The sequence below is a fragment of the Leptolyngbya sp. FACHB-261 genome, assembly GCF_014696065.1.
In the GTDB taxonomy this organism is placed as follows: Bacteria; Cyanobacteriota; Cyanobacteriia; order FACHB-261; family FACHB-261; genus FACHB-261.
Map to the genome: position 1 here is coordinate 287,760 of NZ_JACJPL010000018.1, position 230,686 is coordinate 518,445.

The window sequence follows — 230,686 nt, forward strand, 5'->3', positions numbered from 1 at the left end:
AATTCAAGAAAAAATATGATGAAGACCCTCAGGCGCGCCATTGGATTGATATGGCCATGCGCATTGAGGGCACCAACAAAACCTTTGGGGTTCATGCTGCGGGCGTGGTGATTGCCTCGGAGCCTTTGGACCAAATTGTGCCATTGCAGCGCAATAACGAAGGTGCGGTGATTACGCAGTATTTCATGGAAGATATCGAGGCCATTGGTCTACTCAAAATGGACTTTTTGGGCCTGCGCAACCTCACCATGATTCAGCGCACTGTCGACCTCATTCGCAAGGAGAAAGATCCAAAATTCGACCCAGATCATATTCCTCTTGATGATCTGGCATCCTTCAAATTATTAGGTACGGGCAAGCTAGAAGGGATCTTCCAGTTGGAATCCTCGGGGATGAAACAGGTGGTTCGAGACCTGAAACCCTCCAACTTGGAAGACATTTCTTCAATCTTGGCCCTCTATCGACCGGGTCCATTGGATGCGGGGCTGATCCCAGAATTTATTGACCGTAAACACGGTCGCAAGCCAATTGAGTATGTCCATGAGAGTCTCAAGCCAATTCTGAATGAGACTTACGGCATCCTGGTCTATCAGGAGCAAATCATGAAAGTTGCTCAGGATTTGGCAGGCTATTCACTGGGGCAAGCGGATTTACTGCGACGGGCAATGGGTAAAAAGAAAGTTTCAGAGATGCAAAAACATCGCGAAACTTTTATCGATGGGGCTGCTAAAAACGGCGTGAAATCGAAAGTAGCCGAGGCGCTATTTGACCAAATGGTTTTATTCGCCGAATACTGTTTTAATAAATCCCATTCGACTGCTTACGGCTACGTCACGTATCAAACGGCCTATCTCAAAGCTAATTACCCAGTTGAGTATATGGCTGCCCTTTTGTCTTCGATCAGTGGTGATCAAGACAAGGTGCAGAAATATATTGGGACTTGCCTGAGCATGGGCATTGAGGTGCTTCTGCCGGATGTCAACCGTTCAGGCGTTGATTTCACACCTCAAGAAACCAGCATTTTGTTTGGGCTCTCCGCAGTGCGCAATGTGGGAGGCGGTGCCATTCAAGCCGTTTTGGAGGCGCGGGAGACCGGTGGTTCCTTCACTTCTCTATCAGATCTTTGCGAACGGGTTGACACGCGCACCGTCAACAAGCGGACCTTAGAAGCACTGATTCAATCGGGCGCACTAGATACCCTGCACCCCAATCGCCGACAACTGATGAGCGATCTGGAGCCTCTGCTGAAATGGGCAGCCAAACGCTCAGAAGAAAAAGCCAGTGGTCAAGGAAACTTGTTCGACTTTGGCAATCTTCTCAGCGCCACGACTACCTCGTTTGCCCCCCTACCAGATCTGCCAACCGTCGAGGATTTTGACCCCACTGAAAAGCTTCGACTCGAAAAAGAACTATTAGGTTTCTACATTTCTGATCACCCACTCAAGCCTGTTTGTAAAGCAGCTCAGATCCTGGCACCGGTGAACTTGAGTGATTTAGAAGAACAGAGTGAAGGCAGCACTGTCAGCGCGATTGCTCTAATCACTGAGATCAAGCCCATCGTCACCAAAAAGGGCAGCCGCATGGCGATTGTGCAACTCGAAGACCTCAGCGGTCACTGCGAGGCTGTAGTATTTCCAGAAGCCTTCGAGCGTGTGGGGGCAGTTTTGCAGAAAGACCAGCGCTTGATGATCTGGGCCAAGCTCGACCGTCGCGACGACCGTATGCAGATGATCATCAACGACGCTGAGCCAGTCGAGGAAGTTTGTCTGGTAACGGTCGAGCTAGAGCCGCAGCAGGCCAACAGCATTCAGGAGCTACACCGCCTGCGCACAATTCTCAACCAGCACACCGGACAAACAGGCGACGGTGAGGAGCAAGACAGCCGCAAGTTACCAGCAGGGCGGATCCCGGTGATCGCTCAAGTGGGCCAAAAAAATCGCTGCTTCGTTCGCTTAGGCCCTCAGTTCCGAGTGATGGACGAAGCTGCAGCCATTGCCGCCCTCAAGCAGGCAAACTTCCGGGCTCAGAAACAGTACCTTCTGCCTCGGTCTCAACCAGCTCAAGCGCTACGGTAAGCTTCTCTGCGATTGCCGCTACCCAGGCTTCGTCTTGGCGAGTATAGCTGCGCGGGGCGTTGGCACCGAGGATCAGGGCACCGCGCGGTCCCAGCGGTTGCACGATCACCCCTTGGGTATTGGGCGGCAGATAATTGAATTCAATTCGGCCTGGATAGACCTTGAGTGCAACTAGATAAATCGGCTTTTGAGTCTCTAGGGCTCGTTTGAGGATGGGGCCGGGCTTCACGCTGGCAGTTGGTCCGAGTACACCTCGCCGCAACAGCGTTTGTTCGTCGTACCACACGACTACGGAGCGGGTCACTGTGTTGGTGAGTAAAGTGCGGGAGGTCCAGGCTAGCTCCAGCCGAACAGACTCCGGCAGCGTTTCGGTTAGTTCGAACCCCTCTGTTCCCTCTAGTACCACCGACTCCGGCAAACGCGGCTGCACCTGCTGCCACAACAGACCTGTAAGAATTAGCAGGGCACTGAGTAAGATGCCCAGAGCATCAGAGCGAGCCTGAGAGTCTGTCAACAGGGGTGCATTCAAGCGGTTGAGTAGCAGTAAACTGCCTCCCAAAGCCCCGACGACTAACGGCAAACGGCGCAGGACAGCATTGGGGTCAGATCTAGCCATGCCAACCCAATTGCTCCAGGTCGAGGCCAGAAGCAGCCTGCACCAGTTTGGTGCGATCGGTGGGATCGGCAAGGGCAGGCAGGATTCCTAGAATCGGCACGCCTGTAATGCCACTCACGAGATCCGGCGGCGCCCACTCTGCCAAAGCTGGTTCTGGGCTATCGGGGGGCAAGTTGAGCACGATACCGCGCAGATCCACGCCGTAGTGGCGGGCAAGCGCGACGTTAGCCACAGCCTGCCCAATCGCCCCCAGCTTGACAGGAACCACCAACAGGGTCGGCAGCCGCCAGTCGCGGGCCAAGTCCGCAACCACTAGCTCACGCGTAATCGGCGACCCCAGACCACCCACTCCTTCTACCAAAACCTTTTGCTTGCGAGTTTGTAGAGCTGTAAAGGCTCGCCAAACAGCAGCTAGATCAACTGAACGGCCTTCTTGTTCCGCAGCCAGCGGGGGGGCTAGGGGTGCTGCAAAATATTGAGGGGTAATCGTGTCGCGGTCCTCACTCAGACCTAACACTTGCTGATAGTGCTCGCAATCGCCTGGCCCTGACTGAAAGGGCTTGAATACACCTAGTTTCTCTGGCGCAGCGTAGGTTTGCCAGTAAGCAGCTAGAGCAGTGGTCAGGACCGTTTTACCTGCACCAGTATCTGTGGCCGTAATTAGCAGAGATTTCAAGCGGGTGTCAGCGAAAACAGAGTAAAGATCAGCTTAGCATTTAGCAATGGCTGAGCTGAGATTAGAACTTGGGACTGAGCAATAAGGGTAGGAATTTCCCTCTCAATACTGGAGGCACTAAGCTACCAAGTCACTGCGGCGAACGCACCAAAGACAACTAAGCTAGAGCCTACAAGTTTGACCTGTCGGACTCTTTAGCAACCAAAAGTTTGAATACCGAAAGTGAAACTTACAAATGGTTACTATCTGCAGGCGGTTGATGAATAGAGAACTATTTAGCGCGGCTCTACTCATGCTGAGTCTTGTGGCATTTTTGCCGGGCTGCCAGTCTAGACAGACTGTACCTAGGGCAGTAGCAGAAATACCTGCAGAAGAAAAACCGGTCACGCTCAAGCTCAGTGGCTGGGGGGCCAGCCCTAGTGAACAGGAGCTATTGAGACAAGTTTTACAAGATTTTGAAGCTAAACATCCAGGAATCAAAGTCAAGTTTGAGGTTATCTCTGACCAGTACATGGATGTGATCAAAACTCGTTTGATTGGCGATGCAGCTCCTGATGTCTTCTACTTAGATGTGCTGGAAGCTCCTTTCCTAATGAGCAAGAACGTTTTGGAACCTCTGGATCGCTACATTACACCCGATTTTAATCTAGCTGATTTTGAGCAACCCCTACTGAACGCTTTCAAGTACCAAGGCAAGATCTATGGCTTGCCCAAAGATTTTTCGACCCTTGTTCTGTTCTATAACAAAAAGGCATTTGCCGCCGCCGGAATCACCCGTCCACCTCGCACTTGGCGTGAGTTTTCAGAAGCATCAAAAAAGTTAACCCTTGACCAAAACAAGGATGGCAGGACTGATCAATATGGCTTTGGCGTTGCTCCAGAATTAGCGCGTCAGGCTTTTATGATTAAGGCATTTGGTGGTGAATTGGTAGACTCCCAAAACTACGCTGCTTTCGCTAGTCCCGAGGCCCTCAAAGGACTGCAACTGGTAGTCGACCAGTATCAAAAAGATCGTACCTCTGCCCAAAAATCTGATGTAGGTGCCAACTCAGGCAGTGAAATGTTCGGGCAGGGCAAGGTAGCGATGGTCCTTGAGGGCAATTGGGCTATTCCTTACTTGCAGGAGAATTTTCCAGAATTAGAGTTCGGGACAGCCGAGGTGCCAACGGTCAATAACAAACCAGGCACGATGCTATTCACAGTTGCTTATGTAATGAACCAGCAGAGCCAACACAAGGCTGCGGCCTGGACCCTAATCTCCTATCTCACTGGCAAGAAAGGTATGAAAACCTGGACCAGTAAAGGCTTTGCCTTGCCAGCACGTCAGTCAGTTGCGACTGAGCTAGGGTACAACCGAGACCCTCTACGAGCTGCTTTTGTCTCAGGCGTGAGCTACGCGACCCCTTGGCAGGCAGGCGAAACTCTACCCACCATCATGAATAGCTTTGACAATCAGTTTGTAAGCGCGATGCTCGGCCAACAACCTCTACAGCAGGCCATGGTCGAAGCCCAAACCACTGCTAACCAGGAGATTCAAGCATCACAATAGCTGAGGGATTGATCATGCCCAGACCACAAAAGCAGCAACAAAATTTCAGAGAAATAGGCACTGGTTATCTCTTCATGGCGCCTGCCATTTTGGTTCTGAGCACTTTTGTTGTGTTGCCAATTCTATACGCTGTATTTCTCTCTGTTCAAAAGGTTCAACTTCTAGGCGAGATCGACTATCAATTTGTCGGCCTGCGCAATTTCGCACGCATGTTTGGCGACCCGCGCATTTGGATTGCCTTAAAGAATACAGTTCAATACGTGGCGATTGTGGTTCCAGCGCAGACTGTTCTCGCTCTATTACTCGCAGTTACTCTCAACTCAGGTATTAGAGGACAAACCTGGTTTCGTATTATCTATTTTCTGCCCACCATTACCTCGTCGGCAGTTCTAACTTTGATTTTCATGTGGATCTATAACACCAATGGCCTGTTGAATGATGTTCTCGCCTTGGTTGGTCTACCTACATACAATTGGATTGGCGATCCGGACATTGCCCTCAAGGCGATTATGTTGATGAATATCTGGTCAACCGCGCCTTTCTACATGGTGATCTATCTGGCGGCACTTCAAGATATCCCAGAGTCAGTTTATGAGGCTGCTACTCTAGATGGCGCTAACGACTGGCAAAAGTTAGTTCACATCACACTTCCCTTACTTAAACCTGTCACTTTTTTTGTTGCCACCGTTGGCATTATCGGCACCTTCCAACTCTTCGATCAGTCTTATATCTTTTCAGGTGGCTCCGGTGGTCCTAACAACTCAACTCTGACGATTGTGCTTCTGATTTATCAATATGTTTTTAGAAGCCTGAACTTAGGTTACGCTGCTGCCATTGCTTTTATGTTGGCTGCTCTAATCATTGCCTTGACTATTGTTCAACGGGGCCTATTTAAGGGAGAAAAACTTGTCTAAACGGCAAAGCGAACAATCCCATTCTTTCTCTGGGCAACAGGGAATTTTATACGGTTTCTTGGTCTTGTACGCAGTCATTACGGCGGTCCCATTCCTATGGTCTTTATCTGCTTCTTTCAAGCCATTGACTGAGATTCTAGCGGGGGGAATCAATTTCATTCCCAAGCAATTCACGCTGGATAACTACAAACGCGTTTTTATTCAAGAGCCTCTATTTTTGCGTTGGCTGTTCAACAGTCTGTTTATTGCTGTTGGTGTCACAGTTTTTAATCTGCTCTTTAATTCTATGGCAGGCTATGCTTTGGCCCGCCTTCGCTTTCCGGGTAATCGCTTCTGGTTCTTTCTAATTCTATCTGTCTTAACAGTTCCACCCCAAATTACTCTGATCCCAACTTTCTTGATTCTCAAAGCCTTGGGATGGTTGAATTCCTATCAAGGCATGATTGTGCCAGGGATGGTCAATGCCACCTTCATTTTTATGATGCGGCAGTTCTTTGTAAATTTCCCAAAGGAACTAGAGGAAGCAGCAAAGCTAGATGGCCTTACCGGGTTTGGCATTTTCTTTCGCATTGTTTTGCCATTAGCCAAGCCAGCTCTGGCAGCTCAAGCCATTTTTGTTTTCATGGGAAGCTGGAATAATTTCTTGCTGCCTTTGGTGATTCTATTTGAGCCAGAGATGTTCACTCTGCCTCTGGGGCTCAATACCTTCAAAGGTCAATACATCAGTTACTGGAACTATATTATGGCCGCGTCGATGGTTTTTACCTTACCGGCATTGGCACTCTATGCGTTTTTTAATCGATATTTCATCCAAGGAGTTACCTTCACAGGGGGCAAGCGTTAGAAACCTGTCTGCCCTTGCAAACTAGAAAGCTGCCCTTACTCTGGTTGTTGATACCAGTTTGCAAAGGCAACCTTCAAACTATTAGCCGTTTAGGCCTAAAAATTAGAGCCTCTAGGCAGCAACGGGAGTTGCTTGACGTTGCTGAGCCAGTTCCCGCAGACGACGAATCCGATCCTCAGTCGCTGGGTGGGTACGGAATAGGGTCTGCAAGCCTTTGGTCGAGAGTGGATTCACAATCAATAAGGGTGACATGGCTGGGTTGCCATTCATGGGAATCTGATGGCCCATCTCTTCTAGTTTTTGCAAAGCGCTAACCAGGGCCAAGGGATTACCCGTGAGTTGAGCTGAACCGAGATCAGCCGCGTACTCACGGGTGCGGGAAACTGCAAATTGGAGCAAACCAGCGGCCAGGGGAGCCAAAATGACCAGAAACAGCAGACCTAGAGGGTTACCGCCTCGACGATCATCACGAGTGACTGGGCCGTACAGGGCACCAAAGGTGAGGATTCGGCCCAGAAAAGTGACAGCCCCAGCCAGGGTGCCTGCAACTGCTTGCGTCAACGTATCTCGGTTGCGAATATGCGTGAGTTCATGGGCCAGTACCCCTTCGAGTTCCTCTGGGGAGAGCGCCTCGAGAATGCCCTGAGTCACTGCTACAGCAGCATGTTCAGGGTCACGACCGGTCGCGAAAGCATTAGGCGACTGAGTCGGCACAATGAACACCTTAGGCATGGGAATCTCCGCCCGTTCGCTGAGCGAAGCGATCATGTCAAACAGTTCCGGTGCCTCATGCCGCTGTAAAGGTTGGGCGCGGTAGGCGGCAAGAGCAGCTTGGTCGGAGTAGAACCAAGAGCCGAAGCTGGTGATTGCAGCAAGCGCTAAGCCGATGTACAGACCCTGCTCATCGCCAACTAACAAGTATCCACCCAGAACCAACAAGCCGCTGAGAAGCCCCAGCAGCGCCGCTGTCTTAATTTGATTCATGCCCAACATAGTTTATATCAGTAGTAATATCAGAGATTTTCTTCAGGTTGCTCTTAAATTCTCAGATCTATAGAGGGCCTGTGCTCTACCTCATGAGAGAACTTAATGCGAGAACTGGAGCGCGTGGGAGAACTGGAGTGAAACCGCTAGAGTGGAGCAGGAAAACTCTAAGACTGGCTCGTTTCGCTCTCTCACAAAAGCTTTATGTCTCTTTTAGGTAACCTACGTCGCTATGGCCTTCCAGGTCTATTTTTCGGCCTCTGTTTGAGTGCTGTATTTTACTTTGGTGGCCCTAATCATTCTGCTCAGTTAGCTGCGTCTGCAGCGCCCTCACCAATCGCTGTAGCAGCGACTCCAGGTGCACCCCCGAATGCACAATCACTGTCAACTACAGAGAACGTACGTAAGACAGTTTTGGCTAATGGCCTAACTGTTCTGACCAAGGAAATTCATACCTCACCTGTAGTTAGCGTGCAGGTTTGGTATCGCGTTGGTTCTCGTAACGAAACCGCTGGACTGAGCGGCATTTCTCACCAACTTGAGCATTTGCTATTCAAAGGAACAACCCAACGTCCTATCCAATTTGGACGTCTATTTAGTGCTCTAGGCAGCGCCTCTAATGCTTTCACCAGCTATGACGAGACAGCTTATTTTGGCACCGTCGAACGAGACAAACTCGATGCGTTGCTCACGCTAGAAGCTGACCGGATGGAAAACTCGCTGATCAATCCTGAGTCATTGACCAGCGAGAAGCGAGTGGTAATTTCAGAGCTACAGGGTTACGAGAATAGCCCTAACTACCGACTTAACCGTGCGGTGATGCGAGCTGCTTTTCCCCAACGAGCTTATGGCCTCCCGGTCGGTGGCACTAAAGCGGATGTTGAGAAATTTACAGTAGAGCAAGTTCGCCAGTATTACCGCACCTACTACAGTCCCAGTAATGCCACCTTGGTGATTACGGGTGATTTTCAAACCGAGCCAGTTCTAGCCGCAGTGCAGAAGGCTTTTGGTAAAGTCCCTAAGCTTGGCACTACAGCACAAGCGCCAGCAGCCCAGGCTGCTTCTCCATCCAGCCAAGCAGCTAAGGCCCCATTGGTCCTGCGGGAACCGGGCAGTGCTGCCCTGTTGAAGGCAGTCTACCCGCTGCCCAACGTCAACCACCCCGACGTGGCAGCTCTAAACGTACTGGATTACGTCCTCACCGGTGGGCGCAGTTCCCGTCTCTATCAAGCTTTGGTTGAATCAGGCTTAGCCAGTGATGTCAGTGGTTATGCCGCAACCTTAATTGAATCCGGTTGGTACGAGCTGAATGCCACTGCTGCCCCTGGTCAAAATCTCAGCAAAATCGACCAGGTGCTCCAGCAAACCCTGACGGCGCTACGCGATCGGACAGTGACTGAGGAGGAGTTGAAGCGCGCTAAGACTCAACTGCAAGCAGCCATCACCCTGCAAAGCCGTGACATCACCAGTCAGGCGTTTCAGCTGGGCGATGACCAGACCAGTGCAGGCGACTACCGCTATCGAGACCACTTTCTAGCCGCAGTCGAGCAAGTCCGTGCTGCCGATGTCCAGCGAGTCGCCCGCACCTACTTCAGCCCTCAGAGCCGCACTATTGGCTTCTTCGAACCCACGCAAGTGGACGGGCGTGTTGGGACGGCAGCAACAGGCTCAACCCAAACAGCCGAACAATTCAACTTGGGGCCCCCTGTTGATCCCAGCGAAGTCGCCAAATATCTGCCACCCAGCGACTCAACGGATACGCGCACGCCCCAAGCTCTGCCTGAAACTGTTAGCCTGCCCAATGGTCTGCGCGTACTGCTGCTACCCGACCGCAGTACACCGACGGTCACTTTGAGTGGCTATGTTCAGGCTGGGAGTGAGTTCGACACGACTGCCAAAGCTGGGCTCGCCAGCCTAACTGCTGAGAACCTGATGAATGGTGCCCAAGGCAAAGATGCGCTGACTCTCGCGAAGACCCTAGAGGACCGGGGGGCCAGCTTAGGTTTCAGTGCAAATCGGGAGGGAGTCATAATCAGCAGTAATGCTTTAGCTGCCGATCTGACCACTGTGACCCAAACCTTAGCGTCTGTATTACAACAAGCTACTTTTCCGGCTCAAGAATTGGAACTGAGCCGCCAACGGGCATTAACGGCGCTGAAAGTTGAATTAGATAACCCTGCTCGTTTGGGCCGTCGTGCTTTCCAACAGGCCGTCTATCCAAACAACCACCCGTTCTATGCCTTCCCTAGTGAGGCGAGCCTTAAAGGGATTGACCGGTCAGACTTAGTAAATTTCTACCGGGCACACTACCGCCCTGATACCACGGTGCTTACTCTGCTGGGGGACTTTGAGCCTAGCCAAGCCCGTGCCCTGCTTGAGCGCGAGTTCGGCTCCTGGCAGGCGAGTGGTAAGCCTCCGGCACTGGAGTTTCCCCCTGTACCATTGCCCAAAGCGGTGGTTCGGCTCAATCCAGTCCTGCCGGGTAAGGCGCAGTCGATCACCTATCTCGGCTACAGCGCCATCGACCGCAAAGACCCTCGCTTCTATGCAGCCCTAGTGCTCAACGAGATTCTGGGGGGCAATACCTTGGCGAGCCGCTTAGGAACCGAAATTCGCGACCGTCAGGGCCTGACCTACGGCATCTACAGCTATTTTCAGGCTGGAATTAATGCTGGTCCCTTCCTGATTCAGATGCAGACTGCCCCTGAAGACGCACAACGGGCTGTTGACAGCACCCTCAGGCTACTGAAGCAACTGCGTGACCAGGGTGTCACCTCCAATGAACTGGCAGCGGCTAAACGGTCAATCACCAACAGCTATCCGGTTGGCTTAGCAGACCCTGATAGCGTGGCAAATACGATTTTGATGAACGCAGTCTACGGCTTAGGGCGGGAAGAAATTCGCCAATTCCCTAGCCAAATCGAAGCCGTAACTCTACAGCAGGTGAACCAGACTGCCAAAGAGTTGCTGAGCCCCGACAACCTAGTGGTTGTCACTGCAGGTCCAGCTGTTAGCGGCACGGGTGCCTCAGCGCCTCGTTCCTAGGCCCAAAATTTCGTAAAAGCGCGTAAACCAATAAGTAAGGGCAGGGATTGATCCCTGCCCTTACTTATTGGCTCTTATTCAATGGTTCTTATCCAATTGGTTCTTCAACCTACTCAACTAGCAGACCCCGTTTAGTTTGGCGAGAGCGAATGTCTTCCAAGTTGCCCAAAGGAATTGAATTGATCAGCGCTCGGGTGTAGTCCTGTTGCGGCGATTGATAAATCTCTTCAGCAGGACCGATCTCTTCGATTTTGCCCTTGTTCATCACGATGATGCGGTCGCTCATGAACTTGACCACACTGAGGTCATGGGAAATGAAGATGTAAGTCAAACCGAACTCTTCTTGTAGTTCCTTGAGCAGGTTGAGAACTTGAGCCTGTACAGAGACATCTAAGGCTGATACAGACTCATCACAGATGATGAACTTAGGGTTGAGAGCCAAAGCCCGAGCAATGCAAATCCGCTGCCGCTGACCACCCGAGAACTCGTGGGGAAAGCGATTCATGGATTCTGGGCTGAGGCCAACTCGTTCTAGCAGATAACCAGCCCGCTCCCGACAGGCTCGGCCACCCATCTTCACGCCCTCGTCGTTTTTGTGCAGGCGCAAAGGCTCCATGATTGCATCGCCAACGCTCATGCGCGGATCGAGTGAACCAAAGGGATCCTGGAAGATAATCTGCATATCTCGACGCAGCTGACGCAACGCCGATTTACCCAAACTGAGCACATCCGTGCCTTCAAACAAGACTCGCCCGCCCGTTGGTTTCACTAGACGTAGCAAAGCTCGTCCCAGCGTCGTCTTGCCACAGCCCGACTCACCTACCAGGCCCAAGGTTTCGCCTCGATAAACCTCAAACGAGACGTCGTTCACTGCCATAACGTAGCGCTGGGTTTGGCCAAAAACGCCGCGCACGGGAAAGAATACCTTGAGATCTTCGACCTTGAGTAGAGGCTCTTGAGATTGAAGTTGGTTGTTGCGCTCACGCAGCTCAGCGGTGCTGACTTCAGTGTTGAGACGTTCAGATCTAGCATCATCCAGAGCCCGTTCGCTGAGCAGAACTGCGCCCGTGGCATCGACACTTTCCTGCATGAAATCCGATACCGTTGGCAAATACCTCAAGCGTTTATCCAGCCGCGGACGGCAGGTGAGCAAGCCCCGCGTGTAGGGATGTTGGGGCTTAGAGAAGATGTCCAACACGCTGCCATACTCAACCACCTTGCCCTGATACATCACCGCTACAGAGTCAGCGATTTCGGCAATCACACCCAAGTCGTGAGTAATGAACAGAATCGACATCCCCCGACGATCGCGCAGTTCCCGCAGCAGGTCCAAGATCGTCGCTTGAACAGTCACATCTAGTGCTGTGGTTGGCTCATCGGCAATTAGGATATCTGGGTTGCAGGAGATTGCCATCGCGATCATGACCCGCTGCAGTTGCCCACCGGACAGTTCATGCGGGTAGCGGTCGAGAATAGCTTCTGGCGTCGGCAATTTCACTTCGTCGAACAGCTCCACCGCTAGCCGTCGTGCCTCTGTCGCTGAGACGTTCTGGTGCAGCCGGATTGCCTCCGTAACCTGAAATCCGCAGGTAAATACCGGATTGAGGGAGGACATGGGCTCCTGAAAAATCATGCCCAAGCGATTGCCTCGGTAATCGCGCATCTGGCTTTCTGGCAGCTTCAGTAGATTCACTGAACGACTGGTCCGCTCGTCGGGGGGATGGAACAATACCTCACCGCTAGCGATCCGGCCTGGCGGACAGGGGACCAGGCGCATCAAAGTTAGTGAGGTTACCGACTTGCCAGAACCAGACTCCCCCACAATCCCCAGGGTCTCCCCTCGGTTGAGTGAGAAGGAGACATCACTAACCGCCTCCACCAACTTGCTATCGGTCTGGAACTGCACGCGCAGGTTACGGACTTGGAGAATTGGTTCACTCATAGGACAGTTGGCGTAGGCAGCGTGAAGGGAGAGAAGAGAAGCCACAATATGGTCCCTTCATTGTGCACAACTGGAATGGCAAGATTGTCCACCAGAAACCTGCAACACCCCACAATACTTGAAACATTAACCACCCTCAGCCAAGCGTTAACAAAATCTAGTGAGCTAGCCACCAGGCTAAGCATTCCGATAGGCTGTGTTTAGGCTGTGGTGAATTTAGTTTCTTTGCGGAGTGTCCAAAAGCCTCATGCTGCAACGTTCCCTGACTGCTCTGCTGGCTTCAAGTTGTTTGTTAACCGGTTTACCTGCTGCAAGTTTGGCGCAGGCGAACCCTGGGTTTGTTCTCTTTGGCCCTCAAGGCGTCCGTGAACACGCCCTGAACTATCGCCTAGATTTTGACGGACAGCCTGGAGGCATTGATCGCTATCGTCTCCGCATCCGTCGCTCAGATCTAGCCAATGCTCAACTGCAAGACCTGGCAGTTGCTCAAATTCAAATCAGCTATCCCAATACTTACTCTGGCGACTTCGATCCGCGACGGATTGAGCTGCGGGTCGGTGGTAAGAGCGTTCCTCTAGAATCTGCCTCCTGGCAACCCGATAACAACTTGATCGAGGTCATCCCTCAAGATCCGATTCCCTCTGGCAGGGACATGGAAGTGGTGCTATCGAATGTTCGGAACCCACGCTCCGGCGGCATCTTCTACTTCAACTGCCGAGTGATTACCCCTGGAGGCTCTCCACTGTTCCGTCATGTGGGCACTTGGGTGATCAGCACACAGTGACTTGTCTAATTCACTTGTTAGTCACTTGAATAGAGGCAGCCTAAGACCTCTACTGTCAAGTCTTCTGGCTGACGCTCCGACTAGCTCTTTGACTAAGTTTTTTGACTAAGGGAAGCAGAGCGGTACATTTGGTGAGACGGTGTATCGTGGTAGCACGATTAATGCTTGCTGAAGGAGAAACCCGCAATGATACTGGCTACAGCCTTATCTGATACTCAGGTCTACACTGCTCTGGTGGTAGCTCTGTTCCCAGGTATTCTGGCATACATGCTGTCTACCAATTTGTATAAGTAGGTAGTTTCTTCAGGCAGGTCGTCACTCTCCAAATACACCCTCAGTGTTCGGCCAGAGGGCACCTGCCTCTTTAGTATTTGTTTTTCAGATTTGCCTTAATTTTCCCAGCCCTGCTTGAGCCTGTGAGCTTGTATGGTTGCCCGACGACGCCCCTTTCAGCTCTCCTGGCGTGAGCCCCATGCAGCTCAACCAGCCCCCAGACCTTTGCGGAACTCAGCCTTGGGTCGCCGTCTCCCTGCTACTGGCCTTAAGCGACCTCAAGCAGTGAGGCCTTCTGGCCAAGCACAAGCTTCTCAGGCTTCAGCGAAATTTCAACCGGGTCTTCTGCTGGTGCCACCCCAACCTTCAACTGATGCATCAAGGGCGGCTCGCCTACTCCAAGCGCAGCGCAATCGTCGTTATCGTGCTCGGGGCTTGGAGGCAGTAGCAGCGATTGCAGTCAACCTGGTTCTAGCGGCCTCTGCTTGCTATGCGCTGGTGCAGCTATTTCCTTACCAGTTGGCTCAGCAAAAGCAGCTCCACGAAATCAGTAATGAAGTCAAAACGGCCCAGCAACGGGTCAAAGTCCTGCGCGAACGTCTCACTCGCAACTTTGACCCTACCCAGACAGAAGCTATCCTGCGCGAGCAAGGCTTAGTCAACCCCAATCAAGTTCAAGTTGAGTTGATTAGTCCCAAATGGGATGACGGCTCACCCTAGATGGCTCCCCATAGATAATTAGCCAGACGTCCAGAAAGATGTCCGTCAGCAATTTTGATGGTTCCAAATCAAGCTCAATAGCCCACTCCATCATCCATACCAAGGGCTAAACCGGGGAGCTTTCGGAAAGGTTATCGCCAACCGCAGGCTGATAACCATGCTCAAAAGCAAATCGGACTAGCTGGGAGCGATTCTCCAGGTTGAGCTTGCTCAAGATGCTGCTGAGATGGGTCTGAACCGTGCGAGGGCTGATGTATAAACGCTCACCAATCTGCTTGTTGGTGAAGCCTTGGATCACTTCCCAAAACACTTTGACCTCGGCATTGGTCAGCGGTAGCTGTTCAGGAACTGGAGCTGAGGCGTTGCCTGTTTCTTGAGGCATGCCCTGCTGCATCAGGCGCAAAATCTCGGCGTGGGTACGACGGGCCCGCTCGAGCTGAGCCTCAATCTTAGCAACGAGTTCTCGAGGCTCAAAGGGCTTGATTAGATAGTCATCAGCGCCTGTGGCATGACCTTGCACTCGGTCTTCAACTTCTCCCCGAGCCGATAAGAAAATAAAAGGCACGAGTTGGCCAGAGCGTAGGGTGCGCAGTCGATGGCAGAACTCGAAGCCATCCATCTCAGGCATCATCACGTCAGAAACTACCAGGTCAGGAGGTTCCTGCTCAAAAGCAGCTAAGGCCTGCGATCCAGAGCCGACCGACGTGACCAAGTAGCCGCGCTTCTCTAGATAACGGGTTAAAGCCGTTAGCAGAGTAGTGTCATCATCAACGACAAGGATCCTTTTCATAAAGCCAGGGACAGAGGATGTGGAATCGGCAGCAGGGACAACGTGAGTAGTCACGACTGGATGTATTTACCCTGTAGCATTCCCTAGTTTGAGCGACTTAAACCGATCTTAGGGTTGAGCCGGAGGTTTCAGCGCATTCCACAAAAAGTTTGCTGAGGGGCATCAATAGTTTCAGGTGCTCAGCTCTAGAGCAGGCTAATTTATTCTGGTAGTTTACTGTGAGACCGCTGTCACCAAATTGGGGTGCGCCAAGCACAGTCTGATAGCGGTTTGAGTGCATACCCAGCTTGGAAAGTGAATTAACCAGGATGTACGAACGGATTACTCCCCCAGCCACTGGCTCGCAAATCGTCTTCAAAAACGGTGAGCCCATCGTTCCAGATAACCCGATTATTCCCTTTATCCGAGGTGACGGTACTGGCATTGACCTCTGGCCTGCCTCGCAGCAAGTATTTGACGCAGCGGTCAAAGCGGCTTATGGCGGCAAGCGACAGATTACTTGGTTCAAGGTTTATGCAGGTGATGAAGCCTGCGAGCTATACGGCACCTATCAATACCTGCCGCAAGACACGCTGAGTGCGATCAAAGAGTTTGGTGTTGCGATCAAAGGTCCACTCACAACCCCTATTGGTGGGGGCATTCGCTCTCTCAATGTGGCCCTGCGCCAGATCCACGACCTCTATGCCTGCGTGCGCCCCTGCAAGTACTACCCCGGCACCCCTTCTCCCCACAAAAGCCCTGAGAAGCTGGATGTCATCATCTATCGGGAGAACACTGAGGACATCTATTTAGGGATCGAGTGGCGTCAAGGTAGCGAAATCGGGGACAAGCTGATTCAGCTCCTGAACACGGAACTTATTCCAGCCACACCGGAGCACGGTAACAAGCAAATCCCTCTAGACTCTGGGATTGGCATTAAGCCAATCAGCAAGACCGGCTCCCAGCGCTTGGTGCGTCAGGCGATTAAGCATGCACTTCTGTTGCCTAAGGCGAAGCAGATGGTCACCCTGGTCCACAAGGGCAACATCATGAAGTACACCGAGGGAGCTTTCCGAGATTGGGGCTATGAATTAGCAACCAGTGAGTTCCGGGACGTCTGTGTCACCGAGCGGGAGTCTTGGATCTTAAGCAATCAGGAGCGCAACCCCAACCTCACCTCAGCAGAAAATGCTCGTCTTTTAGAACCAGGCTACGATGCCCTCACGGCTGAAAAGCAAGAGAAGTTCTGCCAAGAGGTCGACAGTGTGCTTCAAGCTATCTGGGACAGCCATGGTCAGGGCCAGTGGAAAGACAAAATCATGGTCAACGACCGGATCGCAGACAGCATTTTCCAACAACTGCAGACTCGGCCGGATGAGTACTCAATCCTGGCGACCATGAACCTCAATGGCGACTATCTGTCTGATGCCGCCGCTGCTATCGTCGGGGGCTTAGGCATGGGACCTGGCGCTAATATCGGCGATACCTGTGCCATTTTCGAAGCAACTCATGGCACTGCACCCAAGCATGCTGGGCTCGATCGAGTAAACCCAGGCTCTTTAATTCTCTCCGGCGTGATGATGTTCGAGTATTTAGGCTGGCAGGAAGCAGCAGACTTGATTAAGAAGGGCTTGGGAGCAGCGATCTCAAATCGAGAAGTGACCTACGATTTGGCACGCTTGATGGAACCGGCAGTTGAGCCACCTCTGAAATGCTCGGAGTTCGCGCAGGCCATCATCCAGCACTTCGACGACTAAAGCGGCAATTAGGAGCACTTAGAGGCAAGTCTCCTAACAGCAGGTTAAGAAAATTAAAAGTATGGTGCCCTGATACAAATTGTGTCAGGACATAGGGAATACTAAACGGATAAGTTCCTACCCTGCGATAGAGGACAAATCACCGTGATTGAGCAAATGCTCCATCAAGCCCTGACTGATGGCTATCGAGTCAATATTCAGGACGTTACTGACGGCTGTAGCTGGCAGAACTGCGAGATTCTCGACGTAGCCGAGGGCTGCGTTCGGTTTCGGCGCTGTTCTGTACGCAACGGTGCAGTTGAGATCTGGCAGTATGTCCTACCTCTGAACCGGATCGCATGTGTCTGGTGGCGCACCACTTCTATCGACAGTTCCCTACTGGCTCGCTCTGCAGCTGACTGAGCTTATAGCCTTGTGCTCGTCGCGTCCCTTAGAAGCTATGTCTAGAAGCAACCAAGGGGCGCGAGCCAGCTAAACCTGAGCCTCGAGGTCCTAAAACCTGGCTGGTTAGTAGGGGTGACATCTCTAGGCGGCAACGCCGACAGTAAAGGTAGCGTTCGCTAGCGCGAACGTGTCGCAACATAGTGTCTGAACAACAGGGGCATTCAAAAGTTTCAAAAATCACGGTTTTTAACCAAACTCTAGTTATGAAATCCTCACTTAAATCTCGATCCCGAGCCTAAACTCTACTTTCGGTCTTGATCCCCGCCCCTGTGCACTATCCAAAGACAGAGGCTATTTTTTCGAAATATTTCTAAGCCTGCCAGCGCCGTTTCCAGTGAGAGGTCGGTTCCAGGTTGCTATCCTGTTGCTCCTGCTGTCGGCGCTGGTGGATGGCTTCAGCGGGATCATTTAGGGCTGGATCTCTGTAGGGAACCGCAGCTCGGGTTTGAAGATGCTCTTGTTCCTGCGGCGAGAGTGGCAACCCCAATGCAGACCAAGCTGCAATTGTTCCTGGTGTGCGACGCCCAACTGGCACCGTACTACCGAATTGCAGGCCCACTAAGCTCAAGGCCGTACGAACGGCAGCAGCGCAAGAGTAGGTCACCAAACAAGCTGTTGGCTTTAAGGTTGAGGCGACTAAGCTTAAAAACTCTACCGTCCAGAGCTGAGGGCAGTGAGGCGGCGAGAAGGGATCCAGAAAAACGACATCTGCCGTGAAGTTTTTCTGTGCCTGCAAGCCCTGCAAGGTTCGTCTAGCATCTCCTAGCAGCAATTCAGCGCGCAGGCAAGGGGTCGCCAGGTATCCCTGTTGAGCTAGCTGCTCCAAAGGGGCTGCAACTCCTGGTGACCACAGGCGCAGTAAGCGTTGTGCCGCAGCCTGAATTGGCACCTGGGAATTGAACTCTAATCCCCATAGCTCGACCTGGCAGGTTGGATTAGCCTGCCAAATGGTTTCTAAAGCAGCTGCACTGTTGTAGCCCAGACCGTAACAAATATCTAAAAGGCGCAGGCAGGAGGCTTCTCTTGCCCGTTCAGCCAGTTTCGCAGGACCAACAAACTTAGCCTCTGCCTCCTGTTTGGCTCCTTTCAGGCTATGAAATGCCTCTTGGAATTGTTGGGAATAGAACGTGAAGGAGCCGTCGCCGGTTGGCTGTAGCGTTAGCTGATCCGCAGGATTAGCCACCACTTGCTACACGACTAACGGAAATCATCAGCATCTGCTGAACCAGTTTGAGCAGCGGCAGGTTGGCGGCGTGCGAAAAATTCAATTCGGTAGTCCGTGATGACTGTACCGGTCCGCCGTTCCACCTCGCGTAGCAGGTCCTCAGGCAGTTGTACAACCACATCTAAAATCTGGTTGGTGTCAACGCAATTGACATGGCTGTGAGGATCGCTGACGTTTCCGTAAAGTCGCCCCTCAGCTCGCTCAATGCACTCGATGATGCCCTGGCTGGAAAGGGCCTCTAGATTTTGGTAGACCGAGGTGTGACCGATACCTTTCCCGGTCTGATTCAAGCGGTCGTAGATCTCCCGTGCAGAGAGATGTTCCTGGGCCTGCCAAAGCAACTCTAAGATGTAACGACGTTGACGGCTCAGGCGCATCCCTAAGTGCTGACACCGGGCTAGGGCATCATCAAGGGATTCAATTGGTTTCACCATAGCGTTCTGGTCCTGCAAGCCTCGTGTTTTTAAGGCTATTACTTCTATGCTACGACACTCGAAGTCGTTATGAGTTCCTGCAATAGTCCAACTGACCAACAGACTACTATTCTGAGAACAGTTGTAGATTTTTTCTTTCCTGATTCACCTCCATGAATCTTGAACGCATCAAAACTTTAGTTGAAACCTTTACTGCTGCTGAGCTGGAAGCCAAAATTCAGTTAATGGAAAGCTGTTTTGTCCCAGACGAGCCGGGACCTCCCGAAGTCTGTGCTGACCTAGATGCTGTTGAAGCAGATATCTACGACTATGCCAAGGCACTAGCCATTCGTCAGCAGATTGAGCAGCAAGGGGTACCAATGCGAGAGGCATTGCGAGACTTAGCTAGCCGTATGCGCCGTTTCTCGGAGCGCACATCCTAGCCACACTAGCTCTAAAGTCCTGCACCTAGACCTGCATACCACTACACGATATTGATTTTTATATGTATCGGCTCACGTCCTCAGTGGGCTCTTGGACGGTTTGGAAGAGCGAAGTGGCCTACACTAGACTGCAAACTGGTCATATAAAGTTTTGTTCAGCCTGGTTTCTGGCCCCATGACTACCACCATTTATCTCAATCCAACCTGCCTAGAAAATCTAGATCTCTCACCGGCTCAAATTGTGATTGAGAAACTAGTGCAGGAGCCCCTAGCGAACGAACAGCAATTGCACTTCGATATCAGCTATCCACGGGAGAGCAATGACCCACGCGAGCTCTCGGAAATTCCCGAGGTTCGTCTGTGGTTTATTCGCCTGGATGCATACTACCCCTGGCTACCCTATTTCTTGGATTGGAAATCTGGGGAGCTGGCTCGTTACGTTGCGATGTTAGTCCCGCACCAATTCAGTAGCAGAGAGGGTATTCAATTCAACCCTGAAGCTCTAGAGATCTTCGTGATGAGCAAGATTTTTGTTCTCATGACTTGGCTAAGCGATCGCAGCATTGAGCCAGAAAATAAATTACGGTCTATGGCTCAAGTTTTGGGCTACGACATCGATCTTGCCTTTTTCCAGCTTCTTAGCGCAGAGGGAAATTGAGCTCTGTGGGAGATTCGAGCTGGCAAACTTCGATTGCCCGTCGGATCTGGGTGTCCGGGCAGGTACAGGGGGTTGGCTTCCGAGCTTACACTCAGCAGCGGGCTAGAGAGCTAGGCCTAGTCGGTTGGGTGCGCAATCGAGCTGACGGACGAGTAGAGATTCAGTGTTGCGGCCCTGCTGATCAAGTGGAAGCATTGATCGAGTGGTGCCAGCAAGGAGTACCAACTGCTGTTGTGGCCGGGGTGGAAACCAGTGAGGACATTGCTGGCAATGACTTTCCAGACCCCTTTGAGATTCGGCCTACTGCATCCTGATTAAGGCTTCACGGCTGGTGTTGCCTCAGCCTTAATGTGATGATGAGGTGACTCTAAATGCAGAACGAGGCAACAGGACATCTTGGTTCGAGCGGTTCTATGCGGCTACTACGGGCTGGGTAACGCAGGCGACGAAGCTCTGCTCGCTACGCTGTTGCAGATGTTGCCCTCGTCTGTAGAACCCCTGGTTCTCTCAGCAAACCCCACCCAAACCCAAAACCTGCACCGTGTAGCAGCCTGCGATCGATGGAATCCGGCTACTGTATTGCAAGCTCTGCAGGCTTCTCAAGTGTTCATCTGGGGCGGTGGCAGCCTCATGCAGGATGTTTCCAGTGCCGCTAGCCCTGTTTACTATGGCGGTTTGATGGGACTCGCCCGTGCTTTAGGGCTCAAGACCATTGCCTGGGCTCAGGGTGTTGGCCCGCTTCAACGCTCTTGGACCCGATGGCTCACTCATCAAGCGCTCAAAACCTGTTCTGAAATTAGTGTCCGTGATGGTCGCTCAGCCCATTTGCTTCAGTCCTGGAACCTGAAATGCACCCTAGCTCCTGATCCAGTTTGGGCTCTAGATTCGCTGCCTGTCGGTGACCTTTGGCAGTTGCCTGCTCCACGCGTAGCGGTTGCCCTGCGTCCGCATCCACAACTTACAGCCAAGCGGTTGGAGAGTCTTAGTAAGGCCTTAGTCGATTTTCAAAAGGCGACCGAAACCTGTCTGCTGTTATTACCCTTTCAGCCCGAAGCTGATGAGCCTATTGCTCAAACGATTCAAAGCCAGCTACCGGGTCCTAGCGTCATTCTCAAACCCAATAGTCCAGCTCAACTAAAGGGTGTGTTTCGAGGCGTTGAAATGACGCTAGCGATGCGTTTTCACGGTCTGATTATGGCAGCAGCCGAGGGATGCCGTTGCTTTGCCCTCAGCTATGACCCCAAAGTAAGTGCTTTGATGACCGAACTCGGCCTGCCAGGCTGGGAGTTAGCCGATTTGCCCTCTGATTCGAGCGAAATCACTCGGGTTTGGCTTGAGCACTATGCGAATGGTGACCCACTCAGCAGCGACCAAATTCAGTCGCAGCGGGACCGAGCTCTAATGCATCAGGATGTTCTGATTCGGGCCCTGGCAACCTAGCCAGTCGTGGCAGTTAATGCCCCAGGCTAAAACGTATCCAGCTAAAACGTACCGAGCTAAAACGTAATAGTTCAGGCAGCAACAATAGCTGCAATCTTCTAGAATCTGGTGAGCTTGACTAGAGCTTTACAGGGCCCACTATGAGCTTGAACTTCCGGTTTGCAGTGGTCAGTGACCTGCACCTTGCCTTGCCACAGACGATTCGCGATACAGTGAGTCGCTTTCATCTGGTGGAGGTTAGTGTTGCTGCGCTAGAGCAAGTTCTAGCTCATTTAGTCACTCTGGAATTGGATTTTCTGTTATTACCAGGTGACCTTACTCAAGATGGCGAGCCGGAAAATCACCATTGGTTAGCCCAACGCCTCCAACAGTTGCCCTTTCCCACCTATGTGATTCCAGGCAACCATGATCTTGTCGCTCCGGTCGAGCTTTCTCGCTTCGCTGGCTACTACCGCCGCCAGGGTTACCAAGATTCAAATCAACCCTACTATGCTTGCTTACCCCTGCCTGGTCTTAGACTCATTGGCCTGAATTCCAATGCGTTCTGTGCTGAGACTGGGAGACAACTTGGTAGGTTAGATGACGAGCAACTGCGTTGGCTAGAAGCAGTCTTAAACAGTTCCCAGAGCCTGACCACTCTGGTCATGGTACATCACAATGTTTTGGAGCATTTGCCTGGTCAAGCTAGCAATCCCCTCGGACGTCGCTACCTACTAGAGAACGCTGACACCCTGACCAGCATCCTTAGACGGTCGGGGGTGAAGCTAGTGTTCACCGGCCACCTGCACGCCCAAGACATTGCGCACAGCTATGACCTCTACGACATCACTACAGGCTCCCTAGTCAGCTACCCTCACCCTTACCGAGTCCTGACCTATCGCGCAACTACAAGTGGAGCTGAGCTAGACGTGGACTCCCATCGGGTTGAAGCATTGCCTGACTGGCCTACTCTGCAGCAGACTTCACGGGAGTGGATGGGACAACATAGCGCCTCTTTTATGCTCAAGCTGCTGACACAACCGCCTCTGAATCTCTCGATACAAGAGTCAGAACCTTTGTTGGCCCAGCTGCGTTACTTTTGGGCAACCGTTGCTGCTGGAGATGCTCGATTTAGCTTTCCTGACTTCCCCGCGCCAGTTCGGCAGTACTTCGAGCGTTTCAATGATTTACCGCCTGCAGACAACCAGGCTACGTTGCAGCTCTAGCAAAGACTTTTTGAGGTTCAAGTTGTGCAACCAATTGCGCCAGCCTAAGGCTTAGTCACCATCAGTGGTTCAAACCAAGGCTGAAATTCATCGCGACGAAATACGCGCAGTCGGTTGGATTGACCGAAACGAATGAGGCTAGGCAAGCCATGCTCCTGCAAAAACTGTCGAATCCAGCTTCCCACCCCCAGGCTGCCTTGAATCGGCATCTCCGCCTGGAAGCGGTCATACATCATGATCAGCTGGCTACGAGATTGAAGGGGCGCGTCCTGTTCGATCAACTGAGGCAGGCCATTGTGTTGCGGGGAGCCTTTCTCAAAGTTTTTCTCAGGACTGGCTTGGTCAACAAAACTAGGGCGTGCAGAGGGCTTAGTAATTAGGTGGTCAAAACTAGCAGTAGTGTGAAGTGGCTGAGAAGAGTCGCTACTGACAGGATCTATAGTGCGCTGAGCTGTGGCAAAATTAGGTCTGAAGCGGCGCCGCTTGCTTTGAGTCATAAATTCTCCTAAAGGACAGTACCGCCAACCCTGCCCACTCTCCGGCTTTTCTCGGCCCGGAGATCCTTGGCGATGGCTGACGAACGAGATGTAAGCTCAATCGAAGTGGAAAAACTTACACTTATTTAGATACTACGCAACCTTATGAAAGAGTGCAAATACCCAAGACGCTTTATTTGTGAAGATATGTATCAAGAACGAAGCTGCTGACGCCCATTGCGCACGATGCGCATTAAGTCATTGAGTTGCTGCTCTAAACCGGATAAGGTTTGATCCGCATATTCATCAGCGCCGCGTTGGATCTGGTCGCGCTCAGCTACAGCTCTCTGGTATTCTGCTTCCCATTCAGACTGAGCTTGGCGTCGCATTTGAGCAATTTCAGCCATCGCCGCACTGCGGGCCTCTTCAATTTCTTGTTGCAAGCGACGTCGAATCTGGTTCGCTTCAACCTCAACTTGGCGCAGGAGCCCAGACTCTTCGACTAGCTGACTGGCCTGCTGCTTGGCCGCTTCAATTACTTCTTGAGCGTAGCGGTTAGCTTGGCCAATAATCTCATCTTTCTGATTTAGAACTTCCTCAGCTTCCTCAAAGGCTGACGGTAAGTTCAGGCGAATTTGATCGAGCTGCTCTAGGAGTTGCTCTTCATCGACCAGCGTGCGTTTGCTCAGCGGGAAACGGGGACTGTCGAGCACCATTTCCTCAAGCCGGTCGAGTTCCCGTTGGATATTCAGGCCTCCTGATCGGACGTTGGGTGGGTCTTGGCGTAGCATGTGGCGATATCCAGAGCAACTCGTTCTGGGACTAGATGATGGACCGGACCACCGAAACGGGCAATTTCTTTAACCAGGCTACTGCTTAAGAAACTGTACTCAGTGGAGGCTACCAGAAAAACCGTCTCAATTGACGCGTCAGACAGGGTCTTATTGGTATGTGCCATCTGCAACTCTAATTCAAAGTCGGATAGCACCCTCAATCCGCGCAGTAACACTCGTGCCCCCCTTGCTTTGGCATAGGTTACAGTCAGACCTGCAAACGAATCTACCTCCAGATTGTGCAGATGCTGCGTGGCCTCGCGAATCTGCTCGATGCGTTGCTGCACTGAGAATAGCGATTCTTTGTTGGGATTGCGCAGTACCGCTACGATGACCTGAGCAAAAAGTTGGCAGCCTCGCTCAATAATGTCGAGATGCCCCAGAGTAACTGGGTCAAAGCTGCCGGGATAGATGGCAATTCCCGGACGGGTAGCGGGGGCAGGGCCTTGCTGTGTCAAGAGCGTAGGATAAGCGAGGAACGTATGAAACTTAGAGATTATACCGGCAAGTCCACGCCAAGTTTGCCCTGCTGCCACACCTGACCTTGAACTAAGGTATGAACTTGCCAGGACACTTGCGAATCAGGGTAGTCCTGGCGGAAGTGAGCGCCTCGGCTCTCCGTGCGGTAAAGCGCGCTCTTAAGCAGTAGATAACTGACATCAAGTAAGTTGTGTGTCTCTAACGCAGTACGCAGTTCCGGAGCTTTGGGCAGGCCTTGGGAGGAAGAAAAGAAGGGACTAGCAGCAGCCTGCCAAGCTTCTACTTGGTCTAGGCCTTGGCTCAAATCTGCTCCATTGCGAGACAGCCCAGCAGTTCGCCACAGCAAGTAAGGTAGCTCTTGACGAATTTCAGCCACAGGGCTGGGTCCATCAGTAGGGGTCAGCTCAAGGGACTGAGGCGGCGTCAAGTGAGTAGGTGTAGGTTCGGTAATAACTGCCTCAGCTACCTCGGCACCAAACACCAAACACTCCAGCAAGGAATTGCTGGCCAGACGATTTGCCCCATGTACACCGGTGCTGGCAGTCTCACCAATAGCGTAGAGGCCTGGAACCGTTGTGGCCCCTTGTAAGTTGGTGACAATGCCGCCCATCCAATAGTGAGCAGCAGGTGTTACCGGAATGGCCTGGGTGAGTGGGTCTACCCCCCACTGCTGACAAACTCGCAAAATATTGGGAAAGCGGTGCTCAACGGTTGTTCGAGGGATAGACCGCAAGTCCAGAAACACTGTGGCGTTTGAATTGTTTGGCTGAGTCTGCTGCAAATGAGTAAAAATGGCTCGACTGACAACATCCCGTGGAGCTAGTTCGCCCAGCGGATGATAAGCAAAGGCAAATCGCTCACCGGCGGCATCCAGTAAATGGGCACCTTCGCCCCGCACTGCTTCACTAATCAAAAAGCGGGGGGCGCCTGGCACGCTCAGGGCTGTGGGATGAAACTGCATAAACTCCAGATCCTGAAGCAAAGCCCCCACACGCCAAGCCATTGCAACACCATCGCCAGTACTGGGAGGCGGATTGGTGGTCCGGGCATACAGTTGGCCACCACCGCCTGTTGCCAGAATCACTGCCCGAGCACTCAACCAACGGGGTTTCAGCGGCAGGTGTTGGCTTTCGACCAAGCAAACACCCTGACATCGGCCCTCATGCTGCCAGAGATCTAGGACTAAAGTTTGGTTGAGGATTTGAATGTTGGATCTGGCTAAAACTTGAGCTGTAAGCGTGCTCACCAGTTCTCGCCCAGTAGCATCAGCCGCATGGAGCACCCGACGACGCGAATGAGCGGCCTCTAAAGTCAGGGCCAGTTGCTCACCATAGCGGTCGAAGGCCACTCCCATTTCCACGAGCTTAGCGATATGCCGAGGGGCCTGCTCCACTAGGAACTTGACAGCAACCGGGTCGCATAGTCCCACACCGGCGGCCATGGTATCGGCAATATGCAGAGCGGTAGAATCACCCGGGTCGATCACTGCAGCAATGCCACCCTGTGCCCAGCCACTGGCTGAGAGCGATAACGTGTCTTTAGTGACTAAGCCCACTCGACAAGCTTGAGGCAAGAGCAGAGAGGTATACAGCCCTGCAGCTCCGCCACCGATAACCAGCACATCAAAATCCGGTTTCAAGAGCGCATCCTCACTGGCGTACCTCAGCACTCTCGGAGTTAGGGGATACAAGAACACCCCCTATCCAGTTTGGCACTGAGAAACAACGCCAAATTGAACAGGAGGTGATGGAACGTAGGATTCAGAATGTGAAGCAAAAACTGAAGGAACGCACCTGAGACTTAGCGATAGATGCCGTTGTTGATTCGGTCCCGCTCCAGAGACTCGTTAATTGGTCCTAAAGTGAATTTGTCCAAATTCTCACGAACCCGCTCTTTCTGAGCCTCGGTGAGACCGGGCAGATTCAAGATATCCTCAACTTTCTCGTAAGGCGCGTTTTGAACAATTACCCGAGCAGCCGTCGGGTAAAGACCAGGGATTTTACGAAAGGCAGAGATGTTGGTGTTATTGAGATCAATTCTTTGACCCAGTTTGCCCAGCAAATCTTCTACTACATTGCGCACCGGCCCTCTTTCAGCTTCTGCCATCAGGCGCACTGACGGGGCTCCCACACCTGTCATCGCGCTAGCCCAGGTGGGTAAACCCCAACCCAGGCTCAGGGTCAAAATCATCGTTGCCAGTGCAAAAAGCCGAACCAATGGTTTCACGAAACCCATACCTCCCTACTTGTCAACAGGCACAGAGCAAGCACAGCAGATTGAATAATCACAGCATTACAGAAATTGGTCCAAAAACCTATGGCCCGAGTGTTTAGAGCCGTTAAAGCCTCATATCAAGCAGCTTACCAATGCTGGCTTGGGTGGATAGGCCAGACCAATGGCTCAGCCATGCGATAGGATGATCTAATGCCGATTTTCCGCTATTCAAGGCCGTACTATGCCGAATGCAGAAGCAATAATCCGCGCGATTGAAGCGGAACAAATGAAGGGTAACCTTCCGGAAATCCACGTTGGCGACACTATCAAGGTCGGCGTGCTGATTCAAGAAGGTGGAAAAGAGCGCGTCCAGCCCTACGAAGGAGTTGTGATTGCCAAGCGTAACAGTGGCATCAACGCCACTATCACGGTTCGTCGCGTCTTTCAGGGTGTTGGGGTTGAGCGGGTCTTTCTATTGCACTCCCCGCGGGTCGAAAGCATCAAGATTATTCAACGCGGTCGCGTCCGTCGAGCCAAGCTCTACTACCTCCGCGATCGCGTCGGTAAGGCAACCCGCATTAAGCAGCGCTTCGACCGTCCCGTAGACACCAACAAGGTTGAAGGCGTCAAGGCTCTGAGCAAAGCTAAGACCAAGGCCAAGGCTAAGCGACAAGCTCAGCTAGCTGCCAAGGCCGAAAGTTAAACTCTAGTTGACGTGGGCAGCCTTTAGGCATACTGTATAAAGGTTAAGCCGCTGACTTGATTCAGGGGCAATTGCTCTTGAGCGCTCTTAGTTCAGTTGGTAGAACGCAGGTCTCCAAAACCTGATGTCGGGGGTTCGAGTCCTCCAGGGCGCGCTGAGCTAGAGAGCTTATCTGGGAGGGGGAGCCCGGAGGCAGGTCTGAGCTGGCTCGAGTAGAGTTGATTCAGAGGGCTTTCGGGTTTTCTTCCGTCTTGATAAACCGGACTCAGTGTTCGACAAGGTCAGCGGGGATCAGCCTCGAAGCTGGTAGACAACGCGAGGTTGCGCACAATGGCGGAGAAAGACAGCGACCAGACAAAGAAGGGAGCGTCACCGGCGCAGAAAGAAGGCTCTGTCAAGGAGTCTGGAACTGGGGCAAATCGGTTTAACCTGCCCCAGTTCCTTCAGGAAACCCGAGAGGAATTGGCTAAGGTGGTCTGGCCGAGCCGTCAGCAGCTCATTAGTGAGTCTGCGGCAGTCCTGTTAATGGTCGTATTCTCGGCTCTGCTGATTTACACGGTGGACGGCGCTTTCGGCTGGATTGCGACACGGATATTTGCATCATGACCTTTGCAGCAGACTTGAACGGTGGCGAGCTCAATGACGGCCCTGACTTCGAGCAGGTAGAGCTTGAACAACTCCAGCGCAACGCGCGTTGGTACGCAGTGCAAGTAGCTTCGGGCTGCGAGAAGCGAGTGAAAGCCAACCTAGAGCAGCGCGCTCAGACGCTAGATGTGGCTGATCGCATCGTGCAGATCGAGATTCCTCAAACGCCAGCCATTAAGATCCGCAAGGACGGCTCACGCCAGGGAACCGAAGAAAAGATCTTCCCCGGCTATGTGCTAGTGCGCATGCTGATGGATGACGAAGTCTGGCAGGTCGTGAAAAACACTCCCAACGTAATCAACTTCGTTGGTGCTGAGCAGCGGCGGCGCTATGGGCGAGGCCGAGGCCACGTCAAACCTCTGCCCTTAAGCAATGCAGAGGTAGAGCGCATCTTCAAGCAGGCTGAGGAGCAGGAGCCGGTGATCAAGGTCAGCATGGCTGCTGGCGATCGGATCAAAGTTCTTTCAGGTCCATTTAAGGACTTTGAAGGGGAAGTCGTGGAAGTTAGCCCTGAGCGCAACAAGCTCAAGGCATTGCTGTCCATTTTCGGCCGCGACACCCCAGTGGAGCTGGAATTTAACCAGGTCCAGAAAGAGGGGTAGGGACCAAAAAAGAGGATCAGGGGCAGGGTTAGCCTTGTCCCCGATCGCCCGTCAATCGGAGTTAGTTCGAGTCAATGGCAAAAAAAGTAGTTGCGGTGATTAAGCTGGCGCTCAACGCTGGCAAAGCGAACCCGGCGCCTCCGGTTGGTCCTGCTCTGGGTCAGCACGGCGTCAACATTATGATGTTCTGTAAGGAGTACAACGCCCGTACTGCCGAACAGGCGGGGTTGGTCGTGCCTGTGGAAATCTCGGTCTATGAAGACCGGAGCTTCACGTTCGTACTCAAAACGCCTCCAGCCTCGGTGCTGATCAAAAAGGCGTTGGGCATTAACAGCGGCTCTGCCAACCCCAAGTCTACGAAGGTTGGTGCTCTGACCCGTGCTCAGTTACAGGAAATCGCTCAAACGAAGATGCCTGACCTCAATGCCAATGACATTGAGGCAGCCATGAAAATCGTGGAAGGGACAGCCCGCAACATGGGCGTTACCATCCGCGACTAATCAAACCATACATGGGGAAGAAGCTGAGCTTCGCTATAGACCCCAAGGAGTAAACTCGACATGCCAACGCTATCGCGCAGAATGCAGGGCCTCCAGGCCAAGGTCGAAGACCGACCCTACTCGCCGTTAGAAGCTTTGTCTCTGGTCAAAGAAACGGCCACAGCGAAATTCCCTGAGTCTATTGAGGCTCACATTCGTTTAGGCATTGACCCCAAGTACAACGATCAGGTACTCCGGACGACAGTCGCGCTGCCCAAAGGCACGGGTCAGGTCATTCGGGTGGCTGTGATCGCTCGTGGCGAAAAGGTGGCCGAGGCCAATAATGCTGGTGCTAACATTGCCGGCTCAGAAGAGCTGATCGATGACATCCAGAAAGGCATGATGGATTTCGATATCCTGGTGGCAACTCCAGATATGATGCCTCAAGTCGCTAAGCTAGGTCGCTTGCTTGGTCCTCGCGGCTTGATGCCCTCACCGAAGGGCGGCACCGTCACCTTTGACGTCGCTCAGGCAATTAGCGAGTTCAAAGCCGGTAAACTAGAATTCCGGGCTGACAAGAGCGGCATCGTGCACGTGATGTTTGGCAAGGCCAGCTTTAGTCCTCAAGACCTGTTGGTGAACCTCAAGGCGTTGCAGGAAACGATTGATCGCAACCGTCCTTCTGGAGCCAAGGGCCGTTATTGGCGGACCATGTACGTTTCAGCTACGATGGGTCCCTCAGTGCAGGTGGATATCAGCGCACTGCGAGATATGAAGTTAGGAGACGTTGCCTAAGAGTTTCAGCTAACAACTGCATATCTGACCGGAGACAGCAGGGGTCGCATGCGACTTAATCAGCCTGCCGAGGTTGTGCCTAGGAATTGCTCAGATATGGGCTTTCCTTTAGGGACTTGCTCGCCCCCGGTCTGTTCTTGGACTGGGGGTTTCGCGTTGGCAGCGCTTCTTGAAAGCTTCTTATAAGGAGGTGATGTAGATGGGTAGAACGTACGCAGACAAACAAGGACTGGTCACTGAACTCAAGGAGAGCTTGGTCAGTACCCAGATGGCCTTGATTGTCGACTATCAAGGTCTGACCGTCAGTGAAATCAGCAGCTTAAGACGTCAATTGCGCCCTAGCCAGACACGCTGTGTCGTAGCGAAGAATACGCTCATGAACATCGCTGTCGATGGCAACCAGACCTGGGAGCCAATGACCAAATTCTTGGCTGGGACCAACGCTTTCCTGTTGGTGCAAGGCGATGTTGGCGCGGCAGTTAAGGCTTATCAAGAGTTCCAAAGAACTAGCAAAAAGACTGAGCTGCGTGGCGGCGTCATGGATGGTCAGGCTCTGACTCCTGACCAGATCAAGGCAATTGGCGATCTGCCTTCGAAGGAAGTGCTGATTGCCCAAGTAGCTGGTGCGATCAACGGCGTTGCCACCAAGCTGGCCGTGGGCATCAAGGAAGTCCCCAACTCGCTAGCCCGTGCCATTAAGGCTGTTTCTGAAAAAGAAGCTGCCTAAGCAAGTAGCGTATCAGCGCAACAGAGTCCAGATTTGTAACTAGAGGAATCCTAAACATGGCAACTGAAAAAATCGACCAGATTGTTGATCAGCTCAAGAGCATGACTCTGCTGGAAGCTTCTGAGTTAGTCAAGGCAATCGAAGACACCTTTGGTGTCAGTGCAGCAGCTCCAGTAGGTGGCTTTGCTATGGCAGCTCCTGCTGGCGCCGCAGCTCCTGCTGAAGAAGTCGAAGAGAAGACCGAATTCGACGTCATTCTCGAAGACGTGCCCGCTGACAAGAAAATTGCAGTACTCAAGGTGGTTCGAGCCCTCACCGGTCTGGGTCTAAAGGATGCCAAGGATCTGGTGGAATCAACACCCAAGCCAGTCAAGGAAGGCATTGCTAAGGACGCAGCCGAAGACGCCAAGAAGCAGATTGAAGAAGCTGGCGGCAAGGTAAGCGTTAAGTAACTTCAGTTTCGCTAGGTTACCTAGAGCTGGTAGATTACGGTTGAAAGAGCCCTACGGGGCTCTTTTTAATTGGTTTTAATTGGGTTTTCAATTGGGGTTTCCCCTTGGTCGGACGCCGCCAGTTGTAGACGCCGTCAGTTGTAGTAATCTCTCGGCAGTTCTCTTGGCAGTTTCTCGATCTTCAGGCAGTGAATCGTAAAGTTAGTACGCCTGGGCCGCCCCTCGCTGGTCCCACCTCTGCCAATCTTTTTCTCAGCTTTGCTTATCTAGCTGGGCTGCTAGCGACGGCGATTCCAGCTGGAGGCTGGCTTCTACTGGCAGCAGGACTACTGGCGGCTTTTACGTTGCCTCAGCGCTGGCGGCGTGGTCCTCGCCGTGCTGTGTGGCTAGCAGCAGCAGTCCTAGCTTGTCTGGCATCGCTGTATTTTGCTTGGCGCTTGCCTCGGCCTACTGCCTCAGACCTCAGCCGATTAGCACCTCAATCTGATGTCGTCGTACATGGTGAGGTCACCAGCCTTCCCCACTTAACTCGCAGCGGCCGTGCCCAAATCTGGCTACAAGCATCTCGTCTAGAGCCTCTAGACAGTGACCCAAAGCTAGTCACTGGTCAACTTTATGTCACCCTACCCCTCACTCAGGCGACCGGGTTAACTCCCGGCCAGGAAATTGATATTGCTGGGACCCTGTATCAACCCAGCTCAGCTCGCAATCCTAATGGCTTTGATTTTCAGGCTTATCTAGCCCGCTCTGGGGCTTTCGCTGGCTTCAGTGGTCGGCAAGTTTCAATCCAGACGCTAGAAGACAAGAGTGAGGCCCCGGTTTCTGACGTTAATCCAGAGCCTGCGCCGAAGAAAGCCCACGGTCTTGGCTGGTGGCAGCTGCAACAGCACATTGTTCGCACCCAGGTTCTTGGTTTAGGAAGCCCCAAAGGACCATTGTTAAGCTCTCTAGTCTTAGGCAGTCGCGCTGTTGATGTTCCTTATGATGTTCGTGATCAGTTTGTTGAAGCCGGACTAGCCCACGCCTTTGCGGCTTCTGGCTTTCAAGTTTCGCTGCTGCTCGGCCTCACCCTGACGCTGCTACGGGGACGTCCTCCCCGTCTGCGGCTCCTAGCGGGTTTGGCTATTTTGGCCATTTATCCCCTGCTCACAGGACTAAGCCCGTCAATTTTGCGGGCAGCAATTATGGGGTTGGGAGCCTTGATTGCCCTGATGCGGGAACGTAAGACGCAGCCATTGGGTTCGCTGCTGGTCGCGGCTGTAGTCCTGCTGCTGATTAATCCTCAGTGGATCTGGGATCTGGGCTTTCAACTGAGCTTTCTAGCAACTCTAGGCCTGCTAGTCAGTGCATCGCCCTTGAGCCGCGCTTTAGACTGGCTACCCCCTACCCTGGCCTCAGGGATTGCAGTTCCTTTAGCCGCTTATCTCTGGACCCTGCCTCTACAGTTATTCGCCTTTGGCAAGGTTGCCCCCTATAGTTTGCTCACCAATGTCGTGGCAACCCCTCTGCTGGCGGTAGCCACGATCGGAGGTATGCTCAGCGCCTTGGTGAGCTTGGTATCGGTGTGGGCGGGCTCAGCAGTGGCCTGGTTATTAGGTCCAGTCTTGGGCCTGCTGATCGCGATAGTGACCTGGTTCAACCGCCTGCCAGGTAATGTCTACGCTGTAGGCAGTATTTCTATTGTCCAAGTCATTGCTCTTTACGGTCTGCTACTGCTGGTCTGGCAACAGGCCTGGTGGCGACGACGTTGGGCTTTAGCCCTCACCTTAGCCGTGCTCTTAGTTGCAGTTCCGACTTGGTACTGGCAAAGAACCAAGTTTCAAGTCACGCTGCTAGCCGCTGAGCGTACGCCAGTCATGGTGATTCAGGATCATGGCAAGACCATGCTGATCAACAGCGGCGATATTACAACAGCAGCATTGACAGTACTACCTTTTCTACAAAAGCAGGGAATCAATCAGATTGACTGGGCGATTGCCACTAGCCCTCAGGCCAACTTTAGCGGGGGCTGGGAGTTTCTGCTGCAGGACTTGTCTGTCTCCCAGTTTCGAGATGGAGGGTTCCGAGCTGCCCCTCGCACCTATCAAGACCTACTCACGGCCATAGGGGATGTTGGCACCGGTTATCAAGCCTTACAACTAGGCAGCACAGTCAGTATGGGACCAGTGCAGGTGCAGCTTCTCAGTGCCGAGCCGCTGCTGCTGAGCTTGACGCTGGGAGATCAAGTTTGGTTGTTGCTAGGCAGTGGTAGCGCTCGACCTGCCTCAGGACCAGCTCCAGCCTCAACGGCAACTCCTGTTGCGCCTCAGTCCGCCATTCCTCAAGCCAAGGTTCTCTGGTGGGATGGCGAGGCCCTTACTGACCAGATCTTGAACGCTGTCCATCCAGAGGTAGCGATTGCCTCTGCTTCAACAATTACAGCTGAAACCAGCCGAAGCCTGCAGGAAAAGGGCATTCGGGTATTTTGGACAGGCCGAGATGGTGCGCTGCAATGGACGCCGCAACGAGGGTTTCAGACGACATTGGACCAAATTGAGCAGGTCGATGCGGGTGCTGGGTGAGCTAGGGTACAATCAGCAGCAAACTTTAAGGCGTTGTGAGGCCTAGCATTATGGGCGTTAGGAGTGTTGGCAGTCGCAAGAGTGGTTACTGGAGCCTGAAGTTCAGTGCTCTGACATCGATGGCTTGGTTACTGTCAGTCAGTGCACAACCTGTCCAAGCTCAGACTGTGCCGGAGCCATCAACCGAATTTCGGTCTTCCCTTCCCGATGCCCTTGAGCAAGTCAGTGAAGGCGCAGTTCGCCGCTTTGAACTTCGCTTCCCAGATCAGGTGGCTGAACAGCAGATTGGAGCCATCTCCACGATCATCCGTGATGCCTACACTCAGCAAACCCAGGAGACCCCCTACCTTCGCAGCCTAGATTTGCCGAATCCCTACACAACTTCGCTCCAGGAATCCTCCAGCTATTACCGAGCCACAACAGAGCCCCCTGAAACTGAAACCAGCACCTCTCCGGCTGTCGCTCCTACACCCGTATTCCAACCTGCTCCCGCACCGTCTCGCCCAGTGCGTAGCCTCTGGTAGGACTAGTTTGGCGCTGTAGCCAGCCTTGGGCAAGCCAATTAGGGCAGGAGAGACCCATCATCTCAACGCGAGATACTCTTCTGTCTCTAGTGGCTTGAGCTGAACCCAGCCCAAGTCTCAGGTTCTATCAATATCGCTATTTAAAAGCCACGGCCTAAAGTGCGCCCTACTGGAATCGAACCAGTCTGAAGACGAATTATGAGTTCGTTGCCTCCCCAATCGGCCAAGGGCGCATGGCTCGTCTCGGTCATCAATGCAGGATTGGAACCAGCTCCAGAACCAGGCGGCCTGTGCGTAGTCAGCTCTGCATTCGAGTTTTTATCCTACCGTGAGTCCTTAGTCCCCGGCCACTTTACCCTCGCCACTTCCGCACCCAATCCTTTCTTCTCCAACTCCTATGACTGCTCGGCCCACTACATTCCGGCTCAGTACAACAGCAATCTTGACGCTGCTGTTGCTCACCCTGATGGTTGCAGCAGGGGTGATCAGCGCCTCCTGGGGCTTTGCCTTTGGTCGTCGAGCGCTCATGGGCGTCACCCAACCAGACTTGAATGGCAACTGGAACAACACGGGCAAACAGCAATCCGGGGCAACCACTATTCAGCCTCGCGGTAAAATGGCGCTTCTCAACGAAAAGCAATTGATCACGGGAGTCGAAGCCAAGCTGAAGGTCGTCGGGACCGGACGCGGTAGTGATCAGAGCAAAGGGGCTGCTCAGGCAACCTCCTCTCCCAAGGCAGCTGCAGAAGGTAGCCTACCGCAAGCTAGCAGCAACCAGGGCATCACACTAGAAGTGCGCTCTGTGCGCCGAGAAGGCAGAAATTTAGTCTTGGGTGTACAACTGCAAAACAGCAGCGACCAAGCTGTCCGCTTTCTCTACAGCCTGCTACAAGTGACTGATGACCAGGGCCAAAGCCTTAAAGCCAGGGCTGAAGATTTGCCTGGCGAGCTGCCGCCGAATAGCCAAAGCTACGAGGGCATCGTCAAGGTTCCTGCTTCATCTGTTGAGAATGCTAAGACGCTCTCGATACGGCTGACCGACTACCCTGAGCAGCGCTTGCGCCTTGCTGTCGACAATATCCCAATTGCAGCAGAAACTAGAACTCCCTGAGGTCAACTAGTATCTAGACTCATTCAGGCTTGAAATTTGTCCAGATGAGGCAGTACGACAGGTGGGAATTGGTAGCTCAGGGTTCAGCACAGACCTGAGACACTGGTTGAAGGATTGGGTCCGTTCTGTACACCCGCTATGACTGCCTTCTTCGCACACCTTTCGGTGTTCGGGCAAGGAGTTGCATCAGTGTTGCACTCCTTGCCTGAGTTTCAGCTGCCTTTCTTCCAATTAACCGTCTTCCAGCCAACCTCGCCAGCATCAGCCTTGATGGCACAGCTGCCCCTAGCGGATGCCGTACCTGCTCTCCCTTGGTCAGATATTACCGGTCGCCTTTGGGCTGTACTGCTGCTGATTGGCGTCAATGCTTTCTTCGTAGCCGCAGAGTTTTCGGTGGTCTCGGTGCGTCGCTCTCGGATTCACCAGTTGGTTGAGGCGGGGGATGCTCAAGCGCGGGTGGTCCAGCAATTGCAGCAAGAAATCGACCGTTTTCTATCTGCAACTCAGATCGGGATTACCTTTGCTAGCTTGGGCCTGGGTTGGATTGGCGAAGACACGATGGCGGTGCTGATCGAGTCACTGTTGGGGCAACTACCGCAGACTATCCGTCCTGCCGTGGCCCACTCGTTGGCAATTCCCCTAGCCTTTCTGCTAATCGCCTATTTGCAAATCGTCCTGGGTGAACTTTGCCCAAAATCGTTTGCGCTTTCCTATTCTGAGCAGATGGCGCGCATCCTTGGCCCCTTGAGCGAGCTAGTTGCCAGGATTCTCAGCCCCTTTCTTTGGGTAATTAATCACTCTACCCGGCTGCTATTACGCTTAGGCGGTGTTAATGGTATTCCTCGGACTTGGTCGGGAACCGTGACACCTGAGGAATTGCAGTTGATTATCGCTACCTCCAGCGAATCCAGTGGCTTGGAAGCAGAGGAGCGGGAACTGCTCAACAATGTATTTGCCTTTGGCGAGGTCACAGCTGGCGAAGTGATGGTGCCGCGAACCAGTATTCAGGCAATCCCTCTAACAGCGACAGTACGCGATCTATTACAGGAGGTCGATGAGACAGGGCACTCGCGCTACCCAGTGATTGGCGAGTCACTAGATGACATCCGAGGTATGGTCTACCTCAAAGAAATTGTGGGTGGGCTGGCCAGTGGTCGCGTCCTTCTCGATGAGCTGCTCACGAGCTATATCCGTCCCCTAAACTCAGTCTCAGAAGGGCAATTTCTCAGCGAACTGCTGCCGAGGATGCAGCGCTCTCATCAGGCCATGCTGATGGTTGTAGATGAGTTCGGCGGTACCGCCGGTCTGATTACTCTAGAGAACTTGCTAGAAGAAATCGTGGGCAATATCCCCAGCGAAGACGAAGCTGAGAATGAGCCCACGATTCAAGTGATTAATGACCGGGTTGTGTTGGTTCAGGCTCAAGTAGACCTAGAGGAGGTAAACGAAGCGCTGAACTTAGACTTGCCGCTCACCGATGAGTATCAAACTCTCGGTGGCTTTCTGATCTACCAACTCCAAAAAGTGCCGGTTCAGGGTGAAAGCCTGAATTACCAGGATCTAGAGCTCCAGGTTATGACCGTCGAGGGCCCGCGCATCGACCGCATCCAAATTACCCGCAAGGAAACTCCTCTAGAAGTCTCGGAAAAGCTCAATGAGGAAGATTCCCAGAGCCAGAATAAGACCAGCTCAGAACCCCCTTCTCACCACAATCGCCAAAATGGTCACACCGAAAGTTAGCCCTGCCAGAGTTAGCCTTGGTAGTTTGCCAAAGATTTATTTGCCAGAGATTCAGTTGGCGGGTAATCCTTGGCAAATAATTGTAACTAGTTACAACTGGCTGCTACTCACGAACTACCTGTGAACGTGATCCCTGGGAAGCGGCTTTGCGCTTCGGCCATAGGACGCTTGCGTCCCTCTTCCTGCCAGTAGTTAATGACCTCGGTGGCCTTGTTGAGCAAATCAACTCGGTCTTCTTCGACGATCCAATGTTTAGCTTCTAGCTCGTTCTTGAGCTCTTCCCACGCATCGTTGCGGGGCCAGAAGAAATAGGAAGTTAGTGGGCTGAATCCCTTGCCAACGACCTGATCAACTGCTAGAGCTACATTTTCCTCAAGCCAGAGAACCTTGAGAATAAACTTCGACAAAACCCCTCCAAACCGGCACATTGCGCGTACATTACAATCCACGATCATACAACAACTCGCCCCTTGAAGGAGGCATCTTTTGAAGCCTGTTGCTGGTTCTCAGGTTAATTCGCAGATTAGTTCGCAGATTAGTTCGCAGCCAATTCTGGTATTTGACATCGACGGCGTCGTGCGAGATGTCGGTGGATCCTATCGACGCGCCCTGGCCGATACCGTCGAACAGTTTACGCAAGGTGGCTTTCGTCCCACCGCCCAGCAGATCGATGAGCTCAAAGAAGAGGGGCTGTGGAACAACGACTGGGAGGGTTCGCGGGAACTGGTCTATCGCTACTTTGAGCAGCAGGGCGTTGCACGGGAGAGCCTGGCCCTGGACTACAAGCAGCTGGTTAGCTTTTTTCAGTCTCGCTACCGGGGCAGCGATCCGCAGAATCCAGACAGCTGGACTGGCTACATCACGACTGAGCCACTGCTTCTGGACACTGCTTATTTTGAGGCTCTCAGCGCAGCAGGCTTGAGCTGGGGTTTTTTTAGTGGCGCGACCCGAGGCTCAGCACTCTACGTGCTGGCTCGACGGTTAGGTTTGGTTGATCCGGTGCTGGTAGCCATGGAAGATGCCCCAGGCAAACCAGATCCGACCGGGCTCTTGGCTACAGTTCGGCTGCTCGATGCTGGCTACCCTCAACGCCCCGTTTTCTACATCGGCGATACTGTGGCCGATATGCAAACGGTGGTGAAGGCTCGTTCGGTTGAGCCGAATCGCCCCTGGCTGGGAGTTGGCGTGCCACCGCCTCACGTTCTCCGGGGGGCAGCGACCGACCCGGCGGGCTTTCAGCACTACATCCAAAGCCTGCAGGCTTCTGGAGCCAATGTCATCCTTCAGTGTGCTGCCGAACTAACGCCTGCACGGGTTGCTGAGCTTTGCGCCACTTTGGGTTCAAACCATCCTGACTCGTTAACTCCGACCCAGGGGATTCTGGGTTAGCATCTCCATCACAAGCATTCTGTCCGAGCTGATGACTATCCCCGAACGTAAGCTCTGGATTCACAACCAATTTGTAGCGGGTGCCCAGGTTCAGCCAGTTCTGAGCCCTTATACTGGCGAACCGGTCACCCAGATTCATCTTGCCGATGCCGCCCTGCTGAGTGAGGCTATTGACTCAGCCGAACGTGCCTTCGAGACTGCGCTGAAGTCTCTACCGGCCTACCAGCGAGCTGAGATTTTGAACCGAGCTGCTGAGCTGATTGGCCAACGGGAGACGAACTTAGCCACAGCCATGATGCTGGAGGCGGGCAAGCCCATTCAGACTGCCCGCGCCGAGGTGGGGCGAGCAGTCAGCACATTTCGAGTTTCGGCGCAGGAAGCCTTGAATCTGCACGGCGAGCAAATCCCTATGGATTTGACTGCGGCTGGAGTGGGACGGATCGCTTTAACAGTGCGCCAGCCGATTGGCGTGATCGGTGCGATTACTCCATTCAATTTTCCTTTGAATCTAGTGGCACACAAAGTTGCCCCGGCAATTGCCGCAGGCAACACGATTGTGCTCAAACCGCCCAGCAATGCGCCTTCTGCGGCTCTAATTCTGGCGGAGCTCTTAGCGGAGGCAGGCTTACCGGCAGGTGGGCTGAATGTTGTGCCTTGCCCAGGCGCAGTGGCCGAGCAACTGGCAACCGACCCCAGAATAGCGATGATCGCCTTTACCGGCAGTGCGCCAGTGGGACATCATTTGCACGGCCTAGCCAAGGGCAAAAAGGTCTCGCTGGAGTTGGGCTCAATGAGCCCGGTGCTGATCCACAGCGATGCTGACCTGGCAACTGCGGCGCGGAAGTGTTCTGTGGGCGGCTACGCCTATAGCGGTCAGGTTTGCATCTCGGTCCAGCGCATTCTGGTGCAGGCCGAGGTGTATGAAGCTTTTAAGCAAGCGTACTTACCCCTGGTTGAGGCCTTGCCAGTCGGTGATCCGAGTTTGCCCGACACAGTGGTTGGTCCTCTGATTCGGTCCAAAGAAGTAGAGCGGCTAGAGCAGTGGGTGGGTGAAGCGCAGGCCGCTGGGGCGAAAGTGCTAGTGGGGGGCAAGCGCCTAGAACACAACTGCTACGCGCCCACGGTACTGGAAGAAGTGCCAGCTGGAACTACGCTCAGTTGCAGCGAAGTTTTCGGCCCCATTACCGTTTTGGAGCGCTATGACCGCTTTGAAGAAGCCATTCAACTGGCCAATGCCGTTCCCTATCCTGGTCTGAATGCTGGCGTGTTCACGGAGAGCCATCGTCTGGCACTGAAGGCGGGGTTAGAGCTGAGCGCTGGCGGTGTCTTGATCAACGAGGTTCCAACCTGGCGAGTTGATCACATGCCTTACGGCGGACATGGGCAGTCAGGACTAGGTCGGGAAGGCCCTCGCTATGCAGTTGAGGAAATGACCGAAATCAAACTCATCGTGTTTAATTCCTGATTCAATTGGTGAGATTTAATTGCTGAGCCAGTTCAAAGCCAGTTAATAATTCTTCAGCCAGTTGATGTAGCCAACCTCCACTGTGAACGGCGAGTGTGGCTGAAGTCATTCGTACTCTTCTAACCACTCGGCAAGGCTCTCTTCCAAAGCGTTCAGGGCCTCATCAATCGTGTTGTAGGGGTCAAGCCCCTCCCAAACTAAGCCGCTTTCACTTAGGGCTCGAATGAACGAGGTGCCATATTCGCCCTGACCAACTTCGATCCAACCGTACGCTTCTGTCCAGCGGGTAATGTTAGGGTAGTTTTTTTCGAATGAGGCTGCCATTGTTCTAGAATTGAGTCGCTTAAACTCAGAGCAATTGAGGGACTAATTGAGCTTTTAATAGTAGCTGAAAAGCCCTTATCAGGACGCTCATTTACGGTTAGTGGCCAACCAATTTCTAGTTTTCTAATTAACTCTCTCTTGCAAGAGTTTGACTTGAGTGGTGATGAATTCACCTCCAGGCTGTGCAACCGTTTGAATTTCGATCTCAAAGCAATCTCTGATACGTAGTTCTCGACACCAGGGCAGGTAACACTTAACTGAAAGCTGGCCAGTATGGTCAGCAAAGGTCACAAGCGAGAAGTCGCTCGAGCCCATTAGTTCAACTACTTTGCCTTGAAGAACGACCGTACCGGAAGCTACTGGCTCAGCTTGGGCTTGAAATTCGGCAATCGTGATTGAAGCTCCAACAGGCTGGTAGCTAGCCTCGCTTCTGCCGATAGCTTGCTGCCATTCAGAGGGCCAACGATGAGTGGCAAACTTGGAATGGAAATTCCTGCCCTCAACCATTTGAGATCTCAGTTCGTCTTTGAAAGAATAGGCATCCGGGCTGTAACGCCGCCGGATTGCTTCTTCTAGCTCGGTTTGCTGCCAATAGTTGTCAGCTTTGAGATACGCGCCCTCGCGGTAACAGCCCAGAACTGTGTGAATCATTGCCTCTAAACTGTTGTGCCAGAGGTAAATTTCTGGATCTTCGCTGGGGCTAAACAGCACAGGCAATGAGGCTTGCTGAGCACTACACACAACTACAAGTTGATCAGCTTCGAAACTCAATAAGGGAAACCAGAGTGGATTCCAACCCTCCCTCTCGAATTCGAGCATTTGTTGATATTCTTCCACAGCCTGTTCTAAAGGCAGAAAATTGTACGACGGTAGAAATTCCTCTGACCAGTCTTGGCCATTGTGCCAGCGATAGAGTGTGTACGCCGCTTCTGGCAGACGATAAGGCAATAAGGGCTGAGCAATTTCGTCAATCTGCTCATCCGAAATTCCTGGCAATAAAGCAGCCACCCAGGCAGGATTGTGAGCCTGCATCCAAACTGTCAATTTGTCTAGTGCTTGCGCTAAGGTTTCCATCTGCTGTTGTCTGAAAGTTGTTAAGACTTTGTACTAAAACTGCACTAGAAATAGTGCCCTCGAAACTAGAAAATCGCACGAATACGTTTCTTGTTATTACTGGCTAATGCTTGTTGGTCTGAGCGAAGCATTACCCGCGTAAGCGATCATGGTCCGCCAGGTTGGTACACACCATCAGACTGCTTCAATAGCTGGAGAGGGTGTTCTGCAATATCAGTTCAATGCCAACCAAACCGCCTGCTTGGACCGTTGGGCTAGTCCTGACTGTCGCTATCTTTGCGATTTCTACAGCGGCAATTTTCACGCGCTTGGCATTTGCAGCAGCTGACACTGAGGGGGTTGGCATCAGCCTGGTACTGGCCGGTTCGCGCCTGATTTTGGCAGCACTGCTGGTGCTACCGGCTTGGCGTCATCTGCACCCAGGGCAGTTAGCCCCCGGAGCTCTACGCTATGCAGTCCTGGCTGGAATCTGTTTGGCAGTGCACTTTGCCACTTGGATCACCTCGTTGGCCTACACCTCAATTGCCGCCTCCACAACTCTAGTCACAACCAACCCGGTCTGGGTTACGCTGCTGTCCTGGTTGTGGTTGCGAGAGAAACCAACAGCACTCACGCTGCTGGGCATTAGCGTTGCGCTGAGCGGCGGGGTATTACTGGGCTGGGGCGATGCTGGCACGGCGGGAGCCGGCAGCAATCCCTTACTAGGCGATTTTTTAGCTTTAGTCGGGTCCTGGGCGATTAGTCTGCACTTGCTGCTGGGGCGGGAGGCTCAACAACGCGGCCTGGGCTTAGCTGGCTATACCGCCGTTACCTACAGCACCGCAGCGGTTGTGCTGGCACCGCTGCCGCTAGCGGTCGGAGCTAGCTACGTGGGCTATCCCAGCTTGGTTTACGTCTATATTCTGCTGATCGCCCTGCTGCCCCAAGTGGTAGGTCACACCAGCATTAACTGGGCCGTGCGTTGGGTCTCGCCTATCTTGGTCACTCTGGCCATTCTGTTTGAACCTGTTGGCTCTACTTTGCTTGCCTATTGGTTTTTCGCAGAAGTGCCGGGACTACTGGTCCTGATCGGTGCCGTTATCTTGTTGATTGGGGTTGCCATTGCCATTGTCGGCACTCGGCAAGGCTCTCAATCATCCTTTCAGAATGAGAGCCCAGATTAGAAGCTTCTAAAGCCGCAGCTTCGCTGCCTAAAAGGGCTAGAGAAAAGGGTTACAGATTATAGAGTTAGCGCCAGTTTACGGCTTCCACAAATCAATTCCAACTCAATATAAATCAAGCGCCTGCAACACTTCAGACAGCGATTTAACATCAGCAGGTTTAAGCAAGTAGAAGTTAATGCCTAACTCATAAGCCCGAGGTAAGTCGCGGTTGCCAAATGCAGTTAACGCAATCACAGGTAATTCTTGCAGAGGTGATTGTTGGCGGATCCATTTCAGCAGATCGAGACCCGACATGCCTGGCAATCTCAAATCGAGAACAACCAGAACAGGCAAAGGATATTGAGTACGGTTACTGTAAGGGCCATTGCCCTCCAAATAGCGAACGGCTTCCTGACCAGTCTCGACAATTTGAAGATCAAATTCTGGCCCCAGCTGCTGAAAGGCCCGTTTCAAAGGGAACAAGTCGGGCGGATCATCTTCAACCACCAAAACTGTTTTTTGCTGTAATCCCATCATTTTTAGGGTTCTCTTTTATCGCTCTTTTGATGCTCTTTTTAAATATCGCTCTTTTCAAACAAAAACAAGCTTGTTTTACTGCACTTGAGGTCGTCGATTGAACGTTAGCCAGTAAAGCCCAATTGCCTGTACCATCTCAACCAAAGCATTTGGTTCAGGTGGCTTAGCCAGATAGGAATTAGCACCCAACTCGTAGGCTCGTTCGATATCAATCTGTTGATCAGAAGAAGTCAACACCACAACCAGCAGATTTTTGACATCAGACTCCTGCCTCAGCCAACTCAGAACCTCAAAACCAGAATATCGCGGTAATTTGAGATCGAGCAGCACCAGGGTTGGCAGTGGATAACGCTCGCGGTCTTGATAAGGCCCTTGCCCGCTCAGGTATTGGATTGCCTTCTCCCCATCCATCACCACTTCTAAAGGACTCGCTAAATTTGCTCTGCGGAATGCTCGTTGAATTCTAAACACATCGGCTGGATCATCTTCTACTAGCAAAATTGTGGAATGGGCCAAGTTATTCACGCTCTGATTTCCTGCAAATCCACCCAAAATCGACTGCCTTGAATCGGGGCTGATTCTATACCAACCCGTCCACCCAAATGTTCCACCCCTGTGCGTACAATCGCCAAACCGATACCTGTACCTGGATAAGCATCCCTACCGTGTAATCGCTCAAAGACACCAAATATCTGCTCCCGATACTGCGGCTCGATGCCAATGCCGTTATCCTCAACCCACAGGCGCACTCTATGATCCTGGGTTTCAGCCCAAATTTTGATTTGCGGTTGCACGCCCGGAGCCACGAACTTCACGGCATTGGATAGCAGATTGACCATAATTTGCACCAAGATAGACTGGTGTCCCTTGACATTGGGCAAGGGTTCAGCCACGCTAATTTTGGCTTGCCGTTCGCGTAACTCTGGTCCCAGTTGCACTTGGGCCTCTGCCACCACCTGCATCAAACGAACAGGGGCAAGCTTAACTTGCTCCCGGCTCAATTGGCTGTAGGACAGCAGATCCTGCACAAGATCATTCATGCGCTTGGTGCCAGCAAAAATGTGCTGAATGTACTCCTGCGCATTCTCGTCTAACTGATCGCTGTAATCTTCAGCCAGGGCCTGAGCGAAGCCTTGAATTCCTCGTAGCGGTGCCCGTAAATCGTGAGCTACGGTGTAGGAGAAAGCTTCTAAGTCCTCGTTGGCTTTTTGCAATTGGGCAGTTCGTTTCTCGACGCGCTGTTCTAAGGTGGCATTCAGTTGTCGAATTTCGGCCTCTGCTTGTTTACGTTCGGTGATATCAGTTGCAATGCCACACAGCGCATAGGGACCATCGCCCTCGAGCAGGGGAAATTTGAGCGAGAGATAAGTGTGTAAGCCATCGGATTGTGGGATGACTTCTTCGTGTTCGATTGGCTTTTTCAGGGTCAGCACCTGCAAATCATTTTCCCGCACAGATTGAGCCACTTTTGTCGGGAAGAGATCGAAATCTGTTTTACCCCAGACCTGCTCTCGCTGCACCTTAAATAGCCGTTCAAAGGTGCGATTGATAATTAGGAATCTGCCGTCCAAGTCTTTGACGAAGATCACAGCCGCAGCTTCATCTAAGATCGCTTGTAACCGTGCCTCGCTTTCTTTCAGCGCAGCCTCGGTTCGTCGTCGTTTGGTAATGTCGCGATTGACTTCGAGAAATCCGGTTGGGATGCCCTGCTGATCACGAATCAATACCTGACGGCTTTCAACCACAAGTTGTCTGCCATTCTTGCAAGTTTGCCAGAGTTCACCTTGCCAGCGTTCCTGTTGCAAAATTGCAGCATCAAGGTCAGCCACAGACTCTGGCAGTTGAGTTCGCAAGAGCTGATGAGTAACCTTGCCCAGTGCTTCGGCTCGTGTCCAGCCGTATTCCAACTCTGCACCCCGGTTCCAGTAGGTAATCGCGCCGTGGGCATCCCGAACGATAATTGGCTCGTAAGCCAATTCCAAAAGATTCGCCTGTCTTTGCAATAAGGTTGCTTGCTGTTGAAGCTGCTGTTCTGCCTGCTTGCGCGCTGTCACATCCCGCGCTACAGCATAAACTAAGCCCTCCTCGGGAAACAGCACCGATGTCCAGGCTAGATACTTATACGACCCATTTTTACAGCGGTAACGATTTTCAAAATCGATGGCGGGATTGCCAATCGTAAGGTTCTCAGCCTCTGCAAGGGTCCTAGCTTGGTCCTCGGGGTGAACAAAATTGAGGAATGGCTGCGCCAAAAGCTCAGCCTGCGAGTAGCCCAGGGCTTTTTCCCAAGCTGGATTAATCTGTTTGAAGTAGCCATCCACCCCGGCGATGCACAGCATATCCAGCGAGAGCGTAAAGAAGCGGTCACGCTCCTCCTGAGTCCGTTTTTTCTCCGTGTTGTCGAAGAGAACCCCCACAAAGCGCACGGCTTGACCCGCCCTGTTATAGAGGAAGCGCCCAAATACCCTCAGCCAAGCCACTTGTCCATCATTGGCGCGAATAATGCGATGCTCCGAGTTGTAAAGCGTTTGCTCCCGCTGGGCCCGCTCCATTGCCTGGGTCACTCGCTCCTGGTCTTCGGGGTGAACCTGGCTACGCCACATCTCCAGCGTTGCCTCACCCATCGCCTGGTTATCGAGGGCAGGTTCGTAGCCCAGAATCTTGAAGATCTGGGATGACCACTGTGCCTGACCGGTTTGCGGATCCACATCCCAGGTCGCCATCCCTGCTTCTTCGATTGCTAAGCGCACGCGCTCTTCACTTTGACTGAAGCGCTCGTTGGCTTGCTTGAGTTCTGCTGTACGCTTCTCAATTTCGGCTTCTAGCTCATCGTTAGTTTGGTACAGCGCATTAGCAACCCTCTGCTGTTGTTGAGCGAGCTGATGCAACAGTTGTACACTCCAGCCGACTAAAGCCGTGAAGAGCACTATATCTAAGACAACAAAAAGCGAGATGCCTAGCTCCGGATTCAGCAGTTGAACTCGCTCATTGTTAATCTCCAACCATCCCAACAGCAACGGAATGACAATTGCAGCAGGCAGCAGACGGCGGGCAATCGTTCCTCCGGCACTGTCTGCCAGCAGAATATGCATAAAGCCCTGCTGCGGGCGGGCCAGCAGAATGCCCACACTCAGCACCATAAGACCAACGGCAGTATGCAGCGCCATCTGGGTATAGAAATTGGAGCCAATAATTGGTTGAACCCAGTAAAAATAGGCAATTAAGACTTGAGCCGCAATGAGAATTGCCAACAGGGCCAAGCCTTCAACCCAGCGGATTTGAGTTTTGATTGCTCGCCGTATTTTTGCTCCATCCAACCACAAGGCACTACCCGTCAACATAAAGCAGAGCGCCGTGAGCAGAGACATGCGACCAGGGTTTAAAGAGCTGGCAGCGTTGGGCTCATCCGCAAAAAACAGTTGATCAATGCCAAGGTTCCAGCCCAGCAGGTACTCAATGAGCGTGGCGGCCCCAAGCCCAATAACCCCGAGACTGCATAGCTGTCCCAGCCAACCACGTGGAGGAATTGTATTTTGGTTAGCTGGTTCTACCGACAGAAATAAGGAGGTTCCGGCCAGCGCAAAGCCCAGTGCCGTGTTTACCTTCATGGTTGGCAGATCTGGCAGCACACTCTTGAGAATGCTGATGTCCAAACCCCAGCCGATAAGGACAAGGCAGCCCAGGCTAACGACGCAGACCGCAGCCGCTTTAACCATGTCTGGCAAAGAAGGCACAAACGATTGCTTGGCTAGTTGGCTCATGATGTCTCCCCCTGCATCCCTGTTGAAGACCCTTGATTTATAAAGTAAGAATTTAAGGCAAACATCATCTGTCAGAGGCTTGAGCATCACCCTTGAAAGCAGCACAGAGCTCTATTCATCTCTATCGATTTGAAGGACTCATCTCGAGGCATTCATCTCAGGGCCTCTCCAGCCTCCCCTCAAACAAGCCAAATGAAACAAGCCAATGAAACAAACCAGTTCAATGGGTCAATCCAATAACCAATCAAACATCTATCACAATCACCAAATCGGCAATCGCATTGACGAGACGCACTGGATCTAGGGGCTTGGTGACATGCTTCTGAAAACCTGCCTCCAATACTCGTTGCTGATCTATTTCACTTGCGTAGGCAGTGAGCGCAATCGCGGGCACTTGTCCCCCTTGCTCAGGCCGCAATTGCCGAACTTGATCAATCAGCATGTAGCCATCCACTTCCGGCATGCCAATATCGCTGACTAAAATATCCGGCTGGCACTGAGCAAGAGCAATGAGTGCGGCCTGGGCCGATGGCACCGCAGTCACCACAGCTCCACTGCGCTCTAGCACAATAGCAACCAGCTCCCGGGTGTCGTCGTCATCGTCCACCACCAAGATTCGAATACCGGCTAAAGAGCGGTCAAGGTCAGGCCGTGGCGACGATTCAGACACTTTACCCTCCCGATTGCTCAGGGGCAGCCTGATCGTGAAGGTTGCGCCTTGGTCTTCGCCGGGGCTTTCTGCCTGAATCGTGCCCCCATGCAATTCGATGATGTGACGAGCAATTGCCAGACCCAAGCCTAGGCCGCCAAAGGTGCGAGTCGTCGCCGAATCGGCTTGGCGAAAAGAGTCAAAGATGTGAGGCAGAAAATCGGAACGGATGCCTTTGCCCGTGTCACTGATTTGAACGCGGGCCGTAGCATTTGTGTAGGTCAGAGCCACCTCGATTCTGCCTGTCGAGGGTGTGAATTTAATCGCATTGGCTAGCAAATTCCAGAAGACTTGTTGGAGACGATTGGCATCTCCAATAATTCGTTCTGGTCGAGGTTCAAGGGCGGTTTGTAATTGAATTGACTTTGATTCAGCGGCCAGACGCACCGTTTCCAGCGCCGCTAAGATCGTAACTGTCAGATCAACCGGAACCGCTTGCAGGATGAGTTTGCCCTGCAAAATTCGGGAGACGTCTAAAAGGTCTTCGATCAACTGCGAGAGAGATTGAGCATTGCGCTCGATTGTAGATAGCGCCTGGGCTGTTTTAGTATCATCAAATCGACCGGTTCGCAATAACCTAGCCCAACCAACAATTGGGTTGAGTGGGGTTCGCAATTCATGAGAGAGCACTGCTAAAAACTCATCCTTGATCCGGTTAGCAGATTCTGCTTGTTCGCGAGCTGTCTGCTCCCGTTTGAGTAACTGTTCTCGCTCTGTTTCTACCTGTTTCTGCTGGGTAATGTCTTCGTAGTAAACCGACAGCCCGGCTCTAGAAGGATAAGCCCGCACGCGAAACCAACTGTTCAACGTGGGATAAAATGCCTCAACTTCAATCGGCACCTGCTCGGCAACGGCGCGTTGATATTGATCGTAGAGAGCAGTCTCTACCGCTTCAGGAAGCACGTCCCAAATGACACGGCCTAGCAATTCTTGCCGCGTCTTTTGAACCATTTCGGCTGCTCGCTGATTGACGTAGGTGTAACGCCACTGGCGATCAAAAGCAGAGAAGCCATCGGTGATGCTCTCTAGGACATTGATCATCTGTCGATTGGAACTTTGCAGGGCAATCTCAGCCTGCTTGCGCTCGCTAATATCTTGAATCAAGGCCACAAAACCTACAACCTGCCCCTGCTCGCTCAAGCGGGGAATATAGGTGACGCTGACATAACGCATCTCGCCCGTTCTGCAGCGAATTTCAGACTCAAAACTAGCCTCCTGACCTGCGAGAGCCGCTTCAGCATAAGGACGAATCCGTTGCCAAGCAGCTTCTCCTAACACCTCTCGCAGATGCATGCCGTAGACTTCCGCACGGGGACGGCCAAACCATTCTTCGTAACCCCGATTGTTAAAGCGATAGCAGCAATTGGCATCAACAAAGGAAATCAGGACAGGCACTGCATCGGTGACTAGCTTCAGCTCCTCTTCTTTCTGCCGCAAGTTCTCTAGCAGGGTTTCCGCCTGGCGCCGGGCTTGTACTTGAGCCGTGACCTCAATGGCGTAGGATAGAACTGCTTCAATTTGCCCCTCAGCATCCCGCAGGGGTAGGTACACAATATTGAAGAAGCCCTCAACTAGATCGCCATTTCCTGTCGCATCCCAACGCGAAAGGCACTCGTCATAGCGCACAGTTTCACCAGTGCGGTAGACATGATCATGAACATCAAAGTACATCTGGCCCTCCGTTTCGGGGAACACCTCACGGTCGGTCTTGCCAATGATCTCCTCCGACCGTCCTGTAACTCTGAGAAAGGTGGGGTTGGCAAATTCAATGACCTGATCAGGCCCGGTCAAGACAGCGAACAGCGCCGGTAGCTGTGTAAAAATTTCCTTTAACCGCCTACGTTCGGTCTCTGCCTGTGCCCAGGCTGACTGTTCGCATTGCAGTAGGCGGTCGCGCTCGGCCTCGGCCTGCTTACGTTGGCTAATATCTTTGAAATAGGTAGACAACCCTGTAGGCGATGGGCAAAGACGAATCGCAAACCACTTCTCAAAGGTGGGATAAAATTCTTCGTACTCAATCGACACTTGCTCTGCCATAGCCTGACGGCAGAGGGCATAAGCTTGAGTCTCAAGCAATGAGGGGAACACCTCCCAGGCGCTTCTGCCTAGTAACTCAGCCCGAGCTTTCCCTAACAGTTTTTCTGCCTGCTTATTAACCAGCGTGTAGCGCCAAGCAGTGTCAACTTGCACCAAGGCGTCGGGCAATAGATCGAATACTTCCGCCAATTGTTGCTGTGCAACCGTCAACTCCTGCTGCGCAGCTTGCCGTACCTGCTCGGCCTCTACTCGCGCGGCCTGTTCAGCAATGAGCAGTTGTTGCAGTAACTGGTTCTGCTGCTGAGCTTGATCGGCAGATATCACTAATGACTGGAGTTGTTGACGCAGAGCTGCCACTTCCTCTAGAAGTCGCTGCCTGGTCATGTCCTGGTCCTTCATGGCTCGAACGCCGCTATGGCAATACCTGGAATTCTAGCCATCCACAAAGTTGGGCCTCGATGGAAAGCCTAGCAGTTGGCACAATTGGCTCTTAAGTCAACTGTAGGGTAAGCGTATTTACGATACTTTAAGGACGGCTGAAATAGGACAGACGCCTACACAGATCTTTAAGCTGAACTTGGTCTGAACTTGGTTGAGCTTGGCTGAATCGTTTATCAACGGCTCATTCACAAGACAGCTCTAGCTAGGGCACTTTCGGGCCCGTCAAAGGTTTTTCATCTTATCGAGGGCTTCTACCGCGTCGGGTCCGGTAGCTGCTTTAGCATTGCCATCTGGTCTTCTAGCAATTGCCTCTGCCACTTAGCGTTACGCTCTACGATCTCCAAAGCTTGGGCAGCCGTTGCTTCATCCAGTTGTCGGGTACGCAACACTTGGGTCCAACCCAGAATTGAGGTGAGTGCAGTGCGCAATTGATGGTCCAAGGCAGCACGTGCCTGGAAAGCATGGGCAGCAGAGCGAGGGCCAGGTCGTTGGCTCAACGAATGCATGGCATCTTGGGCTTGAACCTCAGCTTGAGAGGACCGCGTCCGCTGGTTTTGCGATTCTAATTGCACATAATCCATGACTATTTCAATTCTTACTAACGACAAGGATGGATTTAAAGGAGTTTAACCCTAAAGCATTTATCTATATTCTAGGAAACCACAAGCCCCAAGCCTTCGCCTTCAACCCAGGGCATGGACTCATCCCTAACCTAAAGCGTAGTTTCTGTCGTCCTGAACTGCCCTAGCTTGAGATACCCAGACCTGAGAGGGAGAACAGCAGCTAAATCTACTATCCAGGGGTGATTTCTAGATCTAGACTGGCTCTATCTCAATTAGCCCATCTTGATCAGTAAGGAGCAGAAACAAAGGGAAAGCTTCAGCGAGTGAAGCTTTCCTAATACCCTACATGTTCAGAGTTAAGCAATGGCGTCCGTTACAGGACTCCATCCACAGCTCTTTTCGCTCTGTCTTTGATATTTTCTTTGGTGTTGATCGCTTCGGCTTCGGCTTGCTTAGCCTGACCTTCGATCCGGTCTTCAGGGTTACCTGAAATTGCACCCCAAGCTTCTTGAGCCTTGCCTTCGAGGTTCTTGGCAATAGCCTTGGCTCTGTCTTCTGCGCTCATGGTTATCTCCGTTTTACTTATTTACCGTTTGCAAAGTTATGGTTTGTAAAAAGCTCGCAGTAGTGCTTTTTGGAACAAGCCTAAAAACAAGCTACAGGGCACTACGACGGGTGAGCAAACCAAACAGGAAAAGGAGCAAGCAGGCACCGGCAATTGCTACCAGGAAGCCTTGCAATGTAAAACCAGTGAAACTAATACCGAGCAGAGCGCTACCAACAAAACCGCCGACCAAGGCACCTACGATCCCTAAAATCATCGTGCCTAGAATGCCACCGCCCTGATAACCGGGGTAAATGGCCTTAGCAATTGCACCCGCGATCAGACCTAGTACAACCCAAGCAATAATGTTCATTACCGTAATTCCAATTGGGCATCTACAGTTAATAAATTAAACTGTGACAACCGCCACTGCGTTCCCTCACACGGCTTATCTCTCCCTCTATCTAAAGAATGGTCCCTAGAGCAATTTCTAAAGCAATTGTTAAGGGCATTATTAAGAGAAACAACAACTATACCCACAAGTAGGGGCTTGGCATTGCCAAGCCCCTATGCCTAATCCCATGCCAAGCCCTATGCCTAACTAGGACAAGGCGCTTATGGTTGCGCTTGAGTGATCGTGTGAGTGCTTGGGTGCGTTATACATGACCAGCAAAACTTCAGTTCGGCGAGTCTCTAGCCAATGAGCGGCTACTTAGAGTCCTGCTCCCTGCCAATCAGGGCTGTAATACTAGCAACCAGCAGATCGGGCTCCACGGGTTTGGAAATATGCTTCTGGAATCCGGCTTGCAAGGCTTGTTGCTGATTCATCTCACCTGCATAGGCCGTCAGGGCAATCGCCGGAATTTGCCCGCCCTGCTCTAGTGGTAACGCTCTCACTTGCCGGAGCAGCGTATAGCCGTCCATCTCTGGCATGCCAATGTCACTGACCAGCACGTCGGGTTTGGACTGAGTGAGGGCGACAAGTGCCTCCTGTGCTGAAGCCGCATTTGTGACCTGGGCACCATATTGCTCCAACAGGAAGGTAACAAACTCGCGTGTATCAGTATCGTCATCAACAACCAAAACCTGGACACCTTGCAAACTGGGTAATGACTGCGAGGATTGCTCTGTCTGATCGTCCGCTGAACCTAGGGGCAGAAGCGGTAATCTGACGGTAAATGTGGCGCCTAGCCCTTCACCGGGGCTGTCTGCCTCAACCGTGCCCCCATGTAATTCAACCAGATGCCGCACAATCGCCAAGCCTAAACCCAAACCGCCAAACTTGCGCGTGGTCGCGCTATCCGCTTGCCGGAAGTAGTCGAACACGTAGGGCAAAAACTCTGCAGGAATGCCCTTGCCGTTGTCGCGAACGGTGATTTGAGCCTGACGCTCTGCTTGCACGAGCCGCACCTCAACCCGACCCCCGCTAGGCGTGAACTTAACGGCATTGGACACTAGATTCCAGACCACCTGCTGCAAGCGGGTGGCATCGCCAGAGACAGAGCTGACGTTCGCATCCAGGCTGACCTCCACCTCAATCGCTTTAGCTTCTGCAGCTAGCCGCACCGTCTCCAGTGCCGCTCTAATTGTCGCTGCCAGGTTGATGGGAGTGACATTGAGGCTGAGCTTGCCTTGCAGAATGCGGGAGACATCGAGCAAGTCCTCAATCAGTTCTGATTGCAACTTGGCATTGCGCTCGATGGTGGCTAGAGCTATTGCCGTCTTCGCTGCGTCTAGCTTGCGGGTTTGGAGCAGTCTTGACCAGCCCAAGATGGGGTTGAGCGGCGAGCGCAACTCATGCGATAGCACCGCCAAAAACTCGTCCTTAATTCGACTGGCTTGCCGCAATTGTTCAGCTTGTTGTTGGATAGAGGCAATCAGGTTCGTCCGATCAATCGCAATCGCAATCTGGTCACAGGTGGATTGCAACAAGTCAATCTCTTCGCGGGTAAAGTGAGTGCGGGTAAAACTGCCAAAGGAGAGCGACCCCAATGAGCGCCCTTGAGCAATTAACGGCTGACAGGCATAAGCCGTAATTCCCAATGAGTAGATAAATTGCGCGTGGGGATGGCTAGCAATTTGCGCTTGGTCAAGGACGATTTGCCGGTGTTCTTGTACGGCCGACCCGCAAAGGTATTCACCAAATTCAATCCACTCGATTGACTGCGCCACTTCCTCAGAGACGCCCTCATAATTTTTCAGATGCAATATCTGACGGCCGTCTTTTTCTTCCACCAGAAAGTTGTAGTAGCAATGCAGTTCTAGTTGCGCTGAGAGTTTGCTGAACAAGTTGTGCATCAGCGCCAGGGGTTGTTCAGTTGCGAGTAAATCACTGGTCGTGTCATACAGCAACTGGAAGCGTTCATTGGCCTGCCGCTGTGCGGTTCTGTCTTGCAAAATCTTGACAAACCCCTGTACATTACCCGCTTCATCCTGCAATGGCATCAGTAAACCACTCGCCCAAAAGCAGCTACCATCTTTGCGAATATGCCAGCGTTCATTTTCCGCCCGACCCTGAGTGAGAGTAGTTTGCCTTTCCCATTCAGCTTGTCCCTGTGCCTTGTCTTCTGGTGTGAAGATTAAGCGGCTATTGCAGCCGATTGCCTCTGCTTCTGGGTAGCCCAAAAGCCTTTCTGCTCCGGAGTTCCAACTAACAATGGTGCCATTGAGATCGAGAGTGAAGATCGCGTAATCCTTGGCACTGTCAATCATCAGACGCAGGCGAGATTCGCTTTGGCGCAGGGCTACTTCCGCCTGTTTGCGATCGGTGATATCTACAGCAGCTCCAGTCAGATACACTGGCTCACCGTTTTGATTGCAAACGACCCTGCCTCGATCCCGCAGCCAGCGCACTGTGCCATCAGGACGAACAATTCTGATTTCGGTATCGTATAGACCTTGCTCTCGAAGGTTCTGCTCAAGCGCTCGCGCAACTTGGGCACGGTCTTCGGGGTGAACCCGCGACATAAAATCGTCTAGCGGTTGCGTAGACATCTGGGCTTCTAAGCCTAAAATTCGATTCAGGTTGGCATCGCGTCTGTCCTGATTGGTTTGCAAATCCACGCGCCAAGTCCCCATATCAGCAGCAGAGAGGGCAGAGCGTAGATGGTCCTCACTCTCGGATAAGGCCGCCTCAATTCGTTTGCGTTCAGTAATATCGAGAAAGGCAGCCAGTGAGCCTCGACAATGACCTTGCTCATCTAATAAGGGGACAGCATAGCCAAACAAATTGAAGGCCGCTCCATCCCCTCGGACGATATCAACTTCGATGTCTTTCAATTCAACTTGGTGAATCGCAGCGTAGCGCAGAGGCAATTCGTCGGCATCGAGTTGTTTGCCGTTTTGAAAGACTTTGTATGCAGGGCGAGGGCTGTCCGATGGCGTGTAGGAAACGTTGTTTTCGGTTGAGAAGCCCAAAATCTTAGCGAAAGCAGGATTGGCTTTGACTTGCTCAAATTTAGGATCTTGAGTCATGAGGATGCCAATCGGAATCATCTCAAACAGGGTTTGCAATTCATCGACTCGATTTTGCAAGTCCCGGTTCAGAGTGGCAATCGCTCGTCCCCGATGTTCTAGCGTTTCTGCCATCTCGTCAAAAGCACGAGCCAGTTGACCCAGTTCTCCTGGTTCGTTCTCAAATCCAGTCCGCGCACTCAGATCCCCTCTGCGGAGCTGCTGAGTTGTTTTGACCAACGACTTCACTTTTTGGATGAGGAATACATCGCCGCCAACCCAGGCAGCGGCTAGTGCCAAAATTGTCACCGCTCCCAGACTGATCAGGTTCTCCACTAAAAGCTGATTTGCTCCCGCAAAGGCGATCGCCTGAGGAATGCCAATTCTGACATGGACATCCCGATTTACCGGGTCATTGCCCAAGGCTGTAAACGCATAGAGCCGCTTGACTCCGTCTAAACTAATGGCCTCAGTCGTGCCCTCGGTTTGGCTCAAAACCGCTTGAGTCATTGGAGCATTTGGCACCGCTTTTCCAACCCAGTTCTGAGAATCTGGGTGCCGCACCAGAATCGTTCCCTTGCGATCCACCACCGTCACAATTGATCCTTCTGGTAGCTGCACCTCTGCTGCCAGTTGCTCTAGCCAAGCCAGGTCCAGTGCTGCAATCACGAGAGATTGTACCTGTCCCGCTTCATTCAAAATGGGATAGCCAAAATTGAGGGTTGCCTTGCCCGTCACTCGACCAATCTGATATTCACCAATCGCAAAATCACGCGTGTCACGAGCAAGTTGAAAATAGGAGCGGTCGGCTACATTAACCTGCTGCTGAGTTAAGGGAGCACTGCAAATCCAATTACCCTTTGCATCTACCACCCCAAAGCCAGTATAAGCAGGGTAATTTTCAAGCAGTTTAGCCAGCAGACGATTGCAATCGGCATTCCCCTCCCGGAGTTGCGGCAGCTCAGACAGGGCAATCAGCAGTTGGCGCGTTCCTTCGGTTGCTTGCTTTTGATTGGCAGCTGCAAACTTTGTATAGCGCAGCAGATTTTCCCGCACTCGGCTTTCTGCATACCGCCGCTGCATGGAAGCCGAGTGCAGAACCAACCCCAACGCCGGAATGACCGCCAGCAGCACCAGCAGCACCAAGCGCGCCCGCAGGCTAGATAAGAAGGTGTGACGCGGCCAAGAGCGCATTGTTTAACCGAGTCCCCCTTCTAGTGCTTGATTAAGGCGGCAATTGCGTTGACTAGGGCCTCTGGCTCTACGGGTTTAGAAATATGCTGCTGAAAGCCTGCTTGCAAGGCTTGTTGCTGGTTGAACTCTCCAGCATAGGCGGTTAAGGCAATCGCTGGAATCTTTTGGCCTGCTTCTAATGCCCTTACCCGTTGCAGCAGCATATAGCCATCCATCTCTGGCATGCCGATATCGCTCAGTAAGATGTCTGGTTTGGCCTGGGCTAACGCTTGTAAGGCTTCGACTGCAGATGCTGCAGTGCTGACATTGGCTCCAGCTTGCTCTAGCACCAAAGCAGTGAGATCCCTGGTATCGGTGTCGTCATCCACCACCAACACTTGCACGCCCTGTAAATCGAGCGCGGGCTCGGATAATTCATCCTGCTCGTTCACGCTCGGCTGCTTGGACATGAGCGGCAACTTCACGGTAAATGTGGCGCCTAGCCCTTCACCGGGGCTGTCTGCCTCAACCGTGCCCCCATGTAATTCAACCAGATGCCGCACAATCGCCAAGCCTAAACCCAAACCGCCAAACTTGCGCGTGGTCGCGCTATCCGCTTGCCGGAAGTAGTCGAACACGTAGGGCAAAAACTCTGCAGGAATGCCCTTGCCGTTGTCGCGAACGGTGATTTGAGCCTGACGCTCTGCTTGCACGAGCCGCACCTCAACCCGACCCCCGCTAGGCGTGAACTTAACGGCATTGGACACTAGATTCCAGACCACCTGCTGCAAGCGGGTGGCATCGCCAGAGACAGAGCTGACGTTCGCATCCAGGCTGACCTCCACCTCAATCGCTTTAGCTTCTGCAGCTAGCCGCACCGTTTCCAGTGCCGCTCTAATTGTCGCTGCCAGGTTGATGGGAGTGACATTGAGGCTGAGCTTGCCTTGCAGAATGCGGGAGACATCGAGCAAGTCCTCAATCAGTTCCGATTGCAACTTGGCATTGCGCTCGATGGTGGCCAGAGCTATTGCCGTCTTCGCTGCGTCTAGCTTGCGGGTTTGGAGCAGTCTTGACCAGCCCAAGATGGGGTTGAGCGGCGAGCGCAACTCATGCGATAGCACTGCCAAAAACTCATCTTTGAGCCGGTTTGCTGTCTCTGCTTCTTCCCGTGACGCTTCTGCTGCTGAGCGCGCTTGCTGTTCGGCTGCGTATAGCCGTGTATTCTCAACGGCGACGGATGCCATCTGCGCAAGCTGCACCAAGATCGATTCGTCGCTGGCAGTAAACTCCCCTCCGTATTTGTCCGAAAGCTGGATCAAGCCGATGTTACGTCCGTCTCGTTCGACCAAGGGGGCTGCCAACCAGCCTCGCATGGGAGGATGCTTGTCTGCTGCGTTGCCAAAGCCTTGCCAGCTAGGATGGGCTTCCAGTTCGGCTTGCGTCATGCGCATGGGGCGATTTAGATGGCACACGCAAGCGTAGATGCCAGAGCCATCTGTCTTTTCATCGTAGTCTCGCCAAGCCGCGTACTTATCTGACAGGTGAACGGCGTTGATTGCTTGAGCCCAGTTCTGGTCAATAGTTAGGCTAATAACCGATTGATGAGCCCCAATGATCGAAGCGGCCTGCTCGATAATTACTTGCAGAACTTCTTCCACCGAAAGGGCAGAATTGACGGCTAGGGCTGCGGTGGTGAGTCCCTGCAACTGGTTGGCATAGTGTCTTTCCTTGGCAAGAAGTTGTTCCCGTTCCGCTTCGACGCGCTTGCGCTCGCTGATGTCGATAATAAATTCCACGCCTTCCGTTCCGTTGAGGCGCGATGCGGCAAATAATCCCCACCAGCGTGACCCATCTTTGCGGATGTATTCTTTTTCGTAAGGCGTTGTGCGTCCCAGAGTTAAAAACTCCTGGACTGCTCTGTGAGAGGCGGGCATCCACTCTGGTGGTGTCAGTTTGTCCCACCGCACTCGTCCTTGCTCAAAATCCTCTCGGTTGTAGCCACTCATGCGCAGAAACGCATCGTTGGCGTCGCCAATGACGCCCTCGGTTCTAAAGAAAATCACGCCGACGGTTTCGATGGCGATCGCCCGTTGTAGCCGCTCTTCTGAGACCCGCAGGGCTTCTTCCGCCTGCTTGCGAGCGGTGATGTCAACGGCAGCTCCGTAAACCACCTGTTCTTCTGGGTACGGCTGTGCATTCCAGAGTAACCAGCGGTAGGAGCCGTCTTTGTGGCGGTAACGGTTTTCAAACGCGAAGGTTTGGTTGCCGGAAAAAAGACTGTCGATTTCAGAAATAGAGGTGTTGATGTCGTCTGGGTGGACAAACTCAGCCCAGGGATGAGCGACCAGTTCACCCATGGTCCAGCCGAGTATGCGTTCAAAGGTTGGGCTGATCCATTGGAAATAACCGTCCAGGCCAGTGATCACTCGCAAGTCTGCACCGACTGCGAGAAACCGTTCGCGTTCCTGCTCAAACTGTTTACGCTCGGTGATCGTTTCGGCAATCCCGGCCAGATACAGTAGCTCGCCTTGGTCGTCATAGACCGGAAAGCCGCGATCGTGAATCCAGACGATCGAGCCATCCGGGCGAATCACGCGATACTCTTGGCTAAAACCGCCCTGAATACACTGCTGCCACCCGGCTTGGATGCGTTCGCGATCATCAGGATGAATAGATTCAACGAAGCGGCTTAGGTCTGTGTAGATTTCACTGGCCGAGCGCCCCCATACCTGCTCAAAAGAAGGGCTGACGTAAATCAGACGATACTCATCAGCAGCAGTAATCCAAATGACATCATTGCTGTTCTCGGCAAAGCTCCTGAAGCGGGCTTCACTTTCGCGCAGGGCAGCTTCGGCTCGGGCACGTTCCAACTTCATCCAGAATCGGTTTGCCAATTCGCGCATCAATTCGATTTCGTCGGTACGCCAGTTGTAAGGCGATTGATGATAGACACCAAAGCTAAATTGCCACTCGTTGTCTCTACTTAAAGGGACATTAATAAACGCACCAATTTTCAGGGTGGCAAATTTCTGTTCGTCGACGATTGACGAGGGAGCAGCAACGTCACGAACAACGACAGTTTGCCCGACTTTGATCGCTTGCAAAAACTGGTCACAGACAAACTCAGGCAGGGAATAAACGCCAACTAAGCTAGGTACATCCTCCTGATGCCAATCGCAATCCACTACTGCTTCCTTTGCCCTCTCGTTAATTGCAACAAAGGCGCAGATGGAAGCATTGAGATAACGATTGAGGTGTTCGCCAACCGTTTGGATAACCTCGCTCACACTGCTCGCTCCAATCAGACCTTGACTGACATCGGCGAGAAATTCGGCATTCAATTCTGCCCGTTTGCGTTCGTCTTCAACACGCTTTTGTTCGGTAATGTCCCGCGAGATGCACAACAACTGTTCAACCTGCCCCTCTGCCCCCCGAATCGCAGTGAGCTTGACATCCCAGCACTTCGGTTCACCTGCCAGGGTGGGAGAATAACCTTGAAATCTGCCCACGCCACCTGCTTTTGCCGTATCAAGAGCATTCAGCGCAGCTTGCCGGTCAGCGCCTTGCCAAAACTCAACCCAAGAACAGTTGAGTAGTGAGGTCGGGTCCTGGATACCTATCAAGGCCTGTCCCCTTGGATTCATATACAGGAGCCGCCCTGAAAAATCTAAAACCTTGATGCAGTCATCGCTGCTATCCAGGACTTGCCGATTGAATTCTTCACTTTGGCGCAACGACGTTTCGGCTCGTTTCTGCTTCGTCTGGAGTTCTTGCTCTCGCTGCAAGGCGTCCTGATCTTTCTGACGCTGATGCATACGCTGCAAAGCGGCAGCAGTAAAGCCTGAAAGACTAGTCATCAACCGTTGATCTTCCCGGTCAAACTGTCGCTGCTTATGGTGAGAAACCAGCCAAAGGGTGCCGAGCTGTTGATTGTTCACATAGAGCGGCAAAAGCAGTCCCTCAACGATGGGAAACTGCGGATGGTGTAAGTAGGTGTAATAGCGTTCAGGATGGGCATAGAGTTGCGGCTGTCCGCAACGAATCGTCGTGCCACAAGGACTAAAGTTGCCTGGCGTAGTTGTTTGTTCTAGGAATTCTAAGGCACCAGCAATGGCTATCCAGCGAAAGGCAGTGGTGCCATCGGCTAAAGTCTCTAACAAGCTGATGCCAGCCGTGTCAGCTCGACAGAGATCCCTGGCAATCTCAACCAGGGTTTTGAGCATGGACTGCGGGTCGTCCATCAGGTGTTGAGCGAGGGTTCGGAGCGCTTGGTTTTCTGCGGCCAAGTCCGGCTGTCTGGCCGGACGAGCCGCCAGTGCTGCTGTAATCAGGACATCGGCTTCAGTAATTTCCTGAGGACTGTGGAGTAAGCCCTCGCCTGAAGGGACATCGCCCTGGAAAGGCTTAGAGGACAACGGATCGGTCATGTAGTCTTGCCCTTACCCTGAGAAGTCTCTAGTGAGCAGGTCTCCACCGCAATCGCCCATTTGGTAGAGCAATGCTTCAGCCCGATTCAATGCTAACGGTAAGGACCTGTATGGCGGTTCTTCAAGACGTGATAGAGGCACCCAGTAAGTTGAATTGCTACCCCTCCCGGCCTCCCGCTAAAAGGAGGAGCCCAACCTCTCCCGGCCTCCCCTTGCTAAAGGGAGGAGACATCAATTCTCAACCTCCCCTTGGCAAGGGGAGGGGCCGTAGGCGGTGGGGTTTAGTCGTTAATTGGCTTAATGATTAAGCTGAACCACGGCTTTGTTTAAGATGCTGGCATCCTCGCGCCATTCGCGGATGGTTTCGCGGCTCTGTTGTTGGGCAGTGGCTTGTTCGGCTTGGTGATAACAGAGACGACCTAAGGCAGCGATAACCGTAGACAGACCGTAGCGTTGCATTAGCACGATCAAAATGTTCAAATCGCTGTCGTCAAATTTGGGTTTGGCTGGCTGGTTCATAGGAGATGGGTCTCCTGTTTTTGAGCCAAAAGCTTGCACATTGGCGTTGTGCTCCTAGGAAAGTGTGAGTGGGAAAAATGTGAATGGGGTTTGGAGGGGCAACCTTTGCAGATTGCCCCGGCGCTTCAATTTCTAGGTCCCTGCCTGACCCACATAAGGTATGGGGTGCCCCGACCGAGTGCTAAACTCCGTCGTAGCCTGTGGGCTGGAGATCAACCAGCTTAGAGGTCAGTCGCCTAGGGTTGTACTAGCGATCCTAGGCGGCGTTTTGATATTGAACTAGCTGACACAATAGGGCAAAGCTTCAGGTTTTGCCAGCCGTTTTTTGCCAGCCGTTTTGCTAGGGATGTTCTGCTAGGGATTTGTCAGTTCTGGTCAATTGTCAGCAGTGGCGCGGTCACTCATCAAGCGACCATCCTCCATATGCACAATGCGATCAGCGACATCCAAAATGCGATTGTCGTGCGTGACCAGCAGAATTGTGCAGCCCTGCCCTTTGGCTAACTTCTGCATAATCTCGACCACATCCCGACCGGACTTGCTATCTAAAGCGGCAGTCGGTTCATCAGCCAAAACCAACTGGGGATGGCTCACCAAGGCGCGGGCAATCGCCACCCGCTGCTTCTGACCCCCAGAAAGATTCTCCGGGTAATATTCCACACGATTGCCCAGTCCCACCGCTTCTAGCATTGCGGCGGCGCGGGGTTTGCGCTCACTCACTGGAATCTGTTTGTGCAACTTGAGCGAGATTGCCACGTTTTCCCAAGCCTTCAGGCACTTAAGCAAATTGTGAGCTTGAAAGATAAAACCAATCTGACTTCTGACCTGGATTAACTGACGCTGACTGGTGTTATTTAACTCCTGTCCCAGAATCTTGAGGCTACCTGCTTGCAGTGAACGCAAGGCACCAATCAGCGTCAGCAATGTGGTTTTGCCACTGCCAGAGGGACCGGTGAGAATCACAATTTCGCCAGAGTGAATATCGAGATTGACATCGATTAGTACCGGCTTTTGCAAGGCCCCAGTGCCAAAAGCATGGTTGAGGTCGCGAATTGAAATTACAGGAGACATTCAGCACCTCACCCTAAAATACATCGGCTGGATCAGCGGAACGGAGCTTACCTGAAGCAATCGCCGCCGACATCATGCACATCACAATCGTGAGCAGAAAAACCGTCAGGGCAATCTCAGGACTCATCACCAATTCCAAGCGGGTTAAGCCACCCAAAAAGCCATACATCCACAGCGAAACCGTGAGCCCAGGCACGAAACCCAAGACCGCCAGAATACCGGCTTCTTGAAAAATTACTGCCAGCAGCGACCAATCGCTGTAGCCCATTGCTTTGAGCGTGGCGTATTCGGCTAAGTGATCATTGACATCGGCGTAGAGCACTTGATAGACGATTACCACGCCAACAATCAAGCCCATAATCGTGCCGAAACCGAAGATCGGACCCACCGCAGTCGATTCTTGAAACTGCAATTCCTTGGCAATTAATTCTTCGTGGGTATAGGCTTTGACACCGGGAACATACTTTTCAATGCCTGCTTTCACCGCCCCTGGATCGGCACCCGGCTCCAAGGTCACCACGCCCACACTGACTTGCTTGAGCCGACTGGCACCAAACAGCTCAGCATAAGTCGCCTCACTCATTACCAAGTTACCGCCGCCCAAAAAGAAGGAGTTGCCCAAGCTAAATAAACCAATCACCGAGACGCGCTGGTTATTCACAATCGCGGTCACACTGCCCTTCTCAGCAAACAGTTGAGGAATCGGGCCAAAATCGGGTTTTGCTAACCGATCAAACAAAACACTCTTAGGAACCGTGAGCTGCTGCTGTTGCTGATTTAGCTCTGGAATATCGAAAACCATCTGAGCAGGATTAAACGCATAAACCCGAGCTTCAAACGATTTATGCTCCTGGCTATAGGCCCAAGGCGTCCCCGTGCTCATATAGACCGGCGTAGTCAGCGCCACCCCTTCAATTGAGGCTGCTTGATACAAACGAATGCGATCAAAGCCATTGGAGCCCAAAAATTCGGCACTGGGATTGAGCAGAAACAAATCCCCTTTCATACTTTTGGGCAGCGTGGTTGCGCCACCGCTAAACAGCGACAAGAAGCCCAATTGCATAAAGATCAAGACATTGGCAAAGGCAATGCCGCCCATTGCCACCGCCAGACGCACTTTCTGGTGGGACAACTGTGCCCAAGCCAGTGGTCGCTCACCACTTGAATTCGATTGAGAATTTGATTCGGGATTTGATTTGAGCTTAAATTTGAAACTCAATTTAGCAGGCAAATCGAACGGCAAAAGTTTCATAAGTCAGGTTTAGGTCCAGCTCAGTTTTGAATTGCTAGATATCACCCCTCTCAGCCTCCCCTTGCTAAGGGGAGGAGAAGTAGGTAGTGGAGTCGTGCTTTGTAGCTCTCAACAATTGACCTCTCCCAACCCCCCCTTAGCAAGGGGAGGTGCCGCAGGCGGTGGAGTTCCGATCGGTATTAGAAACACAATCAGAACCCGCTTCAACGATTCAGTTGAGCGATGGCAGCAGTAGATCTAGGCTGAGAATTTCGCTGAGCCCTAGGTTGATTTTTAGCTGGGTTCTGCGACGCCAGATCCAACTTGACCCGCACCTGAATATTGGTGAGAGCGGCCACTTTAGAGTTGTCGTCCGGGTCAATGCGAATTTTGACGGCAACAATGCGCTCGTTCTGGTCAGTGGTTGGGCTGCCTGCGCCGTCACCGCCCGCAGAATCCTGGCCCTGGAGCATCTTTCTGCCGACTTGCAAACTCACCTGCTCCACCGTGCCCTGCACCTCACCGCTAAAGCCGCCATACTCGCTGGTAATCGTGGCTCGCTGCCCTTGACGCACTTTGTTCACATCTGTCTCAGATACTTCGGCAACGGCAAACATTTGGCCGGTTTGCGCCAGTTCCACAATGCCCTGACTGGTATTGACCTGCTCGCCAATGCGCGTGTTGATGCGCAAAATTTGTCCGGCCACCGGCACTCGCACCCGCACATCTTCCAGATCGGCTCTGACCTGTTCGACTGCCAGCTTGGCTTTTGAGAGCTGGGCTTGGGCAATTTCGACATCCACTGGGCGCACCTCGCGCAACTCCGCTAGCTCTGCCCTTTCCTGCTGGATTTCGGCTCGCAGGGTCATGATCGTCTGCTCCAGATCGGCTTGTCGCTCTGCCAGCACCGCCTGAGCCGTTGCCAAGTCCCGCTGCGCCTCATCCTGGTTGGCCCGCGAAATCGCCCCTTCCTGCACCAAGGCTTGCCGACGCTCGTAGGTCAATTGGGCTTCGCGTAATGTGGCCTCAGCACTGGCAATCGCCGCTTTTTTCTGCTTAGTCTCAGCTCGTAGTTGCGCTTCCAGACGCGCAATCGTTGCCTGCTGAGCCAGGAGTTGGCCCTGCTTGGCCTCGCCCTGCTGCACCCTCACCAGTTCCGCCTGCCGCAAGCGCACCTCCGCCTGGGCATCCAGCAAATCCACCTGCCGCCGGTCAATGCCCTGCAAAATGGCAATCACCTGATTGGCTTTGACCCGGTCGCCTTCCTTTACCAAAATGGCGTTGACGCGGCTGTCCTGGGCATTGGGAACCGATAGTTTGATCACCTCGCCCTCAGGTTCAATGCGGCCTAACGCCACGACCGCCGCGACTGGAGCCACAGTGACCGCAGTAGGAGAATTTTGCGCTTTCACACCACAAGCAGCACACAGACCGATCAAGCCTAAAAGGACAGTGAGTTGCCGAAGTTGGGCCATGACTGGTTAATTCCTGGTTATCGTCTTGCGACTTGATTGAGTAGCTGATTGAGCCCTTAGTTAGGTTCCTACTTGAGCCCTTGATTAGGCCCTTGATTGAGTTCTTAATTAAGTCATTACTTAAGAACTCAATCATTGCTAATCTAGCTAGGAAATCTAGCGATAGAGTTGAGTCTTGTCATCTAGATCCATGCAAAAAACGCTCACATCCATGACATTTGTCACATCCAGTGTCAGACCAGATGCCATAGGATTGCTATTGAATTGCTGTTGAGTTTTGCAACTCAGGCTTATGGCACTCAGCGCAAGCACCGGCCCCGATACTGGCTCAAACTCTGGCTCAAGCACTGGCAGGAGAACTGGGCTAAACTCTGGCTCAAACACTAGCTCAAACCCTGGCCCGAACCCTGGCCCAAGCCCGGATGAAGTCATTACCTCACCTTCCATCTGGCGCATTGTGCGTCATGTGGAGTGGACAATTCTAGGCATCTCTCTGCTGATCGAGTTAATTGACCATAATGCTCAATATTGGCAGGCAATCGCCAAAGTTCCCCATACCGTAGCTTTTGTTTTTCTCGGGGTCTTTGCGCTACTCAGCTTGGTTTTTCCTGCCGACCGTCCCCTTTGGCAACGCCGAGCTTATATCGTTTTAGAGATTGGCTTAGCCCTGCTTGCGCTTGTTTTGGGCATGGCCTTCGACATTCTTCTCTATGTTTTTATTGCCAAAACCTGCTTCTTGCTCAAGCGCAAAGAAGTCATTATTACGATCATCACAACTGGGGTTGCCTGGAATGTAGCGCTGGTTTGGCTAGTTCCCCGAGCCATCCGGTTTATGCATGCCAATCCTGGCTATTGGTCTGATACCAATCAGATTCTGGTTAGCAGCCTCATTAACAACGTCGGCTCTTATCTGGCGGCCAGCACGTTTGTGACTTTGTTGAGCTTTACGGTGGTCGCCGAGCGCAAAAGCCGACGCCGAGCCGAGTTGCTAGCCAAAGAAGTCGAAACCCTGGCCGCAACCCTGGAGCGCACGCGCATTGCCCGCGATATCCACGACTCGCTAGGGCACACGCTGACCACCCTAGATGTCCAGCTCGAAGTCGCGCAGGAACTACGCCAGCGCAACCCCGAAAAAGCTCTCCAGGCCCTCGATACGGCCAAGCTGCTGGCCAGCCAATGTCTTCAGGACGTGCGACGCGCCTTGCAAACCATGCGTCGGTCAGACTTCAACCTGGACAAGGCGCTCAGCACCCTAATGGAACAGGTCCAACAGAACCAATCCTTCCGGGTGCAAGTGAAACTGAACCTGCCACCCCTGCCCCTGCAAACCAGCCACCAGCTCTACTGCGTGGTGCAGGAAGGGCTAACCAATATTCAAAAACATGCCCAGGCTTCTCGGGTCGGCCTGCGCAGTTGGTGCACCACGGACAGTGTGACTCTGGAGCTAATCGATGACGGTCAGGGCTTTGATCCGACTGCACCCTGCTCGGGCTTTGGCCTGCGGGGGATGCAAGAGCGGGTTCAAATCCTGGACGGTGAGCTTAAGATCGTCACGGCCCCCGGTCGGGGAACGCAGATTCAGGTGACTGTGCCGCGATGATTCGGCTGCTGCTGGTAGACGATCAGGCTCTGTTTCGCCAGGGTTTAGCCGCCTTGCTGGCGCTACAAGAGGATTTGGAGGTGGTGGGGCAAGCCAACCACGGCCAAGAAGCCATCAACCTCACCGACCAGCTCCAGCCCGATGTGATTCTGATGGATGTGCGCATGCCGGTCTGCGATGGTGTCACTGCGACTCGGGCCATCCATCAGCGCTACCCCTGGATTCGCATTTTGGTTTTGACCACGTTCGATGAGGACGAGTACATCTGGCAATCGTTGCAAGCCGGTGCTTTGGGGTATCTGCTCAAAAGCACCCCAGCCAGACAGGTCGCCGCTGCCATCCGCACCTTGCATCAGGGCCATAGCCAACTGGGACCGACAATTGCGCCCAAGGTGTTCGCCCAGATCCAACTGCCCACAGCCAAGAAAGAGAAAGCCGCCTACCGTTTGAGTGAGCGAGAACTGGAAGTGTTGCAGTTGCTGGGCCAGGGCAAAAGCAATCGGGAAATTGCGCGCACGCTGCATTTAAGCGATGGCACCGTGCGCAATTACATCACCCACATTCTCTGTGAGCTGGAGTTACGCGACCGCACCCAGGCAGCGCTATGGGCGCAGAAGCATCTAGACAAACCGCAACCCTAAAGTTTAGAAACGCCTGAAGTTTAGACGCCGGTGTTCTTAAAGCTGATTCATAGAGACAAGTAGAAGAGGTGGTAGCAAGAGACGTTACTGGTGGGAGTATCGCAGCCAGTCGTAGTTAACCCCAGTATGAGCCGTAAAGCTTATCCTACCGACCTCTCTGATGCTGAGTGGCAACTCATCGAACTGCTGATTCCTCCTGCTAGACCAGGGGTAATCTCATCGTTTTGCTAACGTTAGCATGGCCTAGCATTTTGTAGATGCATTCCTGATTTAGTCTTCGACCGGCTTTATCTTCTTAGCAAGCCATATCCACAATCGATTTTCGTGGAGGACTTGCACATAGTTAGCATTCACCTGATTGATTCGAGCAAAGATGCTTGGCTGTCTAAAAATGACGAGCCATAACAGCGTAGCCACTTTGTAAAGAAGACCTAACCAACGATGGTAAAAAATGAGGGCAATCAGGCTCAGGTCAGAAGCCGCATGGCCTTCTTTAACTTGCTGCATCGAATACTGAGGTAGAACGATCGACCATTGCTCAGGATACTGATGAAGCAACGTGCTAAGGGTAACGGCATCGGCGATTGCGGCAGTACACCCCTGTCCTAAAAGGCTAAACATTCCGTGCGCTGCATCTCCAATCAAGACGGCTTGACCCTCTAAGTAATGGTAGCAGTGACATTGACTCCAATATTCATGCCCTGGCTGAGCGGCTAAAAATGCCACTGCCTGATCGCGATCAAGCTTGATTTTGGGCGAGTGTTTGGGAGACATTTCTTGCAACAATTGCTGTAATTCCTCTGGGGTTGTCACCCCACAGGGGTTCATCTGATCGCTGCTGCTAGGTTGCCAAAAGATCAGCGCGCTGTATCGACCTTTCTTTTGCGGTAGACAGGCACCAAAAACAAGACTAAAAGGTGGCCTTCGCGTTTGTAGTCGAATGATGCTCAGTTGCTGTAGTTCTGACTCTAGTGAGAGTTGCAGAACCTTCCAGACGTGGGGACGTTGCCGCTCTTGAAAGCGGATCTCATCTGGTTTTGCAACCATCATGGTACTGCGGATCGTGGAATGAACTCCATCTGCTCCGACAAGCAGATCGTAAGCGACCGTTTGCGATCCAGATTCTCCATCAATCGTGATCTGGTGGCGAGCGAGATCAACCTCTATAACTGACGTGTTGTAGTTTATCGATAGTCGTGAATCTACCTGATCACCATGGTGGGTAAGCAGTGATTGCAGGAGTAAAGCACAGAGTTGACGACGTGGAATTAAGATCAATCCTCCCCGTGCAAACTCAATTCCTTCATCAGTTAATTGCTCTACTAGCCCTTCAATGCTGCTTAACCAATTCTGCACTCTTGCCCCTAATCCCAACCCGAATCCTCGACTGTCAACTGACACTAAATCGGTTGGATTTTGGTTGCAATCATACAATTGCACCCGATAGTTTGAGCCGAGAGCGAGCAGGCGCTCGGCTAAGAATAAGCCAGCGGGTCCTGCACCAACAATGACAACATTCATAATCCAGAGATCTGGTGAAGTTTTACAGCATAACGAGTTTGCGAAAATTGAGAATTGATTTGAGTCTCCAGTTGGCTACGAACCACCTAACTCACTTTAGTCCAGCGCGGAACGTAATCGAATAGCCACTTAAACTGCTGATCAGCAAGCCAAGTCGGAGTCAATTTATAGATCCAGTTGCGGATAAAACAGGCGATTGCATTCTCTGCCTGTCCGAGTTGACCCACTTGACGGGAGGTGGTGAAGACACGATTAATGCGATCGCAGCGGCTTGCTTCAAACTGTCGTAGCAACGATGGAACTGTCTCCGCTTCATGACTTACGATAAGCTGTTTGACCAGTTCAAAGGCATCTTCGATAGCCATACAGCCGCCTTGACCCAAGTTGGGCTGCACAGGATGAGCGGCATCGCCAATCAGCGTGACTCGTCCTCTACCCCAGGTTTGTCCCAACGGTTCGCGATCATAGATGTCATCGCGGTAGATAGGCTGAGCGCTCAGGGCATCGAGAATGGCTGGTACTGGGTTGGCATAGCTCGAAAAGCGCGATCGCAAGGCATTCAATGCACCGCCTGCCAATTCATCAGTGCCGCCAGCAGGGGTATTGACGAAGGCATAGAACGAAAAACGACCAGAGCCAACATCAAAATAGCCAAAGCGATCGCCCTGCCCCCAATATTCTGACCAACTGTACCGCTCATCCAGCGGTAGTCCAGCTGCCTCAAAATATCCCCGCCAGCAGCATGTACCGCTGTAGATGGGCCGTTCCAATTGCTCTTTTTCCTGCAACTGCGCCCGCACACTGGAATACAGCCCATCAGCACCGACTAAGACACTTCCTTCTGCAATGCTGCCGTTCTGGAAGAACACCCGCACAGTGTCTTGACTCTCCTCAAAGTTCTCAAAGACACATCCCGTTTTTACCGTTCCTTCTGGTAGCGCATCGTAGAGGATTTGCTGCAATTCCGGTCGCAGTAAACAAATTCCCAGGTTGTCTGCTTGCACGAATTTTGGCGAATTGAGGTAGAGCAGTTCTCCATTTTTGTTAAAGAAGCCACCCTCTCGAATCGTGCCGCCATGCTGGTAGAAGCGATCGTAAAGTTGCCCGTCCCAAAGCAGTTGATAAACCCGCATGGCATTCCGCTGAATGAAAATACCACCCGGTCCTGACAGCATTTCAGGTAATGTCCGCTTTTCATAGACTTCCACTGGGATGCTTGCATCAAGGCACACACGCGCTAGGGTCAATCCGCCAATTCCGCCGCCAATGACAATTATCTTTCGGCTCAATTCTCAGTCTCCTTAAAAATAGTCTTTGGAGTGATGTACGTAGCTTCGACGCTTTATAAACAGAGTGGGCTTCCTATTTCATTTGCTAGCTATGTTAGGGTTCTCATAGCCTTCGAGCAGTCATTATCGCTGATTAACGATGGTAGCCTTCCTCTAGGAACATGGAGCAGGGTCAAGGCACAGCCCAGTAAAAGGTTATCAGGGGCTCCCTGAGGCATCAGTGCCTGAGATCTGCGGCTGGCAGTTGGAGATTATCAAACGAGACGAGCCCGGTTTCGTGTTACTGCCTAAGCGCTGGGTGGTGGAGAGGACCTTTGGTTGGTTAGGACGCTATCGCCGCTTAAGCAAGGATTACGAGTACCTACCGCAGATGAGTGAAGCGATGGTTTATGCAGCCAGCGTTCGACTCATGCTGCGTCGTCTCACTCCCTCTACAAATATTCTTTATAAATAAGATGAGTGTTCAGGATGATATGGGATTGCAAGAGGGTGTTTCCCCGGTGGCTGGAGATTTCCCGCGACTAGTCACAGTAGGGGAAGCCTCCGTCCGCGCCACTTATCTGTTCTTAGTGGAATGCTCTTGGTTGCAGTAAATGCCTGAAGACAAAGCCTTCTACGACAACTCAGAATTACTATCGGGTTATCTCGCACACCGGGCTCGACCCGATAACCCCAATGACACACTAGAGCGTCCGCTCTTTTTAGAACTTGCTGGTGATCTCACCAATCTGGACATTCTTGATTTAGGGTGCGGGAATGCTGCGTTTGGGAAAGAGGCTCTGTTGCAAGGGGCGCGCTCCTACACAGGCATTGAAGTCTCTCAGTCAATGGTTGACCTTGCCCGTCAAATGCTTGCAGACACCTCTGGTCAGGTTCGCCACGAAAGCATAGAAACATGGCGAGCCCAGACAGAACAAGTTGATTTGGTGTCGTCGCGGCTGGCACTGCATTATGTTGAAAATCTCGAATCTGTGTTTCAAGAAATCTATGAGGTGCTGTGTCCTGGTGGGCGGGTGATTATATCGGTCGAGCATCCTGTCATTACATCGAACTTTGAGAGCTTAGCAGAAGGTCGCCGCACGACCTGGTTGGTTAACAACTACTTCAAACCGGGTGCAAGAGTGCACCAATGGCTTGGCAATCAGGTCACGAAGTATCACCACACTTTGGAAGAGTATTTTAACCTCGTTGCAGACGCTGGACTTGAGCTAAAGCATGTGCGAGAGTCACGTCCTAAAAAGAGCTATTTTTTGAGCGAGGAAGAATATGAGCGGCGTTTACGGATTCCGCTGTTTTTATTGATCGCGGCATGTAAGCCAAGATGACTCCGGAAGCTCTTCATCTTTATCTGGGTCAATTTGCCCAAAAGAAAAGTCCGCCGAAGTGGACTGACTGACAGAAACATGGCAGTAGTTTTGGGCCAATGTTGGCTAATACCAACTAACTTTTCAATCGCTACCCATTTGCCCCCTCCCGACCTTCCCTTGCTAAGGGGAGGTGCCGTAGGTGGTGGGGTTCTGCCTAGAGAATTGCTATTAGATGAGTAAGCAGGGTGATATGGGATTGCAAGAGGGCGTTTACCTGGTCACTTCAGAAGATTTCCCGTGCCTAGTCGAAGTGTGGGAGGCCTCCGTCCGCGCCACGCATCTGTTCTTGATGGAAGCGGATATCCAGTTCTTCAAGCCATTGGTGCAGGATGCCCTTCCCCAGATGGCAGAACTAGCCTGTGCGCGTGATGAGCAGGGCCAGGTTGTTGGCTTTGTTGGTGTGGTGGAGGACAAAGTTGAGATGCTATTTATCCATCCCCTGTGGCGAGGGCAAGGGGTTGGGCGACGACTGCTGGAGCATGCGGTCAAGGCGCTTGGTGCTACCAAGGTTGATGTGAATGAGCAGAATGAACAGGCGGTGGGGTTTTATCTGCGGCTGGGGTTTGAAGTAGAAGGGCGTTCGGAGTTGGATGGCTTGGGCAAGCCGTTTCCTCTATTGCATATGCGCTTACGTGATTGAGTGATGTGATTGAGTGATGTGATTTTGCAGAAGCGAGTAGATCTGACAAACCGATATACCCAATTGCCAAACTCAATTGCTGAACCAGAAGGCAACCCATTAAGTTGGACAGGTTATCTCCGTCCAGTTAGCTCAATTGCCATCAGACAGACCTCTTTTATTTACCTCTGCAATCCATCTTTATCTGGGTAAATTTTCCCAAAAGAAAAGTCCGCCGAAGCGGACTGACTCACAGAAATATGACAATAGTTTTGGGCCAATGTTGACCAACAAGACCAGTAGATTAGCTCTGATCTGTTTTCTGGTCCGCTTGCTTTTTACGGCCTCCTCGGCCAAAGCGACGTCCCATATCAACGACAGCAGTATTCAAACCAGCATCTTTACCGTTGGCACGAGCTGAGTTGTAAGCCATACGGGCGGCAGCATAGGCTTCGCTACCCGCTAATAAATAGGTGTCTTCGACCAGCTCTTGGAGTTGAACCAGAGACAACATAATTGGATAAAGTGACTCTACCAGATTGATGTCGCGTCGCATTTCATCGACATCTAAACAGCGAGGCATGAGTTCAGGGTTTTGGTCAGCCAGCTCAACAGCTTTATGGACAAAGGCCCGAGTTTTGTCACCCATACGGCTCAGGCTGCGGCGGCGAGCGGGGGTTAAACCTACTAGGAAAGAAAGTATTTCACGAACATTGGTGAGATTTGACAGAACAGCTTGAAGATCGTCCGATGGCAGCTCGGCGCTTACAAGGTTATTATTCACCCTGAATCGGTCCTTTAAAGTAATAACAGTTAGCCTAGCCATTTAGCTTAGGCTTTTCTTTTAGTGCCCATATTTCACTGGTTACTAACTTGTGGAATTCCCTGAAAAAAGTAAGCTAGCAAATTAGCTTCTCCGAGAATTCTGGGATAAACGTTGTTTGCGATGAGTACAAGTACCTTTCAACCCTCAACGAAGTTGTTTGGCATGAGTACAAGTACCTTTCAACCTTCGCCAACGTGGGTAAAAGTGTCGTCGTTCTCGGTTCAACCTTCGCCAACGTGGGTAAAAGTGTCGTCGTTCTCGGTTCAACCTTCGCCAACGTGGGTAAAAGTGTCGTCGTTGTGGGTCAGACCCTCGTCGTCTTGGGTAAAAGTGTCGTCGTCCTGGGTTCAACCTTCAAGGACGTGGGTTCAATCCTGGTTTGAGACCGGCGTGAATTCAGTGTTAATGCCTGGACTAGAGGGGGAATGCTGAAAAGACAGCAATCAGGTTGCCTGGAGCTGAGGGAATTTGTTGAGCCTTGCTTAAGATCAATTAGCTGAGGCGGAAGCGTTTTTGCAGGGTCGCGGCCTTAGGCACCAGGAACTTGCAGACAACTAGAGCTTGGCTTGATAGTCAAACTCAGGGACATCCACTAGTCTCATCTGCAAATCCTCCCGCCCATACCGCTGCAACTCAGCATGGCAAAATCAGCGCATGACTGACCACGACCGCCTGTTCAAAGAACTCCTATCCACCTTTTTCCTGGAGTTCGTAGAGTTGTTTCTACCCGATGCAGCAGCCTTCCTGGAACGCAACTCCCTCACCTTTCTCGACAAAGAACTGTTCACCGATGTCACCTCAGGCGAGCGCTACGAAGCCGACCTAGTCGTCAGAGCCCAGTTCCAAGGCGAGATCTCCTGCTTTCTGATTCATGTAGAGCACCAGGCGCAGCCGCAGAAAGATTTCGGCCAGCGCATGTTCCGATACTTCGCCCGATTGAGTGAGCAGTATGGGCTGCCAGTGTATCCAGTCGTGCTGTTCTCATATGACTCCCCCAAGCAGGCAGCAGCTCAGCAGCATCGGGTCGAGTTTCCTGGCTGGGTAGTGCTGGAGTTCAACTACCGGGTGATTCAGCTCAACTGACTGCCCTGGCAAGAGTTCATAACGCGACCGAACCCGATTAGCAGCGCCTTAATGGCCAAGATGAGCATGGAACGGCAAGAGCGCCCAGTGGTGAAGCTAGAGTGTCTGCGAATGCTGGCGAGTCTAGAACTAGACCCAGCGCGAACTCAACTGATCTCAGGGTTTGTAGACATGTATCTAGAGCTAGGACCAGAGGAGGAAAGGGAGTTTGAGGAGGGCCTTGGTAGGATTGAGCGAGAGCAGCAGGAGCAGGTCATGCAGATAGTCACCAGTTGGATGCGGCAAGGTCTCCAGCAGGGTCTTCAGCAGGGCCGACAAGAGGGCCAGCAAGAAGGCCGACAACAGGAAGCCCTAACGCTGATTCTGCGCTTGCTCAACCGCCGATTGGGGGCAGTGACGCCAGAGAATCGCACAGTGATCCAGTCATTGTCAGTTGAGCACCTGGAAGACCTAGCTGAGGCGTTGCTAGATTTCTCTGACGAAGCGGATTTGCGTGACTGGTTGCGCAGTCGAGATTTGCCCCAAGAACAGGGTTAAGCTCTCTTTCGTTCTTTCTGATTCATGGAGAGCAGCAGGCGCAGACGCAAGACGCAACAGCTTGTGACCAGTTGGAGAAGCAGTCCGTCCAGAGTGCCAAACTGGAAAAACAGAGCCTCAATCTGAAGGGGTTGTTCGGGAGTAAGCGTAGGAGCAACCGTTCATGCTGACTGAAATCCGCCAACTCAGCGTGCGTGACTACCACTGCATGGTAGAAACCGGGATTTTGGCAGTAGATGAGCGGGTGGAATTGCTGGCAGGACAAATTTTTAGAATGGCGGCGAAGGGAACGGCACACAGCGCAGTGGTCACTCGGGTAGAACGGCTGCTGAAGCGCTGCCTGGGGGAACAAGTGGTCATCTGTTTGCAAGATCCCGTACAACTGGATGATTTCTCTGAACCAGAGCCAGATATTGCAGTGGTTCGGGTTGATCCTTTGGAATACGAGGATCATCACCCTAGGCCCAGTGAGATCTATTGGCTAACAGAGGTTGCTGATATAACCCTTAAACGCGATTTAGAAATCAAAGCTTCTCTCTACGCCCAATCAGGCATCTCAGAATACTGGGTCTTGGATGTAAATGAGCAACAGTTACATGTGTTCCGTTCGCCCAGTCCCAAAGATTATGAAAGCAAGACTGTTTTGTCTGAAGAACAGACCATCTCACCTCTAACTTTTCCAAACTGTAAAATTGCAATTCGAGAGCTACTACGTCCGAGAGAACAGTGAAGTTCTCCTAGAACTTGAATCAAGGCATAACTTCTCAAGGCTACGGATTTCTCAAACAACGATTCTCACCACTCTCATCGCCAAGACAATCCCCATTCGGATTCAAAATCACCACACGATTCACCGTCGGAAACTGTCGCAAAGTAGCCTCAATCGCACTCATGGCCCGTGCATCATCGCCAATTCCATTCGAGACAACCTGCCGACAAAACCGCAGTCTCGCAGTTCTGCCAGAAATAGCCAGCGCAAAATCTCGTCTGCCTTATGAGGGGTATCGCGCCGCACTAGCCTTATAGATGCAATTATTCTCGGCGATAAATATGGCCCATGACAGCAATTGCTATTCACTGCCATTGCAGTAAAAATAGATCTAGCAGACTACAGGAGGGCTCAAGCATGAACGTGTCTCTGACACCAGAGTTAGAGCGGTACATTCAAGAAAAACTTGCCAGTGGCATGTACTACTCTGCCAGTGAGGTCATTCTCGAAGGACTACGGATGCTCCAGGAGAAAGACCGCATGCAAGAGATCCGCTTGCAGGAACTGCGGCAAGAGATACAGGCCGGTCTCGACAGCGGAGAGTCAACCCCGTTGGATATCCAGGCAATCAAGACAAAAGCACGGCAGCGTCACCAGCAGAGATAGACAAAGTAATGGCGACCCTCTTTAAACGCCCATTAGCTGAACTAGATCTGCTAGATATCTGGGGATTCATTGCAGACGACAGCATAGACCGAGCAGATAGTTTTTTGGACCAGATGGACAGCAAGCTGCAAACTCTAGCCCGTAATCCAGGATTGGGTAAACGGCAAGAGGAGCTGTTGCCCGGATTAAGGAGCTTCCCGATTGGTAACTACGTAGTGTTTTACCGAGAGATTGAGAACGGCATTGATGTCATTCGAGTTCTACGAGGATCACGCGACATTGAGGCAATTTTTAGGCAGGATTGAATCTTCTTAAATGTTGTCGAATTTTCTCTAACGAGGGTGCACTCCAAAAAGCGCTGGCACAATTGTTGCAAAGGGTTCGATATAGCTACGGGTTCCTCAAACAACGATTCTCACCACTCTCATCCCCAAGACAATCGCCGTTCGGATTCAAAATCACCACACGATTCACCGTCGGAAACTGTCGCAAAGTAGCCTCAATCGCACTCATGGCCCGTGCATCATCGCCAATTCCATTCGAGACAACCTGCCGACAAAACCGCAGCCTCGCAGTTCTGCCAGAAATAGCCAGCGCAAAATCTCGTCCGCAATTGGAACTTCCCTGTAAACGCACTGCTGAACGCAGACCCTGTTGCTGTTCTCCACTCGTCGGTCCTGCAATCAGTTGCTCAACCGCAAACTGAGCCACCCTTAAACCAGGCGTATCGCGCCGCACCGGTCTTGTCTGGGTAAAGTCATTCCCCCCACTTGCGTTAGTTGGAAAGAAAACCTGCACCTGCCGCATCATTGGTACCGGCGATGGCTCAGCCTTTGCCTGCGCACTCCAATTCCCCCAACCCAAAAGCACAGCTAGCAGCAACAACCTCAGTTTCAGGTCAAACTGCCACAAGCTAGTTGATGATCCAGCAGAATTCCAATTCAGCAACACAAGATAACTCCATTCATCGATGAAGCGAACCCACTTCTAAGCAGTTGCTATTAAACAAATCAGGCCCTTAAGTTTAATAGCAACTCTCAGCTACAGTTCCTTCCAAGTGCCCAACATCTTCGCAAAAACCGCAGCTCATTGCCTCACCCAAGCGGGCTAAACTGTCACCCGTTCTGACCACTCGTTCTAGCTACCCGCGTTGACACACTTGAACTTTCTTAATAGCCAAAAGCGCTGAACACTATACTTAACACAACCCCCTACTCAACTCAAAAGCAACGCTTATGGTTCAGGCCATCGGTCAACAGCTGACCCTAGAGGAATTCCTGGCATTACCAGAAGGTAATGTCCTCTATCAGCTAGTCGATGGTCAGGCTGTCCCGAAATTCAAATCGCCTGAAACGTCTCCCAAATTCTTCCATAGCTCGCTCACAGGCGCTTTATTTGGGCTGCTTAGCCCGTGGGCTCAACAAGGACGCGTGCGGATTGAATGGGCAGTTGCTTTGACCCGTGCCGGTAAACCCTGGGTGCCCGTCCCTGATCTATATTTCGTATGAGCGCCTTGCCGCTGATTGGATGGCTGACGAAGCCTGTCCCATCGCGCCTGAACTCGTCATTGAAATCATTTCCCCAGGCCAGACCTTCGGCGAAATGACCCAAAAAGCAACTGATTATCTGAGTGCAGGCGTGCTGAGGGTCTGGATTGTCGATCCCCCTTTTAAGAAGCATCACCGTGTTTTATCCCGATGCTCCCCCTCGCATCTACACAGAGCAAATTGCCCTCACTGATCCACAGTTTCCAAGACTCCAACTAACTGCTCAGCAAGTCTTTCTCCAAGCCGGATTGCCATTGAATCGACCACTCTGAACTGATAGTCATGACAGCCGTGAATTGCGCTTAGCTACCGTAAAGCGTTGAGCACCCTACACTGGAACTACCCCAATCCCAGAGCCTCCAACTCCAGAGCCCCAATCCCAGCGCAAGCCAATGAGTCCCCTAGAAGCCAAACCACAGATAGAGACTTGGGTAGCTGCTCCCTGGAGCGAGTATCTCCAGATCATCGAAGCCCCTGCCTACGAGAAGGCAAAAGGGTACTATTACCGGGGACACATGAGAGTTGAAATGCTTCCTGTTGGGTTTGATCACAGCACCAATCACAGCATCATTGCCTTTGCCATTAACTTATTTGCTGTCCTCAAACAGATTCCCCTCACCCAGGCCGATAACTGCACCTACCGCAAAGCTGGCATCCAAGAATGTCAACCTGACCTCTCGTGTTACATCGGAGCCAAAGCACAAGCAATCCCACCCAGCACTAACATCGTTAACCTTAATCAATATCCAGCGCCTGATTTGGTTGTTGAAGTTGCTAAAACCTCTTTACTAGACGACCTCGGTATCAAACGAGCGCTCTACGAAAACCTAGGGGTCAGGGAATATTGGGTTATTGATGTTCGGAATGCTCAGCTTGTTGCTTATGCGATCAGTGAGCGCGGCTCCCAACAAATTGAGACATCGCAAGTCCTACCAGGGCTCACCATCGCAATCCTCGCAGAAGCTCTACGCCGCAGTCGTCAAACTAACCAATCAACTGTTGGTGCCTGGTTGCTCACCCAATTTCAGCAAGCTTAAATTCAGCAAACCGAAATATAGCGTTTTACCTGAGTGTTTTGTTCCGGTACTTCACCTCATCGATCTTGAATCAACCGGGTAGGAAATTCACCTGGCCCACTTGGTTAGCCATTTAGTTGATCCACTTTAAGAGCTTGCTTAGAACTAATCAGTAAAGCCGCCTTATTCTCTATCTTTTAGCTAAAACTCTCTTATCTAAAACTCTTAGCCAAAACTCACCTGAGCTTCAGAATCTTCGTTTAGCTTGGGATTATTAAGTTCATAGCTAAAACCAGTGAAGGAAAATCAACGTTTCATCCTCTTTCGTCCGTTCGTGCTCAGCTTAGCCATCCTTCCCTTGGGCATTGCAGCTGCCCTCACCTTCGCCGGGTCCAGTTCATCCAGCCCGTCCTTACCCGACCCAGCCGTCAATCCCCCAACCTCTGGAGCGCAAAGGCAAACAGCCGTTCTCGCCGGAGGTTGCTTTTGGGGCATGGAAGCCGTCTTTGAACATCTCAAAGGCGTCTCCGAGGTTGTCACTGGCTTCTCCGGTGGCAGTGCCGCGACTGCCAATTACGAGATGGTCAGCGCTGGCGACACAGAACATGCCGAGGCAGTGCAAATCACCTACGACCCCTCGCAGATCTCCTATGCTCAGCTGCTCAAGGTCTACTTCTCAGTCGCGCACGACCCAACCCAACTGAACCGCCAGGGCCCTGACCAAGGCCCAGCCTACCGCTCAGCCATCTTCTTTGCCAACGACGAGCAGAGGCAAGTCGCCCAAGCCTACGTTGCTCAACTTAACAAAGCCCAAGTCTTCCGCAGCCCGGTTGTGACCCAGCTTGCGCCCCTAAACGGCTTCTACGCCGCTGAGCCCTACCACCAAAATTTCGTCGCCCGCAATCCTAATAATCCTTATGTCATCGTGCATGACCGGCCTCAACTCAAGCAGCTCAAGCAGCAATTTCCAGACCTGCACAAGCCGTAAACCCCTGGAGCAATTACCCCTCTAAGCGAAATAGAAATATGGGTGAAGCAGCAAAGCCTTGAGTCGGTGGGCGATTCTGCCAATAGCCGTTGCCAACAGTTGTCTTCGGGGTGCCATACCAGCGCTAGCTCAGACACCGGTTCGGCCTACCATTATCCCTGTAGGTCACCAAGTAGGTCGGAGAGAAAGCAAAATCATGGCTGAACCCAAGGTTTCGCCCTATGGCACCTGGAAATCACCCATCACCTCGGACCTCATTGTGGCGGGCACCATAGGACTGGGGCAGGTTGCCTTAGACGGGGACGATACCTACTGGACTGAGAGCCGCCCCACCGAGGCAGGCCGCAACGTGCTCGTGCGTCGAACTCCTGATGACCAGATAAACAGCCAGACCGACGGCCAAATCAGTGACGTTACCCCAGCCCCTTTCAACGTTCGCACCCGAGTTCATGAGTATGGCGGCGGTGCGTTCACGGTTGCGCAGGGCATGGTCTATTTCTCCAATTTTGCCGACCAGCGCCTCTACCGGCAGGAGCCCGGCGGCTCACCCCAGCCAATCACCCCAGAAGCTGCTTTCCGCTACGCCAATGCTGTAGTTGACGCCGCAGGTCAACGGCTGATCTGTGTGCGCGAGGACCATAGCCAGGGCGGTCATGAGCCGATCAACACGCTGGTAAGCGTGGACCTGAACAGCGGGGACCAGCAAGTTCTAGTCAGTGGCAATGACTTCTACGCCTCGCCTTGCCTCAGCCCCGACGGCTCACGCCTAGCCTGGATCACCTGGCATCACCCCAACCTGCCCTGGGATGGCACCGAACTCTGGGTAGGCAGCTTTCAGGCGGATGGGTCATTGGGCCAGTTGGAACAGGTCGCCGGGGGGCTGGAGGAGTCTATCTTCCAACCCGAATGGTCGCCGGACGGTGTGCTGTACTTCGTCTCCGACCGAACTGACTGGTGGAATCTGTACCGCTGGCAGAACGGCAAGCTCGAACCGTTGGCACCGATGGCGGCTGAGTTCGGCCTGCCACAGTGGGTGTTCGGCATGAGCACCTACGGCTTTGCCTCAGCCAATCAACTGATTTGCACCTACAACGAGCGTGGCACCTGGCAACTGGCCAGCCTCGACACAACCACGCTCAAGCTGGAACCAATTGCAACGCCCTACACCGAAATCAGCTCCTTGCAGGTGGCACCGGGACGAGTCGCCTTCTGTGCCGGTTCCCCAACCAAAGCCACGTCGGTTGTGCAACTGGACCTCAGCCGCCTGGGGAGCCCGCCAGAGATTCTGCGCCGCTCCAGCGAACTCACGATCGGCACAAGCTACCTATCCCAACCGGAAGTCATCGAGTTTCCTACCGGCAACGGCTTAACGGCTTATGCCTTTTTCTATCCGCCCCAAAACTGCGACTACCGGGCCCTAGAGGGGGAGCGCCCGCCCTTGCTGGTCAAGAGCCACGGTGGGCCAACCGGGGCAACCTCAAGCGTCTTGAGCCTGCGCACGCAGTATTGGACCAGTCGCGGTTTTGCACTGTTGGATGTCAATTATGGCGGCAGCACCGGCTATGGACGGGCCTATCGGCAACGGCTGCGGGACCGCTGGGGCATTGTCGATGTCGAAGACTGCACCAACGGCGCTTTGTACCTGGCACAGCAGGGCAAAGTGGACGGTGAACGGCTGACGATTTCAGGGGGCAGTGCTGGGGGCTACACGACTCTCTGTGCACTGACTTTCCAAACCAGCTTCAAAGCTGGTGCCAGCTACTACGGGGTTAGCGACCTGGAAGCCCTGGCCCGCGACACCCACAAATTCGAGGCTCGTTATCTAGATGGGCTGATCGGCCCTTATCCTGAGCGCCAAGACCTCTACCAGGCCCGTTCCCCAATTCATGCCACCGAGCGGCTGGCCTGCCCGGTGATTTTCTTCCAGGGACTTGAAGATAAGGTCGTGCCCCCCAACCAGGCCGAGATGATGGTAGAAGCCCTGCGGGCCAAGGGCTTGCCAGTCGCCTACGTTGCTTTTGTGGGCGAGCAGCATGGCTTCCGTCGCGCCGAAAATATCAAGCGTGCCCTGGACGGTGAGTTCTATTTCTACGCCCGCGTGTTTGGGTTCGAGCCTGCCGATCCGATTGAACCTGTGCCAATTGAGAACCTCTAGCGGAGGGAAGCCAGCATGCGAATTTGCTTCGTCGGTGACTCCTTTGTCAATGGCACCGGGGACTCAGAGTGCTTGGGTTGGACAGGCAGGGTTTGTGCAGCGGCGCGGCAGCAGGGCCATGATCTGACCTACTACAACCTGGGCATTCGGCGCGAAACCACAACCGACATTCGAGCGCGTTGGCAAGCGGAAGTGGAACGTCGTTTGCCCGAATCTTGTGACGGCAGAGTTGTGTTTTCTTTTGGTGTGAATGACACAACTATTGAACAGGGCCAAACTCGGGTTCAGTTTGCAGATTCACTCGCCAATACTCATCAGATCTTGAGTCTGGCTCAGCAACGGTTTCCAGTCCTGATGGTGGGGCCACTGCCTGTAACCGATGCTGAGCAAAATTCGAGAATTGGCGATTTGTCAACGCGGTTCGGCCAGATTTGTGCAGGTCTGAAGATTCCTTATCTAGAAGCTTTCTCCTGGCTGCTAGAGTCGGCGATCTGGCGGCAGGAAGCCCTGGCAGGCGATGGCTACCATCCCAGTGCAGGAGGCTACACTCAAGTTGCAGAGTTAGTGCAAAGCTGGCCTGCCTGGCGCCATTGGTTCAAATCTTATTAATTTAAACCCTAGCCAATAGACTAATTGCTCAGAGGTTTTTTACAAAATCTCGGCTAGAGTTTCGCAAAACTGCTGTACTTCCGCTTCGCTGTTGTAGTAGTGAACCGAAGCCCGCACTAAGTTATTAAGCCCGCGAGCTTGCATATCTAGCCGAGTATAAACCAGAGGCGAAACTGAGACATTAATGTTGTATGCTGTCAGGGCTTGTTTAATGGCTTCTGGGCTCAGGCTGGCAGCGGTAAAGGTGACGATGCCGCAGCGCTCTTGGCCCAAGTCTTGAACTGTAACCCCAGGCAGTTCTGTCAGCTGCGCGCGCAGGCTTTCGGCCAGAGTTGCAATGCGCTGCCAAGTGTTATCTAGCCCCCAAGCGAGAGCATAATCAATGGCGACACCCAGGCCAATTTTGCCAGCATAGTTGGTTTCCCAATTCTCGAAGCGGCGAGCATCTGGCCGCAGTTCATAGCGTTCTGAAGCCACCCATTCAGCAGCATGGAGATCGAGAAATGGCGGCTCCAATTGTTCGATCAGATCGCGTCGGACATAGAGCAGGCCGGTGCCGCGAGGACCGCGCAGATATTTGCGCCCAGTTGCTGAGAGAAAGTCGCAGCCAATGGCATTGACATCGATTGGCAGTTGCCCCAGCGCTTGACAGGCATCAAGCAGATAGAAGACTCCAGCTTCACGGGCAATTGCTCCCACGGCTGCAGCTGGATTGACTAAACCACCGTTGGTTGGCACATGGGTGATCGCAATCAGTTTCACCCGTTCGTCGAGCATATTGCGTAGGGCTTCGACCGAGAGCTGACCCTGTTCGTCATTAGGAATAGTTTCGATCATTGCGCCCGTTTGATGAGCCATTTGCAGCAGCGCAATGTAGTTACTGGCATACTCTGCCACTGCCGTTAGAATGCGGTCACCAGGACCAAACTTAAGCGAATAAAATGCCATGTCCCAGGCGCGAGTCGCATTCTCAATGATCGCAATTTCAGCTGGATGGCACTGGATTAGGGTTGCGGCAGCCTCATAGACGCGCTCCACTTTGGCTTGAGCTTGGGCCGCTGCCTCATAACCGCCGATCGTCGCCTCTAATTGCAAATGTTCAATGGTGGCATCAAGAACAGGCTGTGGCATTAGCGCTGCCCCAGCATTATTAAAGTGCAACACGTTGTTGCAACCTGGTGTTTCTTGACGCGCCCGTTGCAAATCGAAGCTCATGACTGTGCTCCTTGGAGCTTGTTTAGGGAACTTGCTTTAAGGGTTGTCTAGTTGTCGCTTTGGTACTCCCCGTCTTCTCGGGCTGAACCGGCTCGGCCACATCATATAGGGCTGCGCACAGTAATAAAAGCTTTCTAATTGGCATTAAGCGCACCGCCTATTCCTAGATAGAGCCTTCCATTGACTTTGAGACCGACCTGGTCAGATTTGAGCTACTCAGTTGTAACCCCAGAATAACCAAATCGCGCTGGTCATCTCTGAGGACAGCCACTTGAGGCAGATATCCCCAGCGTTGAAACCCGAAGCCTTCCAGTAGCTTCAGACTGGCATGATTGTGCGCAAACACCAGACCCAGCAGGGCATTTAAGTCGAGGTCAGCACTTCTGACAATGGCATGTTTGAGCAATTGACGGCCCACGCCCTGACGTCGATATTCAGGGGCAACGTAGATACTAATTTCTGCAGTATGGCGATAGGCGGGCCGCCCATAAAACGACTGAAAACTGAGCCAGCCAGCAATGCTACTGTCCGTGTCCATCACCCAAACCGGTCGGTGGTTTGGTGTATGTTCGCGGAACCAGGCTAGGCGGCTTTCAACTGAAATTGGCTCTAGATCAGCAGTGGCTGTGCAACTGGGAATTGCACTGTTGTAAATCTCGACGATGGCTGGCAAATCAGCTTCTGTAGCGTCGCGGATGAGCATAGTGTCGAACAGAAATCTATCTTCCTGGACAATGCCTTCCTAGTTAAGCATCAGTTAACCCTGCAAACTGCTAAATTAACTGCGCTCTCAAAGCCCTTCTAAAGGCCCGTCTAAAGGCGGGCCAAACGCTCGGTGAGCAAGGTGTAGAAGCCCTCAGCATCCACAGCCTGCACCACATTCACGTTAGGCTCTCGCTGACTGCTGTTCCAGAGGTCAACCACCGTGCGCCCCAGGGTCAGTTCGCTGTGCGTCTCGATTTCTACATATAAAGGGCGCGACTTAAATAGATCCGGCTGGAGCAGATAGGCAATTACGCAAGGGTCATGCAGGGGACCACCGGGCAGGCTATAGCGCTCGATGTCATAGGTGCCGTAGTAGGTGAGCAGGTCTGCGGTCACACCGCCCACGCGAGTGCCGAGGCCACGAATCGCTGCCAGACGCTCAGGCGTGGTGATCACCCGATGGGTGACATCCAGGCCGATCATGGTCAGCTTGACCCCGGAGCTGAACACAATCTGCGCAGCATGCGGATCAACATAGATATTGAACTCAGCGCTGGCGGTCACATTGCCCTCACCAATTGCGCCACCCATCAAGACCACTTCGCCAATTTGGCTCAGGATGCGCGGCTCTTTGACGATAGCCACAGCGAGATTGGTCGGAGGACCCAGCGTGGCCACGGTCAGTGACGTGCTAGCCGTCATCAGGCTGTCAATTAGAAAGTCAACACCATGCTGGGCTTGCAGGGGCAGGGTTGGCTCAGGCAGATCGACTCCATCTAGGCCACTGGGGCCGTGCACATATTCTGCGGTCGCCAGAGGACGCAGTAGGGGGCGTGGACAGCCTGCGTAGACTGGCACATCGGCTCGCCCTGCCAACTCGCAAACCTTGCGGGCATTTTTCTGCGTGAGGGCTAATGGAACATTCCCAGCCACAGTGGTTACGCCTAGCACGTTCAGTTCAGCAGGCGAGGCTAGCGCCAACAGGAGGGCAACTGCATCATCTTGGCCGGGGTCACAGTCGATCAGGAGGGGTCTGGCACTCATGGCAAGAGTGTAAGCCAGAGTTGAACTAGGACCAACCTCCAGGTAGCTTGTATCAGATAGCTTTCAGGCAGCTAGCGGCCCAATTTCGCCTAATCTCTTGCCCTATCTGACCTATCCCTATCTATAGGAGTTCTTCAAGAGTTCTTCTGGTTTCCAACTCCAGAGCGCCCATATTCCGGATCGCCCATATCTAGACCGAAAACATTGGCAGCTTGTTCCTTAGCTCGCAGGCGGTAAGACAGTTTCGCAACTGCAACAGGAATAAGCGCCGACTTCGTGGTTAAAGATGCAAGAGTTAAACCCTGAAATGGGCTCTAGCCATGACTTCTGCTTGAATTGAGCGCTTTAGCGATTCAACTGGCGCTGGACAGTTCAGGAACTACAACGCGAGTGCCCTTAGATTCTTGAGCGCTCGTCAACAATAAAAACAAGGCCGAACCGGGGAATCCTAAAAAGGAATTCAAGCAGGATTGGCTCCGTCATCTTTTCTTCCTGTCTCCGCCTCATTTGCTCGACCACTTAGGCCACCACTCAAACTCATTCCGCCACGCATTTTCAGCCATAAAGGGACTCACCATGATTAACGTTTCGCCTCGCCTCAAAATGATTGCGCTCGCTACTGCAGCTTTTGCGATGAGTGCGATTAGCCCTGTACTTGCAGCTAGTTTTGGTCAGAAAGAAGTTGACCAAGGCCGTATGATTGCCATTGCCGCACCCCGAGGTGTCAATGCACATCAGCTGCTGGTTCTAGAGCAGGTTTCTGATAAGCAAGCCTGCTGGAGCGAAACCGGTTCTAGCCCAACCCTGGTGGATCCCCTGTTGCTGAAATTTGATTTCACGGGCATTTGTGGACGCAGCACCGACAGCAATGGTTATTCCATTCGCATGGCAGAGCAAGATTTGGGTTTGCGATACAGTTTGCGGGTTGTCCATCGCAACGGTGACATCGTTTTATTGGGTGCACCTAACAACCCCAACAACGGTCCAGAAGTTGAAATCGGTAGAGTCAATGGCGAGACCAATGGCTTCGCCAAGATCAATCTGAATCCAGGTTGGCGCTTCACCAAGCGCACCTTTGAAGGCAAGACCCTGGGTCACTTCTATCTCACCAGTGATACAGACCTTGCCTCTCTACCCAACCCTGGTGCTGGCAATGGCCCCATACCTGTGACCCCCAGCCCTGTGACACCAGCACCAGGGACACCAGTTCCAGTCACGCCAATGCCTGGATCAAGCCCCGCGCCAACCCCAGGCACCAGCCCGGCCCCCAGCCCAGGCCCCGTAGTTATGCCTCCGGTCACCCCCGGCCCCATCTTCCCAGGTCCTGTGGTCGTGACGCCGCCGGTTAATCCCACCAATCCTGTTCCTGCTGTTCCTTCTAAGTTCCGTGACATCGGCAATGATGTCTATGCCAAGGAGATCGAAGCAGCCGTTGCGGAGGGCTTTGTGGCGGGCTTCTCTGAGGACAGTACCTTCCGTCCAGAAGTGGCGCTGACCCGTGAGCAGTTGGTGTCGATGGTGTTGGAAGCGCTGGGTAAGCTGCCCAATGCCAACCTCACACTGCCCACTCAAGCTGCGGCCAATCCCTACCCGGATGTTAATGCCTCTCGTTGGAGTGCAGCCAAGATTCAGTTCGCCCGTGACAACCAGATCGTCAGCGGCTACCAGGACGGCAGCTTCCGGCCTAACCAGCCTGTAACCCGCGCCGAGCTGATGGCAGTTCTGCGTCGGGCGGCTGAGTTCGGTAAGGCCAAGCGAGGCTTGAGCACAACCCTAACGCCCAAGCAAGCCGAGCTGACCTTTTCGGATACTGGTCGCCACTGGGCAGGTCCACTGGTTGGACAGATGTCGTCCTACTGCCGAGTTGCTTCGCCGCTGAATGAAGTGGGCACCAACTTTGCTCCTGATTCAGCTGCCAAACGCAACTACGCTGCTGCGGCAACGCTGCGGATGCTGAACTGTGTCAAGACCGAATTCTAAAATCGCCTAGTGCTCTAGAAGCACCAGGATGCGGAGTGTGGTGTGTAGTGAGTTGTGAATGAGTGTGTGTTGAGTCCGGCGTGAGTGTGGTGTGAGAAGTAGTGGCTGCCAGGGGGCAGGGGGAGAGCTTACCATTGGAAGCACCCTGCTCCCTGGCAGTTTTTTATCCCGTTTGTTCTCGTTCCGTCTGTTCTTGTGCCAAGTGCTCTCCTGGGGATGGCTCTATGTCTAGCAGTTCGCCACCGCTGATCCAAACCCTGACCCCAGAACGCTGGGCGGGCCTGACCATGAACTTTATTGATGCTGGCGTGGTAGGTCTGCTGGTCAAGAATGGTCAGTTGGTTCGCCGCATGGAGCCGGGCCGCTATTTTAACTTTGCGATTCCCTGGTTGGAAAAGTGTGAGCTAGTTCTGGTTGATACCAAACTGCGTAACCTGGAGCTGGTTTCTAAGGGCGACTTTTTATCTCAAGATCAGTTCTTAATTAACGTCTCGCTCAGCGCCATTTACCAAGTCGTTGACCCCAAACGGGTTGCCTTGGAGTTGTCAGATCCGATTGCTGCGCTGACGAGTGCGATCAAAGACAGTATGGGAGTTGCAATTGGACAGTTGACCGTTCAGCAACTCACGCAGCAGGGGCGCGTGTTTGTGCGGCAATATCTGTTGGATCATGCGGAAATCGCCTATCCCCTGGGGTTCGCCCTGGAAGATGTGCGCGTGAGTGACGTCAGCTTTCCTCAAGGTCCAGGCGTTATTCGTCAGATGGAGGGCTTGAGCGCTAGAGCTGAGGCCACTTACCAGGCGGGTCTGCAAGCGCAGATTGCCGAGGCAGGGCGACCCCTCATGCAACCCTTGATGTCCCCTATGCAGCAGGTGAATCTGGTTTCTGGCGCGGCGCCTAGCCCTGACCCAGCTTCAGCAGCGCTGCTGGAACCGGCCACTTTTGTCCTGGAGCCAGAGGCCAAAGCCAGCCTTCCGGCTCAAGATGCCCCGGTCTTACCTGCGACTGTTATGCACCCCACTCCGGCGGTAGCGGCAACGGCGCGGCTAGTTCACCGCAAGTCTGGAGCGGTGGTGTCGCTCGCCGCTAACCCTTTCACGATTGGGCGTGAACCCAGGAATAGCCTAGTTTTGCAAGATCCGCTCAGCTCCCGCTATCATGCTCAGATCCAGCAGGTCGCTGAAGGGCAAGCTAGTAAGCGCTACCGACTGCTGGATGTGGGTAGCTCGAATGGCACCTTTGTCAATGGGCAGCGCTTGGTGCCGAATCAGCCTGTCTGGCTGAGCGCTGGAGCGCTAGTTGTCATCGGTGAGCAGGAATGGGTATTTGAGGTCTGAGCCAGCCTGAGGTAGCTGAAGGCTAAGCTGAAGGCCAAGAGGTAGTTGAAGGCTAAGCCGCTCGCCACTTGATATTGCAACCCATCGAAGGCAACTGATCGAAGCTCACCGGTTTGCCCGCTAAGACTTCTTCGAGCGCCAGTTCCAGGTCTTTGCGCGTCACCTGGCTAGACTCTTTCCAGTTGTCATCAAAGCGACCGTGATAAACCAGCTTGCGTTCTGCATCAAAGATGTAGAGATCTGGGGTGCAAACAGCATCGTAGGCTTTGGCAACCGCTTGGGATTCGTCGTAGAGATAGGGGAAGGGATAGTTTTTGCTGTGGGCCCGTTCCTGCATTTTTTCGAAGGAGTCGTCGGGGTAGTTCTGAGCGTCGTTGGCAGAGATAGCTACGAACTGCGCGCCGCGAGGTTGGTAAGCCTGGGCAGTAGCAATCAACCGATCCTCAATTGCGCGGGCATAGGGACAGTGATTGCAGGTGAAGACGACCACTAGGGCTGGCGCTGGAGCAAAGCTGGCAAGGCTGTAGGTTTCGCCATCGGTGCCGGGTAGCTGAAAGTCAGGGGCAGGAATGCCGATATCCAGTTTGGTGGAGTAGGTCAGAGCCATGGGTTTGACTGGAAAGCTGCACTTCTCAGGTTAATTCACAGGCTGTTAATTCAGAGGCTGTTAATTAACAAGCTTTAGGTAGCGTCACTGCCCGATTGACTACTGATGACTACTTAGCAGAGTTTCCCGGTCAAGCTGCAATGCTATGCCTCGGTTAAGCCCGGTTTAATGTTGCTAGCTTGACGCCATCTCTAAATTTAGTTAAGTTTCTTTCGAAATCAGTCTTTCAGGTTTCTGGATAGCCTCATTTTTCGATCTAAGCATCTATTCAATAAGCCCTTTTTAGCAAGATTTTCTAGATAACAATAGCTGATCAATGACTCAAGGTATGTATGCAACGCAGACTTTCACATCGCCTCAGCCGCCGCCGTTTTTTGTTGAATTCTGCGCTGACCGGAAGTGGCATTGTTGCAGCTAATCTTTTAGCCAAACCACTTTCTGCGCAAAACTCTGGACCGGCGATTATTCGTTCTAAGCGGGCAAGACCAACCATTCCCTATGGTGTTGCCAGTGGCGATATCAGTGGCAATCGGGCGATAGTTGGAGCCGTACTGACCGGCCAGCTCGCCTAATTGTTGAATATTCAACCCACGAGTCTTTGCGCAACGCACGACGAATTGTTGGGCCAGAAGCTCTTGACAGCAGCGATTTCACAGCGCGAGTTGACCTCACTGGTTTACCCGCAGGACAGCAGATTTTTTATCGGGTGAGCTTTCAAGATCTGGCTGATTCTAGTTTGACCAGTGCACCAGTTACGGGCAGCTTGCGCACTGCTCCCGCAGGCAATCGAGACATTCGCTTTGTCTGGTCAGGTGACACGGCGGGACAGGGTTGGGGCATCAACCCAGAGTGGGGTGGCATGAAGATCTACGAGGCAATGCGCCAGCTCAATCCCGACTTCTTTATTCACTCTGGCGACAATATTTACGCCGATAACCCAATTCTGTCTGAAGTCAAACTCGACGATGGCAGCGTTTGGAAAAACTTGACGACACCTGAGAAAGCCAAAGTTGCCGAAACTCTGGCCGAATTTCGCGGCAACTATGCCTACAACTTGCTAGATGAGCAGGTGCGACGTTTCAATGCACAGGTGCCCATGCTCAGTCAGTGGGATGACCATGAAACGCACAATAACTGGTTTCCGGGCAAGATGCTCACCGACGATGATCGCTACACCGTTAAGAGCTGTGATGTTTTAGCCGCACGGGCAAAACAGGCGTTTTTGGAATACATGCCGATCCGCTTTGAACCCAGTGACCCAGAGCGCATTTATCGCAGCTTTAACTATGGGCCTTCGCTGGAGATTTTGATGCTCGATCAGCGCAGTTATCGAGGGCCAAATACGGCTAACCGCCAAACCACTACCAGTGCTGAAACCGCTTTTTTGGGTAGCGACCAAACACGCTGGCTCAAGCAAACATTGAAAGCCTCAAGAGCAACTTGGAAAGTAATCGCTAGTGATATGCCAATTGGTTTGGTGGTGGCAGATGGCCAAACAGCCTTTGAAAATGGAGCGAATGGCGATGGTCCAGCGTTGGGGCGCGAACTGGAAACCGCCGATCTTTTGCGTTTCATCAAACAAAACAACATTCGCAATGTCGTTTGGCTCACTGCCGATGTGCATTACGCCGCTGCCCATTATTACGACCCAGCCAAAGCGCAATTCACTGAGTTCAAACCCTTCTGGGAATTTGTGGCAGGACCACTACATTCCGGCACCTTTGGGCCTAACAAACTCGATAATACGTTTGGTCCAGAAGTGCGTTTCCAGAGCGTGCCTGATGGCATGAAAGCGAACCGACCTCCCAGTGAAGGGCTCCAGTTCTTTGGTCAAGTTCAGATTGACGGCGATAGCCAAGTGATGAGCGTCAGCCTGCATAACCTCACGGGCAATAAGCTCTATCAGGTCGATCTGCAACCTGAAGCTTAATAAGCCCAAAGTTTAGCAAGCCCAAAGCCTAGAAGCTAATGAGGTAAGCGCCAAGGCAATCGCCCAAGTAAGCGCTAACTAGGCTCTAGCAATACCGAGACATGGGCGCTAACAATGCGCCAGCCCTCAGCGGTTCTGATCCAGGTCTGGCTTTGGCGGCCTAGCCGCTCAGAGCTTTGTCGCTTGAATTCGGTATTGGCAGTGGCAAAGTCTCGCCCGTAGGTGGTGATCACTGTATTGAACAAGACCCGCTGCAAATTGATAGGAGCGCGGTTCTGGCGGAAGTGGGCAATTGCCTCGTAACCATAGAGATTCTCGGTGGCACCATAGCGGATGGTGTGGGGACTATTCCAGAACAGCTCATCTAGAACGGCAACGTCATTGCCTATCAAGGCAACCTCATAGCGGTTGAAAGCTGCCGTCACCTCTGCGACTACTTCAGGAATATTGATCATCTTGTTAGCATCAGAAGTCATCTTTGTGCATTAGCAATTTTATTTTGTTAGCAATTTCAGGGATGAGGAGGTTACGGCAAGATGAGAAGAGTCGCATCAATGCCCTTACCTTATGACCCACTTGAACGTTGTCCAAAACTACATTAATGGTGAGTGGTGTGCCTCCAGCGCAACTGAACATCTTGATGTCATGAATCCTGCAACTGCTGAAGTGCTGGCTAGGATGCCCCTTTCACCAGCTGATGAAGTTAATCAGGCAGCTGAGGCAGCTCAAGCAGCATTGGTAGGTTGGCGACGCACGCCGCCCATGGAGCGCGTGCAATACCTGTTCAAACTGAAAAATCTGCTCGAAGAGCACTTCGACGACCTGGCTCGCACAATCACCCTCGAATGCGGCAAGACTCTGACCGAGTCAAAGGGTGAAATGCGACGGGCAATTGAGAACGTAGAAGTGGCCTGTGGTATCCCAATTTTAATGCAAGGTCATACCGCCGAAGACATTGCTCAAGGCATAGATGAGCTGATGATTCGGCAACCGGTAGGCGTAGCAGCAGCGATTTGCCCGTTTAACTTTCCGGGCATGATTGTTTTTTGGTTTTTGCCCTATGCCATCGCCTGTGGCAACACTTACATCGTCAAGCCCTCGGAGCGGGTTCCGTTGACTTTGCAAAAGGTGTTTCAACTGCTGGATAAAACCGGCTTGCCCAAGGGAGTGGTCAACCTGGTCAATGGCGCCAAAGAAGCCGTCGATGCCATTCTGGACCACCCCGCCGTCCGGGCGATTAGCTTTGTGGGCTCGACCCCAGTTGCTCGCTACGTCTACAGCCGCGCCTCCGCCAATGGCAAACGCGCCCAGTGTCAGGGCGGGGCCAAGAACCCAGTGATCGTGCTGCCTGATGCGGACATTGAAATGACCACTCGCATTGCGGCGGATAGTGCCTTCGGCTGTGCGGGACAGCGCTGTCTAGCAGCTTCGGTAGCAGTAACTGTGGGCGCTGCTCGACAGAGCTTTACTGAAGCCATTGCCGCTGCGGCCAGTTCCCGCGTGGTTGGCTTTGGCCTGGATGAGGGGGTGCAGATGGGGCCAGTAATCACGGCGCAAAGCCGAGAGCGGATCGAAGGGCTGATTCAAAAAGGGGCGGACGAAGGCGCAACGGTGTTGGTAGATGGTCGTCAGTCCAAGATCCCAAGCTATGAACGGGGCAACTTTGTGCGACCGACGATTTTGCAAAATGTGAATCCGGCGGGAGAAATCGCACGAACTGAAATTTTCGGTCCGGTGTTGAGCTTGATCCATTTAGAAACCATTGATGAGGCGATCGCGCTGGTCAACAGTGGCGAGTACGGCAATATGGCCTGCCTATTTACCAATAGTGGAGCCGCAGCCCGCAAGTTCCGTTACGAAGCCGAAGCAGGCAACATCGGCATCAATATCGGCGTGGCGGCCCCGATGGCTTTCTTTCCGTTTAGCGGTTGGAAGGCAAGCTTCTTCGGGGATTTGCATGGGCAGGGCCATCACGCCGTTGAGTTCTTTACTCAGACCAAAGTCGTGGTCGAGCGCTGGCCTCGCGATTGGTCGCGCCAGTTTTGAGCTTATTCTGAATTTCTGGATCGGTCTAGCAAAGCGTGGGGAAGTGAATGGCGCAGTTTACCAAAGGTGGCCAACTGGGTTGGTTCCACGATGAAAAGCATTCTGGGGGTTTCTTTCATACCTACGATGCTTTGCAGGTTAGGGCAGAGGATAAGCCACGCAAAGTGCATATTTTTCTGCCCCGTGATTACGAGACTAGCCAGGAACACTACCCCGTGGTTTACATGAACGACGGGGATACTGCGTTCTTTCCCGATGGGGCGGTTGGTAAATCTTGGGACATGGCGAATGTTCTGAGCAACCTCTATCAGAACAACCAAATTCGTAAGCTGATTGTGGTTGCAGTCCACCCTTTGAATCGGGATCGGGAATATACCCATGCCCCAGTTTGGCAACGGGAATGCTGTGGTGTAGATGGCTATTCATCCTATTTAGTCAATGCCGTAAAGCCCTTTGTTGACGCCAATTACAGAACGCTGAGAGAGGCCCAAAACACGATGACTTTGGGCTCATCTCATGGTGGGCTGGCTGCGTTTTGTCTTGGCATGTGGCATCCTAACCAGTTCGGATTGGTGGGAGCACTATCTCCCTCTTTTTGGGTAGGACTAGACTCCATGCCGGGTCTCTCGTTCATGAGTTCCCTACGCTCGTCCAAGCTGCTTAACTTAGCGCGTCCTACCCTCCAGAGCCCAGAGAAACGCTTGAAGATTTATCTGGATTGGGGCCTAATTCGCACAGGTGGGGAGCACAATTCGTTTATTGAGGAACGAGCCACGGCAAGAGGCCGAGAGATGCGGGATCTACTGCAAAAGGATTTTGGCTATCGGCTGAATGATGACTTGTATGTGGTGGAAGATCCAGCGGGGGATCACACGGAAGAATCTTGGCAGCGCCGAATACCCAACGTGATTAAGATCTTTTTTGGTCACTAGGATTGTTAGATTTTGGTCTAGAGAGAAAGCCTCAAACCGTTTAGGACTTGCTCCGAAACTGAGCAAGTCCTAAACGGCTATCCCAACTCACTTTTTAATCGCTACCCATTCGACCCCTCCCGACCTCCCCTTGGCAAGAGGAGGTGCTGTAGGTGGTGGGGTTTTGATTTGCAGTCCTCATTCTCTAAATGAGGACTGCGCGATTTACGAAGCTGCTTGCAATTGATGGCTCACTAGGCAAATGCAGACTCGCAAATTGAACTCTGTGACAGTAATTTGATTCGAACGCAATTGATCGACCAGAGACATGACCTCAGTCAGCAATAACGGGTCATCCAAAATAGTTCGCAGTTGCTCATTGGATAAATGAGCAGGACAAGTACCCACAATGTCCAGAAATTCCTGAATCATAGTCACCCTTTTTTTGCCTGCACATGCAGGCCGAATTTTGCTGAGCAATAGCCAGTTCAGGCAGCAGACAAGCTGCTACGCAATGAGCGGCCAAAACTGAGAAGGGAAATTTCCCTCAAACGTTGTTCAACATTGCAGAGGCTAGAGCCCAAGCGAGCCTGGGCTTAAGGATGGGTTGCCCCCCCGAGCGCATCCTGTTGGCGTGTTGATCTAGTTGGGACTAGTTAGCGCTAGTTGGCGTTCTGTAAGCGTTACTGGGTTGGATTTGCCGGGTTCGATTTGCCGGGTTCGATTTGTGGTGTTCGAGCCGTCGCGGACCCTACAAAATTTTGTGCGACTGAGGTTTGGCTGGGTTGAGACTCCTGTAGCCCTATGCCTGACCCTTGACTGAACTGGTGTCCCAGTGATTTGTGGCGGATCCAGTTGAGTGTAGATGCAGATGGGGTAGCATAGCTTCCTCCTGTGCCGGACTTTGGCTTTCGCCTACTCGATCGAGCCTAACAAGGGGATCCGGCAGCCGCAACAGTTTTTAATCTACACACGATCCCCGCAACATTCCTTCAATCAAATCTCAGTTTCAAATTAAGGAATTGCGCAGCCGTAGAGTTTGATCCTGTGAAGCCAAAATAAGGATGAGAACCCAGAATCCTGTTGCTAGCAATCTAGATGTGCAGGTATCCATATGTATAGGCATGTATAGGCAGCCCAAGGCTGGCTAGCTCTGCGCTTCTATTCCCTTTTTTCTCTGCCTATTGGCAGAGCCTTAACTGGCTTACTCTAATTGCCAAGGCCGACCGTTGATGGGTGCTGCGATTGTGATGATTAGGACATAGGAGGGCGTTGCTGCTTAGATTACGTAATGTTAGGGTAATCGCATCTGCATCCAGTGACGAACTGCGTAAGGGGCCAGCTCAGGTTTCAGGCGCAGGGGTATCAGGCATCTACTACTTCGCTTAGCAATCTGTCTAGATGTCTGAAGATCATGGAAGAGCAGCTTTGGTTTGCCAAGCATGTGCGGGCGCAGGTTTTGCGGCGTGAGGCCAAGCCTCGTTATACTCCCTCACTGATTACCCTTTGGGCGCGGCGATACGTTGATTCTCTGCGGCGACACTCCACTTTTACGGAGCTACACCGGCCAGCGTTGGTAGCTTCCGCTCCAGCGGATCGCATTCCTGATTCTTTGCGGGTGCAGACGACGCAGAAAGTTGCGGTGATTCTGCCACTGGTTGCTGGCCGAGCCTTGGCGCTCACGCATAATCTGCTCGACGAGAGCTTGCAACAGCAGCAGATCGATCCCCGCCATTTGGATCCCTTGCAGATTGCGGTCAAGAATCGCAGGCTGTTTCAAATGGTGCTCGATCTTTTTACGGCTGGGCGCAGTCCAGACCAACTCTCAACCCAGGCCAGCCGCGAGTTTGGTCGGGTTCGGCAGCGCTATACCCAGCATGATGGTCGGGTCTTGGGCTTTGTGGGCATGCATGTGCACTACACGATTGTGGGTTTGCTTCAGCAGCTCACGCTGATGGAACAGGCTTGCTTTGAGCCTTACTTACAAGTGATGAACGACCACATGTACCTGCCGTTGCAAGCTTGCTATGAAGCGGCAGCCGAACATGAATCAAGTTCAGCCGCTTTGCGAGCGGTTCATACTCTCCTGCCAGTCAGTAGCGAGATTGCTTACTTAGTGTTTGCCCAAACCTGCCGTCAGTTTCCTGGTTATTGCAGCAATGGTGGCAGTTTGCTAGAGCCTGCGGTTCAACAATCGAGCATTCGAGATGTGGAGCTGTTCCAGACTTATCTTTGCCAATGTGTTTTAGAGGCTAGCTTTCGGCCAGTGCAAAAGGAGTTGCTTCCTCTATGTCTTCTGCTTTACCCCCGGCTAGGCGTGAGTTCGAAGCTAGTGCGCACGATGCTGCAACATCTTGAGTTCAATATGTCGCGGTTGGTTCCTGCGCAGCAGATGGCGCTGTTTAGGCCCTACTTGATGAACATGCACAAACTTTTCTCCGCAACCACATTTGAGGAGACACCTAGAACGAGTTGTAACAAAGCATCTGCCAACAAATCGATGTCGATGAATCCACCCGTCGCCGCCTGGTTAAGCAATAACAAACGAGGTTCTAGTCATTCAAAGCCAGTGGCTAAATGCAATGGGAACAGGGATTTTTCTGACCAGAACTATGCGGTGATCTTTGACAAACCATAAAACATCTACTTGACTCTCTTCTTCAGCCCTGGTATCTTCCATTTCAAGTAGCTGGACCCTTGCGTCCCCCAGAGTCTTAATCAAACTCTGGGGAACTGACCCCCCAGGTTGATACCATCAACCGGGCGGCTAGTGGGAAGTTTAGCACTTGCCTTATCCGGCCCTTAGTTCGAGGGGTGGGACAGGTCTGCTACGGGTTGGGGCATTTCATCATTCGTGGTGGCTTGCCCCACTACTTCCCTATGCAAACTCGCACCCAAATTGCCCCCGAATTGCCCCCAAATCGCCTTAGATTAGCCATGCATTTGACCCAAGTTCTTCAGCCGCAGCTTTGCCTTTCTCTAGCTCAAGTTGCGCAATTTCTCGGCATTCCCGAACATCTCATCTGCCGAATCGAGCACTGGCCTCACCAACTATTTGTGCATCGCCAAGATCGCGGTGGGCAGTTTGTCAGCTATCGCAAATTTGCCGCTTGGGTCGAAGCCTGTGCCCTATCAATTCGTGGCTGCGCTGACTTGGGTGTGCTCGATTGGTTAGGACAGGTGATTCGCGAAGAATGCCAACGCTTTCACTACAGCGAAACGGTGGTTGACTATTGGCGACAGCTCTGGCGACAGCAACATTACCAACTGCGACTAGCATTGCAACCAAGGACTCGTCCTTAGCACTTGTTCTTAGGACTTGTTCTTAGCTTTGGGTCGTTGCATCAGCCGCATCCAAAGTAGCAGCGGGCTGCTCCAATGGCAGCCAAATCGAGAAAGTACTACCTACACCTAGGGTCGAGGTAAATGAAACCGTACCGCCGTGCAGCTCTGCCAATAAGCGAGTGAGCGCCAGTCCTAAACCTGTGCCTTCATAGCGCCGATTGACGCCACCATCCACCTGTTGAAAGACCTGAAACAGCAAATGTTGGTCTTCGGGGGCAACCCCAATTCCACTATCTTGAACCGACAATACCAAGAAGCGAGGAGCCTCCTCCACCCTGCTATCTGGCAGTTTCTGCGCCACCAAATCTTGAAACGAAGCTAAGCGGCTACTGAGGCTGATGGTGCCTCCCTCTGGTGTGAACTTCACGGCGTTTGACAGATAATTCAACAACATCTGCAACACCCGCTGGCCGTCTACCACAATCGACTCTATAGCCAACGGTTGCACTAGGCTCAGTTGTTGTCGTTTGCTCAGTGCGGTCACTTCGACCATGCGTAATGCACCCTGGCACAACTCCAGCAGATTAACAATCTCCTGATTCAGTTCCAGCCTGCCTGCCTCAATCTTGGCGAGATCCAGCAAATCATTGATCAGAGCCAGCAGATGAGTGCCACTACTATGAACTAGAGACAAATATTCCTGCTGCTTAGCATTTAATGGACCAAACACTTGCCGGAGCAGAACGCTCGAAAACCCTAGAATTGAGGTCAGAGGCGTGCGTAGCTCATGGGACATATTGGTCAGAAAATCTGACTTCAGCCGCGAAACCTCTTTTAGTTGCTCATTCTGTTGTTGCAATTGTTGGGTTAGCGCTTGCAAACGTTCTTCGTTTTGCTTGCGCTCAGTAATATCTACACAGAACCCCTGTTGGAACAACACTTGTCCCGCTTCATCGTGGATTGGAACGATGCGGTCCATGACCCAAAAGACCTTACCTGCTGAGTCAATCAACCGATATTCTGTTCCATAGTCCCAGTTATTAGCCTTAGCCTTGCCGTACTCCTGCAAAACACGCGCCCGGTCCTCCGGATGCACCCGTTGAAGCCAACTGTTGTTTGGAGACTCTTCAGAAGCAAGCCCCATCCAGTCAATCCAGTACTGATTGACGAACTCAGTGCCCTGAGCACTAGTGATGTAGAGAGCCAGTGGTGCATGATCCACAATTGCCCGAAGTTGTGCCTCAGAGCGCTTTAGGGCAGTTTCTATTTGCTTGCGTTGTGTGATATCGAGTGAGACGCCGCAGAAGGCGTAAACTTCGCCATTAGTATCTTTTAAAGGGAACTTAATCCTCAAGAAAGTATGAATGCCATCTGCTAAAAGCTGGTCATTCTCAAAGGGAATTATCCTGTCTTCTACTAAGAGTTTCTGATTCTCACGCAAGAAGTATTCTGCATGCTCAGGCGTGAGAAATTCGGTGAGATGACGACCTTCGATTGAGTTGCCAAATAGGGGGCCAAAGACTCTATACCATTCGGCATTGACAAACTTCATCCGACCATCAACACCCAAGATGTAAATGATGGCGGGTGTGTTGTCTAGAACTGCCTGCATTTGGGCTTGAGAGGCGGCTAATTCCTCAGTGCGCTCCTGAACCCGCTGCTCCAGATATTCCTGAGCTTGGCGAAGTTCCTGCTCCGTTCGTTTGCGCTCTGTGATATTAACCGCTGCACCCAGAATACCGACGACTTGCTCCCCCTCGCGGAAGGGCTCAATCGTAAGGTCGAAGTAGGCGATTTCGCCATCCCAATTAAATTGAACTTCCTGCCTTGCGCCGATGCCCGTTTCCAGCACTCGCCGTTTAATTTCAGTCAGGCGCTTAGCGTCTTCAGGCTGAAATAAATCGGCATCAGTCTTGCCCAAAAGTTCCTCTACACTATTTGCAAACTGAAGGTTACAAGCCCAGGTATAGCGAAGGGATCGATCTTGATTGAAAACGTCTATAGGCACCTGTTCAACCGCCAGGCGCAAGCGCTCCTCGTTCAGCCGTAGGGCCTGTTCGGCTTGCTTGCGCTCGGTGATGTCTTGAGCGGCTCCGTAAACTCGAATAACATCCCGTTGTGGATCCAGTTGAGCGCGAATCGTATCCCGCAGCCAACGGGTTTTACCGCTTTTGGTCAGGATCCGGTACTCGCTGACTTGAGCTTGTCCAGCACGAATCACCGCCATGCGCTCCGTCAGAAAACCCCGGTCATCTGGATGCGGCAGTAAATGCCAACCGCGCGTATCGCACTCTTCGGGTGTGAAGCCTGTAATACGCTCAAAGGCACTGCTCGTCCATTGGCGTCGGATAGTTCCATCAAGCTCAAGGTTGAAGGCATAGGTGTAGTCAGAGGCTAACTCTGCCGCCAGTCGATGACGCTCCTCGCTTTGGCGCAGCGCCTCCTCAGTCCGCTTTTGCTCGGTAATATTAATGGCTAAACCGGCGAGGATTCGTTGTCCATCAGCATCCTCAAAGGGAAATTTGCAAACTAGCCAGCTCTGGTCTCGATCTGTCTGCGGCCATACCTCCGTGTACTGCACAGTCTGACCAGACGCCAGAGTGGCCGCATCATTCTCCCGCAGCTGTTGCGCCATTGCCGCCGGGAAGAGGTCGAAATCAGTCTTGCCCACAATCTCAGCTAGAGTGCGTTCAACCAGTTGCTCGGCGTTGGCGTTGACGTAGAGGTAGCGTCCTTCAGCATCTTTGATAAAAGCGGAACCAGGAATGCTGTCCATAAAGCTCTTCAGCAACTGCTGGCTGGCTGCCAGCTCTGCCTCAGCTTGCTTGCGCTCAGTAATTTCCTCAACAAAGCCTTCGTAATAAAGCAGCGTCCCATCTTCCCTGTTGACCGAGCCCACGCTCTCAGAGATCCAGATAATCTGGCCATCTCTGCGGTAAACCGCAGACTCAAACTTGACGACCTTACCCCGCGCCTGGATTTGCTCCACTAACTCCGACCAGCGGTTCGGCTCAACATAAAGCTGCTGGGGAATATCTGTGAGCGCTGCAATTAATTGTTCGGGTAAGCCATAGCCATAGAGGTTAGCTAAGGCTGGATTAGCATTCAGATAATAGCCCTGTGGGGAAGCCTGAAAGATACCGACAACCGCACTGGCAAACAGGCTTTGATACCTAGCCTCAGCCTGTTGCAGAGCAGTTTCTTGGCACTGCAAGGCGGTCTGAGTTTGCTTCAGCTCGGCTCGTAAAGCCTCCAGTTCACTCGCTTGCTGACCCAAGGTTGTCAACGCCTCGCTCAGGCGGGCCTCTGATTCAGATTCAGGAGTCATGAGCTAGCCTCAGGTTTGGCTTGGAGCTACATATACAGAAATGGAGCTGTGAAACGGGGCTATGAATGGGCTCCTACCCTCCCTTCTATCTCCAAGGAAACCTGTTCGGCAGAACGGAGTAAGCAAATCAAGCAGTGCCGCTTACACCTACCAACCCCAACGAACCTGCACAGCTCCACTAGCTCTACCGGTACCAGTTCTACCGCCCTAGTAACAGCAAGCGCCTAAGCACAGACCTGGGCCTTTGAGCTGTATCTATCCTATGTCGTCAGCCCATACCGTCAATCATCTTATGCCCTGAGCTAGATGTGATAGGAGCCGAAATCACGCCAGCCGCTTCCAGCACAGCGGCAACCCGCAGGAGTAGCGCTTCGTTATATGGGGCAGCAATCAGTTGCACCCCCAAAGGCAGTGCCCCCGGACGGTGAATGGGCACCGACAACACTGGTAAACCAATAAAAGAAATCGGTTGTGTGTAGAGCCCTAGATTGGGACGGGCCAGCACCTCTTCACCATCTAGGACAATTTTCTCTTGACCAATCAGAGGCGCAGAGCAAGGTGTGGTGGGAGCCAGAATCACATCAACGCTCTCAAATATCTGTCGCACCTGCGCCTGATACCAGCGCCGAAAGCGTTGGGCCTGGATGTACCAGGGTGCAGGAATCATCGTCCCTGCCAAAAAGCGGTCGCGGGTTGCTGGGTCAAAATCGCCGGGCCGCTTGCGCAGATTGGCAAAATGCAGATTGGCACCCTCGCAAGCTGTGATCACGTAGGCCGCTGCCCGGGCACGATGGGATTCTGGCAGAGTCACCTGCTTTTGAACGCCCAAAGCCTGTGCCACTTGGGCTACCGCAGCAAAGGCTTCTGGCTGTCCACCTTTAGCAAAATGACCATCGGCAACGGCAATACGCAACCCTTTAATATCTTCAAGCTGCGGGCCTTGAGCTAGCTGGGGTAGGCATGGTTCAGGCGGACGGGTCGAGCAAACTGGGTCAGCCGGATCCGGCCCGTGCAGAATATCAAACGCCACCGCGATATCGCGCACCGACCGGGCAAAGGGACCAATGTGGTCGAGGCTGGCCGCAAACAGAAACGCTCCTGCCCGCGACACTCGGCCATAGGTGGGCTTTAGGCCAAAGATGCCGCACAAAGCTGCGGGAACTCGAATTGAGCCATTGGTATCGGAGCCGAGAGTCAACGGCACCAAGCCACCTGCCACCGCTGCCGCCGATCCACCGGAAGAGCCACCTGCGACGCGGGCTAGATCGTGAGGGTTGTGGCAGGGACCATAGTGCGCATTTTCCGTGGTGAAGCCATAGGCATACTCATCCATATTGAGCGCGCCAACCAGAACGGCTCCCGCTTGCTTGAGCGCTCTGACGGTCGTGGCGTCTTGAGTGGCAGCAGGCTTCTCAGCTTCGATCTTGGCTCCAGCCAGAGTGGTCAGACCTGCAACATCTAATAAATTCTTGACCGCAAAGGGCACTCCTGCCAGTGGACCTGGATCCTGACCAGCAGCAATCATTTGATCGATTTCGACAGCTCGGGCTAAGGCTGCCTCGGCAGTAACCGTTGTAAAACAATTGAGGGCTTTATCCTGCGCTGCAATTTGCTCTAGAGCCGCCGCAACTACTGACTTAGCGCTCAGCTCCCCGGCACGTACGGCAGTTGCAATGGCAATGGCATCGGCATGTAGGTTCATGGCTCAAATACCGGCGCAGCTTCAATCTCTTCAGGCAGGGGAAACTCTAGCACCAGTTGCGCAATCGCGGTGGTTCTGGCAAAGTTGCCGATCACACCGGGGCGATATTCTGGCGTGATTGGCAGCTCCAATAACTGGGCCATCAAGTCTACATACTCCCCAGGCTCAAAAGCAGTTGGGTTCTGCGGCATCGCATCTCTCATACAGCAATCACACGACCACCCTGCATGATGCCAGAGGGCCTGCTGAGGCAGGGTTATATCTGGCACTTTTCCTGTTTGGCTTCTCTGCTATGGCTGAAAGGACGAGGAAACCTCGCCCCTACCCACGACAACAGATTGCGGTAGAGACAAGACTTTTAACCCTACCCATACAACAGATCACGGTAGGGGCGAGGTCTCCTCGCCCTGGTCCTAAGCTGCAACTGCTCCAGATTGTTCGATTCCGGGGTAGCGTTCTTCGATTTCAGCTAGCCGTTTCTCGATTTCGGGGCGGCGTTCTTTGATTTCGGGGTAGCGTTTTTCGATCTCGCTTACCCGTTTCTCGATTTCGGGGTAGTGTTCTTTGACTTCGACTCCCCGTTCTAGGCTTCCGGGGTAGCGTTCTTCGATTTCGGCTAGCCGTTTCAGGATTCCCTGCCCCTTCCAAGATTTTGGGTTATCTCATCAACAAGATCACGCACCACTGTAAGACAGCTTACCCGCACCTATCAAAACAAACAGAGCCTTGTATGCGAAGCTACTAAGCTTAAGCTGCACTTTAATCCAGAGCTTTAATTCAAAGCTTTAATCCAGGGGCACAGTAGGCACTTGTACCAACGTTCTGAATGCACAATTCAGTTCTCTTAAATCAGGCTTCTTCAATAAGCTTTTTGCAGAACACATTTTGGAATACATTTAAGAACTAGAAGACTGCATTAGCAGAGTCTTAATCAAAGTACCCTTGTGGGTAATAGGGTCTGTCCTCGTGATCTGTGTAAGGTAATAACTACCTCTGCCAAAGCTCCACAGCGGGTGAAGTCCTGTGAAAGCTTTTCATGGGGTTAAAGCTAGCTGTAACGGAATATGTCTTAAGTTTCGATACTTCTAGGAGTTGACGATGAAAAAATCCTGATTACAAAATACAGCTTATGGAGGTTACTCCTTATCAGCTGTCAATTAACTGGCCAGCCTCAACGCACCCTTAGCGTTCTGGTTGCATCAATTACTCATTGACGACTCGAATGGTTCAGTCCAGGTCATGCATACTACCGAGATCAAAATCATGTTGCACCTCATTAACAGCCCTTACTCAAGTTCCCGCCATGACTATCGCGACCACCAACCAACTCGAACGGTTAGACGACCACTTTTTCCATGACTTTGAACAACACTTACTGTTTCAAGGCGTGATCGAAAGCTTCATTGACGGTATTTTGATTTTGACTGAGCAGGGTAGACTGATCCACACCAACGAACCAGGCCGTCGCATCTGCTGCCAACTCGCTCAGAGTTTAGCTCAGCCCATCCCGATTCCTCCAGTTATTTGGCAAGTCTGCCAATCTTTAATTGAGAGTAGCTCTACCAATTCACAGGCTGTTCTGGAAACTGAGATTTTAAATGGTCGTTCAACAGCTTTCCGCCTTCGAGTTCAATGGCTGCAACTCGACCAAGCCAAACAGCGCCTGATCCTCGTGACTCTAGAAGACTGCTACGGTTCTGCCCAAAACCGACTGCTGGCAGACGCGCACAAATACGGCTTAACCCCACGGGAGACTGAAATTTGGCTGCTGTACCGAGCTAACCACACCTATAAAGAAATCGCTGCTAGCCTGTTCATCACGATCAACACAGTCAGAAAGCACATGAAGAACATTCACCTCAAGCGTAAAACTGATTGTCCCTTAGCGGTCTGACTTTCTAGCAGGCCAAACCTCTAGCAGGCCAAGTCTCTAGCAGGCTAAGTCCCTAGCACGCCAAGTCTCTAGCAGGCTAAACCTCTGGAACACACATCACTACAAACTTGACAAAGCGCAGGACTGGTCCTGCGCTTTGTTTTTGCTGTGGCTAGGGCAGCTATGCTGTGTTGTCATGAGCTAAACTCACGAGCTAACTTTCACTAGCTAACTTTGTCAGGCTAACAAGTACATCAACGGGTACCTGACAATCCAGTAAAAGCATTTATACAGCGCCCCTGAAAACGCAACTAAAACGCAACTAAAGCGCAGCTAAAGAGGAGTGAAAACCAACTAGCTAAGAGTACATCATTGGGTACTGCCAGCCTACAAAGCAAACTCCTATATTAGGTTTAACGAGGCAAGGGAAACGAGATAAACAACTTACTCACAAACCCTTCCTCCTTCTGGCAACCACTCAACAAGCTAATCAGTTAACTACTAATTAGTTTAGCGAGGCCAGAAACAGTTAACCCTCTATCTACTTCAATGGAGAAAATCATGTCTACACGTTCTAACACTCGCTTTGTTGCTCTGTCTGTTCTGTCTGCTCTGATTACTCTGTCAGCTGGTGCGGCTAAAGCGGATACCCAAGTTAACAACGCTAACCAAACCTCGACTCAGATTCAGAATGCTTCAGGTGCTTTTATCAACCAGAGCGCAGCGAATAGCCAATCTCTAAACCAAATCCAGACCGACTTGTTCGGCTTCCCCTTCTTCCCGGTTCTTGATGCTCAAACCAACACCGCCAACCAAGCCAGCGGGCAAGGTCAAGGCGCTACGGGAGTCGGCATCAACCAGGCAGGTTCTAGCGCGCAAGTTCTGGTTCAAGATCAGCTCTCTCCTTAGTCTGAGTGCAGGACTCAATGAGTCCTAGGGTTTGGGACCTGCGGTCAACTGGCCCAGGTCCTTGCCTTCAACCCAAACCACGCGCTGAGAGGAGGGGGGAGCTAAGCTTGCCCCCTCTTTACTATTTGTCCATGATTATTGCCGTGCCGTCGCCCGTGTCGTTATGGGTTCAGGTCTAGAAGCTTGAGAAGCTTGCATCTATCCAGATTTCATTCGCCACTCTTTCGTCGCTTTTACCAATTCTCTGAATGAGAGCTACCAATCAAAACCCCGCTGCCTACGGCACCTCCCCTTGCTAAGGGGAGGCTGGGAGGGGTCGAATCTGTAGCGATTCAAAAGTGAGTTGGTATTTTCCCCCGCTCACACAAACTTGCGTCTCATTGAGGAGGAACTCCTATGCGTTTATGTCCCTTATGGCAACGAGTTGGTAGCAGTCTTTTAAGTGCCAGTGCCTTGTGCTTAGCGACAACGCCAGCTTGGGCTCTAGAGCCTAGTGATATTGGCACCATTACGGTTGTGCCTATCGTACAAACCCAGGTTAGCGTGCCAACCAGTGTGCTCACTCAAGTGGGTAATTCTGGTCAACTCGCCACGGTTATGCAGGAGATTCAGCAGCTGCAATGGGCCTTGCCCGTTACTAGCCCAATCGCTATCTCTGGTCCTTACATTCCAACGATGAATATCAGCCCAGTTGTGCAGACCCAGGTTGCAGTACCCACATCCGTTATCACCCAAGTTCAGATACCTGCGCTTTTATCCCCCTGAGCCTGAAACCTGGAATCTAAAACTTGAACGTTGGTTTGAACGCAGTAGGCTCGGTCGGTAGATCGTGAAGCCAGTCCAGGCAACCCCTGCCGACCCTGCTTATTTCTTGAGTCATCAATCTCTAGAAAATTCCTAAAAATTCAGCAATGGAAGAAAGCAATGCACATCGCCACTGGTTTAATTCTGGGTTCTTTCTGTTTGCTCATTCCCTTGACGGGCTGGGCTCAAAACTATTCATCTAGCCAAATCTCTAATTCACAAACTTCAATAACGCAGAACCAATCAAGGCCAAATCAATCAATACAAAATCAATTCAGTCAGCAAACCAATTCTCATTCAGCACAAACGTCCTCACAACAGTCCTTGCAAGAGACGGCAATTCGCCTAAGCCGGGAGGATTTGCAACAACCGGCAATTCTTGAAGTACAAACCTCGGGCCGCTGGTTACAAGGCACAGTTGCAATCAACGGTCAGACAGTCGCCAATCTCAGCCAACCCAGAACCACAATTCGCCTCAATCGCTGGCTACGTCAAGGCACACAGCGCATTGATATTAGCGGTCGCTACGGTTCCATTGATCACTCGCTTCAGATTCAATTCAGAGCCGGTGGCACTGTCACAAGCCAGCAAACCCGGGGCACTGGTTCATTTAGACAAACGCTAAGGCTGATAGTGTCCAAGCGCTAAGCTTCAACCTGCTAAGCCTTGCCATAACCACAACCACCACAACCTAACGCTCCATAAAGAGCCATCCAGTCTACAAAATTAGCGCTCACAACCTTTCCAATGCTAGTGATTTCTTAGGGGAGCCATGAAAACCTCGCGCCGCTTAATTTATTTAGGGGCCGCTACAGTTCTGCCATTGACCATACCCACGCTAGTCAAAGCTGAAATTAAAGCTGAGACTCAGCCAGTACCATCCAATTTTGCCGATTTTGAGTTGGCCAACAGTAGTGCTGCCAATTCGGAACCTAACCGCGAGGAAAAAGCTTTAGACTCTTCAGCTTCCCGTTGTCCAACATCGGCGGCGTCAAACGCTGGCCCAGCGCCAAGGTCAAACGCAGGGCAGGCTACACCACCGACCATCTCACACCTAGCGGCTGACCTGCTACCAATTAGTAGCTCCTCGGTCTCCCAACCCCCTTGTCCCTCGCCTACTTCCCAGGTTCAGGCTTCAGCCCGACCTACTCAAGCCCGATCTACTCAAGCCCGACCTACTCAAGCCCGACCATCCCAAACGCAAGCAGCTCAAACGCAAGCGGCTCAAGTCAGCGCTCCTAGCCAGCTTCGCCCGCAGCGCCCAGCTCGCCTGCAAATGACTCCATCCATCTCCGCCTCCCCTGCACCCGTCCAGGCCACTCAACCCACTCAACCAAGCAATCCAAGCCCTAAGCCCCAAGCCCTAACGCTCCAACCGCCAACTCCCGAAAACCAAGACGAGCCCTTCTTGCTGGCCCAAACCACCAGCGATGTACAAGCGGGCTTAGCCGCTGTGCAGAGTATTACCCTGACCGAAGCACTGGCACTAGCAACGCAAAACAACCGTGACTTGATGCAGGCCAAGCTAGCAGTCGAGGATGCTAGGGCCAGAGTGCGTGAAGTTCGGGCAGCGCTCTATCCCAGGCTAAGTGCCGAGGCCAGTCTCACCGCAACCAATCCCTACCTGGAAAACCACATTCAACGCCGACGGGTGCTCACCTCGGTTCCAGCCGTGATTCCCACCACGCAGGGCAATCTTCCCCTAGTGCTCAACATGGCAACGACGGTGCAAAAGGTCAAAACCTCCAGCAGCGACGATATCAATACCAATTTGGGCAGCTCACTTTCGATTAACTACGACCTGTTCACAGGCGGTGCGCGTACTGCCAACATTCGCATTTCCGAGGAGCAATTGCGCATCGCTCAGCTCAATTACGACCGTCTGTTGCAGCAGGTACGCCTGGATATCAGCAATGCCTATTACGACATCCAGCAAGCCAATGAGCAAATTCGCATCGCCCAAGAGCCCGTTCGCAGTGCCCAACAGAGTTTGCGAGATGCTCAAGCGCTGCATCAAACTCGTGGTGGCAGTCAATTCGATGTGCTGCGAGCCAGAGTTCGCTTAGCCAATGCTCAACAGGAGCTGATTCAGGCGCAGGCGCAACAATTGGTCAGTCGCCGCAACCTCGCCCAACTGCTCAACCTGTCCCAATCTCTCAACCCAACACCAGCTGACCCTGTGCAGATGGCGGGCGATTGGCAGCTCAGCCTGGAAGAGAGCATACTCAAAGCCTTCGCCAATCGCCCTGAGCTAGAGCAACAACGCATTGAAGCGCAGATCGGCGACGAACGTGAAAAGCTCGCCAAGGCTCAGCTTAGCCCTCAAGTCAGCCTGTTTGGCACCTACAGCATTCTGAATCAATTAAATCAGTCCTACGGCTTTACTGATGGCTTTGCCGTAGGCGCTAAAGTCCGTTGGGAACTGTTCAATGGCTTTGCAACCCAAGCTCGAGTGCAGCAAGCCCAGCTCGACCGGCAAATGGCTGAGAATCTCTTTGCCCAAGCCCGCGATCAAATTCGCTACAGCGTTGAGCGCTCCTATATTGTCTTGCAGTCCCGTCGTCAGCAGCTGCGTACCGCCCAGATCACCCTGGAACAGGCTCAAGAAAGTTTGCGCCTAGCCCGCGAACGCTTTAAAGCACGGCTTTCAACCCAGCTTGATGTGATCAACGCCGAGCAGGAATTGACGCGAGCCGAGAGCATCCGGACTCAGGCCATCCTGGGCTATAACCGGGCCTTTATTGCCCTACAACGTGCAGTCAGTAATTTATAAGCTCCTCACTCTTTGCCTAATTATTTACCAATACAAAACCGGCTGAAGATCTGGTCGAGCACCGACTCTGTGACCTCTTCGCCAGTGATCTCGCCCAAGGCCCGAACCGCCTGCCGCAAATCAATCGTCCAGAAGTCCAGAGGCAACTGTTGCTGAATCGTCTCGCGCACCTGCTGCAAAGCCTGTTGAGTGTGGGTGAGCGCCGCCGCCTGACGCTGGTTGATTGCCAGGTCCAAATCAGCAGCTTGCAATTGACCAGAATTGACACTGGCCAGGATTGCCTGCTCCAAATCTTCTAAGCCTCGATTGTGAGCAGCAGCTATACTCACCCGGCTCTCAGGCTCTGGCGGTAAAGCCAGTTCGGTCACAGGCCGCAGGTCGGTTTTGTTAATCACCAGGATTAGCGGACGTCCAGCAGCTAAGTCGTAGAGCGCTTGATCTGCCTCGGTCCAACCCGCCTGCGCATCGATGACTAGCAGTACCAAGTCAGCATTTTGAGCGGCCTGTCGGGAGCGCTCAACCCCGATCTGCTCAACCCGGTCCTCGGTGCTGCGAATGCCTGCCGTGTCTAGAACTTGCACCGGAATGCCACCAACCACCAAGCTGGACTCGACCACATCACGGGTCGTTCCCGGCAAATCGGTGACAATCGCCCGCTCGCTGCGGCTCCAGGCATTGAGCAGGCTAGATTTACCCACATTGGGGCGACCGATAATTGCAATCTTGAGGCCAGAGCGTAGCAGTTCTCCCCGATCGGCAGTGCTCAAGATTTGCCCAACCTCAGTGCTCACTTGCTCGATTTGGGCCACTACCCAGCACTCATCTAAAGGCGGCAGATCGTCTGCAAAGTCAATTCGGGCTTCCACTTCCGCCAGAATCTCCAACAGGTTCGCCCGCAATTGCCGGATGGGATGGGCTAATTTCCCCTGCAAACCGACCACCGCTGCCTGCGCTGCTTGAGGCGAACGAGCCCCGACCAGATCGGCCACACTCTCGGCCTGGGTGAGATCAATCCGGCCATTGAGAAAGGCACGCAGAGTAAATTCGCCCGGTTGGGCTAAGCGCGCCCCTTGGCGTAAACACAGTGCCAAAACCTGCTGCACCGCCATGATGCCCCCGTGGCAGTGCAGTTCCACAACATCTTCCCGCGTAAAAGAGCGGGGTGCCCGCATCAGCAGCAGCAAAGCTTCGTCAATCAGATGCCCGTTGTCTTGAATCTGCCCATAGAGAATGCGATGACTCTCCCAAACCTGCTGACCCGGAGCTTTAAAAATTGCCCGTCCAATCGCTTCAGCCTGCGGCCCTGAGAGGCGGACAATGCCGACGCTACCCTGCTGGGGCACAATCGCAGTCGCAATGGCAGCAATCGTTTCGGTCATAGCAAGCAGCACTTAAAAAAGCTGACAGAACCCTTCTTCTGCCAGCTTAGCGATTTGTCGGTGTAAACCTGAGGTTGTTGGTTTGCTGGGATTAACTTGCAACCTGCTTGCAACCCAACTTGCAACCTGCCTGTGATTTGTCTAGAGCTGGTTAGGCTTTCAAACTTCTCTAAGCCTAACCAGCTCAATCTAAAAGCACTTAGCCCGCTACATTGCCTGCTACATTAACCTGGCTGGTATCTACAACTCGGGTGCCATCGACCTTACAGGCAGCCTTGTGAATGCGCTCTAGGGTTGCGGCATCGGGTGCAGAGCCTTTAAACAAAATCGTGCTGCCGTTTTGAAGAATTTCTAGCTCACTGATTTCTTGAATTTCCGGGTCCTGGTCCAGCACCACCGCTACTCGCTTCGCTAAGCCCACGGGATCGTACTCACCCTCAACCCCCATAAATTCTGGCGGTGGCGGTGGTTGATGCATCCCTGCTTTTTCACGCAAGTTCATATCATATTGGCCCGTCAAACCTGGCCCCATTTGGCCACCCTTGTCTGACTCAGATCCCTTGCCACCATCGAGAGAAACATCCTGTTCCGGTCCAAGAACTCGTTGTAACCAGCTCATTGTCCCTACCTCTGCCAAGCGTTTGTATCTTCTATTACAGATTCATAGCGCTAAAGAAACATCCACCTTGAGAAACTTTCTTCGGTTAGATCTTTGGCAAGATGCAATTAGCCGAGCTTGGATCTAATAGTTGCCAGACGACAAAAATGGGGAGCCAACATGCTCCCCTCTTTTCTTAGCTCAACCTATAAGGTGCAGTTAAGACGATGCAATCAGCCAACAGTGACTTGACTGGTATCAACTGCCGTTGCACCATTGACGCTGCGAGCAACTTCAGCCATGCGGCTAAGGATGGCCTGCTCGGGTACAGAACCCTTTAGCACAACAGTGGTGCCAGTTTGAGCAACGTAGAGGGTGTCGACATCAGTAATCTGAGAGTCGTCATCAAACGCAGCAGCAACGCGCTTGGCCAGACCACTCTGGTCGTATTCACCATTCAAGCCCATACGCTCGGGGGGAATGTCCTGGCCAGCATCAGCTTGAGCGGCGCGAGGAGCAGCAGTAGCAGCAGGCTGCTGAGCCGTTGTGGTTTGTTGTTGGTTGCCTTGATTGCCCCGACCAATGCCAAACAGTCTTTGTAAAAAACCCATAATCTAACCTGCCTAATGGACGTGGTTTACATCGTCCATTTCACATTGGTTAGATTGAATTGCCATCTCCCTTACGAGATGGACCTTCAGTTAGAGAAGCTTAAACAGGGCTAGTTTTGGCAGCCTAAGAAGACCAAAACTAGCCCTGCACATTCAATAAGTCAGCAATAAATCAGTTAGAAGAACCAGCCGTAACTGTGCAAGCCTTTGCCTAGCAAGTTAACGCCCAGGTAGCAAATCCAGACGACTAGGAAACCCGTACTGGCTAAAATCGCTGGGCGTCTACCTTGCCAACCTTTGGTGATGCGAGCGTGCAAATAAGCAGCAAAAACCAGCCAGGTGATTAAGGCCCAAGTCTCTTTGGGATCCCAGCTCCAGTAGGATCCCCAGGCTTCATTGGCCCACACACCCCCAGCAATAATGCCAATGGTTAGCAACGGAAAGCCCAGACCAATCACGCGATAGCTAATGTTATCCAGCGTGTCAGCTAAGCTCAGGCGTTGCAAGCTCAAGGCTGGGCTCTGGTCACCTAATTGGCCGGATGACTGGCTGAGTGACTGGTTAGGGAGGTCTAGGACTAGGGTGCCACCATCGCTTACTAAGCTATTGCTTAGGCCATGGCTGGCTGGGCTATTAGCTCCTGAGCTATTGATAGCTAGGGCATTGCTTGCTAGCTTCTCGCTCCCAGGTTTAGCAGAGTCATCAAGCGGCTCACCCTTACGCACCATGCGGAAACCGCCACTGCCTACAGAACTACCCTTGAGCTCGATAGCCTGACCTCTTGTGACTACCAGAAAAGCAATCGCCATTAGGCTACCGACCATCAGGGCAGAGTAGCTGAGCATCATCACGGTGACATGCATCATCAGCCAGTTTGACTTGAGTGCTGGTACCAAGGGCGATGACGTTTGCATATCGGCGGGCAAAGTCAAGGCGGCGAAAGCTGTGATTGCCATGGCAACTGGAGCTGTGACCACGCCCACCAGACGGCTGCCACTCATGTTCTCCGCTAGCAGATGGATTGTGGTGATGCCCCAGACCAGAAAGAACAGAGATTCATAAAGATTGCTCAGGGGAAAGTAACCCGCCTCGATCCAACGAGCGGTTAGTAATCCCGCAATTACAAGATTGGCAACGACCATGCCAGCAGTGCCCAGCTCACCGAGGGCTGGCAGATTCTTAAAGGCTGCGCCACACCAGTACACCAGCATGGTGAGGAACAGAACCACAAATGCTGTGTTGTCCAGCAGGCTCTGGAGTTGAACCAGATCCATACGTCTCTCCGGAAGCTTGCGCTGTATGAGTCCGTCTCTATCCTAAGGCGCTGAGTTGTCCATCCAGTGCCGGAACTTGTTTCTGGTGCGCTTTGGTCGCAAATAATCCTGTGCCGCGAACGGCATCAAGGAATGCAAACACAGCCGGACTGTGCAAGGCGTTTGCCAGGATCGCCACACCAATCACCCGTTCGAGATGGCCGGGTAAGGACAGAGCGGCAACGCCCTGAGGCAGGGGTTCGGTAGCCAAGCGGGGCATAATTGCCACCCCTAACCCTTGAGCCACCATACCCAGAATGGTCGAATCTTCTTTGACTCGGTAGCTAACCTTTAGGGAATGTCCTGCGGTGGCACAGTGCCTCAAGATCAAAGGCGTGCAGCCATCGCCGGTGGACAGAATGAACGAGTGTGCGGTCAGCTCCTCCCAGGTGAGCTGACCGGAGGTAGGCAGCTCTGGCTCTCGGATCAAGACGACATACTCGTCCCGAGTAATTTCCCAGAAGTCGAATTCATCAGAGTTCGGCGCGTAGGTTAAACCAATATCTGCTCGGCCCTCGCGCAAGACCTGATCGACCTCATCGTAGTCATCTCTCTCGATAATCGAGACAGCAATATGGGGAAAGCGGCTGCGAAATCGAGCGATAACAGGTGGCAGCAAATGCGTAGCGGCACTTCGGAACGAAGCCACACACAAGGTTCCGCCCAGCAGACCTTTTTCTAGGGTGGCTTCATGGCTGATATCGTCCAGCAGTTGAAGCACCTTGTGGGCATGCCGAATAATTCGCTCCCCGACTCCGGTCGGGTGAGCCCCATGGCGACCACGAGATAATAAAGACACCCCCAGTTCGTCCTCAAGGCTGGCAATGGCATGACTCACTGCTGACTGGGAAATATTGAGCGCTAACGCTGCTTCCGTGAAATTCCTGTGCTCGGCTACTGCTACCAATGCCTGGAGCTGAGAAATTTTCATCAATCTTTCCTGTGCCTTAGACGCTATCTATTTTACTCATACATCCCAAGCATTTCTTGGATGGATCTTAAAGCAGTTAGTTCCTATATTGAATATATAGATACGAACAACACAAAGTACAAAACAAGGTAAGTTCAATGCGTTTAGCAGTGACCAACACAGCTATCTATAAAGCTCGTCAACCTCGCCGTTCCTGGTCTCTATTATCCATCCTAAAAAGTGTTTGTCAACGCCTTCTAAACAGTCTAGTTGACCAGGATGAACTGAAGGTTTGGGAAGACAGTGATCGTGATGGCAATGCTTGCTGGTATGTCTACGATCGGCGTTCTGAGCGGCATCTAAGCTTTGCTTCTGAAGCAGAAGTGCGCACCTGGATTGAGCAGCGCTATTACAGTAACTCCTATTAGAGTTCTCAGTAGTCAAGTAGATCTGCAAGCAATGCTGAGCTATTGACTAGAACTCTATGGATGATCCAATAATCTACTGTCTGCCGTTAAGACGGCACAAAGTTAGCAATGCCCGCCCGTGCAGGTTGAATACAAGGGAAGACCACTTGAGCGGTCTTCCCTTGTATTGTGTTTTAGCTTGTATTTTTTGGGTGATTTAAAAACAGCTTTCAAAAACAGCTATTGAATATCAACAATCACTGGCGTGTGATCACTGGGTTTCTCAAGTTTTCTAGGAGCTACATCAATCGTGCAAGCTGTTGCCCTTTGATACAGGTTTGGGGTGAGATAGTGATGGTCAATCCGCCAACCTCGGTTGCGTTGAAAGGAGCCAGAGCGATAGTCCCACCAGCTAAAATGACCCGCCTCAGCCGTGAATTTGCGAAAAGCATCAGCGAACCCCAGCTCTAGAACAGCCCGTAAGGCTTGGCGTTCAGGGTCCGAGGCCATGATGTGATTGCTGCGATTCTTGGGATCATGAATGTCTCGGTCTTCTAGGGCAATATTGAAATCACCACAAATCAACAGATCTTGATCGGGTAAAAAGGCTTGCAGATATTGACGTAAGGTTTGCAGCCAGCGCAATTTGTACTGATATTTGTCGCTGCCAATTTCCGAGCCGTTGGGCACATAGAGATTAACAATGCGGATGCCTTCCAGCACGCCGGTAATCACTCGTTTTTGCACTTCCAACTCATCAGGCACAGACTCACCCAGAACCGGCACAAATCCTGTACTCACTTCAGTTAGCGGGGTTCGGCTGAGCAGAGCTACACCGTTATAGGATTTTTGACCGCAGAAGTAAGCCTGATAGCCTAGCTCGGCGAAACTCGCTTGCGGAAAATCAGCATCAACGACTTTGGTTTCCTGCAAACAGAGGACATCGACAGGATTTGCCTGTAACCACTGGCTGACATGAGCCAAGCGAGTCCGAACTGAATTAACGTTCCAAGTAGCAATTCTCATGAATTTAGGTTTGCCGTAGCACCATAAGGCCAGGGGTAAGGACGCAGCTGTTGTTCACAGCGATAGATATTAAAAACCTGGATGTCAGCTCCGCCACGGCGGATTGTAATACGGCCCAAGTGCGTCATCGCCGCGAAATAATCCTGGTAGCGGCTTAAGCTCTCTAAGTTGCCTTCATACAGCTCGGAGGTGACATATAAGGCGCTTTTGCCGAGCCACTGCTGCGCCTGACTCCAATAGGCAAAACCGCGAGGATCAACATCAAAGCAGGTAATCGGTTTGGTAAACAGCGGCGCTAAAGCCATCGCTACATAACCGCTTAAGAAAAACCGATTGGTGAATACAAAGTCAGCTTTAGCTAGTTCTGCACTGAACTGAGGCGACTGGGCAAAACCTTGGCGCAATTGTTGGATATCAGTGAGCTGAATCGAAGCGTCTGACTGCACCGGCACCCAGCCACCCAACAGAGCTTGATCGCCATCCTTCTGCAAAAGTCCAGTGTTGACGTGCAGCAGAACAACTGTGAACAGCAGGACGATGCTCACGCCTGAACCCCACAGCCAATAGTGAACTCGCTGGGGTGTCTTTTCCTGTACCTGCGCCACCCAAGCACCGAGCAGCAGCGTTGCCCCCCAGAAACCCGGCATGTGCCAACTGGGCAGGACTGGACGGTAGCCCCCTAGCAGCGTAAACCCCAAGATCAGCGGCAGCGACACCCATAAAATCAAGCTTTGCTTTTGTTGAATCAGGGACTGGTGAGCTGAGTAGTTGTGGTTCTTTTTAGCGAACCCACTCGGAACTATCCTCCAAAATGCCGTGCGTAAACTCACCCACCACAAGGGAAAACCGAAAGTGGGAAATAAGCAACCGATGCCAACTAAGAAGGTTCCCAGCAGTCTTTCAGGGTTGTAAGCTGCCTCAGGAATGGCCCTGGTTGCCTGAAAGCGGAAAGATACCCAGTCGTGTTGAATATTCCACAGCCACACGGGGGTCAAAGCGCTCAAAAATAGCACGACGGCTAAGGCTGTCCAGGGGGATTTTAAGGCGGAGCGGTGGTTTGAACTGGTGAGGCAAAACGCCACCAAGCCCAGACCCAAAATGAAACCGTGGTACTTGCCCAAACAGGTCAAACCCAGCAATAGACCCAGTCCCACTAGGCGATAGCTGGGCCGATAGATAGCAGAATGAGCGAAAAACTCATTGACCGCTAAATAGAGGCTGGCACTCCAAAAAAACAGTAGTGGCGTATCCGGCAAGGTCAAAACGCCAAAGCCAACTTGAAAAAAAGGAATGACGGTTGCAATCGCTAGCGTGAGCGTTGCTACTTTGTTGGAAAAAAGCTTTTGGCTCGTGAGATAGAGCAAATACAGGCTGGCTGTATAAAGCAGCAGCGTTCCCAAGCGGATGGTGAACTGTGAGACTTCACCGGTCAGCCAGGGACCCAAACCCGTAGTGAAGGCAACTAGCGGCGGGTGATCGAAATAGCTCAGTCGGGGATTGAGACTGTATGCGAAGTAGTAAGCCTCGTCAAAACCGGGCGGCAACCAGGCCGCAATTGCGGCTCGAAGCACCAGCCCCCAACCGAGCAGAAACACCCATCGATTCATGATTATTGCAATTCAATCTGAGCCAGCGACTCCCTCAATTGAGGAGCCCTTACCCCTCTGCAATGCCAGCACTGGGGCACAGAGAAGCCAATTCACAGATACCACAGTTCGGTTTGCGGGCATTGCAAACCGCTCGCCCGTGGTAGATCAGCCGAATCGACCAATTCTCCCAATCTTCTTGAGGCAGCAATTTCATCAAATCGCGCTCAATGCGAATGGGATCTTGGTAATCTGTGAGCCCCAAGCGACCACTTAACCGTTTGACGTGCGTGTCCACGGTAACGCCTGCATGAATATCGTAAACGTAGGCCAGAACCACATTGGCAGTTTTGCGGGCTACACCGGGCAGCTTCAGCAGGTCTTCCATGCGATTGGGCAGCTTGCCGTTGAAGTCTTCCAAGATCATGTGGCAGGCGGCCCGGATATTCTTGGCTTTGTTGCGATAGAAGCCTGTCGAGCGCACCAGGCTTTCTAGTTCTTCAGGATCGGCATTAGCCAGAGCTTGAGCATCTGGAAAACGCGCAAACAAAGCGGGCGTCACCAGGTTGACCCGTTCGTCAGTACATTGGGCTGAAAGAATCACAGCCACCAGCAACTGCACAGGGGTTTCATAGTTGAGGGTGCAGGGCGCTTCGGGATAGAGACGCTTAAGCTGCATCAAGATCTCTAGCGCCCGCTGCTTCTTAGCGGCGAGCTTACGGGCAACGGCCATGCTTAAGGAACACTACCAGGGGCAATCAGCATCAGGGTGTCTTTGATGATCAGAAACACGCCCAAGCCTAGTAGCATGACCAGCCCTGTCTGCATCACGCCAGCTTGAATGGTCTCCGGAAGGGGCTTACCACGAACCGCTTCCACCAACAGAAATGACAATTGGCCGCCATCTAACGCCGGTAAGGGCAGAATGTTGATAATCGCCAGGTTGATGCTGATGGCTGCGGTGATCGTGAACAGTGTGCGCCAGTCGTTTTGGGCATAGCGAGAGGCATCAGCCACAATGCGCACGGGACCGCCAAGTTGGTCTGCCGTCTCACTGAAGTTGCTCACCAAGCGCCCTAAGCCCTGCAAAATGCCAAGCGTCTGCCGTTGGTACTCGTTGGTGGCTTGACTAAATAGCTCCCCCAGGCTTTGGGGACGGCGGTACTGCACAATCGCGTTCGGGCCAATCACGACCCCGATCCGATAAGTATCGTCTACCCGCTGCGGCTGAACTGTCAGGTCCAGGACCTCATCGCCCCGCTTGACGCGTAGGGGCAGGGGTTTCTCGCCATTGGACTGGATCAGCTGGGTGAATTGCTGGCTGACCTGCTCAGAGGCTCCCAATTCTTGATCTCCAGCTTGCAGCACAATATCGCCGGCTTTTAGGCCAGCCTGTTGAGCTGCCGAAGGTGTCTCAGCACTAACTGTGGTCTGCTGAATCGTAATCCCTGGCTGCTGAACGCCAACGGGAACGCCGACAAAGCCGACTTGGGTTACTAGGACGATATAAGCGAAAAGTAAGTTAGAGATCACACCCGCACTGATCACAATCGCCCGGTCCAGAATTGGACGATTCTTTAGCAGGTCAGGGTCGTTGGCAGGAATAGTACTGTCAGGGTCATCGTCTGGAAAACCGACATAGCCACCCAAGGGAAACCCCCGCAGCGCATACTCGGTCTGCTGTCCCTGGTACTTCCAGAGAATAGGCCCAAAGCCAATCGAGAAGCGGTTAACGTGGATCCCCTGCCAGCGAGCTGCCAGAAAGTGACCCAGTTCATGAACCACAATCAGCAGAGCTAAAACCCCAATCGCCGCCAGAATGAACATAGCCAACCAGTAAGTGTCTTCTTAATCTTACTGAGCCAGTGGGTTCTTGCTTTCGGTTGCCCGTACCCGGACCTCTTGCCCCCACCTGAAATCGAGATTAGAATTGCCGAAAATGGTTAATTCCAAGCCAGCTTTTCTCCGTTTGCTGTTGGATTTAGCCAGGGCCAGGCCAGAGAATCTAGACAAGAAAAAGCAGCCCGTTTGTCTCGGCAGGCTGCTCCCGTGGTTCATCGTTCGTTGTCTCTAAACATAGGAAGTCACCCGAGCTTGCTGTACGATTCCGCAGCAGCACTCTGGTACTGATCCTTACTGCAGATAGTGTAACAAGAGATACGACCGGATAGCAAAGAAAATTTACGTCTCCTGACTTTTCACCCGATTGGGTTGTCCCCAGATCACAGTCTGCGAGCGGTAGGTGATCATGCCGGGCCGAAACCCTTTCAGTCGCAGCACATCGGACGGGTGCACGTAGACCACTGGCACCTGTTCACTCTGCCGCGCTCGGCTGTGATAGGCAGCTACATCAGCCGCTGCCTTGAGGTCGGCCTCGTCAGGAACCTGCCCAGGTTCCAGGCGTAACAGCACATGGCTACCGGGAATCTCCTGAGCATGAAACCATAGGTCATAGTCAGTTGCGATCTTAAAGGTCAGCAGGTCGTTCTGGCGGTTATTGCGTCCGACCAGAATTTCTAGGTTGCTAGGCGTGCGGTAATGGTGAAATTCGGCAGTCGAGCTAGGTGTTCCTTTGGCCGGTCGGTAGTCAGGATCTTCTAGATAGTTCTGCTGAATGAGTTCCTCGCGGACTTCGTCTAGGGCTAGTCGGTCAGCCTTCTCGGTCCCCAGTTGTTGAACCGCAGCTTCGACCTGCTCCAGATACTGGATCTCTTCGTCCACTTGAGCGAGCAGAGGCTCGACAGCCTCGCGGGCACGGCGGGCCTTTTGATGCCGTTTGTAGAGCAACTGGGCGTTCTGCACCGCGTTGCGCTCTGGATCTAAGGGAATGGCTATCGGTTCGCCGGTTTCAAAATCCTGAAGCACGATTTGAGTCAAGCCCGGTTGCCACTCCTGCAAATGGGCCATGAGCAGATCGGCTTGGGTCTTAATCTCGTCAGCCCGGTCAGATTGACCGAGGCGATCGTGAAAGGTTTGCGCTTTGGTCTGCAGCTTACTTAAACGGTTGCCGAGCACCTGAAGCACTTGGGCACGACGCTGGGTTAAAGTTTGAGTCGCGACTTCATGCTGATAGTAGCTATTTAGCAGGGTCTGGACATCGGGAGTCGGGCCGCGCAACTGCCAGCCCAAGACGGTGTAGCCCGTTGCTGTTAAACCGGGCGTAAACTTGCGGGTTTCTAGAGCGGTTAGCCAATCGCGCCAGGCAGCAAACAGATTCTGCCACTGCTCGGAGCTCAGGTCAGCCGTTGAAGTTTCCGGTTGGCACCTGGCCTCACGGATCAGCGACAACACCAAAGGCGAGCTCAAACCTCGGTAAGGTTGCAGCAAGTTGCGCTTGAGCGGCCCTGGCACTAAAGCCACACGCTCCTGCCAGCGCTCAAAAGACTCGTTGAGGCTGGGCATGGTAGCTGTGAGCGCCGGCGGCAGTTCGTAGGGACGCCCAGTTAGCACGGGCCGAACGCTTGACTGCTTCTCGCTCACCTGATGGGCCACGCTGACCACCAGACCCTGAGCATCGACCAGCACTAGATTGCTGTACTTACCCATGATTTCGGCGTAGAGATGGCAAATCACCGAGTCCCCAGGCCGACGGGCAAATTGTAAGTCCAAGACGCGCTCCCAGGGAGCTGCTAGTTCCAGAGATACCAGCGCTAAACCATTGAGAGCATGGCGCAACTGCTCGCTAAAGGTAAAGGTGTCGGGGGTACGCGGCGGTGGATCGCCCAAGTGTAGCCGCGCAAATTGAGGATGCCAGGATAGGGTCAGCCAACCTCGGTTCTGCAAGGTGCGCAAGCCTAACGCCAAGGTGGTGCGATCTAGCTGATAGACCTGCTCAAGCCGGGCGGGTAGCCAAAGCTGACGCAGTTCTTCGACAGCGGCAACCAATGTAGTGAAATCGACGGCTTGCAAGGGCTTAGCTCAGCGTAAAGTGAATATTCCAGGCTGGAAAGTGGCAAGTATGACCTGAAACAGCACAAATTGGCCTATTTCAGTCATTTTCTGACTTGTTGACCTCTAAAGATTCTCGATACCATAGAGGTCAAATCAGAAGTTAAGTTTTTATAAGCTTCCCACCCATATGAAGGTATGCCATGGACAACATCCGGCTGATCAACATCGGGTTCGGGAACATTGTGTCTGGCAACCGCGTGGTAGCAATTGTTAGCCCGGAATCCGCTCCTATCAAGCGTATCATCAGCGATGCTCGCGATCGGGGTCAGCTAATCGACGCGACCTATGGCCGTCGCACCCGTGCTGTGATCATTACCGACTCTAGCCATGTAATTCTTTCAGCCATCCAACCTGAAACTGTGGCGAACCGCTTTGTCATCGGCAAAGACAGTCACTCAGACGAGTAGAAGTCTCCTGTTTATTGGCTCCATTTCTACAAACCGGCGGGATCTATAGCTCGGGCTCCTTAGCTGTGGATATCTGGATATCTAGAGCCCAGACACACAAATTCCAGACCAATACCCAGTCAATACATATAGATAACGACAGGCTCATCAACCCGGACAACCCCCATCCTCACTCCCATTTTTAGACACTGAGAGGTGACTTTGGCACCACGTTTGGCAGCAAGTTCGGCACCAGGCAAACTCATCGTTCTCACAGGCCCTAGTGGCGTTGGCAAAGGGACCCTTCTCAAAGCCCTGCGCCAAAAACACCCAGACCTCTTTGTTTCCATCTCTGCCACCACTCGCGCCCCTCGTCCTGGCGAAGTTCACGCCCAACACTACTACTTCCTCAGTCGAGAGCAGTTTGCCGAGTGGGTCGAGCAAGGCGAGTTTCTAGAGTGGGCGGAGTATGCGGGCAACTGCTATGGCACGCCTCGACAGCCGGTGTTGGAGCGGGTGGAGCGAGGCGAGAAGGTGGTGCTAGAGATCGAGCTAGAGGGAGCGCGGCAGGTGGCCAAGAGCTACCCACAAGCGTTGCGCATCTTCGTGCTGCCACCGTCTTGGGAAGAACTGGAACGCCGTCTGCGCTCTCGCGGTCAAGACTCTGACATCGCGATTGCCCGACGGCTTGCCCGGTCGCGAGAGGAGTTGCGTGCTGCAGCTGAGTTTGATGTGCAGTTAGTGAATCAAGAGCTTGAGAGCGCCCTTCAGCAACTAGAGGACATTGTCTTTGCCACGCCTCTGTTGTTGTCCTCCCATAGCTAAGGCTTGGGTAGATTTTGAACTTGGGTAATCTTAGGCTCAGGCAATTTTGAGTGGGGCCGAGTGATTGCCCAGCAAATCAGTCAAGCAGTGAGAGTACAGCAAGCAGTTGGCTCAAAGCTGCCTTAACGAGCGACCATCTGCTGCTGCCAGACCTGGTCTAGCTGGATCATACCTTGGTGTAGAAGGGACTCCAGAACCCTCTGCAACCCCTCTAGCTGGGGTAACTTGAGCCAGATATTTATGAAGTGTTCTTGCTCTACCTGAGCGACCTCATGAGGCAGCATATTAGGTGAGGTCCAGGCCGGTTGCAGCAGGTCTTGCCGCTTTGAATGTATTTGTTTTAACAATTGCTGAACGGCTTGGACATGAGTTTCTAAAGCTCTGACATTGCTCAAGTCCTCTTCTTCGAGCATTGGCACAATCCAGCCAGAGCAATACTCCTGCAACCAGCTTATGTCTTCGCTGTAGAGCAAACCGGCCTGACGAGCCAACTCAAGAATTTGAACAAAGTTGATATATTGCATCGCCCCTGTGTCTACCTTTCTCAAGTTATAAGAATTCAAGTCGTAGGCAATTGAGACTGAACTACGGACTGACAATTGGCTAGCGCTAGAGGTTTGGCAACTTGATGTTTTCTGATCATTCATCCAAGAGATTGCTCTTCAAGTTCACATCTATTGACGAACATCTCTTGAATTCTCTATAACCTGTAGAGATTACAAGCTGAATCCTAGGCTTAGAATATCAGCTGATCTAGGTTGTGTCCAAGACATTGTAATGAATTAAGAATTTACTAAAACCTACGGATACCTAAGTTCTAAACGTTATGAAATTAGACAGTTTCAAGAAAGAGCACGTTCAGGAGCACAACAGCTTTACCGCCATCGTTTTACCACGGGCTGTTTCAGAATCCTGAAAGCACATACTCATTCTTTAAGCGCATTTGCGGCCATCAATTTTTAAAAGCGTTGAATTTTCGAGTATCTTGAGTGTTTAACAATACTGTATTATATAAAGTTTTTACGGTCGATTTAGAAAATCCGGGTGTAGGATCGGTGGCATGCGAGGCCAGATGGTGCTTCTAGTGCCCCGAAAAGGGAATATCCTCCGCAGTCCAGAGTCGCATTGGAAGAGCAAGAAATGTATTATCTCATCTCTAAAGTTTTAGAGCAGTTAACTCCGGTTTGTAAAAACAACCTGCGCAGGTTCAGATCCTAGAGCTGGATAGCAAAGTTGTGATGACACGGGTTCTGGTTGTAGATGATGATCTTGAATTCGCCGAGATTCTAAGGATCTTGCTGGAGGCAAGGGGCTATAAGGTTCAAATTGCCCAAGATGGCTTAGAGGCCCTAGACATCCTCAAGGACACAGTAGCGCCAGAACCTGACATCGTGGTTGCTGATGTAGCCATGCCTAACTGCAATGGCTTGGAGCTCTGCCGACAGGTTCGACAGTCGCCGGGGCTTGAGGTATTGCCCTTTATTTTCCTATCTGCTCGTACTTTGCCCCAAGATCGCGTGGCAGGTTTATTGGTGGGTGCTGACGATTATCTGACCAAGCCCTTTGAGACAGAAGAGCTGATTTTACGCATTGAAAAGCGGATGCAACGGGTGCAGCCCAATCTACCATCCGATTCAGAGTTTCTTGACAATGGCCAAACCCAAGTAGCAGTAGATGGTCCTGATCAAGCTAGAGAATTGGTCAATTTCTTGCTTGCACCAGGATCACCCATTGCTAAGCTGAGTACCGCTGAACGAGAGATTTTTTATTGGGTAACTAACGGTCTCAGCAATCGGCAAATTGCTGAGAAAATGCATCTTTCTATGCGAACAGTACAGGGGCATGTCGCGAACATCCGCGTTAAACTAAATCTGTCGAATCGGGGTGCCATTATTCAGTTCGCTCGTGAGCACCATCTAATCTAACTTTCAATAGTTTCCTGATCTTACTCATATCTCTTCTTTACACCTCTTTACACCGCTCCTTTATACCGAAGCCATAGGCCAAAGGGGTAAGACGATTCGGGCACAGCAGCTAAGACGTGAATAGAGTCTATTAGTAATCTCAGAATCAAGTTTGGAATTCAGCTTGGGGTCAACTTCGGGGTCAAACTCTACCTTGAATTCAGAACGAGGGTTAGCATCTAAACCCTGGCTTCTATCATCTGCATCAATCCCTTCTTTAGGTACTTCTCTGGGCACTTTTTTAGGCTATAGGCCGACACGTTAGTTCTTCTCAGAGAACCATTTTCGTGGTGCATCTCATCTACCTGTGCAATTCAGGTGTAAGACATCCTAGCTTTTAGGTTCTATGGAAACACCTCTCGCTCAAGTTATGCAACCTTGCCTCCTCAGCTTAGCTCCTAGCACTTCGATTCAAGCTGCGATCCAAGCCATGAGACAGAGCCAGACGAGCTATATTTTGGTTCTAGAAAAACAACAATTAGCAGGAATTTTCACAGAACGAGACGTGGTCCGAGCTACCGCAGCAGGTCTTACAAAAATAGGTCCTGCACAAACCGTGACCCTGGGTGACTTAATGACGCGGCAGGTGCTCACACTGTCTGAAACTGAAATTGAAGCTGCAGATATTTTCACGGTTTTGCGACAGCTACAACAACACAAGATTCGCCATCTGCCAGTGCTAAACGAGCAGCAGCAAGTAGTAGGGGTAATCACACCGCAGAGCATTCGTAATAGCCTTAAACCAACCGATCTGCTGTGCTTGAGACGGGTCACCGACGTGATGACAACTGCGGTAATTCAAGCGGCTTCGTCTACTTCCATTCTGGAGTTAGCCAAACTGATGGCGGACCAGCAGGTCAGCTGCGTTGTGCTTGTGGAGGCAGATCGGCCTGTTGGCATTGTCACTGAGCGGGATATTGTGCAGTTTCAGGCACAAGGGCTGGACTTCATACAAGTGCAAGCCCATGCGGTGATGAGCCAGCCATTGTTCACCGTTCAGCCTCATGATTCGCTGTGGCAAACTCATCAGCACATGCAACAGCTCCAGGTGCGGCGATTGGTTGTGGTTAGCGAGAGTGGTGCGCTGATTGGGCTGGTCACGCAAACCTGTGTGCTGCAGGTTTTAGATCCTGTAGAAATGTATGGCGTCATAGAATCATTGCAGCAGGTCATTGCTGAACGAACGGTTGAGCTACAGCAAGCCATGGCTCAACAACAGAAACTTGCCCAAACTTTAGCAGACAGCGAAACTCGTTATCGGGCAATTGTAGAAACCCAAACTGAGCTGATCTGTCGCTTCCTGCCAGATGGCACCCTAACGTTTGTCAATGATGCCTATTGCCGCTATTACGGCAAGATGCGCCAAGAGTTGCTAGGCTCTCATTTCGCAGCACTTGATTCTCCCAAACTTGGCAATGTACTAGAGAGAATACTAGAACGGCGGATCGCTTCACTCAATCCCCAGCAGCCAACGGCAACCATTGAGGAGAAGTTTGTAATGGCAAATGGCCAGTTATGCTGGCAGGAATGGACAGAGCAGGCCATTTTTGACGAACAAAGTCACTTGGTTGAAGTGCAGGCGATAGGGCGAGACATTACTGCACAAAAGCAAGCAGAAGCCACACTGCGGCAGAAGGAAGAGTATTTTCACAACGCCTTTATGACGGCTGCCGTGGGTATGTGCTTGGTATCGCCAGAGGGCTTTTTTGAGGCTGTTAACCCCGCTCTTTGTGAGATGTTGGGCTACTCCGAATTAGAGCTATTTTCCCTTTCTTACCAAGAAATCACGCATCCAGAGGACCTGAAACTCACTTTAAACTACGTCCAGAAAGTATTGTCTGGAGAGCTCTCTCACTATCAACTGGAGAAGCGCTATCTGCATAAGCAAGGACAAATTATTTGGGCCTCACTCAGTGTTTCGCTGGCCCGAGATCCGCAACAGCAGCCACTTCATTTCATTACCCAAATTCAAGATATCACCACAGCTAAGCGACTCGAAGCAGAGCGCCAGCAAACTGAAGAAACGCTGCTCCGGGCCAGAATAGCCGAAGCCACTAATCGTGAACTAGAACGGGAAATTGCGGAGCGCAAGCGCGTGGAAGAAGCGCTGCGTCAGAGCGAAGCCCGTTACCGCGCCATCGTTGAAGATCAGACCGAAATGGTGACACGTAAATTGCCGACAGGAGAACATACATTCGTCAACAGCGCATTCTGCCGTTATTTAGGCAAACAGCCCGAGGAACTGCTGGGACGCACCTGCTCTGAACTGATTGCAGCCGAAGACTATCCGCATTTAGCCCAGCACTTTGAGACTCTCAATTATGAAAATCCGGTCGTGACGGTAGAAGAGCGACTTCAATTGCCGAATGGTGAAGTGCGTTGGCAAGAGTGGACCGCTCGCGCCCTCTTTAATGAGCAGGGAAAACTCATCGAGTTCCAGTCGGTAGGCCGGGATATTACCGAACGCAAGCAGGCCGAAGCAACGCTACAGAAATGGGCTCATATTTTTGAACATGCAACCTGGGGCATTGCCGTGGGCAGTGCTGATGGCCAAACTTTAGAAATGCTCAATCCGGCCTACGCGCAGATGCATGGCTACACGGTGGAGGAACTTATCGGGCAACCAATTGCCTTGGTCTTTGCACCGGAGTGTCAGACCCAGATTGCGGAAGCCAATCGCTTTGCTCATGAACAAAACCACTACATCTATGAGTCGAGACATCGACGTAAGGACGGTAGCATTTTTCCGGTTCTGATCGATCTCACGGCGGTGAAAGATCAAGATGGGCAAGTTCTTTATCGTGCTGTTCAGGTTCAAGATATTACCGAACGCAAACAAGCCGAAGTAGAACTGAGGAGAAGCGAAGAACGTTTTCGCATCTCTGTCGAGAACCTATTAGATTGTTTTGGCATTTACTCAACGATTCGAGATCAGGCGGGTCAAATTGTTGATTTCCGTGTGGAATACGTCAACGCAGCGGCTTGTGCCAACAATGGTCTTAGCCGGGAGCAACAGTTGGGCAAACAGTTGCTTGAACTCTTGCCTATTCATCGTGAGGTTGGGCTATTTGACGACTACTGCCGAGTCATAGAAACAGGCCAATCACTCACCAGAGAAGTTGTGATCCACAGACGCGATGCTGAGGGCCGCCGCTATCTGGCTAAAGCCTTTGATTTGAGTGTGAATAAATTAGACGATGGCTTTGCTGTGGCCTGGCAAGACATCAGTGAGCGCAAGCGCACCGAAGAGCAATTGCGCCTGTTAAAGAGCGCTATTGAGCAAAGCCAAGACGCTTTCTTGATCACCGAAGCTCGACCGGTTGATGACCCTGGTCCGCGCATTCTCTTCGCTAATTCGGCCCTTGAGACCATCACAGGCTACCAACCAGAAGAGGTCGTAGGTCTGACACCCCGACTCTTCCAGGGACCCAAAACTGACAGGAAGCAACTTGACCAGATCCGAACCGCTCTTCAAACTTGGCAGGCAAGCACAGTCGAACTGGTCAATTACCGCAAGGACGGCAGCGAGTTTTGGGTAGAGTTGAGCATCGTCCCTGTAGATGACGGCGCTGGCTGGTATACCAATTGGCTTGCCATTCAACGCGATATTACCGAACGCAAACAGGCTGAAGCTTTAGCGCAAGCTAATCACAAACTGCAACAGGCCAATGCCAACCTCAGCCGTTTGGAAAAACTCAAGTCTGAACTCGTTGCCACCGTCAGCCACGAGATTCGCATGCCCATTGCCACAGTCGCCACAGCCATTGCAGCGCTCAAGAGCCTAGCCCCACAACTCAGCCCTGAGGCCACCAAAGTACTGGATATTTCTGAGCGGGAATCCCGTCGCCTCGCTCGACTGGTCAATAGTTTGCTCGACTTCGCCAAGTTGGACTCGGGCACCTATCGCTGGCGGGAGGAGCCCGTTGATCTCAAAGCCATTCTCTTGCAGGCAGTCCAGGCAACCCAACCCCTCTATGAGAACCGTCACATCCAGCTGCACTGCGCATTGGCAGAGCCGACCTTTGAGGTTTGTGGCGACTCAGATCGCCTCGTGCAGCTGGTAATCAACCTGCTGGACAATGCTGCCAAATTCAGCCCCATGCACACTCAAGTTTGGCTGAGCCTAGAGCGCCAAGATCAGCAAGCGATGGTATCAGTCCGCGATCAGGGACCAGGCATTCCAGACGAGCAGCAATTGAATGTGTTTGAGCTATTTAGCCAAATGCAAGAGCCCAATGGTAAGCGCCCGCGCGGCATCGGCTTGGGGCTCTATCTGTGTCGGCAGATCGCGCAACACCACGGCGGCTATCTCACGGTACAGTCCCAACCAGGCCAGGGCAGCACGTTCAGCCTCAGCCTGCCTCTGTACTTTGAGAAAAGCTTGAGCTAGTTCTCTCCAGCCTCCATAATTTTCCAACCTGCATACAGGCCCGGCCAGCTTCCCTCTGAAGAGGCCCGCTCCAGAGTAATATTTGTTAACACTGAGTCTCTAAACGTCCGTAGTCCATCGCCTATTTGGGAGGCAAATTTGGCATCGACGGCATCACCGCCCTCACGTTCGACAGCAGGCAAGCTCATCGTTCTCACCGGTCCTAGTGGCGTTGGCAAAGGGACCCTTCTCAAAGCCCTGCGCCAAAAACATCCAGACATCTTCGTCTCCATCTCTGCTACCACTCGTGCCCCCCGCCCTGGCGAAGTGCACGCCCAACACTACTACTTTCTCAGCCGAGAGCAGTTTGCCGAGTGGGTCGAGCAAGGCGAGTTTCTAGAGTGGGCGGAGTATGCAGGCAACTGCTATGGCACGCCTCGACAGCCGGTGTTGGAGCGGGTGGAGCAAGGCGAGAAGGTGGTGCTAGAGATCGAGCTAGAGGGAGCGCGGCAGGTGGCCAAGAGCTATCCTCAGGCCTTGCGCATCTTCGTGCTGCCACCCTCTCAGGAAGAACTAGAACGTCGTTTGCGGTTACGGGCTCAAGACTCAGAGGCGGCAATCGCCCGTCGCCTGAGTTGCAGCCAGACAGAACTTCTAGCGGCTAAAGAGTTTGATTTTCAGATTGTTAATCATCAGCTTGATGAGGCCCTCCAACAGCTTGAAGCTGCTGTGTTCGAACCTACTCCCTTGCTTTCCTCCCGCCGGTAGAGGGCAAGCTTGAGCCTGAGGTGTACTTTTGTTACATTGGATTAATAATGCGTAAAGCTTGGCGCTAAGTCACCTCACAGGGACGGGTAGGCAGGTGGAAGAGTACATGGCCTGGCTCGATGTTGTACTTCTGGAGTACATGGTTTGGGGAGACTGCGATGAGCAGCCCGACCAGCCAGAAGTTGTCCCTGAAGCAAATATCAGCGAACCAGAAGGCATTCCTGACTATTCTTCCAGCTGCTAGTTAGGCTGCTATTGGCAAGATGGGTTTTGTCTCAATGCTGTGTGCTCAAGGATGTGTGCGTAAGAAGCTATATGCTCAGTGACTTATGTGCTCAAGGATTTTGCAAGAATTGGGCGATCCTAGCAACTGCTTCTTGCAGCACTGGCGGCTCATGAACTAAGGCAAAGCGCACATATCCTTCGCCATGCTTACCAAAGCCCGCACCCGGAGAGACCGCAACGCCCGTCGCTTGCACCAGGTCTACGCAGAAGCCCGTTGAGTTGTGCGCCCAAGCCTCTGGCAACTTTGCCCAAACATACATGGTTGCTTCCGGCCGGGGCACAGCCCAACCCATACCTTGCAATGCTTCTACAAAGGCATCGCGCCGTCGTTGGAAGGTTGCGACCGTCTCAGCAACACCTTCCTGCGGGCCTTCAAGGGCCGCTGCCGCACCATTGAGAATGCCCAAATACTGATTGAAATCGACCGAGGCTTTGACTTGTCGCAAGGCTCGGATTAGCTCTCGATTGCCCACCGCATAGCCAACGCGGAAGCCGCCCATGTTGTAGGACTTGGAGAGCGTAAAGAACTCGATCGAAGTTTGCTTATCGCGGTCCGCTTGCAGCACTGAGGGCGGAGCCTCCGCTTCAAATACCAAATCGGCATAGGGAAAGTCATGGGCCAATACCAGGTTGTGAGCCTGACAGAAAGCGACTGCTTCCTCAAAGAAGCTGAGGCTGGCCCGAGCGGTGGTGGGATTGTGCGGGTAGCTCAAAACCATCAGACGAGACTGAGCCAACACCGGGCTAGGAATCTCGGCGAAGACCGGCAGAAAGCCGTTCTCTTCGCGCAGGGGCATCGGGTAAATTTGACCACTGGCCAGATAAACGCCACCAGCGTGGGAGGGGTAGCCCGGATCGAGCAATAGCGCAAAGTCGCCAGGATTGAGCACAGCCAGAGGCAGGTGAGCCGTTCCCTCTTGCGAGCCAATTAGAGGCAGCACTTCGGTTTCCGGATCGATGGCTATGCCAAACTTGCGCTCGTACCAAACAGCCACACTGGCTCGAAAGTTGCGGGTGCCGTGGAAAAGCAGGTAACCGTGAGTTCCAGGATCATGCAGAGACGCCTGAATCGTGTCGAGAACATGAGGCGCAGCCTGGAGATCTGATGAGCCCAAAGACAGGTCGATGAGATCTCGCCCCAACTTCCTGGCCTGGGCCTTGGCCTGGTCCATGTCAGCAAATACGTTGGTTTGGAGGGGCTTAAGGCGCTGTGCAAATTGCATGGAATCGGCCCTGAATTCAGATGGTATAGAGAACTGCTCCCTCAATAATATCTGCCCCGCCTTTTAATCTTTTCATTTCTTCAGCATTCCAAACCACATTCCAAAGCATTGCAAACCCTGAATACTAGCCCTATCGGAGGTAGCCATTTTTCTGATTTTTATACCTGTTTTAAAACTTAAACGCTGGCATTAATCGAGATTTAGTCCAAGCAATTAACCTAGAACCATTGTTCGAACTGCTACAATTAAACGGTTAGGCAACTTAAACTTGTACATTCTTAGCCTAATCAAGGCGCACAACCTGTGCCCCACCTGAGTTCCAACTAAATTTATGACTTCCTCTAAAACTGGCAATGTAACGTCCCGCTTTTCTGCTCAAGTCGACCGGATTCGCCGCTATTTTGGCGGTTCAACTAAAAGCAAGCGCCAGCGCTTTGTGTTTGAGAGAACGCCCTTTTGGTCTGAATGCGCTGAAGATTTCACCGTAGGCGTTAGCTGGGGCTGCTGCTTCAAAGAACGCTCTAGTGAGCGGTACTAATTAAGAAATTCGCTACCTGAACTCGCTAGAAACACGGGCCGAGTTAAGTTGAGTGCTAGTAATGCTGCAAAACTAGGACTCAACTTAACCCAAGAAGAACTGGCCCAAGAAGAACCGACCTAAGAAAATACCCCCATTGCCGAGATGCTTAAGCAGTGGGGGTATTTCTTTTCGGACTTCTGGATAGATGCAGTTAGCGGCTCTGGAGCCGCTTCAACCACTGACGTAAGGTTGCCAGATCAGGTTGCTGTCCGCCGTAGCGCCAGTTAGTGTAAGCACGAGAAATTGCTTCCGCTGCCTCAGCCTGAGCCGGTCGTTCACGTCGGATCGCTGCCACGTATTCAGCAGGCGTTTGCGCAGGACGCTTGGGCAAGCCCCGCTCACCGAACCAGCGCACCATCTGCTGATAAACCCGCTCTATAGGAGACAGCCGACGCAAGCGGCTGCGATGACGCAGCCAACCAAGACTTAGCCATAGGAGCCAAACAGCGAAGCCCAGGCCAACCAAGATCAAAACGCCCAGAATAGCGCCGCTCCAACCAAAGCTCGTGAACAGCAGCAGCAACCAGCCCAAAAATCGCCCGAGCAGAGCACTTGCCCCGCCAAAGATGTAACCCAGAAAGTCCAGCAAGGGCGGCGGCAACCAACCCGCGACCCAACGCCACAGAACCCGCAAGGGTCCGAAGGTTTCATCGCGATCTACAGAAGCGGGATAGAGATCATGGCCGGGGATGGGGTCAAAAGTAAACCAGCCGGCTCCCGGAAAGAACACTTCTACCAGCGCATAGGCATCGCTATTGCGAACCACATAAAAACCCGTGAAGGGATTAAATTGACCCGGCGCAAAACCAGAGGCTAAGCGACAAGGAATGCCTAACGAGCGCAGCATCACTGCCAGCGTGGTCGAGAAATGATCAGGATAGCCACCTTGATAAGTGAACAAAAACTCAGCTGCCAGATCGTCTTTGGGGTCGAAGTAGGGCAGGTCGGGTTGAACCGTGTAGTGCTGCTTGAGGTACTGAGTCAGGTACAGCGCTTTTTCATAGACCGAGTTCAAGGGCTTGGTAGAAGTTTTGAAAATCTCCTCGGCCCGAGCCTGAATACGCTCGATTGGTGTCGTCTCCGGCAGTTGCAGATAGTAGTCCTGCACCCGCTCCAGATAAATGGGAGAAATTCTAGACAGAGCTGTGCGATCCCGACGAGGAATATTAGAAATGACTGTGTAGGTCAGACCTTCAGGCAAGGCGACAGGCGAGCGCAAGCCGCCTTCTGGATCCAGAGCTAGTTTGCGCGTTGGAAAGTAGATGCGGCTGGGAACAGCCGCTGCGGGGATTAGGTTTGGCAGATTGGCCGCTAGCGTATAAGTCTGGATTACTTCCTCACCAACGCTTTGACCCAGAAAGCTACTGGCAGGGGGTGGCACTTCAAACTGGCTGCTCAGCTCGGGCCGATCGAGGGTAATCGTGTCGTCGTTGCGTGAGATCTCCCAGCCATCGCCGGTATAGCGATCAAAGGCTAAGACCCGCCAAAAGGTTTCCGCTTGGGAGCGCACGCGCAGCACGACTTTGGGGGTGAGTTGGCCTCGCAGGTTCTGATTCATGCGGCTGTTGAAGCCGTAGTAGAACTCGCCGTCCATCTTGCCTGGTCCTTTGGCCTGGCTCTGTTGGCCTTGGCCTGAGCCAGGACCGTTGCCATTCCCTTCACCGGTTTGCTCGTCGAGGCTCTCGCCCCCGCGTGTGTAACCCTGATTCAAAATCCGAGTTTGATCAAAGCGGCCTTGGAACTCAATCGGGGCACTGACCGGCAGTGAACGCAACTGAAAGCCTGGTAGACGCGGCAGACAAGCAAAGATCACTAGGCCCAGCAACACGGAGGCCCCTAGCACCAAGGCCAATTGCTTTAGCGACAGACCCAATAGAGTTGTCCAGGAAGAACGCTGGGCTGGTTTTGCCTTGAAGGAGGGCAGGGACGAGGGCAAGCCTAGACGGGAGCGGTAGTCCAGCACCAGCACCGGCAGTGCCAGCACTAGAAATAGAATCAGCCACAAGCCGAAGACGAGCGTTTCCGAGAGGGTGCCCGCCACGCCCAACAGAATCAGACCGATCACCGCTGAGTAGCCGAGGTCTTTGCGGCGCGGCAGGTCGAAGCTGTGTAACACCTGGAGCTGAATCAGAAGTTGAGCCAGCAGAATGCGAGCGTCTTCCTGCTGCACTAACGCCCTCAGAAAGACGACTAGCATGGCAATCATGCCGATGGCGATGCAGAACTTGACCAGCAGGTTGCGGTCCCGCCTGCGGTAATAGCTCCAGGTTGCGCCTATGACACTGAGCGGGATCGCCCAGAGGCTAGTGGTGGTGCCCAGGACGGTATCGGTGGCGGCAATACCGACTAACACCAGGGCCTGCACCAGGATCCTTAAAGGAATGGATTCCTCGGTAGCAAGGGCAGGCGCGGCCTCCCACTGCTGCTGCCACAAGTCCTTGAAGCTGGGTCTTTTGCGGGGGCGGTTGCCCAGATGGCTGACCATAGTGTTAGTGCTGGCAGATCACCCCACCATTGTGCCCAAGCAGGCTGTCACTGTAGGCCTGTGCAAATGAGAACCGAGCTTGAGGCTTGTAACTTTAGTTCGGCTTGGCGTTGCAGCCACAGGCAGCGCCAGTGATCAACCACCACTTTTGGATAACTAAAGCGCTGGCATTCTTGGCGAATTACCTGCCCCAACCAGTCGAGAACGCGCGAGTCGGTGCAGGATTGAATGCTGCGGGCACAAGCGTCAGCCCAAGCGGCAAATACTCGGTAGCTAATGAATTGCCCACCTCGGTCAGCTCGATGAACAAACAGTTGATGCGGCCAATGTTCAATGCGGCAAATAAGGGATTGGGGAATGCCAAGAAACTGGGCAATTTGCGCAAGGGAAATGCAAAGCTGCGGTTGCAACACTTGGGTTAAGTGCATAGCAGAGGCTTCCAAAAATCTTTTATGGGCTAGTTTTGTGGGCTTGAGGGAGGAGGCAATTCGCCCACAAGCAGCGAATCGCCTCAACAGGTAGCCACGACCCGCCCTGCCCCTGAAGAAGGGCCAGTGATGGTCGATGTTACACTTCCCACCAGCCGCCAGATTGATTAAAGCAATCTGGGGGTCAGTCATCTGGAGTCTGTTAGGGCTCCAGGTGGCGCTAGGGGCAGTGACTACTTAGGCTCAGAGAGTAATCGAGTCGTAGGAAACCTGTCAAGCCTTTGTGTTAACTTTTTTCGATTGGCTTTTGGAGCGTGAGAGCTTTCAGTAGTTCCTGAAATAATTACTTCAGAGGGAAACCGGTAGAGTTCGCGCTTGTAATGTTTTCTAGTTAGTTAGGCGTTTCGGTCAAGCGTTAAAGATTACTCTTCAACACTTGTTCAACCGTCAGATTTAGCTCTGGAAAGGTTTGAGATTGGATTTCCTCAGAACCCACAAATTCTGCGGGTTCGTACCAATCATCGACGAACGTGAGCACAGTGATTTTAGAAATTAGCGGATCTACAATCCAGTATTCGGCAATGCCCAAGACGTTGTATTCAGCATGTTTGGCTCGGTAGTCCGTTTTTTTGGTTGATTCGCTAACCACCTCCACAACTAACAGAGGTGAAGGTTCGTTCAGATCAATCACGGCTTCACGATTTTGCAGACCGCGCCATTGCTCTAAAGAAATTACAACAACATCGGGAATGCGGACGGTGTCCCAGCGATTACCACGGGGGGAACGAACGCCGACTACAGACTGAAGGGCAACCCACTCCCGCCCCAAACGAGCAATCTCAGCATCAAAGCTCCGCTCTAGGAATTTGAGAATTGCACCATGCTTCCCACTCCCCAGGCTCATCGGAATTAGCTCTCCGTTGACCAGTTCATACTGGGTATCGGTGCCATCATCATGCTTCAGGTACTCTGCGAAGGTGAGCCGATTGGTGGTGAGGGCCATGACGAAGTGGAGATGTTGGCTTGTCTCAAGTCTAGCCTTTGAAGAACAGGCTGCATCAATACATAGTTTTCTATTAGGTCGGTAGAGTTGTTAGCTTCATGATTTATTTCTCGCTTGGCCTCTAATTCAGCTGTCTGAGCAATTGCGCTCAAGAACTCTTCTGTCCCCTAGATTTCCTAGTTTCCTTCCGACTCACGATGTTTGTCTAAGTTCTGAGCTTGTAGCCTTTTCAAGAGAATCTCACGAGCAGTTACCTGAAAACCTTGGGGGGCTCGCTGAAGACTGCGCCAGTGTCGAATTAAAACCGCGAAAGAATTAATTCCTCTGAGGGCAAACCAAACCAACCAGTGAATCAACTTCAGAGTCGTGAATATTGAGGGCCGGGTGAACCACTCGTGAACAGCGACCCGTGCCTCATCGAAATAAGCCTCATATTCTTCCACAAGCGGAGCATCATGAAAAGCAGTTGCATTAATGCCATGAATACCACTGACCTGATGGGGCCCGATCTGAATTCGTTCTAAGCAGGCAACTTCAACATGATATAGGTCGTGATAAAAAGTCCACTGCTCGCCCAGCTTAAACGTTGTTATTCCAGTACAGCCCAGGCTCTTTTTGATGCGTCTGGCAAAATCCCAGTACATTAGTGAAAGTCTGATTTTATCCCACAGAACAGGAGCAACGGGATGACCCGAAGAACTTTGGGGAATTGATTCCCGCATCTGGCAAAATTGCATGGGAGCACTGAAACAGAGGGATGTAGTTCGAAGAATTCGAGAATTGGTAGACACCCCTGAAGCACAAAGCCCCACCAGCCCCCAAAGGCAAAAGAAGACTTGTGATCTCTAATAGTTCAAATATCGAAAATAGAGCCCACGTCAGCAGGCAAACAATATACACCTAAAACATAATTTCAACGACAAGCTACTGAAATTAGTACAACTCAGATAACCTCTAGAGCTTGTCTGGATCTTGGTTAGTTTGCAGAAAAACCACTTTCAAAAGTGCCCTAAGCAAAGATCCGATTACCAAACAGTGACTATAAACTGCCAAACCATCGTTCAGTGGCACTCGTTCTAGATATCAGGTACCGGATACTCAGTACGGGATGCCCACTCGCTTCTGCAATGCTACTTTTTGTGTACACAGATCTGGGCTCTATCTTTAGGTAGAGATCGACCTATTTACTTGAGTTTTTATGCCTGTTTTAGCGATGTTTCAATAACGTGGTTTAAACCCCAAAAAGATTATCCGGGTTTCAGTTTTTAACCTTGTATAAAAATAGAATGCCTAAAATTTTAGGCATTCAAGGCATAGCACTACAGTTGCTTTTAGCTGACGCGCAATTGCTCCAAATCGCGCCTCAGTTCTGCTGTGTCACGATACAGCAGGGCCTGAAAACCAAGTTGCTCAGCTGCATCCACATTGACCTGTCGGTCATCCACGAAAATGCATTGCGCTGCAGGACGATTCGCTAAGTCCAAAACCGCTTGAAAAGCAGCAGGTTCTGGCTTGCGATGACGAATATCGCAGGAAACAACGTATTTCTCAAAAAAACGGTCGAGTTTCAGTTTGCGTCGGGCAATTTCATACCAATTGGGATAGTTAGATAGCACCCACAAGGGATAGCCCTGATCAACCAATTCAGTCAACAAACTTTCCATGCCAGGCATAAAGTCAAATGCATCTGTGTAGGCCGTGACCAACGCCTCCGGTGCATCTAAAGTGCGCCCACTTTCAGGGTGGAAAAAGTTCGCTAAAAATTCGGCTTCTGACCGCAGGCCCCGCTCAAACTCTACCCAGATAGTCGGATGCTTCAAAGCTAGTAGTTCTTGAAAGCTCACACCCAGGTGGGCAGGTAGCACCTCATAAAAGGGATCTACCACCACAGTTCCCATCAAATCAAAAACAAACAATGTGTCAGTTGCTACCAAAGTCTTACCGCGCTTCACGAGGTGTTACCTTCTATATGCTGTACGAGCCGGGTTCCTATTGAGTGGGGGCTGAATGATTGAAGCTGAGTCCTTGAGCAAGGTCTATGGCACCGCCACTGCCCTGTCAAATGTAAGCTTCCGGGTTGAACCGGGCGAGATTCTCGGTTTTCTAGGACCCAATGGGGCAGGCAAAACCACGACCATGCGGATTTTGGCTGGCTACCTGAGCGCCAGCAGTGGCACGGCCCAGGTTGCAGGCTTTGATGTCCACAAGCAGTCAATGGCAGTACGCCAGTCTATTGGCTATCTACCCGAGCAACCACCGCTATATCCCGACATGACGGTCCAAGACTTTCTGGACTTTGTGGCGCGCATTAAGCGGGTAGCGGCCAGAGAGCGAACGACCAAAGTTCAGCAAGCTCTAGAGCGCTGCAACCTCACAGGGGTTCGTCGCACCCTGATTCGCAAACTCTCCAAAGGCTTCAAGCAACGGGTGGGAATCGCTCAGGCGCTAGTCCACGACCCACCCGTGATTATTTTGGACGAGCCTACCGTAGGGCTTGATCCCAAGCAGATCAGTGATGTGCGCAATCTGATCAAGTCCCTAGCGGGCAGCCACACGATTATTCTTTCGACCCACATCCTGCCGGAAGTCAGCGCCACCTGTAACCGCGTCGCCATTATCAATCAGGGCCGTATCGTTGCCACTGACACTCCCGAAGGGCTAACTGCTCGTCTCAGCAGCGGCGAGCGTCTAGAACTGGAAGTCTCTGGTGATGCTGAGGCTGTGGCTAGCTGCCTGCAGCAGGTACCCGAACTGCGCTCGTGGCACAGTGAACCCCAGCGCAACGGTCATCTTGTCCTAACGATCACTGGCGAAGCAGGTCAGGAACTCAGCCCCAGAGTCGCAGCCACCCTGATTCAACACGGCTTCAGCTTGTACGAACTGCGCCGCAGCCAAGAGAGCTTAGAGGATGTTTTCCTCAAGCTCACCACCCAGGATGTGAGTGAGACCAAAGAATCAGAAGCCTCTGAGCAGCCTATTGCCGTAGAAGATTGATGAGTGCCGACATGACAGGGACATTACCAAAGACAAGGCGAACAATGCCAGGCCAAGGATTTTTATCCAGCGTCATTGCGATCTATCGTCGCGAATTGCAGTCTTATTTCGGCTCGCCTCTAGCCTATTTAGTGGCCGCTATTTTCTGGCTCCTGGCTGGCTTTTTCTTCACTTCCCTTCTGTTTAACCTTCTACAGAATGCTTCTCTGGCGGACCAACAAGCCCAGGCCAGTGGTGCTGCTGGCCCCAGTTACGATATGGCTTTGATTTTGGTCCAGCAGTTTGTCTCCGTGCTGGGCACGGTTTCGCTGTTTATTCTGCCGTTGTTATCGATGGGACTCTACGCCGAAGAACGCCGTCGCGGCACGCTGGAATTGTTAGCAACCTCACCCATCAGCAGCTTTGCCGTCGCTTTTGGCAAATGGCTGGCCGCCCTGACTTTTTATATTGGCCTGCTCCTACCGCTGCTGGTCTACGAAGGGATCGCGCTTAACGGTGCGGAGCCAGCCGCCAACCCGGTCCTCGTGCTGCTAGCCCACTTGGGTTTAGTGCTGCTAGCGGCAGTGATTCTGTCACTGGGCCTGTGCTTGTCAGCGCTCACCGAGAGCACTTTGCTGGCAGCAGTGGCTACCTTCGGCGTCGTTCTGTTTTTGCAACTGGCCGATGCAGCAGCCGAAAGCTTGGGCGGGCCGGTGGGCGCTATCTTGCGTGGTGTATCGATCTTGACGCCCTTCAACGACTTAACGCTCGGCATTGTCACCACCAGCGGCTTGGTCTGGTTTGCCAGCTTGATCGTGTTGGGTTGGTTTCTGACGGTTCAGGTTGTTGATGGTCTGCGCTTTCAGCGCGGCTAGGCGGAGGAGTCATGAAACGTTCTTTAATCTGGCCCTTTAGCTGGCTACCGATTGCTCTGGTCGCAGGCGGGTTCTGCCTGGGGCTGCTCTTGGTGTTGAAGGTCGCACTGCCTCTAGCGGTTTTGGCCGGATTGCTGCTAGTCGCTCTGGTCTGGGCATTTTTCCACGGCTCGCAGCTTGGTCAATTTTGGGGCAAGCGCTCCACCCGCAGCGGCGCCAATACGCTGGGCTTGACCCTGGTGCTGTTAGCCCTGCTGGCAGCCGTTAATGTCCTGGCCGTGCGCTACTCAACCCGCTGGGATCTGAGCGAGAACCAGCTGTTCACCCTCTCGCCTCAGACACAGCAAGTGCTGCGCGATCTCAAACAGCCCATCAAAATCTGGGCCTTTAATAGTGACACCAATCCCAATCTGCGCCGTCGTTTAGAGCAGTACCAGCGCGTCAATCCACGACAAGTTCAGTACGAAATTGTTGATCCCAAGGCTAAGCCAGATCTAGCCCGTCGCCTGGAGTTCACTCAGGAGCAACCGCTGGTGATCGAAAGCGGCGAGCAACGTCGCAGCTTTGCCAGCCTCAGCGAATCGGAGCTCACCAGCAACATTGTGCAAATTACGCGCAATCGCCAGACGAGCCTCGCGGTCCTACAGGGACATGGCGAACGCAGCTTCGATGCACCAACTCAAGACGGCCTTTCCCAGGCAGCAGCAGCCTTGGGCCGGGAGGGTTACAACCTCACTCCACTCAATCTGATCACCAGCAAAGCAGTTCCCTCCGGCACCGATCTCCTGCTGCTAGCCGGTCCGCGCCAGCCACTCTTAGCCGGTGAAGTAGCAGCGCTCCAGGCCTATCTCAAGCAAGGCGGCAAGCTGCTGTTGCTAGCTGAGCCCAGTACCAATCCCGGCCTGGATGCCCTGCTTAAGCCCTATGGGGTTCAGCTCCAGCCTAACCTAGTGATTGACGTGGCTGGTGCTCAGTTGGCTGGCGGCGGGCCAGATATTCCCATCGTCACGCAGTTTCCGCCTCACCCAATTACCCGAGAGTTTGCAAACTCGGGAGTTATCTTTGCCCACAGTCGTTCGCTCACCCTGACGGAAGTGCCCGCAATTGAGGCCCAGCCACTTTTGCAATCCACAGCTCAGAGTTGGGGCGAGAAAGATTACACGCAAACCCTGGAGTTCACGCCCGGTCGCGATCTTCAAGGTCCTCTGAATTTGGCCGTGGCGATCAGTCAGCAGACAGGCAATAACGCTCCCCGTCCTCAACTGGTTGTCTTCGGTAGCGTAGATTTTGCAGCCGATGCCTTTTTTGGCAACTCACGGAACGGCGACCTGCTGCTGAATGCGGCCAACTGGCTAACCCGCAGTGATGACCTGCTCACGATCCGTCCCAAAGAACCCAAAAATCGCCGCCTGGTATTAAATGGGGGTCAGCAGAACGCAGTCGCAATCGTTTCCCTGGTTCTGTTGCCGCTACTGGGCTTCCTAGCCGCAGGCTGGCTCTGGTGGCAGCGCCGCTAAAGGCGGGACGCCGCTAAAGTCTTTATCCCGGCTCAATCAGAGTTCTCGCTCTGATTGAGCCGGGATAGGCATTCGATGGTTTAAGCAAACCTCCGAGACTCAGATGAGATTCAGATTCAGCTGGGTCTGGTCTGAGAAAGCCAAAGCTATGTTAAATTAAGTGTAGTCGTTACGAGTTTGCCTTAGGAGGCACGGTGGTCGAAATGAATGCGACTGAAACGCCCGGAAATGCCCGTGTTGAGAACCTGGTCATTATTGGCTCCGGACCGGCTGGATACACCGCAGCCATTTATGCAGCGCGAGCCAATCTAAAACCCATTGTCTTTGAAGGGTTTCAGGCCGGGGGTCTGCCCGGGGGTCAGCTCATGACCACCACGGATGTCGAAAACTTTCCCGGCTTTCCAGAAGGCATTCAAGGTCCGCAACTGATGGACCGCATGAAGGCTCAAGCCGTGCGTTGGGGGGCGGAGCTACATACCGAAGATGTCACTCATGTAGATCTCAGCCAGCGTCCCTTCCGGGTTCGCTCCGAAGAGCGCGAAATCTATGCCCACAGCATTGTCATCGCCACTGGCGCTACCGCCAAGCGTCTGAATCTGCCCAGTGAGGGCTACTACTGGAACCGAGGCATCTCCGCCTGTGCTATCTGCGACGGGGCTACGCCCATGTTCAAGAACGTAGAACTGGCCATCGTGGGTGCCGGAGACACTGCCGCCGAAGAAGCGCTCTTTCTGACCAAGTACGGCTGCAAGGTGCACATGCTGGTACGGAGTAACCAGATGCGAGCCAGCAAAACCATGCAGGACCGCGTGATCAACCATCCCAAAATCGAGATCCACTGGAACTCTCGTCCCCTCGACATATACGGTGATGACCAGCAGATCCGGGGCATCAAGCTTGAAGACACCACGACTGGCGAAAAACGCGAACTGCCCATTGGCGGTCTGTTCTATGCCATCGGTCACACTCCCAATACCAGCCTGTTCCAAGGCCAGCTAGATCTTGATGAAGTAGGCTACATCAAGACCCAGCATGGCTCGGTAGAAACCAATGTCCCCGGTGTTTTTGCCGCAGGTGATGTCCAGGATCACGAGTACCGTCAGGCAATCACAGCAGCAGGAACGGGCTGTATGGCTGCCCTTCTGGCTGAGCGTTGGCTCTCAGTTCAAGGTCTGATTGAGGAGTACCATCAGTCAGTCGAGGCCACCATCGAAGCCTCTTATATGCCCCACGGCGCGTCTGACCTGGAAGTAGACACCCCGGCGCAGAGCACCCCAGAAGCAAGCACCTCAGAAACGAGCACGGCAGCAGCGGCTGCAACTGCTACGACTGCTGATAGCTTCAAAGCTGATGCCACGCATTATGTGGGTGGCTACGCCTTACGACGGCTTTATCACGAGAGCGACAAGCTAATTGTTGTGAAGTATGCTTCGCCCACTTGCGGTCCCTGTCATACGCTCAAGCCCATCCTGGAGAAGCTAGTCAACAACTACGAAGGTCAGCTGCACTACATCGAAATTGATGTGACTGAAGACCCAGAAGTTGCTGAGGCTGGGGGCGTCCGGGGCACTCCCACAGTTCAGTTCTTCAAGCACAAAGCCAAGGTTGGCGAAATGGTCGGCATGAAGATGAAGTCTCAGTACCGCACCACGATTGAGCAGCTTCTCTAGAGCTGCCAGCTCTAATTCTTGTTCTTGAAGGACATTGCTAAGCCCTGGTCGTTAGTCCGACCGGGGCTTTTGTGTCACTTCAGTTTGAGCTGCAGCTTGAGTTGTCCTACGATTCAGGTCATTCAGGCTTTGTCTGAACAAAATTTGTTACATTCTGTGTGTAATCCCCGGCTTTAATTGCCAGCACTGTCGTGACTGATTCCCTACCCCAAACGCCTCAACCCGAGGTGCCCAAGCCCGAAAATTCTGCGTTGCCAGAAACCGCAAGCTCTGAGGCTCTAAGCTCAGAGCCTAAAGACAGCTATGTCAAGCTTGCCATGCGCAACATGGTCAAAAAGCGTGGTACCTCGCTATTTCACTTTGCTCTAACGACCTTTGGCGTCCTTGCTGCCCTGGTTGGTCTTTCTGTTGCCTTTCACTAAGTAGTCCTAAGCACAAAGTGTCCCGTAAAATCTCTGTGAAGATGGGGCAGGTTCAATTAACCGGGATAGACTACCGGCATGGGGCTTCCCAGCGATACCCGTTCAGTAATGCCCTCTTCTATGTCAACTCTGGCGACAGCAGTTGAGCTCAATTTAGAAACCAACGAGCCAACGCCGATTTCACAAGAGCAGTGGAAAGACTGGTTTCAGACCTGGCTGGAGGTGCTTGCGCCTGACCTCAACAGCCAGAAATGTTATGAGCTGTCCCTCCGCCTGACGGATGATCTCGAAATTCAAACTTTCAACCTACAGTATCGAAGTCAAGACCGCCCAACCGACGTGCTAGCCTTTGCCGCGCTAGAAGCTGAGGTTCCCGAGGTATTTGAGCTAGACGAGCCGCTCTACTTGGGCGATCTATTGATCTCGGTGGAAACAGCTGAGCGACAGGCCCTTGAGCGTGGCCACTCACTGACTTGGGAGCTGGCCTGGCTGGCAGCTCATGGTTTACTGCATCTGCTGGGATGGGACCACCCCGATGAGCCCAGCCTGGAGCGAATGCTGGAACAGCAGGACCGCTTGTTACAGGCGACTTCCCTGCATTCCGATTGCTGTCCTACATCTTGAATGCCTTGCTGAACCTCGATCTCGATAGCCCCCCTATGTCGTCCACTCCCATGTCGACTCAGTTACCCACCACCGAACCTCGGTCGCAGCAGGTCACACCTGGGACTGGCCTCCGGCAACTGGCATGGCAGGTTGCGCCCACGTTGTGGAGCAGCTTTCGCTATGCCTGGGCAGGCATCAGCTACGCCTGTGTGACTCAGCGTAACTTTCGAGTTCATCTCATCGTTGGCAGCTTGGCAATTGGGCTAGGCGTTTTTCTGCGCTTGGCAGCAGTCGAGATGGCCGTCATTGGCCTGACTATCGGCGCGGTCTTGGCAATGGAGTTGCTAAACACAGCCCTGGAAGCAGTGGTGGACTTAACGGTTGGCCAGAGCTTTCACCCCCTCGCCAAGGTTGCCAAGGACTGTGCAGCTGGAGCAGTGCTGATTGCCGCCTTTAGCGCTTTGCTAGTGGCCGCTTCACTGTTGCTGCCGCCACTGCTCCGGGTAGTCCTTAGCAACTCGTAGAACGGCAGGTCAGACAGATTAGGCGGGGCACGATGCAGCTGTACCTCATCCGTCATGGCTTAGCAGGAGAGCATGGTTCCTACGCCAACGATGCCGAGCGTCCGTTGACGCCGGAAGGCCAGCGCAAAACTCGTGCCTGTGCTAAACGTCTAGCGACCTTAGGCACTTCCTTTCAACTAATCCTCACCAGTCCTCTAGTCCGAGCTAGGCAGACTGCTCAAATCTTGCAAGAGCAAGGGTTATCAACTCAGTTGCAAGACTTTGCTCTGTTGGCTCCAGGGGGCAGTTTCCCGGCTTGGCTGGAGTGGCTCCAGCAGTGGCAGGCCAATCAGGCCAGAAACTCACAGGTTGGGAATTTGGCGCTAGTGGGGCACAATCCGGACTTAAGCGACTGGGCAGAGACCCTGATCTGGGGTGAAGCAAGAGGCGTTTTCGTGCTTAAGAAAGCTGGGGTGATCAGCCTGGAGCTACCGGATTCTGGCTCTCCCGTCGGGCGCAGCCTACTTACGGCGCTGCTAACACCTAAGGTTTTGGTGTCCTGATCACTAAGGTCTGCCCCAGTCTCTGTAACAATTCCTGTAACAGAGTGGGGCAGTTTGCGAATGAAGGGACCGATTTTTGCTATCTGTGAATAACACTTACACTGGAGGCTCTCTGCCATGACAACCAGCAAAGGCCCGATCCAAACTGGCAAGAAACCCTATCCTTTCCGTACCTTCTGGGCTCTACTCCTACTCGCAGGCAATATCTTAGTCGCCCTAATCTACTTCAGAATTCTCAATATCTAGGTCTCGCTAGAGAGTAGAGTTACGGTCTAAATCAAGCTTGCTCAGGATCGATCTGTTTCCAGGTCAACCTTGAGCAAGCCTGAACTTTGTTTAGCTCGACAGTAACAGCACAATCAGCAAGAGGGCTACACCAAAAGCCAACAGAAATGGCAAACTATCCGCTGAGCCTGCAAGCGGATTGGTTGGTAACATTTGAAATCCGAACGCTAAAACGACAAGCAAGAGCAGTAGAGCAGGGTCAATTCCAAACAATGCACCAGCACCTCACGCTTGCGGAATGGTTTGACGTGCGTGCACCCTACGGTTTTGAATGCCCCTACCCTAGCTCGTTTACCCAGACCTAGCCAGTTAAAGAACTAGTTAAAGACAGCTGATCTATGGATTGCCAAAGCAGCTAGCCTGGGTTGGTGCTTTGACGCTTGGAGGCGTGTGTTTGCATCGACTAGAGGATTAATCTAACTGAAGGCTAGCCATTGCCCAAGCAAGATAGCTAGCACTCACAGCCGTTGCTGAGAGCGCCACAACCTCCGGTTCCGCGTAGGGATGCAGTGCTTTCAGCCGAGCTTCTAGCTGAGCATAGCGAGTGCGCAGCGTCTTAACCAAAATCAAGTGCTCGGTCGCAACTTCCAACTTGCCCTGCCAGCAATAGGTTGAGGTCATTGCTGGCAAGACTTGGACGCAGGCTGCTAGTTTTTCAGTTACCAGAGTTTCCGCCAGAGTCTGAGCTGTTTCAACCTCTGGAACTGTAGTCAGAACCACCAGCAGTTCCTCAAGAGGGAGTTTCAGACGGAGCCTCCTCCTCACTCGACGTAGTGGTGGCGCGTTGCTCGCGCTTCTTGCGGTCTGCTTTCAGGATGTCGTCCATGACTTGACGAGCTTGAGCAACCTTCTCTAAATTGGTCCGGTAAAGGTCGAGGTCTTTAGTGAGCTTGTCGTCTGGTAGCTTAAGGGCTCCGCTGACTTGGTTGATCATGCTCTTGCGCTGACCGTCGTCGGCCATAGCTTGCGAGTCTCCCTGTTGCAGCAGGGCAAATAAGCCAATCGCGAACAGACGGCTGTACCGGAATTTTGGGTTACCCGCCACCGATTGCAGTAAGTTTTGCAATTCGCTCAGCTCAGCCTCAGTGCTCTCGAGCCGGGTGAGCAGGGTCAGAGTTTCTGCCGAGCGTCGGTCTGCGAGTTCCAATAACCGGCTGGCATCCTGCCGCAGTTGATTGGGATCCAACTCTAGAGATTGGGTCAGCGCGTTGAAGATGGGTTCCCGTTCAGATTCAGGACGGTAGCCCTGCATGAACTGCTCAAAGGCAGTTACCATACCCAGAGCAAAGATCGGGTCGTAGCGAAAGTCAGTGTTGACGAGCAGCAAATGCAGCTCAACCGTTAGCTCTTCCACTACCCGGCGGTAGACGGAGTTGATTGGGCGAACGTACGCTTTACAGAAGGCTCGCTTGGTATCGGAAACCGTGCGGATGTTGTTCACGGGGGCAAGTTTGGAGTTCACGGGTTATATGCAGATTGTTCTATTGTCTAGCCTGCATGGATCAGCAGCAAGGACTTGGGGAGTAAATCCGCCCACTCTTCGCTTCTTTTGAGTCTCTAAAGTTCAAATTAAGTCAGCGTTCACCTAAATGGAATGCGAGGGAATACTGACCTCTAATGCCTTCCAAGCTCGGCCCTGCGTCCCTTTTTGCTGCCCTGAAATGCCTGTGAGCCCCACTATTTTGATTGTGGATGACCAACGAACTAGCCTCAGCACGCTGGAAGCTCTGCTGAGCCCCGAGGGTTACCAGCTATTTCCGGCGAGTAGTGGTGCAGCGGTGTTTGAGGTGCTAGAGCAAATGATCCCAGAGCTGATCCTGCTGGACGTGATGATGCCCGGCATGGATGGCTATGAGGTCTGTCAGCGGATTCGCACCGATAAACGCTGGCGAGACATCCCCGTGATCTTTATTACCGGCTTAGACGACTTTAAAGCCCGTCTTCAGGGGTTGGAGGTTGGGGCCGATGACTTTATCTCTAAGCCCTTTCAAGCAGTCGAGTTGCTGGCCAGAGTCCGCAATACGCTGAAGTTGAACCACTACCGCCGTCAGTTGGGCGAGCGCCAGAAATTTGAATGGGCGGTGATGAATTCCGACGACGGCTTCGTGCTGCTCGATGGAGACGGTCGCTTGCAGTTTGCGAACCCCACTGCCCGCCACTACCTAGACTTAGCTGGTGATGAGGCTTGGCAGGGCAAAGCGCTCTTCGATTGTTGCCAAGGGCGATTTCTGATTCGACCCGAGACCACTTGGCAGGAAATCTCAAACCAGGACAGTTTTATTCTGAGTCTGATTCGGCCAGAAACTTCCTTGAGCAAGGAACTGTGGCTACGGCTATCTGCTCAGAGGATGCAAGGTCCAGAGGTGGGCTGGCTACTTCACTGCCGAGATGTGACCGTGCAGCAGTTAGAGCGTCGGCAGCAGGCTGTGTTTGCGACGCTGATTCAGCACAAGATGCGAACGCCAATGAATGGCCTGCTTATGTCGCTGGCGATGCTGGGCTTGGATGGGCGAGATTTCACGCCAGAAGAAAGCGCCGAAATGGTCGCCATTATGAAGGAGCGGGCCACCTGCGTTCACCGCCAACTGGAGAATATTTTTTCCTACTTAGAGTTCACGGGTAGCTATCAAGGACCAGACCCGGCAACAGTTGCTGATATCAGTTTGATTGCTCGACAACTTTATAGCGAACTTTCAGTTGCAGAACTTCAACTTTCGGTGGCCGACGCTTTGACTGAGGCAAGACCAGAAGCTCCCCAGAAATTGGCTCTACGTCGCACCTCACTGGAAGTGATTCTGATGGAGCTGATGGAGAATTCAGTGAAATTTCACCCTCAGCATCAGCCCAGACTAGCCGTTGAGATCACCCCCGTCTCTGATAAACAGGTTCGCTTGAGCGTGAGTGATGACGGGCCGGGCATTCCTTCAGAGCTGCGTGCCCGTATTTGGGAGCCCTTTGTGCAGGTAGAGAAGTATTTTACGGGTCAGGTGCCAGGGCTAGGGCTGGGGCTCGCCACAGTGGCAGAGCTAGTTTGGGCCGCTGGCGGCAACTGTCGCGCTCAATCGGGCTCCCCGTTCTCCGGCCAAGCTGGTCTGACTATCGTCCTGGATCTACCATTGCAATAAGCTGCAATTAAGATAAGTACCAAGACTGGCAAGCTACATTTGGTACTATTCCTCACGCTATTGGTTTACAAATCTGGATTGAGGCTATAACTGGTTATCCGCCAAGCTGGGATCAGTGTTTTAACACTGAGTTAACTGAGCAGAGGGAACTCAATAGCTTTCCGGAGGGGTGCCAATACCTCACAACCTGACTCTGGATGATGATGCAGGCGATGTAGGTATTGCACGATTAGCGCTGTGGATTATTGATGGACAGCAGGAAAGGTGCAGAAAGCAAGCTAATCCGTCGGCCAGGAATTTCTCACCGGGCTGGAGCTGATTTGGAACCTCTAGAGGCTGCGCTCCAGCAAGCAGAGAAGCTGCTGCAGGAGCGAGACACCCAACTTAGGGCTTACTACCAGAACACACCGCTCCCTACCTATACCTGGCAACGGCAGGGGGATGTTCTAATTCTGACTGACTACAATCGGGCGGCTTTAGAGTTTACAGGGGGAGCCGTTGTCAATTCAATTGGCAAAAAAGCCCATGAACTCTATCGAGACACCCCAGAAGTTTTAGAAGCGCTCAACCAATGCTTGACGGAGCGAGTGACGCTAAAGCGAGAGCTGCAATATCGGTTAGCCTCTACTGATAGTTCCAAGTGCTTATCAGTAAGCTACATTTTTATACCGCCTGATTCAGTAATTGTGCAGACAGAAGACCTTACTGAACGGACGCGGATAGAAACAGCTTTAGAGGCAAGCGAACAAAGATTTTGGGCAACTTTTGACCAGGCAGCTGTTGGCATTACACACACTGATGTGAATGGGCGATGGCAATTTGTCAATCAGAAGCACTGTGAGATTCTTGGGTATACGCGGGAGGAGTTGCTGACTCTGCAGCTAGAGGATATCAGTCACCCTGATGACCTTGAACGCGATCGCCAATATACGGCTCAACTCCTGGCCGGTGAGATCTCATCTTTCTCAATGGAGAAACGCTATATCCGCAAAGATGAGGCTCAAATCTGGGCTAACCTAACTGTTTCCTTAGTACGAGATGTAGTAGGTAATCCTCAGTATTTAGTGGGGATTATTGAAGACATTACACCGCGTATTCTTGCCAAAGCAGAACTGCAAGCGATGTGCGCTCAGGTTCGAGAACTTAACGCCAATCTTGAGCACCAGGTGCAAGAGCACACCGCTCAAATACAACAGGCGTCTCAGTTTGAAGCGGTTCTCAAGCGAATTACGGATGCAGTGCGAGATAGCTTAGACGAAGCTCAAATTTTGCAAACGGCAGTGCGAGAGCTCGGGTTAGCGCTCAACGCCTCTCGTTGTGATACTGGCCTATATGACCTTGAGCAAGGGACATCAACCATCTGTTATGAGTACAGCCCTTGTGCTCCATCCTCTATAGGACGGGTGGTCTGGATGAGAGATTTTCCAGCCGTTTATCCACAGCTCCTTCAAGGTCAATATCTTCAACTTTGTGAGATAGTTCCTAACCCGGTTCGACCCGACCAGACTTTTCTAATTCTGGTTTGTCCGATGTCAGACCATCACGGGGTTGTGGGTGATTTGTGGCTGTTTCGGCACCCGAAGCAGGGCTTTCGAGAGCTCGAAATTCGGTTGATGCAACAGGTGGCCAATCAATGCGCAATTGCCATTCGTCAGGCTCGCCTTTATCAAGCAGCTCAGGTTCAGGTGGTTGAACTGAAGAAAGTCAATCAGCTCAAAGATGATTTTCTCGATACGGTTTCCCATGAACTGCGAACCCCAATTGCCAACATGAAAATGGCAATTAAGATGTTGCAGATTGCCAGTTCTGACGAACAACGCCAGCGTTATTTGCAGATTTTGCAAACAGAATGTAACCGTGAAGCTGACTTGATCAACGAGTTATTGGACCTGCAACGGCTTGAAGCCGGAGCTGAGTTACTGGAGTTAGAACCTTTGCATTTGCAGCAGTGGCTGCCACCAGTTGTGGCTCCGTTTCAGGAGCGAGCGACCAGTCGAGAGCAGTGTTTACAGGTCAGGGTTGCTCCAGATCTACCCGTGTTGCCAACCAATCCTTCTAGCCTTGAGCGCATTGTGGCTGAGCTTCTCAACAACGCCTGTAAGTACACTCCACCGGGCGGTACGATTACGGTCAGCGTAGCCCCGAAGCCAAACACTTTAGGCTTGCGTCCTTACTCAGCTAAAGTCGTTGAGCTGAAGGTGGTCAATTCCAGCATGGACATTCCAGCCTCTGAGCTGGTGCATATCTTTGAGAAGTTCTATCGAATTCCCAGCAGCGATCCCTGGAAGCAGGGGGGAACAGGTTTAGGGCTGGCCCTGGTCAAGAGACTAGTGGAGCAGATCGGCGGCCAAATCCGAGCCAAAAGTCAAGCCAATGAAACTAGTTTCACCGTCGAGTTGCCATGCGTTAGCTAATCGGAAACCATCAAGGCTCTAGACCCATCCAACTAGTACCAGCCGTGCGCTTGGACCTGTCTCAAATTACGCCGCAGGATAACCAATTTTCAGCAGGGTCTGACGCAAAGTTTCCTCTGATTGGCTCGTTTCTACCTGGACTAATTTAGTTTTAGGGTCAGCCTGAACCGTTGCGGCTGGATCAAGCTTTTGAATCGCACTGGTTACAGTTGCAACACAAGCAGAACAGGCTAAATCGGGCACTTTGAGTTGAATCATAATTAAGTCATTCACTCTTTTTTGACCTTGTTTCTGATCTTGAAGTTTCCAGGCTGCTGGAGAGTCAAGAGTTTTTCTGCGCGGGGTTGCAATCCTGTCTACTAACCTGCTTTTTAACGCCACGTCATTGCCATTTTGCGCAGCTTTTGTACGGTATCGACTACTGCAACGGCAACTTGATCAACTTCTTCGGTGGTGTTGAAGCGGCCTAAGCCAAAGCGCAGTGCAGCGTGGGCTTCCTGGTCAGTTCGACCCAACGCCTTGAGTACGTGGGAAGGAGCCACTTCAGCTGAGGTGCAGGCAGAACCCGAAGAAAGCGCAACCACTTGGCGCAGCCCGATCAACAGGGCTTCACCATCCACCCCACCAAAGCAAACATTGAGGTTACCGGGCAGGCGTTGGCCGGGATGGCCGTTAAGTTTGAGGTCGTCTAGAACCTGGAGTTGCTGCCAAAGCTGCTCCCGTAAACTAGTGAGCCGAGCAGCTTCACTTTCAAGTTCCAGCATCGCCAGTTCGACCGCTTTGCCTAGGCCAGCAATCTGGGGCACGAACAGAGTGCCTGAGCGCAAACCGCGTTCGTGACCACCACCATGCATCTGAGGCGCTAGCTTGACCCGTGGATCGCGACGACGCACGTAAAGCGCACCAATACCCTTAGGTCCATAGACCTTGTGGGCCGTCAACGACATCAAGTCAATGTTCTGAGCTTGCACATCCAGCGGAATTTTGCCGACTGCTTGAGCAGCATCAGTGTGAAAGAGCACGTTGTGCTGCTTAGCCAAGGCTCCGATTTGCGTTAGTGGCTGCAGAACACCGATTTCGTTATTGGCAGCCATCACTGAAATCAGCACAGTATCGGGTCGAATTGCTTGCTCTAGGGCCCGTAAATCGATCAGCCCTTGGCTATCAACCCCTAATAAAGTCACCTCAAAACCCAAGCCCTGCAAATAGTGCACAGGGTCAAGCACGGCATTATGCTCAGTGGTCACACTGATTAAATGACGCCCCTTACTGAGATAAGCCTCCGCCACACCTTTAATCGCCAAATTATTGGCTTCAGTTGCACCACTGGTGAAGATAATTTCCTCTGGACTGCAATTAATTGCTGCCGCTAGGGTCTCTCTCGCCTGTGTCACAGCCGCTTCCGCCTCCCAGCCGTAGACATGGGAGCTGCTCGCTGCATTACCAAACGCATGGGTGAAGTAGGGCAACATCACTTCCAACACGCGAGGATCCGTGGGGGTAGTGGCGTGGTGGTCCAGGTAGATAGGTCGGGACGGCAGAGATGAGCCCATTTTCACAACGGATTGGTCGATAGAGGGCGCTTCGTTATTGTACTGACCCGGCTCAAGCCACCTCAGCGTCACTCACGGCTAGCTATTAAAAGCCGTGAGCTAACGAAATTGTGGGCTTGTCAAGTGATCACGTTTAACACTCAAACTAACCAAAATCATTGACATAGAACATGAATCCGGAGGTTATGTCGTTTGGACTACAAATCTTACTGAGGGCAGTTGATAAATGTGTGTCTTGGTGTAGCCCAGAATACGGGCGGATTTGAGTGAGGAGTGTGAGTTGTGAAGGCATTCAGGCATTGTCCACGAATTCTACTGGCTCTCTGCCTCCTGGGGTCAGGTCCATTGGCGCTAGGCAGCCCTGCCTCGGCTAGCGAGATTGAAACCAGCCAAACTCTGGAGCAACTTAATCAATACAGCCTGGAGGGAACTGGCTCGGCCCTTAGCCCAGTGTCTAACTCAACTTCTGAGCTAGTGACAGCGGATACAGAAGCGGCGCAGGTCACCTCAGTGTCTCAGCTTTCCGACGTTAGACCCACCGACTGGGCCTTCCAAGCCCTGCAGTCGCTGGTCGAGCGCTATGGCGTGATTGCAGGCTATCCCGATGGCACCTTCCGAGGCAACCGCGCCCTCACTCGCTATGAGTTTGCTGCTGGTCTAAATGCCGCCTTAGATCGGGTGAATGAGCTGATTGCTGCAGGCTTAGCTGACAAAGTCTCCCGTGAGGATTTGGCGACACTACAACGGCTACAAGAGCAGTTCGCCGCCGAGCTAGCAACTCTACGCGGTCGGGTAGACAGCCTGGAAGCGCGCACAGCCGAGCTAGAGGCCAATCAGTTCTCCACGACAACCAAGCTCAACGCCCTAGCCTGGTTTAATTTCACCGGCGCCAGTGCTGATGGGACCATACGCGCAGAGGGCAACGACGCCTTCACAGCGGCGCGGACGCCACCTGATAACCGGGCAGCCGTTCGACGCATCGACGAAGACCCCAATGTCATCTTCAGTTCACTGGTCTGGCTGACCTTAAACACGTCATTCACCGGCAAAGACAACCTGATCACGCAACTTGCCTTCAGTGACGCTGGCCTTGGCTCTCCCGCTAATCTCTACGTCTCTGGGGGGCTGTACAACACCTGGGGTACACCCTTCACCGACCAGATCGCCTCGGATGCAGCGGTGGACGACAGACGGGTGATCCTGCGTGAACTGGCCTATGACTTTCCGATCTTCGGCAATGGTCGACTAGTCATTGGCCCCCGGGTCAACTGGTATCGCTACTTTGACGGCAACCGCTTCACATTCTTCTTGACCGGCGCTGGCAGCTTCAACTCTAGCGGCAGCACTCTGCTCAACACGATTGACCGAGGGGCTGGTGCGGTCGCGATCTTGCCCATTGGGGAGCAGTTTGATGTGCGGGTTGGCTATCTGGCGGAGAATAATGAGTTTCTACCCGCCAGTCTGGGCTATGGTTCTGCCAGCAGAACCGATCAAGGTTTGTTTAGCGGCACGAACACGCTCACCGCTCAACTGACCTACTCGCCCAGCAACAACTTTGGCCTCAGGCTGATCTACAACCGCCTGAATATTCAACCGATTTTTGGGCAGATCGGTGGCGCAACCGGTGAACCGATCTACGGTCTTGCAGATGGTGGTGCCAATCCGATTACGGGAGTGGGAATTCCCCTCAACGACTCTAGTGGTCACGCCTTCGCGGTTAGCCTTGACTGGCTAATCACACCGGGCTTCGGCATTTTTGGGCGCTACACCTATGGCAGTGTCGAGTTAGACCGCGTCGGTTTTGGCAGTCGGGGGCTCAATTCCCAGTCCTACCAAGTTGGTTTGGCCTTCCCCGATCTGTTCAAGCCAGGAGCACTGGCAGTACTCACAGCGCTGGTGCCCTTCAGCGTGACTCGGGGTCAGGAGTTCTTAGTCTCTGGGTTCGGTGACGGGGGTAAGCAGTACGACATTGAGCTTTCTTACTTCCTGCCGCTAACCGACAATATTGCGATCGTGCCGTCCTTCTACGCGATCATCCATCCCAACAATTTCGATAGCAATCCTGCCGTCTATGTCGGCAACCTGCGAACTCAATTTAGTTTCTGATCGGTTTCTAAAGCTCAATTTTTGAGGGCGAATGCTTAAGTCAAAGCTTGAGAACTAAGCTCTGAGAACTAAGCCCTTAGAACAGCTTTGAAGGTTTGGAGGTGAGAGAGCCAGGACGAGCGTAGGTCAATGATCTGCGCTCATTTATTTTTCTAGGTCAACTTTTTTTGAAGTCAATTCTTGAGGTCAGTTTTGGAGTCGACGGACACTCCCAGCTCAGTCAAATTCAAGGCATAACCAGCCACCACTAGATAAACCTGAGCAGCAACCCGTCCCACACAACGGCTCAGCTCTCCCAGCCGGTCCCGAAAGCGACGGCCCAGCTCATAGGCGGGCACTATCCCCCAACCAGTTTCCTCTGCTACCAGAATCACCGTTGCCGGACTGGCAGCCAATGCCGCTACCAACTCATCACGGGTCTGCTGCCAAACCAGTTCATCTTCGTCCAAACGATTAGCCAACCAGGTGCCAAGGGAATCGACCAGCCAGCAGGTTTGGGGCTGGGCTGAGCGCAGCAGTTCGGCAAGGTCATGGGGAGACTCTAGAGTTTGCCAATGGGGCGGTCGCCGCTGGCGATGCTGCTCTAGACGCGCAGTCCACTCTGGGTCACTGGGGTCAGCTTTAGCCGTAGCAACATAGATGACAGGCTGTCGATTCTGCTTAGCCCAATGCTCCGCTAGGCGCTCAGCCCACTCACTTTTGCCCGAGCGAGTCGGTCCCGTGACCAGGATGCAGTTCAATGCTTCTTAACTCCTTGCTTTGCAAGTTTCGTATTCCTTCTGCAAATCTGGGTACATTTAATCAAGGATCTAGACAGTGAAATCCCTGATTTTTCATCTTGCTCTAGAAAAGAGCAGAGCCCCGAGAACTCACTCAGGCAATCCAAGCTCAGAAAACTAAAGGATGGCGACGGCAGGTGCTGATCCGAAACCGATCCAGGCAACACGGACTGAAGCGCATTGAAGTAACTCTTCAACAGCTCGAGGTACGCGAGATCCTCGGGGATTCCTCAGAGCCACCCCTGCGCTCTGCTGCCGTTGAGGAACCTGCCATTGAAGGAGCGGCGCCTACTGAGGCGATGCTGGCTGAAGTAGCGCTGGTTACAGAGCTGCCCCTGTCGGCCATTGCCACGGCCATTCCCAGCTTCGTCCCTCAGTCTCAACCGACGATTGCACCCATGCATCTGCAGGACAGCCCTGAGGCCCCTCTGCTGCCTCGCACGTCCTTAGGATCCCTAGCTAAGCGCTCCCGGAATTCCACCAATCCTCTGCTCGCCGCCAGCTTGATCGAGACACTGCGAGGTCGCGTACTGGCTTGGCAGGCGGAATTAACTCAGCTTGCGCAGCAGGCCCACGCTTTACACAATGAAGGCCCACTCCTTGATGGTTGGCTAGAATCCTACGAACTGCCAGGGGTGCGGGTAACGGAGCCTCAACTCCAGTCAGATACAAGACCCGGCTGGCAGCAACGCTACCGGTTGCGTGGCATTGATGAACAGGGCAGAAATTGGTGCCGAGATTGCCCTCCGGATCAAGTGCCATCTGCGAGTCTGGCTATTGCCCGTGCGCAGAAGCTACGGCACCTGCTAAGCCGTCAGCACGAACTCGAAGACCGCTTAGCAAACCTAGCCGAGGAATTGATCACCCTGCTAGCGCAGACGAGCCAGTAGGATCAGCCAGCTAGGACGGGCCAGAGGGCTGTTTGCTGGGGATAAACCACACGTAAATCCTAGGGACAAACCCGAGAGGTATTGGGCAGAGCTACGGGCTGGCATAAGCTTAGAGCATGGCTCGCTCCCAACTAAAGCAACTTGCATCCTATCTGGCTCCTCACCGGCGTCAGCTTCTTTTGGGCACCGGTGCCCTTTTAATCGTCAACATTATTGGCGTTTACGTTCCCTGGCTGATCAAGGAGAGCGTTGACACCCTAGAAGTTGCACAAAATGCCGAGACACTCCTGCATCCGGTTTTGCTGGTTCTGGGGCTAGCTTGTCTGATGTGGGTGATCCGTATGGCCTCCCGCATCTGGCTGTTCGGCATGGGACGGCAGGTAGAATTCGATCTCAAGCAGAAGATCTTTAATCACCTGCTGACCATGGAACCGGCCTATTTCACCGCTTCCTCGGCTGGAGATCTGATCAACCGCGCTACCAGTGATGTTGACAATATTCGGCGGCTGTTGGGCTTTGCCGTCTTGAGCTTAATCAATACCGTCTTTGCCTACGTCCTGACGCTGCCGCTGATGCTAGCGATTGACGTGCCACTGACCTTGCTGACGCTCATGATCTATCCAGTCATGTTTTTGCTGGTGTTTCTGTTTGGCGATCGCTTGCGGACTCAGCAGTTAGAGGTGCAGCAGGAACTCTCAGACCTCAGCGACTTGATTCAGCAGGATGTGAGCGGCATTGCGCTGGTCAAGGTCTACGCGCAAGAGCTGAATGAGCGTCGTGCCTTTGCTGAGCGCAATGTACGCCTGCTCGACGCGAACCTTAAGCTAGCCAAAACGCGCAACATTCTGTTTCCGATTCTGATCGGTTTGGCGAGTGTCAGCCTGTTGATTCTGCTGTGGGTGGGTGGGCGCAAAATTGCCGATGGCAGCCTGACTATCGGTGATTTCATTGCGCTGCTGCTCTATGTTGAGCGACTGGTCTTCCCAACCGCATTGCTAGGGTTCACGATTACGGCTTATCAGCGGGGTCAGGTCAGCATCGACCGGGTGGAGGCTATTCTCTCGGTGCGGTCTCAGATTCACGACCGACCTGGAGTCATTAGCCTGCCACCTGAGCGAGTGCGCGGACGGATTGAGGCCCGAGATCTCACCTTCTACTATCCTGGCAACGACTATCCAGCCCTAGATCGGGTCAACTTCACGATTGAGGCCGGAGAAACGGTAGCGATTGTGGGACCAATTGGTTCTGGCAAGTCAACCCTGGCTAATGCTCTGCCCCGGCTGCTCAACATCGCACCCCAACAGCTGTTTCTAGACGGGCAGGACATTACAACGCTGCGTATTCACGACCTGCGCGGCGCCATCGCCTATGTGCCACAGGATAGCTTCCTGTTCAGCACGGTTATGCGCAACAACATTCGTTACGGCGAGCCAGATGCTGACCAGGGCGCAGTCGAAATCGCCGCTAAACAGTCCCGCATCCACGACGAAGTGCTGACCTTCCCCAAGGGTTACGACACCCTGGTGGGCGAACGCGGGATTACGCTTTCGGGAGGCCAACGGCAGCGAACGGCGCTAGGGCGAGCGCTGCTCATCGAGGCACCGGTTTTGGTCCTTGATGATGCGCTCTCCAGTGTAGATAACCAAACTGCCACCCAAATTTTGGCGAACCTGTCGGCTTACGGTTTTGGCCGGGGTGGTTCCAGCCAACGCAAAACCGTGATTTTTATCTCGCACCAGTTGACGGCAGCAGCTACGGCTGATCGCATTTTTGTAATGGATCAAGGCCGCATGGTGCAGAGTGGCACTCACGCCAGTTTGCTCCAGCAATCGGGCTTGTATCGCAAACTTTGGAACCAACAAAAGCTCGAAGAAGTATTGCAGTAAAGCCTTGCAATAAATGGGGTATCAAGTAGGGCTTTCCAGATAACTACGGGCGGTTATCTGGACAGGAAAACAACGAGGATTCTTGACACGATTATAAGTATCTAGAGGATCCGATTATGAAGTTCTCGATCCAAGCTCTGTACGATTGGTATCGCCAAGGCATTCGCAATCCCAAAACCCGTCTTTGGTTCATTGCTGGCACGTTGCTCTACTTGGTTAGCCCCTTAGATTTCTTGCCAGATATCTTCCCGATTGTGGGCCAGCTAGACGATGTGGCGCTGCTAGGCCTGCTGGCAACTGAGGTCACGACTCTGATCCTGGATAGCTATCGCAATCGCAGACCCGAGCGCAGTGTCGATGTACAGACTCCCACAGCTGATGCTGTCGACGTGGATGCCGTGCCTGTTGATGCCGTGACAATGGACCGCTAAACTTACGTCAAGTTTGCAACTTTAGCCATCCGTTTTTGACCGCGTAAATGCTGTGTCTATCCCCTAAAAACCCCGCTTGGGCCAACGACCAGGCGGGGATCGTTTTGTGTTAACCTGAGATTCCTGTTTCGAGCCGAAACTCGTTGACAAAGCGAAACAGTTGACAAAGTTAAACATAGGTTCATTGCAGTAGGGAGTTGTGACGATGGAGCATCTGGAGCAATTTCGACAGATGGCACGCTCAATGCGTTTCGTGCCACCCCAGTGGAAGCTGCCAGATGCTTGCAAGTCTCTCACGCAGGTTCCGGCGCTGCCTGCGGTTCCATCTGCTGGCAATTGGACTGATTGGTCTCAGGTGCCTGAATCTGAGCTGCCACCCCACGTTTTAGGGGCTCTGCATCAGGCTCGGGTACAGCCCCAAACAGACCACGATTTGCCAGTTGAACGCTTTGCCGTAGTTAAGATTTCGGGCTCACAGCCCAGTGATCCCTTCCAGGTTCCAACGATTGAGGTGCCACCCCACGAGCGCTTTGCGGTGGTGAAAATTGCAGGCTTGCCGCCCTTGGGTCCTGTTGCTAACGAGGTAACTTCTCAGCAGCCCAAACTGGAGACCTCTACCTCTCATGCTCCTCATGCTGCTTCGTCCCCAACTGTGGCGGAAGTGGCTGAGCCGGTCGCTACGCTTGAAGCGCTGACCACAGTAGCCGTCGCCCCTCTCGAACCCGGAATTGCGATCGAGCCTAAGATTGAGCCAACTGTGCCTATCAAGCCTGCAATCGAACCAGTAGTACCTACCTCCCATGCATCCCATGCTGCGGCTGCTGCGGCAGAGGAAGTCGCAGTAGAAGCACCCACGAAAGCAGAGGAACTGGCTCCGCTCGAACCAGCAGCGCTCCCTAAACCTGCGCTTGAGCCAACTGCACCAGTGGCAGACCACCCTGTAGAAGCCCACGTGGATAGACCTTCGCCTGTTCCTGCACCTCCCGATCATGAGGCTAGTCATGAAGCTAGTCATGAGGTAGCTCCTGAGCCACCAGTCGCGTTGGTCCCAGACCAACCCACTCCGGCTGCTAATACAAATGCTGCCGATGCGAATAATGCTAAGCGTCCTGCCAAGACCAAAAACCGTTCTTCTCAGGCTAAAGGCTTTAAGAAGCGGTAACCCTAGAACTGGATAGACCAGCAATTTTTTAGAACCAACAGCCGAACTAACAAGAGACGCTCCTAGCTAGGGGCGTCTCTTTTGACTTTTGCACTTTTGGCTTTTGCACTCACAGTTTGAGCCTTGCATCTGTGCTTTGTTGAATGTCCCTGGTTAAAACCTTTAATCAAGAGCCATTCACCAGAAGTGAGCTGGTTTGAACTTCATAAAGAAACACGGAGTCTCAGAAGCTTCTTTAGCCTCTCATTTACCTGCCCTTAAGCGGTAGGCGGTAGGGTGCTGGTGGGTTTTGTTGCTTTGCTTCCAAATACACAGCCGATCCTGAGACATGACACTCAAGCGTAGACACTTTCTAATGTTTCTGGGGGCAGGCGCGGGTTCAGCAGCCCTTGGTCCTCTCTATCGCCCGAACCAGCCGTTCTCGATGCCCTTTACGCCTGAGGCAGCAACGGCAGCTACACCAGGCGCCCTGACCTTCAGTCCAATTAAAGGGCCAATGCCTCTAGCCACTGACGGTGTCTCTCAGGAAAAGCAAACCGAGACGTACACCAACTACGAGGTTAAGGACGATCTGGTTCTGCCCGAAGGCTTTACCTACAACGTGATCGCCGCTTGGGGAGACAAGGTGGGCGATTCACGCTTTGGCTACAACAACGACTATGTCAGTGTCATTGAGACTGGCAATGGGCAGGGCTATCTTTGGGCTAATTTCGAATACATCAGCAGTGTGTCCTGGACCCAATCGTTCCAACAAGTAATTGGCAAGTCCTTGCCCTTCGATGAAGTGAAAGCTGCAATCCCTAAAGACGAAAAGGGAGAATTGCAAGGCATTGATGCTTTTGCGCTGCCGGACAGCAACCCACTCAAGCAGAAAATTCGCCAAATCAGCATCGAAGCCTTGCGCGACCAAGGCGGTGGGGTGATCGGTGTGCAAAAGAACCGCGATGGCAGCTGGACCCGCAAACCAGGGGTTGCCGACCGGCGTATCACCGGCATTTCCGGGCTGGAAGACAACCGCTACCTGCGCACCACTGGACCATCGGCAGCTGTGTTTCGCAAGGCCCAAGTGCAGGGTTATACCGACCGATTAGGGGACCGCATTATTGGCTCCTTTGGTAACTGCTCGGGTGGTACTACCCCCTGGGGCACCGTTTTGAGCGCCGAGGAGAACTTCCAAAGCCAAGTGGCAGAGCCAGTACATGCCGATGGCAGTTCTTTCCCACCCTCGACGCGCAAGTTTAATATTGATGCTGAAGAAGTCGGCGGCCAAGGTAATGTCTTAGGTCTAGCGGGCAATAAATATGGCTGGATTGTGGAAGTCGATCCCGCGAACCCACGGGATTACGGCACCAAGCACACTTGGCTGGGCCGTTTTCGTCATGAAGCAGTAGGGATTCGGGCTGAGACAGGCAAGCGAGTTGCTTTCTACTCGGGCTGTGACCGTCGTGGGGGTCACCTCTACAAGTTTGTCAGTCAGGAAGCCGTGCGCAATGTAGCGGATAAGAGCAATTCGCGTCTACTAGAGCGCGGCATGCTCTATGTAGCTAAGTTCAACGCCAATGGCACAGGCCGCTGGATTCCACTTCAGGCCACCACACCAGTAGATCCCACCCTGCCCAGCACGATCGAAGGTGGCATGATCACCCTGCCTAAACGCCCTGACGGTGGCTTCGACAAAGTCAAAGAGGATGGCAAGGTTCAGGAATTCAAGCAGCAGTTCAAGACCCTAGGCGACCTGTACAGCGGCAACAATGCCCAAGAAGTTCAGGGCGCTATCTTGATCGACGCTCACTACGCTGCCAATGCTGCTGGTGCAACCTGTACCGCTCGTCCTGAGGATACTGACCTGGCTGCTGATGGTTCGCTCTACATCACTTTCACCTCTGGCGCTGCCAGTAGCAGCGATGGTGGTCCTGAAAAGGCAATCTTTAAGGGTCCAGATGGCTCTACAGCTTATGAGTACGGCTTCATCACTCATTTGATTGAAGAGGGCAATGACCCAGCAGCCATGAATTTCCGTTGGCGGCACTTCAGCTTAGGCGGTGAGCCTGCCGAGGGCGGTATGGGTTTTGCCAACCCAGATAATTTGCTGCTGGACAAGGCCGGCAACATCTGGATGGTCACTGATATGTCCAGCGATAAACATAATCGAGCGGTGCCAAGCCGAGTCGATAAAGAGGGCAAGCCCGTTAGCCAGTCTAATCTTCGGGGCTTGTTTGGCAACAACTCGATCTGGTTCATTCCGACCTCTGGTGCGAGTGCTGGTCAGGCTTACCTCTTTGGTTATGGGCCAACGGATAGTGAAACCACTGGGCCATTCTTTAGCCGGGATGAGCAAACTCTGTTCCTAGCCGTGCAACACCCTGGTGAAGTCGGGGGGATTCGCAAGGATATGGCAGATGAGACCCGGCAGTACGCGATGCGCACCGTCGATGGCAAGGAGTTTATGCAAACTCGCAAAGTGCCGATTGGCTCCAACTGGCCAGCTAAGCAAGCCAATCTGCCCCCTCGCCCGGCAGTGGTTGCAATCCGCAAAACTAATGGCGGCAAGCTGACTTGAGGCTTGGCTTCCCTGGCTTGGCTGGCTTAAGCGGCTGTGTCTGCTTGTCGTCAGCCTGCTTGTTGTCAGCCCGCTTCTAGTAGGGCTTTAAAAGTGTGGGCCCAGGGGTAGACCTAAAGGTCTGCCCCCATTTCTATGGCCTTTTGATGTCGACCCATTTGAGCGCTGCAAGCTGGTGATGCCCTAGTTGATGCTCAGCTGTTGGGGATTGGGGCAGCAGTTACACAAGCGGACAGTCGGTAGAAGGTCTTGCAATTTGTGCCGAATTTCAGCCAAGTGTCGTTTTGCTGACAGCAACCGGCTCTCAACTTCCTCAAGCCTTAATAGGTCGGAAGTTGAATTGCCATGAGCCTGCCCGTAAAGTGCATCAGCCAGTATCCGTGCAGCTTCTAGCGTTTCAGCTAGATAGTAGCTGCTCTCCACGAACAGACGCTCCACATCCTCATCACGCCCCGACATATGACAAGTACCAGGTCAACCGTCGTTCACCTTAAAACAACTTCGAGGGCAGAACGTCTGAGTTTGGGAAGAAGACGAAGGGACAACCTCAAACTTCTCCAAGCGTTCCCTTCAGCAAAGAGCCAAGCGTTCGCGCTCAGAACCCTCTATCGCCAGTGGAACTTGTCAGTGGCAACAGCCACACATAGTGACAAGCGAGCTGCGCTGCTGGAGTATACGGTCAATTTCACCCCTGATCTCAGTCAAGTGACGGCTCGCCTCCTCTAGCCTGAGCTGAGCTTTAACCAGCTTGCTCCGAGGTATACCAGTTGGACGTCCGTCGATCTGGCCTGGCAATGCCTCAGTGATTGTAGTAGATGCCTCTACAAAGTCTGCTAGCCAAAACGACAACTCGGCCAGAAGCGTTAACAGTTCTGCATCATGATCAGACATGGTTCACCTTCGGGCTCCACTCATGCTCACAGTAATTGCAACTTTGCTCGGTAGCACCCAAAGACCAGGCTTACTAACCGAGTCTTTATATCAAGGTCTTGTATAAACTACTACACCCGCTCTTAACAAAGCAATACAAAGCGACCAAACTAGAGCTGATTCTTTAGCAAAGATAAAGAAGAGATGAGCTTAAGACAATGATTTGCAACACAGGTTAATCCTGCTCAAAGGTTCGGCCTAGAGCAGCAGGAGGGGTCACTCGGATCGTCTGCAAGGCTGTTCGCCTTAGAGAGGCAGGCAGTGGCGAGAGCAGCCGATCTAGCCAATCGCTGGAGGTCAGCACCAACACCAGAATCATCAACACAAAGGGAGCCACCGTGAAGACCTGGGTGGGTACCGCTTGGATCGTACTTTGCGCAACGCTGGCAAAAGACTGCAGAATGCCGAACAGATAAGCACCTAGGGCAACCCGGATGGGGTTCCAGCCACCAAAAATCACAATTGCCAAGGCAATCCAGCCATAACCCGCAGTATGCCGATGGCTCCAGCCTGCTTTGAAATCTAGAGAGAAAGCAGCGCCAGCAATTCCCATCAGAGCCCCACCTACCAGAGTGTAAAGGTAGCGCATCAAAACGACATTGGTGCCCCGTGCAAAGGCGGCGGCTGGTTGCTCGCCAATTGCTCTTAACAACAGGCCGCTTCGCGTGCGGTAGAAGTAAACCCAAGTGGCAATGATCAGGGCATAGCTGATGTAGACCAGCCAATCACTTTGAAACAATAGAGGTCCCACAATTGGAATGTCTTGCAGCACCGGAATTTTGAAACTGGGCACGGTGGGACCGGGAATGCGCACGACCGGATTACCGAGAAAAGAAGATAGGTCACCGCACAGCAAAGCCAAGACAAAACCAATCGCGATCTGAGACTGTTGCAGGCTGATCGCGGCGTAGGCAACCACTAAAGCAATCAGAGCCCCCACCACCGCAGCGCTTGCAAAACCCAACAGCAAGCTATTAGTGGTTTTGGCAACTGCAAAGCCAACCATCGCCGAGAGCAGAATCGTGCCCTCGGCTGAAAGATTAATCACCCCAGCTCGTTCTGTAATCGTTTCACCGATACAAGCAAAGACCAGGGGAGTTGCGGTGGCAATTGCTGTGGCGAGGATGCCAATTAACTGTGCTGAATCCATGCTAAATCTATCAGGCTCATTGGACTATTTAGAAATTTCTAAACCAAGATGCTTCCTAAGCAAATATTTCTAAGAATTTTTGAGACCATTCTTTCTTTCACTGAAACCACGGCCTAAAACAGCAAACAAGACTAAGGTGCCCTGGATTACACCTGCCAGGGAAGACTCTAGTTGTAGAGCCAGTGGCAATTGCAAACTGCCGATATTTAAGGCACTAAAGAAAAAGGCAACCGGCACAATGAACAGGGCATTGAAGCCGACCAACATCACTACTAGCAGTGCCAGAAAACCAAGATTGCTGGAGATATTAGGAATCAAACGATGAAATACCCCAACCACTTGCAAAGCGCCCGCAATACCAGCAAAGGCACCACAAATTGCAAAAGAGCTTAGGAGTTGCCTCACAGCAGGAATGCCCAAAACATAAGATGCTCGCAAGTTTTGGCCCACAGCGCGGAGCTTGAGGCCAAAGTGAGTGCCGCGAATCACCACCACAGTTACAACCACGGCTAAGGCGGCCAGGATTAAAGAAATTGGGCTCGCTTCTGTATTGCCAAAGGTGCTCAGCCACAGCGACTCATTTAACAATTCAGTGCCACTCATTGAGGCAACACCAGGCCGCTTCCAGGGGCCGAAAATCAAGTAGAGCGTTAAGCCTTGGGCAACAAAATTTAGGCCCAGCCCGGCAAAAATCTCGTTGACTTTGCCATATACATTCAGCACACCTGCGAACAGCCCCCAAATTGCCCCACCGATTGTGCCAGCTACCAGTGCCAAGGCAATGACTAATGGAGCAGGTATAGCCCCTTCCAACAATCGAAGTAGGGCAGTCGTAGCGATTGCACCCACTGCAATTTGTCCCTCGATCCCTAAGTTATAGAGCCCGGCGGTGAAGGTGAACACTAACCCACTAGCGCATAGTAGCAGTGGGGCTAGTGTGGACAGCACCCGTGCAAATTGATCGGCAGTGCCGAAAGCGCCATCCCACAAGCTAGCGACCACTTGAAAAGGGGAGACACCCGATAAAGCAATGACTATAGCAATAAACAACAGCGACACCACAAAGGAGCCAACTTGATAGTAATTAGACCTCGATAGCAGGTTGCTTTTCATCTGTGGTTTTCACTGATGGTTTGCAGGTAAATTCGCTTCAATTTGACTCAATCTCTCTATAAATATCAGCCAGTCTCAAGGGATAGTTATCAGAAACAGCTATAGCAGGCAGTTATGATTGCCTTCCATGTTTACTGGCTACCCTGTAGAGCCTTGAGTTTAGCTTTTGCGTCAGGCAAGGTTTCAACCCAAAAAGCCTCCGCGAGATGCTGTTTCTGGATCAGATTGGCCAAATCAGTTATGCAGTAAAGTGGCTCCACACGAGTAACAATACCAGCCGGCAGATCTCGGCTGAAGTACTTAGCTCTAAAATCGTATCGGTACGGTCGGTGGACCATATTGAGCAGTTCCACTAAGGGCCGAAGCGTGAAGGCATGATAGTTGGTCAGAGCTTCTATCAAACGCCCCCGATTAATTTCTTTCTTGACCAAGACTTGCAAAAAATCGAACGTCATACTGAGCTGAGCCAGCCTCTCTTGCATTCTTAGAAAATGTTCGCTCCGGTTGAGGGGAGGTGGAACCACAAGATTTGCTTTATCAAAACCAATTACCACGTTGCCATGTCGTTCCACCTCCAGAAAGTGGTTGGCATGGCTGTGCTGTATTAGAACAAAATCAATAAACAAGAATGGGCTCACACCAGCTAGCTGATAAAAGCATTGGCCATGACCATGCCAAGTCGGTTCAGGCACCCTCCACTTAAATTGAATTGGAGCCAGGGTCCGGAGTGATTTTTCTAGAGCGTCAAAAGTTTCTTGTACATGATTGTCTTGAACAATTACCTGAAGATCGAGGTCTGACCACTCATCGGTATAGCCCTGTGCTTCTGACCCTCCTTGCCAAAAAGCCAAAACGAAATCTAAGGGCTGTAGGGCGGCAATGATCGTCTCTAAAATTGCTGTTCTCATAGTGAGGGACAGTGAGCTTAGAGCGGCATTGTTTTGGATTCAGGTAGCAATGCCTGCCCTGCCCCTTGCCCCTCAAATTTGCCACCGATCATCTGGCCGAGTTGATCAACGGTCAAGCTAGCCACATCAATCGGTTCGGAGACTTTACCACCGCTAAATACAATCACCCGGTCACTGTACTGCATGATTTCGTCTAGATCAGATGAAGCGAACAAAATTGCAGTGCCAGTCTGACAACGAGCCATGAGTTGCTCCCAAACCCAGAGCGATGATTCAATGTCTAAGCCACGAGTCGGGTGCTCCATCAATACCAGATTTAACGGCGTAGGCAAAAGCGCTAGTTGGGTGCGCTGTTGATTACCCCCAGAGAGCCGCTCAACGCGAGTATTGGGTTTGCCTCGGATATTAAATTGACTGATCCGTTGCTGAGCAACTTTGAGCATCTCGCTCCAACGAATGAACAGCCCAGGGGAAGGGCTGCGCAGGGCCACATGCTCTTGAATCGACAGGCCACTGATTAGCCCTTCTTTCAAGCGGTCTGCGGGTAAATAGCCAATACCAGAACGCAGGTAGTCTCGATAGGGTTTGCGCGTCAAGTTTGTCGCATTGAGATAAATACTGCCTGAGCCGGTCTGCAATAGCCCTGCACATAACAGCAGCAGTAGGTGCTGCCCACTCCCCTCCAAACCGGCTAAGCCAATGATTTCGCCACAGTGAACTGTGAGCTTGTCAATCTGTATTCTCAACCGCTCATCATTGAGAACTACCTGATTGAGTTGGAGTAAGACATCACTCTGGTGAGTTTTCGACTTCGTGGGCAAAGCTAACTCACGGCCAAACATTAACTCTACAAGTTGACTGGCAGGACAAGGGAGTTCAACATGACCCACCACCTGTCCCCGTCGCATCACCGTAACGCGGTCGCAAAGTTCTTCAACGTCCTCCAATTTATGTGAGACAAAAACAACTGATTTGCCCTCGCCAATTAGTTGCTTTAAGGCTGTGAACAAAGCAGTTTTTTGGGACGCTGAAATACCCGTTGTTGGTTCATCTAAAATTAGCGTCTCGACCCCCAATGAGAGCAGACGCAAAATTTCGAGTTGTTGGCGTTCTCCAACCGTGAGATTGCTCACCAAATCGTTCACATTCAAGTCGAAATTGAACTGAGCAGCCAATTGCCGAAACTCTCGAACTGCTGTCCGACGATTAGTGAAAAAAGCACTCTTGCGGCTGCCCGCCATAAAATTGTCCAGCACCGATAGGGGCGGAAAATCCAGCGGATCTTGGTGCAACATGCCAACGCCAGCGCGAATAGCATCGGCTGGCGTTCTAATCTCAACAGGCTGCCCCTTCAACACAATGCGGCCCTGGTCTCGAATAACAAAACCGCTGAGCACTTTGACCAGGGTGCTTTTACCAGCACCATTCTCACCTAGTAGGCCATGAATGGTGCCTGCTTCTACCGTCAGAGACACATCTTGGTTCGCCTGGATAGGACCGAAGCGCTTGTAAATGTGTTGAAGCTCAACCTGCATAGTTGCCTACTTATTGGGCTTTACTTACTAGGTCCCTCCATGCCCGCCAGCAGCTGAGGCATGTACCAGATTTGCTGCTCGGTAGCAGTTTCACCCGCCTTAATAAATTCGGTGCCGTCCTGGAACTTGAGGGGGCCTTTATAGGGGTTGATACTGCCATTCCCCAGTCCCTGGACGAATTCATCTAGCTGTGCCTTTTTAGCCCCAAGTGCCTTGCCTGGCTCGAAGCCAATCATTGAGGTCTCAGCGTTATTGATGTTCTTCCAATCAGGACCCAACCAGACAAATTCACTCTGGTATTGGCCTGCTTTGGCCTTATTGATCGCCTCAATATAGGGGGGGCCCCAGCTATAGTACGGCACACCCAAACAGATGTCGGGAGCCAGATTGCAACCCGTCCTCAAATCGTAGTGGACAAACTTAACCGGCCTACCGGCATCCGCCGCTTTTTTGCCCTCTACCGCCACCTCAGGTGTGTCGATACCGGACATCACTACGTCGTAGCCACTGTTGTAGTAGTCATTGGCCACTTTGGTGGGGTCTAGGGTTACACCCGGAATGTTAAACCAAAAGCCAATCCAGGTGACCTTGAAGTTTAGATCCTCAGGTTTTTTGCCGCTGTACTTGTCCCAGCAATAGCGTGCGCCTAAATAAGCAGCAGAGGTATAGCGTCGGGTTTCGTCATTAATCAGGGGACCGACGTAGCCAATTTTGCCGGTTTGTGAGCCTAAAGCCGCTGCACAACCCGCCATCATTTTGCCGAATTCCATGCGGCCCATGATGTTGCCTAGATTCGGCTGATTTTTGTAGTTCTGGCCTTCTTTCCAAGCGTAGTCACCGGAGGCATGAATCACGGTCACATCAGGATGCTTCTTCGCCGTTTCTAGGGCGTCATCCTTGAAGTCATCTGAATTGAAAATAATGAATTTAGCACCTTTGGCAATCAGATCATCCGCAACTTGGGAGCCCTTCACATTGGGTCGGTCGGCAGGGTTCACCTTATCGACATACTCAAATTTGATGCCAGGATCTTTCTCCATGACATACTGGGTCGCCTCGAAGTGCGCCTGATTCCAACCCCCATCTTTGGTTGGACCCACTAGTACCATACCAACCTTATATTCGGAGGAGCTGGCAGCCGTTGCCTGAGCCGCAGGGGTACCGGCATCAGTTGCAGGTGCTCCAGTCGAGGTAGGGCCGCTACAGGCTCCCACAAAAAGCCCCAGCACTGCGACCTGCCAGAAACGGTGTTTCAGCATTTGCGAAAGAACAGCGATAGCACTCATGCCTTCAATAAAACTAGACTTCACGCTTCACCCACTCAGTGCCAAGCTGGTCCTTATTCTGTCGGTACCAGCTCGTAGAGCAACCTATCTGCGCTCCACGTCCACTTAAAGCGATTGCCTGCTCAGCGAATGTATCAGGGATTACCCCTAACTTGTATCAAACTGGCTCTATGAACTGCCAAACAACAAATAAAAAAAAGGCCATCTACCGCTTGAGATAGCCTTTTAGCTCTAGGTCCTCTGAGGTTGTCAGTCGAGGATCTTAGTGAGCATCTTGTAGTTCGTAGAAATCAGGGGTGATGTAGTCTTTGCGCAACGGCCAGCCCACCCAATCTTCTGGCATCAAAATGCGCTTGAGATGGGGATGACCTTCATAGACAATGCCGAACAAGTCGAAAGTTTCGCGTTCCTGAAAGTCGGCGCTCTTCCAAATCCAGTACACCGAAGGGCAGCGGGGATCTTCGCGGGGCAGGAAAACCTTAACCCGCACTTCTTCCGGTCGGTCGGCGTTATCGGAGAGCTTAGTCAAGTGGTAGACACTGACCAGCGAATCACCAGGCCCAGCATCATAACCACACTGGAAAATCAGGTAATTGAAGCCATAGGCATAGAGAGCAGTGCTGAAGGGAATCAAGTAATCCCGGTCCACCTTGAGCATTTCCACACCCCGGTGGTCAGGACCTAGAAACTCATGCTCGAAGCCTTGAGAGGTCAACCATTTAGAAATGGGACCTGCTTCAACAATGCCAGTCTCCTCCGGGTTAGCTCCTTCAGGTGCTGGCGTTTGGGGTTCATCCGCCATGATGCACAATCTCCTTTTTCCAAGCTAGCAGCATTGGCTGGGTCACAGCCGACTTCAGAAGTTCAGTAGGCGGTAGCGCCGTGGCAATACTGGTGCCACAATTCATGACCACTCCAGTGCTCCCTTACGCCAGGCATACACTAGGCCAATGACCAGAATCGCAATAAAAATCAGGGCTTCAATGAAGGCGAGCAGCCCAAGCTGGCTGAAAGCCACCGCCCAAGGATAAAGAAACACAGTCTCCACATCGAAGACTACAAACGCTAGAGCGAACATGTAGTACCGGATATTGAACTGAATCCAGCTACCACCGACAGGCTCCATACCCGATTCATAAGTGGTTCGTCGGATTGGGCCACTCCGGTTGGGCCGTAGCAGTTTGGAGGCTAGCAGTGCTGTGCCAGGGACTAGGCTACAGATCAGCAAGAACACAAGGAAGTAGTCGTAACCGCTGAGGACCATCGAGAGTCACCATTCGGAGGACGAAAGTTTGCGTTTGTTTACGGTTCCTCCGTGCTCAGTATATCCCCGGTTTAGATCCCTGTTTGCGCATCGTTCAAGAGCCTGTGAACGAGAGCCGCTTAATAAGTCGCTTGCCCACACTGGCCGCTAACTTCACTACTTGCTCTTCGCACTGACGGTTAGAGCGAGGCTTGAAGTGAGGTTTAAAGGCTCTGAGGCTTAAAGACTCCCAGGTTTGAAGGCTGGTCTCATAGGCTAGACCTTTCCCACAGAACTGGTTCTCACTTTCCAGTTGGCGGTAAGTTGAGGATAGTCCTAGCCTGATTGCTTGCTCCTTACCTATGCTCACTACTGCTAACTTCTTGACCTACGCCCAGTACATGGGGCTATTCACCATTGCCTGTGCTCTGGTGACGGTCATTGCCTTTGTGACCTCTCGGGGCTGGCGTTTTCGGCTGGTTGGCGTGACTGGTTTTTCGATTGTGCTCACCGTGGGCTTGTTTGCGCTGAGCCTGGTCCCCTTCACGCGCACGGTTGTGCCAGGGGCAGTGCGCTACGCCGTAGTTTTTGACAACGGTGGTCCCAACGTGGTAATCACCGTCCCAGCCACGATCAACCAGGATGAATTGCAAGCCACGCTCCAGCAGGCAGCGCTGAACCTCTACACGCCGGGTCGCGTGGAGCGAGATCGTCTCTGGGTGCGAGCCCGCGCCCTGCTCCATCCTCAGCCGGGTGTTTCTCAGCCCGTTTTTTTGGGCGAGGCCCGTTACACGCCAGAACTGAATGTTGAGATCTTTCCAGATCAGCTCACACTGTTGCAGGGCTAGGGAGAAGAAATTGAGATGAGCCTGACTATTCTCTATTGGTTACTGCTAGCCGTCATGCTCTTAGGTGTGATCGGTGCTTTTATTCCTGGCTTGCCCGGTGTCAGTTTGATCCTGGGCGCAATCGTGATTTGGGGCGTGACTACTGGTTTCAGTGGCGTGGGTTGGCCGCTGGGGATTGCTGTGGCTGTTCTGATTTTGAGCGGCGTGGTTGGCTTTCTAGCGACCTATTTAGGGGCGGTTCGCACTGGCGCCAGCAAATGGAGTCAGATTGGAGCCGTTGCCGGGCTGCTGCTTGGCTTCTTCGGCCTTCTGCCAGCGCTGCCCTTTGGTGGGCCGCTTCTCGGTATCCTGATTGGCCCCGTTTTAGGCGCTTTTCTCGGTGAATTCTTCTACCGAGGCGATTTAGAACTCGGGCCTAGATTTAAGCTAGCGGCCCAAGTCAGTATCGGTATCGTTGTGGGATCGCTCATTGGCAATCTGGTCGAGGGCCTATTGGCAATTCTGGCCGTCGCTGCCTTTGTGGCAACGACTTGGTCCCAAGTTGGAGTTTAGAGTTGGCGTTGGCGATCAGATCTAGAATCTAGCTGTCCAACCGTGCCAGCACTTCGCGCACACGCTCTAGCTCCAGCTCTGGTAGAAAATCAACAGTCCAGTTGGCCCGACGCTGCAACATGTGGAACGGGTAGGTATTAGCCACAGCCGCTACCGAGATACCAGCTTGTTTTGCTGCCGTAATGCCAGCAGGCGTGTCCTCGATTGCCAGACACTCGGCTGGCGCCACGCCCAACTTTTCGGCAGCGAGCAAATAGCCAGTAGGGTCAGGCTTGCTGGTGGTGATGTCGTCGCCTGCAACAATAACTGGAAAATGCTGGGCTAAATCGCTGCGCTGGAGCGTCAGCTCGATTTCACTGCGCAAAGCACCACTAACAACTGCCATCGCCAAATTGGCAGAGCTGATCTGAAGGATAAAATCAGCCAGTCCCGGAAACAGCGGTAACTTCTCTAGGGTTGCTAAGTGCTTTTGGTAGTAGTCATGCTTGCGCTCAATCAAGGCTTGCAGCTGGCTTTCACTCAAATAACGGCCACGCTCTTTGAACAGCTCAACCAGGCAAGCTCGGTCACTGCGCCCCAGGCAAAGGTAACGGTATTCACCACGCATGGGTTGCAGGTTTTCCTCTAGCAGGATCTGATTGATCAATTCCTCATGCAAGCGCTCATCGTTGAGAATTACGCCGTTGAAATCGAACAAAACTGCCTTGAAGGCCATCGAACCTGCCGTACAGAATCTCCCTCCTTAGTTTAAGGGGGAAGGCTGAGCTGCAAGCTTAAGTGGCAAAGCTTAGGGGCCAATGCTTAGGAGCCAATGCCTAGAAGCTAAAGCTTGGAGGCACTCTATGGCAGCGGTTGAATCCCTTGCCAGAACTCTAGAGCCCACGAACGAGTAAAGGCTCCGGAGCGGATCTCTTCACTACTCTGCTGATTAATCACCCGCTCGAAGAACACATAGGCGAACAGGCCCCCGAAAAAGCCCCGCGCTAACGTCTCAGGGTTGGATGAGCGGATGCGGCCATTCGTCATCTCCTGCTGAAAGTAATCAGTCAGCAGGGCGATACCGCGTCGAGGACGTTCTGGGTCTACAGTGCCTAAGTCCGGATGAACAGCGTACATCAGGATTGCACTGAACTTGCGCTCCAAAAACTCCACCAGAAACAGGGCTGCCCCTTCTAGTAAATCCTGTACCGGCCGCTGCTCAGGGTTGGCTGGATCACTAACGCGAATTAGCTCTTCAAACAGGTCAGCTGGTGTCCATTCGAAGCTTTGAATACAGGCTTCAATCAGCGCTTCCTTGCTCTCAAAAAAGTTGTAAATAGCACCGCCAGAGACACCAGCGGCTCGGGCAATGGCAGAAATAGTGACCTTATCAATGCCTTCTGTCGCTAGCAGATGCAGAGCGGCATTGACGATTTGGTGGCGCTGGATCGTCCGGGGTCTGGGCACAGGAACAAGGATGGCTGCTTGAGTTTTTTAGCATCTTAGCTTGTCAAATAAGTTTTTGAATAAATATTCACTAACGCCAGCATTCTGAACTAAGATTCACGGCATAGATGCCATTTCTGCGCCGCCTATTGTCTGGCCGCAAGCGCCAGAGGAAGTCAGTATGACCAAAACTGAGGCCAATCCGTCCCAACGTTCGCCCGAAGCTCCATCAAAAGACCCGGCCCCCAAACCAAAGTCTGGCATCCCCAAGCCTCTGCGCATCTTGGCAGTATTAGCGGTGGTGGCAGGGCTTGGCTACGGCGTCTACCGGCTGTTCTTCTACCGACCCGAACCCGAGGGGCTGTTTTTGAGCGGACGCATCGAGAGCTACGACACCGATGTATCAGCCAAGATTGGCGGTCGGGTAGCGGAGGTGAGCGTTGAAGAGGGTGATTTGGTCAAGCCCGGTCAGCTCCTAGTCCGCATTGATGACAGTGATCTGCAAGCTCAGCTACGAGGCGCCATTGCCCAGGTGCGAGCCAGGCAGGAGGAGCTTCAGCGCGCTCGGCAGCAGCTTCCCGTCCTAGAGGCCCAGCTTCAGCAAGCTAACCTGACTACCGAGCAGGCCAATCAGGAAAGCCAGGGCCGGGTTCTGGAATCGCAAAATTCTCTGGCTGCTGCGGGTGCTCAGTTGGTTGAAGCTCAATCGAGTCTGAAGTTAGCGCTGATTCGGCAGCGGCGAACCCGAGAGCTATTCAGCCAGGGAGCCGTATCGGCCCAGCAACGGGATGAAGACGACGCTCAAGTCGAGACAGCACAGGCCCGCGTCAACGCGGCTCGGCAGCAAGTCCAAGCGTCTCGCGGCAGTCTGGCGCAGTCCCGCTCTACCTTGCAAAATCCCTCGATCCGCGCCGCTGCCGCCCTGGAAATCCAACGCCAGATGGCCCAGGCCCGCACAGATATCTCGGTCGCTCAACAGCAAATCCGCGATGCGCAAGCGACTCAAGCCCAGATCCAGGCCAACTTGAATTACCTGGTGATCAAGAGCCCTCTATCCGGCAGCGTGATCACGCGTTCGGTGGAACCGGGCGAAGTGGTGGCGGCTGGAGCGCCGTTGCTAACCGTTGTCAACCTCAACCGCCTTTACCTACGCGGCTTTATTCCTGAAGGTCAGATCGGGCAGGTCAGAGTGGGCCAAACGGGACGGGTCTATCTAGACTCATTTCCCGACCAACCACTCGAAGCCACAGTCACACGGGTAGACCCCAAAGCCAGCTTCACGCCCGAAAACACTTATTTCCAGAAAGACCGAGTCACGCAGGTGTTCGGTGTCGAACTCACGCTTAAAGATCCCCAAGGCTTCGCCAAGCCAGGCATGCCAGCCGATGGCCGCATTCTGGTGCCAGAGAGTCAGCCTCAACGGTCCTCAACGCTATTTCCCGCACCGCTAGGGATCTTAGGGCGATGATCTCCCTTCAAAGCATCACTCCAGCCAGCCGCACCCAAACCCCGGTAATCTCGGTCCGGGACTTGCGACACAGCTACGGCAAGCTGGAAGCCGTAGCTGGCATCAGCTTGGATATTTACGCTGGCGAAATTTTCGGGCTGATCGGTCCTGATGGCGCGGGCAAAAGCACCACGTTTCAGGTTCTCTCAGGAGTCATGCCCCAGACCGGAGGCATCGTTGAGGTCCTAGGTGGCCCGGCTTGGGAGGCCCGGTTGCAAATTGGCTATCTCACCCAGCGCTTCAGTCTCTACCAAGATATGAGCATTGAGGAAAACCTGCGCTACGCTGCGGGCCTGCGCGAGGTGAGGGCTGAAGACTTCAAGTCGCGCAGTGACCGTTTTCTGGGGTTGCTGGACCTAGCCCGCTTCCGCACCCGGCTAGCAGGACGCCTCTCCGGTGGCATGAAGCAGAAACTGGCGCTCTGCTGTGCGCTGATCCACCAACCCCAGGTGCTACTGCTAGACGAGCCAACTACGGGTGTTGACCCCGTATCGCGCCGCGAGTTCTGGGACATCCTGGCCCAATTGGCTTCTGAAGAAAATGTGACCACGGTCGTCGCCACGCCCTATCTGGACGAGGCCGAGCGTTGTGCTCGCATTGCCTTGATGTATGACGGCAAAATTCAGCAGTGCGACACGCCTGCCAGGGTCAAAGCCAGCCTGGGAGTGCAGCGCCTAGAAGTCTATCTGCCCGTGGCGCAACTGGACCAAGCTGAGGATATCCTGCAGCACGATCAGGGCTTCCGCGAAACCGTCTCCGATGTGCAGCGCTTCGGCGACCGGCTGGATGTGCTGACCGCTGAGCCTGAGCAAACAGGAGCGGCGATTCGACGCATTCTAGAGCCGCAGCTAGAGATTCAAGACCTGGCCACTGACACGCCAACGCTGGAAAATACCTTTGTTGCCCGCCTGCGCGACCTCAAGGGGGAACTCTCCCGTGCGGTCTACCCCCGTATTTATAGCCAAGAACGTTCAGCGGGAACGGCGATTGGCGCGCAAAACCTCTGTAAGGTGTTTGGCAATTTCAAAGCTGTCAACGACATCAATCTCGATATCCGCTATGGCGAGGTCTTCGGCTTGTTAGGAGCCAACGGGGCTGGCAAGACCACCACGATCAAAATGCTCTGCGGCTTGCTGCCAGCCAGTTCGGGGCGCGTCACCTTAGCTGGCGAGACGGGGGAGCTGCGTAGTCCCAGTGTGCGCCAGCAGATCGGCTACATGTCGCAGAAGTTCACGCTCTACGACGACCTGACCATCGGCGAGAACTTGGAGTTCTACTGCGGCGTCTATGGCATTCCTCGCCGTCAGCGCCGCGCCAAAAAGGAGTGGGTACTCCAGATGAGCGACCTGGTGGGCCGTCAAGACATGCTCACAGCCGAGTTGCCAGGAGGCTGGAAGCAGCGCGTTGCGTTTGGCGCGGCGGTCATGCACGAACCCAAAGTTCTGTTTCTAGATGAGCCGACCTCGGGGGTGGACCCATTGGCTCGGCGGCAGTTCTGGCGGCTGATCAACCAGTTCTCCAGGGAGGGCATGGCTATATTGGTCACTACCCACTACCTCGAAGAAGCAGAGCAGTGCCATCGCCTCGGCTTCATGGTGGCGGGCGAGTTGGTGGCTCAGGGCACACCGCGTCAGGTCAAAGCAGAGCAGCCAGGGCGACTGGTGGAATGGACCTGCGAACCGCTGCAAACCGCCTCGAACCTGCTGAAAGAGCAACTAGAACGCTGGCGGGTTTCGATCTTTGGCGTTCGGCTGCACACGATTTTGGATGACCCCAAGGCTGAGATCCCTCAAATCCGGGACTGGCTAGAGGCGAGCGGCGTCACGGTGCAGGGGGCTCGCCCGATTCAGTTCTCGCTCGAAGATGTGTTTATTAGCGTGGTCGAGCAGGCGCGGCAGCGAGGTTTAGACGTGCCAGTGGATTAGGCCAATGGATTAGGAGAGCAGCTCATGGCAATTCGACCCAAGCGCATTCTGGCCCAAACCCTCAAAGAACTGACCCAGCTGGGCCGTGACCGGCTGACCCTGGCGCTGGCGCTGGTGTTACCACTGTTGATGCTGCTGCTGTTCGGCTTTGCAGTTTCACTAGACGTGAAGGACATCAGTCTGGCGATTCAGGACCTCGATGGCAGCCCCGCCAGTCGTGAGTACATCGCTACTTTCGAGCGCACCAATAAATTTCGCCTGGTAGCCCAGGGGCCAGAGGTCAATGTTGCCAAGCTGCTCGATCAAGGTCGTGCCTCAGCCGGTCTGATTATTCCGCCGGAGTTTTCGCGTGATCTCCGGCGGCAGGGGCGCGAAGCCGAGGTTCAGATTTTGCTGGATGGCACTGATGCCAACACAGCCAATATCGTGCGAGGTAACGCCAAAGCCACTACCAATGCCTTTGTTACTAATCTTCAGGTCAGTAGCAGGCCCCCTGCCGTGCAGTTGCAATCGCGGCTGTGGTACAACCCCGGACTGGAGACGCTGAAGTACATCGGTCCTGGCGCAATGGCTGTAGCGCTGACCCTGTTTCCGCCTCTGATAGCCGGGCTGGCGACGGCCCGAGAACATGAGAATGGCACGATCACCCAGGTCTACGCCTCCAGTCTGACAGGAACGGAGTATCTGCTGGGCAAGGGCTTGGCCTACTGGTTAGTGGGCATGGCGGAAGTGCTGCTGGTCAATCTGACTGCCTACAGCCTATTCCGCCTGTGGTTTGTGGGCGATCCTACGCCACTGATTCTGGGCTCGCTTCTCTACATTGCCTGCGGCGTGTTTTGGGGCATTTTCATCGGCAGCGGCACCAAGTCTCAGGGATCGACGATTCAGGCAGTCACGCTCTCAGCCTTTCTGTTGTCGCTGCTGATGTCTGAGTATATCTACCCAGTGTCTAACATTCCCTGGGGTCTGCGTTGGGTTTCGGCTTTGGTCCCGGCTCGCTACTACATTTTGCTGACCCGGGATGCCTTCGCGCGCGGCGTGGGCTGGCCCGCAGTTTGGCTGCCGGTGCTGGCTTTGGCGGGGCTAGCGAGTTTGTTTTTCTTTCTGGCTTGGCGCAAGTTGCGCAAAATGCAGGTGGAGTAACCCATGCACAAACAGTTGGTGAGTTGGTTGGATGGGTTGCTGGGCAGCCGCTTCTGGGCCTTGTTTCGCAAAGAGCTGGCTCAGATTTTGCACAACCCTCAGATGGTGCGGATCATTCTGGTGCCGCCCACGGTCATGCTGCTGCTTTATGGGTTTGCCCTCAATCCTGACTTCAAGGATTTGAAGGTTGGCATTGCCGACTACAGCCAGAGTTCAGCCTCCCGTGAACTAATCGAGATTTTTGAGCAGACTGATGCACTCACCGTCAGCAACTACTACACCTCAGCGTCGGAAATGGCTGATGCCCTGGCCCGAGGTAATCTGACGGTTGGCGTTACCATCCCGCCCGAGTTTGCTGAAGATATTGCTCGGGGTCGCAGCGCCCAAGTGCAGGTGCTTTACGATGCGGTGGATGCCAACACGGCCAGCATTGCTTCAGGCTACGTCACTCAGTTAGTGAGCGACTATAACCTGCGCCAACGGGATAACCGGCCTGGGGTTGCCAGTTCAGCCCGACGCGCTCAAGTGCAGCTCAAGACCTTGGTGCTCTACAATCAGGGGCTCGATACGGCCTGGTTCATTGTGCCGGGGATGATCGGCGTATTGCTCACGGTGATCGGTTCGCAGTTAGCCTCAACCTCGGTCGTTCGAGAAAAAGAAGCGGGCACGATCGAGCAGCTTTTGATGACACCCGCTTCCAATACCGAAGTCATCCTTGCCAAGATCTGCCCGTTGCTGGTTTTGCTGATTATGGATGCCTGCATCGCGCTGACCGTGGCGCGTCTGGTGTTTGGTGTGCCTCTACGGGGAAATTTTCTGGTGTTTCTGGGCGTGAGCAGCCTGTATTTCTGGGTGGGCATCAGCATTGGCATTCTGCTAGCCTCATTTTCCAAGAGTCAGCAACAGGCACAATTAACAGCGTTCTTTATTAATCCGCCGATGGTGATTCTGTCGGGCGCCACTAGCCCCACCTCAGCGATGCCGCCCTTCATGCAATTTCTGAGCCACTTAGATCCCCTGCGGTATTTCATTGAGGTCTGTCGCGGTGTGTTGCTCAAGGGTGTAGGGCTGGAGTCACTGTGGCCCCAAGTGTTAACCCTGCTTGCCTTTGCGCTGGTGCTGATGACCTTGAGCATTCGTCAGTTTCGGCGTCAGCTTCAGTAGGGTACTAGGTCACAGGGGAACTCTTAAGCGTGAGTCTAGACTAGACCGATTAGCTAACACTTTAAGGTGTCGAATGCTGCCTCAGAGACCATTGGTGTCTGTGATTATCCCGTCCTACAACCGCAAACACTGCATTGAGCCTGCGCTCAGCAGTGTTTTACAGCAGACCTATCCCAACTACGAGTTGATCGTGGTAGATGATGCCTCTAGCGACGGCACTGCTGATTGGATCGCCCAAACCTATCCAGAGGTTCGCTTGCTGCGTCTGTCCCAAAATGAAGGCGCAGCAGGAGCCCGTAACCAGGGGATGAGCCTTGCTAGTGGCGAGCTTATTGCCTTTCTGGATTCTGATGACCAGTGGCTACCCAATTATCTAGAAGCCCAGATTAAAACTCTACAAGCACACCCCGAGGCAGTCCTGGCTTTCTGCGATTGCTTGGAGGTTAAGGGCAATCGCAAAAGACGCTATATTGCAAAGCCTAAACCGACCTATCCCGACCTAATCGAACATCTTCTGCTTGATGACAATTTCATCATCACGATGTCAGTTGTCATGGTTCGCAGTGAGGCTCTAAAGCAATCTGGCGCTCTCAACCAAACGCTGCGCATTGTTCACGACCGGGAATGGTATTTGCGTCTGTTGCATAGCGGTAGCTTTGCCTACACTCCACAGTGTTTAGTCAGCCGCGTTCTTCACGCTAGCAATCTAGTCGATAACCACCGGCAATGGTCTCAAGAAGTTCTCCAATTGCTGGATTGCTTTTTTGTCGATGCTCGCAGTCAGCCTTACCGAGATTTGGAAGCCGGGGCGAGATGCCATGCGCTCTTGCGGGTAGACAAGCTCACTCGGCAGATGGGCCGTCGTGATGCTTTATTTCGCATGCAGATGCTTGTCCAAGCATTTGGGTACTCTCCTAAACAGACCCTGCGCTATTTGGCTCAAACTTGGCTAGAAGCTAGCAAAAGCTGGCTGAGACCGCTCTGGAAACAGCTCTCTCGCTAGAGAATCACCCGTCGTTGCAAAAGCATCTAGAGATACTAGAAATATCTAAAAAATGCCTATTCAGTTTACAGATTTAGGTGCAGATATTCTGTTGGTGGAGGGCTTGCTGCCTCTCACCTTCTGCAAGCATTTGATTGAAGTGCTTGAGTGTTTTCAGCTGCAAGCTGCTGGAATTGCAGTTGAGCGAGTAGATACCAAGATTCGCAGCAATGATTTGTTGCGCTTAGGGGGCTCTGATCCATTGCTGCAATCCACCAATCAGCTTTTGCTAGCACAGGTTGCCAGCATTCAAACCCTGCTGCATCAGCACTATGGGGTTGCTTTCCCCCACAGCGAGGATTGCAGCCTCTTACGCTATCAATCAGGGCAGTTTTACAAGCGCCATGTGGACAACCTCTTGCTAGCCAGTCGCTTTGCAGAAATTGCCCAGGGATTACCCACCCGAGATATTAGTCTTGTGGGCTATTTGAATGAAGATTTTGAGGGTGGCGAAACCTTTTTCGATCGCCAAAACCTCAAGGTGAAGCCTCAGACTGGCAGCGTCCTTGTCTTTCCGGCTTACTATACCCATCCCCATCAATCTTTAGCGGTGATTGAAGGGCAGAAGTATGCTTGGACAACTTGGTTATTTCACTAGCTCATACTTAAGCTCATAACTTAACAAGGGCAGGAAGACCCCGCCCCTACACAACCAGCCTCTGTATTTATTCTGTATTTATAAAGGCTGGATATAGTTATAAGGGCTGGGTGACCCAGCCCCTACTAGCGGTTTTAAATGGGAATTAAGTTGTTGCTTGGGCTGCTTTAGCGTAGGCAGCTAGTTTGCTTTCAACTTCTGCATCGCCTGCGTTGTTTATATCAGCCACTGGCAGACCTTTAGGCTTGAACTTCAGGTCCATGAGTTCGTGTTCGTGGCCGGTGACAATGTAGTTGCCCTCCATGATCTTGCGCAGAACTGGAGTGCGGCGCTGCTGACCCAGCAATAAAGCCCCAACCAGACGACCGTCCTGGAAGTTGAGTTTGAAGTAAGCGAAGGGGTCGCCAGCCGTATCGTAAAGGCGAGATTCGCAGCCTTCTTCGGGTGCTGGGTTGAACTTGCCCAGCAGGGTGTAGGGCAGGTCGTAGAGAACGCCTGCGTTGTAGAACAGCCCTTCGTCGTACACTCGCTTGGCTCCCAGCAGGTTTTGAGCAGCGACTAGACCTTGCAGCGTGGCAACCTGCCAAGTGCGGTTGGGACGACGACCGATCATCATGCCGCCCTGAACCCAGGTGCAGTCGCCTGCTGCGTAGATATTGGCGTAGTTGGTGCCCAATACCTCGTTAACAGCGACACAGCCCCGTTCCAGACGAACACCAGACCCCTCTAGCCAGCTCACATTGGGCTGAATGCCACAGCAGATACCCACCATATCAGCGGCGATCTCTTCGCCGGTGCTGGTGACTACGGCGCGGACATGGCCATGCTCATCGCTCAACAAGCGAGTAGCCGAAGTGCCAACTCGGTAATCGGCGCCGCTCTCCCGCACTCGTTCCTCAATCATCCGTCCGGCTAGCTCGTCGGCTAGTGGATCGCCGAGCCAATTGGTCAATTGCAGAACTGTGACCTCTAGCCCTGCTTTGTTGAGACAGTCGGCTAGTTCTAAGCCCAGCACACCACCGCCAACAACAACGGCACGGGCTTTGCGGCCTTGAACCTGCTTCGCCCGCTCCTCGTACCATAGGGTATCTTCAATGTCCCAATAGCCTAGGCGAACTCCAGTCAGTTCTAGCCCTTCGATCGGCGGGCGCAGCGCCTTGCCACCTGTTGCAATAACTAAGCCATCGTAGTTGCAGACTTCACCGCTTTCCAGCATCAGACGGTTATGGTCTGCTTCTAACTGGCTAACTCGGTCTTGCAATACTGTGATTGCTAGTGCTTCGTAATCCTGGGGCTGCTTGACAATTAACGCTGGTAATGTCGTGTGCCCTTGGAGATAAGTTGAGAGCGACAAACGACGATAAAACGGATAAGACTCGCCGTTGATCACCGTGATTTCAGCGCTTTCATCTCCCCGTCGAATCTCTTCAGCAGCGCTAATTCCTGCGACCCCTGCCCCAATAACGAAGTACCGTTTCGCCATAAAAAGTTGCCCAGATGGTTGAGTTGATCTTAAGGTAAAGATCTCTGCTGTCTAAGGGGATAACCTTGTCTTTTTCTTCAGGTTTGCTGGCTTTTTGCGTCTAGTTTTGTAACGTGACTTCCAGTGATTTTTGAGCTTCTAAAGTTACATTGCGACTACATTGCGATTGTTTTATATTGCAACTGAATTTGCAGCAAAAATGCTTAGTCACTTGAGCTAGCTACACTAACAAAAGCTTTGCAGAATCTCCAAACAAGATCTAGAAATTGGTTAGTCTGATTCAACAAGCTTTATTAGTGCCAACTCAGTGCCATCTATAAGCAGTAGGAGCTTGGCATTGCCAAGCCCCCGCCAAGTCCCTACTTGCAACTATTTTCTGTTTTGCTAGCCGACTTCCTGTTCCGTCACTGCCTCAGCCTTGCTCTGTAGCTGAATCCCCCAAGTGGCCAGGGTAGCTAGCACTTGTTCCTGACAAACCGGCTTGACAATATAGTCAGCGGCCCCTAGACGGTAGCCCAGCTCGCGCGAGTCGCACACGCTTTGAACAATCACAGGAATCGTCTGCGTACGGCTGTCAGCTTTGAGCTGATAGAGCACTTGCCAGCCATCCATCTGGGGCAAAATCACATCCAAAATGATCGCCGCCGGTTGATGCTGACGCGCTAGGAGCAAGCCTTCTTCACCGGTTGGCGCACTGAGCAGGGTGTAGCCACTATCGGCTAGCCAAACCGAGAGCAAATGCTGGAAATCGGGATTGTTATCGATCAGCAGCACCGTTTTGGAGGTGGATACTGGCGCTGACCTGGACTCGGGTGGATTTGGGGTTAGATAACCCGTAGCGGGCACTTGGGAGTTGAGCCGACGGGGCAGTTCGACTCGGAAGGTTGAGCCCCGATCGAGCTGACTTTCAACCCGGATCGTGCCGCCCATCATCTGGACTAATCGCTGGCTAATCGCCAAGCCCAGGCCTGTACCGCCATGCTTACGGGTTGAGCTTTGATCAACCTGCCGGAAGGCTTCAAAAATATGATCCAAGTTATCTGGGCTAATGCCAATGCCGGTGTCTTTCACCAGCAGACACAGCTGGTTTTCGCCCATCTCGCTAACTTCGATACGCACGCTGCCCACTTCAGTGAACTTAATCGCGTTCGACAGCAGATTGATCACGACCTGACGCAGACGGGCGCTGTCGTTAAAGATGCGTGGGTTGCGCAGCTCACAGTGAACCTGAAGGACCAACGATTTCTGATCAGCCAGGGAGCGCAGTTCGTGCGTGGTTGCGGCCACCAGTTCTGCCAGGTTGACCTCTTCCAGGCGCAGTTCCAGACGTCCGGCTTCGATTTTAGAGATGTCTAAAACATCGTTGATTAGCGTAAGCAGGTGCCGACCATTATTCAAAATCCGCTGCAACATATCGACCTGCTGCGCCGACAGCGTGTCATAACGCTGACGCAACAGCAGATCGGAAAAGCCAATAATTGCATTGAGCGGTGTGCGCAACTCGTGCGACATGCTGGCCAAAAACTGCGACTTGAGCTGAGTAGCCTCACGCAGTTTCAAGTTTTGCGCGTAAATTTGCTGGCGTTGCAGTTCGAGTTCCTGATTTTGGCGCTTCAGAGTTTCAGTGGCTTGCCTTTGCTCTTCGATGTCAGTGCAGGTTCCCAACCAGGCCAGAATCTTGCCGTTCTGATCGCGCTCGGGCAAAGCTCGAATCAAGTGCCAGCGGTAGATACCTGTGTTGCCTTGTTTGAGGCGACCTTCTATCTCACAGGGTTGGCCGGTTTGCAGGGAATGCTGCCAGCGCTCCCGGTGCAGGGGCAGGTCATCGGGATGCATGACCCGTTCCCAGCCCCAGCCCTTGGATTGCTCTAGATTCAGGCCGGTGTAATCAACCCAGCGTTGATTGTGATACTCCAAGCGACCATCGGGACGAGCGGTCCAAACAATCTGCGGGATCGCCTCTGCAAGATTGCGATAACGGTCGCGGCTGACCCGTTTTAGCTCAGCCACTTCGCGTTCGCGTTCGCGCTTTTCTAGCTGGCGCAGAATCTCAGCCTGCACCCGAATCTGTTGATTCTTTTGGTACAGATCGACAAAGACTGCCACCTTGGAGCGGAGGATATTGGGTTCAAAAGGTTTGAACACATAGTCCACCGCCCCAACCGAATAGCCCCTGAAAACGTATTGGTCTTCCTTGCTGATCGCTGTGAGGAAGATGATTGGAATAGAGCGGGATTTTTCGCGTTCCTTGATTAAGGCTGCCGTCTCAAACCCGTCCAAACCAGGCATCTGCACGTCGAGCAAAATCACGGCGAACTCTTCTTTGAGCAGCCACTTGAGTGCCTCCTCTCCAGAATTTGCTCTGATTAGATTTTGTCCCAGTGACTCCAGAGTCGCTTCGAGCGCCAATAGATTTTCTGAGCGATCATCAACCAGCAGCACATTTGCTTTGCCAGCGGTTTGCATAAGAAACGGGCAGTTTTAGGCTTGCTCTCCTGACCCCAACCACGCTCGCATCAGCGAGAGTAACTGATCAGTGTCCACCGGCTTGGGAATGTAATCGGACGCACCGGCGGCAATACATTTCTCACGATCTCCCTTCATTGCTTTTGCAGTGAGCGAGATAATCGGCAAGTTTTTGTACTGCGCCATCTTGCGAATGGTGCGCATCGTTTCGTAACCATCCATCTCCGGCATCATTACGTCCATCAAGATCAGAGTAATGTCTGGATGTTTCTGGAGCAATTCAATACAGTCTCTGCCATTTTCAGCGAAGACCACCTCGATGCCTCGACTTTCTAAGATACTAGTCAGGGCGAAGATATTACGCATATCGTCGTCTACAACTAGCATCTTTTTGCCGAGCAGGACATCGTTTTCGCTGTCGAATTCCTGGATCGCTTTGCGATTTGCCTCTGGCAGCTTGGCGACCACCCGATGCAGGAACAGAGCGGTCTCATCCAGAAGCCGTTCCGCCGACTTAGCCCCTTTGGTGATGATGCTACCGGCGTGCTTCCTAAGGCGAGCCTCTTCTTCAGGGCTCAAGTCCCGACCCGTGTAGATAATCACCGGTGGGTTTGGCCCCTGGCCATGCTTTTTGATCTCTTCCAGCAGCTCGAAGCCGGACATATCTGGTAGACCCAGGTCGAGAACAACACAGTCGTACTGCTTCCTGCTCAACTCTTCAAGCGCCTGCTCCCCTGTTCCCACCGCTGTGGTCAGCAGATCGTCGCCATGCATCAGCTCCATCAGGCTCAGCCGTTGGGCTTCGTCGTCTTCAACCACGAGCAAGTTCTTGGGATTGCGGCCAATAAAACTGGCAATGTAGCCGAAGGCTTCGCTCAGGCTCTCGCGGCTCACTGGCTTCTGGAGATAACCAATGGCACCGGGAGGAGTATCCGGATGGCTGGGATCGAACACGCTGATCAGATGGACGGGGATATGGCGGGTCTCTAGGTGGTGCTTCAAGCGGTCGAGCAATTGCGGACCCTCTAGCCCTGGAATTTGCAGATCGAGCGTGATCGCATCGGGCTTGTATTGATGGGCCATTGCCAATCCTGCATTACCATCCAGCGCCACTAGACCCTTGAAGCCTTTTTCGTGGGCCATGTTTAGCAGAATGCGGGCGAAGTTGACATCGTTTTCGATGATCAACAACACTCGATCCCCAGCCAGCAACTGATGGCGGTCATCGCTAACCGTCAAAGCGACCGGCGGCAGCAATTCAGATAGAAGACTCAGGCTACCGTTACTGCCGCCGTTACTGCTGGCCTGAGGCAATTCTGGAGTCTGACTAAACTCTTCTTCGCGCAGATCGGGCTCGGGTCCGTCGTAGGTCTGGGGCAGATACAAGGTGAAGGTGCTACCCCGACCAATGACACTCTCGACCTGAATCTCACCACCCAACAGCCGCGCGATTTCCCGACTGATCGTCAGGCCCAGCCCGGTGCCGCCGTACTTGCGGCTGGTGGTGCCGTCGGCTTGCTGGAAGGCTTCAAAGATTAGCTTCTGCTTGTCTCTAGGGATGCCAATGCCTGTGTCTGTGACCGAGAAGGCCAACACCTGCGGCGCAAGATTCAGGCTGTCGTTATCAAACTTCAAGCCCGGCTCAGCGACGCCCACATGCATGACCACTCGGCCCTGATCAGTGAACTTGAAGGCATTGGATAGCAGGTTGCGCAGCACCTGTTGCAACCGCTGCGGGTCGGTGTAGACAGTCTGGGGCAGATTGGGCTTGAGGTCGATACGGAATTCGAGCCCTTTCTGGCGAGCCACCTGGCGGAAGCTGCGCTCGACGTAGTCCTTGATGCTGGCCAGCCAAATTTCTTTGGCGTAGACGCTCATCTTGCCCGATTCCACCTTGGACAGGTCGAGAATCTCGTTGATTAGCGTCAGCAGGTCGCAACCCGAAGAGTAGATCGTGTTGGCAAACTCAACTTGCTTGGCACTGAGGTTGTTGTCGCGGTTGTCGGACAGTAACTTGGCTAGGATGAGCAAGCTGTTGAGCGGCGTGCGCAACTCGTGCGACATATTGGCCAGGAACTCGGACTTGTACTTGGAGATGAGGGCCAACTGCTCGGCCTTTTCTTCCAAGGACACGCTGGCCAGTTCGACTTCTTTGTTCTTGAGTTCGAGCAGCGAGGCTTTTTCTTCCAGTTCCTTGGCTTGAGCTTCTAGTTCTGCATTGGAACGCTTCAGCTCTTGTAACAGCTCCTCGGTTCGCATATTAGCGGTGATCATGTTGAGCACCACGCCAATGCTGCCCATCAACTGCTCCAGGAAGATCTGGTGGATTTCGCTGAAGGCTTGGAAGGAAGCCAGCTCGATCACCGCTTTGACTTCGCCCTCAAACAGCACCGGCAGCACAATGATGTTCAGCGGCGGTGCTTCACCCAAGCCAGAGCTGATCTGGATGTAGTCGCTGGGCACGCGCGTGAGCAGAATGCTCTTCTTCTCTAAAGCGCACTGGCCGACCAACCCCTCACCTAAGTGGAAGCGATTGGCAACGTTCTTGCGTTCTCGGTAAGCGTAGCTGCTGATCAGCTTGAGCGTGGGGCACTCGTTTTCCGAGTCCATCATGAAGAATATGCCGTGGTGGGCCGAAACCAGAGGCGTCAGCTCAGACATCAGCAGCTTGGACACCGCCTCTAGGTTCTTCTGACCCTGCATCATGCCGGAGAACTTGGCCAGGTTGGTCTTTAACCAGTCCTGCTCCATGTTCTTCTGGGTAGTGTCCTTAAGGTTGGAGATCATCTGGTTGATGTTGTCTTTCAACTCAGAGACCTCGCCCTCGGCCTCCACGGTAATTGACCGGGTCAGATCCCCCTGCGTTACCGCCGTTGCCACCTCAGCAATGGCTCGCACCTGCGCTGTCAAGTTACCGGCGAGCTGGTTCACGTTGTCGGTCAAATCTTTCCAGGTTCCGGCTGCCCCCGGCACCCTGGCTTGACCTCCCAGCTTGCCTTCGATGCCCACCTCGCGAGCCACAGTCGTTACCTGCTCAGCAAAGATGCCTAGCGTCTCGGTCATGCTGTTGATTGTGTCGGCCAACGCTGCAATTTCGCCCTTGGCCTCCACTTTCAGCTTCTGGGTCAGGTCGCCGTTAGCCACCGCCGTCACCACACGCACAATGCCGCGCACCTGCGTAGTCAGGTTGGAGGCCATGAAATTCACGTTGTCGGTCAAATCTTTCCAGGTTCCGGCCACCCCCGGCACCCTGGCCTGACCTCCCAACTTGCCTTCGATACCTACCTCGCGAGCCACACTGGTTACCTGTTCGGCGAAGATGCCCAGCGTTTCGGTCATGCTGTTGATCGTGTCGGCTAGTGCCGCCACCTCGCCCTTCGCTTCCACTTTCAGCTTTTGGGTCAGGTCGCCGTTGGCCACCGCTGTCACCACTTTGACGATGCCGCGCACCTGCGTAGTCAGGTTGGAGGCCATGAAATTCACGTTGTCCGTCAGGTCCTTCCAGGTGCCAGCCACGCCGCGCACCACGGCCTGACCGCCCAGTTTGCCCTCGGTACCCACTTCCTTGGCAACCCGCGTTACCTCTGCCGCAAACGAGCTGAGCTGGTCCACCATCACGTTGATCGTGTTCTTCAGCTCTAAGATCTCGCCCCGCGCATCGACGGTGATCTTCTGTGACAAGTCCCCGTTCGCTACTGCCGTCGTCACCAGCGCAATGTTCCGCACCTGGGCCGTCAAGTTCCCCGCCAGCAGGTTGACGTTGTCTGTCAGGTCCTTCCAGGTGCCTGAAACCCCCTTCACCTCAGCCTGACCACCCAGTTTGCCTTCGGTACCCACCTCCTTGGCGACCCGTGTCACCTCAGATGCAAATGACCGCAGCTGGTCCACCATCACGTTGATCGTGTTCTTCAGCTCTAAGATCTCGCCCCGTGCATCCACGGTGATCTTCTGTGACAAGTCCCCATTAGCTACTGCCGTTGTGACTAGCGCAATGTTCCGCACCTGTGAGGTCAGGTTCCCCGCCAGCAGGTTCACGTTGTCTGTCAAGTCTTTCCAGGTCCCGGCCACCCCTGGCACTTGCGCCTGACCGCCCAGCTTGCCTTCGGTACCCACCTCTTTGGCGACCCGTGTCACCTCCGACGCGAACGACCGCAGCTGGTCCACCATCACGTTGATCGTGTTCTTCAGCTCCAAGATCTCGCCCTTGGCGTCCACGGTGATCTTCTGCGACAAGTCTCCGTTCGCTACTGCCGTCGTCACCAGGGCAATGTTTCGCACCTGCGACGTCAGGTTGGAGGCCATGAAGTTCACATTGTCCGTGAGGTCTTTCCAGGTTCCGGCCACCCCCTTCACTTCGGCCTGACCGCCCAGTTTGCCCTCGGTACCCACTTCCTTGGCGACCCGCGTCACCTCCGACGCGAACGACCGCAGCTGGTCCACCATCACGTTGATCGTGTTCTTCAGCTCCAGAACTTCGCCCTTCACGTCTACGGTGATCTTCTGCGACAAGTCTCCGTTCGCCACCGCCGTCGTGACTAGCGCAATGTTCCGCACCTGTGAGGTCAAATTCCCCGCCAGCAGGTTCACATTGTCTGTCAAGTCTTTCCAGGTGCCCGCGACCCCTGGCACTTGCGCTTGACCGCCCAGCTTGCCTTCAGTACCTACTTCTTTAGCGACCCGCGTTACCTCTGCTGCAAATGACCTGAGCTGGTCCACCATCACGTTGACCGTGTTCTTCAGCTCCAAGATCTCGCCTTTGGCATCTACCGTGATCTTCTGCGACAAGTCACCATTCGCTACTGCCGTCGTGACTAGCGCAATGTTCCGCACCTGTGAGGTCAAGTTCCCAGCTAGCAGGTTGACGTTGTCTGTCAGGTCTTTCCAGGTGCCTGAAACCCCCTTCACCTCGGCTTGACCACCCAGTTTGCCTTCAGTACCTACTTCTTTAGCGACCCGTGTCACCTCTGCCGCAAACGAGCTGAGCTGGTCCACCATCACGTTGATCGTGTTCTTCAGCTCCAGAATCTCGCCCTTGGCGTCTACTGTGATCTTCTGCGACAAGTCCCCATTCGCTACTGCTGTCGTCACTAGCGCGATGTTCCGCACCTGTGAGGTCAAGTTCCCCGCCAGCAGGTTGACGTTATCTGTCAGGTCTTTCCAGGTGCCTGAAACCCCCTTCACCTCAGCCTGACCGCCCAGCTTGCCTTCAGTACCTACTTCTTTAGCGACCCGCGTGACCTCTGCTGCAAACGAACTGAGCTGGTCCACCATCACGTTGATCGTGTTCTTCAGCTCCAGAATCTCGCCCTTGGCATCCACGGTGATCTTCTGTGACAAGTCCCCGTTCGCCACCGCCGTCGTCACCAGCGCGATGTTCCGCACCTGTGAGGTCAAGTTCCCCGCCAGCAGGTTGACGTTATCTGTCAGGTCTTTCCAGGTGCCTGAAACCCCTTTCACGTCGGCCTGACCACCCAGCTTGCCTTCAGTACCCACTTCTTTGGCAACCCGCGTTACCTCAGAAGCGAAGGAGTTGAGCTGGTCCACCATTGTGTTGACCGTGGTACCAATGCGTAGAAACTCGCCCTTGACTGGCACCCCTTCAATTTCTAGAGGCATCTTCTGGGAGAGGTCGCCATCAGCCACTGCGGTGAGCACCCGTGCCCACTCAGCGGTAGGCTGTACCAAGTCACCGATTAGGGTATTAAGAGAATCAATCTTATTGGCCCAAGCGCCTTTGACCGGTCCTAACGAAGCTCGCTCGGTCATGCGGCCTTCGCGGCCCACGACCCGGCCCACCCGGATCATCTCATCCGACATGCGCTCGTTGAGGCCAACCACCTCATTGAAGGTCCGAGCGATATCACCCATCAAACCTTCATCTTCTACCGGCAAGCGCGCTGAGAAGTCTCCCTCCCTAGCTGCTTCTAGTGCTTCAAGCAGGCCTTGCAACTGCTTCTTCAGGGCTTTGCACTGACGGGGATTGCAAAAATCATCCCCTTTCTCTTTCTTACGGTTGGGTAAAAGACTGCTAGCCATGAATCTCTCCAGCAAAGGCTTACCTGCTTGTGAGCTACTACTTGTTTGATCGATCACTCTGTACTTAGGCCCTTAGCCGGCGAAACTGACCTACCGCAGTGGTAGGTCAGCCCTGAGCGCTAAAATCAGCCCAAACGTCAAGGGTGGAAACTTTCAAGAAACCAGTAATTAGCTTCTAAATTACCGACAAAAGGCAGGCACCTCAATCATTCGGCAGATAGATGTTCAAGTGCAGCGTTTAAGCGTGTGCCCAGAGCCATCTGTCCGCCATACAGATCTAATTACTACTCTGCCTCAGCCACGCGTAGATACCACTTCAAGCAACAATGAATAGGTAGAATTACGTGTTGAGCCGGATAGACCTGAGCCAAGAAGACATGACCTCCCCCTTGAGAACTTTGGCCTTGAGAACTCTGCCCTTAAGAACTCTGCCTTTGAGAACTCTGGTCCTGGTCCTAGTCCTGGTCCTGAGTCTGAGCTTAGGCAGTTGTGCTGAGGGTAAGAATCTGGCCCGCCGTCCTGGGCAGGTGCCTGCCTACGTTCCTGGCGAGGTGTCTGATGCTGAGCCTCTAGTCGGCCCACCTCCAGAAAGCTTGCGTCCTCTGTATCCTTGGTTGGAGGGTCGAGCCGAGGTGCGGCTAACCACCTCAAATGGCCACACGCTGCTGGTCGAAGTTTATGGCGACCATGCACCTCTCACCGCCGGTAACTTTGTCGATCTGGTCAATCGGGGCTACTACAACGGCACACCGCTCATTGTGGATGAGCGATTTATTCTGCGAGCCGCCGCCGAGCCCTTTATAGATCCGACTACGGGTCAGGAGCGTCGCTTGCCCCTGGAGATTCAACCAGAAGGCGCTAGCCAACCTATCTATGGCCGGACTTTTGCGGAGGCAGGACTGCCCGTTAATGCCCTACCAGTGCTGAAGAACTCGTACAGAGGCGCGCTGGCCCTTTCCCACCCAGAGGGCGAGGCAAATACAGGCTCGGCCCGCTTCTTCATCTCCTATGGCAACGGCGAGGTGATTCCCTACGATGGCAACGCCCTAGACGGCTTCTACTCAGTCTTTGGTTACGTGATCGATGGCGTGAAGTATGGCGATCCTGATGAGCCACTGCAACGGATTCAAAACGGCGAGAAAATCGTCAAGGCCGAAGTGGTCGCCGGTTTAGAAAATTTGCATTTACCAGGTGAAACCTAAGGGCCTACACCCTAATCTCATACCTAACTGGAACCTGCGCTAGAGCTGATTTGGTTACCGCTGCTACAAGACTGCTACAAGACAAGATCTAATTCTTCTTAGTTTTGAACAGAGCAGTCTGTTTTTTATTGAATTTTGGCAAGCAAACCGTCAACATTTATCATTCGAGCAGGAAGCAATTATACTTAGAGGCAGCATTGTTCTTAGCTTGTTTGAGCGATTGCCAAATTGGGAATTAGCGATTGCTGATCTATGGCTGTCTAGTCTGAATTAATCTCGCCTAAGCTGCCCTGAGCTAGAGCGCTGTGATGCAAGCTCCGTAAAAGATCCTGACGAATTGAAGGTAAAGCTTTACAATTTTGGTCAAGCTTTATAGAGATACTTTGTAGAGCGAAAAGAGACGGCGAAGAGTCTAAAGATCTGCTGAAGTTTCCCAAGCCTAAATAGATAGTTTCTAGAGCTGCAAGTGTCAGCTCGACAATGACTTGCGACCATCTGCGTTGCTCTAATAACGTTAAGCCTCAGTGCTATCTTTGCTCGAAGCGCTGACTCTGAGCACTAATAGGGTTACAGGGAAAAGAAGCCATGAAAGTTCAGGTTGTTGTTCATCAAGCAGAAGAAGGCGGATACTGGGCAGAAGTGCCTACTCTGCCTGGATGCGCTAGCCAGGGAGAAACCGTTGAGGAACTAGAGCGAAACCTTTACGAGGCAGTTGCCGCTTGCTTAGCCGTTGAAGTCAGTGCCCCCGCCAACAGCACACCTATTCTTGAGATTGCTCTATGAATCTAATCTCAATTCAAACCGATCGCCCTTACGATCCCACTCCTCTGCTGGAGTGCTACGGTTGGACCTTACTAAAAGTCCAGGGCTGCCACGATATCTATGGCAAAACGGGTAGTCCTATACGACTCACCATTCCGGCACGGGATAAACAGCCGCTCAAGCGAGCTTTGCTGAAGCATCAGCTTATGCTGGCAGGCTTACCAGAGGCGGAACTGTAGTTAACTCAATTTACTGAAATCTTTAAGCGCTCGTTACTGAAGCTGAAGCTGTAGTCAGCTTGAGTGATGGGAAGCTAATTTTTTAATGCCAGAAAGACGTTTGCCTGGAGCGCTCGGTAAACTAGCAACGAGTAAACCAGCAATAGATAAGCCCATACTAGGCTGGACAGCTACTAAGGTTTTCGGGTCCCACCAGAGGCTGTAGCCATCGGGTGAAGTAACCACGGCTGTGGAAATTTCCTTGTTGCAAAGGGTGCTCCCTTCCTATAAGTTTCCTGCAAACCAAAATTCAAAACAGACAAGTATTGTCTGTTGCAAAACTGTGATGGCATTGAACTTGATAGCCAAAGCCATCTGAAGAGTATTTATACTCTTCAGTCCCAGGCTGTATTTATGTAGTTTATATCACATTGAACTCGCGACATTTGTCCGTGGATTTACGGCAGGTTCTTCGCGACTTAGTTGTGAATCGGCTCTTGAGGGCAGGGCTATCTCTCGATACTGCGTTAAAGCTTGAAGTAAACAGGAATCCTCCCTCCCGCTTCAGGAGGATATCTCTCAGGAGTGATCCCTGAAACTCAGCCCACTCCCTAAGCTGTGGCTATTGAGCCAAGTTCGTTTATTGATTATTGGCAAGACCAAGGTAATAAGGGAGTTTTGTAGATTAATGGTTGCACCAATTGAGTTTAAGCTTTGGGCTCCTTACAACAAGGGAGCAGCATTGGTAGGCTCATTTTCCGATTGGCAAGAAGTTCCAATGCAGAAAGGGGAAGATGGCATCTTTCGGACAACCATTAACCTAGAAGACGGCACTCATCAATACAAGTTCAAGGTACAGTCTAGAAGTTGGTTTTTTGAGCCAGATCAATGGGTGGACGTTAACGATCCTTACGTCACCGATGTTGACAACACCTCCCAAAATTGCAATGTGCGGATCAAGGATGGTGAGCGCATTGTTGATACCTATGTTTGGCAGCATGATAATAAACCGCTACCTCCTGACCACGAGTTAGTGATTTACGAACTGCATGTTGGTGACTTTTCAGGGGGTGAGGATGATCCCTACCCTCGGGGCACTTACAAGCATGTGATCGAAAAGCTTGATTACTTAGTCGATCTGGGCATCAACTGCATTGAATTGATGCCTGTTAAGGAATACCCTGGCGACCACAGTTGGGGCTATAATCCGCGCTATTTCTTTGCGACTGAGTCAAGCTACGGCAGCACCGCAGATCTCAAGCGGTTGATTGACGAATGTCATGGGCGGGGCATTCGCGTGCTGATGGATGGTATCTTCAACCATTCCGAAGCCGAAAGCCCACTCACCCAGATTGACCACGACTACTGGTATCATCACTCCCCCCGCGATCCTGACAATAACTGGGGACCCGAATTTAATTACGAGCAGTATGACGAGAAGTTAAAGACTTTTCCGGCTCGTAAATTTATTGGCGATACCGTTCGCTTCTGGATCGAGGAATATCACATTGATGGCATTCGCTACGATGCCGCACGTCAAATTGCTAACTACGACTTCATGAGCTGGATCGTTCAGGAAACTAAAAAATTTGCCAGCATGAAGCCGTTTTATAACGTAGCTGAGCACATTCCGCAAAACCCAGCCATCACCAATATTGATGGTCCAATGGATGGCGCTTGGCATGAAAACTTCTACCACGCGATGATCGACCACCTCTGTGAGGACCAATTCGATCTAGAGCGGCTGAAAAGTGCCCTTGATGCTAAACGTGAAGGCTTCATGGGCACCACTAATGTGGTCAATTACCTCACCAACCACGACCACAACCACCTGATGTTCGAGTTGGGCGAACGAGGCATTTTGGATGAGGCCGCTTTTAAGCGAGCCAAATTAGGCGCTGCTCTATTAATGACCGCGGTTGGCATTCCCATGCTGTGGATGGGGGAAGAGTTTGCGGAGTACAAACCCAAGTCAGTTGAGCCTAACAAAATCGACTGGACCCTACTGCAAAACGGCAACAACCGCAGCCTGCACGATTACTATCGGGGCTTGATTTTCCTGCGCAAAAATAACCACGCACTCTACACCGAGAACATCGAATTCTTCTATGAAAATGTAGAGGATCGAGTGCTGGCTTATACGCGCTGGAACGATGAAGGCTCACGAGTGGTTGTTATCGCCAACTTCTCAGGCAATTTCTTGAAGGATTACACGATTCCCCATCTTCCCAGTGATGGCACCTGGCACGAGTGGGGCTACGACTACGACCTAGAGGTAACCGATAACACCTTAATTACAGATCTCCCGGAGTATGAGGCAAAGGTTCTGGTCTGGTAAACCCAGAGCTTAAGAACCAAACACTCACGGTCTCGGTTCTTAAGCTCTCGCTTCAAGTCAAATCTGCAAAGGGCAGTGTTGCTAGTCAGCAACACTGCCCTTTTTGATCTCCGGTTTGATCTCCGGATGCTGGCCTATGGGGCAGTAAACCTGAGCGATGCTCCATATTCCTGATCACAGCCGGATCCCTTGAATAGAGCAAAATCACTGATTTTTAGGCAAATTTTACTTTTTTTAGGTGATAACACTGGTTTTTCTAGCTATGCTGTTATTTGAATAGCTCAAGCTCGGTTTTGCTTGCTTTTTTGTGATCGAGATCGCAGGTAGCTGGCAAAGACCTGTCAAGAATGGTGGGGTTCCTTTACAGGTTCTTCACAATGTCACTGACCCGGAATTCGGTTTCGGCCTTGGTCACGGCCCTATTGCTGACCTTGGGCGCAAACATTTCTGGGGCATCTACCGGGCTGACTGGACAAAGCAACTTTGCAACAAGCCACCCGTCAGCAACGGTCGATCTGGATTTGGGCCAGATCGATGGGCAACTTGTAGCGCAAGCGGCCACGACGAGCCTGTCATCGAGCGGTTATCTCGGCGGCAATCAAGCCGATAAAATCCGCGATGTAGCCACCGCGCCCGATGGCTCGGTCTACGTCGTCGGCTTCACTCAATCCACCAACTTTCCCAATACCTTGGGCCGCTACAGCAATAGTGCTGGCGGAGAAACTGGGTTCATCGCCAAGTTCGACTCCACCGGCAAGCGGCTGCTGTGGTCGACTTACTTTGTCCCCAATCTGGTCAAACTTCAGACGGTTAGCGTTGATCGCTCAGGCTCCGTCTACGTCGGCGGCTCTGCCAGTGGCAACATCACCAGCCTCGGAGGGGCTGGGCGCAAAACTCGCTCCGGCAGCGGCAGTGAAGGCTTTGTCGCCAAACTGAACCCCAGCAATGCCTCTGTGGTTTGGGCGACGCTAATCGGGGGCGGTGGCACTCAAGTCGCAGACATGAGCGTTGATCCGCAAGGTCGGGCCGTCGTTGTCGGTCCATCTGGTGCCGCTGGCCTGATCAAACCGGCTTATACCTCAGGTCGAGGCTTTGTGGCCCGCGTCAACGCTGCTGGTACTGGGCTCGACTTCGCCTCGCGTTTAGGTGGCGCTTCTAAACCTCAAGCCAGAGTTGCCACCGATAGCAGCGGCAACATCTACGTCGTGGGCACCGACCAAGTCAGCTCGATCAACCAGAACGGCTTCATTTTGTCTCTGTCCGCGAGTGGTAGTCTGCGCTGGCGGGTTACCCACGGTGCATCCCCCGCGGATGAGCGAGGGCTGGCCGTAACCGTCAAGAACGATGTGCCCTGGGCCGTGTTCAGTGCCGATGGCGGCAGCTACGACCCCAAGCGACTGATTGCCAGCTCCGGTGCCTATCAAAACAGCTACGGCATGGGCGGCGGTCCCAAAATCTCTTACATCGCCCGGCTTAACGCGAGCAACGGCTCGATTGCTCGGGCGACATTCTTGCGAGCCACTCGCACCGACAAACGCACCAACAGTCTGGTGATCAACGACATCAGCATCGCTGGGGATGGAAGGGTGGTTGTGGCAGGTAGCGCCTACGCGACACCGCCAACTAGCTCAACAGCCCCCGTCCGCACCTATCAAGGTGGCGGCGACGCTTATGTTGCTGTGCTGTCCAATGACCTCTCCTCCGTGAGCTACGGCACGATTATGGGTAGCCCTGCCTACGACCAAATCTCCGGCCTCGCTCTCTCAGGCGACAAGGCATTTCTGGCCGGCGAGGTTGGCAGCAGCCCACTCAGGCCAGTGCTGAACGCCTTTCAAGGCAGTGACTCAGCTAGTACTGACGGCTTGCTGGGGGTCTTGAGCTTCTAGAGGTTTCAAACCAACCTAAGCAACAGTAATAAGCAACAGCTGGAGCAATAGCAGTCAATGGGCAGAGTGATAGAATTCTTGAACTCTGCTCGTTGACCTTGCTATTTGGCGGCCTCAGATTTAGAACTTTAGACTTAGAGCTTTAGACTTAGAGCTTTTGTTCGAGTTGATGGGGTTTATGCCACGATCTGCTCCGGCGTTGTCCTCTATGACTTTTGCCACCCAGTGCCAACTTTGACTGAGCTGATGTGGGCAGTAGTTGGACTGCTGTTCACCATTGGAGGCACTTTCCTGGAAGTGTCTCTTCCCAATGCCCCCTGGTTCTGGTTCAGCGATGGTTTGCGAGCCGAGCCGCTGGGCATTACCTATCAGGTGGGAGCAGTGCTGACCATTGGCTGTTTGGGCGGCTGCAATGCAGCAGTTCTGTCCCAAATTGCTTATCTGGTTTTGGGTCTATTGGGCTTTCAAGTCTTTGCACAAGGAGGAGGCTTGGACTACCTCAGCGAACCCACCTTCGGCTATCTGCTCGGCTTTGTGCCTGGAGCTTGGGTCTGTGGTTTTCTAGCCTTTCGGCGCTCCTCCAATCTAGAGTTGCTCACCTTTAGCTGTCTGTGTGGTTTGCTCACGATTCATCTAGCCGGGTTAGTTTATCTGGGACTGCTATTCGTCGTGCGCTCTCAAGCTCAGAATTTTCTCTCAGGTCTGGTGCAATACTCTCTGCAACCGCTACCAGGCCAGTTGATTGTCATCTGCGCAGTGGTGGTGCTAAGTCTGACCTTCCGACGCCTAATGTTTTCCTGATTGAGATTGCCCCCATAGATTTCCAGACTCCTCAACCTGCAACACCCGTTTGAGGACCAGCGAGCCATTAAGCTAGAGAATGTTCTGCTGGAGCAGGTTCAGACTTGGAGAAGCGAATCAAGAATGCAGGCTTCTGGATTGCAGGAGTCATTTGCCTAGTGCTCGATCAGGTCAGCAAGCTCTGGATTGTGCGGACCTTCGAACTGCGCGATAGCCTAGCGATCATCCCCCAAGTCTTTCACCTCACCTATGTCACTAACAATGGCGCTGCCTTCAGTCTGTTTGCTAACGGGGCTGACTGGCTGCGCTGGGTATCGCTGGCTGTGAGTCTAGCGCTGGTCGGACTGGCCCTACGCACTCACCTCAACCGCTGGGAGCAAGTCGGCTACGGCTGCATTCTGGGCGGAGCTTTGGGCAATGGCATCGACCGCTTTGTCAGTGGTCAGGTCGTTGATTTTCTAGATTTTCAGTTCATCAACTTTCCGATCTTCAACCTGGCAGATGTGTCGATCAACGTCGGCATTGTCTGTCTGCTAATCTCGGCCTTCTGGATGCCTAGCAGTAGCAACACTTAGATTCCCAGCAGCCCTGAAGTGGCAGCAACTCGGAACAACAGCAATACTGGGGCAGTTCAACTTAGTCCCAGGCTTGCTTTGGGCTGAACTGGACTTTTACGTTCGGCTAGAGCGCTAACTTCAGGCGCCCTTTAGCTTCAGAGGCACCCGTCGGCTCAGCGCCAACACCAGAACTCCCAGACCCAAGCTTAGCCAGGCCAGCGTCAGCAGAGCCAACTGCCAATTACCAGCTAAACTCCAAGCCAGAAGCCAGAAGACGCCTCCCAATTCCGGACCACTCAGCCGGGGTTGTTGTTCGGTTGGGGCGAGCACATTGGGTAAGCCCCAGGTCAACAACTGCCGAGCCAAACTAGGCGCAACCAAACCACAGCCGGCGAGACTTAGCAGCCCAGCTAGAGGCTCGGTAACTTGCCCAGTTAGCATCGGCAGGGATACCACACCGCCCATGACCAAGAGCAGACCCGCCAGAACCGCCCCCCCTTGAGGTAACAAAATATCCATCAGCGCCAGACTGTCGTAGGAGCTTTGGTGCGTGGTCAGTCGCAGACTTTGGGTCACGGTCTGGCTGAGCTGCTGCTGACGGCGGCCCGAGGTCAGGATCGCGGGCAGGACAATTTCCCCGTCACTTCCCACTAGTTGCAACCAGGACAGACCACCCTGACGCAGCTTCACAAGTTCCAATCGCCTCAGCGGCTGCGCATTCAAGCTGTAGCGGCTAGCCAAGCCGGGTGGCCCACTGAAGCAGAGCACCGCTTGCGGTTGAGGTTCAGAACTGAGATGGAGCTGCCAGGAACTCAGCGCCACTAAACCCGCAAACACCAGAAGACCACAGAGCAGCGCCTTGGATGCAGGGCCTAGCGGCAAGACCATCCAGATGAACAAGCTCAGCGCCAACGCAGCAATTCCCAAGAGTTGACGGCGACGCTCCTGCAAAAGATTGGGAGCAAGAGTGACCCCAGCCTCAGTCTCAGTCAGGCTGAAGCCTGCTGATTCAGCCTCTGCTGCGTCATTGGGTTGGGCCAACGCCTGTGGCGCTGGGTGAGCTAACTGGTCTGGTTGAGCTGAATCATGCGTTGCATAAAACCCCAGGTCTCGGCCCAGATGCAGCCAACTCAGCAGCCAAGCCGAGATACCCAGCAGTAAGCCAGCCAGAATTAGCCAGGGCAAAGTCAGCAGTTCTACCGGCAGTTGTGGCCACGACAGCAAGCCCAGCGAGACAACGAGCAAACCTGCCAACACGATCAGCAAGCGCCAGGTTGCTTTCAGAGGCTGCTCTAGCAATTCGCCGCTACAGCTAGAGCGCAGTAGCGGCTGCCCAACCCAGTAAGCCAGCGGCACTGCGGCCAAACTCGTGAGCAGAAGATCAACCAGCTCGGTTCGCAGGCTACCCGTTGAGGCTAGAACCATGGCACTACCGAGCAGCAGGCCCAAGCCAGCCCAAAATGACCAGAGCGCTAAGGCTCGCACTAGCCAGGAGTTCCAGTGGGAGCTAGTGCGGTAGGGAACTTGTAGGCGTTGCGCCAGTTGCTGGCCCAGGAAGGCTTGCGCCCGAGGCGGCAATACCAGCGGCAATACCTGAGGCGAGTGCCCAGCCTGATACTCCAGAATCAAGCGCGTCTCGGACTGTTCAGTCCGAGTAGGACGGCCCGCTTTAGCAGCCAGAGGCCCGTTAACCGCCTTCAGGTGCTCCAGAGGTATCATTTGAGCCCCACCGGGCCACCAGAGCTGGCGTCGCCATAGGCGAGACCGAGCTGCATCCACCACTAACTCCCAAGGGCTCAGCTCATTAAACGCCAACCAAGCCAGCAGCAATGCTAACCCGGCAAAACTTAAGCTCCACAAGGCCCGAGTCAGCAGCTCGGCAGTCAGCATTGATGGAGCTAAGCCGCCCCACCAGGGCAGAGCAGCAGCGATACCGCAAGTAAAACTGACTAACGCCAACAAACAACCAGCACCGATCTGAGGCCAACGCTCCACAGTTCTAAGCTGGATACGCTCCCGGCTGGACGGCAGCCGCGACAAACCAGAGGGCCTACCCGCTAATGGGGAAATCATGGGACCAAGCTTGGAATGAATTGGGCTGCTTACGATGCTGAGACTTAATTGCGAACTTAGCGCGGCTTAGTATTGCAACTTAGGCTGCGACGTGCGCTTGAGGGCGGGCGAAAATCATGCGACCTGCTGAGGTTTGCAAGGCACTGGTTACCACCACGCGCACTTCGCCACCGAGATGGGATTGTCCATCTTCTACCACCACCATAGTGCCGTCTTCTAAGTAACCGATTCCTTGAGCGGGCTCTTTGCCTTCTTTGAGAATTTTCAGCGCCAAGCTGTCACCCGGTCGGTAAACCGGACGCAATGCTTGAGCCAAATCATTCACATTGAGCACTTCAACCTGTTGCAGGGTGGCGACTTTATTGAGGTTGTAGTCGTTAGTGATCAGCGTGCCGTTGATCTCTTGCGCTAGACGCACCAACTTGGCATCTACCGTGCTCACGTCGTCGTAGTTAGCGGTGTGAACGACTAAACGCTGAGGGAAACTTTCCCGTAGTCGCTGCAAAATATCTAAACCCCGACGTCCTCGCACCCGCTTCTGGTCGTTGCTGCTATCTGAGAGCAATTGCAACTCCTGAAGCACAAATTGAGGCACGAGAATCTGGCCCTCAACGAAACCAGTGCCTAGAAGATCCTCTACTCGGCCATCGATAATCGTACTGGTATCCAGAATTTTGGCCGTTGCAGGCTTGAGCGTGCCTTCTGCTAATAAGGTTGTTTCGACGCTGTTGGGATTCAACAGACGCAGCAGAGCCCGACCGTGAGTGTCAGACAAGTTGATGCCAGAAAAGGCAAACATAATGCTGCCCAGGATTGCTGCTAAAGGTTTGATGAAGGCCAGTTCGCGGGGGATCGGCAGCAGAAAGATGGGAGCCAGCAGTAAATTCGCCACCAGCAAGCCAACCACCAAGCCCACACAGCGGCTCAGCAATTGCTCAGTGGGCATAGACCGGATTTCGACTTCTAGACGGCGGTAGCCGGACTGAGCCAGAATACCGACCGCCAGACCAAATAGGCTACCGAAGCCCAGCATCACCCAGTGCAAGCCTGGAAGATTATTGACCTCGGTCAGCGCAGAAGGCGGCACTAGATCCACTCCGTGGAAGCCAACTCCTGCCCCTGCTAGGATAAAAATTAGAACAATGACAGCGTTCAACATAGATATAATATCAAGCCTCACAATGGGGGCTTGAGTGGGAGGATATGCTTACAGATTATACCTCCGTACTTTTTCTTACCGGTTCTTTCAAGCTTTCTCAAGAACGCCAGGCTTGTGTAGCTTGTTCTCAGCACTGGGGGCGCATTGATCTCATCTAGGCCAGCGTTTTCATCCCCTTTAGGGATAGAGTCCTTGCAGTCAGAGCGTGAATATTTACCTGAGCTGCTGACTGCTGCTTATTTGCATATTCCTTTTTGTCGGAGGCGCTGTGCCTATTGCGATTTTGCAATCAGTTTGGGCACTGAAGCTTTAATTGAGCGCTATGTCGGGGAGCTATTGCGCGAAATTGCCGCAACCCCAATTCGTTCCCAGCAATTGCAAACTGTATTCTTCGGCGGGGGCACGCCTTCACTGTTGTCAGTGGCGCAGATGGAACGGTTGCTTCAAGCCCTCCATTTGCGCTTTGGCATTGCGGCTGATGCAGAAATTTCGATTGAAGCAAATCCTGGCACAGTCACAGTGGAGACGCTTTCGGGCTATCGTGCCGCAGGCGTTAATCGAGTGAGCCTGGGCGTGCAAGCTTTTCAGCCTGAGTTGCTGAGCCTGTGTGGACGAGACCATACTGTTGCTGAAATCTATGAGGCGGTCGAGGCCCTGGCGCAAGCTGGCATTCCCAACTTCAATCTCGATCTGATCTCGGGATTACCGCAGCAAACCATTAGTCATTGGCAAGACTCACTAGCGGCCCTGATTGCGATTGCGCCGTCCCATGTCTCGATCTACGACCTCACAATTGAGCAAGGCACAGCCTTTGGCCGTCGTTACCAACCCGGTGATCAACCCTTGCCCAGCGATGAAGCCACGGTCGAAATGTATGGTCTGGCGCGGGAGACCCTAGTTGCAGCAGGTTACGAGCACTACGAGATCTCCAACTACGCTCGCCCTGGTTTTCGCTGTCGCCACAATCAGGTGTACTGGCGTAACCAGCCCTACTACGGCCTAGGCATGGCAGCGACCAGCTATGTCGACCGCCGTCGGATCGACCGTCCGCGCAAGTTGCACGACTACTTTGCCTGGGTGGATCAATTGGCGAAAGCACCTGAGGCGTTTTTGGAGAGCTTTGCTACTACTCAGCCACTAGATGAATTAGTAGACACGCTGATCTTGGGGCTGCGTTTGCAGGAGGGTCTGAGTTTGACCAAGCTGCGTGAGCGATTCGGCGCTGAGCAAGTAGGGCAGGTTCTTGCTTGCTTGGAGCGCTACCAGCGCCAGGGTTGGGTTCAGGTGACTGAAGACCGATTGCGCCTAAGCGATCCAGAGGGTTTTCTGTTCTGCAACACTGTGCTGGTGGCCTTGATGCAGCACCTTGGCGCCTAAGATCGGGCTTGAGAGCTTAGCGCTTGAATCTAGAGCAATGCCCTCCAGTGCCAACAAGCGTTGCTTCAGAGCCAAGCCGCCAGCAAAACCCACTAGCCGCCGGTTGCTGCCAATGATGCGGTGGCAGGGAACGAGGATGGGCACAGGATTGGCACCATTAGCTGCACCAACCGCTCTAACGGCCTTGGGCTTGCCAATGGCTGAGGCAATTTGCCCGTAGGTTTGCACTTGGCCGTGGGCCACATTTTGCAAGGCCGTCCACACTTGCAACTGAAAATCTGTGCCGCGCAGGTCAACGGGCAGCGTGAAGGTTTGCAGTTCTCCAGCTAGATAAGCCCTGAGTTGCTCTGCGAGTACTTGTAAACGCGGTTCGTCTTGCAAGGATTTTGCTTGAGGTTGCGCTTGGGGTAGCCAACGCTTGGCCCAAGTTTCGCAAGTTGCGAACGGTTCATCGGGAAAGCTCAGGCGGCTAAGACCCTTTTGGGTGAGAACAGCTCCAAAGGTTCCCCAGTCAGTCTCGATCTGGCCGATGGTAACTGTGTGCTCTTTGTGTTCGCTCATTCGCTCGCCCTCGTTGAACCCGTGAGATAAGGTTACTGCTGCGCTACCCGGCGCACCTGCTCAATTTCTAGGTCCAAGACTTTAGCAATTTCTTCTACAGAGAGCCCACGGGCAAGAAGGGGAGCAATCGTTTCTAGTTTGCCTTCTAGACGGCCTTCTTGCTTGCCTTCCTCTAGGGCCTCCTGATAGACCCTGGTTTGCTTCAAGTCGTTGAGTCCTAGCATGGCTTCAATTTCCTCGCGGCTCAGTCGGGGGAACTTGTAACACACAATTGTTTCAACCAGATCCATTATCTCTCGTTGCAGAACGGCGTCTACAACTTCCTCTCCGGCGCGTTGTAGTAGGCGTCTTGCTTGCTCAGGCGCTTCAGCTTCGGTCTCGACCACAAGTTGCACAATTTGAATTTCAAGAGGCTGGTCTAGAGAATCCTGTAGTTCGTCTAGATAAAGGCACTGCACCTGAGAACTATCGAGCAGCACTTGGTAGGGCGCTACTTCAATAGGTTCAAAACTGCGTTGGGCAAATATCACTACTGCTCGCCAAGCTTTGGTTGGTTCATATAGGCGCAGGTAGAGGAAGACCTCAGCAAAGAGACGGGAATAAAGCGTTGGATCGTTCTGAAACTGAATTTCTACAAAGTAGATGGGGCGAGTGGAAGCTTCCGGCAAAGGTAGAAATACACCGTCGATTCGGAAGGCTGTCTGCTTCAGTTCAACTGAGGCGAACTGGTAGGTGCTCGCCTCGGAAGCGGGTTGATTAATCAGTTCAAAGAAGGTGCTGGGCAGTGCCTGAAACAGGCGATAGAAAATGGAGTCTGTTTTCACCAGTTCGCTTTAGCAGGCTGTGGGAGATTGTATCTACCTAAGCGGATTGTTTGGGCAGTTCTGCTTCTAGGATTGGGGGGTTGTTGCGGTTGGCAAGGGCTTTGAATAGGGCTTGTTGGGCGGGGCTATCGCGGTAGACTTTGCGGGCGATGCCGTTGAGATGGGTGAGTTCGGTGTAGACGGTGCGGGCGGCTTGACGGCGAATTTCGGTGGCGGCTTTGCGTTCGCGTTTGGCTCTTTCTTGTTGCTGGTTGAGTTCGTCGAGGCGGTTGCGTAGGCTTTGGCCCTGGTTGGCGTAGTCTTTGGGCTGACCGAAGGCGGCTAGGGCGGTGGCGTTGCTGCTGGCGATGTCGATCAGGTTAGGGAGGACCTGGATCATTTTGGATTCGTTGCGGGCGGCGGTGCGGAAGCTGCTAACGGGGAAGGGGTTGAAGGCTCCGGAGCCGAAGGCGTATTGGCAGCGGTCACGCAGGAGGTTGCCCCAGAGTTCGGCTTGTTTGAGCAGGTTGTCTTTTTGGGCAGTGAGTCTTTTTTGGGTGGCGAGAAGGGCGTCGTCGGAGGGTAGGGCTTCGTAGGCAGCAACTTTGGTTTGAAATTGGTCGAGCCAGGTGATGGTGAGGCCAAATAGGGCGAGGTCGCCGATGTGTTCGCGGGCAAATTCGAGTTTGATTTTGGCGTCTTCAATGATGGCTTCGGTGGGGATGCTGAGACTGCTAGTTTTCATGGGTTTTACCTCAAGGAGTTAGTCAGGATGGTTGATGTGGGCAGTCAGCAAGGTTGTTGCCAACTGGCGGGATTGGTGCTGAGCTTGGCGGCATTCATACTGAGGCTTTGCATCTATCTCGCTGAGCTTAACGGCATTCGTGCTGAGCTTGGCGGGACTGGTGCTGAGCTTGGCGGCATTCATGCTGAGGCTTTGCATCTATCTTGCTGAGCTTGGCAGGACTGGTGCTGAGTTTCAGAGGAACTGAAACGTGACAAGCCAGTTTAGGTAGCAGCTAAAGAGTAGGAAGTTAACCTGCACATCGCTTATGGACAAGGTTCCCTATTGGCTGAATGAAATAGGGATGGGATGCGCTGTTTTTACAAATTGTTATGACCGAGGATTTACTGAAATCTTGGTTTGTACTGCGGTTTAGGTCTGCATATTTTGGGAGGCTAGCAACTTTAAATTGTGGCAGTCATGGCGGCAGTATTAGCAACAGGATTATGGAGTGGACCAGTGAGTAGCTGTTTGTGAATTCGGGTTGATAGTTTGAGTATTTAGAAGTTAGTGACTTTGTCGGGCTTGTCGGGGTAATTACTGTATCAAGCTATGATGTGAGACAGAGAGCCGCTGAAGGTTTGCGATGTTTAGCTACGACCCTCTGCTCTGTTTGCCTTCTTCTGAAGAACTGCCTGACTCTGACGATGCGCCGGTAGATAACGAGTTACAGGATTTGATGCCGGGTTTGTTGAGAGCGATCCTAGCTTGGTTATGGAAAGACCGCTGGGACTGGTTCTTTGGCATTGATATGGGGGTTTACTACCATCCAGACCAACCGGCGATTGTGCCTGATGGTTTTTTGAGTTTGGGCGTTGAACGTTTTGTCGATGAAGAGTTACGCCTGAGCTACGTTTTGTGGGAGGAAAAACAGGTTCCCATTTTTGTATTGGAGGTTATTTCTAAGAAGTATCGGGGCGAGTACAGCTCGAAGAAGCAACTGTATTCGGAGATGGGGGTTTTGTATTATGCGGTTTATTCTTCGCGGCGACGTAAGAAGCCACCGCTAGAGGTGTATCGGTTGGTTGAGGGGGAATATCGGTTGCTATCGGGCAACCCGGTTTGGTTGCCTGAGCTTGGCTTGGGTCTTGGACGGGAGCGGGGAACGTATCAGGGGATGGCGCGGGAGTGGCTGTATTGGTATGACGAGGGGGGAAGCCGGTTCCCTACGATGGAAGAACGAGCAGATAAGGCTGAACAGGAGCTTGAGGCTTTACGGGTTCGGTTGCGGCAAAGGGGGATTGATCCAGATACGCTCTGACTGGCTGCTGTAATACCAACTCACTTTTTAATCGCTACACATTGACCCCTCCCAACCTCCCCTTGGCAAGGGGAGGTGCCGTAGGCGGTGGGGTTTTGATTCGTCGCTCTCATTTAGAGAATTGGTATAACAGGTTCTCTCGCTATTCCTGCCTTCTCTACAATCCTTGCTTTACTTAAACCCTTGCCGGAACTGCTGCGTGCTTATTGCTTAACTGCTGCATCTTCTTGGTCCCAAACGTATTTCTGGCAGACGGCACAGGCGGCTTTGGCGGCTTCGGTGGTGGGTTGTCTGAAGGTGCGGTAGTCACGTAGACGGTTGCAGCAGACTTTGAGCCATGACTGCCAATTGCCGCGCCACAAGCGAATGGTCTTGTCTTCACTGCCACTGACAATCGTTTGGCCATCCGGACTGAACGACACGGACCCGACATAGCCCCTATGCCCCTGGAAGGGTTGACCAATTGCATTCCCCCGCACATCCCACAGCCGAATCGTCTTGTCTCTACTGCCACTGACAATCGTTTGGCCATCCGGACTGAACGACACGGAACTGACATAGCCCTCATGCCCCTCGAAGGGTTGACCAATCGCATTCCCCCGCACATCCCACAGCCGAATCGTCTTGTCTCTACTGCCACTGGCTATCGTTTGGCCATCCGGACTGAACGACACGGACCAGACATCGGCCTCATGCCCCTGGAAGGGTTGACCGATCGCATTCCCCCGCACATCCCACAGCCGAATCGTCTTGTCTTCACTGCCACTGACTATCGTTTGGCCATCCGGACTGAACGACACGGACCAGACATCGGCCTCATGCCCCTCGAAGGGTTGACCAATCGCATTCCCCCGCACATCCCACAGCCGAATCGTCCCGTCAGTACTGCCACTGACTATCCTTTGACCATCCGGACTGAAGGCCACGCACATGACCCAGTCCTCATGCCCTTCGAAGGGTTGACAAATCACATTGCCCCTCAAGTCCCACAACCGAATCGTCTTGTCTTCACTGCCACTGACTATCCTTTGGCCATCCGGACTGAAGGCCACGGAACTGACATAGCCCTCATGCCCCTCGAAGGGTTGACCGATCGCATTCCCCCGCACATCCCACAGCCGAATCGTCTTGTCTTCACTGCCACTGGCTATCGTTTGGCCATCCGGACTGAACGACACGGACCAGACATCGGCCTCATGCCCCTCGAAGGGTTGACCAATCGCATTCCCCCGCACATCCCACAGCCGAATCGTCTTGTCATCACTGCCGCTGACTATTGCTTGGCCATCCGGACTGAAGGCCACGGAACTGACATAGCCCTCATGCCCCTCAAAGGGTTGACCAATCGCATTCCCCCTCAAGTCCCACAGCCGAATCGTCTTGTCATAACCGCCACTGACTATCGTTTGGCCATCCGGACTGAACGACACGGACCAGACATAGCCCTCATGCCCCTTGAAGGGTTGACCAATCGCATTCCCCCTCAAGTCCCACAGCCGAATCGTCCCGTCAGTACTGCCACTGACTATCGTTTGGCCATCCGGACTGAAGGCCACGGAACTGACATAGCCCTCATGCCCCTCAAAGGGTTGACCAATCGCATTCCCCCGCACATCCCATAGCCGAATCGTCCCGTCAGTACTGCCACTGACGATCGTTTGGCCATCCGGACTGAAGGCCACGGAACTGACATAGCCCTCATGCCCCTCAAAGGGTTGACCAATCGCATTCCCCCACACATCCCACAGCCGAATCGTCCCGTCATAACAGCCACTGACTATTGCTTGGCCATCCGGACTGAACGACACGGAACTGACAGTAGCCTGATGCCCCTTGAAGGGTTGACCAATCGCATTCCCCCACACATCCCACAGCCGAATCGTCCCGTCAGTACTGCCACTGACTATTGCTTGGCCATCCGGACTGAACGACACGGACCCGACAGTAGCCTGATGCCCCTTGAAGGGTTGACCAATCGCATTCCCCCGCACATCCCACAGCCGAATCGTCCCGTCACCACTGCCACTGACGATCGTTTGGCCATCCGGACTGAACGACACGGACCAGACATCAGCCTCATGCCCCTGGAAAGTATCAGGTACACGAGCAGTGGTCATGGCGCGATTGAGGCTGCTCTGCACTGAGGCTAGAAGCTGATTGGGTGACTTTTCCAGATTTTCGCCCAGCGTTTGCAGCGCTAGTTCTAAGCCAGTCCGCGCCTGGACTAGCACGAGATATAACGCTCTCGCTGCTTGCTCTTGTAGTCTGGCTACGGTAAGTGCCCGTTGCAGTTCAGCAATGCGGTCTTGCTCATGGGTATCGCTGCACTGGTAGAACAGCTCATCTTCTTCTGGCGACTGCAAATAAGGTTTCAGGTCTGCCCAATGCTCTCGCACCTCTGCCAGCAAACCGCCCATCATCAGGTTCCGCTGCTTCTGTTCCGCCAGCAACTTATCGTTCTGATGATCTTCCTCCCAGTCCTGACGAGCCGCTTCTAGCCGCTGTCTCAACCGCCGCAACTCTCGGCTTTCTTGGCACCACGCATCCAGCCGTTGCCACCCCTTAATTAATGCCTCATGCGCTAGATCAATGACTTGGTTATCTCTGGCCTCTTGAGGTAAATCAGCAACCGCCTTAGCTTTACGCTCGCTCTCACCGATCACCAAGAGTCGCCCCTGCAATAGGGTGTCGAGCACTCGATTGATTGCTGTGCAGGCTTCTGGATTGGTGCCAGCCAGGTTAGACAAATGAGATCTCGGCTGTCGCTGTCGCGTATCTCTTTCACCTTCGCTTGTGCGCACCAGCCGCAGAAAGATACCTCGGATCCAATCCTTTTCTTGCTGCTCCCGCTCTTGCTTGGGAGACTTCTCAATGCGATTGCTTTGCAGATTAAGGTAATCGCTATAGAGAAAGATGTTGTCAGCGTGGTGATTCAGCGCTCCAGCTAAGCGACCAATATCGCGATAAGCATCTAGTGCTAACTGACGGGTCTGCCGGTCGCGCTGCTCCCACAATTCCGTTAAAGCAAACTGCAACAGCGGTAAGAAACCTGGCTCCTCTCGCGTATCTTTGAGAATCTCACCTAATAAATCACTCTTCAACTCATAGCCCTGTTTCTGAGCAGGCTTCACAATCGCCTCAATTAAATCTGCTTCTGCCAAAGGCGGCATATAAACAGCTTGAGACTGGAGCAAACGAGTCAGCGATTCATGTTGCAGGCAGGGTTCTAGAAAATCAGCCCGCATGGTGATCACCACCGCTAAGCGCGAGGCTGGAATCCCCGCAACTTGAGTTACCAACTGAATGAAGCGCCGACAATCATCGGCATCAGTGCAGACCGTAAACACTTCCTCAAACTGATCCACCACCAGCAAAAACTTGCCCGTTCCTGGCAAGCGTTCAATTAGCCCCTGCAACCCCTCTTGGGCATTGCGAATCACTGACCCAAGCTGCTGGATTTGCTCTGGGGCGTCCTGAAACGCTTGCTTAAAGGCAACACGCAACTCAGTTAGTGGCTCATCTCCTGGCTTAATCGGGTCCAAAACTGTCCACCCAGCCGCCTCCAACCAGGGCACCAGCCCCGCCCGCACTACCGAAGACTTGCCACTCCCCGAAGCCCCAATCACCGCAACGAAGCGACCCCGATCCAGCTTTTGCCAGATCTCCTCAACAACCTTCTTACGCCCAAAGAAGAACTGCGCCTGCTCCTTCTCAAACGGCTCTAGCCCCCGGTAAGGCACCACGCTTTCATCAATCTCATCTGTCACTGGCAGCGCTTTTGGATAAGTGACGATGGTAATTAAGCGCCCGATTCCCATCTGGAACGGTTCCTGCCCCGTGCCCTGCAAGCGCTGGTAAACAACTTCAAATAGACGATTGCCACTCACTTGTCCTGTGTCAGGATAAGCATTGTCTTGCGAGAGCCCCTGAAGCACTGCGCCTGTAAACACACCGTGTTCAGCATCTTCATAGGCCACTTGCCCTGCTCGGCAAGCTGTGATCAAGTAGTAATCGCGCTTCTCGACAAAGGCCGACAGACTAGGTTCTACTAAATTGCGATTCAGTTCCAGGTCTGCTTCTAATAAGGCCCCTGCATGGCAACAGTCCAACAGCACAACTAAGTTACTGAGATTGGCCTGACGCACTAATTCGTTGAGGTCATCATCTAAGGAAATGGCATTCCGTCCGTCCACAGTGCAGTCCGAAGTTGCTAGAAAGCCTCGCTGCTTCCCGGCTCTGCTAGCAATCCGAAAGCCATGCCCCGCAAAGTAGATCAACGCCTCCTGGTTGGCAGCCTGCTCTAGAAACTCTTTGAGCACCTTGAACAACTCATCGCCTGTGACGCGCTTAGGCGCAACTTCGTAGCGATTCTCGGCTGCTAGCCAGCGTCGAGGCAGACGCCGGACCTCATAGAAGTCTCCGTGCTGCTCTAGGAGGCGTGCCACGGCCTCGGCATCTCTCACCGCTTTGTTCAGAGTTGGCAAGCGACTGCTGTCATACTCCGCAATGCCGATCACCAGTGCATATCGAGCCATGCCAACCAGTCCAAGCGGGAACACTTGCGCGGATTGTAACTGGCACAGGCTATCGTCGTCATGTTGCAGATTTGCCAGAACCCCAATGTCCGAAGTCCAGCGCTTGCTCTACACCGACGAAGACGGCAAAGAGTACGAGATTTTTATTGAATCCAAAACAACCTCCGAGCTACCAGAATTGGAAGCCCCCGAGGATGAACGAGGCTCTCGCGAGATTCGCACAGATGCAGTCGTTAAGATGCGCCAAGCCCGCGACATGATCCGAGGCTATGCTTCCTACGCGCTTGGTGCCTTCAAAGATTTTGGGACAGCTCAAGTTGAAGAAGTCACGCTCAAATTTGGCTTAAAAATTGGCGGCAAAGCTGGCATTCCCTTCATCACCGAGGGCACTGCCGAAAGCAATCTAGAAATTGAAGTCAAATGTAAATTTCCAGATAAAAACGGGCTCACTTAAAAGTAAGAACAAGCATAGATGAAGTTCTGACCCAGAGACAGCCTGGAACCTTTGACAGGAGCAACTGCGCCAATACAATGACGAGCGGAGCGCAGCCCAGCCTACGTCCCTGACCTACCAGGGAGGAGCCTCTACGGGCTAATCCTAAAACATGACTGAAAACACTGCTGAGAGAATGTAGAGCTTTAAGTCAAATGCAAATTCCCAGATTAGGGCTCAGCTCACTTCAAAGTAAGGAGAGGCAAAAATGGAATGGCATATTGCTCTTGAGCCTGAACCAGAAATCAACAATTGGGCTGTTTGGACTCCAGAGTTGCGTGGATACGCCTCAGCGGAACGCACAGAACCAAAAGCACTGGAAAATAACCGCGAAGCAATCGAATTTTATCTTCAGTCTGATCTAATTCAATTCTCTTCTGAAGCAATTAGCCGAGAGATCATCCTAGACTGAGCAGATATACCTGACGAATAATGCAATTGCCCAAGCTCGAACTCTCTAATAGCACAGAAGCCTGAACAGCTATTATTGAGAGCACTGGCGCAGAAAGTGACACCGGCATGGCCAGCACAACTGAACGCTTGCTGACCTTTGAAGAATATCTTGCCTATGACGATGGCACCGACCAACGATATGAGTTGGTGGGCGGCAGGTTGGAACCGACGAACTTATCGACAGTTCGACATTTCCTAATTGCGAAGTTTCTCGAAAGTGTTTTAGAGGCAGAAGCCAGACGATTGGGTTTGCCTTGGGTCTGTTTGCGTGAGGCAGGCGTTAGGACAGGTCGCAATCGCTCTCGATTGAGTGACCTCTGTGTTGTCACCATTGAGCAGGCCAGAGAACTGCTTGATCAGTCAGCAGTGTTTCAAACCCCACCCCTACTCGCAATAGAAGTGGTTAGCCCCGATTCAATTAAGCGTGACTACCGATACAAACGCACAGAATACGCAGCGCTAGACATCCCTGAGTATTGGATTGTGGATCCCTTGGAAGCAAAAGTTTCTGTCTTGCTGCTAGAAGAAGGCCTGTATGAGGATTCTGTCTTTATTGGAGAGCAGAAACTTATCTCGCAAACCTTTCCTGACCTGACAATCACTGTCGAGCAGGTATTAGCAGCAGGGGAGATTGCTTAGGGTTTAGAGTTTGCTGAAAAGGCTAGAGAAAGCGATCTTTAAGCGCAGGCTCTTAGCTGCCATTGAGGAATATCAACGGCGACTTTATCTTCCCAGAGGCGTCTCATTAACTTGCCACCGTATCTTTGCTCTCGTAGTCTGCGGGAGTCGCTTTGCAGAAAGACGGTCTCCTCATATTCACCAGTGGTCATCACCAGCCGCTTAGCTGCGAACAGTTGGTAGTTGAAGACAGAAGGCGGTGTGTCTTCCCAGATACTCTTGTCTGTAAACACGGCATTGGGGTGACTGGCATCTGCAATCCAGGCCATGTGTCCTGCTTCGGCTTTCTTGTTGTAAGTCCAACTCATGCTGATACCGAACTCAGGTTCACTCAGATGATGAGCTTCACTAATCGGCAACAACTCTGGATTGTCTAGCCAACGGAGTTGCAGAGTTAATAGGGGCGAAGTCCAGGTTCCCATCGAGCGGCACCAGAACTCATACAGTTCTTGATGATTAAGCATGGTTTTTTACCTCCCAATAAAAGCAGCTGTTTTGTACTCTTAACTTCTCCCTACGAGCTACGCGCGTCTATATCGTAAGTAGGATTGTCCTTGCAGAATTATGCTTGGAGCAATCGCTTACCGCTCTCGCAAGTCCAATGGCAATGTTGGCTCTGCGCATCTGGACTTGCCCTAATCCTGTTTTAACCAAGCCAAGCAGGGCCAGCATCACCCATTGGGGTACTTTTAGCAGAGTTTTTTAAATACTGTTGCCTAAACAACTAAAGCTCTGATAACCTTGCATCCAGCGTTTAACAGGAGGCTTCAGGCAACGAGAGATTAAGTAACACAGACATAAAAACTTAGCGCCACTCAAAGGCTATAGCAACCTCTGAGTGACTGACCCCCCAACTGGTATTCGCCCAGTCAGGCGGCTAACGGGTGATTTTAACACCCACATTAGCCACCCCGACTTGCTACGGCAAATGAACCGGGGTGGCTAAACCTTAAGACGGTTTATCGGTGCGGGCAGGACAACTCTGCCCCTAGCCGAGGCCGTATGGAAGGCCCCCCTAACCCCCCAATCCTGGGGGGAACTGGAACTGATTTTTGTCACGAAATTAAACCCTAAACCGCTCTCTTTCTCCCCCCAGAATTGGGGGGCCGGGGGGGCCTGAAACACGCAATTTCTCCTTCACAACTGCATCCCCATGCGCCATCTTTTTGCTGTGATTGATCCCCAAAAGCTTCAGATCTCGCCGCAAGATCTCGCCCGCTTCTTAGGCATTCCTCAGAGTTGGATTCTGCGCTTTGAGCAATGGGCGCATGTGCTGTTTGTGCATCGCCGGGATCGCGGGGGTCAATTCATTAGCTATCGCCAACTGCTGCATTGGCTCAAAGCCTGCATCCAAGCCATCCACCACTGCAGTACCGTCCAAGCCCTGCAAGAACTCGGCCAACTGCTCAAAGCCGACATCCAACGCTGCGCCTACGCCCCAGACAGCATCGCCTACCTGCGCCAACTCTGGCGGCAACACCAAGCCAACCTGAGTCCCTAATCCCAGCTTTTAATCGGACCCCTCCCAACCTCCCCTTGCCAAGGGCAGGAGCCGTAGGCGGTGGGGTTCTGATTGCTAGCGCTCATTCAAAGAATCAGTACAACTCCTAAACCCCCCCTAAACCCTTATGAACCCCTCCCCACTCCGCCTGCAACTCTGGGATCACATCACGCGCGAACTCACCCTCTCGCCACCGTCCAAGCTGATCCTGCTAGTCATCGCTAACTACACCGACCCCCGCTCACTCAAGGCCAGTGTCCCCATCTCCCTGCTCGTGCTCAAATGCGGCCTCAAAGAACCCGAGATCAGCCGCCTGCTCATCCCTCTAGAAGCAGGGCATTGGATCGAGCGTCTGCGAGTCCTCACCGATGCCGGTCGCTGCGTTACTCTGCACAACTTGTCTGCCGCGCTCATTCAAAGAGCACTCCAAAACAGCACTTCAATCTAGACCCTAAAAGGCAGCTCGTTGACCCCTCCCAACCTCCCCTTGCTAAGGGGACGAGCCGTAGGCGGTGGGGTTCTGAGTGCTAGCTCTCAATTTCTAGATTGCCTAGGAACTGGCCCAGGAACCTGATGTATAACCAAACACTGACAAATTACAGCCTGCGGCAGGTTGCTCAAGCAGGGAGAGTCCCTCTAGCGTTGAGTATAAAAGCCAGCATACGAGTTGCCCTCATGGTCCCCCTTCGCGATAACATCCCCACCCGGCAGACTCCTGTGGTCAACCGCTTGATCATTGGCATCAACGTCTTGCTGTTTCTCTACGAAATGACCTTGCAATTTCAGGGACAGCTCGACGCCTTCCTGGGCACCTTTGCGATCATTCCAGCCCGAGAAGTACAAGCCTTTCAAGCCCTGGTGTCAGGCAACTTGCTAGCCGTTGTACCGCTAGCGATTCCGATTCTGAGCGCCATGTTCTTGCATGGAGGACTCGCCCATATCTTCGGCAACATGCTGTTTTTGTGGGTATTTGGGGACAACGTCGAAGATCTGATGGGGCACGGTCGCTACATCGTGTTCTATCTACTCTGCGGCGCGCTTGCCAGCGTCGCGCAAATTGTCATCGACCCTAGTTCCACCGTGCCCAACATCGGGGCTAGTGGTGCAATTGCCGGAGTGTTAGGGGCCTATCTGCTGAGCTATCCCAAAGCCAAAGTTGAGGCCGTGCTGCCTTTGGGCTTCATCTTCTTGCCCTTCACCGTGCCTGCAATCTTCTTCCTGGTCTGGTGGTTCTTCCAGCAAGCGCTCTATAGCGTGGGCAGCCTGGGCATGAATACCGGTGCTGACCAGGGTGGGGTCGCTTACTGGGCACACACAGGCGGCTTTGTTGCCGGGTTCGTCTTGGTGAAGTTCTTCGCCCAGCGACAACCCCCCAACGCCGTCTACAAATCTGGTTCCAATGTCAAGGACCGCGAAACCACCTTCCGTCGCTAGTCCAGCCGCCACTCCAGCCGCTATCTCACTCAATCCCTATTGCTGAGCCCCCGAGCCCAGAAACTCTTTCTGACTCGTGATCACAGCACGAGTATTGGGAGCTAGCTTGCGCGCATACTCCAACCGGATCACCTCGGGGCTAGAACGCAAGGCTTCCCCCTGAAGTCGAATTGCCTCAGCTTCGCCCTCAGCCACAATTACTGTGCGCTGCTTCTCTAACTCAGCTCGCTCTACCAGAAAGCGCTCGCGTTCCTTCTGCTGCTCAGCGATCTGCTTCTGCTCAATCGCATTTTGGAACTGCGGCGAAAACTGCACATTGCGCAGCAGCACATCCTGCAAAACCAGATTGTTGTCAGCCAAAATCTGCTTTAGGCCGTTTTTGATGTTGGCCTGAATCTCACGGCGTTCGCCCGAGTAAACCTCAATGGCGCGGTGTAGGGCCAGTTCATTGCGCACCACAGCACGAATCTCAGGCCGCAGCACCTTGTCGATATAGCTGGGGCCAACCTTAGCGTGCAGCTGCGACACGCTGTCGGGATCGACGTAGAAGCGAACCGACAGATCCATCGAGATCTGCTGACCATCTGAGCTAAGGACCCGCAAGGCATCATCGCCGCCCAGATTGCCTTCGCGCTGCTTGGCCGACATCGTGTAAGTTTGCGAACGCACATCATATGGAATGGGCGATTGCACCAAAGGCAGCAGCAGGTGCAGCCCCTCACCTCTGGCTTTAGCCTCCAAACCACTGAAGGTGTTGAACACCACCGCTCGATAACCTGGCGGCACCACCAGCACGCACTGGGAGAACACCGTGGAGAGCAACAGCAGCACCCCCGCTGCGGTGATCAACAGCGATTGGGGAAAGGCATAACGGGGCTTAGCAGATTTCACAAGCAAACAGCCAAAGGTACAGCAGCCAAAGAAGCCCCTCAATTATCCCCTAACCGCGAGAAAGACCATTTGCCGCCCTAGCCATGTCTGCCACAAAAGCTGGATGATAGGTCCACGCGCTCAAACACAGGTTTGGCATCTCATGGTTGACTATTCTGCTGCTGACGAACTGAGCTGGACCGCTGACGCAAGAATCAAGCTCAAAAATATTCCCTTCTTTGTCCGTGCCCAAGCCCGACAACGCATTGAGCAACTGACCCGCGAAGCAGGCTCCGATACCGTAACGGTGGAAATTGTGGAACAGGCCCGCCTCGAATTTGGCCAATAAAGTTCGGCCAATAGCCCCTCAGACAAACTCACTCAAAACTTGCCCCCTTAAACAAACCCCTTCAAACAAACAGAGACCGCCTAGGGCGGTCTCTGTCTGAGTAGTTAAGGTCTGAGTAGTCAAGCTTGAGTAGAGACCTAGTAAGTCTCGACGTGCCAGCGATCAGCCTTCTTGAGATCCTTTTGGAAGTCGGACCATTCCACACCAGCCTTGCTGCACACACTGGTCATCGCTTCGTCGATGCCATCCTCCATGCCGCGCAGACCGCAGATGTAGGTGTAGGTGTTGTCTTTTTGCAGCAGGCCCCACAGCTCTTCTTTGTATTGAGCCATGCGGTTCTGGATGTACATCTTCTTGCCATCGTCGGTCTTTTGCTCCCGAGAGATAGCGTAATCCAGGCGGAAGTTGCTGTGCTGGTATTGCAAGCGCTCCAGTTCTTCTTTGTAGAGCAGAGTGTCTGTGGTCGGTACACCAAAGAACAGCCAGGCATTGCCCTGGAACTGGTAGTCTTCGTGCTGCTCCTTGAACATGCGCCACAGAAAGGCGCGGAACGGAGCGATGCCTGTGCCCGTGGCGATCATGATGATCGTGGCCTTGGGGTCGGAGGGGGGCAGGAAGGTGGTGCCTACGGGACCCGTGATTTGCACCGCATCACCGTGCTGAAGATTGCACAGGAAGTTGGAGCAAACGCCATAGACCATTTCTCCACTTTCGGGATTCTTGTACTCTAGGCGCTTGACGCTCAGAGAGATGGTCTTGTCGTCACCGTCATCGCCGTGGCGAGTCGAAGCAATCGAATAAAGACGGAGCTTGTGGGGTTTACCCTTGGCATCGGTGCCAGGGGGAACAATACCGATACTCTGACCCTCTAGGTAGCGCAGGTCGCCGCCGGAGATGTCAAACTTCAGGTGGCGAGTGTCGCCAGGGGCATGCTCACCCACGATCTTCTGGTTGAGCAGGCACCGTCCAACGAAGGGGGCGTTGGGACGATAAATATTTACGGGAATATCGCTTTTAGACTTCTCTTTCGCCTGAGCCATTAGATTCGTCGCTATTGGGTTGCGGTTATCGGAGCCCACTTATGCTAGCAAGCACATCTATGGGAAACTGTCAATCACGATGCGGTTCACGGATTGTAATCAACAGTACCACAAGTATAGAACGGGAGTTTCGCGCCGTCTCGCTCTTTAGAACCGTCCTTAGATGTGTCCTTTAGATCCCTCCTTTAGCTTGCGTCGGTCGCCGAATTTGTCAACGGAGCCTTGAAGGGGACTAAGGCTTCTGGTAGTATTTACGGTAACAATTAGTATTAAATACCTAGCTGTAGCTGTATGCTCAGGGGATAGGTATAGCTGGTCCTAAGACAGAGGTCCGGCTACTAAGGCTACTAAATAGCGATTCGATGAGTGGATTCACTCGAAGAGCATCCCCAGACTGGGGAAACAGCTTCTGACCCTGGCACGGTCAGCTAGTCACACAGAACATGGTAAACGCACAGTCGAGGGAAAAGTTTATGACCACTAAGCCGGACCGCGTAGTGTTGATCGGAGTCGCAGGGGACTCTGGCTGCGGTAAATCCACTTTCCTGCGCCGCCTGACCGACCTGTTCGGCGAGGAATTCATGACCGTGATTTGCCTCGACGACTACCATAGCCTCGACCGTAAGCAGCGCAAGGAAACAGGCATTACCGCCCTCAACCCCAAAGCTAACAACTTTGATCTGATGTATGAGCAGATCAAGGCGCTGAAGGAAGGCACTGCCATTGACAAACCAATCTACAACCACGAAACCGGTCTGCTCGATCCTCCAGAGCGGGTTGAGCCCAACCGTGTTGTGGTTATCGAAGGTTTGCACCCCCTCTACGACGAGCGCGTTCGTTCGCTGCTAGACTTCAGCGTTTACCTGGATCTGAGCGATGAAGTGAAGGTCGCCTGGAAGATCCAACGGGACATGGCCGAGCGGGGTCACTCCATGGAAGATGTCATGCAGGCGATCAATGCCCGGAAGCCGGACTTTGATGCCTATATTGACCCCCAGAAGCAACATGCGGATGTGGTCATCCAAATCCTGCCCACCGAGTTGATCAAGAACGACACTGAGCGCAGAGTGCTTAAGGTTCGCCTGATTCAGCGCGACGGCATTGAAGGCTTTGAACCGGCTTACCTGTTCGATGAGGGCTCCACCATTCACTGGACCCCCTGCGGACGCAAGCTCACTTGCTCCTACCCTGGCATCAAGATGTTCTATGGCCCAGATGTCTATCATGGCCAGAGCGTCTCGGTGCTCGAAGTTGATGGTCAGTTCGACAAGCTGGAAGAAGTGATCTACCTGGAGAACCACCTCAGCAACCTCTCCACCAAGCACTACGGCGAAATGACTCAACTGCTGCTCAAGCACCCCGGTTACCCCGGTTCCAACAACGGCACTGGCCTGTTCCAGGTCATTGTTGGCTTGAAGATGCGCGCGACCTACGAGCGCCTGATCGCTCCCGCCGAAGCTACCTCGCAACTCACGTCCGCCCGCGCTTAATTGCTTAATGGCATTGAGCCGTGACCCATGAGTTACGACCAATCTGAAATGATAAGGGTGGACCGAAGGGTCTGCCCTTTATCGTTTGTTCTTGTTCGTTTGCTTGGCCTCGTTTGTTCTGGTTCGTTTGTTTTGGCTCGTTTGCTGGGTTTAGCTTGTTTTGGCTAGCTTATTTTGGCTGGCGGGTTCTCACTGTAGCTTCAGGTCTTAACTATTCGGTCACCCTGCTGCTTAGAGAAATCCAGCACAGAAATACGCCACAATAGATCCTCTAAAATCCTCGCGCTCAGATTATGACGCTCTCAACCCCTGCCTCCCGTTCTCTACTGGAGACTGCTCGCTCGGTTCGGTCTGCCGCTTCCGATTTGAGCACGTTGCCTATAGAGAGCCGCAACCAGGCTTTAGACCGCATTGCCCAGGCACTAGAGGCATCAGCCGATGCGATTCTGGCGGCTAATGCTGCTGACCTCAAAGCCGCAACCCCTTTGGTGGAGAGCGGTGAGATGAGCCGGGCGCTCTACGGACGGTTGAAGCTGGATCCTGGCAAGCTAGCGGGGATGATTGCTGGGGTGCGAGATGTGACCAAGCTGGCGGACCCTATAGGGCAAGTGCAGATCCACCGCGAACTAGACACCGGACTGGTGCTCAAGCGGCTGACCGTGCCGCTAGGCGTGGTGGGCGTAATCTTTGAAGCCAGACCGGATGCCGTGACTCAGATTGCAGCGCTAGCAATTAAATCCGGCAATGGCCTGCTGCTCAAGGGCGGCAAAGAAGCAGTGCGCTCTTGCGAAGCGATTGTGCAAGTGATTCATCAGGCTCTGGCTGAGTCGCAGGTGCCGGCTGCCGCTGTGCAGTTATTAACCACCCGCGAAGAGATTCAAACCCTGCTGAGCCTGGATCAATATGTGGACTTGATTATTCCTCGCGGCTCCAATGCTTTTGTGCGTTACATCCAGAACAATACGCACATTCCGGTGCTGGGCCATGCTGAAGGTCTGTGCCATCTCTATATAGATGCGCAAGCCAATGTGCAGCAGGCGGTCGAAATTACCGTCGATGCCAAAGTGCAGTACCCGGCAGCCTGTAATGCCATCGAAACGTTGCTCGTGCATCGGGGCATTGCGCCTGCCTTCTTAGCGCCTGCGGTTGCAGCCTTGCAAGCCCAGAACGTAGAAGTGCGAGGTTGCGAACAAAGCCGTGCCCTGGTTCCTACGCTACTACCAGCAACTGAAGCAGACTGGGCAACTGAATACTCCGATTTGATTCTGGCGGTGAAGGTGGTGGATTCGCTAGACGAGGCGATGGAGCATATCAACACCTACGGCTCGCGCCACACCGAAGCGATTGTCACGGAAGACAGCACAGCAGCCCAAACGTTCCTGGCCCGAATCGATGCGGCGGGAGTATTCCACAATTGCTCGACCCGCTTTGCTGATGGTTTCCGTTATGGCTTTGGTGCTGAAGTCGGCATCAGCACCCAGAAATTGCCACCTCGCGGTCCGGTGGGCTTGGAAGGGCTGGTCACTTACCGCTACCAACTGATAGGACAGGGCCACACCGTTGCTCCCTATACTGGCGGCACTCCCCGCCCGTTCACTCACCGAGACCTACCCCTTGAATAATCTCGACTGTATTCATCTCACGGGCGTTCGCGGCTACGGCCATATTGGCGCTTTGCCTGAGGAGCAGGCTTTGGGGCAGTGGTTCCAGGTCGATGCCAGCCTCTGGTTGGATGTGAGCCGCCCTGGTGAAACTGACGCCCTTGATGATGCTCTCGACTATCGCTACGCAGTCGCAGCCATCCAGGACACCATCGCCACAGCTCGGTTCGCTCTGCTGGAAAAACTCGCCACCGTGCTGGCCCAAAAGCTGCTGGCCGAGTCACGGGTGCAGCAGGTGCGGGTCAAAGTCACCAAGCTCAACACGCCGATTCCAGGCTTTGCTGGCGAAATTGCCGTGGAGATTGTGCGCGGACGAGACCCCCTTCCCCAGTCTCTCCCCGGCACGGAGAGGGGAGCCGAAGCGAGCCCTGTCGTCACAAGTCCTGTGGCTAAGGGCAAAGACACTAAGCGTCAGGAGCCAGACCAGCAGGACTTTAACCCCCCCCCTTCCCTTGCAGGGAAGGGGGCCGGGGGAGATCCCAGCGCCAAAATCGTCAAGGCCATGTATACCGATGGCGCTTGCTCTGGCAATCCCGGGCCGGGCGGCTGGGGAGTAGTGGTGTATTTCCAGGACGGCAGCAGCCACGAGCTAGGCGGTGCAGCAGCCAACACGACTAACAACCGCATGGAGATGCAAGCGGCCATTGCGGCGCTGGAGTTCTTTCAGGCCCATCCTCAGACCGAGCGGATCACCCTCTACACCGACAGCGAGTATCTGAGGAACGGCATTACCAAGTGGATTTCTGGCTGGAAAAAGCGCGGCTGGAAGACAGCAGACGGTAAGCCGGTAAAAAACGAAGACCTCTGGCGGCAGCTAGATTTTCTATACACGCCCAGTGTGGTGAATTGGCAGTATGTGCGGGGGCATGCGGGCGACGTGGGCAACGAACGAGCGGATGCCATTGCGGCAGCGTTCGCTCAGCAGCGCTCACCGAAACTTACGCAAGTCATCGCCTCCTGACGGGCTAAAATCCGGAAGAGCGCTCATTCTGTAAGCCAGGTTACAACATGACCGATATCCCCTTGCCGCCTCCGGAGTCGGACAGGCCAGATGAGCTGCGCATTCAGCGCCTTCAGGCTCTGGCGCACAATTTACAACTAGCTGACGAAATTGCCTCTCAGGGTTACCTGATCACCAGCTCTGAGTTGGCCGACCTCATGGATGTGAACCCCAGCGCCGTCACCAGCCGGGGCGACCAATGGACTTGGCGCAACTGGGTAGTGACCCGTGTGCGCCGCGAGGGCAATCAACTGCTCTGGCAACTGGAGCGTACTGCCTAGTCCTTAATTTGGAGCTAGTCCCTATCCGGTACCACCGATTCAAGTCTGGCCTGGGTCTGAAAGCGCTAGAGCACAAACGACTCGATCGCCGCCGCTACCCCATCTTCCTCAACTCCCGGTGCAACCCAGTCCGCAAACGCCTGAACTTCTAGCGGTGCTTCGCCCATAGCGACGCCGATACCCGCGTATTGCAGCATCTCGACATCGTTAAAGTTGTCGCCAATCGCCATCACCTGATCGGCGCGCAAACCCAGTACGTCTTCGGCCAGCGCTTTGACGGCAGTCCCTTTGTTCACCAGAGGATTGGCTGCTTCAAAGAAGGTGGCCACCGACTTGGTGAGGTAGAGTTCGGCGGGGGTATAGCGCTGTTGCAATGCCGAGAGTAGTTCGCTGATCAGGGGAACGTTGTCGCTGAGGGCGAGAACTTTGGTCGGTTCGGTTTTGAGGTCTTGAGTTAGAGCCCGGCGCAGATCGCCCACGATGATCGGCGTAACGCCTGAGCGCTCAGCATAAAGGGCACTGGCCGGGGTTAGCTCGCGAATGTAGAGCTGATCGTTGATGTAGAGATGGACCGACAGCTCAGCTCTAAATGGGGAAGCATCGAAGTGATCGAGCAACGCTAGAGTTCGCTCCATTGGTACGGTCCAGTGGCGATAAATTTTGTTGGTGACTGGATCTTGGATCAAAGCTCCCTGGTAGGCCATCAGGGGCAAATCACAGTTCAGCTCACGGTGGAAGCGAACTGCCGAGTGGTACATCCGACCAGTGGCAATGGCAACAAGTACACCTTTAGCTTGAGCTGCTTGGACCGCTTGTTTGACCGGCTCTCGAATCTGGTTAGAAACACCAGCGATCGTGCCATCAATATCGAGGACCAAGAGGCGAATATCAGAGGTCGGAGGCTCCTCGACCGCTAGTTGGGGAAGCAGCGAGTAGCCTTCTGGAGAAGTCAGGGTCATGGCAAATTGCTGGATGGTCCATCCCCTAGAGTCTAAAAGATTCCAACACCGGTAGATGACCAATAAAAACCGCTCCAAAGCGGAGCGGAGTCCGTAAGCATAGCACTGAACTAATCACCTACACTAGCGCTCCTTTTACAGCACTAACCGTTCATAGCGAACCGAAATCTAAGCTGGAGCAGCTAACTCCTCCTTTGGTAATAGAGGTTGGCGCTAGCTTTCACCTCAGCTCTGAGTTATCAAATTTGAATTACCAAATTTGAATTACCAAATTTGAATCAAGTTCAGGGAGGGCTGGATTTGAAGAGAATGCTAAAGCCAGCCGTCTCAATGCTCAAGCTGAAATCCAAATGCTGGAACGGGAGAACTGGCCCCAGGCGCAGCTCTCGGCTGAACTCGATCAACCGCGTCATCAGCCGCGTTAAATTAACGCCTCGGATCAAAATACTACTAACCGCTTGATCGTCCTCAATGCTGCTGATTCGGTTTGCACCAAATTCGCCATCGAGGTCTGCTAGCAGGTGAGCAAGAACGGCATCATCACCCGTGATCGTGATCAACTCATCAGTTGCCATGCCTTGCATCATACGGCAAATAGACCAGCAAACAGGCCAGCAAACAGAAAGGCTAAGCCTTGGTTAGGCCCTGCCAGGCTGCTCTATTGGCATTCTCTGACAATTGCCCCCAGGATTGGCAGGACAGGTGCAGGGCAGGTACAAGACACTGCCCTACAGCAGCCATCATTTTGGTACTTAGCAACCCTGGTTCTGAGCCCGTGGGTCTGCGGAGTAGAACAAAATTGGCAGCAAAACTCACCAGCAAAGTCAGGAGTGCAGATGGGCTTTAGTCGATGGATTCAGCTATTAACCGTCGTGCCAAGTCTGGTACCAGCAGTTCTAATCCAGCCCCCAATTCGCAACCTGCTTGCTGTTAGCTTGGGTGCCATTGGCGGAGCCCTGAGCCGCTACTATCTCGGTCTATGGTTTACCAAACATTTTGGTCTTGCCTTTCCCTACGGCACCTTCGTAATCAATCTCAGCGGCTGTCTGCTCATGGGCTTTTTTTCCACATTGTCTGTAGAGCGAGCTGCGCTGGTTTCACCCGAAGTTCGCTTGTTAATCGCAGTCGGATTTTTGGGCTCTTACACGACTTTTTCAACCTACGGTTTAGACACAGCTAACCTCATACGCAGCAGCAGTTGGAGTGTGACCTTGTTCTATTGGGCAGGTAGTGCAATTTTAGGCGTGCTCAGTCTCGAACTAGGTCGCCTGCTAGCCGGAAAGTTGCTCTAGTAATCTCACCCTCTCAAACTGAATTTAAGCTGAATTATGCAGTGCAAGTTAGAACCTGCTAAGCCGATTTTTGCCCGTTTCAGCTACCCTAAAGAGGCAGGTTGCCCCCTTGCCCTTTGTGCTGACAACTGAGCCTTTTTTCAGCGCTCCTCTAGAGCCTAAACTTCAAGCCATTCGTAACCGCTTACGTCCGGGTCAGCAGGTGATTGCAGACTGGCAAGCTGGGCCTTTGGCTGTTTCAGCGGTGCCCGGAGCAGGCAAATCTACTGGCATGGCCGGAGCGGCGGCGCTGGTGATTGCTCGTCATCAGTTGAACCGGCGGCGACAGTTAGTCGTAGTCACCTTCACGCGCTCAGCCGTAGCTAGCATTCGGGCCAAAATTCGTAGCCATTTACGCGAGCTAGGGCTGCCTCAAGGTAGCTTTCTAGTAAATACGCTGCACGGCCTAGCCCTGAATATCGCCGGTAGCCAGCCGGAACTGTCAGGTGTGCGCGCTGACCTGAAGGCAGTGCTCCAACCCAGCCAGAAGGCCCGCTTTCTGCGCCAGGCAGTGGACCAGTGGATCGCCGAAAATCCCCAGCCCTTCCAGCTTTTGATCGAGGGCCGCGCCTTCGATGGCGAAGAAACCGAGCGGCAACGGCGGCAATTCATTCTGCGGAGCGAAATCCTGCCCGCCCTAGCGCAGGAGGTGGTGCAGGAAGCCCGCAGTTCCGGCCTGAGTCCTAACCAAGTGCGTGAGATCTCTCGTCAGGTTTCTGAGGAAGTAGAGTTTTCGGTGTTGGGAGTGGCAGCAGGGCTGTACGAACGCTACGAGCGCATTTTGCGAGCAGCCAATGCCATCGATTACGACGACATGATTTTGGGTGCGCTGCGGGTGCTGGAGGATCCAGTGGCGCGGCAGATCTGGCAAGAACGGGTGTTTGCCGTTTTTGAGGATGAAGCCCAAGACTCCTCACCGCTACAAACCCGCCTGCTGGAAATCTTGAGTCAGAGCGAGACAGACGGCAGCAATCTGGTGCGGGTGGGCGACCCAAATCAGGCAATTAACTCCACTTTTACACCCGCAGATCCCCGGTTCTTCAACGATTTTTGCGACCAGTGCGGCAGCTCAGAGCGCTTAGCCATCCTGGATCAAGCCGGACGCAGCAGTCGCATCATTATCGACGCGGCCAATTTTGTCTTGAATTGGGTCAATCAGTCTTCGTTGGTGGGGCGTGAGCGGGCCTTCCGTCCCCAGCAGATCCAATCCGTCGATGCCGGTGACCCGCAAGCCGATGCCAACCCAGCCCCCGAAGGCCGAGGCCTAGAGTTACTGGCCCCACGCGACATTTACCACAGTGCCCAACTGTTGGGTGCTCGGGCACTGGAATTGCTGAAGGCCAACCCGGACCGCACCGCCGCCGTACTAGTGCGCCAACACAACCAGAGCCGCTTTCTGTGCGAGCAGTTGCAGTTCTTGCAAAAGGACCACGGTATTGTCGTCTATGACACCGAGCAGCGGGAGCGGCGTTCGCGCGTTCCAGCGCAGATGCTAGCGCTGTTGCAGTTCATCAATCGCCCTCACTCGCCCGACAATCTCAAAAACGCGCTGAGTGTGTTGCTAGAGCGGCAGCTGATTCCCAGTCAAGATCTCAATGCCCTAGCAGTTGACCCTGAGCGCTTTCTCTATCCGGGGCCTCTAGACCCTGCCCTCTCGGCAACCCAAGCTCAAATTCGACGCAAGTGTGCAGGGTTGCTGCGGGCACGCCTAGAGTTGCCACTGTTCAACTTGATTCCTTTTGTGGCGCTGGCACTAGGCTACGATGCCTCGGAGTTGGCTACTGCCGACAAGCTGACCGAGCGCATTGTGCAGCAGGTCTACAGCCAGGGTGCTCATCCCAGTCTCAACGCTGTGCTTGGCGTGCTCAACGACATTGTGTTGTCGGAAAACTTTGAGGCGGTGGAGGTGGAAGACCCGGAGGTGCGCTACATTCGCCCCGGCCAACTCACCGTGATCACTATGCACAAGGCCAAGGGACTGGACTGGGATTACGTTTTCATTCCGTTCCTGCATGAGCGCCTGATTCCCGGTCAGCCTTACGTGCCCGCCAGTGCTCAATTCTTGGGGGACTTTACCTTGCCAGAAGTGGCCCGAGCACAGATTCGGGCTTATGTGCATGGCGATGAGGTTCCCTCAGTGGGTGAAGCTTGGCGACGGGCCGGTGAGCTGAAGGCCGCCGAGGAGTTTCGCTTGCTCTACGTAGCCATGACGCGGGCCAAGCGCCTGCTGTGGATGTCAGCTGAGAAAAGTACGCCGTTCTCCTGGAACAACCTGGAGATGATGCAAGACACCGCCAAAGCCTGCCCAATTCTCAAGCCCCTAGCTCAGCGCTTTCCTAGCAGTTTGGTTCCTTGCTAGGAGGTCTTCCAGACTGAAGTTGCTTAAGTGGCCACTTACTTGAATGATCTTGCCTGGTTTCAACTTTTAGTCGAGCCAATAATATAAGTGAGCGGGGGCCGGGCGCCATTTAAGCAATTGAGGGAAAGCACGATGGATGACTCTACTTACGCAATTTTTCTGGGCTTTGGTTTGCTTTGGGTCGTGATGGCGGGAATTGCTTTTATTGCCTTGCTGAAAGCAGATGGACAAAAGCTACAATTCGGTCCCAATGGACTGATTGTTGCGATTCCGATTGTGTTGGTCATTGCAGTTGCTTTAATTTTTGGGGTCATAGCAGGCACCTAAACCTTGCGAAATTAGTTCCAGGGCTTACTGCGATATTTGGCTCATTACTGCACTAATTTTTGCAAGCCACTGAGTTTTGCAAGCCAGGCTTATTCACCTCAAAAGCATGACTAAAAGCATCGCTATGGGCTAGTGTCCCAGCAGGTTTGCAATGCTCGTCTAACCAGCCCAATAGCCTGGTAGCCAGTCAGCTAGTTGAGGCACACTGGGTGGCAGCTCTTTCGCGCAGGTTCGGAGCACATGCCAGCTACTCCTGAGTTTCCTGCCCCTGAGTTTGGCTCTGAATTTCTTGATATCCGACCCCCCTGGAACGCTTGGGACCTGCTCAAAACTATCTTGGGCGGCTTGGTCCTGAGTTTGATGCTGGTGGCGACGGTGTTGTTTGGTGCGAAGGCGCTGGCCAGCTCCGACCTGCTCGAAGTTCCCAGGCGGGTGGCAGTCAATCTCGCGATTCTGAGCACCTACTTTGGGCTGCTGGGCTCAGCCTGGTATTTCGTTTTGCGGCGTTATCGAGCGCAGTGGCAGGAGGTAGGTTTACGTCCGGTGAGCGTGAAGGGACTGCTAGCAGTGTTGCCAGTAATGCTCGCTGTTCTTGCGGTCAATGTTGGGTTGACGCTCGTGATGACTCGTCTGCTTGGGCCAATCAATAATCCACAAAAGGAGAGTTTCGCGCCAGGCGGTGTCATGACCCTGAGCGATTTGGGCTGGTTGTTTCCCCATGTCGCGGTGGCAGCGCCGATTGTTGAGGAAATTCTGTTTCGGGGCATGCTCTACCCTTATCTGCGCAGCAGAACCAGCCGCTCCAATGCCGTTCTGCTCTCGGCAGGCATCTTTGCTTCGATTCATTTTATCCCAGTGCTGTGGCCGTTTCTGTTCAATTTGGGCATAGCGCTGGCCCTAGTTACAGAGCGCTACAAGAGTATCTATCCAGCCATACTGCTACACGGGTTGAATAACGCGTTGGTGGTGACGGGGATGTACTTTTCGCTCCATCAAGGCAGTTAGCTAGCTCCGCTAAACCCCTGAGCCAAGCCGCTTGCAGGCAGACAGCCCGCGCGGTGAAACTCTTGGCTTGACAAATCTCTCCAGTAAGAGGAAGGTTAGTGATGACTTAACTCTCCTCTTACTGGAAGCTTAGGTTAGGATGCCCCGTCAGGCTTGCTGCACGGGGGATATTGCTGTGTTTTTCTGCGAACCGTGGAGCCAAGGAGCCAGAACTATGCCTACCAAGCCTGACCAACTCGTGTCGGCGAGCTACTTTTATCGCGTAGTGTGGCGCTGGCATTTCTACGCTGGCCTGTTGGTCGCTCCGTTCATGGTGATGTTGGCAATTACCGGCAGCATCTACCTGTTCAAGCCGCAACTGGATGGCTGGATGTACCACAACTTGATGTTTGTGCCGCCAACTAGCCCAGCACTGTCCCAAGTTGAGCAGCTTGAGGCCGTTCGCAGTGCTTACCCTGGCGCAGAGCTGTCAACTTTTCGTCCCGCTGAGACACCAGAGCGCAGCGCTGAAGTTGGCCTGACCACTCAGGATGGGCGCGAACTGACGGTGTTTGTGAATCCGGCCAATGGCAATCTGTTGGGGAACCGCGATGAGACGCACAACCTTCAGGCTTATGCTCGCAAGCTGCACGGCGAGTTGATGCTTGGCGTGATCGGCGACCGGATGATCGAGTTAGCGGCCTGTTGGGGTTTAGTGCTAATGATCACGGGCCTGTACCTCTGGTGGCCACGCAAGGGTTCACTGCTTTGGGGAACGCTCTTACCGCGGCTCAACAGTCAGGACCGGCGCGTTTTTTGGCGGGATTTGCACGTTGTGCCCGGTTTTTACGGTTCGCTGCTGGTGGTTTTTATGATTCTGACAGGCTTGCCCTGGTCGGGCTTTTGGGGTGAGCAGTTTGCAAATATCTGGAGTCGCTATCCGGCGCAGGTGTTGGACAACTTTCCAAAATCAACACTGCTCACTGGTTCGCTGAATCAGAGTGGAGACAAGCGCGTGCCTTGGGCTGTGGAGAAGTTGCCGATACCGCAGTCAGACTCGTCTGGGCATGAGGCTCATCAGGGCCTCATGCAACACCCAACAAGCAATTCGGTTGTAGCGCCCGATGGCATTCCATCCGGTACACCGGTCAACTTGGATTCAGTGGTCGCGTTGGCACAAGCTAAGGGGGTTCCCGCTGGTTTCAAGGTGAGTCTGCCAACGGATCCAGAGGGCGTCTATACGGTTTCCGCAGCTCCCAACAACCCTGCCGAGCAGGTAACGCTGCACATTGACCAGTACAGCGGCAAGGTGCTGAATGAGGTGCGTTGGGCGCAGTACGGGGTGGTACCCAGGGCGGTTGAGTTAGGCATTGCGGTGCATGAGGGCAGGTACTTTGGCCTGCTCAATCAGCTACTAATGCTGTTTACCTGTCTGGTGGTGATTGGTTTGTCTTTAACAGGGCTTGTGATGTGGTGGCAGCGCCGCCCGCTAGGCCAGTTGGGCGCTCCACCCATGCCCAAAAACTTGCCTCTGTGGAAGCAAGCTGTGGTGATCATTGCAATTCTGGGTGTGCTCTTTCCTTTGGTTGGTCTTTCGCTGTTGGCGGTGCTGCTGTTGGACTATCTGGTAATTTCACGCATTCCTTTCTTAAAACGTGCTTTGGGCTGACCGGTCTTGCTATGGCAGAGATCTTGCTATGGCAGGGGCGGCTACCTTACCCCAACATTGCGGTCAAGTCACCAGCAACTCGCTTAATCTCCAAAAACAGCAACCCTTGCTTAGCAGCGGCTGAAGCCAGCACCAACAATACTGCCTCAGAACCACAGCTCACCAGAACGCCGTAACCCTTCTCCCCCTGCACAAAAATCCGCTCGACATTGCCTCGCGCCAATTCTGAGCCAATCCGTTCTCCCAAGGAGAGCATCGCTGCCGACATCGCCGAAGTGCGCTCCTCATCCATCCCGCCGGGCAGCGATGCAGCCAAGGGCAAACCATCTGGCGTCACCAGCACTGCTCCCTGCACGTCGGAGGTCCCCGTTACAAAGTTCTGAAGCACATTCAACAAGGCATTGGCATTAATCATGACGGGCGCTCCTGGGCAACAATTAAGCAAACTAGCAAGGGTCTGATTCAAAAAATACCCCTGAAACCAGAGAAGAGAACAGAATAAGCCATAACCTGCCCTGTTCTAGCTGCCAGCTAAGTTCTGCTAGCAGTGGTCGCAAGCCTGCAACCCTATGCTATTAATGCTTACAGCCTTCAGTCAGCAGCATCTTCAGAGATTTTTGAATCGGACTGTTGACATTCAAACTATCTGAGTGATAGCTTTAGAACATCGAATCTTCGGATACAAACAGTCGGAGGCAGAAAAATGAACAACATGCTTCAAGCGGCTGAGGACCTTAATAACGCTCTTAAGAACATCGCCCTTGTCTCTTTCTTGGCCGCTGGCCTAGCCGTCGCGGCTCAAGCCGCTCAGCACACTCAACCCTTTTTACCTAAGCCTGCACTAGAAGCTGAGCTACCAACGCAGGTTGTTAACCACTTGCTCACGGCTTCTACAGCCACTGTGTTGAGACCTGAAGAGAGCAACGATTACACGAACCTGGTTCAACAAGCTTGAGTTCCATTTAGATCTGAAATCTCACAATTGGAGATTAAAGTTTCCAGCGGTCCGTTTAACAAGCTCCCTACGCTAAACCTCAGCCCCCACAGAGCGTGCGGGGGCTTTTTTTTGGGCTTTTTTTAGATAAGAAAACCCCTGACCGTGCCTGCAGGGGTTTAAGACCTTCGTGTATGCGTATAGCTTTTATAGTTCACAGGCTATGACAGAACTTCCCTCTACAGTCTCTGTGATGCTGGCTACAGGCAGCAGAGAGGGGAGCTTATGCTGCTGCCTCAACCCACTCAACTGACAAGCCCAAGCTAAAGAACACCTAAGAGAACATTCAGAAAATTACGAAAAACCCTAGCCTTGACTGCCAGGGCAGCAAAACTGATCGTATGCCTCTTGATTTGCTAAACATTCGCGCCTAGAAGGAATCTCCCCCTCTAGGCGGACAGGCATAAAAAAGCGGCAGCGTTGTCTCTGCCGCGGTGGTCAATGGGAGTTTCTCTTGCTTCCTCAAACTAGCTATAGAAGCAGCAAAGTACACCAGCAATCCACCTGAAGCCTGGTTATCTAGATCTCAGTAATAACCGGCTCTTTACTTCTAGAGGTGTTTCTGTGAGCGCCTTCAACGGCTACTCCGGCAATGGCTACTCCGGCAATTTGTATTGTCCAACAATTCGCTTGGCAAATTCCGGCACATGAGCCTCCAGTTTCTCTGGATGGTTTCGCTTGAGATACAAGTAATTGCGCGTGAAATGAGAATCGATCGAAAAGCGTCCGTATTCCAAACCTTTTGGACCAATTTTCTCGATTACCACACCCATCAGTTTTGCTGCCCACATCGGTAGGGTCATACCTTTGTCATAGGCTGGGATGCTCTGCTGGACTGCTTTATGGCGGTTGCCTTCGGACATCACAGGTTGAGTTTCGAGTTGGTCCATCACCAGATCCAACATCTCTTGTCCTGTCTGGTTGCGCACTGTAATCCACTGCCAGCCAAAGGGAGCGCCCATATAGCCCACAACCAAATCGGCTAAGCCGTTCACATAGTCAAAGCAACTCATGCAAGACGGTGCAAACACATCCTTCAGTTCTTTGGTGTTGAGGCCAAAAAAGGGCACTGTTTCAGTCGAGCCATCTTCATGCTTGAAGTGCACACGGAAATCTTGCATGAATTCGTAATGGACCACCGTGCTGGGCGAGCGACTGGTTGTGTCCAAAAACTTCTGCAAGCCAGCTCGGGTGACATTGTCTACGCAGGGTGTCCCCAGCACATAGAGTTTCTCTAAGCCCAACTGATCCTGCACGGCTCGTAATGCCTGAATTTGGCAGCCCACACCAATCACCAAAAGGCGCTTCAAACCTGACTGCTCGATCTGCTCCAACACCGAAAGGTTGGGAGAAAGCGTTGGTTTGTTCACTCGGGCCGCTAGGATTTCTTCCGGAGTCCGCGCAATCACCGGCTTGGGTTGAAAGCGATCTTCTGGTGTGTTCTGCACGCAGACTACGCCCTCGACCCAGCCCCGGTTGAGCATTTCAATCGCAATACTGCTGACGATGCCAGTCCACTGCGCCCCTTCGATGGGCGATTGCTTGCGGGCAGCGATCATGTCTTGGTGCACGCCGAAGTAGAGTTCGCGTTCGTTATCCAAATCGCGCGAGCGTCCATGATTGCGGACTTCTAGCTGCTCAACCTGCTGG

Annotated in this window: 211 protein-coding genes, 2 tRNA genes, 1 pseudogene and 1 other annotated feature (2 of these 215 only partly in view); of the genes and pseudogenes, 120 read left to right on the forward strand and 94 right to left on the reverse strand. The window is 52.9% G+C overall.

What is annotated here, in order from left to right:
* Positions 1 to 2,075: the 3' portion of a DNA polymerase III subunit alpha gene (locus H6F94_RS10630; protein WP_190802197.1), read on the forward strand. The gene continues 1,477 nt to the left of window position 1, outside the view; 2,075 of the gene's 3,552 nt are visible here — the last part of the coding sequence; its start codon lies off the left edge, out of view; its stop codon occupies positions 2,073 to 2,075.
* On the opposite strand, the gene H6F94_RS10635 is transcribed toward H6F94_RS10630, so the two are convergent.
* Complete coding sequence (locus tag H6F94_RS10635; protein ID WP_190802198.1) at positions 2,002 to 2,691, reverse strand: cofactor assembly of complex C subunit B; 690 nt, start codon at positions 2,689 to 2,691, stop codon at positions 2,002 to 2,004. The two genes, H6F94_RS10630 and H6F94_RS10635, sit on opposite strands and share 74 nt — an antisense overlap.
* Complete coding sequence (bioD, locus tag H6F94_RS10640; RefSeq protein ID WP_190802199.1) at positions 2,684 to 3,367, reverse strand: dethiobiotin synthase; 684 nt, start codon at positions 3,365 to 3,367, stop codon at positions 2,684 to 2,686. Before bioD ends, H6F94_RS10635 begins: the two co-directional genes overlap by 8 nt.
* Positions 3,368 to 3,626: 259 nt before the next feature.
* Here bioD and H6F94_RS10645 point away from each other — a divergent pair, with 259 nt between their 5' ends.
* The 3 genes from H6F94_RS10645 to H6F94_RS10655 are packed head-to-tail and all read left to right on the forward strand — an operon-like array spanning position 3,627 to position 6,674.
* Positions 3,627 to 4,916 carry an ABC transporter substrate-binding protein gene (locus H6F94_RS10645; RefSeq protein ID WP_242041095.1) on the forward strand — a complete coding sequence of 430 codons (1,290 nt, stop codon included), beginning with the start codon at positions 3,627 to 3,629 and terminating at the stop codon, positions 4,914 to 4,916.
* Positions 4,917 to 4,930: 14 nt separating this feature from the next.
* Positions 4,931 to 5,830 carry a carbohydrate ABC transporter permease gene (locus H6F94_RS10650; RefSeq protein WP_190802200.1) on the forward strand — a complete coding sequence of 300 codons (900 nt, stop codon included), beginning with the start codon at positions 4,931 to 4,933 and terminating at the stop codon, positions 5,828 to 5,830.
* On the forward strand, positions 5,823 to 6,674 hold the full coding sequence (locus H6F94_RS10655; RefSeq protein WP_190802201.1) for a carbohydrate ABC transporter permease: 852 nt from the start codon (positions 5,823 to 5,825) through the stop codon (positions 6,672 to 6,674). The genes H6F94_RS10650 and H6F94_RS10655 overlap by 8 nt, the downstream gene beginning before the upstream one ends.
* A 111-nt stretch (positions 6,675 to 6,785) precedes the next feature.
* Here H6F94_RS10655 and H6F94_RS10660 read toward each other — a convergent pair whose 3' ends face one another.
* Positions 6,786 to 7,658 (reverse strand): M48 family metalloprotease, encoded by an 873-nt coding sequence (locus H6F94_RS10660; protein ID WP_242041096.1) that lies wholly within the window; start codon positions 7,656 to 7,658, stop codon positions 6,786 to 6,788.
* Positions 7,659 to 7,862: 204 nt separating this feature from the next.
* On the opposite strand from H6F94_RS10660, the gene H6F94_RS10665 reads away from it, so the two are divergent.
* Entirely contained in the window at positions 7,863 to 10,703 is a 2,841-nt protein-coding gene (locus H6F94_RS10665) for a M16 family metallopeptidase (RefSeq protein WP_190802203.1), read from the forward strand.
* 109 nt (positions 10,704 to 10,812) lie between these two features.
* On the opposite strand, the gene H6F94_RS10670 is transcribed toward H6F94_RS10665, so the two are convergent.
* On the reverse strand, positions 10,813 to 12,645 hold the full coding sequence (locus H6F94_RS10670) for an ABC transporter ATP-binding protein (protein ID WP_190802204.1): 1,833 nt from the start codon (positions 12,643 to 12,645) through the stop codon (positions 10,813 to 10,815).
* 247 nt (positions 12,646 to 12,892) lie between these two features.
* Here H6F94_RS10670 and H6F94_RS10675 point away from each other — a divergent pair, with 247 nt between their 5' ends.
* From H6F94_RS10675 to H6F94_RS10685, 3 genes are all read left to right on the forward strand, one after another.
* Positions 12,893 to 13,429, forward strand: coding sequence for a DUF2808 domain-containing protein (locus H6F94_RS10675; RefSeq protein ID WP_199320332.1), 537 nt, complete (start codon positions 12,893 to 12,895; stop codon positions 13,427 to 13,429).
* A gap of 186 nt (positions 13,430 to 13,615) precedes the next feature.
* A complete protein-coding gene (gene psaM / locus H6F94_RS10680; protein ID WP_190802205.1) occupies positions 13,616 to 13,723 on the forward strand; it encodes a photosystem I reaction center subunit XII in 108 nt (35 codons plus the stop codon).
* Positions 13,724 to 13,855: 132 nt separating this feature from the next.
* The gene (locus H6F94_RS10685; protein ID WP_190802206.1) at positions 13,856 to 14,422 is read left to right on the forward strand and encodes a slr1601 family putative cell division protein; all 567 of its coding nucleotides are present in this window, start codon (positions 13,856 to 13,858) and stop codon (positions 14,420 to 14,422) included.
* Positions 14,423 to 14,528: 106 nt separating this feature from the next.
* Here the strand turns inward: H6F94_RS10685 and H6F94_RS10690 are convergent, their stop codons facing one another.
* Positions 14,529 to 15,212, reverse strand: coding sequence for a response regulator transcription factor (locus H6F94_RS10690; RefSeq protein WP_190802207.1), 684 nt, complete (start codon positions 15,210 to 15,212; stop codon positions 14,529 to 14,531).
* Positions 15,213 to 15,520: 308 nt separating this feature from the next.
* On the opposite strand from H6F94_RS10690, the gene H6F94_RS10695 reads away from it, so the two are divergent.
* Positions 15,521 to 16,948 (forward strand): NADP-dependent isocitrate dehydrogenase, encoded by a 1,428-nt coding sequence (locus tag H6F94_RS10695; RefSeq protein WP_190802208.1) that lies wholly within the window; start codon positions 15,521 to 15,523, stop codon positions 16,946 to 16,948.
* Positions 16,949 to 17,092: 144 nt separating this feature from the next.
* A complete protein-coding gene (locus H6F94_RS10700) occupies positions 17,093 to 17,350 on the forward strand; it encodes a hypothetical protein (RefSeq protein ID WP_190802209.1) in 258 nt (85 codons plus the stop codon).
* Positions 17,351 to 17,702: 352 nt separating this feature from the next.
* Here H6F94_RS10700 and H6F94_RS10705 read toward each other — a convergent pair whose 3' ends face one another.
* A complete protein-coding gene (locus H6F94_RS10705; protein ID WP_190802210.1) occupies positions 17,703 to 18,575 on the reverse strand; it encodes a tRNA (5-methylaminomethyl-2-thiouridine)(34)-methyltransferase MnmD in 873 nt (290 codons plus the stop codon).
* Between the two features lie 14 nt (positions 18,576 to 18,589).
* Complete coding sequence (locus H6F94_RS10710; protein ID WP_190802211.1) at positions 18,590 to 19,051, reverse strand: Fur family transcriptional regulator; 462 nt, start codon at positions 19,049 to 19,051, stop codon at positions 18,590 to 18,592.
* 152 nt (positions 19,052 to 19,203) lie between these two features.
* Between H6F94_RS10710 and H6F94_RS10715 the strand changes: the two genes are divergently transcribed.
* The 5 genes from H6F94_RS10715 to H6F94_RS10735 all read left to right on the forward strand — a co-directional run bounded on the left by H6F94_RS10715 (position 19,204) and on the right by H6F94_RS10735 (position 22,776).
* On the forward strand, positions 19,204 to 19,473 hold the full coding sequence (locus H6F94_RS10715; protein WP_190802212.1) for a hypothetical protein: 270 nt from the start codon (positions 19,204 to 19,206) through the stop codon (positions 19,471 to 19,473).
* Positions 19,474 to 19,648: 175 nt separating this feature from the next.
* Positions 19,649 to 20,131, forward strand: a complete 483-nt coding sequence (locus H6F94_RS10720; protein ID WP_190802213.1) for a CRR6 family NdhI maturation factor — start codon at positions 19,649 to 19,651, stop codon at positions 20,129 to 20,131.
* A gap of 5 nt (positions 20,132 to 20,136) precedes the next feature.
* Complete coding sequence (locus tag H6F94_RS10725; RefSeq protein WP_313949262.1) at positions 20,137 to 20,445, forward strand: acylphosphatase; 309 nt, start codon at positions 20,137 to 20,139, stop codon at positions 20,443 to 20,445.
* An 82-nt stretch (positions 20,446 to 20,527) separates the two neighbouring features.
* The gene (csaB, locus tag H6F94_RS10730) at positions 20,528 to 21,571 is read left to right on the forward strand and encodes a polysaccharide pyruvyl transferase CsaB (RefSeq protein WP_199320334.1); all 1,044 of its coding nucleotides are present in this window, start codon (positions 20,528 to 20,530) and stop codon (positions 21,569 to 21,571) included.
* A gap of 140 nt (positions 21,572 to 21,711) precedes the next feature.
* Entirely contained in the window at positions 21,712 to 22,776 is a 1,065-nt protein-coding gene (locus tag H6F94_RS10735) for a metallophosphoesterase family protein (protein ID WP_190802214.1), read from the forward strand.
* A 44-nt stretch (positions 22,777 to 22,820) separates the two neighbouring features.
* On the opposite strand, the gene H6F94_RS10740 is transcribed toward H6F94_RS10735, so the two are convergent.
* From H6F94_RS10740 to psbU, 5 genes are all read right to left on the reverse strand, one after another.
* Positions 22,821 to 23,273, reverse strand: coding sequence for a hypothetical protein (locus tag H6F94_RS10740; protein WP_190802215.1), 453 nt, complete (start codon positions 23,271 to 23,273; stop codon positions 22,821 to 22,823).
* Positions 23,274 to 23,464: 191 nt separating this feature from the next.
* Positions 23,465 to 24,043: a F0F1 ATP synthase subunit B family protein gene (locus tag H6F94_RS10745; RefSeq protein ID WP_190802216.1), complete on the reverse strand. Its 579-nt coding sequence runs from the start codon at positions 24,041 to 24,043 to the stop codon at positions 23,465 to 23,467.
* On the reverse strand, positions 24,001 to 24,543 hold the full coding sequence (gene coaD / locus H6F94_RS10750; RefSeq protein ID WP_199320335.1) for a pantetheine-phosphate adenylyltransferase: 543 nt from the start codon (positions 24,541 to 24,543) through the stop codon (positions 24,001 to 24,003). Before coaD ends, H6F94_RS10745 begins: the two co-directional genes overlap by 43 nt.
* A 38-nt stretch (positions 24,544 to 24,581) precedes the next feature.
* Positions 24,582 to 26,234, reverse strand: coding sequence for an L-aspartate oxidase (gene nadB / locus H6F94_RS10755; RefSeq protein ID WP_313949263.1), 1,653 nt, complete (start codon positions 26,232 to 26,234; stop codon positions 24,582 to 24,584).
* Between the two features lie 131 nt (positions 26,235 to 26,365).
* Positions 26,366 to 26,791 carry a photosystem II complex extrinsic protein PsbU gene (gene psbU / locus H6F94_RS10760; protein ID WP_190802217.1) on the reverse strand — a complete coding sequence of 142 codons (426 nt, stop codon included), beginning with the start codon at positions 26,789 to 26,791 and terminating at the stop codon, positions 26,366 to 26,368.
* Positions 26,792 to 27,020: 229 nt separating this feature from the next.
* Here psbU and rplS point away from each other — a divergent pair, with 229 nt between their 5' ends.
* The 10 genes from rplS to H6F94_RS10810 all read left to right on the forward strand — a co-directional run bounded on the left by rplS (position 27,021) and on the right by H6F94_RS10810 (position 34,267).
* Positions 27,021 to 27,482 (forward strand): 50S ribosomal protein L19, encoded by a 462-nt coding sequence (rplS, locus tag H6F94_RS10765; protein ID WP_190802218.1) that lies wholly within the window; start codon positions 27,021 to 27,023, stop codon positions 27,480 to 27,482.
* A gap of 81 nt (positions 27,483 to 27,563) precedes the next feature.
* Positions 27,564 to 27,636, forward strand: a tRNA-Trp gene (locus H6F94_RS10770).
* 176 nt (positions 27,637 to 27,812) lie between these two features.
* Entirely contained in the window at positions 27,813 to 28,088 is a 276-nt protein-coding gene (gene secE, locus H6F94_RS10775) for a preprotein translocase subunit SecE (protein WP_190802219.1), read from the forward strand.
* Positions 28,085 to 28,729: a transcription termination/antitermination protein NusG gene (gene nusG, locus H6F94_RS10780; RefSeq protein ID WP_190802220.1), complete on the forward strand. Its 645-nt coding sequence runs from the start codon at positions 28,085 to 28,087 to the stop codon at positions 28,727 to 28,729. The genes secE and nusG overlap by 4 nt, the downstream gene beginning before the upstream one ends.
* 74 nt (positions 28,730 to 28,803) lie before the next feature.
* The gene (gene rplK, locus H6F94_RS10785) at positions 28,804 to 29,229 is read left to right on the forward strand and encodes a 50S ribosomal protein L11 (protein WP_190802221.1); all 426 of its coding nucleotides are present in this window, start codon (positions 28,804 to 28,806) and stop codon (positions 29,227 to 29,229) included.
* Positions 29,230 to 29,289: 60 nt separating this feature from the next.
* Entirely contained in the window at positions 29,290 to 30,003 is a 714-nt protein-coding gene (rplA, locus tag H6F94_RS10790) for a 50S ribosomal protein L1 (protein ID WP_190802222.1), read from the forward strand.
* A gap of 10 nt (positions 30,004 to 30,013) precedes the next feature.
* Positions 30,014 to 30,167 (forward strand) — a sequence feature (ribosomal protein L10 leader region).
* A gap of 35 nt (positions 30,168 to 30,202) precedes the next feature.
* On the forward strand, positions 30,203 to 30,730 hold the full coding sequence (rplJ, locus tag H6F94_RS10795) for a 50S ribosomal protein L10 (RefSeq protein ID WP_190802223.1): 528 nt from the start codon (positions 30,203 to 30,205) through the stop codon (positions 30,728 to 30,730).
* A gap of 56 nt (positions 30,731 to 30,786) precedes the next feature.
* Positions 30,787 to 31,182, forward strand: a complete 396-nt coding sequence (gene rplL / locus H6F94_RS10800) for a 50S ribosomal protein L7/L12 (RefSeq protein ID WP_190802224.1) — start codon at positions 30,787 to 30,789, stop codon at positions 31,180 to 31,182.
* A gap of 188 nt (positions 31,183 to 31,370) precedes the next feature.
* Positions 31,371 to 33,743, forward strand: coding sequence for a ComEC/Rec2 family competence protein (locus H6F94_RS10805; RefSeq protein ID WP_190802225.1), 2,373 nt, complete (start codon positions 31,371 to 31,373; stop codon positions 33,741 to 33,743).
* A gap of 50 nt (positions 33,744 to 33,793) precedes the next feature.
* Positions 33,794 to 34,267, forward strand: coding sequence for a hypothetical protein (locus H6F94_RS10810; RefSeq protein ID WP_190802226.1), 474 nt, complete (start codon positions 33,794 to 33,796; stop codon positions 34,265 to 34,267).
* 160 nt (positions 34,268 to 34,427) lie between these two features.
* Here H6F94_RS10810 and H6F94_RS10815 read toward each other — a convergent pair.
* Positions 34,428 to 34,500: transfer RNA gene (locus H6F94_RS10815), tRNA-Met, on the reverse strand.
* Between the two features lie 164 nt (positions 34,501 to 34,664).
* On the opposite strand from H6F94_RS10815, the gene H6F94_RS10820 reads away from it, so the two are divergent.
* Positions 34,665 to 35,378, forward strand: a complete 714-nt coding sequence (locus H6F94_RS10820; protein ID WP_190802227.1) for a hypothetical protein — start codon at positions 34,665 to 34,667, stop codon at positions 35,376 to 35,378.
* A 138-nt stretch (positions 35,379 to 35,516) separates the two neighbouring features.
* Positions 35,517 to 37,118: a hemolysin family protein gene (locus tag H6F94_RS10825; RefSeq protein ID WP_242041097.1), complete on the forward strand. Its 1,602-nt coding sequence runs from the start codon at positions 35,517 to 35,519 to the stop codon at positions 37,116 to 37,118.
* 107 nt (positions 37,119 to 37,225) lie between these two features.
* On the opposite strand, the gene H6F94_RS10830 is transcribed toward H6F94_RS10825, so the two are convergent.
* Positions 37,226 to 37,525 (reverse strand): 30S ribosomal protein PSRP-3, encoded by a 300-nt coding sequence (locus H6F94_RS10830; RefSeq protein WP_190802228.1) that lies wholly within the window; start codon positions 37,523 to 37,525, stop codon positions 37,226 to 37,228.
* Positions 37,526 to 37,604: 79 nt separating this feature from the next.
* Here H6F94_RS10830 and H6F94_RS10835 point away from each other — a divergent pair, with 79 nt between their 5' ends.
* Together H6F94_RS10835 and H6F94_RS10840 are read left to right on the forward strand one after the other, a co-directional pair.
* Positions 37,605 to 38,507, forward strand: a complete 903-nt coding sequence (locus H6F94_RS10835) for a TIGR01548 family HAD-type hydrolase (protein WP_199320336.1) — start codon at positions 37,605 to 37,607, stop codon at positions 38,505 to 38,507.
* A gap of 31 nt (positions 38,508 to 38,538) precedes the next feature.
* Entirely contained in the window at positions 38,539 to 39,972 is a 1,434-nt protein-coding gene (locus H6F94_RS10840; protein WP_190802229.1) for an aldehyde dehydrogenase family protein, read from the forward strand.
* 105 nt (positions 39,973 to 40,077) lie between these two features.
* Here the strand turns inward: H6F94_RS10840 and H6F94_RS10845 are convergent, their stop codons facing one another.
* Together H6F94_RS10845 and H6F94_RS10850 are read right to left on the reverse strand one after the other, a co-directional pair.
* The gene (locus H6F94_RS10845; RefSeq protein WP_190802230.1) at positions 40,078 to 40,296 is read right to left on the reverse strand and encodes a hypothetical protein; all 219 of its coding nucleotides are present in this window, start codon (positions 40,294 to 40,296) and stop codon (positions 40,078 to 40,080) included.
* 123 nt (positions 40,297 to 40,419) lie between these two features.
* Positions 40,420 to 41,370 (reverse strand): SMI1/KNR4 family protein, encoded by a 951-nt coding sequence (locus tag H6F94_RS10850; protein ID WP_190802231.1) that lies wholly within the window; start codon positions 41,368 to 41,370, stop codon positions 40,420 to 40,422.
* A gap of 221 nt (positions 41,371 to 41,591) precedes the next feature.
* Here H6F94_RS10850 and H6F94_RS10855 point away from each other — a divergent pair, with 221 nt between their 5' ends.
* Positions 41,592 to 42,533 carry a DMT family transporter gene (locus tag H6F94_RS10855; protein WP_190802232.1) on the forward strand — a complete coding sequence of 314 codons (942 nt, stop codon included), beginning with the start codon at positions 41,592 to 41,594 and terminating at the stop codon, positions 42,531 to 42,533.
* 102 nt (positions 42,534 to 42,635) lie between these two features.
* Here H6F94_RS10855 and H6F94_RS10860 read toward each other — a convergent pair whose 3' ends face one another.
* The 14 genes from H6F94_RS10860 to H6F94_RS31650 form a co-directional block, all read right to left on the reverse strand.
* The gene (locus H6F94_RS10860) at positions 42,636 to 43,049 is read right to left on the reverse strand and encodes a response regulator (protein WP_190802233.1); all 414 of its coding nucleotides are present in this window, start codon (positions 43,047 to 43,049) and stop codon (positions 42,636 to 42,638) included.
* Positions 43,050 to 43,124: 75 nt separating this feature from the next.
* A complete protein-coding gene (locus tag H6F94_RS10865) occupies positions 43,125 to 43,574 on the reverse strand; it encodes a response regulator (RefSeq protein WP_190802234.1) in 450 nt (149 codons plus the stop codon).
* Positions 43,571 to 46,810 (reverse strand): PAS domain-containing sensor histidine kinase, encoded by a 3,240-nt coding sequence (locus H6F94_RS10870; protein WP_190802235.1) that lies wholly within the window; start codon positions 46,808 to 46,810, stop codon positions 43,571 to 43,573. Before H6F94_RS10870 ends, H6F94_RS10865 begins: the two co-directional genes overlap by 4 nt.
* 244 nt (positions 46,811 to 47,054) lie before the next feature.
* Positions 47,055 to 49,955, reverse strand: a complete 2,901-nt coding sequence (locus H6F94_RS10875) for a hybrid sensor histidine kinase/response regulator (RefSeq protein WP_190802236.1) — start codon at positions 49,953 to 49,955, stop codon at positions 47,055 to 47,057.
* 293 nt (positions 49,956 to 50,248) lie between these two features.
* A complete protein-coding gene (locus H6F94_RS10880) occupies positions 50,249 to 50,578 on the reverse strand; it encodes a histidine kinase dimerization/phospho-acceptor domain-containing protein (protein ID WP_190802237.1) in 330 nt (109 codons plus the stop codon).
* A gap of 355 nt (positions 50,579 to 50,933) precedes the next feature.
* On the reverse strand, positions 50,934 to 51,125 hold the full coding sequence (locus tag H6F94_RS10885) for a CsbD family protein (protein WP_190802238.1): 192 nt from the start codon (positions 51,123 to 51,125) through the stop codon (positions 50,934 to 50,936).
* Between the two features lie 91 nt (positions 51,126 to 51,216).
* On the reverse strand, positions 51,217 to 51,477 hold the full coding sequence (locus H6F94_RS10890; protein WP_190802239.1) for a GlsB/YeaQ/YmgE family stress response membrane protein: 261 nt from the start codon (positions 51,475 to 51,477) through the stop codon (positions 51,217 to 51,219).
* A 335-nt stretch (positions 51,478 to 51,812) separates the two neighbouring features.
* Positions 51,813 to 55,751 carry a PAS domain S-box protein gene (locus H6F94_RS10895; protein ID WP_190802240.1) on the reverse strand — a complete coding sequence of 1,313 codons (3,939 nt, stop codon included), beginning with the start codon at positions 55,749 to 55,751 and terminating at the stop codon, positions 51,813 to 51,815.
* A 20-nt stretch (positions 55,752 to 55,771) separates the two neighbouring features.
* The gene (locus H6F94_RS10900) at positions 55,772 to 60,157 is read right to left on the reverse strand and encodes a PAS domain S-box protein (protein WP_190802241.1); all 4,386 of its coding nucleotides are present in this window, start codon (positions 60,155 to 60,157) and stop codon (positions 55,772 to 55,774) included.
* 297 nt (positions 60,158 to 60,454) lie between these two features.
* Positions 60,455 to 60,676 (reverse strand): hypothetical protein, encoded by a 222-nt coding sequence (locus tag H6F94_RS10905; RefSeq protein WP_190802242.1) that lies wholly within the window; start codon positions 60,674 to 60,676, stop codon positions 60,455 to 60,457.
* A gap of 375 nt (positions 60,677 to 61,051) precedes the next feature.
* A complete protein-coding gene (locus H6F94_RS10910; RefSeq protein WP_190802243.1) occupies positions 61,052 to 61,747 on the reverse strand; it encodes a DevA family ABC transporter ATP-binding protein in 696 nt (231 codons plus the stop codon).
* Between the two features lie 13 nt (positions 61,748 to 61,760).
* Positions 61,761 to 62,999: an ABC transporter permease DevC gene (gene devC / locus H6F94_RS10915; protein WP_190802244.1), complete on the reverse strand. Its 1,239-nt coding sequence runs from the start codon at positions 62,997 to 62,999 to the stop codon at positions 61,761 to 61,763.
* Positions 63,000 to 63,202: 203 nt separating this feature from the next.
* A complete protein-coding gene (locus tag H6F94_RS10920) occupies positions 63,203 to 64,453 on the reverse strand; it encodes an HlyD family efflux transporter periplasmic adaptor subunit (RefSeq protein WP_190802245.1) in 1,251 nt (416 codons plus the stop codon).
* A gap of 156 nt (positions 64,454 to 64,609) precedes the next feature.
* The gene (locus H6F94_RS31650; protein ID WP_199320337.1) at positions 64,610 to 64,885 is read right to left on the reverse strand and encodes a hypothetical protein; all 276 of its coding nucleotides are present in this window, start codon (positions 64,883 to 64,885) and stop codon (positions 64,610 to 64,612) included.
* A 25-nt stretch (positions 64,886 to 64,910) separates the two neighbouring features.
* On the opposite strand from H6F94_RS31650, the gene H6F94_RS10925 reads away from it, so the two are divergent.
* Positions 64,911 to 66,053 carry a sensor histidine kinase gene (locus H6F94_RS10925; protein ID WP_199320338.1) on the forward strand — a complete coding sequence of 381 codons (1,143 nt, stop codon included), beginning with the start codon at positions 64,911 to 64,913 and terminating at the stop codon, positions 66,051 to 66,053.
* Positions 66,050 to 66,694 carry a response regulator transcription factor gene (locus H6F94_RS10930; protein ID WP_190802247.1) on the forward strand — a complete coding sequence of 215 codons (645 nt, stop codon included), beginning with the start codon at positions 66,050 to 66,052 and terminating at the stop codon, positions 66,692 to 66,694. Before H6F94_RS10925 ends, H6F94_RS10930 begins: the two co-directional genes overlap by 4 nt.
* 270 nt (positions 66,695 to 66,964) lie before the next feature.
* Here the strand turns inward: H6F94_RS10930 and H6F94_RS10935 are convergent, their stop codons facing one another.
* Positions 66,965 to 68,215: an FAD-dependent oxidoreductase gene (locus H6F94_RS10935; RefSeq protein WP_190802248.1), complete on the reverse strand. Its 1,251-nt coding sequence runs from the start codon at positions 68,213 to 68,215 to the stop codon at positions 66,965 to 66,967.
* Positions 68,216 to 68,301: 86 nt separating this feature from the next.
* Positions 68,302 to 69,504, reverse strand: coding sequence for an FAD-dependent monooxygenase (locus H6F94_RS10940; protein WP_190802249.1), 1,203 nt, complete (start codon positions 69,502 to 69,504; stop codon positions 68,302 to 68,304).
* 235 nt (positions 69,505 to 69,739) lie between these two features.
* Between H6F94_RS10940 and H6F94_RS10945 the strand changes: the two are divergent.
* The 4 genes and pseudogenes from H6F94_RS10945 to H6F94_RS10960 all read left to right on the forward strand — a co-directional run.
* Positions 69,740 to 69,958 (forward strand): annotated as a pseudogene (locus H6F94_RS10945) (transposase); the annotation flags it as partial.
* Between the two features lies 1 nt (position 69,959).
* Entirely contained in the window at positions 69,960 to 70,097 is a 138-nt protein-coding gene (locus H6F94_RS10950) for a hypothetical protein (RefSeq protein ID WP_190802250.1), read from the forward strand.
* Positions 70,098 to 70,829: a class I SAM-dependent methyltransferase gene (locus H6F94_RS10955; RefSeq protein ID WP_190802251.1), complete on the forward strand. Its 732-nt coding sequence runs from the start codon at positions 70,098 to 70,100 to the stop codon at positions 70,827 to 70,829. It begins immediately after the preceding gene.
* 214 nt (positions 70,830 to 71,043) lie between these two features.
* Positions 71,044 to 71,511, forward strand: coding sequence for an acetyltransferase (locus H6F94_RS10960; protein WP_242041098.1), 468 nt, complete (start codon positions 71,044 to 71,046; stop codon positions 71,509 to 71,511).
* Between the two features lie 283 nt (positions 71,512 to 71,794).
* Here H6F94_RS10960 and H6F94_RS10965 read toward each other — a convergent pair whose 3' ends face one another.
* Entirely contained in the window at positions 71,795 to 72,274 is a 480-nt protein-coding gene (locus H6F94_RS10965) for a hypothetical protein (protein ID WP_190802252.1), read from the reverse strand.
* A gap of 236 nt (positions 72,275 to 72,510) precedes the next feature.
* Here H6F94_RS10965 and H6F94_RS10970 point away from each other — a divergent pair, with 236 nt between their 5' ends.
* From H6F94_RS10970 to H6F94_RS10980, 4 genes are all read left to right on the forward strand, one after another.
* Positions 72,511 to 72,699, forward strand: coding sequence for a hypothetical protein (locus H6F94_RS10970; protein ID WP_190802253.1), 189 nt, complete (start codon positions 72,511 to 72,513; stop codon positions 72,697 to 72,699).
* 271 nt (positions 72,700 to 72,970) lie between these two features.
* On the forward strand, positions 72,971 to 73,399 hold the full coding sequence (locus H6F94_RS32245; protein ID WP_242041099.1) for an RpnC/YadD family protein: 429 nt from the start codon (positions 72,971 to 72,973) through the stop codon (positions 73,397 to 73,399).
* Between the two features lie 51 nt (positions 73,400 to 73,450).
* The gene (locus tag H6F94_RS32250; protein WP_242041100.1) at positions 73,451 to 73,936 is read left to right on the forward strand and encodes a DUF4351 domain-containing protein; all 486 of its coding nucleotides are present in this window, start codon (positions 73,451 to 73,453) and stop codon (positions 73,934 to 73,936) included.
* A gap of 163 nt (positions 73,937 to 74,099) precedes the next feature.
* Entirely contained in the window at positions 74,100 to 74,666 is a 567-nt protein-coding gene (locus H6F94_RS10980) for a Uma2 family endonuclease (RefSeq protein WP_190802254.1), read from the forward strand.
* Positions 74,667 to 74,706: 40 nt separating this feature from the next.
* Here the strand turns inward: H6F94_RS10980 and H6F94_RS32910 are convergent, their stop codons facing one another.
* Positions 74,707 to 74,829, reverse strand: a complete 123-nt coding sequence (locus H6F94_RS32910) for a hypothetical protein (RefSeq protein ID WP_277878043.1) — start codon at positions 74,827 to 74,829, stop codon at positions 74,707 to 74,709.
* A 233-nt stretch (positions 74,830 to 75,062) separates the two neighbouring features.
* On the opposite strand from H6F94_RS32910, the gene H6F94_RS10985 reads away from it, so the two are divergent.
* Together H6F94_RS10985 and H6F94_RS10990 are read left to right on the forward strand one after the other, a co-directional pair.
* Positions 75,063 to 75,311: a type II toxin-antitoxin system ParD family antitoxin gene (locus H6F94_RS10985; protein ID WP_190802255.1), complete on the forward strand. Its 249-nt coding sequence runs from the start codon at positions 75,063 to 75,065 to the stop codon at positions 75,309 to 75,311.
* An 8-nt stretch (positions 75,312 to 75,319) separates the two neighbouring features.
* Positions 75,320 to 75,616, forward strand: a complete 297-nt coding sequence (locus H6F94_RS10990) for a type II toxin-antitoxin system RelE/ParE family toxin (RefSeq protein WP_190802256.1) — start codon at positions 75,320 to 75,322, stop codon at positions 75,614 to 75,616.
* Between the two features lie 85 nt (positions 75,617 to 75,701).
* Here the strand turns inward: H6F94_RS10990 and H6F94_RS10995 are convergent, their stop codons facing one another.
* Entirely contained in the window at positions 75,702 to 76,262 is a 561-nt protein-coding gene (locus H6F94_RS10995) for a GerMN domain-containing protein (protein WP_190802257.1), read from the reverse strand.
* Positions 76,263 to 76,546: 284 nt separating this feature from the next.
* On the opposite strand from H6F94_RS10995, the gene H6F94_RS32915 reads away from it, so the two are divergent.
* From H6F94_RS32915 to H6F94_RS11020, 6 genes are all read left to right on the forward strand, one after another.
* Positions 76,547 to 76,819: a PDDEXK family nuclease gene (locus tag H6F94_RS32915; RefSeq protein ID WP_277878044.1), complete on the forward strand. Its 273-nt coding sequence runs from the start codon at positions 76,547 to 76,549 to the stop codon at positions 76,817 to 76,819.
* A gap of 19 nt (positions 76,820 to 76,838) precedes the next feature.
* A complete protein-coding gene (locus H6F94_RS32920; protein WP_277878045.1) occupies positions 76,839 to 77,051 on the forward strand; it encodes a Uma2 family endonuclease in 213 nt (70 codons plus the stop codon).
* Positions 77,052 to 77,250: 199 nt separating this feature from the next.
* Entirely contained in the window at positions 77,251 to 77,895 is a 645-nt protein-coding gene (locus H6F94_RS11005) for a Uma2 family endonuclease (protein WP_190802258.1), read from the forward strand.
* A 274-nt stretch (positions 77,896 to 78,169) separates the two neighbouring features.
* Positions 78,170 to 78,862: a peptide-methionine (S)-S-oxide reductase MsrA gene (msrA, locus tag H6F94_RS11010; RefSeq protein ID WP_313949264.1), complete on the forward strand. Its 693-nt coding sequence runs from the start codon at positions 78,170 to 78,172 to the stop codon at positions 78,860 to 78,862.
* 196 nt (positions 78,863 to 79,058) lie between these two features.
* A complete protein-coding gene (locus tag H6F94_RS11015) occupies positions 79,059 to 81,017 on the forward strand; it encodes a S9 family peptidase (RefSeq protein ID WP_190802259.1) in 1,959 nt (652 codons plus the stop codon).
* Positions 81,018 to 81,032: 15 nt separating this feature from the next.
* Positions 81,033 to 81,626, forward strand: coding sequence for a GDSL-type esterase/lipase family protein (locus H6F94_RS11020; RefSeq protein ID WP_190802260.1), 594 nt, complete (start codon positions 81,033 to 81,035; stop codon positions 81,624 to 81,626).
* Positions 81,627 to 81,665: 39 nt separating this feature from the next.
* Here the strand turns inward: H6F94_RS11020 and H6F94_RS11025 are convergent, their stop codons facing one another.
* The 3 genes from H6F94_RS11025 to H6F94_RS11035 all read right to left on the reverse strand — a co-directional run bounded on the left by H6F94_RS11025 (position 81,666) and on the right by H6F94_RS11035 (position 84,590).
* On the reverse strand, positions 81,666 to 82,841 hold the full coding sequence (locus H6F94_RS11025) for an aminotransferase class V-fold PLP-dependent enzyme (RefSeq protein WP_190802261.1): 1,176 nt from the start codon (positions 82,839 to 82,841) through the stop codon (positions 81,666 to 81,668).
* A gap of 163 nt (positions 82,842 to 83,004) precedes the next feature.
* Positions 83,005 to 83,544, reverse strand: a complete 540-nt coding sequence (locus H6F94_RS11030; RefSeq protein ID WP_190802262.1) for a GNAT family N-acetyltransferase — start codon at positions 83,542 to 83,544, stop codon at positions 83,005 to 83,007.
* A 110-nt stretch (positions 83,545 to 83,654) separates the two neighbouring features.
* Positions 83,655 to 84,590, reverse strand: a complete 936-nt coding sequence (locus H6F94_RS11035; protein ID WP_190802263.1) for a nucleoside hydrolase — start codon at positions 84,588 to 84,590, stop codon at positions 83,655 to 83,657.
* A gap of 576 nt (positions 84,591 to 85,166) precedes the next feature.
* Here H6F94_RS11035 and H6F94_RS32925 point away from each other — a divergent pair.
* Both H6F94_RS32925 and H6F94_RS11045 read left to right on the forward strand, forming a co-directional pair.
* Complete coding sequence (locus H6F94_RS32925; protein ID WP_190802264.1) at positions 85,167 to 86,570, forward strand: DUF3747 domain-containing protein; 1,404 nt, start codon at positions 85,167 to 85,169, stop codon at positions 86,568 to 86,570.
* A gap of 224 nt (positions 86,571 to 86,794) precedes the next feature.
* Positions 86,795 to 87,907, forward strand: a complete 1,113-nt coding sequence (locus tag H6F94_RS11045; protein WP_190802265.1) for an FHA domain-containing protein — start codon at positions 86,795 to 86,797, stop codon at positions 87,905 to 87,907.
* A 52-nt stretch (positions 87,908 to 87,959) separates the two neighbouring features.
* Here the strand turns inward: H6F94_RS11045 and H6F94_RS11050 are convergent, their stop codons facing one another.
* The gene (locus H6F94_RS11050; RefSeq protein ID WP_190802266.1) at positions 87,960 to 88,514 is read right to left on the reverse strand and encodes a thioredoxin family protein; all 555 of its coding nucleotides are present in this window, start codon (positions 88,512 to 88,514) and stop codon (positions 87,960 to 87,962) included.
* A 332-nt stretch (positions 88,515 to 88,846) separates the two neighbouring features.
* On the opposite strand from H6F94_RS11050, the gene H6F94_RS31655 reads away from it, so the two are divergent.
* Together H6F94_RS31655 and H6F94_RS11055 are read left to right on the forward strand one after the other, a co-directional pair.
* Positions 88,847 to 89,086 (forward strand): hypothetical protein, encoded by a 240-nt coding sequence (locus H6F94_RS31655; RefSeq protein ID WP_199320339.1) that lies wholly within the window; start codon positions 88,847 to 88,849, stop codon positions 89,084 to 89,086.
* A gap of 26 nt (positions 89,087 to 89,112) precedes the next feature.
* Complete coding sequence (locus H6F94_RS11055) at positions 89,113 to 90,444, forward strand: alkaline phosphatase D family protein (protein ID WP_199320340.1); 1,332 nt, start codon at positions 89,113 to 89,115, stop codon at positions 90,442 to 90,444.
* A gap of 74 nt (positions 90,445 to 90,518) precedes the next feature.
* On the opposite strand, the gene hpxZ is transcribed toward H6F94_RS11055, so the two are convergent.
* On the reverse strand, positions 90,519 to 90,920 hold the full coding sequence (gene hpxZ / locus H6F94_RS11060; RefSeq protein ID WP_190802267.1) for an oxalurate catabolism protein HpxZ: 402 nt from the start codon (positions 90,918 to 90,920) through the stop codon (positions 90,519 to 90,521).
* Between the two features lie 91 nt (positions 90,921 to 91,011).
* On the opposite strand from hpxZ, the gene H6F94_RS11065 reads away from it, so the two are divergent.
* A complete protein-coding gene (locus H6F94_RS11065) occupies positions 91,012 to 92,490 on the forward strand; it encodes a CoA-acylating methylmalonate-semialdehyde dehydrogenase (protein ID WP_190802268.1) in 1,479 nt (492 codons plus the stop codon).
* A 47-nt stretch (positions 92,491 to 92,537) separates the two neighbouring features.
* Positions 92,538 to 93,422, forward strand: a complete 885-nt coding sequence (locus H6F94_RS11070; protein WP_190802269.1) for an alpha/beta hydrolase — start codon at positions 92,538 to 92,540, stop codon at positions 93,420 to 93,422.
* Positions 93,423 to 93,626: 204 nt separating this feature from the next.
* On the opposite strand, the gene H6F94_RS11075 is transcribed toward H6F94_RS11070, so the two are convergent.
* A complete protein-coding gene (locus tag H6F94_RS11075; protein ID WP_190802270.1) occupies positions 93,627 to 93,833 on the reverse strand; it encodes a hypothetical protein in 207 nt (68 codons plus the stop codon).
* 982 nt (positions 93,834 to 94,815) lie between these two features.
* Between H6F94_RS11075 and H6F94_RS11080 the strand changes: the two genes are divergently transcribed.
* Both H6F94_RS11080 and H6F94_RS11085 read left to right on the forward strand, forming a co-directional pair.
* Positions 94,816 to 96,039 (forward strand): bilin-binding protein, encoded by a 1,224-nt coding sequence (locus H6F94_RS11080; RefSeq protein ID WP_190802271.1) that lies wholly within the window; start codon positions 94,816 to 94,818, stop codon positions 96,037 to 96,039.
* Between the two features lie 242 nt (positions 96,040 to 96,281).
* Positions 96,282 to 96,704, forward strand: a complete 423-nt coding sequence (locus tag H6F94_RS11085) for a hypothetical protein (RefSeq protein ID WP_190802272.1) — start codon at positions 96,282 to 96,284, stop codon at positions 96,702 to 96,704.
* A gap of 22 nt (positions 96,705 to 96,726) precedes the next feature.
* Here H6F94_RS11085 and H6F94_RS11090 read toward each other — a convergent pair whose 3' ends face one another.
* The 3 genes from H6F94_RS11090 to H6F94_RS11100 all read right to left on the reverse strand — a co-directional run bounded on the left by H6F94_RS11090 (position 96,727) and on the right by H6F94_RS11100 (position 101,907).
* Positions 96,727 to 100,014, reverse strand: a complete 3,288-nt coding sequence (locus tag H6F94_RS11090) for a PAS domain-containing sensor histidine kinase (RefSeq protein ID WP_190802273.1) — start codon at positions 100,012 to 100,014, stop codon at positions 96,727 to 96,729.
* 268 nt (positions 100,015 to 100,282) lie between these two features.
* Positions 100,283 to 101,716 (reverse strand): AtzE family amidohydrolase, encoded by a 1,434-nt coding sequence (locus tag H6F94_RS11095; protein WP_190802274.1) that lies wholly within the window; start codon positions 101,714 to 101,716, stop codon positions 100,283 to 100,285.
* Entirely contained in the window at positions 101,713 to 101,907 is a 195-nt protein-coding gene (locus H6F94_RS11100; RefSeq protein WP_190802275.1) for a DUF4089 domain-containing protein, read from the reverse strand. The genes H6F94_RS11095 and H6F94_RS11100 overlap by 4 nt, the downstream gene beginning before the upstream one ends.
* Positions 101,908 to 103,019: 1,112 nt before the next feature.
* On the opposite strand from H6F94_RS11100, the gene H6F94_RS11105 reads away from it, so the two are divergent.
* The 5 genes from H6F94_RS11105 to H6F94_RS11125 all read left to right on the forward strand — a co-directional run bounded on the left by H6F94_RS11105 (position 103,020) and on the right by H6F94_RS11125 (position 108,075).
* The gene (locus tag H6F94_RS11105; protein ID WP_190802276.1) at positions 103,020 to 103,610 is read left to right on the forward strand and encodes a helix-turn-helix transcriptional regulator; all 591 of its coding nucleotides are present in this window, start codon (positions 103,020 to 103,022) and stop codon (positions 103,608 to 103,610) included.
* 540 nt (positions 103,611 to 104,150) lie between these two features.
* The gene (locus tag H6F94_RS11110) at positions 104,151 to 104,498 is read left to right on the forward strand and encodes a hypothetical protein (protein WP_190802277.1); all 348 of its coding nucleotides are present in this window, start codon (positions 104,151 to 104,153) and stop codon (positions 104,496 to 104,498) included.
* A 396-nt stretch (positions 104,499 to 104,894) separates the two neighbouring features.
* Positions 104,895 to 105,263 (forward strand): hypothetical protein, encoded by a 369-nt coding sequence (locus H6F94_RS11115; protein ID WP_190802278.1) that lies wholly within the window; start codon positions 104,895 to 104,897, stop codon positions 105,261 to 105,263.
* A 159-nt stretch (positions 105,264 to 105,422) separates the two neighbouring features.
* On the forward strand, positions 105,423 to 105,950 hold the full coding sequence (locus H6F94_RS11120; protein ID WP_190802279.1) for a hypothetical protein: 528 nt from the start codon (positions 105,423 to 105,425) through the stop codon (positions 105,948 to 105,950).
* A gap of 124 nt (positions 105,951 to 106,074) precedes the next feature.
* Positions 106,075 to 108,075, forward strand: coding sequence for a TolC family protein (locus tag H6F94_RS11125; protein ID WP_190802280.1), 2,001 nt, complete (start codon positions 106,075 to 106,077; stop codon positions 108,073 to 108,075).
* Positions 108,076 to 108,095: 20 nt separating this feature from the next.
* Here the strand turns inward: H6F94_RS11125 and mnmE are convergent, their stop codons facing one another.
* The 5 genes from mnmE to H6F94_RS11150 form a co-directional block, all read right to left on the reverse strand.
* Positions 108,096 to 109,454, reverse strand: a complete 1,359-nt coding sequence (gene mnmE / locus H6F94_RS11130; RefSeq protein ID WP_190802281.1) for a tRNA uridine-5-carboxymethylaminomethyl(34) synthesis GTPase MnmE — start codon at positions 109,452 to 109,454, stop codon at positions 108,096 to 108,098.
* A 199-nt stretch (positions 109,455 to 109,653) separates the two neighbouring features.
* Complete coding sequence (locus tag H6F94_RS11135) at positions 109,654 to 110,073, reverse strand: BON domain-containing protein (RefSeq protein WP_190802282.1); 420 nt, start codon at positions 110,071 to 110,073, stop codon at positions 109,654 to 109,656.
* Positions 110,074 to 110,285: 212 nt separating this feature from the next.
* On the reverse strand, positions 110,286 to 110,663 hold the full coding sequence (locus H6F94_RS11140) for a BON domain-containing protein (protein ID WP_190802283.1): 378 nt from the start codon (positions 110,661 to 110,663) through the stop codon (positions 110,286 to 110,288).
* A 176-nt stretch (positions 110,664 to 110,839) separates the two neighbouring features.
* The gene (gene ccsB / locus H6F94_RS11145) at positions 110,840 to 111,937 is read right to left on the reverse strand and encodes a c-type cytochrome biogenesis protein CcsB (RefSeq protein WP_190802284.1); all 1,098 of its coding nucleotides are present in this window, start codon (positions 111,935 to 111,937) and stop codon (positions 110,840 to 110,842) included.
* A 37-nt stretch (positions 111,938 to 111,974) separates the two neighbouring features.
* Positions 111,975 to 112,907, reverse strand: a complete 933-nt coding sequence (locus tag H6F94_RS11150; RefSeq protein WP_190802285.1) for a LysR family transcriptional regulator — start codon at positions 112,905 to 112,907, stop codon at positions 111,975 to 111,977.
* Between the two features lie 137 nt (positions 112,908 to 113,044).
* Here H6F94_RS11150 and H6F94_RS11155 point away from each other — a divergent pair, with 137 nt between their 5' ends.
* A complete protein-coding gene (locus H6F94_RS11155) occupies positions 113,045 to 113,314 on the forward strand; it encodes a hypothetical protein (protein ID WP_190802286.1) in 270 nt (89 codons plus the stop codon).
* A gap of 219 nt (positions 113,315 to 113,533) precedes the next feature.
* On the opposite strand, the gene xth is transcribed toward H6F94_RS11155, so the two are convergent.
* The 5 genes from xth to H6F94_RS11180 all read right to left on the reverse strand — a co-directional run bounded on the left by xth (position 113,534) and on the right by H6F94_RS11180 (position 119,814).
* Entirely contained in the window at positions 113,534 to 114,319 is a 786-nt protein-coding gene (xth, locus tag H6F94_RS11160; RefSeq protein ID WP_190802287.1) for an exodeoxyribonuclease III, read from the reverse strand.
* Positions 114,316 to 115,926, reverse strand: coding sequence for an ArnT family glycosyltransferase (locus H6F94_RS11165; RefSeq protein ID WP_190802288.1), 1,611 nt, complete (start codon positions 115,924 to 115,926; stop codon positions 114,316 to 114,318). The genes xth and H6F94_RS11165 overlap by 4 nt, the downstream gene beginning before the upstream one ends.
* 49 nt (positions 115,927 to 115,975) lie before the next feature.
* Positions 115,976 to 116,638 (reverse strand): endonuclease III, encoded by a 663-nt coding sequence (nth, locus tag H6F94_RS11170; protein ID WP_190802289.1) that lies wholly within the window; start codon positions 116,636 to 116,638, stop codon positions 115,976 to 115,978.
* A 2-nt stretch (positions 116,639 to 116,640) separates the two neighbouring features.
* A complete protein-coding gene (gene rseP / locus H6F94_RS11175; protein ID WP_190802290.1) occupies positions 116,641 to 117,732 on the reverse strand; it encodes an RIP metalloprotease RseP in 1,092 nt (363 codons plus the stop codon).
* Between the two features lie 354 nt (positions 117,733 to 118,086).
* A complete protein-coding gene (locus H6F94_RS11180) occupies positions 118,087 to 119,814 on the reverse strand; it encodes an Rqc2 family fibronectin-binding protein (protein WP_190802291.1) in 1,728 nt (575 codons plus the stop codon).
* 182 nt (positions 119,815 to 119,996) lie between these two features.
* On the opposite strand from H6F94_RS11180, the gene remA reads away from it, so the two are divergent.
* Both remA and gmk (H6F94_RS11190) read left to right on the forward strand, forming a co-directional pair.
* On the forward strand, positions 119,997 to 120,263 hold the full coding sequence (gene remA / locus H6F94_RS11185; protein ID WP_190802292.1) for an extracellular matrix/biofilm regulator RemA: 267 nt from the start codon (positions 119,997 to 119,999) through the stop codon (positions 120,261 to 120,263).
* Positions 120,264 to 120,458: 195 nt separating this feature from the next.
* Complete coding sequence (gene gmk / locus H6F94_RS11190; RefSeq protein WP_190802293.1) at positions 120,459 to 121,067, forward strand: guanylate kinase; 609 nt, start codon at positions 120,459 to 120,461, stop codon at positions 121,065 to 121,067.
* 122 nt (positions 121,068 to 121,189) lie between these two features.
* On the opposite strand, the gene H6F94_RS11195 is transcribed toward gmk (H6F94_RS11190), so the two are convergent.
* Positions 121,190 to 121,714, reverse strand: a complete 525-nt coding sequence (locus tag H6F94_RS11195; RefSeq protein ID WP_190802294.1) for a hypothetical protein — start codon at positions 121,712 to 121,714, stop codon at positions 121,190 to 121,192.
* 591 nt (positions 121,715 to 122,305) lie between these two features.
* Between H6F94_RS11195 and H6F94_RS11200 the strand changes: the two genes are divergently transcribed.
* From H6F94_RS11200 to H6F94_RS11215, 4 genes are all read left to right on the forward strand, one after another.
* Positions 122,306 to 122,992 carry a response regulator transcription factor gene (locus H6F94_RS11200; RefSeq protein ID WP_190802295.1) on the forward strand — a complete coding sequence of 229 codons (687 nt, stop codon included), beginning with the start codon at positions 122,306 to 122,308 and terminating at the stop codon, positions 122,990 to 122,992.
* 385 nt (positions 122,993 to 123,377) lie between these two features.
* A complete protein-coding gene (locus H6F94_RS11205; RefSeq protein ID WP_190802296.1) occupies positions 123,378 to 127,421 on the forward strand; it encodes a PAS domain S-box protein in 4,044 nt (1,347 codons plus the stop codon).
* A 138-nt stretch (positions 127,422 to 127,559) separates the two neighbouring features.
* A complete protein-coding gene (gene gmk / locus H6F94_RS11210) occupies positions 127,560 to 128,168 on the forward strand; it encodes a guanylate kinase (protein ID WP_190802297.1) in 609 nt (202 codons plus the stop codon).
* A 94-nt stretch (positions 128,169 to 128,262) separates the two neighbouring features.
* Positions 128,263 to 128,412, forward strand: coding sequence for a hypothetical protein (locus tag H6F94_RS11215; protein ID WP_190802298.1), 150 nt, complete (start codon positions 128,263 to 128,265; stop codon positions 128,410 to 128,412).
* A 91-nt stretch (positions 128,413 to 128,503) separates the two neighbouring features.
* On the opposite strand, the gene H6F94_RS11220 is transcribed toward H6F94_RS11215, so the two are convergent.
* The gene (locus tag H6F94_RS11220; protein WP_190802299.1) at positions 128,504 to 129,676 is read right to left on the reverse strand and encodes an LL-diaminopimelate aminotransferase; all 1,173 of its coding nucleotides are present in this window, start codon (positions 129,674 to 129,676) and stop codon (positions 128,504 to 128,506) included.
* A gap of 331 nt (positions 129,677 to 130,007) precedes the next feature.
* Here H6F94_RS11220 and H6F94_RS11225 point away from each other — a divergent pair, with 331 nt between their 5' ends.
* Entirely contained in the window at positions 130,008 to 130,214 is a 207-nt protein-coding gene (locus tag H6F94_RS11225) for a hypothetical protein (protein WP_190802300.1), read from the forward strand.
* Between the two features lie 193 nt (positions 130,215 to 130,407).
* Here H6F94_RS11225 and H6F94_RS11230 read toward each other — a convergent pair whose 3' ends face one another.
* From H6F94_RS11230 to H6F94_RS11250, 5 genes are all read right to left on the reverse strand, one after another.
* On the reverse strand, positions 130,408 to 132,741 hold the full coding sequence (locus tag H6F94_RS11230; RefSeq protein ID WP_190802301.1) for a transglutaminase TgpA family protein: 2,334 nt from the start codon (positions 132,739 to 132,741) through the stop codon (positions 130,408 to 130,410).
* 47 nt (positions 132,742 to 132,788) lie between these two features.
* A complete protein-coding gene (locus tag H6F94_RS11235) occupies positions 132,789 to 133,361 on the reverse strand; it encodes a hypothetical protein (protein ID WP_190802302.1) in 573 nt (190 codons plus the stop codon).
* Positions 133,362 to 133,584: 223 nt separating this feature from the next.
* The gene (locus H6F94_RS11240) at positions 133,585 to 134,172 is read right to left on the reverse strand and encodes a Uma2 family endonuclease (protein WP_190802303.1); all 588 of its coding nucleotides are present in this window, start codon (positions 134,170 to 134,172) and stop codon (positions 133,585 to 133,587) included.
* 176 nt (positions 134,173 to 134,348) lie between these two features.
* A complete protein-coding gene (locus H6F94_RS11245; RefSeq protein ID WP_190802304.1) occupies positions 134,349 to 134,816 on the reverse strand; it encodes a hypothetical protein in 468 nt (155 codons plus the stop codon).
* A 687-nt stretch (positions 134,817 to 135,503) separates the two neighbouring features.
* Positions 135,504 to 136,124: an HAD family hydrolase gene (locus tag H6F94_RS11250; RefSeq protein ID WP_190802305.1), complete on the reverse strand. Its 621-nt coding sequence runs from the start codon at positions 136,122 to 136,124 to the stop codon at positions 135,504 to 135,506.
* 55 nt (positions 136,125 to 136,179) lie between these two features.
* On the opposite strand from H6F94_RS11250, the gene H6F94_RS11255 reads away from it, so the two are divergent.
* The 9 genes from H6F94_RS11255 to psaX all read left to right on the forward strand — a co-directional run bounded on the left by H6F94_RS11255 (position 136,180) and on the right by psaX (position 143,547).
* Positions 136,180 to 137,166 (forward strand): ABC transporter ATP-binding protein, encoded by a 987-nt coding sequence (locus H6F94_RS11255; protein WP_190802306.1) that lies wholly within the window; start codon positions 136,180 to 136,182, stop codon positions 137,164 to 137,166.
* 44 nt (positions 137,167 to 137,210) lie between these two features.
* Positions 137,211 to 138,020: an ABC transporter permease gene (locus tag H6F94_RS11260; RefSeq protein WP_190802307.1), complete on the forward strand. Its 810-nt coding sequence runs from the start codon at positions 137,211 to 137,213 to the stop codon at positions 138,018 to 138,020.
* Between the two features lie 11 nt (positions 138,021 to 138,031).
* The gene (locus H6F94_RS11265) at positions 138,032 to 139,537 is read left to right on the forward strand and encodes a GldG family protein (RefSeq protein ID WP_190802308.1); all 1,506 of its coding nucleotides are present in this window, start codon (positions 138,032 to 138,034) and stop codon (positions 139,535 to 139,537) included.
* A gap of 203 nt (positions 139,538 to 139,740) precedes the next feature.
* Positions 139,741 to 141,207, forward strand: coding sequence for a thioredoxin-disulfide reductase (gene trxB / locus H6F94_RS11270; RefSeq protein WP_190802309.1), 1,467 nt, complete (start codon positions 139,741 to 139,743; stop codon positions 141,205 to 141,207).
* A gap of 191 nt (positions 141,208 to 141,398) precedes the next feature.
* Positions 141,399 to 141,629 carry a DUF3285 domain-containing protein gene (locus H6F94_RS11275; RefSeq protein WP_313949265.1) on the forward strand — a complete coding sequence of 77 codons (231 nt, stop codon included), beginning with the start codon at positions 141,399 to 141,401 and terminating at the stop codon, positions 141,627 to 141,629.
* A 120-nt stretch (positions 141,630 to 141,749) separates the two neighbouring features.
* Entirely contained in the window at positions 141,750 to 142,253 is a 504-nt protein-coding gene (gene ybeY, locus H6F94_RS11280; protein WP_242041102.1) for an rRNA maturation RNase YbeY, read from the forward strand.
* A 35-nt stretch (positions 142,254 to 142,288) separates the two neighbouring features.
* The gene (locus tag H6F94_RS11285; RefSeq protein ID WP_242041103.1) at positions 142,289 to 142,759 is read left to right on the forward strand and encodes a diacylglycerol kinase family protein; all 471 of its coding nucleotides are present in this window, start codon (positions 142,289 to 142,291) and stop codon (positions 142,757 to 142,759) included.
* A gap of 32 nt (positions 142,760 to 142,791) precedes the next feature.
* Positions 142,792 to 143,301 carry a phosphohistidine phosphatase SixA gene (gene sixA / locus H6F94_RS11290; protein ID WP_190802311.1) on the forward strand — a complete coding sequence of 170 codons (510 nt, stop codon included), beginning with the start codon at positions 142,792 to 142,794 and terminating at the stop codon, positions 143,299 to 143,301.
* 117 nt (positions 143,302 to 143,418) lie between these two features.
* Complete coding sequence (gene psaX, locus H6F94_RS11295; protein WP_190802312.1) at positions 143,419 to 143,547, forward strand: photosystem I protein PsaX; 129 nt, start codon at positions 143,419 to 143,421, stop codon at positions 143,545 to 143,547.
* 450 nt (positions 143,548 to 143,997) lie between these two features.
* Here the strand turns inward: psaX and cutA are convergent, their stop codons facing one another.
* Positions 143,998 to 144,306 (reverse strand): divalent-cation tolerance protein CutA, encoded by a 309-nt coding sequence (cutA, locus tag H6F94_RS11300; protein WP_313949266.1) that lies wholly within the window; start codon positions 144,304 to 144,306, stop codon positions 143,998 to 144,000.
* 10 nt (positions 144,307 to 144,316) lie between these two features.
* A complete protein-coding gene (psb29, locus tag H6F94_RS11305; protein ID WP_313949267.1) occupies positions 144,317 to 145,048 on the reverse strand; it encodes a photosystem II biogenesis protein Psp29 in 732 nt (243 codons plus the stop codon).
* A gap of 205 nt (positions 145,049 to 145,253) precedes the next feature.
* On the opposite strand from psb29, the gene H6F94_RS11310 reads away from it, so the two are divergent.
* Together H6F94_RS11310 and H6F94_RS11315 are read left to right on the forward strand one after the other, a co-directional pair.
* Positions 145,254 to 146,711: a response regulator gene (locus tag H6F94_RS11310; RefSeq protein WP_190802313.1), complete on the forward strand. Its 1,458-nt coding sequence runs from the start codon at positions 145,254 to 145,256 to the stop codon at positions 146,709 to 146,711.
* Between the two features lie 248 nt (positions 146,712 to 146,959).
* Positions 146,960 to 149,125 (forward strand): sensor histidine kinase, encoded by a 2,166-nt coding sequence (locus H6F94_RS11315; protein WP_190802314.1) that lies wholly within the window; start codon positions 146,960 to 146,962, stop codon positions 149,123 to 149,125.
* A 66-nt stretch (positions 149,126 to 149,191) separates the two neighbouring features.
* Here H6F94_RS11315 and H6F94_RS11320 read toward each other — a convergent pair whose 3' ends face one another.
* On the reverse strand, positions 149,192 to 149,383 hold the full coding sequence (locus tag H6F94_RS11320) for a heavy-metal-associated domain-containing protein (protein ID WP_199320341.1): 192 nt from the start codon (positions 149,381 to 149,383) through the stop codon (positions 149,192 to 149,194).
* A 113-nt stretch (positions 149,384 to 149,496) separates the two neighbouring features.
* Positions 149,497 to 150,678, reverse strand: a complete 1,182-nt coding sequence (locus H6F94_RS11325; protein WP_199320342.1) for a cysteine desulfurase family protein — start codon at positions 150,676 to 150,678, stop codon at positions 149,497 to 149,499.
* Between the two features lie 282 nt (positions 150,679 to 150,960).
* Here H6F94_RS11325 and H6F94_RS11330 point away from each other — a divergent pair, with 282 nt between their 5' ends.
* Positions 150,961 to 152,784, forward strand: a complete 1,824-nt coding sequence (locus H6F94_RS11330) for an iron uptake porin (protein ID WP_313949268.1) — start codon at positions 150,961 to 150,963, stop codon at positions 152,782 to 152,784.
* Between the two features lie 173 nt (positions 152,785 to 152,957).
* Here H6F94_RS11330 and cobU read toward each other — a convergent pair whose 3' ends face one another.
* Positions 152,958 to 153,524: a bifunctional adenosylcobinamide kinase/adenosylcobinamide-phosphate guanylyltransferase gene (cobU, locus tag H6F94_RS11335; RefSeq protein ID WP_190802315.1), complete on the reverse strand. Its 567-nt coding sequence runs from the start codon at positions 153,522 to 153,524 to the stop codon at positions 152,958 to 152,960.
* A gap of 176 nt (positions 153,525 to 153,700) precedes the next feature.
* Here cobU and H6F94_RS11340 point away from each other — a divergent pair, with 176 nt between their 5' ends.
* The 5 genes from H6F94_RS11340 (at position 153,701) to H6F94_RS11360 (ending at position 160,492) form a co-directional block, all read left to right on the forward strand.
* Positions 153,701 to 154,453, forward strand: a complete 753-nt coding sequence (locus tag H6F94_RS11340; protein ID WP_190802316.1) for a hypothetical protein — start codon at positions 153,701 to 153,703, stop codon at positions 154,451 to 154,453.
* A gap of 116 nt (positions 154,454 to 154,569) precedes the next feature.
* Complete coding sequence (locus H6F94_RS11345) at positions 154,570 to 156,339, forward strand: ABC transporter ATP-binding protein (protein WP_190802317.1); 1,770 nt, start codon at positions 154,570 to 154,572, stop codon at positions 156,337 to 156,339.
* Positions 156,340 to 156,455: 116 nt separating this feature from the next.
* Entirely contained in the window at positions 156,456 to 156,770 is a 315-nt protein-coding gene (locus H6F94_RS11350; protein ID WP_190802318.1) for a YkvA family protein, read from the forward strand.
* Positions 156,771 to 156,975: 205 nt separating this feature from the next.
* Positions 156,976 to 157,932 (forward strand): hypothetical protein, encoded by a 957-nt coding sequence (locus H6F94_RS11355; protein WP_190802319.1) that lies wholly within the window; start codon positions 156,976 to 156,978, stop codon positions 157,930 to 157,932.
* Between the two features lie 328 nt (positions 157,933 to 158,260).
* Positions 158,261 to 160,492, forward strand: a complete 2,232-nt coding sequence (locus H6F94_RS11360; RefSeq protein ID WP_190802320.1) for a PhoX family protein — start codon at positions 158,261 to 158,263, stop codon at positions 160,490 to 160,492.
* A 183-nt stretch (positions 160,493 to 160,675) separates the two neighbouring features.
* On the opposite strand, the gene H6F94_RS11365 is transcribed toward H6F94_RS11360, so the two are convergent.
* From H6F94_RS11365 to H6F94_RS11405, 9 genes are all read right to left on the reverse strand, one after another.
* Positions 160,676 to 160,951 carry a hypothetical protein gene (locus H6F94_RS11365; RefSeq protein ID WP_190802321.1) on the reverse strand — a complete coding sequence of 92 codons (276 nt, stop codon included), beginning with the start codon at positions 160,949 to 160,951 and terminating at the stop codon, positions 160,676 to 160,678.
* A gap of 165 nt (positions 160,952 to 161,116) precedes the next feature.
* On the reverse strand, positions 161,117 to 161,383 hold the full coding sequence (locus tag H6F94_RS11370; protein WP_190802322.1) for a hypothetical protein: 267 nt from the start codon (positions 161,381 to 161,383) through the stop codon (positions 161,117 to 161,119).
* Positions 161,384 to 161,597: 214 nt separating this feature from the next.
* Positions 161,598 to 162,572, reverse strand: coding sequence for an ABC transporter permease (locus H6F94_RS11375; RefSeq protein ID WP_190802323.1), 975 nt, complete (start codon positions 162,570 to 162,572; stop codon positions 161,598 to 161,600).
* 69 nt (positions 162,573 to 162,641) lie between these two features.
* Entirely contained in the window at positions 162,642 to 163,685 is a 1,044-nt protein-coding gene (locus H6F94_RS11380; RefSeq protein WP_190802324.1) for an ABC transporter permease, read from the reverse strand.
* 131 nt (positions 163,686 to 163,816) lie between these two features.
* The gene (locus H6F94_RS11385) at positions 163,817 to 164,593 is read right to left on the reverse strand and encodes a nucleotidyltransferase domain-containing protein (RefSeq protein ID WP_190802325.1); all 777 of its coding nucleotides are present in this window, start codon (positions 164,591 to 164,593) and stop codon (positions 163,817 to 163,819) included.
* A gap of 17 nt (positions 164,594 to 164,610) precedes the next feature.
* The gene (locus tag H6F94_RS11390; RefSeq protein WP_190802326.1) at positions 164,611 to 166,128 is read right to left on the reverse strand and encodes an ABC transporter ATP-binding protein; all 1,518 of its coding nucleotides are present in this window, start codon (positions 166,126 to 166,128) and stop codon (positions 164,611 to 164,613) included.
* Between the two features lie 20 nt (positions 166,129 to 166,148).
* Positions 166,149 to 167,438 (reverse strand): BMP family lipoprotein, encoded by a 1,290-nt coding sequence (locus H6F94_RS11395; protein ID WP_313949269.1) that lies wholly within the window; start codon positions 167,436 to 167,438, stop codon positions 166,149 to 166,151.
* A gap of 238 nt (positions 167,439 to 167,676) precedes the next feature.
* Positions 167,677 to 168,216: an NAD(P)H-quinone oxidoreductase subunit J gene (locus tag H6F94_RS11400; RefSeq protein WP_190802327.1), complete on the reverse strand. Its 540-nt coding sequence runs from the start codon at positions 168,214 to 168,216 to the stop codon at positions 167,677 to 167,679.
* Between the two features lie 102 nt (positions 168,217 to 168,318).
* Positions 168,319 to 168,678, reverse strand: a complete 360-nt coding sequence (locus H6F94_RS11405) for an NAD(P)H-quinone oxidoreductase subunit 3 (protein ID WP_190802328.1) — start codon at positions 168,676 to 168,678, stop codon at positions 168,319 to 168,321.
* A 341-nt stretch (positions 168,679 to 169,019) separates the two neighbouring features.
* On the opposite strand from H6F94_RS11405, the gene H6F94_RS11410 reads away from it, so the two are divergent.
* Entirely contained in the window at positions 169,020 to 169,505 is a 486-nt protein-coding gene (locus H6F94_RS11410; RefSeq protein ID WP_190802329.1) for a Ycf51 family protein, read from the forward strand.
* A 15-nt stretch (positions 169,506 to 169,520) separates the two neighbouring features.
* A complete protein-coding gene (locus H6F94_RS11415) occupies positions 169,521 to 170,057 on the forward strand; it encodes a DUF456 domain-containing protein (RefSeq protein WP_190802330.1) in 537 nt (178 codons plus the stop codon).
* A 28-nt stretch (positions 170,058 to 170,085) separates the two neighbouring features.
* On the opposite strand, the gene H6F94_RS11420 is transcribed toward H6F94_RS11415, so the two are convergent.
* Both H6F94_RS11420 and H6F94_RS11425 read right to left on the reverse strand, forming a co-directional pair.
* The gene (locus tag H6F94_RS11420; RefSeq protein ID WP_190802331.1) at positions 170,086 to 170,772 is read right to left on the reverse strand and encodes an HAD family hydrolase; all 687 of its coding nucleotides are present in this window, start codon (positions 170,770 to 170,772) and stop codon (positions 170,086 to 170,088) included.
* Positions 170,773 to 170,897: 125 nt separating this feature from the next.
* Positions 170,898 to 171,503 carry a TetR/AcrR family transcriptional regulator gene (locus H6F94_RS11425; protein ID WP_190802332.1) on the reverse strand — a complete coding sequence of 202 codons (606 nt, stop codon included), beginning with the start codon at positions 171,501 to 171,503 and terminating at the stop codon, positions 170,898 to 170,900.
* A 160-nt stretch (positions 171,504 to 171,663) separates the two neighbouring features.
* Here H6F94_RS11425 and H6F94_RS11430 point away from each other — a divergent pair, with 160 nt between their 5' ends.
* The 6 genes from H6F94_RS11430 (at position 171,664) to H6F94_RS11455 (ending at position 178,861) form a co-directional block, all read left to right on the forward strand.
* Complete coding sequence (locus H6F94_RS11430) at positions 171,664 to 172,950, forward strand: HlyD family secretion protein (RefSeq protein ID WP_190802333.1); 1,287 nt, start codon at positions 171,664 to 171,666, stop codon at positions 172,948 to 172,950.
* On the forward strand, positions 172,947 to 174,914 hold the full coding sequence (locus H6F94_RS11435; protein WP_190802334.1) for an ATP-binding cassette domain-containing protein: 1,968 nt from the start codon (positions 172,947 to 172,949) through the stop codon (positions 174,912 to 174,914). Before H6F94_RS11430 ends, H6F94_RS11435 begins: the two co-directional genes overlap by 4 nt.
* Before the next feature lie 24 nt (positions 174,915 to 174,938).
* Positions 174,939 to 176,057, forward strand: coding sequence for an ABC transporter permease (locus H6F94_RS11440; protein WP_190802335.1), 1,119 nt, complete (start codon positions 174,939 to 174,941; stop codon positions 176,055 to 176,057).
* 3 nt (positions 176,058 to 176,060) lie between these two features.
* Positions 176,061 to 177,221, forward strand: coding sequence for an ABC transporter permease (locus H6F94_RS11445; protein ID WP_190802336.1), 1,161 nt, complete (start codon positions 176,061 to 176,063; stop codon positions 177,219 to 177,221).
* Between the two features lie 94 nt (positions 177,222 to 177,315).
* Positions 177,316 to 178,224 (forward strand): glycosyltransferase family 2 protein, encoded by a 909-nt coding sequence (locus H6F94_RS11450; protein WP_190802337.1) that lies wholly within the window; start codon positions 177,316 to 177,318, stop codon positions 178,222 to 178,224.
* Positions 178,225 to 178,276: 52 nt separating this feature from the next.
* On the forward strand, positions 178,277 to 178,861 hold the full coding sequence (locus H6F94_RS11455) for a prolyl hydroxylase family protein (protein WP_190802338.1): 585 nt from the start codon (positions 178,277 to 178,279) through the stop codon (positions 178,859 to 178,861).
* A gap of 145 nt (positions 178,862 to 179,006) precedes the next feature.
* On the opposite strand, the gene H6F94_RS11460 is transcribed toward H6F94_RS11455, so the two are convergent.
* From H6F94_RS11460 to H6F94_RS11470, 3 genes are all read right to left on the reverse strand, one after another.
* Complete coding sequence (locus H6F94_RS11460; RefSeq protein ID WP_190802339.1) at positions 179,007 to 180,344, reverse strand: NAD(P)/FAD-dependent oxidoreductase; 1,338 nt, start codon at positions 180,342 to 180,344, stop codon at positions 179,007 to 179,009.
* 384 nt (positions 180,345 to 180,728) lie between these two features.
* A complete protein-coding gene (locus H6F94_RS11465) occupies positions 180,729 to 182,810 on the reverse strand; it encodes a response regulator (protein ID WP_190802340.1) in 2,082 nt (693 codons plus the stop codon).
* A gap of 15 nt (positions 182,811 to 182,825) precedes the next feature.
* Entirely contained in the window at positions 182,826 to 188,846 is a 6,021-nt protein-coding gene (locus H6F94_RS11470) for a HAMP domain-containing protein (protein ID WP_190802341.1), read from the reverse strand.
* A gap of 377 nt (positions 188,847 to 189,223) precedes the next feature.
* On the opposite strand from H6F94_RS11470, the gene H6F94_RS11475 reads away from it, so the two are divergent.
* From H6F94_RS11475 to lspA, 7 genes are all read left to right on the forward strand, one after another.
* Positions 189,224 to 190,048 (forward strand): peptidylprolyl isomerase, encoded by an 825-nt coding sequence (locus H6F94_RS11475; protein ID WP_190802342.1) that lies wholly within the window; start codon positions 189,224 to 189,226, stop codon positions 190,046 to 190,048.
* A 585-nt stretch (positions 190,049 to 190,633) separates the two neighbouring features.
* Positions 190,634 to 190,831 (forward strand): type II toxin-antitoxin system HicB family antitoxin, encoded by a 198-nt coding sequence (locus H6F94_RS11480; RefSeq protein ID WP_190802343.1) that lies wholly within the window; start codon positions 190,634 to 190,636, stop codon positions 190,829 to 190,831.
* The gene (locus H6F94_RS11485; protein WP_190802344.1) at positions 190,828 to 191,049 is read left to right on the forward strand and encodes a type II toxin-antitoxin system HicA family toxin; all 222 of its coding nucleotides are present in this window, start codon (positions 190,828 to 190,830) and stop codon (positions 191,047 to 191,049) included. The genes H6F94_RS11480 and H6F94_RS11485 overlap by 4 nt, the downstream gene beginning before the upstream one ends.
* Positions 191,050 to 191,716: 667 nt before the next feature.
* On the forward strand, positions 191,717 to 193,366 hold the full coding sequence (locus tag H6F94_RS11490) for an alpha-amylase family glycosyl hydrolase (RefSeq protein ID WP_190802345.1): 1,650 nt from the start codon (positions 191,717 to 191,719) through the stop codon (positions 193,364 to 193,366).
* Positions 193,367 to 193,743: 377 nt separating this feature from the next.
* Complete coding sequence (locus H6F94_RS11495) at positions 193,744 to 195,252, forward strand: NHL repeat-containing protein (protein ID WP_190802346.1); 1,509 nt, start codon at positions 193,744 to 193,746, stop codon at positions 195,250 to 195,252.
* Between the two features lie 225 nt (positions 195,253 to 195,477).
* Positions 195,478 to 196,053, forward strand: a complete 576-nt coding sequence (locus H6F94_RS11500; RefSeq protein WP_313949270.1) for a biotin transporter BioY — start codon at positions 195,478 to 195,480, stop codon at positions 196,051 to 196,053.
* 104 nt (positions 196,054 to 196,157) lie between these two features.
* On the forward strand, positions 196,158 to 196,628 hold the full coding sequence (gene lspA / locus H6F94_RS11505) for a signal peptidase II (protein ID WP_190802347.1): 471 nt from the start codon (positions 196,158 to 196,160) through the stop codon (positions 196,626 to 196,628).
* 120 nt (positions 196,629 to 196,748) lie between these two features.
* Here lspA and H6F94_RS11510 read toward each other — a convergent pair whose 3' ends face one another.
* The gene (locus H6F94_RS11510; protein ID WP_190802348.1) at positions 196,749 to 198,683 is read right to left on the reverse strand and encodes a hypothetical protein; all 1,935 of its coding nucleotides are present in this window, start codon (positions 198,681 to 198,683) and stop codon (positions 196,749 to 196,751) included.
* A 79-nt stretch (positions 198,684 to 198,762) separates the two neighbouring features.
* Positions 198,763 to 199,842, reverse strand: a complete 1,080-nt coding sequence (locus tag H6F94_RS11515) for a PIN/TRAM domain-containing protein (protein WP_190802349.1) — start codon at positions 199,840 to 199,842, stop codon at positions 198,763 to 198,765.
* Between the two features lie 192 nt (positions 199,843 to 200,034).
* On the opposite strand from H6F94_RS11515, the gene hemW reads away from it, so the two are divergent.
* Complete coding sequence (gene hemW / locus H6F94_RS11520) at positions 200,035 to 201,219, forward strand: radical SAM family heme chaperone HemW (RefSeq protein ID WP_190802350.1); 1,185 nt, start codon at positions 200,035 to 200,037, stop codon at positions 201,217 to 201,219.
* On the opposite strand, the gene H6F94_RS11525 is transcribed toward hemW, so the two are convergent.
* From H6F94_RS11525 to H6F94_RS11540, 4 genes are read right to left on the reverse strand one after another with little or no spacing between them, the layout of a single operon-like run.
* Entirely contained in the window at positions 201,148 to 201,780 is a 633-nt protein-coding gene (locus H6F94_RS11525; protein ID WP_190802351.1) for a methylated-DNA--[protein]-cysteine S-methyltransferase, read from the reverse strand. The two genes, hemW and H6F94_RS11525, sit on opposite strands and share 72 nt — an antisense overlap.
* Before the next feature lie 32 nt (positions 201,781 to 201,812).
* The gene (locus tag H6F94_RS11530) at positions 201,813 to 202,604 is read right to left on the reverse strand and encodes an Rpn family recombination-promoting nuclease/putative transposase (RefSeq protein WP_190802352.1); all 792 of its coding nucleotides are present in this window, start codon (positions 202,602 to 202,604) and stop codon (positions 201,813 to 201,815) included.
* A gap of 37 nt (positions 202,605 to 202,641) precedes the next feature.
* Complete coding sequence (locus H6F94_RS11535; RefSeq protein ID WP_190802353.1) at positions 202,642 to 203,328, reverse strand: hypothetical protein; 687 nt, start codon at positions 203,326 to 203,328, stop codon at positions 202,642 to 202,644.
* A gap of 18 nt (positions 203,329 to 203,346) precedes the next feature.
* Positions 203,347 to 203,511, reverse strand: a complete 165-nt coding sequence (locus H6F94_RS11540; protein ID WP_190802354.1) for a hypothetical protein — start codon at positions 203,509 to 203,511, stop codon at positions 203,347 to 203,349.
* 442 nt (positions 203,512 to 203,953) lie between these two features.
* On the opposite strand from H6F94_RS11540, the gene H6F94_RS11545 reads away from it, so the two are divergent.
* A complete protein-coding gene (locus H6F94_RS11545) occupies positions 203,954 to 204,628 on the forward strand; it encodes a Uma2 family endonuclease (protein WP_190802355.1) in 675 nt (224 codons plus the stop codon).
* Between the two features lie 203 nt (positions 204,629 to 204,831).
* Here the strand turns inward: H6F94_RS11545 and H6F94_RS11550 are convergent, their stop codons facing one another.
* Positions 204,832 to 209,163, reverse strand: a complete 4,332-nt coding sequence (locus H6F94_RS11550) for an nSTAND1 domain-containing NTPase (RefSeq protein ID WP_190802356.1) — start codon at positions 209,161 to 209,163, stop codon at positions 204,832 to 204,834.
* Between the two features lie 85 nt (positions 209,164 to 209,248).
* Here H6F94_RS11550 and H6F94_RS11555 point away from each other — a divergent pair, with 85 nt between their 5' ends.
* From H6F94_RS11555 to H6F94_RS11565, 3 genes are all read left to right on the forward strand, one after another.
* A complete protein-coding gene (locus tag H6F94_RS11555) occupies positions 209,249 to 209,617 on the forward strand; it encodes a CU044_2847 family protein (RefSeq protein ID WP_190802357.1) in 369 nt (122 codons plus the stop codon).
* Positions 209,618 to 209,864: 247 nt separating this feature from the next.
* Entirely contained in the window at positions 209,865 to 210,068 is a 204-nt protein-coding gene (locus tag H6F94_RS11560) for a type II toxin-antitoxin system HicB family antitoxin (protein WP_190802358.1), read from the forward strand.
* A 107-nt stretch (positions 210,069 to 210,175) separates the two neighbouring features.
* On the forward strand, positions 210,176 to 210,748 hold the full coding sequence (locus tag H6F94_RS11565) for a Uma2 family endonuclease (RefSeq protein ID WP_190802359.1): 573 nt from the start codon (positions 210,176 to 210,178) through the stop codon (positions 210,746 to 210,748).
* 38 nt (positions 210,749 to 210,786) lie between these two features.
* Here the strand turns inward: H6F94_RS11565 and H6F94_RS11570 are convergent, their stop codons facing one another.
* Positions 210,787 to 211,251, reverse strand: a complete 465-nt coding sequence (locus H6F94_RS11570) for a hypothetical protein (RefSeq protein ID WP_190802360.1) — start codon at positions 211,249 to 211,251, stop codon at positions 210,787 to 210,789.
* A 689-nt stretch (positions 211,252 to 211,940) separates the two neighbouring features.
* Here H6F94_RS11570 and H6F94_RS11575 point away from each other — a divergent pair.
* The 3 genes from H6F94_RS11575 (at position 211,941) to H6F94_RS11585 (ending at position 213,722) form a co-directional block, all read left to right on the forward strand.
* The gene (locus H6F94_RS11575) at positions 211,941 to 212,288 is read left to right on the forward strand and encodes an OB fold domain-containing protein (RefSeq protein ID WP_190802361.1); all 348 of its coding nucleotides are present in this window, start codon (positions 211,941 to 211,943) and stop codon (positions 212,286 to 212,288) included.
* Between the two features lie 127 nt (positions 212,289 to 212,415).
* Positions 212,416 to 212,736: a hypothetical protein gene (locus H6F94_RS11580; protein ID WP_190802362.1), complete on the forward strand. Its 321-nt coding sequence runs from the start codon at positions 212,416 to 212,418 to the stop codon at positions 212,734 to 212,736.
* Between the two features lie 227 nt (positions 212,737 to 212,963).
* The gene (locus tag H6F94_RS11585; RefSeq protein ID WP_190802363.1) at positions 212,964 to 213,722 is read left to right on the forward strand and encodes a rhomboid family intramembrane serine protease; all 759 of its coding nucleotides are present in this window, start codon (positions 212,964 to 212,966) and stop codon (positions 213,720 to 213,722) included.
* A 36-nt stretch (positions 213,723 to 213,758) separates the two neighbouring features.
* Here the strand turns inward: H6F94_RS11585 and H6F94_RS11590 are convergent, their stop codons facing one another.
* Positions 213,759 to 214,613 (reverse strand): prohibitin family protein, encoded by an 855-nt coding sequence (locus tag H6F94_RS11590; RefSeq protein ID WP_190802364.1) that lies wholly within the window; start codon positions 214,611 to 214,613, stop codon positions 213,759 to 213,761.
* 142 nt (positions 214,614 to 214,755) lie between these two features.
* On the opposite strand from H6F94_RS11590, the gene H6F94_RS11595 reads away from it, so the two are divergent.
* Positions 214,756 to 214,941 carry a PCP reductase family protein gene (locus H6F94_RS11595; protein WP_190802365.1) on the forward strand — a complete coding sequence of 62 codons (186 nt, stop codon included), beginning with the start codon at positions 214,756 to 214,758 and terminating at the stop codon, positions 214,939 to 214,941.
* A 137-nt stretch (positions 214,942 to 215,078) separates the two neighbouring features.
* Here H6F94_RS11595 and H6F94_RS11600 read toward each other — a convergent pair whose 3' ends face one another.
* The gene (locus tag H6F94_RS11600) at positions 215,079 to 215,981 is read right to left on the reverse strand and encodes an FAD-binding oxidoreductase (protein WP_190802366.1); all 903 of its coding nucleotides are present in this window, start codon (positions 215,979 to 215,981) and stop codon (positions 215,079 to 215,081) included.
* A gap of 473 nt (positions 215,982 to 216,454) precedes the next feature.
* Here H6F94_RS11600 and H6F94_RS11605 point away from each other — a divergent pair, with 473 nt between their 5' ends.
* The 4 genes from H6F94_RS11605 (at position 216,455) to H6F94_RS32275 (ending at position 220,413) form a co-directional block, all read left to right on the forward strand.
* Entirely contained in the window at positions 216,455 to 217,471 is a 1,017-nt protein-coding gene (locus H6F94_RS11605; RefSeq protein ID WP_190802367.1) for a phosphoribulokinase, read from the forward strand.
* Between the two features lie 293 nt (positions 217,472 to 217,764).
* A complete protein-coding gene (locus tag H6F94_RS11610) occupies positions 217,765 to 219,093 on the forward strand; it encodes a glutamate-5-semialdehyde dehydrogenase (RefSeq protein WP_190802368.1) in 1,329 nt (442 codons plus the stop codon).
* On the forward strand, positions 219,086 to 220,093 hold the full coding sequence (rnhA, locus tag H6F94_RS32270; protein ID WP_190802369.1) for a ribonuclease HI: 1,008 nt from the start codon (positions 219,086 to 219,088) through the stop codon (positions 220,091 to 220,093). The genes H6F94_RS11610 and rnhA overlap by 8 nt, the downstream gene beginning before the upstream one ends.
* A gap of 47 nt (positions 220,094 to 220,140) precedes the next feature.
* Positions 220,141 to 220,413: a hypothetical protein gene (locus H6F94_RS32275; protein ID WP_190802370.1), complete on the forward strand. Its 273-nt coding sequence runs from the start codon at positions 220,141 to 220,143 to the stop codon at positions 220,411 to 220,413.
* 65 nt (positions 220,414 to 220,478) lie between these two features.
* Here H6F94_RS32275 and H6F94_RS11625 read toward each other — a convergent pair whose 3' ends face one another.
* Positions 220,479 to 221,372: a Cof-type HAD-IIB family hydrolase gene (locus H6F94_RS11625; protein WP_190802371.1), complete on the reverse strand. Its 894-nt coding sequence runs from the start codon at positions 221,370 to 221,372 to the stop codon at positions 220,479 to 220,481.
* A gap of 284 nt (positions 221,373 to 221,656) precedes the next feature.
* Entirely contained in the window at positions 221,657 to 221,947 is a 291-nt protein-coding gene (locus H6F94_RS11630) for a hypothetical protein (protein ID WP_190802372.1), read from the reverse strand.
* Positions 221,948 to 222,208: 261 nt separating this feature from the next.
* On the opposite strand from H6F94_RS11630, the gene crcB reads away from it, so the two are divergent.
* The 5 genes from crcB to H6F94_RS11655 all read left to right on the forward strand — a co-directional run bounded on the left by crcB (position 222,209) and on the right by H6F94_RS11655 (position 228,042).
* Positions 222,209 to 222,664 (forward strand): fluoride efflux transporter CrcB, encoded by a 456-nt coding sequence (crcB, locus tag H6F94_RS11635; RefSeq protein ID WP_190802373.1) that lies wholly within the window; start codon positions 222,209 to 222,211, stop codon positions 222,662 to 222,664.
* A gap of 118 nt (positions 222,665 to 222,782) precedes the next feature.
* Entirely contained in the window at positions 222,783 to 225,062 is a 2,280-nt protein-coding gene (locus H6F94_RS11640) for an ATP-dependent helicase (protein ID WP_313949276.1), read from the forward strand.
* Positions 225,063 to 225,194: 132 nt separating this feature from the next.
* Positions 225,195 to 225,389 carry a hypothetical protein gene (locus H6F94_RS11645; protein ID WP_190802374.1) on the forward strand — a complete coding sequence of 65 codons (195 nt, stop codon included), beginning with the start codon at positions 225,195 to 225,197 and terminating at the stop codon, positions 225,387 to 225,389.
* Between the two features lie 240 nt (positions 225,390 to 225,629).
* Positions 225,630 to 226,394, forward strand: coding sequence for a CPBP family intramembrane glutamic endopeptidase (locus H6F94_RS11650; protein ID WP_190802375.1), 765 nt, complete (start codon positions 225,630 to 225,632; stop codon positions 226,392 to 226,394).
* Between the two features lie 214 nt (positions 226,395 to 226,608).
* Positions 226,609 to 228,042 (forward strand): PepSY-associated TM helix domain-containing protein, encoded by a 1,434-nt coding sequence (locus H6F94_RS11655; protein ID WP_190802376.1) that lies wholly within the window; start codon positions 226,609 to 226,611, stop codon positions 228,040 to 228,042.
* Positions 228,043 to 228,088: 46 nt separating this feature from the next.
* Here H6F94_RS11655 and H6F94_RS11660 read toward each other — a convergent pair whose 3' ends face one another.
* On the reverse strand, positions 228,089 to 228,457 hold the full coding sequence (locus tag H6F94_RS11660; RefSeq protein ID WP_190802377.1) for a roadblock/LC7 domain-containing protein: 369 nt from the start codon (positions 228,455 to 228,457) through the stop codon (positions 228,089 to 228,091).
* Between the two features lie 288 nt (positions 228,458 to 228,745).
* On the opposite strand from H6F94_RS11660, the gene H6F94_RS11665 reads away from it, so the two are divergent.
* A complete protein-coding gene (locus H6F94_RS11665) occupies positions 228,746 to 228,997 on the forward strand; it encodes a hypothetical protein (protein WP_190802378.1) in 252 nt (83 codons plus the stop codon).
* A gap of 635 nt (positions 228,998 to 229,632) precedes the next feature.
* On the opposite strand, the gene H6F94_RS11670 is transcribed toward H6F94_RS11665, so the two are convergent.
* A protein-coding gene (locus H6F94_RS11670) for a Coenzyme F420 hydrogenase/dehydrogenase, beta subunit C-terminal domain (protein ID WP_190802379.1) crosses the window boundary here: on the reverse strand, positions 229,633 to 230,686 show its 3' portion. Its footprint extends 149 nt past the window's final position; 1,054 of the gene's 1,203 nt are visible here — the last part of the coding sequence; its start codon lies beyond the right edge, outside the window; its stop codon occupies positions 229,633 to 229,635.

Coding starts and splice junctions, on each gene's coding strand:
- H6F94_RS11540 (WP_190802354.1), bottom strand. CDS start 203,511: ATGAATGCCGCCAAGCTCAGCACCAGTCCCGCCAAGCTCAGCACGAAT.
- H6F94_RS11625 (WP_190802371.1), bottom strand. CDS start 221,372: ATGACCCTGACTTCTCCAGAAGGCTACTCGCTGCTTCCCCAACTAGCG.
- H6F94_RS11565 (WP_190802359.1), top strand. CDS start 210,176: ATGGCCAGCACAACTGAACGCTTGCTGACCTTTGAAGAATATCTTGCC.
- H6F94_RS11035 (WP_190802263.1), bottom strand. CDS start 84,590: ATGAGTGCCAGACCCCTCCTGATCGACTGTGACCCCGGCCAAGATGAT.
- H6F94_RS11390 (WP_190802326.1), bottom strand. CDS start 166,128: ATGCAGGTTGAGCTTCAACACATTTACAAGCGCTTCGGTCCTATCCAG.
- H6F94_RS11660 (WP_190802377.1), bottom strand. CDS start 228,457: ATGATTAATGCCAATGCCTTGTTGAATGTGCTTCAGAACTTTGTAACG.
- H6F94_RS10665 (WP_190802203.1), top strand. CDS start 7,863: ATGTCTCTTTTAGGTAACCTACGTCGCTATGGCCTTCCAGGTCTATTT.
- H6F94_RS10895 (WP_190802240.1), bottom strand. CDS start 55,751: ATGCGCTCTTGGCCGCGTCACACCTTCTTATCTAGCCTGCGGGCGCGC.
- H6F94_RS11480 (WP_190802343.1), top strand. CDS start 190,634: ATGAAAGTTCAGGTTGTTGTTCATCAAGCAGAAGAAGGCGGATACTGG.
- H6F94_RS11025 (WP_190802261.1), bottom strand. CDS start 82,841: ATGAGCTTCGATTTGCAACGGGCGCGTCAAGAAACACCAGGTTGCAAC.
- H6F94_RS11205 (WP_190802296.1), top strand. CDS start 123,378: ATGGAAACACCTCTCGCTCAAGTTATGCAACCTTGCCTCCTCAGCTTA.
- H6F94_RS11100 (WP_190802275.1), bottom strand. CDS start 101,907: ATGCCGCAGAACCCAACTGCTTTTGAGCCTGGGGAGTATGTAGACTTG.
- H6F94_RS10875 (WP_190802236.1), bottom strand. CDS start 49,955: ATGAAGGACCAGGACATGACCAGGCAGCGACTTCTAGAGGAAGTGGCA.
- H6F94_RS10850 (WP_190802231.1), bottom strand. CDS start 41,370: ATGGAAACCTTAGCGCAAGCACTAGACAAATTGACAGTTTGGATGCAG.
- H6F94_RS10635 (WP_190802198.1), bottom strand. CDS start 2,691: ATGGCTAGATCTGACCCCAATGCTGTCCTGCGCCGTTTGCCGTTAGTC.
- rplS (WP_190802218.1), top strand. CDS start 27,021: ATGCCGAATGCAGAAGCAATAATCCGCGCGATTGAAGCGGAACAAATG.
- H6F94_RS10675 (WP_199320332.1), top strand. CDS start 12,893: ATGCTGCAACGTTCCCTGACTGCTCTGCTGGCTTCAAGTTGTTTGTTA.
- H6F94_RS11115 (WP_190802278.1), top strand. CDS start 104,895: ATGCGTTTATGTCCCTTATGGCAACGAGTTGGTAGCAGTCTTTTAAGT.
- H6F94_RS10690 (WP_190802207.1), bottom strand. CDS start 15,212: ATGAAAAGGATCCTTGTCGTTGATGATGACACTACTCTGCTAACGGCT.
- H6F94_RS11345 (WP_190802317.1), top strand. CDS start 154,570: ATGGCTCGCTCCCAACTAAAGCAACTTGCATCCTATCTGGCTCCTCAC.
- H6F94_RS11355 (WP_190802319.1), top strand. CDS start 156,976: ATGGAGCATCTGGAGCAATTTCGACAGATGGCACGCTCAATGCGTTTC.
- H6F94_RS10695 (WP_190802208.1), top strand. CDS start 15,521: ATGTACGAACGGATTACTCCCCCAGCCACTGGCTCGCAAATCGTCTTC.
- H6F94_RS11435 (WP_190802334.1), top strand. CDS start 172,947: ATGATCTCCCTTCAAAGCATCACTCCAGCCAGCCGCACCCAAACCCCG.
- H6F94_RS11255 (WP_190802306.1), top strand. CDS start 136,180: ATGATTGAAGCTGAGTCCTTGAGCAAGGTCTATGGCACCGCCACTGCC.
- H6F94_RS31655 (WP_199320339.1), top strand. CDS start 88,847: ATGCAACGCAGACTTTCACATCGCCTCAGCCGCCGCCGTTTTTTGTTG.
- H6F94_RS10710 (WP_190802211.1), bottom strand. CDS start 19,051: ATGGTGAAACCAATTGAATCCCTTGATGATGCCCTAGCCCGGTGTCAG.
- H6F94_RS10820 (WP_190802227.1), top strand. CDS start 34,665: ATGACTGCTCGGCCCACTACATTCCGGCTCAGTACAACAGCAATCTTG.
- crcB (WP_190802373.1), top strand. CDS start 222,209: ATGGGCTTTAGTCGATGGATTCAGCTATTAACCGTCGTGCCAAGTCTG.
- H6F94_RS11555 (WP_190802357.1), top strand. CDS start 209,249: ATGTCCGAAGTCCAGCGCTTGCTCTACACCGACGAAGACGGCAAAGAG.
- ccsB (WP_190802284.1), bottom strand. CDS start 111,937: ATGGATCTGGTTCAACTCCAGAGCCTGCTGGACAACACAGCATTTGTG.
- H6F94_RS11410 (WP_190802329.1), top strand. CDS start 169,020: ATGCTCACTACTGCTAACTTCTTGACCTACGCCCAGTACATGGGGCTA.
- H6F94_RS10745 (WP_190802216.1), bottom strand. CDS start 24,043: ATGCTACGCCAAGACCCACCCAACGTCCGATCAGGAGGCCTGAATATC.
- H6F94_RS11515 (WP_190802349.1), bottom strand. CDS start 199,842: ATGTTGAACGCTGTCATTGTTCTAATTTTTATCCTAGCAGGGGCAGGA.
- H6F94_RS11375 (WP_190802323.1), bottom strand. CDS start 162,572: ATGGATTCAGCACAGTTAATTGGCATCCTCGCCACAGCAATTGCCACC.
- H6F94_RS11325 (WP_199320342.1), bottom strand. CDS start 150,678: ATGGGCTCATCTCTGCCGTCCCGACCTATCTACCTGGACCACCACGCC.
- H6F94_RS11605 (WP_190802367.1), top strand. CDS start 216,455: ATGACCACTAAGCCGGACCGCGTAGTGTTGATCGGAGTCGCAGGGGAC.
- H6F94_RS10860 (WP_190802233.1), bottom strand. CDS start 43,049: ATGATGGGATTACAGCAAAAAACAGTTTTGGTGGTTGAAGATGATCCG.
- H6F94_RS11475 (WP_190802342.1), top strand. CDS start 189,224: ATGACCTCCCCCTTGAGAACTTTGGCCTTGAGAACTCTGCCCTTAAGA.
- H6F94_RS10845 (WP_190802230.1), bottom strand. CDS start 40,296: ATGGCAGCCTCATTCGAAAAAAACTACCCTAACATTACCCGCTGGACA.
- H6F94_RS11220 (WP_190802299.1), bottom strand. CDS start 129,676: ATGCAATTTGCACAGCGCCTTAAGCCCCTCCAAACCAACGTATTTGCT.
- H6F94_RS32245 (WP_242041099.1), top strand. CDS start 72,971: ATGACTGACCACGACCGCCTGTTCAAAGAACTCCTATCCACCTTTTTC.
- H6F94_RS10905 (WP_190802242.1), bottom strand. CDS start 60,676: ATGAACCAGCCAGCCAAACCCAAATTTGACGACAGCGATTTGAACATT.
- H6F94_RS10855 (WP_190802232.1), top strand. CDS start 41,592: ATGCCAACCAAACCGCCTGCTTGGACCGTTGGGCTAGTCCTGACTGTC.
- H6F94_RS11015 (WP_190802259.1), top strand. CDS start 79,059: ATGGCTGAACCCAAGGTTTCGCCCTATGGCACCTGGAAATCACCCATC.
- rplA (WP_190802222.1), top strand. CDS start 29,290: ATGCCAACGCTATCGCGCAGAATGCAGGGCCTCCAGGCCAAGGTCGAA.
- H6F94_RS11140 (WP_190802283.1), bottom strand. CDS start 110,663: ATGGGTTTTTTACAAAGACTGTTTGGCATTGGTCGGGGCAATCAAGGC.
- H6F94_RS11320 (WP_199320341.1), bottom strand. CDS start 149,383: ATGATTCAACTCAAAGTGCCCGATTTAGCCTGTTCTGCTTGTGTTGCA.
- H6F94_RS10880 (WP_190802237.1), bottom strand. CDS start 50,578: ATGGATTATGTGCAATTAGAATCGCAAAACCAGCGGACGCGGTCCTCT.
- H6F94_RS10885 (WP_190802238.1), bottom strand. CDS start 51,125: ATGAGCGCAGAAGACAGAGCCAAGGCTATTGCCAAGAACCTCGAAGGC.
- H6F94_RS32920 (WP_277878045.1), top strand. CDS start 76,839: ATGGCTGACGAAGCCTGTCCCATCGCGCCTGAACTCGTCATTGAAATC.
- H6F94_RS10685 (WP_190802206.1), top strand. CDS start 13,856: ATGGTTGCCCGACGACGCCCCTTTCAGCTCTCCTGGCGTGAGCCCCAT.
- H6F94_RS11245 (WP_190802304.1), bottom strand. CDS start 134,816: ATGTACTGGGATTTTGCCAGACGCATCAAAAAGAGCCTGGGCTGTACT.
- H6F94_RS11285 (WP_242041103.1), top strand. CDS start 142,289: ATGTCGTCCACTCCCATGTCGACTCAGTTACCCACCACCGAACCTCGG.
- rplJ (WP_190802223.1), top strand. CDS start 30,203: ATGGGTAGAACGTACGCAGACAAACAAGGACTGGTCACTGAACTCAAG.
- sixA (WP_190802311.1), top strand. CDS start 142,792: ATGCAGCTGTACCTCATCCGTCATGGCTTAGCAGGAGAGCATGGTTCC.
- H6F94_RS11535 (WP_190802353.1), bottom strand. CDS start 203,328: ATGAAAACTAGCAGTCTCAGCATCCCCACCGAAGCCATCATTGAAGAC.
- remA (WP_190802292.1), top strand. CDS start 119,997: ATGGACAACATCCGGCTGATCAACATCGGGTTCGGGAACATTGTGTCT.
- rplL (WP_190802224.1), top strand. CDS start 30,787: ATGGCAACTGAAAAAATCGACCAGATTGTTGATCAGCTCAAGAGCATG.
- H6F94_RS11065 (WP_190802268.1), top strand. CDS start 91,012: ATGACCCACTTGAACGTTGTCCAAAACTACATTAATGGTGAGTGGTGT.
- hpxZ (WP_190802267.1), bottom strand. CDS start 90,920: ATGACTTCTGATGCTAACAAGATGATCAATATTCCTGAAGTAGTCGCA.
- H6F94_RS11445 (WP_190802336.1), top strand. CDS start 176,061: ATGCACAAACAGTTGGTGAGTTGGTTGGATGGGTTGCTGGGCAGCCGC.
- H6F94_RS10715 (WP_190802212.1), top strand. CDS start 19,204: ATGAATCTTGAACGCATCAAAACTTTAGTTGAAACCTTTACTGCTGCT.
- trxB (WP_190802309.1), top strand. CDS start 139,741: ATGAATGCGACTGAAACGCCCGGAAATGCCCGTGTTGAGAACCTGGTC.
- H6F94_RS11360 (WP_190802320.1), top strand. CDS start 158,261: ATGACACTCAAGCGTAGACACTTTCTAATGTTTCTGGGGGCAGGCGCG.
- H6F94_RS32910 (WP_277878043.1), bottom strand. CDS start 74,829: ATGAGTGCGATTGAGGCTACTTTGCGACAGTTTCCGACGGTGAATCGT.
- H6F94_RS11415 (WP_190802330.1), top strand. CDS start 169,521: ATGAGCCTGACTATTCTCTATTGGTTACTGCTAGCCGTCATGCTCTTA.
- H6F94_RS11645 (WP_190802374.1), top strand. CDS start 225,195: ATGGATGACTCTACTTACGCAATTTTTCTGGGCTTTGGTTTGCTTTGG.
- H6F94_RS11225 (WP_190802300.1), top strand. CDS start 130,008: ATGACTTCCTCTAAAACTGGCAATGTAACGTCCCGCTTTTCTGCTCAA.
- H6F94_RS11095 (WP_190802274.1), bottom strand. CDS start 101,716: ATGAACCTACATGCCGATGCCATTGCCATTGCAACTGCCGTACGTGCC.
- H6F94_RS10660 (WP_242041096.1), bottom strand. CDS start 7,658: ATGAATCAAATTAAGACAGCGGCGCTGCTGGGGCTTCTCAGCGGCTTG.
- H6F94_RS10720 (WP_190802213.1), top strand. CDS start 19,649: ATGACTACCACCATTTATCTCAATCCAACCTGCCTAGAAAATCTAGAT.
- H6F94_RS11385 (WP_190802325.1), bottom strand. CDS start 164,593: ATGAGAACAGCAATTTTAGAGACGATCATTGCCGCCCTACAGCCCTTA.
- psaM (WP_190802205.1), top strand. CDS start 13,616: ATGATACTGGCTACAGCCTTATCTGATACTCAGGTCTACACTGCTCTG.
- H6F94_RS32250 (WP_242041100.1), top strand. CDS start 73,451: ATGGCCAAGATGAGCATGGAACGGCAAGAGCGCCCAGTGGTGAAGCTA.
- H6F94_RS11105 (WP_190802276.1), top strand. CDS start 103,020: ATGACTATCGCGACCACCAACCAACTCGAACGGTTAGACGACCACTTT.
- H6F94_RS11265 (WP_190802308.1), top strand. CDS start 138,032: ATGAAACGTTCTTTAATCTGGCCCTTTAGCTGGCTACCGATTGCTCTG.
- devC (WP_190802244.1), bottom strand. CDS start 62,999: ATGAAACTTTTGCCGTTCGATTTGCCTGCTAAATTGAGTTTCAAATTT.
- H6F94_RS10890 (WP_190802239.1), bottom strand. CDS start 51,477: ATGAACATTATTGCTTGGGTTGTACTAGGTCTGATCGCGGGTGCAATT.
- H6F94_RS11150 (WP_190802285.1), bottom strand. CDS start 112,907: ATGAAAATTTCTCAGCTCCAGGCATTGGTAGCAGTAGCCGAGCACAGG.
- H6F94_RS11610 (WP_190802368.1), top strand. CDS start 217,765: ATGACGCTCTCAACCCCTGCCTCCCGTTCTCTACTGGAGACTGCTCGC.
- H6F94_RS10670 (WP_190802204.1), bottom strand. CDS start 12,645: ATGAGTGAACCAATTCTCCAAGTCCGTAACCTGCGCGTGCAGTTCCAG.
- H6F94_RS10740 (WP_190802215.1), bottom strand. CDS start 23,273: ATGACTCAAAGCAAGCGGCGCCGCTTCAGACCTAATTTTGCCACAGCT.
- rplK (WP_190802221.1), top strand. CDS start 28,804: ATGGCAAAAAAAGTAGTTGCGGTGATTAAGCTGGCGCTCAACGCTGGC.
- H6F94_RS11630 (WP_190802372.1), bottom strand. CDS start 221,947: ATGGCAACTGATGAGTTGATCACGATCACGGGTGATGATGCCGTTCTT.
- H6F94_RS10825 (WP_242041097.1), top strand. CDS start 35,517: ATGACTGCCTTCTTCGCACACCTTTCGGTGTTCGGGCAAGGAGTTGCA.
- H6F94_RS11465 (WP_190802340.1), bottom strand. CDS start 182,810: ATGCAAACCGCTGGCAAAGCAAATGTGCTGCTGGTTGATGATCGCTCA.
- nth (WP_190802289.1), bottom strand. CDS start 116,638: ATGGCCGTTGCCCGTAAGCTCGCCGCTAAGAAGCAGCGGGCGCTAGAG.
- mnmE (WP_190802281.1), bottom strand. CDS start 109,454: ATGACCGAAACGATTGCTGCCATTGCGACTGCGATTGTGCCCCAGCAG.
- H6F94_RS11370 (WP_190802322.1), bottom strand. CDS start 161,383: ATGTCTGATCATGATGCAGAACTGTTAACGCTTCTGGCCGAGTTGTCG.
- H6F94_RS10955 (WP_190802251.1), top strand. CDS start 70,098: ATGCCTGAAGACAAAGCCTTCTACGACAACTCAGAATTACTATCGGGT.
- H6F94_RS11365 (WP_190802321.1), bottom strand. CDS start 160,951: ATGTCGGGGCGTGATGAGGATGTGGAGCGTCTGTTCGTGGAGAGCAGC.
- H6F94_RS10910 (WP_190802243.1), bottom strand. CDS start 61,747: ATGTCTCCTGTAATTTCAATTCGCGACCTCAACCATGCTTTTGGCACT.
- H6F94_RS11240 (WP_190802303.1), bottom strand. CDS start 134,172: ATGGCCCTCACCACCAATCGGCTCACCTTCGCAGAGTACCTGAAGCAT.
- H6F94_RS11510 (WP_190802348.1), bottom strand. CDS start 198,683: ATGATTTCCCCATTAGCGGGTAGGCCCTCTGGTTTGTCGCGGCTGCCG.
- H6F94_RS11490 (WP_190802345.1), top strand. CDS start 191,717: ATGGTTGCACCAATTGAGTTTAAGCTTTGGGCTCCTTACAACAAGGGA.
- H6F94_RS11090 (WP_190802273.1), bottom strand. CDS start 100,014: ATGACTCCTGAATCTGAATCAGAGGCCCGCCTGAGCGAGGCGTTGACA.
- H6F94_RS11125 (WP_190802280.1), top strand. CDS start 106,075: ATGAAAACCTCGCGCCGCTTAATTTATTTAGGGGCCGCTACAGTTCTG.
- H6F94_RS11075 (WP_190802270.1), bottom strand. CDS start 93,833: ATGATTCAGGAATTTCTGGACATTGTGGGTACTTGTCCTGCTCATTTA.
- H6F94_RS11470 (WP_190802341.1), bottom strand. CDS start 188,846: ATGGCTAGCAGTCTTTTACCCAACCGTAAGAAAGAGAAAGGGGATGAT.
- H6F94_RS10735 (WP_190802214.1), top strand. CDS start 21,712: ATGAGCTTGAACTTCCGGTTTGCAGTGGTCAGTGACCTGCACCTTGCC.
- H6F94_RS10985 (WP_190802255.1), top strand. CDS start 75,063: ATGAACGTGTCTCTGACACCAGAGTTAGAGCGGTACATTCAAGAAAAA.
- H6F94_RS11550 (WP_190802356.1), bottom strand. CDS start 209,163: ATGGCTCGATATGCACTGGTGATCGGCATTGCGGAGTATGACAGCAGT.
- H6F94_RS10920 (WP_190802245.1), bottom strand. CDS start 64,453: ATGGCCCAACTTCGGCAACTCACTGTCCTTTTAGGCTTGATCGGTCTG.
- xth (WP_190802287.1), bottom strand. CDS start 114,319: ATGAGAATTGCTACTTGGAACGTTAATTCAGTTCGGACTCGCTTGGCT.
- H6F94_RS11380 (WP_190802324.1), bottom strand. CDS start 163,685: ATGAAAAGCAACCTGCTATCGAGGTCTAATTACTATCAAGTTGGCTCC.
- H6F94_RS11020 (WP_190802260.1), top strand. CDS start 81,033: ATGCGAATTTGCTTCGTCGGTGACTCCTTTGTCAATGGCACCGGGGAC.
- H6F94_RS11165 (WP_190802288.1), bottom strand. CDS start 115,926: ATGAATCGATGGGTGTTTCTGCTCGGTTGGGGGCTGGTGCTTCGAGCC.
- H6F94_RS11560 (WP_190802358.1), top strand. CDS start 209,865: ATGGAATGGCATATTGCTCTTGAGCCTGAACCAGAAATCAACAATTGG.
- H6F94_RS10645 (WP_242041095.1), top strand. CDS start 3,627: ATGAATAGAGAACTATTTAGCGCGGCTCTACTCATGCTGAGTCTTGTG.
- H6F94_RS11650 (WP_190802375.1), top strand. CDS start 225,630: ATGCCAGCTACTCCTGAGTTTCCTGCCCCTGAGTTTGGCTCTGAATTT.
- H6F94_RS11460 (WP_190802339.1), bottom strand. CDS start 180,344: ATGGCGAAACGGTACTTCGTTATTGGGGCAGGGGTCGCAGGAATTAGC.
- H6F94_RS10900 (WP_190802241.1), bottom strand. CDS start 60,157: ATGACCGATCCGTTGTCCTCTAAGCCTTTCCAGGGCGATGTCCCTTCA.
- H6F94_RS11585 (WP_190802363.1), top strand. CDS start 212,964: ATGGTCCCCCTTCGCGATAACATCCCCACCCGGCAGACTCCTGTGGTC.
- H6F94_RS11230 (WP_190802301.1), bottom strand. CDS start 132,741: ATGGTCAGCCATCTGGGCAACCGCCCCCGCAAAAGACCCAGCTTCAAG.
- H6F94_RS11440 (WP_190802335.1), top strand. CDS start 174,939: ATGGCAATTCGACCCAAGCGCATTCTGGCCCAAACCCTCAAAGAACTG.
- secE (WP_190802219.1), top strand. CDS start 27,813: ATGGCGGAGAAAGACAGCGACCAGACAAAGAAGGGAGCGTCACCGGCG.
- H6F94_RS11070 (WP_190802269.1), top strand. CDS start 92,538: ATGGCGCAGTTTACCAAAGGTGGCCAACTGGGTTGGTTCCACGATGAA.
- H6F94_RS11045 (WP_190802265.1), top strand. CDS start 86,795: ATGTCTAGCAGTTCGCCACCGCTGATCCAAACCCTGACCCCAGAACGC.
- H6F94_RS11600 (WP_190802366.1), bottom strand. CDS start 215,981: ATGGCTCAGGCGAAAGAGAAGTCTAAAAGCGATATTCCCGTAAATATT.
- ybeY (WP_242041102.1), top strand. CDS start 141,750: ATGTCAACTCTGGCGACAGCAGTTGAGCTCAATTTAGAAACCAACGAG.
- H6F94_RS11665 (WP_190802378.1), top strand. CDS start 228,746: ATGAACAACATGCTTCAAGCGGCTGAGGACCTTAATAACGCTCTTAAG.
- H6F94_RS11655 (WP_190802376.1), top strand. CDS start 226,609: ATGCCTACCAAGCCTGACCAACTCGTGTCGGCGAGCTACTTTTATCGC.
- H6F94_RS11545 (WP_190802355.1), top strand. CDS start 203,954: ATGTTTAGCTACGACCCTCTGCTCTGTTTGCCTTCTTCTGAAGAACTG.
- H6F94_RS11525 (WP_190802351.1), bottom strand. CDS start 201,780: ATGAGCGAACACAAAGAGCACACAGTTACCATCGGCCAGATCGAGACT.
- H6F94_RS11455 (WP_190802338.1), top strand. CDS start 178,277: ATGCCTATTCAGTTTACAGATTTAGGTGCAGATATTCTGTTGGTGGAG.
- psaX (WP_190802312.1), top strand. CDS start 143,419: ATGACAACCAGCAAAGGCCCGATCCAAACTGGCAAGAAACCCTATCCT.
- H6F94_RS11110 (WP_190802277.1), top strand. CDS start 104,151: ATGTCTACACGTTCTAACACTCGCTTTGTTGCTCTGTCTGTTCTGTCT.
- H6F94_RS11050 (WP_190802266.1), bottom strand. CDS start 88,514: ATGGCTCTGACCTACTCCACCAAACTGGATATCGGCATTCCTGCCCCT.
- H6F94_RS11195 (WP_190802294.1), bottom strand. CDS start 121,714: ATGAATGATCAGAAAACATCAAGTTGCCAAACCTCTAGCGCTAGCCAA.
- H6F94_RS11595 (WP_190802365.1), top strand. CDS start 214,756: ATGGTTGACTATTCTGCTGCTGACGAACTGAGCTGGACCGCTGACGCA.
- H6F94_RS11400 (WP_190802327.1), bottom strand. CDS start 168,216: ATGGCGGATGAACCCCAAACGCCAGCACCTGAAGGAGCTAACCCGGAG.
- H6F94_RS11430 (WP_190802333.1), top strand. CDS start 171,664: ATGACCAAAACTGAGGCCAATCCGTCCCAACGTTCGCCCGAAGCTCCA.
- H6F94_RS10870 (WP_190802235.1), bottom strand. CDS start 46,810: ATGAGCCAACTAGCCAAGCAATCGTTTGTGCCTTCTTTGCCAGACATG.
- H6F94_RS11570 (WP_190802360.1), bottom strand. CDS start 211,251: ATGCTTAATCATCAAGAACTGTATGAGTTCTGGTGCCGCTCGATGGGA.
- H6F94_RS11420 (WP_190802331.1), bottom strand. CDS start 170,772: ATGGCCTTCAAGGCAGTTTTGTTCGATTTCAACGGCGTAATTCTCAAC.
- H6F94_RS11155 (WP_190802286.1), top strand. CDS start 113,045: ATGCGTTTAGCAGTGACCAACACAGCTATCTATAAAGCTCGTCAACCT.
- H6F94_RS32915 (WP_277878044.1), top strand. CDS start 76,547: ATGGTTCAGGCCATCGGTCAACAGCTGACCCTAGAGGAATTCCTGGCA.
- H6F94_RS32925 (WP_190802264.1), top strand. CDS start 85,167: ATGATTAACGTTTCGCCTCGCCTCAAAATGATTGCGCTCGCTACTGCA.
- H6F94_RS10935 (WP_190802248.1), bottom strand. CDS start 68,215: ATGAATGTTGTCATTGTTGGTGCAGGACCCGCTGGCTTATTCTTAGCC.
- H6F94_RS11005 (WP_190802258.1), top strand. CDS start 77,251: ATGAGTCCCCTAGAAGCCAAACCACAGATAGAGACTTGGGTAGCTGCT.
- H6F94_RS11135 (WP_190802282.1), bottom strand. CDS start 110,073: ATGAGCTGGTTACAACGAGTTCTTGGACCGGAACAGGATGTTTCTCTC.
- H6F94_RS11485 (WP_190802344.1), top strand. CDS start 190,828: ATGAATCTAATCTCAATTCAAACCGATCGCCCTTACGATCCCACTCCT.
- H6F94_RS10990 (WP_190802256.1), top strand. CDS start 75,320: ATGGCGACCCTCTTTAAACGCCCATTAGCTGAACTAGATCTGCTAGAT.
- H6F94_RS11030 (WP_190802262.1), bottom strand. CDS start 83,544: ATGCTCATCCGCGACGCTACAGAAGCTGATTTGCCAGCCATCGTCGAG.
- H6F94_RS10950 (WP_190802250.1), top strand. CDS start 69,960: ATGAGTGTTCAGGATGATATGGGATTGCAAGAGGGTGTTTCCCCGGTG.
- H6F94_RS11260 (WP_190802307.1), top strand. CDS start 137,211: ATGCCAGGCCAAGGATTTTTATCCAGCGTCATTGCGATCTATCGTCGC.
- H6F94_RS11120 (WP_190802279.1), top strand. CDS start 105,423: ATGCACATCGCCACTGGTTTAATTCTGGGTTCTTTCTGTTTGCTCATT.
- H6F94_RS10930 (WP_190802247.1), top strand. CDS start 66,050: ATGATTCGGCTGCTGCTGGTAGACGATCAGGCTCTGTTTCGCCAGGGT.
- H6F94_RS11350 (WP_190802318.1), top strand. CDS start 156,456: ATGAAGTTCTCGATCCAAGCTCTGTACGATTGGTATCGCCAAGGCATT.
- H6F94_RS11315 (WP_190802314.1), top strand. CDS start 146,960: ATGGACAGCAGGAAAGGTGCAGAAAGCAAGCTAATCCGTCGGCCAGGA.
- H6F94_RS32275 (WP_190802370.1), top strand. CDS start 220,141: ATGACCGATATCCCCTTGCCGCCTCCGGAGTCGGACAGGCCAGATGAG.
- H6F94_RS10810 (WP_190802226.1), top strand. CDS start 33,794: ATGGGCGTTAGGAGTGTTGGCAGTCGCAAGAGTGGTTACTGGAGCCTG.
- H6F94_RS11580 (WP_190802362.1), top strand. CDS start 212,416: ATGAACCCCTCCCCACTCCGCCTGCAACTCTGGGATCACATCACGCGC.
- H6F94_RS11235 (WP_190802302.1), bottom strand. CDS start 133,361: ATGACTGACCCCCAGATTGCTTTAATCAATCTGGCGGCTGGTGGGAAG.
- H6F94_RS11575 (WP_190802361.1), top strand. CDS start 211,941: ATGCGCCATCTTTTTGCTGTGATTGATCCCCAAAAGCTTCAGATCTCG.
- H6F94_RS10980 (WP_190802254.1), top strand. CDS start 74,100: ATGCTGACTGAAATCCGCCAACTCAGCGTGCGTGACTACCACTGCATG.
- H6F94_RS10960 (WP_242041098.1), top strand. CDS start 71,044: ATGAGTAAGCAGGGTGATATGGGATTGCAAGAGGGCGTTTACCTGGTC.
- H6F94_RS11405 (WP_190802328.1), bottom strand. CDS start 168,678: ATGGTCCTCAGCGGTTACGACTACTTCCTTGTGTTCTTGCTGATCTGT.
- nusG (WP_190802220.1), top strand. CDS start 28,085: ATGACCTTTGCAGCAGACTTGAACGGTGGCGAGCTCAATGACGGCCCT.
- H6F94_RS11080 (WP_190802271.1), top strand. CDS start 94,816: ATGGAAGAGCAGCTTTGGTTTGCCAAGCATGTGCGGGCGCAGGTTTTG.
- H6F94_RS10840 (WP_190802229.1), top strand. CDS start 38,539: ATGACTATCCCCGAACGTAAGCTCTGGATTCACAACCAATTTGTAGCG.
- rseP (WP_190802290.1), bottom strand. CDS start 117,732: ATGTTCATTCTGGCGGCGATTGGGGTTTTAGCTCTGCTGATTGTGGTT.
- H6F94_RS11085 (WP_190802272.1), top strand. CDS start 96,282: ATGCAAACTCGCACCCAAATTGCCCCCGAATTGCCCCCAAATCGCCTT.
- H6F94_RS11495 (WP_190802346.1), top strand. CDS start 193,744: ATGTCACTGACCCGGAATTCGGTTTCGGCCTTGGTCACGGCCCTATTG.
- H6F94_RS31650 (WP_199320337.1), bottom strand. CDS start 64,885: ATGACTTCATCCGGGCTTGGGCCAGGGTTCGGGCCAGGGTTTGAGCTA.
- H6F94_RS11200 (WP_190802295.1), top strand. CDS start 122,306: ATGACACGGGTTCTGGTTGTAGATGATGATCTTGAATTCGCCGAGATT.
- H6F94_RS10650 (WP_190802200.1), top strand. CDS start 4,931: ATGCCCAGACCACAAAAGCAGCAACAAAATTTCAGAGAAATAGGCACT.